Origin of the sequence: Amorphus orientalis (assembly GCF_030814015.1) — a bacterium.
GTDB lineage: Bacteria > Pseudomonadota > Alphaproteobacteria > Rhizobiales > Amorphaceae > Amorphus > Amorphus orientalis.
Map to the genome: position 1 here is coordinate 1 of NZ_JAUSUL010000003.1, position 230,686 is coordinate 230,686.

General features: G+C 67.6%; 188 protein-coding genes and 4 pseudogenes (1 of these 192 cut by a window edge). 102 read left to right on the forward strand and 90 right to left on the reverse strand.

The genetic code is table 11. The features are described from left to right. The 4 genes and pseudogenes from J2S73_RS14545 to J2S73_RS14560 all read right to left on the reverse strand — a co-directional run. Window positions 1-1,859: pseudogene (locus tag J2S73_RS14545) on the reverse strand (hypothetical protein); the annotation flags it as partial. 444 nt (window positions 1,860-2,303) lie between these two features. Further along, window positions 2,304-3,551, reverse strand: a complete 1,248-nt coding sequence (locus J2S73_RS14550) for an MFS transporter (protein ID WP_306886331.1) — start codon at window positions 3,549-3,551, stop codon at window positions 2,304-2,306. 252 nt (window positions 3,552-3,803) lie between these two features. Beyond that, complete coding sequence (locus J2S73_RS14555) at window positions 3,804-8,528, reverse strand: autotransporter domain-containing protein (protein ID WP_306886332.1); 4,725 nt, start codon at window positions 8,526-8,528, stop codon at window positions 3,804-3,806. A gap of 321 nt (window positions 8,529-8,849) precedes the next feature. Next, the gene (locus tag J2S73_RS14560) at window positions 8,850-9,467 is read right to left on the reverse strand and encodes a TetR/AcrR family transcriptional regulator (RefSeq protein ID WP_306886333.1); all 618 of its coding nucleotides are present in this window, start codon (window positions 9,465-9,467) and stop codon (window positions 8,850-8,852) included. A 191-nt stretch (window positions 9,468-9,658) separates the two neighbouring features. Here J2S73_RS14560 and J2S73_RS14565 point away from each other — a divergent pair, with 191 nt between their 5' ends. From J2S73_RS14565 to J2S73_RS14590, 6 genes are all read left to right on the forward strand, one after another. Next, complete coding sequence (locus tag J2S73_RS14565) at window positions 9,659-10,798, forward strand: ABC transporter substrate-binding protein (protein WP_306886334.1); 1,140 nt, start codon at window positions 9,659-9,661, stop codon at window positions 10,796-10,798. Window positions 10,799-10,912: 114 nt separating this feature from the next. Beyond that, window positions 10,913-12,772, forward strand: coding sequence for a feruloyl-CoA synthase (locus tag J2S73_RS14570; protein ID WP_306886336.1), 1,860 nt, complete (start codon window positions 10,913-10,915; stop codon window positions 12,770-12,772). A gap of 95 nt (window positions 12,773-12,867) precedes the next feature. Beyond that, window positions 12,868-13,905: a branched-chain amino acid ABC transporter permease gene (locus J2S73_RS14575; RefSeq protein ID WP_306886337.1), complete on the forward strand. Its 1,038-nt coding sequence runs from the start codon at window positions 12,868-12,870 to the stop codon at window positions 13,903-13,905. Window positions 13,906-13,909: 4 nt separating this feature from the next. Then, entirely contained in the window at window positions 13,910-15,670 is a 1,761-nt protein-coding gene (locus J2S73_RS14580) for a branched-chain amino acid ABC transporter ATP-binding protein/permease (RefSeq protein ID WP_306886338.1), read from the forward strand. Further along, entirely contained in the window at window positions 15,667-16,380 is a 714-nt protein-coding gene (locus J2S73_RS14585) for an ABC transporter ATP-binding protein (RefSeq protein WP_306886339.1), read from the forward strand. The genes J2S73_RS14580 and J2S73_RS14585 overlap by 4 nt, the downstream gene beginning before the upstream one ends. A gap of 40 nt (window positions 16,381-16,420) precedes the next feature. Beyond that, window positions 16,421-17,617, forward strand: a complete 1,197-nt coding sequence (locus J2S73_RS14590) for a thiolase family protein (RefSeq protein WP_306886341.1) — start codon at window positions 16,421-16,423, stop codon at window positions 17,615-17,617. Window positions 17,618-17,666: 49 nt separating this feature from the next. On the opposite strand, the gene J2S73_RS14595 is transcribed toward J2S73_RS14590, so the two are convergent. From J2S73_RS14595 to boxB, 4 genes are all read right to left on the reverse strand, one after another. Next, window positions 17,667-18,641 (reverse strand): helix-turn-helix transcriptional regulator, encoded by a 975-nt coding sequence (locus J2S73_RS14595; RefSeq protein WP_306886342.1) that lies wholly within the window; start codon window positions 18,639-18,641, stop codon window positions 17,667-17,669. A gap of 137 nt (window positions 18,642-18,778) precedes the next feature. Then, entirely contained in the window at window positions 18,779-19,255 is a 477-nt protein-coding gene (locus tag J2S73_RS14600; protein ID WP_306886343.1) for an acyl-CoA thioesterase, read from the reverse strand. 1 nt (window position 19,256) lies between these two features. Then, window positions 19,257-20,480 (reverse strand): benzoyl-CoA 2,3-epoxidase subunit BoxA, encoded by a 1,224-nt coding sequence (boxA, locus tag J2S73_RS14605; RefSeq protein WP_306886344.1) that lies wholly within the window; start codon window positions 20,478-20,480, stop codon window positions 19,257-19,259. Window positions 20,481-20,561: 81 nt separating this feature from the next. After that, a complete protein-coding gene (gene boxB / locus J2S73_RS14610; protein WP_306886345.1) occupies window positions 20,562-22,013 on the reverse strand; it encodes a benzoyl-CoA 2,3-epoxidase subunit BoxB in 1,452 nt (483 codons plus the stop codon). Here boxB and J2S73_RS14615 point away from each other — a divergent pair. Next, the gene (locus J2S73_RS14615; RefSeq protein ID WP_306886346.1) at window positions 22,012-22,197 is read left to right on the forward strand and encodes a hypothetical protein; all 186 of its coding nucleotides are present in this window, start codon (window positions 22,012-22,014) and stop codon (window positions 22,195-22,197) included. The genes boxB and J2S73_RS14615 overlap by 2 nt on opposite strands. Here J2S73_RS14615 and boxC read toward each other — a convergent pair. The 6 genes from boxC to J2S73_RS14645 form a co-directional block, all read right to left on the reverse strand. Further along, entirely contained in the window at window positions 22,194-23,855 is a 1,662-nt protein-coding gene (gene boxC / locus J2S73_RS14620) for a 2,3-epoxybenzoyl-CoA dihydrolase (RefSeq protein WP_306886347.1), read from the reverse strand. The two genes, J2S73_RS14615 and boxC, sit on opposite strands and share 4 nt — an antisense overlap. 160 nt (window positions 23,856-24,015) lie before the next feature. After that, a complete protein-coding gene (locus J2S73_RS14625; RefSeq protein WP_306886349.1) occupies window positions 24,016-24,549 on the reverse strand; it encodes a DUF309 domain-containing protein in 534 nt (177 codons plus the stop codon). Beyond that, window positions 24,546-26,114 carry a 3,4-dehydroadipyl-CoA semialdehyde dehydrogenase gene (locus J2S73_RS14630; protein WP_306886351.1) on the reverse strand — a complete coding sequence of 523 codons (1,569 nt, stop codon included), beginning with the start codon at window positions 26,112-26,114 and terminating at the stop codon, window positions 24,546-24,548. The genes J2S73_RS14625 and J2S73_RS14630 overlap by 4 nt, the downstream gene beginning before the upstream one ends. Beyond that, window positions 26,111-26,926, reverse strand: a complete 816-nt coding sequence (locus J2S73_RS14635) for an alpha/beta fold hydrolase (protein WP_306886352.1) — start codon at window positions 26,924-26,926, stop codon at window positions 26,111-26,113. The genes J2S73_RS14630 and J2S73_RS14635 overlap by 4 nt, the downstream gene beginning before the upstream one ends. Then, window positions 26,923-28,473, reverse strand: a complete 1,551-nt coding sequence (locus J2S73_RS14640) for a benzoate-CoA ligase family protein (RefSeq protein ID WP_306886353.1) — start codon at window positions 28,471-28,473, stop codon at window positions 26,923-26,925. The genes J2S73_RS14635 and J2S73_RS14640 overlap by 4 nt, the downstream gene beginning before the upstream one ends. A gap of 173 nt (window positions 28,474-28,646) precedes the next feature. After that, window positions 28,647-29,114: a 4-hydroxylaminobenzoate lyase gene (locus tag J2S73_RS14645; protein ID WP_306886354.1), complete on the reverse strand. Its 468-nt coding sequence runs from the start codon at window positions 29,112-29,114 to the stop codon at window positions 28,647-28,649. Window positions 29,115-29,501: 387 nt separating this feature from the next. On the opposite strand from J2S73_RS14645, the gene J2S73_RS14650 reads away from it, so the two are divergent. From J2S73_RS14650 to J2S73_RS14670, 5 genes are all read left to right on the forward strand, one after another. Beyond that, complete coding sequence (locus J2S73_RS14650; RefSeq protein WP_306886355.1) at window positions 29,502-30,665, forward strand: ABC transporter substrate-binding protein; 1,164 nt, start codon at window positions 29,502-29,504, stop codon at window positions 30,663-30,665. Window positions 30,666-30,747: 82 nt separating this feature from the next. Continuing rightward, a complete protein-coding gene (locus J2S73_RS14655) occupies window positions 30,748-31,620 on the forward strand; it encodes a branched-chain amino acid ABC transporter permease (protein WP_306886357.1) in 873 nt (290 codons plus the stop codon). Window positions 31,621-31,630: 10 nt separating this feature from the next. Beyond that, window positions 31,631-32,641, forward strand: coding sequence for a branched-chain amino acid ABC transporter permease (locus J2S73_RS14660; RefSeq protein ID WP_306886358.1), 1,011 nt, complete (start codon window positions 31,631-31,633; stop codon window positions 32,639-32,641). Next, a complete protein-coding gene (locus J2S73_RS14665; RefSeq protein WP_306886359.1) occupies window positions 32,634-33,380 on the forward strand; it encodes an ABC transporter ATP-binding protein in 747 nt (248 codons plus the stop codon). The genes J2S73_RS14660 and J2S73_RS14665 overlap by 8 nt, the downstream gene beginning before the upstream one ends. After that, window positions 33,373-34,071 (forward strand): ABC transporter ATP-binding protein, encoded by a 699-nt coding sequence (locus J2S73_RS14670; RefSeq protein WP_306886360.1) that lies wholly within the window; start codon window positions 33,373-33,375, stop codon window positions 34,069-34,071. Before J2S73_RS14665 ends, J2S73_RS14670 begins: the two co-directional genes overlap by 8 nt. A 35-nt stretch (window positions 34,072-34,106) precedes the next feature. Here the strand turns inward: J2S73_RS14670 and J2S73_RS14675 are convergent, their stop codons facing one another. Then, window positions 34,107-35,204: an LLM class flavin-dependent oxidoreductase gene (locus J2S73_RS14675; RefSeq protein WP_306886361.1), complete on the reverse strand. Its 1,098-nt coding sequence runs from the start codon at window positions 35,202-35,204 to the stop codon at window positions 34,107-34,109. A gap of 193 nt (window positions 35,205-35,397) precedes the next feature. Here J2S73_RS14675 and J2S73_RS14680 point away from each other — a divergent pair, with 193 nt between their 5' ends. Next, window positions 35,398-35,976: a winged helix DNA-binding protein gene (locus tag J2S73_RS14680; RefSeq protein WP_306886362.1), complete on the forward strand. Its 579-nt coding sequence runs from the start codon at window positions 35,398-35,400 to the stop codon at window positions 35,974-35,976. Window positions 35,977-35,994: 18 nt separating this feature from the next. Here the strand turns inward: J2S73_RS14680 and J2S73_RS14685 are convergent, their stop codons facing one another. Together J2S73_RS14685 and J2S73_RS14690 are read right to left on the reverse strand one after the other, a co-directional pair. Then, on the reverse strand, window positions 35,995-38,538 hold the full coding sequence (locus tag J2S73_RS14685; RefSeq protein ID WP_306886363.1) for an HWE histidine kinase domain-containing protein: 2,544 nt from the start codon (window positions 38,536-38,538) through the stop codon (window positions 35,995-35,997). Then, window positions 38,525-39,070, reverse strand: a complete 546-nt coding sequence (locus J2S73_RS14690) for a biliverdin-producing heme oxygenase (RefSeq protein ID WP_306886364.1) — start codon at window positions 39,068-39,070, stop codon at window positions 38,525-38,527. The genes J2S73_RS14685 and J2S73_RS14690 overlap by 14 nt, the downstream gene beginning before the upstream one ends. Before the next feature lie 350 nt (window positions 39,071-39,420). On the opposite strand from J2S73_RS14690, the gene J2S73_RS14695 reads away from it, so the two are divergent. The 9 genes from J2S73_RS14695 (at window position 39,421) to J2S73_RS14735 (ending at window position 58,552) form a co-directional block, all read left to right on the forward strand. Continuing rightward, window positions 39,421-41,472: an alpha-1,4-glucan--maltose-1-phosphate maltosyltransferase gene (locus tag J2S73_RS14695; protein WP_306886365.1), complete on the forward strand. Its 2,052-nt coding sequence runs from the start codon at window positions 39,421-39,423 to the stop codon at window positions 41,470-41,472. Next, window positions 41,469-44,798 carry a maltose alpha-D-glucosyltransferase gene (gene treS, locus J2S73_RS14700; RefSeq protein WP_370874440.1) on the forward strand — a complete coding sequence of 1,110 codons (3,330 nt, stop codon included), beginning with the start codon at window positions 41,469-41,471 and terminating at the stop codon, window positions 44,796-44,798. Before J2S73_RS14695 ends, treS begins: the two co-directional genes overlap by 4 nt. Before the next feature lie 5 nt (window positions 44,799-44,803). Beyond that, on the forward strand, window positions 44,804-47,014 hold the full coding sequence (gene glgB, locus J2S73_RS14705) for a 1,4-alpha-glucan branching protein GlgB (RefSeq protein WP_370874448.1): 2,211 nt from the start codon (window positions 44,804-44,806) through the stop codon (window positions 47,012-47,014). Window positions 47,015-47,033: 19 nt separating this feature from the next. After that, the gene (glgX, locus tag J2S73_RS14710) at window positions 47,034-49,118 is read left to right on the forward strand and encodes a glycogen debranching protein GlgX (RefSeq protein ID WP_306886367.1); all 2,085 of its coding nucleotides are present in this window, start codon (window positions 47,034-47,036) and stop codon (window positions 49,116-49,118) included. Continuing rightward, complete coding sequence (treZ, locus tag J2S73_RS14715) at window positions 49,115-50,971, forward strand: malto-oligosyltrehalose trehalohydrolase (protein WP_306886368.1); 1,857 nt, start codon at window positions 49,115-49,117, stop codon at window positions 50,969-50,971. Before glgX ends, treZ begins: the two co-directional genes overlap by 4 nt. Continuing rightward, window positions 50,968-52,863, forward strand: coding sequence for a 4-alpha-glucanotransferase (malQ, locus tag J2S73_RS14720; protein WP_306886370.1), 1,896 nt, complete (start codon window positions 50,968-50,970; stop codon window positions 52,861-52,863). The genes treZ and malQ overlap by 4 nt, the downstream gene beginning before the upstream one ends. Continuing rightward, on the forward strand, window positions 52,860-55,535 hold the full coding sequence (gene treY, locus J2S73_RS14725; RefSeq protein WP_306886371.1) for a malto-oligosyltrehalose synthase: 2,676 nt from the start codon (window positions 52,860-52,862) through the stop codon (window positions 55,533-55,535). The genes malQ and treY overlap by 4 nt, the downstream gene beginning before the upstream one ends. Window positions 55,536-55,838: 303 nt before the next feature. Then, on the forward strand, window positions 55,839-57,065 hold the full coding sequence (locus J2S73_RS14730) for an MFS transporter (RefSeq protein ID WP_306886372.1): 1,227 nt from the start codon (window positions 55,839-55,841) through the stop codon (window positions 57,063-57,065). Window positions 57,066-57,214: 149 nt separating this feature from the next. Continuing rightward, entirely contained in the window at window positions 57,215-58,552 is a 1,338-nt protein-coding gene (locus J2S73_RS14735; protein WP_306886373.1) for a glycine cleavage T C-terminal barrel domain-containing protein, read from the forward strand. Window positions 58,553-58,574: 22 nt separating this feature from the next. Here J2S73_RS14735 and J2S73_RS14740 read toward each other — a convergent pair whose 3' ends face one another. Continuing rightward, window positions 58,575-59,489 carry a LysR family transcriptional regulator gene (locus J2S73_RS14740; RefSeq protein ID WP_306886374.1) on the reverse strand — a complete coding sequence of 305 codons (915 nt, stop codon included), beginning with the start codon at window positions 59,487-59,489 and terminating at the stop codon, window positions 58,575-58,577. A gap of 335 nt (window positions 59,490-59,824) precedes the next feature. Between J2S73_RS14740 and J2S73_RS14745 the strand changes: the two genes are divergently transcribed. The 10 genes from J2S73_RS14745 (at window position 59,825) to rplT (ending at window position 69,028) form a co-directional block, all read left to right on the forward strand. Then, window positions 59,825-60,247: a VOC family protein gene (locus tag J2S73_RS14745; protein WP_306886375.1), complete on the forward strand. Its 423-nt coding sequence runs from the start codon at window positions 59,825-59,827 to the stop codon at window positions 60,245-60,247. A gap of 158 nt (window positions 60,248-60,405) precedes the next feature. Next, window positions 60,406-61,392, forward strand: a complete 987-nt coding sequence (locus tag J2S73_RS14750; RefSeq protein ID WP_306886376.1) for an ABC transporter substrate-binding protein — start codon at window positions 60,406-60,408, stop codon at window positions 61,390-61,392. A 70-nt stretch (window positions 61,393-61,462) separates the two neighbouring features. Continuing rightward, window positions 61,463-62,701, forward strand: a complete 1,239-nt coding sequence (locus J2S73_RS14755) for an FAD-dependent monooxygenase (protein WP_306886377.1) — start codon at window positions 61,463-61,465, stop codon at window positions 62,699-62,701. A 107-nt stretch (window positions 62,702-62,808) separates the two neighbouring features. After that, complete coding sequence (locus J2S73_RS14760; RefSeq protein ID WP_306886378.1) at window positions 62,809-63,684, forward strand: alpha/beta hydrolase; 876 nt, start codon at window positions 62,809-62,811, stop codon at window positions 63,682-63,684. Between the two features lie 238 nt (window positions 63,685-63,922). Then, window positions 63,923-65,134 (forward strand): YeeE/YedE family protein, encoded by a 1,212-nt coding sequence (locus J2S73_RS14765; protein ID WP_306886379.1) that lies wholly within the window; start codon window positions 63,923-63,925, stop codon window positions 65,132-65,134. Window positions 65,135-65,164: 30 nt separating this feature from the next. Then, window positions 65,165-65,671, forward strand: coding sequence for a DUF302 domain-containing protein (locus J2S73_RS14770; RefSeq protein ID WP_306886380.1), 507 nt, complete (start codon window positions 65,165-65,167; stop codon window positions 65,669-65,671). A gap of 141 nt (window positions 65,672-65,812) precedes the next feature. After that, window positions 65,813-66,025, forward strand: coding sequence for a hypothetical protein (locus J2S73_RS14775; RefSeq protein WP_306886381.1), 213 nt, complete (start codon window positions 65,813-65,815; stop codon window positions 66,023-66,025). After that, window positions 66,022-67,914, forward strand: a complete 1,893-nt coding sequence (locus J2S73_RS14780) for a pyrroloquinoline quinone-dependent dehydrogenase (RefSeq protein ID WP_306886382.1) — start codon at window positions 66,022-66,024, stop codon at window positions 67,912-67,914. The genes J2S73_RS14775 and J2S73_RS14780 overlap by 4 nt, the downstream gene beginning before the upstream one ends. A 417-nt stretch (window positions 67,915-68,331) precedes the next feature. Further along, window positions 68,332-68,529 carry a 50S ribosomal protein L35 gene (rpmI, locus tag J2S73_RS14785; protein WP_306886383.1) on the forward strand — a complete coding sequence of 66 codons (198 nt, stop codon included), beginning with the start codon at window positions 68,332-68,334 and terminating at the stop codon, window positions 68,527-68,529. 130 nt (window positions 68,530-68,659) lie between these two features. Next, a complete protein-coding gene (gene rplT, locus J2S73_RS14790) occupies window positions 68,660-69,028 on the forward strand; it encodes a 50S ribosomal protein L20 (protein WP_306886384.1) in 369 nt (122 codons plus the stop codon). A gap of 146 nt (window positions 69,029-69,174) precedes the next feature. On the opposite strand, the gene J2S73_RS14795 is transcribed toward rplT, so the two are convergent. The 3 genes from J2S73_RS14795 to J2S73_RS14805 form a co-directional block, all read right to left on the reverse strand. After that, the gene (locus J2S73_RS14795) at window positions 69,175-69,591 is read right to left on the reverse strand and encodes a VOC family protein (protein ID WP_306886385.1); all 417 of its coding nucleotides are present in this window, start codon (window positions 69,589-69,591) and stop codon (window positions 69,175-69,177) included. A 48-nt stretch (window positions 69,592-69,639) separates the two neighbouring features. Beyond that, on the reverse strand, window positions 69,640-70,809 hold the full coding sequence (locus J2S73_RS14800) for a serine hydrolase domain-containing protein (RefSeq protein ID WP_306886386.1): 1,170 nt from the start codon (window positions 70,807-70,809) through the stop codon (window positions 69,640-69,642). A gap of 74 nt (window positions 70,810-70,883) precedes the next feature. Beyond that, window positions 70,884-71,573, reverse strand: a complete 690-nt coding sequence (locus J2S73_RS14805) for a CPBP family intramembrane glutamic endopeptidase (RefSeq protein ID WP_306886387.1) — start codon at window positions 71,571-71,573, stop codon at window positions 70,884-70,886. Between the two features lie 229 nt (window positions 71,574-71,802). Here J2S73_RS14805 and pheS point away from each other — a divergent pair, with 229 nt between their 5' ends. The 7 genes from pheS to J2S73_RS14840 all read left to right on the forward strand — a co-directional run bounded on the left by pheS (window position 71,803) and on the right by J2S73_RS14840 (window position 78,517). Next, window positions 71,803-72,915, forward strand: coding sequence for a phenylalanine--tRNA ligase subunit alpha (gene pheS, locus J2S73_RS14810; protein WP_306886388.1), 1,113 nt, complete (start codon window positions 71,803-71,805; stop codon window positions 72,913-72,915). Between the two features lie 290 nt (window positions 72,916-73,205). Then, complete coding sequence (locus J2S73_RS14815) at window positions 73,206-73,484, forward strand: acyl carrier protein (protein ID WP_306886389.1); 279 nt, start codon at window positions 73,206-73,208, stop codon at window positions 73,482-73,484. A 9-nt stretch (window positions 73,485-73,493) separates the two neighbouring features. Continuing rightward, a complete protein-coding gene (locus tag J2S73_RS14820) occupies window positions 73,494-73,958 on the forward strand; it encodes a 3-hydroxyacyl-ACP dehydratase FabZ family protein (RefSeq protein WP_306886390.1) in 465 nt (154 codons plus the stop codon). A 1-nt stretch (window position 73,959) separates the two neighbouring features. Next, the gene (locus J2S73_RS14825) at window positions 73,960-75,183 is read left to right on the forward strand and encodes a beta-ketoacyl-ACP synthase (RefSeq protein ID WP_306886391.1); all 1,224 of its coding nucleotides are present in this window, start codon (window positions 73,960-73,962) and stop codon (window positions 75,181-75,183) included. 40 nt (window positions 75,184-75,223) lie between these two features. Continuing rightward, window positions 75,224-76,501: a beta-ketoacyl-ACP synthase gene (locus J2S73_RS14830; protein WP_306886393.1), complete on the forward strand. Its 1,278-nt coding sequence runs from the start codon at window positions 75,224-75,226 to the stop codon at window positions 76,499-76,501. 72 nt (window positions 76,502-76,573) lie between these two features. Then, window positions 76,574-77,599 carry a zinc-binding dehydrogenase gene (locus J2S73_RS14835; RefSeq protein ID WP_306886394.1) on the forward strand — a complete coding sequence of 342 codons (1,026 nt, stop codon included), beginning with the start codon at window positions 76,574-76,576 and terminating at the stop codon, window positions 77,597-77,599. A 3-nt stretch (window positions 77,600-77,602) separates the two neighbouring features. After that, window positions 77,603-78,517, forward strand: coding sequence for a lipid A biosynthesis lauroyl acyltransferase (locus tag J2S73_RS14840; protein ID WP_306886395.1), 915 nt, complete (start codon window positions 77,603-77,605; stop codon window positions 78,515-78,517). A 109-nt stretch (window positions 78,518-78,626) separates the two neighbouring features. Here the strand turns inward: J2S73_RS14840 and J2S73_RS14845 are convergent, their stop codons facing one another. From J2S73_RS14845 to J2S73_RS14860, 4 genes are all read right to left on the reverse strand, one after another. Continuing rightward, on the reverse strand, window positions 78,627-79,487 hold the full coding sequence (locus tag J2S73_RS14845; RefSeq protein WP_306886396.1) for an endonuclease/exonuclease/phosphatase family protein: 861 nt from the start codon (window positions 79,485-79,487) through the stop codon (window positions 78,627-78,629). 118 nt (window positions 79,488-79,605) lie between these two features. Continuing rightward, window positions 79,606-81,063 (reverse strand): PilZ domain-containing protein, encoded by a 1,458-nt coding sequence (locus J2S73_RS14850; RefSeq protein WP_306886397.1) that lies wholly within the window; start codon window positions 81,061-81,063, stop codon window positions 79,606-79,608. Further along, window positions 81,063-81,893 (reverse strand): polysaccharide biosynthesis/export family protein, encoded by an 831-nt coding sequence (locus J2S73_RS14855; protein WP_306886398.1) that lies wholly within the window; start codon window positions 81,891-81,893, stop codon window positions 81,063-81,065. The genes J2S73_RS14850 and J2S73_RS14855 overlap by 1 nt, the downstream gene beginning before the upstream one ends. Before the next feature lie 91 nt (window positions 81,894-81,984). After that, window positions 81,985-84,114 (reverse strand): GumC family protein, encoded by a 2,130-nt coding sequence (locus tag J2S73_RS14860; protein WP_306886399.1) that lies wholly within the window; start codon window positions 84,112-84,114, stop codon window positions 81,985-81,987. A gap of 250 nt (window positions 84,115-84,364) precedes the next feature. On the opposite strand from J2S73_RS14860, the gene J2S73_RS14865 reads away from it, so the two are divergent. Then, window positions 84,365-85,147, forward strand: a complete 783-nt coding sequence (locus J2S73_RS14865; protein WP_306886400.1) for a WecB/TagA/CpsF family glycosyltransferase — start codon at window positions 84,365-84,367, stop codon at window positions 85,145-85,147. Between the two features lie 48 nt (window positions 85,148-85,195). On the opposite strand, the gene J2S73_RS14870 is transcribed toward J2S73_RS14865, so the two are convergent. Beyond that, window positions 85,196-85,471 (reverse strand): BolA family protein, encoded by a 276-nt coding sequence (locus J2S73_RS14870; RefSeq protein ID WP_370874441.1) that lies wholly within the window; start codon window positions 85,469-85,471, stop codon window positions 85,196-85,198. 199 nt (window positions 85,472-85,670) lie between these two features. Between J2S73_RS14870 and J2S73_RS14875 the strand changes: the two genes are divergently transcribed. The 3 genes from J2S73_RS14875 to J2S73_RS14885 all read left to right on the forward strand — a co-directional run bounded on the left by J2S73_RS14875 (window position 85,671) and on the right by J2S73_RS14885 (window position 88,807). Continuing rightward, window positions 85,671-87,182, forward strand: coding sequence for a D-alanyl-D-alanine carboxypeptidase family protein (locus tag J2S73_RS14875; protein ID WP_306886401.1), 1,512 nt, complete (start codon window positions 85,671-85,673; stop codon window positions 87,180-87,182). Window positions 87,183-87,205: 23 nt separating this feature from the next. After that, window positions 87,206-88,396: a CobW family GTP-binding protein gene (locus tag J2S73_RS14880; protein WP_306886402.1), complete on the forward strand. Its 1,191-nt coding sequence runs from the start codon at window positions 87,206-87,208 to the stop codon at window positions 88,394-88,396. Between the two features lie 108 nt (window positions 88,397-88,504). Further along, window positions 88,505-88,807, forward strand: coding sequence for a sulfurtransferase TusA family protein (locus J2S73_RS14885; RefSeq protein WP_306886403.1), 303 nt, complete (start codon window positions 88,505-88,507; stop codon window positions 88,805-88,807). Between the two features lie 82 nt (window positions 88,808-88,889). Here the strand turns inward: J2S73_RS14885 and J2S73_RS14890 are convergent, their stop codons facing one another. The 4 genes from J2S73_RS14890 to J2S73_RS14905 form a co-directional block, all read right to left on the reverse strand. Beyond that, window positions 88,890-90,194: a DUF3422 family protein gene (locus J2S73_RS14890; RefSeq protein ID WP_306886404.1), complete on the reverse strand. Its 1,305-nt coding sequence runs from the start codon at window positions 90,192-90,194 to the stop codon at window positions 88,890-88,892. Between the two features lie 168 nt (window positions 90,195-90,362). After that, window positions 90,363-91,718: a TRAP transporter large permease gene (locus tag J2S73_RS14895; RefSeq protein ID WP_306886405.1), complete on the reverse strand. Its 1,356-nt coding sequence runs from the start codon at window positions 91,716-91,718 to the stop codon at window positions 90,363-90,365. Window positions 91,719-91,751: 33 nt separating this feature from the next. Next, a complete protein-coding gene (locus J2S73_RS14900) occupies window positions 91,752-92,351 on the reverse strand; it encodes a TRAP transporter small permease subunit (protein WP_306886407.1) in 600 nt (199 codons plus the stop codon). Window positions 92,352-92,524: 173 nt separating this feature from the next. Further along, the gene (locus tag J2S73_RS14905) at window positions 92,525-93,628 is read right to left on the reverse strand and encodes a TRAP transporter substrate-binding protein (protein WP_306886408.1); all 1,104 of its coding nucleotides are present in this window, start codon (window positions 93,626-93,628) and stop codon (window positions 92,525-92,527) included. A 510-nt stretch (window positions 93,629-94,138) separates the two neighbouring features. On the opposite strand from J2S73_RS14905, the gene J2S73_RS14910 reads away from it, so the two are divergent. From J2S73_RS14910 to J2S73_RS14955, 10 genes are all read left to right on the forward strand, one after another. Beyond that, entirely contained in the window at window positions 94,139-95,002 is an 864-nt protein-coding gene (locus J2S73_RS14910) for a FadR/GntR family transcriptional regulator (RefSeq protein ID WP_306886409.1), read from the forward strand. Then, window positions 94,999-95,805 carry a (Fe-S)-binding protein gene (locus J2S73_RS14915; protein WP_306886410.1) on the forward strand — a complete coding sequence of 269 codons (807 nt, stop codon included), beginning with the start codon at window positions 94,999-95,001 and terminating at the stop codon, window positions 95,803-95,805. Before J2S73_RS14910 ends, J2S73_RS14915 begins: the two co-directional genes overlap by 4 nt. Window positions 95,806-95,808: 3 nt before the next feature. Further along, the gene (locus J2S73_RS14920) at window positions 95,809-96,354 is read left to right on the forward strand and encodes a DUF6653 family protein (protein WP_306886411.1); all 546 of its coding nucleotides are present in this window, start codon (window positions 95,809-95,811) and stop codon (window positions 96,352-96,354) included. Continuing rightward, entirely contained in the window at window positions 96,354-97,772 is a 1,419-nt protein-coding gene (locus J2S73_RS14925) for a LutB/LldF family L-lactate oxidation iron-sulfur protein (protein WP_306886412.1), read from the forward strand. Before J2S73_RS14920 ends, J2S73_RS14925 begins: the two co-directional genes overlap by 1 nt. Beyond that, window positions 97,769-98,437: a LutC/YkgG family protein gene (locus J2S73_RS14930; RefSeq protein WP_306886413.1), complete on the forward strand. Its 669-nt coding sequence runs from the start codon at window positions 97,769-97,771 to the stop codon at window positions 98,435-98,437. Before J2S73_RS14925 ends, J2S73_RS14930 begins: the two co-directional genes overlap by 4 nt. A 162-nt stretch (window positions 98,438-98,599) precedes the next feature. Beyond that, complete coding sequence (locus J2S73_RS14935) at window positions 98,600-99,421, forward strand: DUF1194 domain-containing protein (RefSeq protein ID WP_306886415.1); 822 nt, start codon at window positions 98,600-98,602, stop codon at window positions 99,419-99,421. 117 nt (window positions 99,422-99,538) lie between these two features. Then, entirely contained in the window at window positions 99,539-100,192 is a 654-nt protein-coding gene (locus J2S73_RS14940; RefSeq protein ID WP_306886416.1) for a L,D-transpeptidase, read from the forward strand. Window positions 100,193-100,282: 90 nt separating this feature from the next. Continuing rightward, window positions 100,283-100,936, forward strand: coding sequence for a hypothetical protein (locus J2S73_RS14945; RefSeq protein WP_306886417.1), 654 nt, complete (start codon window positions 100,283-100,285; stop codon window positions 100,934-100,936). A gap of 143 nt (window positions 100,937-101,079) precedes the next feature. Further along, entirely contained in the window at window positions 101,080-101,745 is a 666-nt protein-coding gene (locus tag J2S73_RS14950) for a cytochrome b/b6 domain-containing protein (RefSeq protein ID WP_306886418.1), read from the forward strand. Continuing rightward, window positions 101,742-102,263, forward strand: a complete 522-nt coding sequence (locus J2S73_RS14955) for a helix-turn-helix transcriptional regulator (protein ID WP_306886419.1) — start codon at window positions 101,742-101,744, stop codon at window positions 102,261-102,263. The genes J2S73_RS14950 and J2S73_RS14955 overlap by 4 nt, the downstream gene beginning before the upstream one ends. A gap of 48 nt (window positions 102,264-102,311) precedes the next feature. On the opposite strand, the gene J2S73_RS14960 is transcribed toward J2S73_RS14955, so the two are convergent. Both J2S73_RS14960 and J2S73_RS14965 read right to left on the reverse strand, forming a co-directional pair. Then, a complete protein-coding gene (locus J2S73_RS14960; RefSeq protein WP_306886420.1) occupies window positions 102,312-103,184 on the reverse strand; it encodes a LysR substrate-binding domain-containing protein in 873 nt (290 codons plus the stop codon). A gap of 396 nt (window positions 103,185-103,580) precedes the next feature. Beyond that, window positions 103,581-104,480: a LysR substrate-binding domain-containing protein gene (locus J2S73_RS14965; protein ID WP_306886421.1), complete on the reverse strand. Its 900-nt coding sequence runs from the start codon at window positions 104,478-104,480 to the stop codon at window positions 103,581-103,583. Window positions 104,481-104,619: 139 nt separating this feature from the next. Between J2S73_RS14965 and J2S73_RS14970 the strand changes: the two genes are divergently transcribed. Beyond that, the gene (locus J2S73_RS14970; protein ID WP_306886422.1) at window positions 104,620-104,952 is read left to right on the forward strand and encodes a DUF1127 domain-containing protein; all 333 of its coding nucleotides are present in this window, start codon (window positions 104,620-104,622) and stop codon (window positions 104,950-104,952) included. A gap of 166 nt (window positions 104,953-105,118) precedes the next feature. On the opposite strand, the gene J2S73_RS14975 is transcribed toward J2S73_RS14970, so the two are convergent. Then, a complete protein-coding gene (locus J2S73_RS14975; protein WP_306886423.1) occupies window positions 105,119-105,763 on the reverse strand; it encodes a DUF937 domain-containing protein in 645 nt (214 codons plus the stop codon). A gap of 301 nt (window positions 105,764-106,064) precedes the next feature. On the opposite strand from J2S73_RS14975, the gene J2S73_RS14980 reads away from it, so the two are divergent. Then, the gene (locus tag J2S73_RS14980; protein WP_306886424.1) at window positions 106,065-106,274 is read left to right on the forward strand and encodes a cold-shock protein; all 210 of its coding nucleotides are present in this window, start codon (window positions 106,065-106,067) and stop codon (window positions 106,272-106,274) included. A 102-nt stretch (window positions 106,275-106,376) separates the two neighbouring features. On the opposite strand, the gene J2S73_RS14985 is transcribed toward J2S73_RS14980, so the two are convergent. From J2S73_RS14985 to J2S73_RS14995, 3 genes are all read right to left on the reverse strand, one after another. Continuing rightward, a complete protein-coding gene (locus tag J2S73_RS14985) occupies window positions 106,377-107,720 on the reverse strand; it encodes a GGDEF domain-containing protein (RefSeq protein ID WP_306886425.1) in 1,344 nt (447 codons plus the stop codon). A gap of 165 nt (window positions 107,721-107,885) precedes the next feature. Then, the gene (locus J2S73_RS14990) at window positions 107,886-109,256 is read right to left on the reverse strand and encodes a glutamate--cysteine ligase (protein WP_306886426.1); all 1,371 of its coding nucleotides are present in this window, start codon (window positions 109,254-109,256) and stop codon (window positions 107,886-107,888) included. Window positions 109,257-109,394: 138 nt separating this feature from the next. Beyond that, window positions 109,395-110,144, reverse strand: a complete 750-nt coding sequence (locus J2S73_RS14995; RefSeq protein WP_306886427.1) for a 16S rRNA (uracil(1498)-N(3))-methyltransferase — start codon at window positions 110,142-110,144, stop codon at window positions 109,395-109,397. Between the two features lie 147 nt (window positions 110,145-110,291). Between J2S73_RS14995 and xseA the strand changes: the two genes are divergently transcribed. Continuing rightward, window positions 110,292-111,863: an exodeoxyribonuclease VII large subunit gene (gene xseA / locus J2S73_RS15000; protein WP_306886428.1), complete on the forward strand. Its 1,572-nt coding sequence runs from the start codon at window positions 110,292-110,294 to the stop codon at window positions 111,861-111,863. 51 nt (window positions 111,864-111,914) lie between these two features. Here xseA and J2S73_RS15005 read toward each other — a convergent pair whose 3' ends face one another. Next, entirely contained in the window at window positions 111,915-112,508 is a 594-nt protein-coding gene (locus J2S73_RS15005; protein WP_306886429.1) for a glycosyltransferase, read from the reverse strand. Window positions 112,509-112,870: 362 nt separating this feature from the next. Between J2S73_RS15005 and J2S73_RS15010 the strand changes: the two genes are divergently transcribed. From J2S73_RS15010 to J2S73_RS15035, 6 genes are all read left to right on the forward strand, one after another. After that, window positions 112,871-114,094: a PA0069 family radical SAM protein gene (locus J2S73_RS15010; protein ID WP_306886430.1), complete on the forward strand. Its 1,224-nt coding sequence runs from the start codon at window positions 112,871-112,873 to the stop codon at window positions 114,092-114,094. A gap of 61 nt (window positions 114,095-114,155) precedes the next feature. After that, window positions 114,156-114,905, forward strand: a complete 750-nt coding sequence (rnhB, locus tag J2S73_RS15015; protein ID WP_306886431.1) for a ribonuclease HII — start codon at window positions 114,156-114,158, stop codon at window positions 114,903-114,905. A gap of 303 nt (window positions 114,906-115,208) precedes the next feature. Further along, window positions 115,209-117,089 carry a hypothetical protein gene (locus J2S73_RS15020; protein ID WP_306886432.1) on the forward strand — a complete coding sequence of 627 codons (1,881 nt, stop codon included), beginning with the start codon at window positions 115,209-115,211 and terminating at the stop codon, window positions 117,087-117,089. Between the two features lie 142 nt (window positions 117,090-117,231). Further along, window positions 117,232-118,173 (forward strand): sulfite exporter TauE/SafE family protein, encoded by a 942-nt coding sequence (locus J2S73_RS15025; protein WP_306886433.1) that lies wholly within the window; start codon window positions 117,232-117,234, stop codon window positions 118,171-118,173. A 4-nt stretch (window positions 118,174-118,177) separates the two neighbouring features. Then, window positions 118,178-118,987 (forward strand): TIGR02186 family protein, encoded by an 810-nt coding sequence (locus tag J2S73_RS15030; RefSeq protein ID WP_306886434.1) that lies wholly within the window; start codon window positions 118,178-118,180, stop codon window positions 118,985-118,987. A 107-nt stretch (window positions 118,988-119,094) separates the two neighbouring features. Then, window positions 119,095-119,559, forward strand: a complete 465-nt coding sequence (locus J2S73_RS15035; RefSeq protein WP_306886435.1) for a DUF3429 domain-containing protein — start codon at window positions 119,095-119,097, stop codon at window positions 119,557-119,559. A gap of 449 nt (window positions 119,560-120,008) precedes the next feature. Here the strand turns inward: J2S73_RS15035 and J2S73_RS15040 are convergent, their stop codons facing one another. Continuing rightward, window positions 120,009-121,307, reverse strand: coding sequence for an MFS transporter (locus tag J2S73_RS15040; protein WP_306886436.1), 1,299 nt, complete (start codon window positions 121,305-121,307; stop codon window positions 120,009-120,011). Window positions 121,308-121,745: 438 nt separating this feature from the next. Between J2S73_RS15040 and J2S73_RS15045 the strand changes: the two genes are divergently transcribed. Both J2S73_RS15045 and J2S73_RS15050 read left to right on the forward strand, forming a co-directional pair. Further along, a complete protein-coding gene (locus tag J2S73_RS15045; RefSeq protein WP_306886437.1) occupies window positions 121,746-123,311 on the forward strand; it encodes a 2-isopropylmalate synthase in 1,566 nt (521 codons plus the stop codon). A gap of 349 nt (window positions 123,312-123,660) precedes the next feature. Further along, the gene (locus J2S73_RS15050) at window positions 123,661-124,803 is read left to right on the forward strand and encodes a GGDEF domain-containing protein (protein ID WP_306886438.1); all 1,143 of its coding nucleotides are present in this window, start codon (window positions 123,661-123,663) and stop codon (window positions 124,801-124,803) included. Here J2S73_RS15050 and J2S73_RS15055 read toward each other — a convergent pair. The 4 genes from J2S73_RS15055 to J2S73_RS15070 form a co-directional block, all read right to left on the reverse strand. Beyond that, complete coding sequence (locus tag J2S73_RS15055; protein ID WP_306886439.1) at window positions 124,793-125,713, reverse strand: PhzF family phenazine biosynthesis protein; 921 nt, start codon at window positions 125,711-125,713, stop codon at window positions 124,793-124,795. The two genes, J2S73_RS15050 and J2S73_RS15055, sit on opposite strands and share 11 nt — an antisense overlap. Before the next feature lie 33 nt (window positions 125,714-125,746). After that, window positions 125,747-126,457, reverse strand: a complete 711-nt coding sequence (locus J2S73_RS15060; protein ID WP_306886440.1) for an NUDIX hydrolase — start codon at window positions 126,455-126,457, stop codon at window positions 125,747-125,749. 43 nt (window positions 126,458-126,500) lie between these two features. Then, the gene (ilvC, locus tag J2S73_RS15065; RefSeq protein WP_306886441.1) at window positions 126,501-127,520 is read right to left on the reverse strand and encodes a ketol-acid reductoisomerase; all 1,020 of its coding nucleotides are present in this window, start codon (window positions 127,518-127,520) and stop codon (window positions 126,501-126,503) included. 259 nt (window positions 127,521-127,779) lie between these two features. After that, a complete protein-coding gene (locus J2S73_RS15070; protein ID WP_306886442.1) occupies window positions 127,780-128,895 on the reverse strand; it encodes an ATP-dependent DNA helicase in 1,116 nt (371 codons plus the stop codon). A gap of 217 nt (window positions 128,896-129,112) precedes the next feature. Here J2S73_RS15070 and folP point away from each other — a divergent pair, with 217 nt between their 5' ends. The 3 genes from folP to folK are packed head-to-tail and all read left to right on the forward strand — an operon-like array spanning window position 129,113 to window position 130,801. After that, entirely contained in the window at window positions 129,113-129,928 is an 816-nt protein-coding gene (gene folP / locus J2S73_RS15075) for a dihydropteroate synthase (protein ID WP_306886443.1), read from the forward strand. Then, entirely contained in the window at window positions 129,921-130,301 is a 381-nt protein-coding gene (folB, locus tag J2S73_RS15080) for a dihydroneopterin aldolase (protein WP_306886444.1), read from the forward strand. Before folP ends, folB begins: the two co-directional genes overlap by 8 nt. Continuing rightward, entirely contained in the window at window positions 130,298-130,801 is a 504-nt protein-coding gene (folK, locus tag J2S73_RS15085) for a 2-amino-4-hydroxy-6-hydroxymethyldihydropteridine diphosphokinase (protein WP_306886445.1), read from the forward strand. Before folB ends, folK begins: the two co-directional genes overlap by 4 nt. Before the next feature lie 2 nt (window positions 130,802-130,803). Here the strand turns inward: folK and ilvN are convergent, their stop codons facing one another. The 3 genes from ilvN to miaA all read right to left on the reverse strand — a co-directional run bounded on the left by ilvN (window position 130,804) and on the right by miaA (window position 134,459). Further along, window positions 130,804-131,340, reverse strand: coding sequence for an acetolactate synthase small subunit (gene ilvN / locus J2S73_RS15090; protein ID WP_306886446.1), 537 nt, complete (start codon window positions 131,338-131,340; stop codon window positions 130,804-130,806). A 66-nt stretch (window positions 131,341-131,406) separates the two neighbouring features. Beyond that, window positions 131,407-133,182 (reverse strand): acetolactate synthase 3 large subunit, encoded by a 1,776-nt coding sequence (locus J2S73_RS15095; protein ID WP_306886447.1) that lies wholly within the window; start codon window positions 133,180-133,182, stop codon window positions 131,407-131,409. Between the two features lie 320 nt (window positions 133,183-133,502). Next, window positions 133,503-134,459, reverse strand: a complete 957-nt coding sequence (gene miaA, locus J2S73_RS15100) for a tRNA (adenosine(37)-N6)-dimethylallyltransferase MiaA (protein WP_306886448.1) — start codon at window positions 134,457-134,459, stop codon at window positions 133,503-133,505. Window position 134,460: 1 nt separating this feature from the next. Here miaA and serB point away from each other — a divergent pair, with 1 nt between their 5' ends. From serB to ettA, 3 genes are all read left to right on the forward strand, one after another. After that, entirely contained in the window at window positions 134,461-135,354 is an 894-nt protein-coding gene (serB, locus tag J2S73_RS15105) for a phosphoserine phosphatase SerB (RefSeq protein WP_306886449.1), read from the forward strand. Window positions 135,355-135,486: 132 nt separating this feature from the next. Further along, window positions 135,487-137,361 carry a KUP/HAK/KT family potassium transporter gene (locus J2S73_RS15110; RefSeq protein WP_306886450.1) on the forward strand — a complete coding sequence of 625 codons (1,875 nt, stop codon included), beginning with the start codon at window positions 135,487-135,489 and terminating at the stop codon, window positions 137,359-137,361. Between the two features lie 151 nt (window positions 137,362-137,512). Continuing rightward, entirely contained in the window at window positions 137,513-139,168 is a 1,656-nt protein-coding gene (ettA, locus tag J2S73_RS15115; RefSeq protein ID WP_306886451.1) for an energy-dependent translational throttle protein EttA, read from the forward strand. Between the two features lie 375 nt (window positions 139,169-139,543). On the opposite strand, the gene J2S73_RS15120 is transcribed toward ettA, so the two are convergent. From J2S73_RS15120 to J2S73_RS15135, 4 genes are all read right to left on the reverse strand, one after another. After that, window positions 139,544-140,182 carry a glutathione S-transferase family protein gene (locus J2S73_RS15120; RefSeq protein WP_306886452.1) on the reverse strand — a complete coding sequence of 213 codons (639 nt, stop codon included), beginning with the start codon at window positions 140,180-140,182 and terminating at the stop codon, window positions 139,544-139,546. Between the two features lie 175 nt (window positions 140,183-140,357). Further along, the gene (tsaA, locus tag J2S73_RS15125; RefSeq protein ID WP_306886453.1) at window positions 140,358-140,855 is read right to left on the reverse strand and encodes a tRNA (N6-threonylcarbamoyladenosine(37)-N6)-methyltransferase TrmO; all 498 of its coding nucleotides are present in this window, start codon (window positions 140,853-140,855) and stop codon (window positions 140,358-140,360) included. A gap of 139 nt (window positions 140,856-140,994) precedes the next feature. Further along, entirely contained in the window at window positions 140,995-141,327 is a 333-nt protein-coding gene (locus tag J2S73_RS15130) for a BA14K family protein (protein WP_306886454.1), read from the reverse strand. Window positions 141,328-141,578: 251 nt separating this feature from the next. Then, on the reverse strand, window positions 141,579-141,791 hold the full coding sequence (locus tag J2S73_RS15135; RefSeq protein WP_306886455.1) for a cold-shock protein: 213 nt from the start codon (window positions 141,789-141,791) through the stop codon (window positions 141,579-141,581). Between the two features lie 280 nt (window positions 141,792-142,071). Here J2S73_RS15135 and J2S73_RS15140 point away from each other — a divergent pair, with 280 nt between their 5' ends. Next, entirely contained in the window at window positions 142,072-142,713 is a 642-nt protein-coding gene (locus tag J2S73_RS15140; protein ID WP_306886456.1) for an MBL fold metallo-hydrolase, read from the forward strand. 14 nt (window positions 142,714-142,727) lie between these two features. Here J2S73_RS15140 and J2S73_RS15145 read toward each other — a convergent pair whose 3' ends face one another. From J2S73_RS15145 to J2S73_RS15180, 8 genes are all read right to left on the reverse strand, one after another. Then, window positions 142,728-143,624: an NAD(P)/FAD-dependent oxidoreductase gene (locus J2S73_RS15145; RefSeq protein WP_306886457.1), complete on the reverse strand. Its 897-nt coding sequence runs from the start codon at window positions 143,622-143,624 to the stop codon at window positions 142,728-142,730. Next, window positions 143,611-144,069: an RrF2 family transcriptional regulator gene (locus tag J2S73_RS15150; RefSeq protein WP_306886458.1), complete on the reverse strand. Its 459-nt coding sequence runs from the start codon at window positions 144,067-144,069 to the stop codon at window positions 143,611-143,613. The genes J2S73_RS15145 and J2S73_RS15150 overlap by 14 nt, the downstream gene beginning before the upstream one ends. A gap of 152 nt (window positions 144,070-144,221) precedes the next feature. Beyond that, window positions 144,222-145,376 carry an MFS transporter gene (locus J2S73_RS15155; RefSeq protein WP_306886459.1) on the reverse strand — a complete coding sequence of 385 codons (1,155 nt, stop codon included), beginning with the start codon at window positions 145,374-145,376 and terminating at the stop codon, window positions 144,222-144,224. 82 nt (window positions 145,377-145,458) lie between these two features. Further along, a complete protein-coding gene (gyrB, locus tag J2S73_RS15160) occupies window positions 145,459-147,888 on the reverse strand; it encodes a DNA topoisomerase (ATP-hydrolyzing) subunit B (RefSeq protein ID WP_306886460.1) in 2,430 nt (809 codons plus the stop codon). 211 nt (window positions 147,889-148,099) lie between these two features. After that, entirely contained in the window at window positions 148,100-149,389 is a 1,290-nt protein-coding gene (locus J2S73_RS15165; protein WP_306886461.1) for a cation:proton antiporter, read from the reverse strand. Beyond that, on the reverse strand, window positions 149,386-151,023 hold the full coding sequence (locus J2S73_RS15170) for an NTP transferase domain-containing protein (protein ID WP_306886462.1): 1,638 nt from the start codon (window positions 151,021-151,023) through the stop codon (window positions 149,386-149,388). Before J2S73_RS15170 ends, J2S73_RS15165 begins: the two co-directional genes overlap by 4 nt. Next, a complete protein-coding gene (locus J2S73_RS15175) occupies window positions 151,020-151,733 on the reverse strand; it encodes an XdhC family protein (RefSeq protein ID WP_306886463.1) in 714 nt (237 codons plus the stop codon). The genes J2S73_RS15170 and J2S73_RS15175 overlap by 4 nt, the downstream gene beginning before the upstream one ends. A 7-nt stretch (window positions 151,734-151,740) precedes the next feature. Next, window positions 151,741-152,052 carry an XdhC family protein gene (locus J2S73_RS15180; RefSeq protein WP_306886464.1) on the reverse strand — a complete coding sequence of 104 codons (312 nt, stop codon included), beginning with the start codon at window positions 152,050-152,052 and terminating at the stop codon, window positions 151,741-151,743. Between the two features lie 298 nt (window positions 152,053-152,350). Here J2S73_RS15180 and J2S73_RS15185 point away from each other — a divergent pair, with 298 nt between their 5' ends. After that, window positions 152,351-152,980: an exopolysaccharide biosynthesis protein gene (locus tag J2S73_RS15185; protein ID WP_306886465.1), complete on the forward strand. Its 630-nt coding sequence runs from the start codon at window positions 152,351-152,353 to the stop codon at window positions 152,978-152,980. Window positions 152,981-152,995: 15 nt separating this feature from the next. Here J2S73_RS15185 and J2S73_RS15190 read toward each other — a convergent pair whose 3' ends face one another. The 3 genes from J2S73_RS15190 to J2S73_RS15200 form a co-directional block, all read right to left on the reverse strand. Beyond that, complete coding sequence (locus J2S73_RS15190) at window positions 152,996-154,516, reverse strand: ArnT family glycosyltransferase (protein WP_306886466.1); 1,521 nt, start codon at window positions 154,514-154,516, stop codon at window positions 152,996-152,998. Window positions 154,517-154,551: 35 nt separating this feature from the next. Next, a complete protein-coding gene (locus J2S73_RS15195) occupies window positions 154,552-155,697 on the reverse strand; it encodes a glycosyltransferase (RefSeq protein WP_306886467.1) in 1,146 nt (381 codons plus the stop codon). 131 nt (window positions 155,698-155,828) lie between these two features. After that, window positions 155,829-156,599: a gamma-glutamyl-gamma-aminobutyrate hydrolase family protein gene (locus J2S73_RS15200; RefSeq protein WP_306886468.1), complete on the reverse strand. Its 771-nt coding sequence runs from the start codon at window positions 156,597-156,599 to the stop codon at window positions 155,829-155,831. 248 nt (window positions 156,600-156,847) lie between these two features. Here J2S73_RS15200 and J2S73_RS15205 point away from each other — a divergent pair, with 248 nt between their 5' ends. From J2S73_RS15205 to J2S73_RS15220, 4 genes are all read left to right on the forward strand, one after another. Beyond that, window positions 156,848-157,945: a TRAP transporter substrate-binding protein gene (locus J2S73_RS15205; RefSeq protein ID WP_306886469.1), complete on the forward strand. Its 1,098-nt coding sequence runs from the start codon at window positions 156,848-156,850 to the stop codon at window positions 157,943-157,945. A gap of 111 nt (window positions 157,946-158,056) precedes the next feature. Then, window positions 158,057-158,596, forward strand: coding sequence for a TRAP transporter small permease subunit (locus J2S73_RS15210; RefSeq protein WP_306886470.1), 540 nt, complete (start codon window positions 158,057-158,059; stop codon window positions 158,594-158,596). 47 nt (window positions 158,597-158,643) lie between these two features. Continuing rightward, entirely contained in the window at window positions 158,644-160,197 is a 1,554-nt protein-coding gene (locus tag J2S73_RS15215) for a TRAP transporter large permease (RefSeq protein WP_306886810.1), read from the forward strand. Window positions 160,198-160,368: 171 nt separating this feature from the next. Then, on the forward strand, window positions 160,369-163,836 hold the full coding sequence (locus tag J2S73_RS15220; protein ID WP_306886471.1) for an indolepyruvate ferredoxin oxidoreductase family protein: 3,468 nt from the start codon (window positions 160,369-160,371) through the stop codon (window positions 163,834-163,836). Window positions 163,837-163,989: 153 nt separating this feature from the next. Here the strand turns inward: J2S73_RS15220 and J2S73_RS15225 are convergent, their stop codons facing one another. The 3 genes from J2S73_RS15225 to J2S73_RS15235 form a co-directional block, all read right to left on the reverse strand. Next, window positions 163,990-165,285, reverse strand: a complete 1,296-nt coding sequence (locus tag J2S73_RS15225; RefSeq protein ID WP_306886472.1) for a L,D-transpeptidase family protein — start codon at window positions 165,283-165,285, stop codon at window positions 163,990-163,992. Between the two features lie 195 nt (window positions 165,286-165,480). Next, the gene (locus tag J2S73_RS15230) at window positions 165,481-166,443 is read right to left on the reverse strand and encodes an acetyl-CoA carboxylase carboxyltransferase subunit alpha (RefSeq protein WP_306886473.1); all 963 of its coding nucleotides are present in this window, start codon (window positions 166,441-166,443) and stop codon (window positions 165,481-165,483) included. Window positions 166,444-166,505: 62 nt separating this feature from the next. Beyond that, complete coding sequence (locus J2S73_RS15235) at window positions 166,506-167,438, reverse strand: site-specific tyrosine recombinase XerD (RefSeq protein ID WP_306886474.1); 933 nt, start codon at window positions 167,436-167,438, stop codon at window positions 166,506-166,508. A gap of 119 nt (window positions 167,439-167,557) precedes the next feature. Between J2S73_RS15235 and J2S73_RS15240 the strand changes: the two genes are divergently transcribed. The 3 genes from J2S73_RS15240 to J2S73_RS15250 are packed head-to-tail and all read left to right on the forward strand — an operon-like array spanning window position 167,558 to window position 170,567. Further along, on the forward strand, window positions 167,558-168,169 hold the full coding sequence (locus tag J2S73_RS15240; protein WP_306886475.1) for a shikimate kinase: 612 nt from the start codon (window positions 167,558-167,560) through the stop codon (window positions 168,167-168,169). Then, window positions 168,166-169,293, forward strand: a complete 1,128-nt coding sequence (gene aroB, locus J2S73_RS15245) for a 3-dehydroquinate synthase (protein ID WP_306886476.1) — start codon at window positions 168,166-168,168, stop codon at window positions 169,291-169,293. The genes J2S73_RS15240 and aroB overlap by 4 nt, the downstream gene beginning before the upstream one ends. Continuing rightward, window positions 169,290-170,567, forward strand: coding sequence for an HlyC/CorC family transporter (locus J2S73_RS15250; protein ID WP_306886477.1), 1,278 nt, complete (start codon window positions 169,290-169,292; stop codon window positions 170,565-170,567). The genes aroB and J2S73_RS15250 overlap by 4 nt, the downstream gene beginning before the upstream one ends. Window positions 170,568-170,598: 31 nt before the next feature. Here J2S73_RS15250 and J2S73_RS15255 read toward each other — a convergent pair whose 3' ends face one another. Together J2S73_RS15255 and J2S73_RS15260 are read right to left on the reverse strand one after the other, a co-directional pair. After that, entirely contained in the window at window positions 170,599-172,014 is a 1,416-nt protein-coding gene (locus tag J2S73_RS15255; protein ID WP_306886478.1) for an undecaprenyl-phosphate glucose phosphotransferase, read from the reverse strand. Between the two features lie 24 nt (window positions 172,015-172,038). Beyond that, on the reverse strand, window positions 172,039-172,881 hold the full coding sequence (locus J2S73_RS15260) for an O-methyltransferase (protein ID WP_306886479.1): 843 nt from the start codon (window positions 172,879-172,881) through the stop codon (window positions 172,039-172,041). A gap of 280 nt (window positions 172,882-173,161) precedes the next feature. On the opposite strand from J2S73_RS15260, the gene J2S73_RS15265 reads away from it, so the two are divergent. Genes J2S73_RS15265 through J2S73_RS15275 form a run of 3 tightly spaced genes read left to right on the forward strand, consistent with a single transcriptional unit; the run spans window position 173,162 to window position 176,887 of the window. Further along, window positions 173,162-174,994 (forward strand): ABC transporter ATP-binding protein, encoded by a 1,833-nt coding sequence (locus J2S73_RS15265; RefSeq protein ID WP_306886480.1) that lies wholly within the window; start codon window positions 173,162-173,164, stop codon window positions 174,992-174,994. Beyond that, window positions 174,991-175,941, forward strand: a complete 951-nt coding sequence (locus J2S73_RS15270) for a glycosyltransferase family 2 protein (protein WP_306886481.1) — start codon at window positions 174,991-174,993, stop codon at window positions 175,939-175,941. Before J2S73_RS15265 ends, J2S73_RS15270 begins: the two co-directional genes overlap by 4 nt. Window positions 175,942-175,951: 10 nt before the next feature. After that, window positions 175,952-176,887 carry a glycosyltransferase family 2 protein gene (locus J2S73_RS15275; RefSeq protein WP_306886482.1) on the forward strand — a complete coding sequence of 312 codons (936 nt, stop codon included), beginning with the start codon at window positions 175,952-175,954 and terminating at the stop codon, window positions 176,885-176,887. A gap of 26 nt (window positions 176,888-176,913) precedes the next feature. On the opposite strand, the gene J2S73_RS15280 is transcribed toward J2S73_RS15275, so the two are convergent. From J2S73_RS15280 to polA, 3 genes are all read right to left on the reverse strand, one after another. Continuing rightward, window positions 176,914-177,411, reverse strand: coding sequence for a tautomerase family protein (locus J2S73_RS15280; RefSeq protein WP_306886483.1), 498 nt, complete (start codon window positions 177,409-177,411; stop codon window positions 176,914-176,916). A gap of 261 nt (window positions 177,412-177,672) precedes the next feature. Further along, window positions 177,673-178,041 carry an MliC family protein gene (locus tag J2S73_RS15285; protein ID WP_306886484.1) on the reverse strand — a complete coding sequence of 123 codons (369 nt, stop codon included), beginning with the start codon at window positions 178,039-178,041 and terminating at the stop codon, window positions 177,673-177,675. A gap of 99 nt (window positions 178,042-178,140) precedes the next feature. Beyond that, the gene (polA, locus tag J2S73_RS15290) at window positions 178,141-181,146 is read right to left on the reverse strand and encodes a DNA polymerase I (protein WP_306886485.1); all 3,006 of its coding nucleotides are present in this window, start codon (window positions 181,144-181,146) and stop codon (window positions 178,141-178,143) included. A gap of 185 nt (window positions 181,147-181,331) precedes the next feature. Between polA and J2S73_RS15295 the strand changes: the two genes are divergently transcribed. Then, entirely contained in the window at window positions 181,332-183,575 is a 2,244-nt protein-coding gene (locus J2S73_RS15295) for a transglycosylase domain-containing protein (protein WP_306886486.1), read from the forward strand. Between the two features lie 39 nt (window positions 183,576-183,614). On the opposite strand, the gene J2S73_RS15300 is transcribed toward J2S73_RS15295, so the two are convergent. The 10 genes from J2S73_RS15300 to J2S73_RS15345 all read right to left on the reverse strand — a co-directional run bounded on the left by J2S73_RS15300 (window position 183,615) and on the right by J2S73_RS15345 (window position 195,518). Further along, window positions 183,615-184,814: a multidrug effflux MFS transporter gene (locus J2S73_RS15300; protein ID WP_306886487.1), complete on the reverse strand. Its 1,200-nt coding sequence runs from the start codon at window positions 184,812-184,814 to the stop codon at window positions 183,615-183,617. A 360-nt stretch (window positions 184,815-185,174) separates the two neighbouring features. Next, window positions 185,175-185,591, reverse strand: coding sequence for a 50S ribosomal protein L19 (gene rplS, locus J2S73_RS15305; protein ID WP_306886488.1), 417 nt, complete (start codon window positions 185,589-185,591; stop codon window positions 185,175-185,177). 240 nt (window positions 185,592-185,831) lie between these two features. Continuing rightward, the gene (locus J2S73_RS15310; RefSeq protein WP_306886489.1) at window positions 185,832-187,064 is read right to left on the reverse strand and encodes a phenylacetate--CoA ligase family protein; all 1,233 of its coding nucleotides are present in this window, start codon (window positions 187,062-187,064) and stop codon (window positions 185,832-185,834) included. A 10-nt stretch (window positions 187,065-187,074) separates the two neighbouring features. Continuing rightward, the gene (locus tag J2S73_RS15315) at window positions 187,075-187,929 is read right to left on the reverse strand and encodes an ABC transporter ATP-binding protein (protein ID WP_306886490.1); all 855 of its coding nucleotides are present in this window, start codon (window positions 187,927-187,929) and stop codon (window positions 187,075-187,077) included. Then, the gene (locus tag J2S73_RS15320; protein ID WP_306886491.1) at window positions 187,920-188,927 is read right to left on the reverse strand and encodes an alpha/beta hydrolase; all 1,008 of its coding nucleotides are present in this window, start codon (window positions 188,925-188,927) and stop codon (window positions 187,920-187,922) included. The genes J2S73_RS15315 and J2S73_RS15320 overlap by 10 nt, the downstream gene beginning before the upstream one ends. Window positions 188,928-189,096: 169 nt before the next feature. Then, on the reverse strand, window positions 189,097-190,434 hold the full coding sequence (locus J2S73_RS15325) for an ABC transporter substrate-binding protein (RefSeq protein WP_370874442.1): 1,338 nt from the start codon (window positions 190,432-190,434) through the stop codon (window positions 189,097-189,099). Between the two features lie 159 nt (window positions 190,435-190,593). Next, on the reverse strand, window positions 190,594-191,670 hold the full coding sequence (locus J2S73_RS15330; protein WP_306886492.1) for a branched-chain amino acid ABC transporter permease: 1,077 nt from the start codon (window positions 191,668-191,670) through the stop codon (window positions 190,594-190,596). A 3-nt stretch (window positions 191,671-191,673) separates the two neighbouring features. Continuing rightward, window positions 191,674-192,630, reverse strand: coding sequence for a branched-chain amino acid ABC transporter permease (locus J2S73_RS15335; RefSeq protein WP_306886493.1), 957 nt, complete (start codon window positions 192,628-192,630; stop codon window positions 191,674-191,676). A 63-nt stretch (window positions 192,631-192,693) separates the two neighbouring features. Further along, window positions 192,694-193,518, reverse strand: a complete 825-nt coding sequence (locus J2S73_RS15340) for an ABC transporter ATP-binding protein (protein ID WP_306886494.1) — start codon at window positions 193,516-193,518, stop codon at window positions 192,694-192,696. 8 nt (window positions 193,519-193,526) lie between these two features. Beyond that, window positions 193,527-195,518 carry an AMP-binding protein gene (locus J2S73_RS15345; protein WP_306886495.1) on the reverse strand — a complete coding sequence of 664 codons (1,992 nt, stop codon included), beginning with the start codon at window positions 195,516-195,518 and terminating at the stop codon, window positions 193,527-193,529. Between the two features lie 251 nt (window positions 195,519-195,769). Here J2S73_RS15345 and J2S73_RS15350 point away from each other — a divergent pair, with 251 nt between their 5' ends. The 4 genes from J2S73_RS15350 (at window position 195,770) to J2S73_RS15365 (ending at window position 199,363) form a co-directional block, all read left to right on the forward strand. Beyond that, window positions 195,770-196,489: an outer membrane protein gene (locus J2S73_RS15350; protein WP_306886496.1), complete on the forward strand. Its 720-nt coding sequence runs from the start codon at window positions 195,770-195,772 to the stop codon at window positions 196,487-196,489. A gap of 216 nt (window positions 196,490-196,705) precedes the next feature. Continuing rightward, on the forward strand, window positions 196,706-197,821 hold the full coding sequence (locus tag J2S73_RS15355; protein WP_370874449.1) for a patatin-like phospholipase family protein: 1,116 nt from the start codon (window positions 196,706-196,708) through the stop codon (window positions 197,819-197,821). Window positions 197,822-197,949: 128 nt separating this feature from the next. Continuing rightward, on the forward strand, window positions 197,950-198,687 hold the full coding sequence (locus J2S73_RS15360) for an acetoacetate decarboxylase (RefSeq protein WP_306886812.1): 738 nt from the start codon (window positions 197,950-197,952) through the stop codon (window positions 198,685-198,687). Window positions 198,688-198,970: 283 nt separating this feature from the next. Beyond that, a complete protein-coding gene (locus J2S73_RS15365) occupies window positions 198,971-199,363 on the forward strand; it encodes a DoxX family protein (protein WP_306886498.1) in 393 nt (130 codons plus the stop codon). 56 nt (window positions 199,364-199,419) lie between these two features. Here the strand turns inward: J2S73_RS15365 and J2S73_RS15370 are convergent. Next, window positions 199,420-199,796 (reverse strand): annotated as a pseudogene (locus J2S73_RS15370) (glyoxalase superfamily protein). A gap of 455 nt (window positions 199,797-200,251) precedes the next feature. Here J2S73_RS15370 and J2S73_RS15375 point away from each other — a divergent pair. Together J2S73_RS15375 and J2S73_RS15380 are read left to right on the forward strand one after the other, a co-directional pair. Further along, entirely contained in the window at window positions 200,252-200,740 is a 489-nt protein-coding gene (locus J2S73_RS15375) for a peptidase associated/transthyretin-like domain-containing protein (RefSeq protein ID WP_306886499.1), read from the forward strand. A gap of 20 nt (window positions 200,741-200,760) precedes the next feature. Further along, the gene (locus J2S73_RS15380; RefSeq protein WP_306886500.1) at window positions 200,761-201,414 is read left to right on the forward strand and encodes a ferric reductase-like transmembrane domain-containing protein; all 654 of its coding nucleotides are present in this window, start codon (window positions 200,761-200,763) and stop codon (window positions 201,412-201,414) included. 230 nt (window positions 201,415-201,644) lie between these two features. Here J2S73_RS15380 and J2S73_RS15385 read toward each other — a convergent pair whose 3' ends face one another. Further along, window positions 201,645-202,349, reverse strand: a complete 705-nt coding sequence (locus J2S73_RS15385) for a Crp/Fnr family transcriptional regulator (protein WP_306886501.1) — start codon at window positions 202,347-202,349, stop codon at window positions 201,645-201,647. 300 nt (window positions 202,350-202,649) lie between these two features. On the opposite strand from J2S73_RS15385, the gene J2S73_RS15390 reads away from it, so the two are divergent. The 3 genes from J2S73_RS15390 to J2S73_RS15400 all read left to right on the forward strand — a co-directional run bounded on the left by J2S73_RS15390 (window position 202,650) and on the right by J2S73_RS15400 (window position 204,954). Then, complete coding sequence (locus J2S73_RS15390) at window positions 202,650-203,576, forward strand: ring-cleaving dioxygenase (RefSeq protein ID WP_306886502.1); 927 nt, start codon at window positions 202,650-202,652, stop codon at window positions 203,574-203,576. Window positions 203,577-203,606: 30 nt separating this feature from the next. Then, window positions 203,607-204,257 carry an alpha/beta hydrolase gene (locus J2S73_RS15395; protein ID WP_306886504.1) on the forward strand — a complete coding sequence of 217 codons (651 nt, stop codon included), beginning with the start codon at window positions 203,607-203,609 and terminating at the stop codon, window positions 204,255-204,257. Window positions 204,258-204,351: 94 nt separating this feature from the next. After that, window positions 204,352-204,954, forward strand: coding sequence for a DUF2076 domain-containing protein (locus tag J2S73_RS15400; protein ID WP_306886506.1), 603 nt, complete (start codon window positions 204,352-204,354; stop codon window positions 204,952-204,954). Window positions 204,955-205,097: 143 nt separating this feature from the next. Here J2S73_RS15400 and J2S73_RS15405 read toward each other — a convergent pair whose 3' ends face one another. Continuing rightward, entirely contained in the window at window positions 205,098-205,769 is a 672-nt protein-coding gene (locus J2S73_RS15405; RefSeq protein ID WP_306886507.1) for a L,D-transpeptidase, read from the reverse strand. A 372-nt stretch (window positions 205,770-206,141) separates the two neighbouring features. After that, window positions 206,142-206,966 (reverse strand): DUF2927 domain-containing protein, encoded by an 825-nt coding sequence (locus J2S73_RS15410; protein ID WP_306886508.1) that lies wholly within the window; start codon window positions 206,964-206,966, stop codon window positions 206,142-206,144. Between the two features lie 228 nt (window positions 206,967-207,194). Here J2S73_RS15410 and lepA point away from each other — a divergent pair, with 228 nt between their 5' ends. Next, the gene (lepA, locus tag J2S73_RS15415; RefSeq protein WP_306886509.1) at window positions 207,195-209,042 is read left to right on the forward strand and encodes a translation elongation factor 4; all 1,848 of its coding nucleotides are present in this window, start codon (window positions 207,195-207,197) and stop codon (window positions 209,040-209,042) included. 392 nt (window positions 209,043-209,434) lie between these two features. Here lepA and J2S73_RS15420 read toward each other — a convergent pair whose 3' ends face one another. Next, window positions 209,435-210,337 (reverse strand): AraC family transcriptional regulator, encoded by a 903-nt coding sequence (locus J2S73_RS15420; protein WP_306886510.1) that lies wholly within the window; start codon window positions 210,335-210,337, stop codon window positions 209,435-209,437. A gap of 96 nt (window positions 210,338-210,433) precedes the next feature. On the opposite strand from J2S73_RS15420, the gene J2S73_RS15425 reads away from it, so the two are divergent. From J2S73_RS15425 to J2S73_RS15450, 7 genes and pseudogenes are all read left to right on the forward strand, one after another. Further along, entirely contained in the window at window positions 210,434-211,195 is a 762-nt protein-coding gene (locus tag J2S73_RS15425) for an SDR family oxidoreductase (protein ID WP_306886511.1), read from the forward strand. A 1,128-nt stretch (window positions 211,196-212,323) separates the two neighbouring features. Next, window positions 212,324-213,169 carry an ImuA family protein gene (locus J2S73_RS15430; RefSeq protein ID WP_306886512.1) on the forward strand — a complete coding sequence of 282 codons (846 nt, stop codon included), beginning with the start codon at window positions 212,324-212,326 and terminating at the stop codon, window positions 213,167-213,169. After that, window positions 213,051-214,862, forward strand: a complete 1,812-nt coding sequence (locus J2S73_RS15435) for a DUF6504 family protein (protein ID WP_306886513.1) — start codon at window positions 213,051-213,053, stop codon at window positions 214,860-214,862. The genes J2S73_RS15430 and J2S73_RS15435 overlap by 119 nt, the downstream gene beginning before the upstream one ends. Window positions 214,863-215,264: 402 nt before the next feature. Continuing rightward, window positions 215,265-216,911: pseudogene (locus J2S73_RS21660) on the forward strand (PHP domain-containing protein); the annotation flags it as partial. 309 nt (window positions 216,912-217,220) lie between these two features. Next, window positions 217,221-219,110 (forward strand): annotated as a pseudogene (locus J2S73_RS21665) (helix-hairpin-helix domain-containing protein); the annotation flags it as partial. A 180-nt stretch (window positions 219,111-219,290) separates the two neighbouring features. Then, on the forward strand, window positions 219,291-219,998 hold the full coding sequence (locus J2S73_RS15445; protein WP_306886515.1) for a DUF1194 domain-containing protein: 708 nt from the start codon (window positions 219,291-219,293) through the stop codon (window positions 219,996-219,998). Between the two features lie 499 nt (window positions 219,999-220,497). Continuing rightward, a complete protein-coding gene (locus tag J2S73_RS15450) occupies window positions 220,498-220,998 on the forward strand; it encodes an MmcB family DNA repair protein (protein WP_306886516.1) in 501 nt (166 codons plus the stop codon). A gap of 157 nt (window positions 220,999-221,155) precedes the next feature. Here J2S73_RS15450 and J2S73_RS15455 read toward each other — a convergent pair whose 3' ends face one another. The 4 genes from J2S73_RS15455 to hemF form a co-directional block, all read right to left on the reverse strand. Continuing rightward, window positions 221,156-222,130 (reverse strand): zinc metalloprotease HtpX, encoded by a 975-nt coding sequence (locus tag J2S73_RS15455; RefSeq protein WP_306886517.1) that lies wholly within the window; start codon window positions 222,128-222,130, stop codon window positions 221,156-221,158. A gap of 82 nt (window positions 222,131-222,212) precedes the next feature. Further along, the gene (locus J2S73_RS15460; RefSeq protein ID WP_306886518.1) at window positions 222,213-223,178 is read right to left on the reverse strand and encodes an FUSC family protein; all 966 of its coding nucleotides are present in this window, start codon (window positions 223,176-223,178) and stop codon (window positions 222,213-222,215) included. A 22-nt stretch (window positions 223,179-223,200) separates the two neighbouring features. Further along, window positions 223,201-223,827 (reverse strand): trimeric intracellular cation channel family protein, encoded by a 627-nt coding sequence (locus J2S73_RS15465; protein ID WP_306886519.1) that lies wholly within the window; start codon window positions 223,825-223,827, stop codon window positions 223,201-223,203. Window positions 223,828-224,092: 265 nt separating this feature from the next. Continuing rightward, window positions 224,093-225,016 carry an oxygen-dependent coproporphyrinogen oxidase gene (hemF, locus tag J2S73_RS15470; protein WP_306886520.1) on the reverse strand — a complete coding sequence of 308 codons (924 nt, stop codon included), beginning with the start codon at window positions 225,014-225,016 and terminating at the stop codon, window positions 224,093-224,095. Window positions 225,017-225,180: 164 nt separating this feature from the next. On the opposite strand from hemF, the gene J2S73_RS15475 reads away from it, so the two are divergent. Then, a complete protein-coding gene (locus J2S73_RS15475) occupies window positions 225,181-226,212 on the forward strand; it encodes an alpha/beta hydrolase family protein (RefSeq protein WP_306886521.1) in 1,032 nt (343 codons plus the stop codon). 67 nt (window positions 226,213-226,279) lie between these two features. On the opposite strand, the gene J2S73_RS15480 is transcribed toward J2S73_RS15475, so the two are convergent. Both J2S73_RS15480 and J2S73_RS15485 read right to left on the reverse strand, forming a co-directional pair. Then, on the reverse strand, window positions 226,280-227,263 hold the full coding sequence (locus tag J2S73_RS15480; protein WP_306886522.1) for an aldo/keto reductase: 984 nt from the start codon (window positions 227,261-227,263) through the stop codon (window positions 226,280-226,282). Between the two features lie 113 nt (window positions 227,264-227,376). Continuing rightward, window positions 227,377-228,084: a Crp/Fnr family transcriptional regulator gene (locus J2S73_RS15485; RefSeq protein WP_306886523.1), complete on the reverse strand. Its 708-nt coding sequence runs from the start codon at window positions 228,082-228,084 to the stop codon at window positions 227,377-227,379. Between the two features lie 506 nt (window positions 228,085-228,590). On the opposite strand from J2S73_RS15485, the gene J2S73_RS15490 reads away from it, so the two are divergent. After that, window positions 228,591-230,450 carry an ABC transporter ATP-binding protein gene (locus J2S73_RS15490; RefSeq protein WP_306886524.1) on the forward strand — a complete coding sequence of 620 codons (1,860 nt, stop codon included), beginning with the start codon at window positions 228,591-228,593 and terminating at the stop codon, window positions 230,448-230,450. Between the two features lie 40 nt (window positions 230,451-230,490). On the opposite strand, the gene J2S73_RS15495 is transcribed toward J2S73_RS15490, so the two are convergent. Then, window positions 230,491-230,686, reverse strand: the 3' portion of a protein-coding gene (locus tag J2S73_RS15495) for a chloramphenicol phosphotransferase CPT family protein (protein WP_306886525.1). The gene runs 428 nt beyond the window's last position; the window shows 196 of its 624 coding nt (coding positions 429-624); the start codon falls outside the window, past its right edge; its stop codon occupies window positions 230,491-230,493.

The following is a 230,686-nucleotide window of genomic DNA, read 5'->3' on the forward strand; positions in this document are numbered from 1 at the left end:
AAGACGCCCGCTCCGGAGAGCGCTCCGGAAAAGGTCCGGTCCGTCGACTGGTCGAGCCTGAGGTTACCGCCAATCGCGATATCGCCGCCGAGCGCGTTGGTCACGTTCAGCGTTCCGGCCGCAATGGTCGTGGTACCGGCGAAGCCCGACGAATCGCCCGAAAGCGTCGTCGTCGCGGATCCCTGCTTGCTGATCGTTCCCGTTCCGGAGAAGACGCCGGAGAAGGTCCGGGGCGCGTTCTGAATCAGCCGCAGCTCGCTGCCGACTGCGATATCACCACCGAGCCCGCCATAGACTTCGAGCACGCCGGCCGACACGTTGGTGCTGCCGCCAAACGCCGAACTGTCGGCGGTGAGACTCATCTGGCCCGGACCGGACTTGGTCAGCGTCCCGGTTCCCGACACGGCGCCCTGAACCGAGGCCGACGCCCCGGTTCCAACTTCGATAGACCCGTTGGCGGAGCCGACGCCCACCGGATTGGAAACGGTCGTCGATGCGGTCACGCCGAGCGTGCCGCCGTTCAGGGTCAGGGTTCCAGACGACGATCCCAGCGAAGCCCCGTTGGAGATCGCGAGCGTGCCGCCCGTCACCGTCCACGGCGTCGTCTCGGTCGTGGTGCCGAGCAGGCTCCAGCTGCTGGCACCGGTCTTCTCGAATGCGTCGAAGCCGCGGAACTTGTTGGCCGATCCGATGCTGGCGACCCCAAACGTCCAGTCGGACGCCCCTCCGATCGCCAGTGTATCGGTCGTTCCGTTCGCGACGACGGTGTCGAAGATCCCGTAGCCGGCCTCCAGCGTCAGCCGGTTGGTGCCGCCGGTGAACTCGATCGCGTTCGCCCGCGTGGTGTTGCTGCCGTCGACCCCGCCACTCACGCTTCCGGACACCGTGAGGTCGAGGTTCTCGCCGGTGATTCCGATACCGCCGGCGCCGTACGCGCCTGCCGATCCGCCGGAGACGGGCGTGCCGCGGTTGGCGCCGTTCCCGCCGGTCACGGTGCCCGTGACGGTCACGGTAGCGGAAGAGCCGAAAGACAGGCCGGCCCCGCCGGCGCCGCCATCGCCGGAAGTTCCGCCGGACGTGCCCCCGCCGCCGAGGCCGCCGTTGCCACCGATGACCGTGCCACCCACAGTCAGGGTAACCGCCTGGTCGGTGGAGAAGCCGGCACCGCCGGCACCACCGTTGCCGCCGTCTGCGGTGGTGGAAAGGGCGGGGCCGGGCCCTCCGTTGCCGCCATTGCCGCCGCGCAGGGTGCCGAGGATGGACAAATCCGCAGGTTGGGTGGCAACGAGGCCAATACCACCGTCACCGCCCGAACCGCCGCTGCTGTCGGTAGTGCCGGTGGAACCAGCGCCACCGCTGCCACCCACGCCCCCGGTCAGGACGGACGAACCTCCAATCGATCCGGACGTCCCGGTGTAGACGGCGCCATAGCCGCCCGCGCCGCCGCCGCCGCCGCCGCTGGCATTGCCGCCCCCGATACCGTTGCCGCCATTTCCGCCGGTTCCGCCGGTCGGCGAGCCCGTAATGCTGGTTCCGACAAGGCCGTGGGCGCCGCCACCGCCACCACCACCCGAACTGCCGTTAGCGCCGTTCAGACCGGTTCCGGCACCGCCGCCACTCCCGAACCCGTTGCCGCCCGTTCCCTGGGTTTCACCGGCGCCCCCGCCACCGCCGCCGCTGCTGCCAGCGCCGCCGGGATTGGAGCCCGGGTTGCCGCCGCCGCCGGCGCCCGTGTTGTTGGAGGTTCCGCCCAAACCGCCCGAATTGGCCCCGCCACCCGATGCGCCGCCGGCACCGCCGCCGGCAAGCGCGGGCTGAGCCGCCAGGAGAACGACCGCTGCGGTGCTGAGAAGGGTCAATCGGCGCAGCCGCCCGCTCGACCGGGATCGCGGCGCTTCGCTGCGGGTGCAACCGGACGTCTCTCCCTCCACCGACGCGCGCCGCGGACCACACCTCTCACCACCCATGAAAACCGGCATCCAGACCATTCCCTCCACGCCTGCAGCAGCGCCCGAACTGGCCTTGCCGCCCGGAGAGGCAAGACGATCTGTGGGGGGTCTTTCAAGGGATACTGAATCGATGCGCCGGCCAGAGAGCGATTTGTGTGAAGTCGTGATTTAAATGACACATGATTTTTAACGCATAGAATATTTCTAATATATCATTTTAGAGAATTCTGATGAACGGAGCCGATCAGATCCTGCAAAACCTTTCATCCCCTATCTACCGAGGGTCGCAGATTACCGACGATACCCGCCCGGTGCGTCCGGACCGGACAAGGAAGGCCACACCGCCGGCACAGCTCAAGCGGTCGCGAGCTTCCCGGTCCCCAGGCGCAGGAAAAGGAAGGTGGCGATCGACAGGTTCAGAATATTCCAGGCGATCCCGTTCATGAAGGCCGGTCCGTAGGACAGGAAGTAGTCGTAGATCTCGCCCGACATCCAGCCGCCGACGGCCATGCCGATCAGCGTTGCCGAGAGCACGAGCCCGATCCGCCCGGCCGCTTCCTTCGCCGGGAAAAACGCGCGGATGATCAATGCATAGGTCGGCACGATACCGCCCTGAGCGAGGCCAAACAGAGCGGAAACCAGGTACAACGGAGCCAGGCCGTCAAACGGCAGGAACAGAAACAGCGACAGCCCCTGGAGAATCGAGCTGACCCACAGCGTCGGCAACGGCCCGATCCGGTCGGCCACCATTCCGAAAAACAGGCGGCTTATGATGCCGGTGATCAGCATCAGCGAGAGCATCTGCACCCCCGCCTGGGCGCCGTAGCCGAGCTGGGTGCAAAGCGCCACGATGTGGACCTGCGGCATCGCCATGGCGACACAGCAGGCGACACCCGCCACGATCAGGAGGCCCTGAAGCACAGGCAGCGGAAGATCGACGTCGGTCTCCGGGTTCGCTCCCGCGCGACGTACGGGACGGCGCACGACCGCCGGTTCCTCCGGTGCCTGGCGACGCAGGAACAGCATCAACGGCAGGATGGTCACGAAGCAGATGATACCGGTCGCGAGATAGGCGGTCCGCCAGTCCCACTGCTCGACCATCGCCTGGATCGCCGACGGCCAGACCGCGCCGGCGAAGTAGCTGCCACAGGCCACGATGGAAACCGCGATGCCGCGACGCTTGTCGAACCAGCGCGACACGTCGGCGATCATCGGGCCGTAGACGGCCGACGCTCCCATGCCGCCGATGAAGACGCCATGAATGATGGCGTACTGCCACAGGCTGGTCGACAGTCCGGCGAGCGTATAGCCGACGAAAAGCGAGACCAGCCCGATCGACAGCGTCAGCCGAACGCCAAACCGGTCGGACAGCCTGCCCATGACGATGCCTCCGACGGCAAAGCCCGTCATCAACGCGAAATAGGGCAGGGAGGCGCCGCCCCGGCTCGCCCCGAAATCGGCCTCGACAGCCGGCAAAACGACCACCGACGACCAGAAGCCGACGCCGGCAATCGTGGTGATCAGCGCGGAGACGATCAGGCGCATCCAGGCATAGCGGGAATCGAGGCCTTCGCTGGCCCGGTCGGCGGCGATCGACGTCATGGAAAGCCTCTCGGACATATCCGGGCGTCGCGCACAGCGCTTCGTGGGTCCGGACACGCGACACTGACGAAAGCCGGACCCTCCCTTGCCTCGAAGAAGGGAGCCGGCTTGCAACGGAAAAGGGAATGCGGCGGATACAGGCCGACGCCTGCACACTAGCACAGCGAGCTATGCACAAAAGGTGGGCAGGCGACCCTCGAGCCCTGCGCAGGACGCAACCCTCGCCGATGCGGACTGAACCGGAGCCGGGCCTCAGAATTCCAGCAGGAACCGACCCCGGGCACTGTGATCCTGGACCCGGTCGCCCAGCTGTCCCTCATAGGACGCGGACAGAACCGCCTGGGGTGCGAGCCGGACGCCGACGCCGGCTTCCACCACAGCCACGTCCGTAGCCACGGGCACGCCTTCGACGGCAAACCAGGAGCCGCCGGCGAACGCGTGGGTGCTGGTCGGGTCGACGGATCCGAACGCATGGCGCCAGCCGAGCGCGCCGCTGACGGCGAGCGGGAACCGGCCGAGGAAGGTATCGGCCTCGGCGCGCACACCGAGCGTGGTGTAGGTCACGTCGGTCTCGTCGTCCGCCACCGAAAGGGCCGCGGCCCCTCCCCCGCTTTCCCGGAAGCCGTCGGTCTCGAGGCGGACATGGGCCAGCCCCGCGAACGGCTCGAACCCGACCGGACCGGTGCGGATGTCGTAGCCGATCTCGCCGAAGGCCTGGGCCGTGCGCGCCTGGTAGCTGGCCGTCGTGCTTTCGGAGAATCCGGGAAAGGTGATCGCGCGGTCGGCATCCAGATCGTGCCAGGCGTAGGCACCGCCGGCGCGGAGATTGACGCCGCGCCACCGGGTGCCGCCGTAGAGACCCAGATGGTAGGTGTCCGCGTCGGCCGATGACGCCCGCGCATCCACGTCGTAGCTGGAGGTCTGGTAGCCGACCAGGAAGCCGGCCCGGCTCCAGGCACCGAGCGCCGCGTCGCCGCCGGCGAAAACGCCGGCCGTGGAGCGGTCCAGCGTCGCCGCGTTGCCGTTGCCGTCGCTGTCGCCCCAGGCACCGAAGGCTTCCGCCCAGGCGGCATAGTCGAGCGGCCGCGGCGTGCAGCGCTCCGCCATCGCCTGCCGTTCCCGGTCGGTCAGGGGAACGATCGCGCCGGAGACCTCCGGACACACGGCTTTCTGCGCCGACAGCGCGCCGAATGCCTGCCGGACCCGGGCCATCGCCGTGTCGCGCACGAAGCGGGAGTCCTCGATCAGCCCCGTCTCCACCGTGGCGTAAACCTCGCCGGAGAGCGCATCGAATGCCTGCAGCGCCTCGCTCGGCGTCAGGCCGAGCAGGTCGTCGTAGAGGGGATTACCGGGGCCGAGGCTTTCGACGCCGATGGCGGTCGCCCGCTGGTTCGCGGTGATGGTCACGTCGGAAAAATCGACGTCGTTGCGCTCCAGGGTCAGCATCACGCTGGTGGGCGCGTAGGACAGCGTGGGATCGAGGAAGGCGTAATTCGACGACACGCCGGCAAACGTTCCGACCACGCCGCCGCCGGCGGTCAGGATGGTGTAGCGCTCCCGGAACGCATACTCGCCCGCCTCGCCGACATGGAGCACGTTGCCGGCGAGTGTCGCCGTTCCGGTGACGGCGATCAGGTCGGCCGAGGTGCCGCCCGGCTCCGTCTCCACCTCGTAGGCGGATCCGGCCGTGAAGGTAAGATCGCCGGCCACATTCAGCGTGCCGATGGAGTTGCCGGGCGCGATGGTGCCTCCGCTCGCCAGCGACGTCGTCCCCACCGTGCCGCTGCCGCCGAGCCGGCCGGAGCCGCCGACCGTCAATCCTCCCCCGAGCCGGCCGTTCACCAGCAGCGTGTAATCGCTCACCGTGGTGGCCCCGGCGAAGCCCGAACTGTCGCCGGTCAGGATGCCCGTTCCGCCGCCCCGGAAGGCGAGCGTCCCGGCCCCGGAGATCGTGCTGGCGTAGGTTCCCTGGCCGGTCTGGTCGAAAACGAGGCCTGCTCCGCTGGCGACACTGACGTCCCCCCCGAGGAGGCCGGTCCCGGTGATCAGCCGGCCGGCTTCCACCGTCCAGTTGAGGCCGTTCATGCCGGTCAGCGTGAGCGCGCCGGCGCCGCGCTTGGTGACCGAGCCGGCGAGGCCGTCATAGGCAGACACCGCGCCGGCGAAGGTCCCGTCGGCGGTCTGGTCGAAGATCACCGCGCCGGCATTCATCAGGTCGCCGCGGATAGAGGCGGCCGAGCCGATCAGCGTGCCACCGGCGACGGTTGTGGAGCCGGAATAGGTGTTGGCGCCTGTCAGGGTCAACGTGCCGCCGCCGGCCTTGATCAGACCGGTCGCGGTCCCGTCGGCAAGCTGCGAGGCGATGGTCGTGCTGACGCCGGAATCCACATTGATGGTCGCCGCCTGGCCGCGCGCCGGGGAGAAGGCGAGCACACCACCGCTCAGCGTGTAGCCGTCGCGGGCGAACTGAAGCGTGTCGAAGGACTGGGTACCGGCGACCGTCACCGCCCCGGCGGAGGCTCCGGCGAAGACGCCGACGCTGCCCGCCCACGGCGCGTTGATGGTTGCGCGGCCCGGCGCGCCCGTCCAGTTGGTCGTCGTCGCGTCCCAGGTCCCCGGCCCGCCCTCCACGGTGCCGTTGCCGGTGGTGGTGGTGCCGTCCCAGAACTGGAAGGTCTGGCCCGCGCCCCGGATGAACAGGTTCACCTGGCCGGCGATCTCCGTCTGGACCTCGGTGGAGGCGCCGTCGAGGCCGACCACCTGGGTGTTTGCGAAGGATCCGGACAGCGCGCCGCCATAATCGAACAGGCGATAGTAGCCCGCCGCTTCCGCGTGCGCCTGCAACGTTCCGCCCAGAGACAGGTTGCCGCCGACCACGACGAGGTCGTCGTCGCCGCCGCCGACGAGACCCGCCGCACCCAGCTCGTAGCGGACCCGGCCCGCCGGATTGAGGACCAGATTCTGGCCGATGGTCAGGGTGCCGGGGCTCGTCAGCGGCCGCGTGCCCGGCGAAAGCACGCCGTCGAGGCTCACCGATCCGCCGATCCGCCCGGTGCCCGAGAGCGTCGCGTCGGACGCCACGGAGACGGTGGAGCCGGCCGCGCCGACGGTGCCCTCCACGAGCAGCGTTCCGCTGTCGACGAGCGTGTCGCCGGTGTGGGCGGTCGTGCCGGTCACGCGCAGGGTGCCGCCGCCGGCCTTGCGCAGACCCGTCACCGTCCCGTCCGCGATCGTGGAGGCGATCGTCGCGGTCACGCCGGTGTCGACGTTGAAGGTGCCCTGGGTCCCGCGCGTCGGCGCCAGCGCCAGAGCGCCGCCGGTCAGGGTGTAGCCACTGCGCTTGAACTGCAGCGTGTCGAAGCGCTGGGTGCCCTCGACCGTGACGGTGCCGGCCTCCTGGCCCGCGAAGATGCCGACCGTGCTGCCCCAGGTGTCGTTGCTGTCGGCGCGGCCAGGAAGGTCCGTCCAGTTGGTGTTGGTCGCGTTCCACACGCCCGGACCGCCCTTCACGGTCCCGTCGCCGACCATGTCCGTGCCGTCCCAGAACTGCAGCTTCTGACTGAAGCCCCTGACGACGAGATTGACCTCGCCGGGGTTGTCGGTCTGGACCTCCGCCGTATCGAACCGGGTTCCGGTGACCGACACGGAGCCGAACGTGCCTGTCAGCCGGCTGCCGTAGGTGAAGAGATCGTAGTGGCCGACCGCATCGACCTGGGCCTGGAGGGCACCGCCCAGCGTCAGGCTGCCGCTTACGGGCACGAAGTCGTTGGAGGCGCCGCCGCCGATCTCCGCCTCGTGCAGCTCGAACTGCGACGTCGCCGAAGAGGTCAGGGTGAGCGCGTTGCCGAAGGAGAGCGTCGCCGGCCCGCCGCCGGCCGGCCCCGGCGACAGCCTGCCGGCGATGGTCGCGCTGCCGCCGACGGTGCCGCTGCCGCCGATGAGGCCGCCGCTTTCCACCGAGAGGGTCGACCCGGAAGCACCGAGGGTCCCGTTCACGATCAGCGATCCGCCGGAGACCGTGGTGGACCCGGCGAAGGCGCCGGAATTGCCACTGAGGATCGTCGTGCCGGCAAGCTGGGAGATCATGCCGGCCGTGCCCGAGCCGGAGATGGCGAGGCCGAGCGTGTAGCCCGTGTCGGTGTGGTTGAGGACGATCTCGCCCGGCCCGCCGAAGGCGATCGATCCCGCCGAGAGCGTGCCGGGGGCGGCTGCGGAACTGCCGCGCGCGGCGCCGAAGGCCAGCGTGCCCTTGGCCGATGAGCCGAGCTGCAGCGTGCCGTTGCCGCTGCGCACCGAAACCGTGCCGCCTTCGGTCAGAACCAGGGTGCCCGTCCCCCCGATTCCGACCTGAACGGAATCGGCCGACAGGATCGACCCGGAACCGCTCACCAGAACCGACCCGCTCCCGGTGCTGTCGCCACCGAGCGACAGGGTGTCGGAGATCGAAACGGTTCCGGCGTTGCGGATGTTCAGCGTGCCGAGCCCGCCCTTCCCGACCTGGCCGGCGCCTGTCACCTGGAGGGTGGAACCGCTGCCCTCGACGATCACGAGCCCGGTCGAGCCCGAGCCGGACCCGATCGCCATGCCGGTCGCCGTAGTGACGGATCCGCCGTCTTCGACGCGCAGAGTTCCGCCGCTGGTCTTGCCGACCTCAAGGCCGAACGGGCTGGCACCCGTGTTGATCAGCTTCGAACCGCTTCCCGTCACCCGGATGAAGCCATCGGCGCGCGGAGCAACGCCAAGGATGGCCGCGGTGTCGGTCTGCTGACCGCCGTTTTTGATGATCAGCGTGCCGTCGACGGTGAGCGTTCCGCCGGAGTTGCCGAACGATCCGTCCAACTCCTGTTGATTGCCGGAGCCGATGGTTTCGTCGGCCAGGGCGGGGGCGGCGAGGAGAGCCGGCAGGAGGGCGGTCGCGCCGAGAAGGCGAATGCGGAGGTTACGCGGTCGGCGACCCAGGCGGCGTCTCGTCTGCATCCAACCCCCAGCGGTTCCCAAGGAGCCTTCTGCCTTCGGACTGACCGTCCAGGCGCCAAGGAGCGGCTCCAGATCTGGTAACCTTAACATCCCCTTCCCATCCAAAACGTTACTGTTCGGACGGGACCCGCTCAGGCGACAGCCGAACGGAGCCCAACCGTTCGGCAAAGGGACCTCAGCAGGTACTTAGCCGGTCCGCTCGGCCGAGGGTCAACCACAACCGGGTAAAACTGAATCTCAGAGCGGGAATAGCCCGGCAGCTGTTGTGCCGAGGCAACAATTGCGACCGGCGCAGGATTGCGACAGACGCTGCCCGAGCCCCTATCCGCAGGGGTCCGGATCTTCCCGCGTGAGGAGGGCCGCGACCGCGCGCGCATTGGCCAGCCGGGTGTCGCGGTCGAGCCCCGTCTTCAAAAGCGCCTCGCCGAGCATGAAGGCCTGGGCGGTCGCCGCCCGCTCACGGATCACCGCATCCGGCAGGGCGGTTTCCGACAAAAGCGCGACGAAGAAATCCGCGCGCATGAGGTCGACCTTCTCGACCGTGGCCGCAGCCAGTGCGTCGTGGCGGGCCCAGCTGCGGATGGCGAGCTCGATGTCCGCGCCGCGCCGGTCGGGCCGGCTGCGGGCCGGCAGCGTCAACAGCCACTCCAGCCGTTCGCGCGGGGTCTCGCCTTCCGACAGCGCCCAGCGGGACACCTGCACCGTCGCCCAGTCGGTCCAGTGTTCCAGGATCCGCGCGAGCAGCTCCCGGCGGTTCTTGAAGTGCCAGTAGAAGCTGCCCTTGGTGACCTTGAGCTGCCGCGCGATGACCTCGACACGCACGTCCTCGACGTTTCCGCCGGCGAGGAGCTTCAGCCCCACGTCGATCCAGTCGGTCGCGCCGAGCCGCGCACCGGATCCCGCGGCGGCGTCGGAGGTCTTGGCGGCGGCTCTTGCCATCTCGGGTTCCCGTTTTTTGCGACCGACAGCCGACACCATACGGCACCGTATTGACAACTGACAACTTCTTGTAGAGGCTCAAATCAAAAGAAGAGCCAGACGCTCCGCGCCGCCTGATGCGGCCTCGGATCGCACTGCCGACGATCATCGCGGGCGGCCAGCGCAAGAGCCGTCCCATTGGGAGGACTGCCATGTATCTTCGCTTCGCAGCGGCGGGGGCGCTTGCCCTTGCCTTCACCCTACCTGCGTCCGCCGAAATCAACGTCTGCGTGACGGTGTCGGCCACCGGGCCGGCCGCGTCGCTCGGCGTTCCGGAGAACAACACCGTTCCCCTTCTGCCGACGGAATTCTCCGGTCAGAAGGTGAACTACATCGTCTTCGACGACGCCACCGATCCGACGGCCGCCGTCAAGAACGTCCGCAAGTGCATCGAGGAAGAAAACGCCGACGTCATCATCGGCTCCTCCGCCACGCCGGGATCGATGGCGGTCGCGGGCATCGCGGCGGAAACCAAGACGCCGGTCATCCCGCTGGCGCCGATCTCGCTCGAAGGCGACGCCGGCCACTGGGCCTTCCCCGCTCCGCAGCCGAACGTTCAGATGGCCAGCGCGCTCGTCGATCACATGAAGACGAACGGCGTGAAGACGCTCGGCTTCCTGGGCTATTCCGACGCCTTCGGCGAGCAGTTCCTGAACGCCACGAAGAAACAGCTCGAAGGAACCGACATCGAGCTGGGCCCGGTCGAGCGCTTCGCCCGGACCGACACCAGCGTTACCGGCCAGGCCCTGAAGCTTGTTTCCGCGAACCCCGACGCCATCCTGGTGGTCGCCTCCGGCACGCCGTCTGCCCTGCCGAACCTCACGCTCGCCGAGCGCGGCTACAAGGGCCAGATGTACCACACCCACGGCTCGGCCAGTGACGCGTTCCTGCGGGTCGCCCAGGATGCCGCCGAGGGCACGATCCTGCCGGTGGGACCGGTCGTCGTGGCCGCCCAGCTGCCGGACGATCACCCCTCCAAGGAGCTGGCGGTCCAGTACACCAAGGACTACGAGGCGGCGAACGGCGAAGGCTCGCTCTCGTCCTTCGGCGGCCACATGTTCGACGCCGGCCAGATGATCCAGGCGGCGACGGAGAAGGCGCTCGCCACGGGCGCCGAGCCCGGCACCCCGGAGTTCCGCTCCGCCCTGCGCGACGCGCTGGCGAACATGGAAGAGGTCGTCGGCGTCCACGGCGTCTTCAACACCTCCGACGACAACCATTACGGCCACGACGAGCGCAGCCGCGTCCTGGTCCAGGTCGACGGCGGCACTTGGAAATATATCGGCCAGTGACGGCCCCGGTCCGCCGGGGCGCGAAACGTCGTCCCGGCGGATCTTCCTGAACCGGTCGCACGGGCAGCCCGGCTCCCTGTGCGAGCGGCGGCGTGATCCAGGGAAGTTTCGAAGATGACTGCGCTTTCTGCCAAAATCGGGGACCGACCGGCGATGTTCGCGGAGCCCCGGGTCGACGTGGAGGAACGGGCGGACGGAAGCTTCATCCTCCGCTCGCCTGTGCCGCTCCCCGAGCCTGCCCGCTGCGTCGGCACCTGGCTTGTGGACTGGGCCCGTCGCGACCCCGAGCGGGTCTTTCTGGCGGAGCGCCCGACCCCGGACGTCCCCTGGCGGACATTGAGCTACGGGGCCGCCTACGACCAGGTGATGCGGATCGCGACCTGGCTTCTGAAGCGCGACCTGTCGCCGGAGCATCCGGTCGTCGTTCTGAGCGAAAATGGCATCGACCATGCCGTCCTGGCGCTCGCGGCGATGCATATCGGCGTGCCCGTCGCCACCATCTCCACCGCCTATTCGCTGATGTCGGAGGATCACCAGAAGCTGAAGGACATGGTCGCATTCCTCCAGCCCGGCGTGATCTACGTGTCCGACGCCGACGCCTACGGTCCTGCGCTCGCGGCGCTCTCCGACGTCACCGAAGCCCGCATCGTGGCCAGCGCCGGCGGCCGTTCGAGCCACGGCGCCGTCCTGGAATTCGACGCCCTGTTCGAGGAGCGCGACGACGACGCCGTGAACCGGGCGTTCGACGCGGTCGGCCAGGACACCATCGCCCGCTTTCTCTTCACCTCCGGCTCCACCGGAACGCCAAAAGCGGTGATCAACACCCAGCGCATGCTGACCTCCAACCAGGAGGCGAAGGCGCTGACCTGGCCGTTCCTGGCCGAAGAACCGCCGGTGATCGTCGACTGGCTGCCCTGGAGCCACACCTTCGGCGCCAACCACAACTTCAACATGGTGCTGAGGAACGGCGGATCGCTCTATATCGACCGCGGCAAGCCGATGCCCGGCGCCATCGACACGACCGTGGCCAACATCAAGGAAATCGGCCCCTCGCTCTGCTTCAACGTCCCGCGCGGCTACGACATGCTGGTCAGCGCCATGCGCGAGGACAGAGAGCTGCGCGAACGCTTCTTCGGTTCGGTACGGCTGATCTTCTACGCCGCCGCCGCCCTCCCCCAGAACATCTGGCACGCCCTGGAGGAACTCTCGGTGGAGACCTGCGGCCGGGTGACGCCGATGGTCGGTTCCTGGGGCACCACGGAGACCGCACCGCTGGCGACCGACTGCCACTTCCAGGCCGAACGCTCCGGCAATATCGGCATTCCCGTTCCCGGGACCGAACTCAAGCTGGTGCCCAACGCCGGCAAGCTGGAAATCCGCGTGCGCGGCCCGAACATCACGCCCGGCTACTGGAAAAGCCCGGAGCTGACGGCGAAGGCCTTCGACGACGAGGGCTTCTACATCACCGGCGACGCGGTGAAGCTCGCCGACGCAAACGCCGCCGAAGCGGGTCTCTTCTTCGACGGGCGGATCACCGAGGACTTCAAGCTCTCGTCGGGAACCTGGGTCTATGTCGGGGACCTGCGCGTGCACGGCATAGCCGCGCTGGATCCGGTCGCCCAGGACATCGTCGTGACGGGTCACGACCGCGACCGGGTCGGTTTCCTGATCTTTCCGAATGTGGTCGCCTGCCGCCGTCTGGCCGGGCTCCCGGAGGACGCGAGCCTGGCGGACGTCATCGCCCATCCGGCGGTCCGCCAGCGCGTCGCGGAAGGGCTGGCGGCACTCAAGCAGGACGGCGGCGGCAGCTCGCGCTATGCCGCCCGCGCCCGGCTGCTGGACCATCCGCCGCTGGTCGACGCCGGCGAGATCACCGACAAGGGCTACATCAACCAGCGCGCCGTGCTGACCCGCCGGGCCGACGACGTCGAAAAGCTCTACGGCGACGACCCCGAGGCGTTCGTGTCCGCATGAAACGGCGACCGGTGAGGGACTTCTGCCCTCGGCCTCGGGTGGCGACGCGCCCGCGCGTCCGGCGTGTGATGTAACGGTCCAGCGAGCAAGGCACAGTGGACGGCACAATCGCCCTTTTTCTGATTCAGGACGGCGTGACCAACGGCGCGATCTACGCGCTTCTGGCCGTGGCGCTGGTTCTGGTCTTCGCCGTCACCCGGGTGATCCTGATCCCCCAGGGCGACTTCGTGACCTTCGGCGGGCTGTCGCTCGCTGCCCTCGAAATGGGCCGCGTTCCCGGCTCGCTCTGGGTTCTCGTGGCGCTCGCCGCCGGGGCGATGGTCATGGACCTGATTTCCGCCGGCCGGGACCTGACCGGACGCCGGGTCGGCGCCATCCTCCTGAGAACCGCGGTGCCCGCGGCCATCATCACCGTGGCCGTTCTCGGGCTCGCGCCCCTGCAGCTCGGACCCGCCGTCAGCATCCTGCTGAGTGTCGCGCTGGTGGTGCCGATGGGGCCCTATCTCTACCGGATCGCCTTCCAGCCGCTGGCCCGCGCCTCCGTGCTGGTGCTGCTGATCGCCTCGGTCGGCGCGCACCTGGCGCTGACCGGGCTCGGCCTCGTCTTCTTCGGCGCCGAAGGCTACCGCACGGCGCCGCTGATCGACGCGAGCTTCACCATCGGCCCGCTTCTGGTGAGCGCCCAGAGCCTGCTGGTGATCGGCGCGACGCTGGCGCTTCTCGTCCTGCTGTCGGTCTTCTTCGGCCGCACGCTGATCGGCAAGGCACTCAGGGCCTCCGCCATCAACCAGCGCGGCGCCCGCATCGTCGGCATCTCGACCGAACTCTCCGGACGCATCGCCTTTGCGATGGCGGCGGCGATCGGCATCGTGTCGGCGATCCTGATCGCACCGCTCACCACGCTCTACTACGATTCCGGCTTCCTGATCGGGCTGAAGGGCTTCGTCGCCGCCATCATTGGCGGACTGACGGCCTACGTCCCGGCGGTCGGCGCGGCGCTCGCCATCGGCCTGCTTGAATCCTTCTCCTCCTTCTGGGCCAGCTCGTTCAAGGAAGTGATCGTTTTCATGTCGATCCTGCCGGTCCTCCTGTGGCGCTCCCTGAAGAGCCCGCCGCATGACGAGGAGGAGTGAGCCGATGACCCGCAAGTGGATCGGTTTCGCCGTCTTCGCCGTCGTCATGCTGGCCGTGCCGCTTCTGCCCGTGCCGGACTACTGGGTGACCCTGGTCGCCTTCGTGGGCCTCTCCAGCCTGGTGGCGCTCGGGCTCGTGCTCCTGACCGGCGTCGGCGGCATGACGTCGTTCGGCCAGGCTGCCTTCGTCGGCTTCGGCGCCTATGCCTCGGCCCTGCTGACGACCTCCTATGGCTGGTCGCCGTGGCTCGCGCTCATCGCGTCGATCGCCGTGACCGGCGTCGTCGCCCTGATGGTCGGGCTGGTCACGGTGCGGCTGTCCGGCCACTTCCTGCCGCTGGGCACCATCGCCTGGGGCATCAGCTTCTACTATCTGTTCGGCAACCTTCAGATCATCGGCGCCTATGACGGCATCCAGGGCGTGCCCCCGCTGAGCTTCTTCGGGACGGAGCTCCTGTCGGGCCGGTCGTTCTATCCGGTCATCTGGATCACCGTTCTCATTGCGGTGGCGCTGACGCTCAATCTCCTGGATTCGCGCACGGGGCGCGCCATCCGGGCGCTGCGCAGCGGCGCGTCGGCCGCGGAATCCGTCGGGGTGAACGTCTGGCGCGCCAAGCTCGCCGTCTTCGTCTACGCGGCTGTGCTCGCCGGCATCGCCGGCTGGCTCTACGCCCATTTCCAGCGCGCGGTGACGCCGGGCGCCTTCGGGCTCGGCACCGGCATCGAATATCTCCTGATGGCGGTGGTCGGCGGCGCCGGCTACGTCTACGGCGCGATCCTCGGCGCCGGCATCGTGACCATCCTCAAGGATCTCCTCCAGGACTGGCTGCCGCTCCTGTTCGGCCAGGGCGGCAACTACGAGGGGATCGTGTTCGGCATCCTGCTGGTCGCGCTTCTGCAGGGCGCGCGCACCGGCTTCTGGCCGCTGATCGCCGGCCTCTTTCCCGCCGCCCCTCCCCGGGCGATCCCGGACGCCGCCCCGCTCCCCCGCGAGACACGGCCCGAGAGCGATCCGCTTCTGGAGGTCCGCGAGGCCCGCAAGACGTTCGGCGGTCTGGTCGCCGTCAACGACGTGTCGTTCCGGGTGCGCAAGGGCGAGATCGTCGGTCTGATCGGCCCGAACGGCGCCGGCAAGAGCACCACGTTCAATCTGGTGACCGGCGTCACCCCGCTGACCTCCGGCGAGATCGTCTTCGAGGGCCGGACCATCACCGGCCTGTCGCCGGCCAGGATCGCCAAGCGGCGGATCGCCCGCACCTTCCAGCACGTGAAGCTCTCCCAGACGATGACCGTGCTCGACAACGTGGCGATCGGCGCGCACCTGCGCAGCCATGCCGGCTTCGCCTCCGGCATGCTGGCCCTCGACCGCACGGAAGAGCGGCAGATCTTCGCCGAGGCCGCCCGGCAGCTGGAGCGCGTCGGGCTGGGCGAGCGGATGCACATCGAGGCCGGCGCCCTGTCGCTGGGCGAACAGCGGCTTGCGGAAATCGCGCGGGCGCTGTGTCTGGACCCGGTGCTTCTGTTGCTCGACGAGCCGGCCGCGGGGCTGCGCCACACCGAGAAGCAGGCGCTGGCCGGCCTGATCGAGGATCTGAGAGCCGACGGCATGAGCGTGCTTCTGGTCGAACACGACATGGATTTCGTGATGCGGCTCACCAACCACATCGTGGTGCTCGATTTCGGCTCCAAGATCGCCGAAGGCGCGCCGGAAGAGGTGCGCGCGAACCCGGCCGTCATCGAAGCCTATCTGGGGGCGGACATATGAGCGCGCTCCTGAAGGTCGACGGCCTGCACGTGGCCTACGGGCGCGTCGAGGCGGTTCAGGGCGCCTCCCTGAGCGTCGCGCCGGGCACGATCGCCACCGTCATCGGGGCCAACGGCGCCGGAAAGACGACGCTGCTGGCCGCCCTGATGGGCCTTCTGCCGTCGAAGGGGGCCATTGCCTTCGAGGGCGCGGACCTGACCCGGACGACGGCCGAGGAGCGGGTCGGGCTCGGCATCAGCCTGGTGCCGGAGCAGCGCGACCTGTTCTCGGCGATGACGGTTTCGGAGAATCTCGAACTCGGCGCCTTCCGGCGCGGCCGCAGGGAAATCCCCGAGCGGCTGGACGAGGTCTATCAGCTGTTTCCCCGGCTCAAGGAACGCCGGCGCCAGGAAGCGGGCACGCTGTCGGGCGGCGAGCGCCAGATGCTGGCCATGGGCCGCGCGCTGATGGCCCGGCCGCGCCTCCTGATGCTGGACGAGCCCAGCCTCGGCCTGGCCCCGCTGATCGTCCGCGACATTCTTTCGACCGTCAGCCGCCTGCGCGAGACCGGCGTGTCGATCCTGCTCGTCGAGCAGAACGCCCGCGCCGCGCTGCGCGTCGCCGACACCGCCTATGTGATGGAGCTGGGCCAGATCACCCTGACGGGAACGGCGGACGAGATCGCCGCCAATCCGCGCGTGTCGGAAATCTATCTCGGCGGCGCGCACTGACCCTCCCCTTTCTGTCCGACCGAACGAAAAGGACCGCACGATGAAGGCCTTCATTCCCTATGGCGGCTACTGGTCGACACCGTTCGCCCGCTGGAGCGGCGAGCTGGCGCACCTGCATGCGATCGAATTCGCCGCCCATGTCACCAAGGCGGAACTCGCCAGGCGCGAACTGGACCCGACGGTGTTCGATTTCGCCGCCTACGGGCTCACCGTTCCCCAGAAGTCGAGCTTCTACGGCGTGCCGTGGTTCGGCGGCATGATCGGCGCCGATACCCTGACCGGCCCCACCATCAACCAGGCGTGCGCGACCGGTGCGCGGCTGTTCTCGACCGCCGCAGGGGAAATCGCGACGGGAGGCGCGAGCACCTGCCTGATCGTCTCGGGCGACCGCTGCTCCAACGGCCCGCACCTCTACTATCCGGCGCCCCACGGCCCCGGCGGCACGGGGGCTTCGGAGGACTGGGTGCTGGATTCCTTCTCCAACGACCCGTGGGCGCGATGCGCCATGGTGCAGACGGCGGAGAACGTCGCCGCGCGCGAGGGCATCACCACCGAGGAACAGCACGAGGTCGTGCTGCATCGCTCCGAGCAGTATGCGCAGGCGCTGGCGGACGAAGCGGCGTTCCTGAAGCGCTTCATGACGCTGCCCTTCGACGTGCCCGACGCTCGCTTCCGCAAGACCCAGGCCGTGATGGAGGCCGACACGGGCATCCATCCGTCCACCGCCGAAGGCCTGGCCAAGCTGAAGCCGGTCATGCCCGACGGGACCGTGACGTTCGGCGGCCAGACCCATCCCGCGGACGGCTCGGCGGCTGCGATCGTGGTCGAAAGTGCGGAGCGCGCCGCCGAGCTCGCCTCCAATCCGGACATCACCATCGAGCTGGTCTCGTTCGGACTGGCCCGGGTGGAAAAGGCGCACATGCCGGCCGCCCCCATCCCGGCGTCCCTGCAGGCCCTTGAGCGGGCCGGCAAGACCATTGCCGACATGGCGGCGATCAAGTCGCACAACCCGTTCGCGGTGAACGACATCGCGTTCGCCCGCGCCATGGGCATCGACTGGCGGTCGATGAACAATTTCGGCTCGTCGCTGATCTGGGGCCATCCCCAGGGGCCGACCGGCGTGCGCGCCATCATCGAACTGATCGAGGAACTGGCCCTCAAGGGCGGCGGCTACGGCCTGTTCCAGGGCTGCGCGGCCGGCGATTCGTCGATGGCGGTGGTGCTGAAGGTCGGCTGATCGGGCACGGGGCCCTACTGTCAGATCCGCAAAGAAAACGGGGCGGGTGTCAGACCCGCTCCCAGAGCGCGGCGTAGCGGGCGCCGTCGGCCGCACCGCCGTCGAGGAACGACTTCGTCTTGATGGTGTCGAGGACCTCGCCGAGCGTTTCCTCGATGGTCCGGCCGGAGGTGTCGACGACGGCCTCGGCGCGCGCATAAAGCGCCTCGCGGCTGGTGAGGATGCTCTTGAGCTCGTCCATCGCCGCCGCGTTGCCGGCCATGGGCCGCTCGTCACCCTGGGCGCGCACCCGGGTCATGTGCTCTTCCGGCTGCGCCTTCAGCCAGATCGTGTGGAAGTGGCGCAGGAGATAGTTGAACGTCTCCGGCTCCGACACGATGCCGCCGGCGACCGCCAGAACGATCGCGTCATGGGTGGCCGCCACCCGCTCGACCGACTGGCGTTCCAGCCGCCGGTAGCCTTCCTGGCCATAGAGCGCCATGACCTCGTTGACCGGCATGCCGCTGGCCTGCTCGATCTCCTCGTTCAGTTCCAGGAAGGGAACGCCCACGGCGGAAGCGGTCAGCCGGCCGATGGTGGACTTGCCCGCACCGCGCAGTCCGATCAGCGCGACCCGCGACGCGCGGCGCAGGTCCGGATGTTCCGGGTCGAGAATTTCCAGGACCCGGCGCCGCTGCTCGCGCGTCGCCACCCGGTACAACGCCGCCACGGCCGGGATCTCGGACACGAACGGATCGTCCTCGCCGACCAGCCACTCGATCCGGAAGTCGAGGGCATCGGCGATGCGGCGCAGGAGCGCGATCGAGATGTTGCCGGATCCGCTTTCGAGCTGGGCCAGGTAGCGCTGGGAGACGCCGGACGCTTCGGACAGCGCCTTGCGCGACATCCCGCGCCGGGCGCGGCCGTTGCGGACCCGTTCGCCGACCATCTCCAGAAAGCTGGAGCCCTCGGCGAGGGACGCTTCGTCCGTGCTCGACACGCGGCCGCTGAAGGTGACGATTTCGCTGACGCTGCCTGAGCTCATATCAGCCCAATTATGCATTATAATTCATAGGGCCTCAAGCGGCGCGTCGCTCTAATCCCCCATATTCGCAGGCGCGACGGACCGCTGCAAGAGCGGTGAACGATGCCGGCAGGACGAGCGGCATCGACAGTGCACTATTATGTCGTTTCGACCCGCTCGGACGCGGCATCGGGAAAGTGCGGTGCGATCAGCGCCAGAATGTCGGGCACCGGCTTCGTCTTCTCGAAGGTGGCGGTCGTCACGAAGACGCAGACGAACTCGCCCCTGAAACACGACCGGCTGTCCTGGCGACCGGTGACGGCGAACCGGATCGAGGTGTCGCCGAGCGCAAGCGGCGTGACCGCGCATTCCAGCACGTGGCGCGGCGTCACCGGCGAAAGAAAGTCGATTTCCATGCGCACGAACGGCGTGGAATAGCCCCGGTCGATCGACAGCCGGTACCAGTCGTAGCCGACGACCGCCTCCCACCAGGCGTCGATCGCCTCCAGCGCGAAGTTCGGAATGCGCCCGGTATAGGCGATCTCCGCCGGGTCGCAGTCCGCCCACCGGACCTTGACCGGATGGACGAAGCCGGCGTCGCCGGCCCCGGTCCCGCCTGAATCCGGCGGCCGCACCTCAGTAGGTTTCCACGTGGTAGCGACCTTCTTCGCGCATCTGCTTGCGCAGGGCGGGCCAGTCGAACGCGCCTTCAGAGGCGATCTCCGCAAGCGCTGCGTCGACGCCCTCTTCCATGCCCTTCAGGCCGCAGACATAGATGTGGGTTCGCTCGGACTTGAGGAGCTTGAGCACCCGCTCGCGCTCGGTGCGCATGCGGTCCTGCACGTACTCCTTCGGTCCCTCGGTCGCCCGGGAGAAGCAGAGCTCCTTCTCCAGGATCCGGTCCGGGACCTTCTTCAGCGGACCGAAATAGGGAAGCGCGTCGGCGGTGCGGGCGCCGAAGAACAGCATCATCCGCCCGTCGGCCTCCGGCATGGTCCGCTGGCGCCGCATGGTGATGGCGCGGAACGGAGCAGAGCCCGTGCCGGTGCAGATCATGATGATGTTCGCCTGGGGGTCGTTCGGCATCAGGAAGGTGGCGCCGAACGGGCCGGTGAGCTGGACCTTGTCGCCCTTCTTGAGGTCGCAGACATAGTTCGAGCACACGCCCATCGGCTCCCGCTTCACCGTCAGCGAGAGATTGTTGGTCTGCGGACGCTCGCCGTCGCGCGGACTGGAGATGGAATAGAGGCGCGGCAGATAGGGCTTGCCGTTGTCGTCGGTTCCCGGCGGGATGATGCCGATCGACTGGCCTTCCAGAACCGGGAATGACACGTCGGCCAGATCCAGGATGATGTGGCGGACGTCGCTGTCGGCGGTCTCGCTGGTGAGACGGTAGTTGCCCTGGACGGTGGCGGTCGCCGGATGGCCCATGGTGAAGAGGTTCACGCTCGGCTTGGAGGCCGAGGCCGGCGGCTTCGACTTTCCGCCCGCGCCCGCATGGGCTTCGTTCAGAAGCCGCTCCATCTCCTCGTCGAGCGCTTCGACGGCGCTGGAGCCGGCATCGTCTCCGCCGAGTTCTTCCTGCTCCGGGAGCTCCTCCCAGCTGAACTGATCGTCCAGCGAATAGGGCTCCATCACCACGCGCCAGTTGTCGATGGCGCCGGTCGGACAGGGCGCGATGCACGCCATGCAGTAGTCGCAGGTGGTGGCGTCGACGACGACGTTGTTGTCGTCGTGGGTGATGGCGTCGATCGGGCAGGATTCTTCGCAGGTGTAGCAGCGAATGCAGGTTTCCGGATCGATGACGTGCTGCTTGATGGGCTTCTGCAGCGCGGCCGCGTCCTCAAGAGGCTTGTTCATGGTTCCCGGCCTGTTCTGGAAAAAGGAAAGGCGGGCGCGTCCGGTCCAGCCGGTCCGCCGCCCGCCCCAGGGAGGTTCGCGTTACGCCATGTGAAGCTGGACGTACTCGAAGTCGCCCGGCTTGTTGTCGATGCCGACGCGGGGCGGCGAGATCCAGCTGGCGAACTTGCCCGGCTCGGTGCATGGCTTCATCAGCGACTGGATGAAGTCGCCATCGGCCTTGGTCGGAAGCCAGCTGTTGATCTTCTCGTCGTACTCGGCGCCGGAGACGAGCTTGCCTTCCGGGTCGAACAGCTTGTCGGAGAACACGCCGATCTTCCGGTTGAAGGCCTCGTGCGGCAGCGCCAGCTTGAAGTCGATGCCGGCCTTCTCGATGATCTTGTTCCAGCGGCCGACGCCACCGGCGGCGTCCTTCGTGTAGTCGTCGCGCAGGCGCATGTTGATCGCCGTCAGCGCCGGCACGTCCTTCTCCACGACCCGGCCGTCCTCGAAGTCCCACACCCGGTAGGTGGCATCCTGGAGCCGGTGATCGTCGTCGATCTTGTGCTCCTGGAAGCGGCCCTTGATGCCGGCGTTGAAGGCGTTCGCGGCGTTGGTGGAGACCTCCTGGCCGAACAGGTCGAGGCTGAGCGTGTAGTGCAGGTTCAGCTTCTTCTGGATGGTCGGCAGGTCGATCACGCCAAGCGCACGGATCCGGTCGATATCGTACGGGTCGTCTATCCCGTTCTCCTTCATCACGTCGCAGGTGCGCTGGATGGTGCGGCCCACGCCCGTCTCGCCGACGAACATGTGGTGCGCCTCTTCCGTCAGCATGAAGCGGCAGGTGCGCGACAGCGGATCGAAGCCCGACTGGGCCAGCGATTCCAGCTGCATCTTGCCGTCACGGTCGGTGAAGTAGGTGAACATGAAGAAGGAGAGCCAGTCCGGGGTCTCCTCGTTGAAGGCGCCGAGCATGCGCGGGGCCTCTTCCGAACCCGACGAGCGACGCAGCAGATCGTCGGCTTCCTCGCGGCCGTCGGCACCGAAGTACTTGTGCAGGAGATAGACCATCGCCCACAGGTGACGGCCCTCTTCCACGTTGACCTGGAACAGGTTGCGCATGTCGTAGAGGGACGGCGCGGAGAGCGCCAGGAAGCGCTGCTGCTCGACCGACGCCGGCTCGGTATCGCCCTGGATGACGATGAGCCGCTTCAGCATGTTGCGGTATTCGCCCGGCACTTCCTGCCAGGCCTTCTCGCCGGCGTGCTCGCCGCAGGGGATGGTGCGATCCTCGACTTCCGGCGCCAGCAGGATGCCCCAGCGATATTCGGGCATCTTCACGTAGTCGAACTTGGCCCAACCCTTGGGATCAACGCTGACGGCCGTGCGCAGATAGACCAGCGACTCCTGAAACTGCTTCGGAATCAGGTCGTTCCACCAGTTGATGTAGCCCGGATGCCAGCGCTCGAGCGCCTTGAGCACCCGCTTGTCGCTCGACAGGCCGACATTGTTGGGAATCTGCGTGTCGTAAGAGACGTTGATGAGATCGAGCATGTTTCACTCCCTGCGATCGATTGGGCCGGGCGACGGCGGCCGCCCGGCGGCATTCTTGTGTGCCGAGGAGAGCATTTCCCGTTCAGATTGGCTCAATCTGAACGAAAAGGAATTGCTCAACCTATTGAATCTGGAGCCATTTCTTATCGATCAGGTGTTTCAACCTGATCGGAAAAGGCTCTAGACCCGGCGCATGTCGTAGGACCCGCGCACGCCGGTGCCGTAGCGCTTGAGGGCGCCATCGTCGCCGACCGCGTTGGGACGCTGGAAGATCCAGTTCTGCCAGGCGGTCAGGCGGCCGAAGATGCGGGTTTCCATGGTTTCCGGACCCGGGAAGCGGAGGTTCGCCTCCATGCCGGTCAGTGCGTCCGGCGAGAAGCTGGCGCGCTCCTCCAGGAACACGCGGACCTCGTCTTCCCAGTCGATGTCGTCGAAGGCGAAGGTCACCAGACCGAGCTCCTTGGCGTCGAACGCCTCGAGCGCCTCGTCCTTCTGCTCCTTGGCCTTGGTCACGCTGTCCGGCTCGCCCAGGAAGCGGGTCTCCAGGCGGGTGAGGTCGTTGGCCATCGGGAACGGACCGAAATTGGCGTCGGTGAGGGTCACGGTCGCCACGTGGCGGTTGTCACCCTCGAAGTCGCCCTCGGCCATGTAGGACCGGTCCACCGCGAACAGGATCTCCGCCAGGATGCCGGCGAAGCAGGAACCCGGCTCGACGAGGGCCACCAGCGAGCGCGAGGTCATGTCGATGCGCTTCAGCACCCGCTTCCAGTAGAGAAGGATCTCGTTGGCGAGCCAGTCGGAGCGGTTTTCCATCAGGAAGCGCTCGTGGGCCACGACGGCTTCCGGATCGCCCTGGGTGCGGAACACCAGAACGCCGACTTCCAGCTCGTTCAGGCGCATGTGCAGGATCGCGTCGTCGATCTCGCGCGCCGCGCGGAGCATCCAGCTGTCCGCGCCTTCCTTATGCAGTGCCTCGACGCTGGACGGCGCCGGATCGGTCGGGCCGGTGATCGACAGGTAGGCGATGCCCTTGGCCCGGTCGATTTCGACCTCGACCGTGGAATAGGTGAGGCTGCCGTCCTCGCCGATGGTGCGCTTCAGCGGCGTCAGCTCGATGCCCTTGGCGTCCGCCGGCCGCTTCGACTTGGCCGCGAATTCCTTCGCGCGGGTGGCAACGGTCTCGTCGAACTTGGAGTTCGGCACCGCGTCGTCGACCAGGCGCCAGTCGAGCGCCTTCTTGCCGCGCACGCCTTCTTCCATGGCGCAGAACACGTCGGCGAGATCACGCCGGACCTTGCGCTTGTCGGTCACGCGGGTGAGGCCGCCGGTGCCGGGAAGCACGGCGAGAAGGGGCACTTCCGGCAGCGCCACCGAGGAGGAGGCGTCGTCGGCCAGAATGATGTGGTCGCAGGCGAGCGCCAGCTCGTAGCCGCCGCCCGCGCAGGCGCCCCTGACGGCGCAGATATAATACTGGCCGGACTCCGCGCCCGCCGCCTCGAAGGTGTTGCGGGTCTCGTTGGTGAACTTGCAGAAGTTGACCTTATGGGCATGGGCGGCGCCACCGAGCATGCGGATGTTCGCGCCGGCGCAGAACACCTTTTCCTTGCCCGACTGCATCACCACGGCCTTGACTTCCGGGTGCTCGAACCGGAGCCGCTGGACCGCGTCGGCAAGCTCGATGTCGACGCCCAGATCGTAGGAATTGAGCTTCAGCTCGTAGCCCTCGAACAGGCCGGCCGACGGATCCACGTCCATCGTCAGGTACGCGACTTCGCCGTCATAGGAGATGCGCCAATGGCGATATTTCGACGGGTCGGTCTGGAAATCGATGCGCTTGTCCACGCAAGCCTCCTTGGTTCTCAATACGCAATATAGTGCAGCAACTGAACAAGTGCAATTCCAAACTGGGCTGTCTCAGCCGCCAAACACCCAAATTTGAGCGCATTTTTGCAGTGCGGCGACGACTGAGTTTACAAATCGAACCCGAAATATGCACTATAATTCATATTTTGCTCTGATCGAGCATCGCTTCCAGGTTCGGCCGTGCGGCCAGCACCGCATCCCCGGCCGTGTGAGGAAACGCTTCCACGAACCGCTTCAGGCCGTCGCGCGCCGCCGCGAGATCGAGGCCCATCAGCCGGTTCCGGCCGCCGTTCGCCGCCTCGTCCAGACAGCCTTGCGCCACAGACATCAGCCGCAGCGCCGCTTTCGGCCGGCCCATCTTGACCTTCAGGCACCCGTTGGCGAGCTGGATGAGCCCCTGGACCATGACCCGTTCGGCGCTGTTCGGCCGGGCGCCGATCCAGACGGGCTCCCAGACCTCGTGGGTTTCCCAGAAATAACCCTGGCCGTAGAGACGGAAGCCGGCCAGCCAGGCCTCGTGCTCCCGCCACCGATCCGGCTCCGTCACGGCGGGCGCGGCCTCGGAAATCTCGAACACCACGCTCGCCGTCGGGCGTTCGGTCACGCCCGGAACATAGGGTTCGCTCGGCAGCGGCCACGCATAGACGTCGACGGTGGCCGCCGCCCGGGTCACAGCGTGGCCTCGGTCGCGTCGTCCGCCAGCGCGGCGAGCGCCGCCGGCGCCCCCTGCACCGCCGTGCGCTGCATGTGCAGCCGCAGACCGCGCAGACCGCCGAGTTCCTCGCCGCCGCCGGCCCGGCCGGGCCCGCCATGGACGCATTGGGGCATGACGATGCCGTGGCCGGTGTGGTCCTTGCCGACCTCCGGATCGACCATCATCACCCGGCCGTGGAACGGCGCCACGCCGAGCGCCACGTCGCGCTGGACGGCGCGGTCGCCGGTGAACAGGCTGAGCGCCAGGGATCCGCCGCCGTGCGCGGCGAGTGCAACGGCCTGGTCGACGCCGTGATAGGGCATCACCGTGGCGCACGGACCGAACACCTCGATCTCGTGGACGGCGCGGCCGTCCGTCGGATCGGCGCAGGACAGCAGCGTCGGCGCCAGGAACGCGCCGGCTTGCGGATCCGCCCCGACCACCTGGTCAGGGATACCGCCGCCGGCGACGACCGTCGCCTCGGCCGACAGGGCCGCGATGCCCTCCAGCGCGGTCTGGCGCTGGTCCAGGTCGACCAGCGGACCGACGCGCACGCTCTCGTCCGCCGGATTGCCGACCGTGAGCCCGGCAAGCTTCGCCGCAACCGCATCGCGGAAGGCGTCGGCATGCTCGGCCGGAACCAGCACCCGGCGGATGTTGGTGCACAACTGCCCGGCCTTGACGCTGAGCGCCGAGACCACCTCGCGCACGGCGAGCGCGAAGACGTCGCTGTCCGGCCCGGCATCGGGCCCGAGCACGGTCGCGTTGATGCTGTCGGCCTCGACCGTCACCCGCGGCGCGGCACGGAGCACCGCCGGGTCGGAGCGCAACATCTCGCCGGTCGCCGCCGATCCCGTGAAGGCGAGCGAATCCATCGGCTGGAGCGCGGCGACGAGATCCTTGCCGCCGCCGCACACGATCTGGAGCGCACCTTCCGGCACGGCGCCGGCCGCAATCACGTCGGCGACCATCTGCCGGGACAGCCACGCGGTCGCGGACGCCGGCTTGGCCACCGACGGCGAGCCCGCAAGCAGCGCCACCGCCACCTTTTCCCAAAGCCCCCAGGAGGGGAAGTTGAACGCGTTGATCTGGAGCGCCGCACCCTTGCGCGAGGTCCAGAAATGCCGGGCCGCGAAATTGCCGGACCGCGCCAGCACGTCCTCGCCCGGCTCCACCAGCACCTTCGCGTCGCCCAGCGACTGGCCGAGGCGCGCATAGACCTTCAGCGTCGCGATGCCGCCGTCGATGTCGATCGCCGCATCGCGGACCGTGTTGCCGGAGTTCTTCCGGGCGATCTCGCCATAGGCGTCGCGGTTGGCGGTGAGCGCATCGGCAATCGCGCGCAGGATGGCGCCGCGTTCGGCAAAGCTCAGCGCCGCGAGAGCCGGCCCGCCGACGGTGCGCGCATGCTCGAGCGCGGCCGCCCCGTCGACACCGGTGGCATCCACCCGGCCGAGCTCCTCGCCGGTGGTCGGATCGATGAACGGCCGGCCGTCGCCGGTTCCCTCGACCCATTTCCCTGCGACGTAGCTTTTGAGTTTCATGCGACCTCCGGTTCGGCGGCCTCGATGCGGTCGAGACGGGCCATGTATTCGACGATTTCAGCGAGCGTCTTGTCGCCCTGCTCCAGATGCGGCGCGTGCCCGCAGTCGTTCAGCACGACGCGATCGAACGGCGCATAGAGTTTTTCGAGGGCATCGAGCTGGGCGAGCGTGCCGTACTTGTCGTCCGCGCCCTGGATCGCGAGCACCGGCACGCGCACATAGTCGATGGCGTACTCGATGTTCCATTCCTTGAAGCCGGGATCGAGCCAGGCATCGTTCCAGCCGCGGAACGCGCCTTCGACGTCGGCGTGATACTTGGCGAGGCGCGGTTTCAGGTCGCCGGTCTCGTAGGCGACCTTGGCTTCCGCGATGGACGCCAGCCCGCTCGGCTCGGTGAAGAAGTGCGGCGCCATCAGGATCAGGCCGCGCACCCGGTGGTCCTGGATGTTACCGAGATAGAGCGCCGCGATCGACGCCCCGTCGGAATGGCCGAGAAGAACGCCGGCGCGAAACCCGATCTGGTCGAGCACCTTGGGCAGGACGTCGACCGCCTCGCGCGTCATGTAGTCGAGCGGGCGCGGAAGAGACACCGGATCCGACTGGCCGTAGCCCTGGCGGGAATAGACGAAGACGCCGTGGCCGGTGGCGTCTGCGACCTTCTGCGGGAAGTCCCGCATCAGGGCGACACAGCCCAGACCCTCGTGCAGCATCACGATGGTCGGGCTTTCGGACGGCGGCGGACCGTAGCAGCGTGCCTCCAGGCCGACCCCGTCGACCTCCAGCCGGATCGGCTTGTCCGTCTCCCAGATCATTGCACCTCTCCCTCGAGCTGACGCAGCTTGAAGCGCTGGATCTTGCCGGTCGCGGTCTTCGGCAGCTCCTCCACGAACTCGATCCAGCGCGGATACTTCCACTTGCCGACCCGCTCCTTCACGTGGTCGCGGAGCTCCGCGGCAAGCGCGTCATCGACCGCGCCGCCTTTGAGGACGACGAACGCGCGCGGCTTCTCCAGCCCGGATTCGTCGTGGGCCGGAACCACCGCGGCCTCCAGGACGGCGGGATGGGAGACGAGGGCCTGCTCGATCTCGAAGGGCGCGACCCAGATGCCGCTCACCTTGAACATGTCGTCGGTGCGGCCGCAGTAGACGAGGCGGCCATCGGGGCGAAGCTCGTATTTGTCGCCGGTGCGCGTCCAGCGCCCCTCGAAGGTGGAGCGGGTCTTGTCGCGCTGGTTCCAGTAGCCGTCGGCGGCCGACGGCCCGTTGACCAGAAGCTCGCCAATCTCCCCGACCTCCACGTCCTGGCCGTTCTCGTCGACCAGACGCAGCTCGTAGCCCGGCACCGCCCGGCCCGAGGTGCCGTAGCAGATGTCGCCCTCGGCGTTGGAGAGGAAGATGTGCAGCATCTCCGTGGAGCCGACGCCGTCGAGAATGTCGACGCCCGCCTTCTCGCGCCAGCGCGTTCCGACTTCTTCCGGCAGCGCCTCGCCGGCGGACACGCAGATGCGCAGCCGGTCGAGACCCTCGGGCCGCGACCCATTCATGCCGGCGAGCATCGCCGCATAGAGGGTCGGCACGCCGCAGAACACGGTGGGCCTGGTCTTTTCCAGCACGTCGAAGACGCTGTCGGGGGTCGGCCGGCCGGCTAGAAGCGCCGTGGTCGCCCCGACCGACATGGGAAAGGTCATGGCGTTGCCGAGGCCGTAGGCGAAGAACAGCTTGGCGGCGGAGAAGACCGTGTCGTCCTCGCGGATCTTCAGAACCTTGGACGCATAGGTGTCGGAGGTCGCCTGCAGGCTGGAATGGACGTGGCGGACGCCCTTGGGACGCCCGGTCGAGCCGGAGGAATAAAGCCAGAAGGCGCATTCGTCGGGCGAGGCGTCCACGCTCGGACCCGGGTCGCTGGCGGCGAGCTCGGCGCCGAAGTCGAGATGGGGTCCCGGATCGCCGCCGACCACGAACACCTTCAGGCCTTCCCGCTCCACCAGCGGCGCCGCCCACTCCAGAAGCTCGCTGGAGACGAACAGCGCGGTCGCACGGGAATCGTCCAGGATCACCTCCCAGAGATCGGCCGACAGCAGCGTGTTCACCGGGATCGGAACGACGCCCGCCTTCAGGCTCCCCCAGAAGATGACGGGGAAGTCGACCGTGTCGAGGACCAGCATCATCGCCCGGTCTTCCCGGCGGATGCCGTGGCGCCGATACAGCCCGACCATCCGGTCGGTGTCGGCCGCCAGCGCGCCGTAGGTGATCGAGCGCGCGTTGCCGCCCCTCTCGATGAAGGCGGTCTTGTCGCTCCGGCCGGCCGCAAGGTGCCGGTCGACGAAATACTCCGCGGCGTTTCCGCTGGTGCCCTGCACGGGTCATCCTCCCGATTGCGATTGTCTTTTTGGATCCGGGACGCCGGGCGCCATCCGGAACATGGTCCGATCGCGGAAGGTCGGCTCGTACCGAGCCGGACCGGGACCGCGACCGCCTTCAATCAGTAGACCGAACCGGCGCGTCCAAAGGGCCGCGCCGGCCGTCCTGCCGCCTAGCGGCCGGTGAACTCGATCTCCCCGTCGGGGAGGAAATAGAGGACATAGGCGTCGCCGTCGGAGACGGTCGGATGGTGGTCGCTGCCGGGCGGATAGACGTACCAGCCCTCCTCCATGCCATCGAACCGGGCGTCGCCTTCGATCGGCATGATCGCGCCGACTTCGCCGGTGGTGTGCACGTGGTGAGGACCTCGGACGTCCTTCATCCGGACGACGTCGACACTGAACCGGCCGGCCTCCGCGCCGGGCTTCACCGGACGGGAAAACTTGATCCCGCCGGCCTCGCGCTTCATCAGCCAGCCTTCCGCCTCACCCTCGGCGCAGAGCGCGCGGAGCTCGGCGAAGTCCTTGCCGTCCTTTGGAAAATCCTCGTTGAGAAGCGCGGCGAGATCGGCATCCAGCGGCCGGTCTCCCATCCGGTCGGCGATGCGGCCGACGAGCTCGAAAAATGCCTGTTGGCTCATGGCAACCTCCCTGGTGCGCTTGCGCGGACCAATGGGCACACCCGAAACCGGGCGGCTCTCATTTTCTGCATTATTATGCATATCCCGGCCCGGAGAGGCAAGCAAGGTCTGTCAACGAGGCGTCCGGACTTATGCTGCACTGCAGTTATTCATGAAAAAACATAAGCTTATGCGCCAGATTGGAGCCCGGTCACAAATATGCATTATATTGCTTGCGCCGTGAAATCGCGTCTTGTAGGCTCTGCCCGCTGATGTCCAAAGGCCCCGCTTCGTCAATCAAGAGGGCCCGGACCGGGGGCTGGCGCCGCATCGACGGACCGTCCCCTCTGCGAGGAAACCAATGCGATCGGCGGCGTTCTGGCCGGGCCGATCCAGGGAGGAGATGGTATGCTCAAAACGATCACCGGCGCAGTCGTGTGCGCCACGCTGGCTGTCGCTGCGTCGGCCCCGGCCGCCGCGCAGGACTACAAGGTCGGCATGCTGCTGCCGTACAGCGGCGTCTACGCCGCACTCGGCAAGGACATCGACGAGGGCTTCGTGCTGGCTCTGGAAGAGGCCGGCATGGCCGACCAGGTCGAGATCATCCGCGAAGACACCGAAGTGAAGCCGCCGGTCGGGCTTGCGAAGGCCCGCAAGCTGGTGCTCGAGGATCAGGTCGACGTGCTGGTCGGACCGGTGTCGTCCGGCGTTCTCGGCGCGGTGCGTGACTTTGTGGACCAGACCAAGACCCCGATCATCGTCGCCAACGCGGGCAACGACGAGGCGACCGGCGAGAACTGCACGCCGTACATCGTCCGGGTCTCGTTCTCCAACAGCCAGGTCAACCGGCCGATGGGCCAATGGATGTACGATCAGGGCATCCGCAAGGTCTACACGATGGCGCCGGACTACGCCGCCGGACGCCAGCAGATCGGCGCCTTCGCCGAGGCCTTCAAGGCTGCGGGCGGCGAGATCGTCGGCCAGGAGTTCACCCCGTTCCGGACCACCCAGGACTTCGGCCCCTATCTGAGCGCGGCCCAGGCGACCGAACCGGATGCGGTCTACGTCTTCTACGCCGGCAGCGAGGCGATCAACTTCGTCAAGCAGTATGACGCGTTCGGCCTGAACGACACCGCGACGCTGCACGGCTCGGGCTTCATCAACTCGCCGCTCTATGTCGACGCCCAGGGCCCGGCCGCGGTGGGTACGGTGGCCTCGCTCCACTACATCCCGACGCTCGACACCCCGGAGAACAAGACGTTCGTCGAGGCCGTCCAGAAGCGCTACGAGCGCACCCCGTCGGAGTACACCGTACAGGGCTACGACGCCGGCCGCTCGTTCGTGGAAGCCATCAAGTCGGGCGCCACGGACAAGGAAGCCATCGCCAAGGCGCTGCCGACCGTTGAGTATGTCAGCCCGCGCGGCCCGGTCTCGATCGATCCGGCGACCAACAACATCGTCCAGAACATGTACATCTACGAGACGGTGGAAGGCGACGACGGCAAGCTGACCCAGAAGCTCATCGGCACCGTCGAGAACGTCAAGGACCCGGTCAACGGCTGCGAGATGTAAGCCGCAACCAGGCAATCGACGGCCGGGCGCGCCAGGTGCCCGGCCGCTTCCTGTTCCTACCTTCCAGCGTACCGGACGGCACATGGTCACCGATTGGTCTTACTGGGCGGTTCAGACGCTGAACGGACTGCAGCTCTCCATGCTGCTGTTCCTCCTGTCCGTCGGCCTCACCGTCATCTTCGGCCTTCTTCATTTCGTGAATCTCGCCCACGGCGCGCTCTACGGGCTGGGGGCCTATATCGGCATCAGCGCGGCCGCCGCCACCGGCTCCTACTGGGCCGGGTTCGCCGCCGCACCCATCGTGGTCGCGCTCACCGGCATGCTTCTCTATCTCGGCCTGATGAAGCGCATGCGCCAGGCCGGACCTATGAACCAGGTCCTGGTGACGCTCGGGCTGATCTTCGTGTTCGTCGATGTCTTCCGGCTGATCTGGGGCGATCTCGCCATCGGTACCGCCGCGCCGGCCATCTTCAGCGGCCGCAGCGACGTGTTCGGCGTGGTCTATCCCACCTACCGGCTGTTCATCATCGCCCTCGGGGCGATCGTCATGGCAGCACTCGCCCTGGTCCTGTCGCGGACCCAGCTCGGCGCGATGATCCGCGCCGGCGTCGACAACGACCAGATGGCCGCCTGCCTCGGCGTCAACGTCGAGCGCATCTTCTTCATCGTCTTCTGCGTCGGCTGCGCGCTTGCAGGCCTTGCCGGCGCGGTCGCGGTGCCGGTCTTCTCCGCCCATCCGGACATGGGCACGGAGATCCTCATCTCCACCCTGATCGTGGTGGTCGTGGGCGGCATGGGCAGCCTCAGGGGGGCCGTCGCCGGCTCCTTCCTGGTCGGCTTCGCCCAGACCTTCGGCGCGGTGCTGGTGCCTGAAGTCGCCTCGCTGCTGATCTACGCGCTCCTGGCCGGGGTTCTGGTGTTCCGGCCGACCGGCCTGTTCCCGGCGCGGGCGTGAGGAGAGCCAGATGTTCCGACAGTCCCTCCTCAAGACCATCGTCATTCTCGCCCTTCTGGGCGGCGGCGTGGTCTACACGTTCTTCACCGGCTATTTCGGCAAGGAGCTGGTCATCGAGGCCGCGACGCTGGCGATCCTCGCCATCAGCCTCGACATGGTCGCCGGCTACGGCGGCATGATCTCGCTGTGCCACGGCGCGATCTTCGGGATCGGCGCCTACACCTTCGCCGCCCTGACCGTGCTGTTCGGCGTGCATCCGCTCCTGGCGTTTGCCGCGGCAATCGTCGCTACCGCCCTGTTCGGCGCCGTCGTCGGCGCCATCACGTCGCGCACCCACGGCATCTTCTTCATCATGGCCACGCTCGCCTTCGGACAGATGGCCTATGTCACGATCTTCGAAAGCCGGACGCTGGGCGGCGACGACGGCCTCGCCGGCGTTCCGCGGCTCGACCTGTCGGCGATCGGCATCGACCTGATGAATTCGACCAACTTCGCGCTGTTCGCGATCGCCGCGCTCGCCCTCGTCTACGTCATCGCCGCATTCGTGCTGCGCTCCGGCTTCGGCCGCACCCTGGTCGGGATCCACGTCAACGAGGCACGGATGAAGGCGGTCGGGCTGACGGTCTGGCACTACAAGGCGGCCGCGTTCGGGATTTCCGGCGCGCTCGCAGGCCTCGGCGGGGCGATCGCCGCCCAGCAGACCATGTTCGTCTCGCCGGAACTCCTGGTCTGGATGGTGTCCGGCACCGTCTTGATGGTGGTGATCTTCGGCGGCATCGGCACGCTGGTCGGTCCCGCCGTGGGCGCCGTGGTCTGGGTGTTCCTGAAGCACGAGATCTCGTCGATCACGGTGCACTGGCACATGATCGCCGGCGCCGTCCTGATCATCACGATCGTGGCCGGCGGACGCGGCCTCTACGGCCAGATCGAGTACATGATCGAGAACCGCCGCGCGAAGCAGAAGCAGCCGGACGAAACGAACGTGTCCCCTCTGGCACAGGAGCGCGAGACCCATGCTTGAGGCCCGCGATCTCAACAAGGCGTTCGGCTCGCTGGTCGTCACCAAGGACGTCTCGTTCTCGCTTGAAAAGGGCGAGCGGCGGGTGGTTCTCGGCCCGAACGGGGCCGGCAAGACGACGCTGTTCAACCTGCTGGTCGGCGAACTGAAGCCGAACTCCGGCTCCGTGCGGATGGGTGGGGAGGATCTCACCTCGCTCTCGGTCGCGGCTCGGGCCCGGCGCGGCCTCGCGCGCAGCTACCAGAAGAACAATCTGTTCGGCGCGCTGACGGTGCGGGAGAACCTGGCGCTGGCCGTCGCCACGGCGCGCGGTGCCGCCGGGTGGCTCGCCCGCGACACGCTGGCCGATCCGGAGATTGCCAAGGGCGTCGCCGACGCCGCCGCACAGGTCGGGCTGACCGACGCCCTCGACGCGAAGGTGGATGCCGTCTCCTACGGCGTGCGCCGGCAGCTGGAAGTGGGCATTGCACTGTCGACCGGCCCGCGCGTCCTGCTCATGGACGAACCGACGTCCGGCGTCGGACCGGGCATGATCCAGGCCTTCCACACCCTGCTCCACACCCTGCCGCGCGAGCTCACCATCCTGATCATCGAGCACGACATGGACCTCGCCTTCGACGTGGCCGACCGCATCACGGTCCTGAACTACGGCGAGGTGGTCTTCGAGGGGACGCCGGACGAGACCCGGGCGAGCCCAATGGTGCGCGAAATCTATCTCGGGGAGTGGGACGCCCATGCTTGAGGTCAGCGAACTGGAGACCGGCTACGGCGAGACCCGCGTCATCCACGGCCTGAGCCTGAACGCGGTTCCGGGCCGGATGCTGGCGATCCTGGGCCGCAACGGCGCCGGCAAGACAACGACGCTGAAGGCGATCATGGGGCTTCTGCCGGCGGCCGGCGGCGACATCCGCTTCCAGGGCAAATCGCTCGTCGGCACGGCGCCCTACGACATCGCCAAGCACGGCATCGCCTACGTCCCGGAGACCCGGGACATCTTCCCGTCGCTGACCGTGCGGGAGAACCTGATGCTGGCCGCGCGCATGGCGCCGCGCGACGCGACCTGGACGCTCGAGCGGGTGTTCGAGTTTTTTCCCCGGCTGGGCGAGCGTCTCAACAACGGCGGCAACCAGCTGTCGGGCGGCGAACAGCAGATGCTGGCCATCGGACGTGCGCTGCTGATGAACCCGAAGCTGCTGATCCTCGACGAGCCGACCGAAGGGCTCGCCCCGATCATCGTCCGCCAGATCCACGACAAGCTCGCCGCCCTCAAGGAGGACGGCATGACGATGATCCTGGTGGAGCAGAATTTCGGGTTCGCGACCAGCCTGGCCGACGAGGTGGTGATCGTCGGCCGCGGCCGCAGCGTCTGGGAAGGTCTTTCGGCCGACATCCGTGCCGACACGGACACCCAGCACAAATGGCTGGGTGTCTGACCGCGTCCGGCTAAGCTGCAGCCGACATACCTCCCTTACCGGATGCCCCTCTGCTCCAGGAGCGGCAGCACGTTGTCGCGGAAGTAGGGGAACTCCTCCACGTAGTCGACGAAGGAGAGGGTCGAGCCCCGGAACCCGGCATCGGCCAGCGACGCGATGCCCTCTGCCACCTGCTCCGGCGTCCCGATCAGCGGGAAGCCGCCGTGGCCGGCGGCCATGCGGTCGCGGATCAGCGCGAGCAGGTCGTGGGGGAAGGACTGGGCGTGGGCGAACTGGAGCCGCACCAGATTGTCGACCGCGTCCCAGTCGGAATTGTCCGTCGTGACGTATTTGTAGTAGTCCTGCGCCTCCTTCTCCGTCGGACGGCAGATGACGTGGGAGAAGGTGAGCACGTCGACCTCGCGCCCCACACCCTTCGCCTGGTCCTTCAGTTCGGCCACCTCCGACTTCGAGCGCTCCAGGTCGATGGTCGGCGTGAACAGGAAGTTGGCGTTGCGGGTGGCGAAGTCGCGGCCCTGGGCCGAACCGGCGGCGTTGATGATCGGGGGCTGGCCGTGGAAGGGCTTGGGCAGCCCCTTGGTGCCCTTCAGCTTGAAGTAGGCGCCATCCCAGTCGAAGTGGGTGTCGCGGGTCCACAGCGCCCGGACGATATCGAACCACTCCTGAGCATAGGCGTAGCGGGTCTCGTGGTCGTCGGGCAGCGTCAGGCCGAGCGCTTCGTACTCCGGTTTGTTCCAGCCGGCGACGATGTTGAGGCCGGCGCGTCCGGAACTGAGCTGGTCGATCGTGGCCATCTGCTTCGCGACCACGACGGGATTGTTGGCGGCGGTGTGGATGGTGGCGAACACCGCGATCTTCTGGGTGTGGGCCAGCAGGCCGGCGGCCCAGGTCATGGTCTCCAGCACTGATCCGTGGAAATCGGTCTCGCCGCCGTAGCCGATCCAGCGCGCGATCGGCAGCATGAAATCGATACCCGCCTCGTCCAGCAGCTTGGCAAGGCGGAGATTGTTGTCGAACGAATTGTCCCAGCGCTCCGGGACCTTGGTTACGGTCATTCCGCTGGAGCAGTTGGAGGAGAACGTGCCCAGCAGGAAGCGGTCCCGCGTGAACATGGGATTGGACGACGTGGTCATGTGGAAGATCCCTCTGGAATGTTTTTACATAAAAATTCTATCTAAAACTCTATGTGACGGCAAGCATCGGCGGCCCGCCGGCTGACGTGCTGGACCGGAACCGGCGGGATGAGCAGATTCCTGGATTTTCCGCTCCGGGACCGACAGACTTGCCCGGCCCAGATCGGGCACACGAAACGGTCGGAGAGACGGCATGGCACGGAAGAAGGCGGGCTCACCGGAGGAGCAACCCGCGGACGAGGTGTTCGACCGGCGTTGGCACCTGTCGGCGACGACCTCCGAAGTGGACACGACGGAGCTGGAATTCGCCGTCATGCGGACGTTCGAGTCGTTCGGGCGCTGGCAGTCGGAATGCCTGGCGAGCGTCATCGACCTGGCGGCCAGCGGTCCGGAGAACGCGTTGCTGCACGTGATCCGGATGAACGACCGGCCGAAGAGCATGAAGGAACTCGCCCGGCTGATGAACCGGGACGACGTTCCGAACATCCAGTACAGCCTGCGCAAGCTGAGCGCGGCCGGCCTCATCGAGAAGGAGGGATCACCTCGGTCCGGCGTGACCTATTCCGTGACCGCGTTGGGGCACGAGGTCACCGACGCCTATGCGGCGGTCCGGCGGGCTCTGCTGATTTCCGCGATCGACAACGTCCCGGACTTTCGCCGCCGGCTGGCAGAGGCCACCCAGACCCTCAACCTTCTGGCCGGCATCTACGAGGAGATATCCCGCGTCGCGGCAACCCACCGCCGGCCGGCCGCCAAACCGGCAAAGGAATGAGCGCGGGCCGGTCCGCCGTCACTCGGCAGGGGGCGCGAGAAGCGCCGACAACGCGGTGATCAGCGCGTCGGTCTCGTAGGGTTTGCGCACCACCGGAACCGCGGCGAAATCCGACGGGATCATCGAGCCGTCGCCATAGCCGGTCGCAAACAGGAACGGAACGCCGCGCCGGGTCAGCTCCTCCGCGACGGGAATCGAGGTTTCCTCGCCCAGATTGACGTCGAGGACCGCCACGTCCGGCAACCTTGCGCGGACCTTTTCCAGCGCCTCGGAGGCCGAGGCCGCAGTGACGATACTCTCCACGCCCTGATCCTCCAGGCCAGCCTCCACATCGAGGGCGATCAGCATGTGGTCTTCCACCAGCAGCACATGGGTGGTGCTGGAGAGCGTTATCGGAGCGCTGCTGCGCGGAGCCACGGAGCCCTCGTCCCTCCGCCCGGCTTCGGTCACGTCGACATGGCGGGCCGGTATGGAGAGGTAGGCCGACACGCCGCTCTGATCGTAAACCACCCTGCTTTCGCCGCCGAGATCGTAGGGGATCGCGCGACCGATCAGGGCGGAGCCGAATCCGTCCCGGCTCGGCTTCACCACCGGCGGGCCGCCCGTTTCCGTCCAGTCGATCCGGCACGTGCCGTCAGTCTCAAGCCGCCACTCAACCGTGACGGTGCCCTCCGCGACCGACAAGGCGCCGTACTTGGCCGCGTTCGTCGCCAGTTCGTGCAGCACGAGGGCGAGCACCGAAAATGCCCGGCCATCAAGCCACACGCCCGGCCCGTTGAGGCGGACCGCCGTCTCGTTGGCCCGATAGGGCGAGAGCTCGGCGTCGAGCAGATCGGCCAGATGGCCGCCGCCATCGCCGCGCACGACCTGATCGTGGGCGTGGGACAGAGCCTGGATGCGGCCCTTCAGCTTGCCGGCATAATCCTCGATCGCCTGACCGTCCTTCAAAGGCTGGTTCACCAGCGACTTGATCACGGCGAGGATGTTCTTGACCCGGTGATTGAGTTCCTGGTTGAGCATCCGCTGTCGCAGATCGGACTTGCGCCGCTCCTCCGCCAGCAGCTCGCTGTGGCGCAGGACGATTTCCACGGTCGCCGCACGGGCTTCCTCGGCGGTCTCCAGCTCCGCTTCGCTCCAGGGCTCCGACTGGGCGCGCACCGTTTCCTTCCAGATCGCGAAGCTCTTGCGCGGGGTCAGGCGGTCGCCGTGGACGCCGGTTTCGTAGGATTTCTCCGGATTGCCGGCCCAGTCCAGCGTCTGAACCCGCTCCCGGCGGAAGAAGAACAGATAGTCGTTGGGAAGCTGGGAGAGCGGGATCGCGAGAACGCCGGATGCCGCCTCCACGTAGCGATCCGAAGACGGAAGCTCGTGCGGAAGCATGTGGGTCGCCCACACGCGCCCTTCCGCAACTGCACCCACATGGGCGGCCAGCTCCGGGATCGCATCCTCGGGCGGTACGGTGCCCAGCGTGTGCAGCTTGCCGCCGAGCCAGAGCGCCACGCCGTCGCACGGGATCAGCCGGGCGAAATCGCCGAGATTTTCCGCAAACAGCGCTTCCAGATCGCTGTGATTGCTCGCGCGCCGAAGGAAGCGGTCGAGCGAGGCCCGCGCCGCCATCGCGATCGCGAGGCGCTGCCGCTGGCGCTGGGTGTCGAGATGAAGGGCAAAAAAATCGCCGAACATCTCGGCGGCGGCCCGCTCGGCCATCGGCAGGATCCGCGGCGCATAGTGATGGCAGGCGATCAGCCCCCAGAGTTCGCCGTCGAGAATGACGGAAATCGACATGGACGCCGACACGCCCATGTTGCGCAGATACTCGCAGTGGATCGGCGACACGCTGCGCAGATGCGCCTGGGAGAGATCGAGCGGATTGCCCGCCTCATCCAGATCCGGCCGGATCGGGACCGGCTCGAAGCGGGCATCGGAGATCACCCGGATCGTGTTCTTCAGGTAGAGCCGCCGGGCCTGCTGGGGGATGTCGCTGGCCGGGAAATACTGACCGAGGAAGCTCTCCAGATCGGCGCGCTTGACCTCGCTGACCACCTTGCCGGCGCCATCGTCCTCGAAGCGGTAGATCATCACCCGGTCGTAACCGAGGGCGCGGTGAACCAGATCGGCGGCCACGTCGACCAGCCGGTCGACTTCCTCCACCGCCCCGATCCGGCCGATCATCTCGCGGGCGAGCTGCAACGGCTGATGGGCACTGCGGCTCGGCTCGAACTCCACGACCACGTCGTCATCGACCCGATGAACGGCCAGATCGAACGGGGCTCCGTCCGCCAGCGGAACGGCGAATGCGAGCGCGGGACGGCCGGTCTCCGTCGAGGTCACGTCGCCCTCGCCGACCAGCGCGGAGGCGGCCTCGCCGATCACCTCGCCAAGGAGCCTGCCCGCGAGCGAACCGTCCGCCCCGAGCATCTCCGCGGCGTTGTCGGACGCGCGCCGGATCGTGCCGGTGGCCGCCTCGCACGCGACGAGACACCCATGCGGCTGGATGCTGCCGGGAATGTGGATGGGCTCGCGGTCGCAGTTGGTCAGGTCGACGGTCTCACGCTTCCACATAGGTCGACCCCGTAAACGCCTCCGTTGCCGTGAGGAACGTCTCCTGTGCGCCGGCTTCGGCCGCCTCCATATCGAGCCCCTCCACGGCCTCCAACCGGACGAGAAACTCCCGCCAGTTGGTCAGGCTGTCCTTGCGGCCACCCAGATGGCTTGCGCCGTGGGTCTCGTCGAAGCCGAGGTCGCGCGCGCGCCGGGCGAGAACCTGCGCTCCGAGCGACGCGCCTTCCAGCACATAGACCATTCCGACGGCGTGGCTCGGCGACCGCGGCTCCGGCGCAGCCAGCGCGCGGCCGGCAAGAAACGGCGAGACGGTCCCCTCGAGATCCTCACGGTCGGACGCGATGGCCGGGGCAAGGCGGATCGGCAACCAGCCGGCGAACTCCGCCGGCAGCGCTGAGCGGTCGAGCGCCATTTCGAGCGGCTCCCGAAACGCCTGCAGGCAGCGGAGATAGGTCAGATAGGAGTTCCTGTCGTCGAAGTCGCCGACGGCTGCGTCGAGCCGGGCGTGAGCGGTAGCGGTGCTGGAGCGCAAGCGACCGCGCCTTGAGCCGAAATCCATGCGAGATGGCCGTGTCCTGAACGAGATGATCAATTGTTAGGAGCTTCAACGCACGAACGGTCCCGATCGTTCAAGCTAATTGTGCGCGCGGGTCCCAGCTTGCGCGAAACCCGTGTGCGCGTGCGCGCTCTGTCGTAGTCCACGGACCCGAACGCGGGGAACCTTCCGCACGTCTCTCCGTTAGCCAGATGACCTTCGGGCTGGGTCTGGCGCGACGGAAGCGGTTGGGGTGCGGTTGACCTCATGCCGGCTCCGTCCAATGCTAGGTGCCCGACAACGTTCCATCTTTCTGGGAAGGACGATTGCGGGATGAGGGCGAGTTCATGAGCACCCCGTTCAGAGAATTCGGGTCCAGGTCGAAGACCAGATCCTCTGCCCCTGCCGAAGATCCGGCGGCAGAGCGCGCCCTTGACCTTGCTCAAAGCCGGATTGCGATCGAAGGCATCGAGACGGAAATCGATGGCGGGCGGTTTCCGGCCAAGGCCGTCCTCGGCAAACCATTTGACGTCGAGGCGGATGTCTTTTCCGACGGTCATGACACGATCGCGGCCGCCCTCGTCCAAGATCCCGCCGCGGACGGCACCGGCGCGGAAACGCTCATGTCACCCCTCGGAAACGACCGGTGGCGCGGCGTGCTCACCTTCACCGAACCCGGCCTTCAGCGCTATGGCGTGATCGCCTGGCGCGACCTGTTCGCCACCTGGATCAAGGACACCCAGAAGAAAATCGCCGCCGGCGTGAAGGTCTCCCTGGAGACCGAAGAGGGGCGCCGTCTGGTGGCCGCGGCCGTGGAAGACCGGTCCGCCCGGACGTCCCAGGACAGCGCCGATCTCGCCGCCCTGGCCAAACGGCTCGATGCGGCCCACGAGGCCGAAAGGCTGGAGGTTCTGCTCTCCGACGGCACCCAGGCCCTGATGCGGCGCGCCGGTCCCCGGACGAACCTGACCCGCTACCCCCAGACGCTCGAGGTGTTCGTCGACCGACCGGCCGCCGCCTTTTCCGCCTGGTATGAGATGATGCCGCGCTCCCAGTCGGGCAGCACCGATCGTCACGGCACCTTCGACGACGTGATCGCGCAGCTTCCCTATGTGCGCTATCTCGGCTTCGACGTGCTCTACTTCACGCCGATCCATCCGATCGGGAAGACCAACCGCAAGGGCCGCAACAACTCGCTCACGCCCGGCCCCGACGATCCCGGAAGCCCCTACGCGATCGGTTCGGAAGACGGCGGCCACGACGCGATCCACCCCGAACTGGGGACGATCGAGGATTTCGACCGGCTGGTGGAGGCGGCCGCCGAGCACGATCTGGAGATCGCCCTCGACTTCGCGATCCAGTGCTCCCCGGACCATCCCTGGATCAAGGAGCATCCGGAGTGGTTCGACTGGCGGCCGGACGGCACCATCAAGTTCGCCGAGAACCCGCCGAAGAAGTACGAGGACATCGTCAACGTCCACTTCTACCGGGACGCGCTGCCGGACCTGTGGCTGGCGCTGCGCGACGTGGTGCTGTTCTGGGTCGCCCACGGCGTGAAGATCTTCCGGGTCGACAACCCGCACACCAAACCGTTTCCGTTCTGGGAGTGGATGATCTCGGAGGTTCGCTCCAAGCATCCCGACGTGATCTTTCTCGCCGAAGCCTTCACCCGTCCGAAGGTGATGAAGCGGCTCGCCAAGGTCGGGTTCAGCCAGTCCTACTCCTACTTCACGTGGCGCAACGAGAAGGAGGAGCTGACGGAGTATCTGGAGGAGCTGACGACGGAGCAGTGCCGGCACTACATGCGGCCGAACTTCTTCGCCAACACGCCCGACATCAATCCGGTCTACCTGCAGGAAAGCGGACGGCCGGGCTTCCGGATCCGTCTGGTGCTGGCCGCGACGCTGGCCGGCAACTACGGCCTCTACAACGGTTTCGAGATCTGCGACGCCGCCCCGGTGCCGGGCAAGGAGGAGTATCTCAACTCCGAGAAGTACGAGATCCGCCAGTGGGACATGGATGCGCCCGGCCACATCAAGGACGACATCCGGCTGGTGAACCGGCTCAGGCGCGAACGTCCGGCGATGCAGGGCTTCGACAACCTCACCTTCTACAACGCCTTCGACGACGAGGTTCTCTATTACGGCAAGCACGACCCGGAGACCGGCGATTTCGTGCTCGTCCACGTCAACCTGAACCCGCACGAGATCAGAAATTTCGAGTTCGAGGTGCCGCTTTGGGAGTTCGGCCTGCCCGATGACGCCTCCATCGAGGTGCAGGACCTGCGCCACGGCAACCACTTCACCTGGCATGGCAAGAGCCATTGGCTGACCCTCGACCCCGATGACTGTCCCTACGCCATCTGGCGTCTGATCCCGCCGGGAGCTGGCCGCGAATGAGTGCAAAGAAGACGACGACCAACCTGACCCGGATCGACGGGATCATCGACCGCTCCGACACCCAGTGGTACAAGGACGCGGTCATCTACCAGCTTCACGTGAAGGCGTTCCAGGATGCCAGCGGCGACGGCATCGGCGATTTCGCCGGGCTGATGCAGCGGCTCGACTACGTGCAGGAGCTGGGGGCGACGGCGATCTGGCTGCTGCCGTTCTATCCCTCGCCGCTGCGCGACGACGGCTATGACATCGCCGACTACAAGTCGATCAATCCGGCCTATGGCAAAATGCGCGACTTCAAGGCGTTCGTGGCGGAAGCCCACCGCCGCGGCCTGCGCGTCATCACCGAACTGGTGATCAACCACACCTCCGACCAGCACCCTTGGTTCCAGCGCGCCCGGCGCGCCAAGCCCGGCAGCGCGGCCCGCAACTTCTATGTCTGGAGCGACACCGACGAGAAGTTCCCGGAAACCCGGATCATCTTCACCGACACGGAGAAGTCGAACTGGACCTGGGACCCGGTGGCCGGCGCCTATTTCTGGCACCGGTTCTATTCCCACCAGCCGGATCTGAACTTCGACAATCCGCAGGTGCTCAAGGAAGTGCTCAAGGTGATGCACTTCTGGCTGGAGATGGGCGTCGACGGGCTGCGCCTCGACGCGATCCCCTACCTGGTCGAGCGCGAGGGCACCAACAACGAGAACCTGCCGGAGACCCACGAGGTCCTGAAGAAGATCAGGGCAGAGCTGGACAAGCACTATTCCGACCGGATGCTCCTGGCCGAAGCCAACCAGTGGCCGGAGGACACCCGACCCTATTTCGGCGACGGCGACGAATGCCACATGGGCTTCCACTTCCCGCTGATGCCGCGGATGTACATGGCCGTCGCCCAGGAAGACCGGCATCCGGTCACCGACATCATCCGGCAGACACCGGAAATTCCGGAGGAGTGCCAGTGGGGCATCTTCCTGCGCAATCATGACGAGCTGACGCTGGAGATGGTGACCGACAAGGAGCGGGACTATCTCTGGCGCGTCTATGCCGAGGATTCCCGCGCCCGCATCAATCTCGGCATCCGCCGCCGGCTCGCGCCACTGATGCAGAACGACCGGCGCAAGATCGAGCTGATGAACTCGCTGCTCCTGTCGCTGCCGGGAACGCCGATCCTCTATTACGGCGACGAACTCGGCATGGGCGACAACTACTATCTCGGCGACCGCGACGGGGTGCGCACGCCGATGCAGTGGTCGTCGGACCGCAATGCCGGCTTCTCGCGCGCCAATCCCCAGCGGCTCTACCTGCCGGTGATCCTGGATCCCGTCTACGGCTACCAGTCGATCAACGTGGAGAGCCAGACCTTCGACGGCTCGTCGCTCCTCAACTGGATGCGGCGCATGATCGCCGTGCGCAAGCAGCATCCGGCGTTCGGACGCGGCACCATGACGGTGCTCTATCCGAACAACCGCAAGGTGCTCGCCTATCTCCGCGAGGAGGGAGACGACACGATCCTGTGCGTCGCCAACCTGTCGCGCGCCGCCCAGGCGGTCGAGCTCGACCTGTCGGCCAAGCGCGGGCTGGTACCCATCGAGATGACCGGCAATTCGCCGTTCCCGCCGATCGGCGACCTGCCCTATCTGATCACCCTGCCGGGCCACGGCTTCTACTGGTTCTTCCTGGCGGATGCCGATCAGGCGCCGGCCTGGCATACGCCGATACCGGAGGTGCTGCCGGACTTCCTGACGCTGACCACCCGGGACGGCCGCATCTCCACCGCGCTCACCGGCCGAGAGGGGCGGATGCTGGAGCGCGACGTGCTGCCGAAGTTCCTGCCGCTGCAGCGCTGGTTCGCGGCCAAGGACCGGCCCATCGAGAAGGTGGCCTTCGAGCCGCTGGCGGAGCTTGCCGACGGTCGCCACTCGCTGACCACCATCGAGGTCACCACGGACCAGGACGTGGAGCGCTACTTCCTGCCGCTGACGGCGCTGTGGGGCGAGGACAATCTGGCCTTCGGCGCCCCGACGCTCGCCTACACCCTCGCCAAGCTGCGCCAGGGCCCGAAGGTCGGCGCGCTGGTCGACGGCGCGTTCGAGGCCGACCTGCCGGTGGAAGTGCTGGCGGCGATGCGGCGCGGCGATACGGTTGTCGCCGGATCGGGCCGGCTCACCTTCAAGGGCAATGACGTCCTCGCGGGTATCGAGGACGACGGCGCCCCGCGGCCGCTCGGGGTGGAGCAGAGCAACGTCTCGATCGTCTTCGACGATGCGTTGATCCTGAAGTTCTACAGGCGCCTGCGCACCGGCGTTCAACCCGACGTCGAGGTCGCCCAGTTCCTGACGGAGACCGGCGGCTACGCCAATACGCCGGCATTCCTGGGCTGCATCGATCACGTCAACGAGGACGGCGAGCTGACCACGCTGGCCGCCGCCTTCGCCTTCGTGCGCAACCAGGGCGACGCCTGGGAGGTTCTGACCGAGGCGCTCGCCCGTGACATCGACGGGTTCGAAACGAACTATGCGGCAGCCGCGGAAGCGATCGGAGAGGATGCCGACGGCGGCGATCCGTTCCCCTATCCGCTGATGATCGGCGAGCTTCTGGGCCGCCGGACCGCGGAGTTGCACCGGGCGTTCGCCAGCCCGACCGACGACGCCGCCTTCAGGGTCGACCCGATCACGGCGGACGACGTGACCGCCTGGTCGAAAGAGGCCGCCGACGATCTGGACGGGATGCTCGACCGGCTGAAGACCAACCGGAAGACCCTTCCCGAAGCCGACCGGGCCATCGCCGAGGAAATCCTGGCGGCGCGCAAGGCCCTGAAGGCCCGGGTGAAGGCGCCACGCACCTTCACGCCCTCGGGCGGACAGTCGCGGATCCACGGCGATTACCATCTCGGCCAGATCCTGATGGTCAAGAACGACATCATGATCATCGACTTCGAGGGCGAGCCGCGCCGCTCCCTGGAGCAGCGCCGCTCGAAGTCGTCGCCGCTGCGCGACGTGGCCGGCCTGGTCCGGTCGATCGACTACGCCGCCGCCGCGGTTCTGGAGCCGCACGGCGGACCGAGCCAGTCGATCCAGGACGGCGCCGTGGCGCGGGCGCTGGAGTGGCGGGATCTGACCACCCGGCAGGTGCTGGCGACCTATGAAGAGGTCATCGCCAACTGCGCGACCCATCCGGAGGATGCGGACTTCGCCCGGGCACTGCTCGACATGTTCATCATCCAGAAGGCCTCCTACGAGGTGGCGTACGAACTCGCCAACCGGCCGTCCTGGATTTCCATTCCGCTGCGGGGGCTGAAGGATCTCATCACCAGCATGGAGGACGGTCAGTGAGCACCATCACGCCCGCCCCGACCCAGACCGCAATCTCGTCCACGGACATCGAGGCGATCATCCGCGGACGGCACGGCAACCCGTTTTCCGTCCTCGGCATGTTCGGCGGCGGCCAGGAGCCGGTCGTCGTCAACGTGTTCGCGCCCGACGCGGCGACCGTCGAGGTTCTCGACGATGCCACCGGAGAGCGCGTCGCCACCCTCGACCGGGTTCATCCCGAAGGCTTCTTCTCCGGCACCGTCGACGGTCGGAGGGACCGGTTCGCCTACCGGCTCGCCCTGTCGAGCCGCGACCACCGGTGGGAGCGCCAGGACCCCTACCGCTTCGGCCCGATGCTCGGCGAACTCGACGAGTATCTGCTCGGCGAGGGCCGGCACCTCGACCTCTATCAGCGGCTCGGCGCCCACCCCACGACGGTCGAAGGCGTCGAAGGGGTCAGCTTCGCCGTCTGGGCGCCGAACGCCCGGCGTGTGTCCGTCGTCGGCCACTTCAATGCGTGGGACGGCCGCCGGCACCCCATGCGCAAGCGCTACGGCGTGGGCCTCTGGGAGCTTTTCATTCCTGGGCTCGGCCTAGGCGAGGTTTACAAGTACGAGATCGTCGGCGTGCACGGGGAGACCCTGCCGCTGAAGGCGGACCCGCTCGCCTTTGCCCAGGAGAACCCGCCGGCCACGGCCTCGGTCGTCTGCGGCCAGCATGGCCATCGCTGGCAGGACGCGGACTGGCTGGCGCGACGCGCCGACCATCAGTCCCTGTCGGCGCCGGTCTCCATCTACGAGGTGCATCTGGGCTCCTGGCGGCGCGGCGGCTCGGGCGAGGCGCTCGACTACGACCAGCTCGCCGAGATGCTGGCCGACTACTGCACCGACATGGGCTTCACCCATGTGGAGCTTCTTCCGATCACCGAGCATCCGTTCACCGGGTCATGGGGCTACCAGCCGATCGGCATGTTCGCGCCGACGCGGCGCTTCGGCCCGCCGGAAGCCTTCGCGCGGTTCGTGGACCGGCTGCACCAGTCCAACATCGGCGTCGTCACCGACTGGGTCCCGGCGCACTTTCCCTCCGACGCCCACGGGCTTGTGCGCTTCGACGGCACGGCGCTCTACGAGCACGAGGACCCGCGCCTGGGATTCCACAAGGACTGGAACACGCTGATCTACAATTACGGCCGGCTGGAAGTGGCGAACTTCCTCCAGTCGAGCGCGCTCTACTGGCTCGAGCAGTTCCACATCGATGCGCTCCGCGTCGATGCGGTCGCGTCCATGCTCTATCTCGACTATTCCCGCGAGGACGGCGAATGGCTGCCGAACCGGTACGGCGGCAACGAGAACCTGGATGCGATCGCGTTCCTGAAAGAGATGAACACGCGGATCTATGAGCGCGTGCCCGGAGCCCAGACCATGGCGGAGGAATCGACCGCATGGCCGGGGGTCAGCCGGCCGGTCGACATGGGCGGCCTCGGCTTCGGCTACAAGTGGAACATGGGCTGGATGCACGACACGCTCGATTATATGAGCCTCGATCCGGTCTACCGGAAACACAACCACGACCGGATGACCTTCGGCATCCACTACGGTTTCACCGAGAATTTCGTGCTTCCGCTCTCCCATGACGAGGTGGTGCACGGAAAAGGCTCCATGCTCCGCAAGATGCCCGGTGACCGCTGGCAGAAGTTCGCCAACCTGCGCGCCTACTACGGCTTCATGTGGACCCACCCGGGCAAGAAGCTTTTGTTCATGGGCGGCGAGTTCGGCCAGGACCGGGAGTGGAACCACAACCAGTCCCTCGACTGGCATCTGCTCGCCGAGCACGACCATGCCGGGCTGCAGGCGCTGGTGCGCGACCTCAACCATCTCTACCGGACGGAACCGGCCCTGCACGAACTCGACTGCGATCCGGCCGGCTTCGAATGGATCGAGGCGGGTGACGCGGAAAACAGCGTGTTCGTGTATCTGAGGCGCGCGCGCAGCGATGCCCGGCCGCTGCTGGTGGTCTGCAACATGACGCCGGTGGTGCGGGAGGACTACCGCATCGGCGTGCCCCAGGCCGGAGCATGGCGGGAGATCCTGAACAGCGATGCGGAACGCTATGGCGGGTCCGGCGTTCACAACGGCGGCGCGGTCCGGACCGAGGACATGGGGTGGCACAACCGCCCCTCCACGATCCGGCTGACCCTGCCGCCGCTCGGCACCGTGGTGCTGGCGCCGGACCTCTGACCTCGGGACACCTCGCTCCATGGCTAAAACGCGGCACACGGTCCAGGCGGGATCTCCCTTTCCGCTGGGAGCGCACTGGGACGGTTCGGGCGTCAACTTCGCCCTGTTCTCCGCCAACGCAACCAAGGTGGAGCTCTGCCTGTTCGACCGGACCGGTCGCCGCGAGATCGAACGGGTGCCGCTGCCGGAATATTCCAACGAGGTCTGGCACGGCTACCTGCCCGAGGTGCGCCCCGGTCAGCTCTACGGCTACCGGGTGCACGGCCCCTACGAGCCGAAGGCCGGCCACCGCTTCAATCCGAACAAACTGCTGATCGACCCCTATGCGCTGGCGCTGCACGGCGAGATCCGGTGGCACGACGCCCTGTTCGGCTACCGGATCGGCCATCAGCGCGGGGACCTGTCCTTCGACCGGCGCGACTCCGCCTTCGTCATGCCGAAGTGCGTGGTCGTCGACCCGGCCGTGACCTGGGGGCAGGATCTGCGCCCGAACGTGCCCTGGTCCCAGACCATCGTCTACGAGGCCCACGTGAAGGGCATGACCGCCCTCAAGGGCGATCTGCCGGAGCACCTCCGCGGCACGTTCGAGGGGCTCGCCGATCCCGGGGTCGTGGACCATCTGGTCGACCTCGGCGTGACCGCCGTCGAGCTGATGCCGGTCCAGTCCTTCTTCGACGACCGCTACCTGATAGAGCGCGGGCTTTCAAACTACTGGGGCTACAACACGATCGGGTTCTTCGCCCCGGCCACGCGCTATCTCTCCCGCGGCGGGAATATCCACGAATTCAAGCTGATGGTGCGCCGGCTGCACGAGGCGGGCATCGAGGTGCTGCTCGACGTGGTCTACAACCACACCGCCGAGGGCAACGAGATGGGTCCGACGCTGTCCTTCCGCGGCATCGACAACGCCAGCTACTATCTGCTCGCCGACGACCCGCGCTACTATTTCGACACCACCGGCTGCGGCAACACCGTCGATCTCAGGCACCAGCGCGTGCTGCAGATGGTGATGGATTCCCTGCGCTACTGGGTCGAGCAGTGCCATGTCGACGGCTTCCGCTTCGACCTGGCGAGTTCCCTCGGCCGCGACCGCGACACGTTCGACCAGAACGCCGTCTTCTTCGATGCCGTGCACCAGGATCCGGTGCTGTCACGGGTGAAGCTGATCGCCGAGCCCTGGGATACCGGACCCGACGGCTACCAGGTCGGCAACTTCCCGCCCGGCTGGGCGGAATGGAACGACAAGTACCGCGACACCGTCCGGGCCTACTGGAAGGGCGACGAGGGCATGCTGCCGACGCTGGCCGACTGCCTGCTCGGATCATCGGGGTTCTTCGAGAACCGCGGCCGGCGGCCCTGGTCCAGCGTCAACTTCGTGACCGCCCACGACGGGTTCACGCTGGCCGACGTGGTCAGCTACAACGACAAGCACAACGAGGCGAACCGCGAGGACAACCAGGACGGCCATTCGCACAATCTCAGCTACAACTGGGGCGCCGAAGGCCCGACCGACGATCCGGAGATCCTGCAGTGGCGCGATCGGGCGCGCCGCAACATGGCCGCGACGGTGCTTCTCTCCCAGGGCACGCCGATGATGCTGATGGGCGACGAGATCGGCCGCACCCAGTCCGGCAACAACAACGCCTACTGCCAGGACACGGAAATGAACTGGCTCGGCTGGAATGTGGAGGATCCGCGCCAGTTGGACTTCAAGGCCTTCGTGCGCACCGTGATCGCGATCCGGCGCAGCCGTACCCTGCTCGCCCAGGACCGCTTCCTGCACGAAGACCCCGATCCGCGCACCGGCGCATGGGCGCGGTGGAGCCGGCCCGATGGCGGTGCGATGGAGCCGGAGAACTGGGAAGATCAGCACTCCCGGTCGATCGCGCTTCATCTGTCCAACGCGACGGAGAGCCTGCTCCTCATCCTGAATGCGCACCACGAACCCCTGACCTTCGCGCTTCCCGAACCGATGGGCCGGGGCTGGGGCACACTGATCGACACCGCCTCGGGCCATGCCGCAACCCGGTTCGACGAGGTGCACGCGGGCAGCGAGATCGAAGCACCTGCCCGCGGTCTGCTGCTGCTTGAGAGTTCCGAATGACAGCCGACTCACGTGACGACCGACGCCGCTTCGAGAAGACGTGGGGGGCGGAGCTGCTGGCCGAGGGCGGCGCCCGCTTTCGCCTGTGGGCACCCGGCGAGACGCAGGTGGCGGTGCGGCTGGACGACACCACCGAAGCGCCTATGACTCCCGGCGACGACGGCTGGTTCGAGCTGGTCCTGCAGGACGCCAGGCCCGGCGACCATTACGCGTTCGTGCTGGGCGACGGGTTCACCGTTCCGGACCCGGCGGCCCGGGCTCAGGCGGGCGACGTGCACGGTCCCTCGGTGATCGTCGATCCCGGCGCCCACCGCTGGGCCCATCCGGAGTGGACGGGCCGTCCCTGGCCGGAAGCAGTGATCTACGAGCTGCATCTCGGCACGTTCACGCCGGGCGGTACGTTCCTGAGCGCGATCGACCGGCTGCCGCATCTGGTCGAAACCGGCATCACCGCCGTCGAGATCATGCCGGTCGCCCAGTTCTCCGGTAACCGCGGCTGGGGCTATGACGGCGTCCTGCCCTATGCGGTTCATCCGGCCTACGGCACGCCGGACGACTTCAAGGCGTTCGTCGATGCCGCCCACGGCCATGGCCTGATGGTGCTGCTCGACGTCGTCTACAACCATTTCGGGCCGGAGGGGAATTATCTCGGCCGCTACGCGCCGGCGTTCTTCCATCCCGAACGGCACACGCCCTGGGGCGCGGCGATCGCCTACGAGCGGCCGCCCGTGCGCAGTTTCTTCGTCGAGAACGCGCTCTACTGGCTGGAGGAATACCATCTCGACGGCCTCCGCCTCGACGCGATCGACCACGTGGTCGACGAGCTGTCGGAAACGGAGCTTCTGGTGGAGATCGCCGACCGCGTGCGCGAGACCATCACCGGCCGCGAGATCCATCTGACCACCGAGGACAACCGCAACATCACCCGCCTCCACGAACGCGGCGACGACGGCTCCGTCGTGCGCTACACGGCCGAGTGGAACGACGATTTCCACAACGCCGCCCACGTCATCGCGACCGCCGAGAGCGACGGCTACTACGCGGATTTCGCCGAGGACCATTTGGGCAAATTCGCCCGCTCGCTGGCGGAAGGCTTCGCCTATCAGGGAGAACCGTCCAAGCATGGCGGCGGAGCACCGAGGGGCGTGCCGAGCGGACACCTGCCGCCGACCGCGTTCGTCGACTTCCTGCAGAACCACGACCAGACCGGAAACCGGGCCTTCGGCGAGCGCCTGCTGGATCTGTCGGAGCGCGCAACGGTGCAGGCTCTGACGGCGATCCTCGCCCTGTCGCCGCACATTCCGCTCCTGTTCATGGGCGAGGAGTACGGCGAGACCCGCCCCTTCGCCTTCTTCACCGACTTTCACGGCGAGTTGGCCGACGCCGTGCGCCAAGGCCGCCGGCGCGAGTTCGCCGCGTTCATCGGCTTTCAGGGCGACGAGCGGTCGCTGCAGGACATACCCGACCCGAACGCGGCGAGCACGTTCGAGATCTCGTCGCTGGACTGGGCGAAGCTGGAGAGCGACGAAGGCCGCGCCTGGCACGGGTTCGTGCGCGATCTTCTCAGCCTTCGCCAGCGCGAGATCGTGCCGATGCTGGCCGACGCCCCCGCCCACTGCGGTCGGGTCATCACCGCGGCAGACGGCGTCCTCGCCATCGACTGGACGCTTGCCGGCGGCGTTCTCGAACTGCGGGCCAATCTGTCGGAAGCGCGCAAGCCGGCTCCTACGTTCGCCGGCAACCCGATCCATACGCTCGGCGTCGAAGCGGGCGAGGAGCGCGGGGACACGCTGCCCGCCCATTCGGTCGTCTTCTCGATCAGCCGCGGAGGGCCGGCGGGGAAGGACCGATGAGACCCATCGACCGTCTCGCAGACCGCTACGGCATCGCGCGCTTCTATGTCGGGCCGGACGGCGCGCAGGTGCCGGTGCCGGACGACACCACCCACCGCATCCTCGCCGCCCTCGGCGTCGAGACCGACAGCGAGGCCGCGATCGAGCGGGCGCTCGAACGCTCGGCCGGGCGCGAGCAGCCGAAGCTGGACGCGCAGGGCCACCGTGCCTATCTGCCCGACTGGCTGGAGACCGGCGGCCGCTGCTGGGGCATCGTGCTCCAGCTTTACGAGCTGCGCTCGGCCCGCAATCTCGGCATCGGGGACTTCGCGGATCTGGCAACGGCCTGCCGGATCGCGGCGCGCGACGGTGCGGACTTCGTCGGCACCAATCCGCTGAACGCGCTGTTCCTCGCCGCACCTGACCGCTGCAGCCCGTTCTCGCCCTCCAACCGGCGCTTTCTCAATCCGGTCTACATCGCCGTCGACCAGGTCGAGGGGTTCGACCCATCGATGTTGAAGGCCGAGGAGGTCGAGCGCCTGAGAGCCGCCCCGCTCGTCGACTACGAAGGCGTGATCTCGCTGAAATACCGGTTGCTGAAGCGGCTCTTCGACCAGTGGCCGGGGACGATCCGGGACACCAGATCGCCGACCCAGTCCGCAAGTTCCGCCTTCCACCAGTTCGTGCACGAAGGGGGCGAAGCGCTCTACCGGCACGCCCTGTTCGAAACGCTCTCGATCCGCATGGTGGAGAGCGGCCACGGTGCGGGCTGGCATGAGTGGCCCGAAGAATATCGCGACCCGGCCGGCGCCACGGTGGCCCGGTTCGCCGAACGAAACGCACGGGAGATCGACTTCCACGCCTGGCTGCAATGGCTGGCCCACAGCCAGCTCGCCGAAGCCGAAGCCGCCGCCCACGAGGCCGGCATGCGCATCGGCCTCTATCTCGACTTCGCCGTCGGCGAGGCGCCGGACGGGTCCGCCACGTGGAGCTATCCCGAGCTGGCCCTGTCGGACATGTCGATCGGCGCCCCGCCGGACATCTTCACGGCGGGCGGTCAGAACTGGGGGCTCGCGCCGCTGTCGCCGGCCGCCCTGGAAGCGGCCGACTTCGCGCCCTGGCGCGCCACCATGGAAGCGCTGATGTCGACGGCCGGCGCGCTGCGGCTCGATCACGTCATGGCGCTCTGGCAGCTGTTCTACGTGCCGCGCGACGGCGTCCCGGTCGACGGCGCCCATGTGCGCTACCCGATTGCCGGGCTGCTGGAGGTTCTCGCCGACGTTTCCAACCGCCACCGGACCGTGGTGGTCGGCGAAGACCTGGGCTACGTGCCGGAGGGATTCGGCGCGGTGATGGAGGTGGCCCGCATCCTCTCCTACCGGATCCTTTATTTCGAGGGGTCAGATGGCCGGTTCCGGCCGGCCGAGCACTATCCCCGGCTCGCGCTCGCCTGCCTGTCGACCCACGATTTGCCAACCTTCGCCGGCTGGTGGCGGGGCGACGACGTGCCTCTGCGCCTGGAACAGGCGCTGATCGACGAGACCGCCGCCGCCGGACAGGCAGACGCCCGGACCCGGGAACGCGAGGCCCTGGTCGATGCCCTGACTGAGGCCGGCGTGCTGACGGGTCGGGACGCGGACGCCGCGCGGGCGGCGGCCCGGGCACCGACGGGCGAGATCCCCGAGACGCTCACGGTGGCAGTGCACCGGTTCGTCGCCCGCACCCCGTCGATGCTGGCGGCCGTGCGTCTCGCCGACCTGACCGGAGAGCGGGAGCCGACCAATCTGCCAGGCACCCTCGACAGCTATCCGAACTGGCGTCCCAAATCGTCGGTGCCGCTGGAAGAGCTGGCGACCCATCCCCTTTATCGGGCCGTCGTCTCGGCGGTCGCGGAGGAAAGGCCCAAGCCATGACCGCCGTCACCGCGACCTACCGGCTCCAGTTCCGCAACGGCATGACGTTCGACACGGCGATCGGGGTCGTCCCGACCCTGAAGCGTCTCGGCATCAGCCATCTCTATGCCTCGCCGATCTTCACGGCGGTCACCGGCTCGACCCACGGCTACGACGTCACCGACTTCAACGAGATCGATCCGGCGCTCGGCGGCCGGGAAGGCCTCGACAGATTGGTGGCCGCCCTGAAGGACGCCGGCCTGGGCCTTATCCTCGACATCGTTCCCAACCACATGGCGGCGTCGCTGGAAAACGGCTGGTGGCACAGCGTGATCGAATGGGGCCCGGCGAGCCCTTATGCCGGCCATTTCGACGTCAACTGGCGCGAACGGCTGACGCTTCCCTTTCTCGGCGGCACCTTCGACGACGTGCTCGCCGCCGGCGATCTGAAGGTGGTGTTCAACGAGGCGCACGGCTGCCTGACGCTCGCCTATTTCGACACTTTCTACCCGCTGACGCCGTCGAGCTACGAGATCGTGACGGCGGCCGCCGATGAGCCGTTGCTGACGGAAGTGGCCGCGATCGCCGCCCGGGCCACGCCCGACGACGCGGACCGGATGCATGGCGAGATCCGCCGGCTGCTGGCCGAGCCGGAGGCCCGCCGCAGCGTTCAGGCGGCGCTGGACCGGGTATCGGCGAACCGGGACCTGCTCTCCACCCTGCACGATGCCCAGCCCTGGCGACTGATGTTCTGGCAGGAGGCGAGCCGGCATCTCTCCTATCGCCGCTTCTTCGAGATCACCGGGCTGGTCGGCGTCCGCGTCGACGACGCCCACGTCTTCGAGGACGCCCACCGCCTGATCCTCGACCTCGTCCGTTCGGGGACGGTGGACGGCCTCAGGATCGACCACGTCGACGGCCTCGCCGACCCGACCGGCTATCTCGCGCGCCTCAGGGAGCGGGTCGGGCCAGACACTTGGCTGGTCGTGGAGAAGATCCTGGAAGGCGACGAGGCGCTGCCGGCCGAGTGGCCGATCGCGGGAACGACCGGCTACGAGTTCATCACGTCGCTCGCCGAAACGCTGACCGACGCCGACGGCGCCCAGGGTCTGGACCGGGCGTACCGCGATGCGCTGGGGACCCCGGTCTCCCTCGACGACGAGCGCCGGGCCGCCAAGACGCTGATGGCCACGCGGAATTTCGCCGGCGAAGTCACCCGGCTCACCGACCTCCTCTTCGAGGTCGCCGAGACCGAGCGCCCGGACGACATGCCGGCCGAAACCACGCTCCAGGCCGCGATCGTCGCACTCGTCACGGCCTTTCCGGTCTACCGCACCTATGGCAACGCCGCCGGCATGGCGGACGCCGACCGCACGCTGCTCGAGACCGTCGCGACGGCGGCGCGCGGGCAGGATCCCGCGCCGGACGGCGCAGCGCTCGATCTGGCCGTCGCGGCACTCCTCGGCGACCTCGGGGAGGAGGCGCGCGAAACCGCCGTCCGCTTCCGCACCCTCTTCCAGCAGCTGACCGGCCCGGTGATGGCGAAGGCGATCGAGGACACGCTGTTCTACCGCTTCAACCGGCTGATCGCGGTCAATGAGGTCGGCGGCGATCCGGACGATGCGTTCGCACCGGCGAGCGCCTTTCACGGCCGCATGGCGGAACGGGTCGCGGCCCAGCCGCGCGGGCTTCTCGGCACCGCCACCCACGACACCAAGCGCGGCGAGGATGCCCGCGCCCGCCTCTACGCGCTGAGCGAGGCGCCCGAGACCTGGCGGGACGCAGTGGCGCGCTGGCGGCGGCACAACTCCAACCATGTGGTGGAGCTCGCGGACGGACCGGCGCCGGACCCGAACACGGAGTGGTTGATCTATCAGGCACTCGCCGGCGCCTTTCCGGAAGACCTGCCGACCGACCCGGCTGCGCTGACGGCACTCGCCGATCGTTTCGCCGGCTATCTTGAGAAGGCGATGCGCGAGGCGAAGGCTCGGACCAGCTGGACCGAGGTCGATGGCGCCTACGAACAGGCGGTGCAGGCCTACGCGGCACGGCTGCTGTCGCCGGACAACACCGGCTTCCTGTCCGACTTCACCGAAACCCTGAAGCCGTTCGTGGCGGCAGGCCGCATCAACAGCCTGGCCCAGACCCTGATCAAGATGACCGCGCCGGGCATTCCCGACATCTATCAGGGCACCGAGCGCGGCGATTTCAGCCTGGTCGATCCCGACAACCGGCGGCCGGTGGACTTCGCCCGTCTCGACGAAACGCTCGACGCCTCGCTACCGGCGTGGCCCGCGGAAGGCTGCCCGCCCCTCGGCGCCATCAAGCCCCACCTGATCCGGACCGGCCTGTCCCACCGACACGCCCGGCCGGACCTGTTCACGACCGGAGCCTATTCCCCGCTCGCCGTCGACGGGGCGCGACGCGATCACCTGATCGCGTTTGCCCGGACCGACGGGCGGGACACGGCCGTCACCCTCGTCCCCCGCCTGCCGCTGGCGCTCCTTCGGGAACGGCCCGATCTCCGGGATCCGGCGCTGTGGACCGACACCTCGGTGAGGCTGCCCGACGCCGGCCGCCTCACCGACGCCTTCAGCGACGCGCGGGCATCGGGCGGCAGTGCCGTGTCCGTGGCGACCCTGTTCGCCCGTTATCCGTTCGCAATGCTGACCAGCTATGCAGCCGATGGATAGCTTATCGGCTTGATTATGCTGCGATGCAGCATAAGCTGGAAAGAAGCAGTTTCGGACGGTTTACGTCCCACTCCCAGAGCATTCCCCGCCCGGACCGGATCGGTCCGCACGGCGGCGATTGCAGAGATTTCGATCCGGAGCCCTTTCCGTCGATCAGGCGGTCCGACCTGACCGGAGGCTCTCGTCAGGGCCTGTCAGCGTTTCACGGAAGCGCCGATCGGCTCCAACCCATTGTTTAACGCATGTCCGGTTGGCCAACCGGTTTCCGCTTGGCCTGGGCGTGCTCTCGCGAACGGTCCCATCATGAGCCTTGCCGACAGCGGCGCGCGGTCGCCGACACGTCTTCCCCTCCTGGCCCTCGCACTCGCCTCGTTCGGCATCGGAACGACCGAGTTCGTGATCATGGGGCTGCTTCCGAGCGTCGCGAGCGATCTTGCCGTGACGATCCCCCAGGCCGGCCTGCTGGTGACGGGCTACGCGCTGAGCGTCACCTTCGGCTCCCCGTTCCTCGCCATCGCGACCGCCCGGCTCGACCGGCGCTGGACCCTCCTGCTGCTGATGGGGGTCTTCATCGCCGGCAACGTTCTGTGCGCGATCGCCACGGATTACTGGCTGCTGATGGGTGCCCGGGTCGCGACCGCGCTCTGCCATGGCGCGTTCTTCGGGCTCGGAGCGGTCGTCGCATCCACGCTGGTCGCACCGCACAAGCGCGCCCAGGCGATCGCCATGATGTTCGCGGGCCTGACGCTGGCCAACGTTCTCGGCGTGCCGTTCGGAACCGCCCTCGGCGAAGCGCTCGGCTGGCGCACCACCTTCTGGGCGGTCTCCGGCATCGGCGTCGCCGCCGCGCTGGCGCTCTACGCCTGGCTTCCGCGCGACATTCCCGTTCCCAAGGTCGCCTTCCTGCAGGAGGCGAAATCGATCACCAGCCGGCAGGTGGTGCTGGCCATGGCGATCAGCGTGCTCGCATCGGCGAGCCTGTTCAGCGTGTTCACCTATATCGCGCCGATCCTGCAGAACGTGACCGGCCTGTCGCCCCACGCCATCACGATCATGCTCCTGATCTTCGGCGTCGGCCTGACCGCGGGCAACTTCATCGGAGGGAGGCTCGGCGACTGGCGACTGATGCCGTCGGTCATCGGGATCTTCTGCGTGCTGATGCCGGTGCTGGCGGTGTTCGCCTTCACCAGCCATTTCACCCTGCCGGCGGCGGTCACGCTCTTTATCTGGGGCGCGCTGGCCTTCGCGCTCGTCTCGCCGCTGCAGATGCGGGTGGTGACCCAGGCCTCCGACGCGCCGAACCTGGCCTCGACCATCAACCAGGGCGCCTTCAATCTCGGCAACGCCATCGGCGCCTGGGCCGGCGGCGTCGGCATCACCTGGGGCATGGCCTACGACCAGCTTCCCTATATGGGCGTGTCGCTCGCCTTCGCCGGCCTCGTGCTCGCGCTGGTCTCCTTTCGGCTCGACGCGGTGCGGGAGACCTCCGCCCGGCCTGTCGCGGCCGAACCCGACTGCGCGCCGACCTGACCGCGCACCGGCCGGTCACAACTGCTTGTCATCCGGCCGGAAGTCGTCCCTGAGCATCTGCGTGCCGCTCTCTCGCAATCCCGGGTGGCGGTGACGGGCCTAGCCTTTCTTCTGCGGAGTGAGGAAACGCCGACAGGAGAGGGCCGAAGATGCTCGATGTCACCACAACCAGCTCGGGCGAACGCGCCCACCCCAACGTGCCGACGGTCGATCAGGCCGACCGCACCGTCCCGATCAACCTGCGCCAGTCGGGACCCACCCCGGTCCAGATGCTGATTTCCACCCGGGTGCGGAAATCGCCGTTCTGGCACCTGTCGGTCGAGGCCGGCGCCTGGCGCGCGACGGTCTACAACCGCATGTACCATCCGCGCGGCTACGTCCGTCCCGAGGACGGCGGCGCGATGGCGGAATACGACGCGCTCATCAATCGCGTCACGCTCTGGAACGTTGCGGTGGAGCGGCAGATCCGGGTGATGGGGCCGGACGCGGAGGCCTTCGTCGACTTCGTGATCACCCGCGACGCGACCAAGATCAAACCGATGCACGGCAAGTACTGCATCCTGTGCAACGAGGCCGGCGGCATCCTCAACGATCCCGTGCTTCTGCGGCTGTCCAGCGAGGAATTCTGGTTCTCCATCTCCGATTCCGACCTGATGTTCTGGCTTCAGGGCGTGAACGTGGGCCGCCGGTTCGATGTGGACATCGCCGAGATCGACGTGGCGCCGCTGCAGATCCAGGGGCCGCTGTCGGCAGACCTGATGGCCGCCGTCGTCGGCGAGGAGGTGCGCGAGATCCCCTATTACGGGCTGATGGAGGCGGAGATCGCGGGCTGCTCGGTGGTGGTCAGCCAGACCGGCTTCACCGGCGAAAAAGGCTACGAGGTCTATGTCCGCGACGCGACACTGAACGCGGAAGCGGTCTGGTACGCCATCCGGGGGGCCGGGGCGAGCTTCGGGCTGCGCGTGATCGCGCCGGCCCATCATCGCCGCATCGCCGCCGGCATCCTGTCCTGGGGGCAGGACCTCGACGCCGAAACCTCGCCCTTCCAGGTCAACCTCGCCTATCAGGTTCCGCGCAAGAAGGCCGGCGACTATATCGGCAAGACCGAGCTGGAGCGCCAGCGCAGCCTGATCGACGCGGGCGACTATCCGTTCCGCCAGAAGCTCGTCGGCATGAAGCTCGGCGGCACGCCGATCACCGACTATGCGCCGGACTTCTGGCTTATCGACGACATCGACGGAAACCGCGTCGGCTACGTCACGTCGCCCTGGTGGTCGCCGGAGCTGGAGACCAACATCGCCCTCGGCTACGTGCCGGTGGAGATGTCGACCATCGGAACCCAGCTGAAGGTGGAGCTGCCGGAAGCCTACAGCGAAACCTCGGGCCAGTCGGTCGACGCGGTGGTCTGCGAGGTGCCGTTCCGGCCATCGGTGAACCCGAGCGCCCGGGAGCGGGCGGTCGCCGCCGGCCGGGACTGGGCAGACTAGTCCACCCGACAGACGAGACCGGTCAGATCCCCGCCGGATCCTGGCCGGCCTCCTGAAGCTCCCTCAGAAGCAGGCGCGCCGCCGGCAGCATCGTTCCGGTGGCGCGCCGCGCGATGGCCAGCCGCCTCTCCCACGAGGCCGCTTCCAGCGGCACGGGCGCCATCAGCCCCTCCCGCTCCTCGATGGCGAACACCACCCGCGTCATCATGGTGAGATAGTCGTCGTTGAGCACCATCGACTTCAGCACCAGCACCGAATTGGAGGAGACGGCCGGGACCGGCGGTTCCATGTAGGCGCGGTTGAAGAGCGCGTGGAAGCCGTACCAGATGACGTTGCCCTTCTCCGGCAAAGCCCAGGGATAGGCCCGCAGGTCGTCGATGGTCAGGTCGCGCTTCGACATCAACGGATGACCGCTGCGCGCAGCCACACAGACGCCCTCCATGCCGAGCGGTGTGACGGAGACGGTGTGGTCGGAGGGATCGTGGGGCATCCCGACGACGGCGAAGTCCACCTCGCCGCGCGACACGGCCGCAATCATATGGTCGCCGGATCCTTCAACCACCCGGACCTGGATGCCCGGAGACTGGCGGCGGGCCCGCTCCAGCGCCCGCGGCAGGAGCGTCTGGGCGACGCTTGGCACGATGCCGAGCCGGACCAGACCCGTCGCCGCCCCGTTGAGAAGCTTGATCTCCTCGACGACCCGGTCGGATTCGAACTCCATCAGCTCCGCATAATCGCGCAGCACCCGGGCAAAGCGGGTCGGCTCCATGCCGGTGGAATGCCGCACGAACAGCGGAACCCCGAGCCGGTCCTCCAGGCGTTTCAGCGACCGGCTGAGCGCAGGCTGGGTCATACCCTGGGACTGGGCGGCCGAATTGATGCTGCCCAGCCGCATGATGCTCAAGAAAGCAGCAAGCTCTCGCGGGTTCAAAGTCATTACAAAACGGTATAGCAGCAGCTTCGAAATGCAATAGTGGGCGCCATAGGCCCATCCTAAGCTGGCGGGATGGTCCGCACCACGAACCTGCTCAGCTCCAGCGCTTCCGCAGCTTGCGCCGCGGTTCAACCAATCGGCCGGCGCGGAAACGCGGTCGGCCCTGGCAACCTCCGGACCCGGGCCTTTATGCCCAGAATGACAGGGCGCATCCGGGCCATTCACGGTTCGCCGGCCGGAGCCGTCGCGATCGCCGTTCCGGACCACCCTTCATCCAGCCACCCGGCCGCGCCGCTGGCGCGCGTCGCACTCAGGACAGCACGAGGAGCAAGCACACCATGGCGCCACGACTGCGGCATTTCGCGATCTGTGTGGGGGACCTCGACCGCTCCGCCGCCTTCTACGAGAAGGTCTTCGGCTTCAAGAAAGTCGGCCAGGAAACCGTCTCGATCGGCACCGCCTACTATCTCAGCGACGGCGTGATCAACCTGGCGCTGCTCAACTTCTCCGGCGACACCGGATCCGGCGTGGAGAACGCCGCAAGCTTCCTCGGAGCCAACCATTTCGGTGTCCAGGTGGACGACCTGAAGGAGACCCAGCGCCTCATCGAAGAGGCCGGCGGCGAATTCTTCTTCGACCTCGGCGACGAGCGGAAGGGCAACTTCGAGCGCAAGTTCAAGGATCCCGACGGCATCGTCTTCGACATCTCCCATCACGGGTGGCTGGGCACCGACAGCCGCGTCGATCCGCCCGGCGAATAAGCCTCCACCCGCTGGACGGACGGGAGGACATGTCCGTCCAGCGGGAACTTCCGGCGTTCAGAGCGACGCCGGTCTCTTTCGCCGCCTCTCCCCGAAAAGGCCGCAGAGCCCGGAGATGCGGCCAGACCAGCGACCACCTTCCAGAGGGGACCACTGAGATGCAGCACTTCATCAAGGGGATTGCGGCCGTGGCCGTCGCGGCCGGGCTCCTCGTCGCCACGGCGCCGCCGGGCGATGCGGCCGAGGACATCACCTTCCTGTTCCCGGCGCCGGAATTCCTGCCCGCCTTCACGCCCTATCAGCTCGCCAAGGCGAAGGGCTACTACGAGGACGAAGGGATCAACGTCACCTTCCAGGTCGGAAAGGGCGGCGCCGACGTGGCCAAGCAGGTTGCGCTCGGCAACGCCGAACTCGGCAACTCGATCGGCGACACGCCGATCATCGTGCGCGCCAACGGCCTCAAGGTGAAGGACGTCGCCATGCTCGGCGGCAAGGCGCTGACCCAGATCATCATCCGCTCCGAGACCGGTGCCGACGGCATCGACGGCCTGAAGGGCAAGAAGATCGGCGTGATGTCGTTTCAGGACACCACCTACTACAACCTTCTCGGCGCGCTCGCGGCGGTGGGGATGACCAAGGAGGACGTGGAGATCCAGGCCGTCGGCCCGGCCGGCGTGATGCAGCTGATGATCTCCGGCGACCTCGACGCGATCTCCGGGGTTCCGGAGTGGGCGGCGGCGATTCAGGGCGCCGGCGTCGATCTGACCATCCAGCCGATCAACGACCTTTTTCCCGCGACGGCACAGGCGATCGTCGCCTCCGACGACACCATCGCGGACAAGCCTGAACTCGTGGCGGGCTTCGTAAAGGGCACCCTGAAGGCGCTGGAGGAGATTATGACCGATCCCACGGGCGCCTCCACCTATCTGGCGGAGAACGTTCCGGCGTTCGAGGGCAAGCAGGGCATGCTGGAGAACGTGATGAAGCGCTACAACACGCTCGTCTACCCGGTCGCCAGCATGGACGACCTCGGCAAGGTCGACCCGCAGCGCCTCAAGGACGTCCAGGACTTCTATGTCGAGCACGGCATCGTGCGGACGGCGACGCCTCTGGGCGAGCTCTACACCAACGAATTCGTCAACTGAACAATCCGCCGCCCGGCCGCGCGAGCGGGGTCGGGCGGCGCACCGTTTTCCGCGTCACCGGAGCAGACCCATGACACCCACGATCATCGGAGCCGGGATCGGCGGGCTGACCGCCGCGCTGTTCCTGCACAAGCACGGCATCCAGTCGCGCATTTTCGAGCGCGCACCCGACATTCAGGAACTCGGTGTCGGCATCAACCTTCTTCCCCACGCGGTGGCGACCTTTGCCGAGATCGGCATCCTCGACAGGCTGGTTGAGGAAGGCATCTGCCCGGAACACCTCTATTACCGCACCCGGTTCGGCCAGACGGTCTGGGACGAGCCCCGGGGCCTGAAGGCCGACCTGAAGGTTCCCCAGGTCTCCGTCCATCGGGGCAGGCTCCAGCGGGTGCTCTACGACGCCGTGCTGGACCGCCTGCCGGCGGGCGCTGTCAGCCTCGATCGCCGGTTCGAGAGCTATGAAGAGACCGGTGCCGGCGTGACCGCCAGGTTCGAAACCGGCGCCGGCGAGATCGAAACGGTCGAGACCGACATGCTGATCGGCGCCGACGGCATCCATTCGCGTCTGCGCACCCTGCTCTACCCGGACGAGGGCCGGGCGCGCTGGAGCGGACGGATCATGTATCGCGGCACCGCCGACTGGCCGATCTATGACGGCGGACGGACATTCATCATTTCCGGCGGCAACGATGCCCGCCTGGTGCTTTTCCCGATTGCGAAAGGCAAGACCGACGAGACCCTTCTGACCAACTGGGTGCTGGCCTGCCGGGTCGCGGACGACGGGGCTCCCCTCGAGACCCGTCCGAGCTGGCACGACAAGGCCGTGCGCGAGGACGCGCTGAAGGCGCTGTCGCAGTTCACCTTGCCGGAACTGGACATCGTCGCCCTCGGCGAGGCCAGCGACGACATCTGGGAATCGCCGATGTGCGACCGGGACCCGCTGCCGCAGTGGCGGTTCGGCCGCGTGACACTGCTCGGCGACGCGGCCCATCCGATGTATCCCTTCGGCGGCAACGGCGCGGCCCAGGCCGTGCTCGACGCCAAGGCGCTGGCCCAGGCGCTCGACGGGGCGGCGTCGGTCGAAGCCGGTCTCGACGCCTATGAGGCGGCGCGGCGGGAGGCGGTCTACCAGGTCGTCCTCAACAATCGGCAGGGCGGACCGGAACGGGTCATCGACGCCGTGCAGGACAAGGTCGACGGCGTGGTCGACGACATCGACGCGGTCGTTCCATTCGCCGAGCGCGAAGCGATCGTGCGCGGCTACTCAAGGCTCGCGGGCTTCTCCAAGGAGCAGCTCACGCCGGCCTGACACGAACCGACGATGGAGGAGCCGGGAGCGGTTCCTCCGACCTTTTCGGCGGGCGGGTCCCGAGAATCCGAAAACAAATCCGTTGAGCGCTTGGGAGGCGCCGGAAGTTGAGCGAGACCGTCTATCTTCATTACACCCAGGCCGAACTCGATCGCGCCTACAACCAGCGTGTCTGGGCCCAGAACGCGGACGAGCTTCTGGAACGCTGGCGGCAGACGGCGGGCGAGGTCCAGGCCACGCACCCCGGCTATGAAGAGATCGCCTACGGCTCCGGTGCCAACGAGCGGCTCGACCTCTACCGGACGTCCGCCACCCCCGCGCCGATCCACATTCACGTCCACGGCGGCGCATGGCGTTTCCAGACAAAGGACGACGGGGCGCTGGTGGCGCGCGCCATGACCGAGGCCGGTATGCATTTCGTCGTTCCGGAATTCGACAAGCTGCCGGACGTGAGAATGCCGACGATGGTCGAGCAGCTGGTCCGGGTCGTCCAATGGGCCTACCGCAACGCGGACGCGTTCGGCGGCGACCGGGACAGGATCTTGCTGTCGGGCCATTCCTCGGGCGCGCATCTGGCGGCTGTCCTGGCGACCCTCGACTGGACGCGCCACGACCTCCCGGCGGACGTCCTGAGCAGCCTCGTCTGCATCAGCGGCGCCTACGATCTGGAGGCGGTGATGCTGAGCGCCCGGCGCACCTACATCGACCTGTCCGCGGACGAAGTCGACCTGCTGAGCGCGCCCCGGCACGTCTCCGGGATCCGCTGCCCCGTGTGGGTTCTCTACGGGGACGGCGAGACGCCCGAATTCATCCGACAGGCCCATGCCTTCGCCGAAACCCTCTCGACATGCGGCAAGCTCAAGGCCCTGACCGAGGTCGCGGGCTGCAACCACTTCGAGATCTACGAACGGATGTCGGACCCCACGGGCCCGGTCTTTCAGGCGGTCACTGAGGCGACCCGCGCCAGCGAGACGGCCGACTGACCTCAGGCCTTCGATCCGGACGGCTCAAACGGTCGCGGAAACAGGCGTGGTTGCGGCAGGCTGCGCCCCGCCCCGGAGCCTGTCCCGTTCAAACGGACTTGATTTGAACGAGACGGACTTCCTCGGGAGATTGAAGGTCGGCGACATTTCTCGGCGCCCGGGAATTTCTGTTCGAGTAAAAAGAGGCTCTAGACCGTAGCGCGTCTGCGACCCGACGCAGAAAGACGACGACCGGCTCATGGGACCGACGCCGAAACCGAACGAGCGATCCACCCCCCTCCCGGGACACGCCGGACTTTCCCTCGCCCTGGCGGGCCTGGCCCTTCCGGTCCTGGCATTGGCGGCCTGGTCCCAAGGCGGCTGGCGGCTGGCAGCAGCCCTTGCGATCGGCGCCTTCGCGGGCTTCGCCCTCTATCATGCGGCGTTCGGGTTCGCCTCGTCGTGGCGGCTTCTGGTGCGCGAGCGGCGCGGCGAAGGCGTCCGCGCCCAGGCCCTGCTTCTCGTGGCGACCTCCGCGCTGTCCTTCCCGCTGATCGCCTATGGAGCGGGGATCGGGCTGCCGGCCTACGGCTATGTCTTCCCGTTCGGAATCGCGGCCGCGCTCGGCGCCTTCCTGTTCGGCTTCGGCATGCAGCTCGGTGCCGGCTGTGGCTCGGGGACCCTGTTTGCCGTCGGCGGCGGATCGGTCCGGATGCTGGTCACGCTCGCCGCCTTCGTCGCCGGATCCTTCCTGGCCACGGCCCACCTTCCGGCCTGGCACGCGCTGCCTGCCTTTCCAGCGACCAGCCTGATCTCCCGGCTCGGCCCCCTCACCGCCTTCGCCATCACCGCCGCCGCCTGCTGCGCAATCGCCTGGTTCGCCGGCCGACTGGAGAAGGGAAGGCCTTCCGAAGCGCCCCGACGACCGATGGGGTTCGTCTTCCGCGGTCCGTGGTCGACCACGGTGGGCGCGCTCGCGCTGGCTCTGGTCGGCATCGCCACACTGTTGGTCCTGCACCGCCCGTGGGGCATCACGTCGGGCTTCACCCTGTGGGGCGGCAAGATCGCCCACGGACTGGGTGTGCCGATCCAGACCTGGCCCTACTGGTCCGGCCAGATGGAGGCCGTCGAGCGGTCGGTGTTCGCCGACGCCACCTCGGTCATGGATTTCGGCATCATCGCCGGGGCGATGGCCGCCGCCGCACTCGCCGGCCGCTTCGCACCCCACCTGCGAATCGCCCGGCGCGACCTTCTGACCGCCGTCTTCGGTGGGCTGCTCATGGGATACGGCGCCCGCCTCGCCTTCGGCTGCAACATCGGCGGTCTCGTCGGCGGCATCGTCTCGGGTAGCCTGCACGGCTGGGGCTGGCTGCTGTTCGGCTTCCTCGGTTCCGTGGCCGGAACGTTCGCCCGCGTCAGAATCGGCATCGACCCGGCCTTCCCTGCCACGGGACGCGCGGCTACCGACTGACCGTTCCCTCTCCAGGCCGGAGTTCATGCCATGCCGTCACGCACCTTCTCACTGGCGCTCGCTGCTTTCCTGCTCCTCTCTTCGGTGGCCGTCATCCCGGCAAGCGCCCAGTCGGTCGCGCCCCGCGACGGCTGGGTCGTGATCGACACGGAGATGAGCTTCCCCGACCTGGTGGACCGCACCCGGACGGCCATCGCGGAGGCGAAGATGGGTCTCGTCACCCAGGCCAGCGCTTCGGACGGCGCCAGGGGTCAGGGCATCACGATCCCGGGCAACCGGGTGATCGGGGTCTATCGAAACGACTATGCGCGCCGGATGCTCGATGCCTCTATCGCCGCCGGCATCGAAGCGCCGATCCGCTTCTATCTCACGGAAAACCCGGACCAGACCGCAACGCTGTCCTACAAGACGCCGAGCTTTGTGTTCGCGCCGTACATGGATGAGGGCGGCGAGGAGCTGAAAGCCCTGGCCACGGAACTGGACGGCGTCTTCCAGGCGATCGCCGCAGACGCGACAGGCAAGTCCGCCGGCAAATAGGCGCGTCGCCCGGGTCGCGGTTGACATCGCCCCGGCCTGACCGGAGAAAATCGAGGCGGCTGGCGACGCACCGGTCGCGATGCGGTTGAAAAGGGGAACGCCGATGACACCCACCCGAACCACCCGCGGGCGAGGCTGACGATGCTCGCCCTTTGCGCCATCGGCTTTCTGATCTGGTTCCTGTTCGGGATCTCCGTCACCGTCATGACCGTCTACGGCGTGTTCGATCAGGTGGCGATGGGACCCGCCGTGATGGCATCGGTGCTTGCCACCGGCACGGCCTTCCTCGGATTTCTCACCGCGATCGCCGCCGGCCTGGCCGCACGGCGCGCCCGCCGGGAGCGCAACCGATGAACCGCTCCACAGCCCGGATCGCGGCCGCAGCCGCCCTGCTCGGCCTTGTCGCCGGACCCGCATTCGCCCAGGACTGGCCGACCTACGGAGGCGCACCGGGCGGCGGACAGTATTCCGCGGCCGGCCAGATCACGCCGGAAAACGTCGACCGGCTCGAAGTCGCCTGGATCTACCGGACGGGCGACTTCTCCAACGGCGAGGACGGCACCCGCAAGACGACGTTCGAGGCCAATCCGATCTACGCGGACGGCAAGCTCTTCGTCTGCACGCCCTACAACCGGGTGATCGCCGTGGAGGCGGAGACGGGCGAGCCGCAATGGTCGTTCGAACCGGACCCGCCGCTGCCGCGCGACTACGACCAGCAGCACTCGCTGATCTGCCGCGGCGTCAGCTACTGGGAAAGCGGCGAGGACGGTCCGTGCGAACGGCGCATCATCGCGCCCGTGCTCGACGGCCGCCTCGTCGCCCTCGACGCGCGCACCGGCGACCTGTGCCCCGATTTCGGAACCGGCGGCACAATCGACCTCAACGCCGATTACCCGCGGCTGGGCACCGGCGTCGTGAACGTGACCTCGCCCGCCGTCATCTTCGAGGATCTGGCGATCGTCGGCACCGCCATCGGCGACAACCAGGCCGTCGACATGCCGGACGGCGTGGTGCGCGCCTTCGATGTGCGCACCGGCGCGGAGGAATGGGCCTGGAACCCGATCCCCGACCGCTTCCGGGCACGCTCCGGCGCCGCGAACGCCTGGGCGCCGATGTCGGTGGACACCGACACGGCCACCCTGTTCGTGCCGACGACCTCGCCGAGCCCGGACTACTGGGGCGGCGACCGCGCGCCCAATCTGGAGGCCACCAACGCGGTCGTCGCGCTGGATGCGCGGACCGGTTCGGAACTCTGGGTCCGGCAGCTTACCCATCACGACCTGTTCGACACCGACCTTCCGGCCCAGCCCGTCGTTGCCGACCAGATCGACAACGGCACCCGCTATCCGGCGATCGTCCAGGCGACCAAGACCGGGCAGCTGTTCGTGCTGGACAAGGATTCCGGCGCATTTCGCTTCGAGACCCGGGAACGGCCAGTCCCGCAGAGCACGGTCGAGGGCGAACAGACGTCGCCGACCCAACCGATCCCCGTGGCCCCGAAGCCCATCGCGAAACAGGGCTTCGCTCCCCGCGACGCGTGGGGCATCACGCCGATCGACCGGCTGTGGTGCAAGCGCGAGGCGGAGCGCTACCGCGCCGACGGCCTGTTCACGCCGCCGAGCGTGGGGGGCTCCATCCAGATGCCGTTTTATGGCGGCGGCTCGAACTGGGGCGGCGTCGCCTTCGACCCCGTACGGCGGCTGATCATCGGCAACGTGATGAACCTCGTCCAGTGGGTGCGGCTCATTCCGGCAGATGACGACCCGGCCGGCGACGGCGAGCTCGGCCGCCAGAAGGGCGCGCCCTACATGATGCGCCGCGGCGTGCTGCTGTCGCCGCTGGGGGTGCCGTGCAACGCGCCGCCCTGGGGCGCGCTGACTGCCGTCGATATCGACACCGGCGAGACGCGCTGGCAGGTGCCGCTGGGCGAGGTGCCGCTGGCCTTCGGCATCACCGGGCCCGACCAGTGGGGCAGCCCGAACATCGGCGGCCCAATCGCGACCAGCACCGGCCTCGTCTTCATCGCAGCGACGATGGACGCGAAGATTCGCGCCTTCAACGTGTGGACCGGCGAGGAGGTGTGGGAGCACGACCTGCCGTTCGACGGGGCGGCCACGCCGATGACGTTCATCTCCGAGCGGGACGGGCGTCAATATCTGGTCATCGCCGCCGGCGGGAGCGCGCTTCTCAGGCCGCGTCTCGGCGACGCGCTGGTCGCCTTCCGCCTGCCGAAGGGCCGATGAGCGAAAACCGGGCTTTTCGGCGCTAACCTTCCTTGCATTCCGCCGCCAGCGCGGCTATATCGTGCGCCTTCCGAACGCACGGTCCGGCCGCGATCGGGATTCTTCGCCTGAGCGCGGCGGCGGATCGTCCCCACGACCTCTCGGGTCGCACGGGCGGCGGCGGGCTGTCGAGCGCCGGTTTGCCTCATATCGGGGCATTGGCCCGGATCCCGAACCTTGCGGCTGTCGAGCCTTGGGTTGGGAAGAAAACGGTCCCGGATCGATGTCGGTTTTGCCTGCCCGCACGGGCCGGATGCCGTCAGCGGCGCGGGGTCGAACTTTGTTTTTCGGCAGGGCGCAGTCACGTCGAGCGGCCTTCCGCCGCCGGAACGGGCAAGCCCGGACCAGTTTTGAACCGTTGAATCAAGGGTCACGAAGATGCCCAAGCTGAAGACCAAGTCGGGCGCCAAGAAGCGCTTCAAGCTCACCTCCACCGGCAAGGTGAAGGTGGCTCAGGCCGGCAAGCGCCACGGCATGATCAAGCGGACGGCTAAGTTCATCCGCAAGGCGCGGGGCACGACCGTGCTGGCCGATCAGGACGCGAAGATCGTCAAGAAGTTCCTGCCCTACGGCTGAGCGACGTCCCACGAGCGGTTTGCAGCCGGCCCCGGCCGGCAGGTGAATTGAACGGCTCGGATCGCGCTCGGGACGGCCAGGCTTGACAGCGCCCCCGAGGACCGGTCCGACAAATTTTGGAGAGTGAAACATGTCACGCGTTAAGCGGGGCGTCGTCGCCCACGCCCGGCATAAGAAAGTGCTCAAGGCGGCCAAGGGCTATTATGGCCGGCGCAAGAACACGATCCGCACGGCGCGGGCTGCCGTCGAGAAGGCGGGGCAGTACGCCTATCGCGACCGGAAGGTCCGCAAGCGTCAGTTCCGCTCGCTCTGGATCCAGCGCATCAACGCGGCCTCCCGCGAACACGGCATGACCTACGGGCGCCTGATCGACGGCCTGACCAAGGCCGGCATCGAGGTCGACCGCAAGGTGCTCGCCCACCTCGCCTACAGCGAGCCGGAGGCGTTCAAGGCGATCGTGGACAAGGCCCGCGACGCCCTCCCGGCGGACGTCCGCTAAACCGCTTTTCGCGGCCAGCAGCGCTTCGAAGCGCGGCACGTCGATGAAGCGAGCCTGGCCATCCCGGTGGCCGGGCTTTTTGCGTTTGCGGGAGCACGAAAGAGCCGCGCCTCACGGCGCAGCAGGGGCGCCGTCAACACTCCGGATCAGAAGTTGGGCCAGAGGCCGGGAGTGGCCAGCTCGATGACGTTGTCGGCTGGGTCGTCGAAATAGAGGCTGCGGCCGCCCGCCGGCCAGGTGACACGGCTGGTAATCTGCACGCCGCGTGCCTGCAGGGCTTCGATCCACTGGTCGAAATCGGAAATGGCGACATGGAAGGCGATGTGGCCGGGCCCGTCGCAGCGGTGGCCAGGCACATGTCCGCCCGGCAGGTCCTTGTCCAGCTCCGCCGCCATCCGGTCGAACAGAAGGAGGTTCTGGGCCGTTCCGGCCTTCAGAACCTTCATCCCGTCAAAGGCGGCCATCAGCGGCAGACCCAACACGTCCTCGTAGAACGTACAGGCTTCCTCCAGATCGTCCACGTAGAGGACGGTCTCTACGATGCCCTGAATCTCCGGCCGCATGGGTGCCACCTCCTGGCTGTGAACGTCGACGGCACCGAAAACCGCCGATCACTCAACGCCATAGGCCCGGTAGAGTTTCTCCAGCGCCTGGGCGGCGGCCAGATCGCCTCGCTGACCCGCAACATTGGTGGTGACGACGATCCCGAGATCCTGCTCCAGATCAACCAGGATCTTGGCCAGGTTCATACCGTTCGACCCGTTGTGGGTGAGCACCGGATGGTCGGCGAAATCGAACTCGACGACCCCCCAACCGAAGCCGTAGCCGCCGTCGCCGGGGGTGCCGGGCGGCGGGTTTTCCCGATGCGGGGTGCGGACGTGTTCGCGATGGAGTTCGGCGAGGGTCTCGGGCGTGATCAGTTCGGGCCCGCGCGCGCCGCCGGCAGCGTTCCAGTCGGCCCAGCGGGCGAAATCGAGGATCGACATGTGAGCCAGGCCGGCCGGACCGAGCAGCGGCGGCATGTCGGCCGAAATGCCCCAGGCCATCGGCTGGACGGTGCCGTCTTCCTGCAGGCGGTGGCCGACCGGCGCGTCATAGCGGCCCGGGGTTGCGGTCGCACCGAGCCCCGCGGTTTCCAGCTCCAGCGGATCGAAGATCTCCGACACGATCAGCTCTTCCCACGGCCGGCCGGACACCTTCTCCAGCATGGCGCCGGCGGTCATGTAGCCGAAGTTGGCGTACTGGAACGGTGATCCCTCGGGCACCTTCGGCACGTTGCGCTTCCAGGCATCGATCGCCCGGAGGCGCCGCTGCTGCGGCGTGAAGTCGAAGGCCTCGGTGGAGAAATAGATCTCCATCATCTCCTCGGTATCGGTCGGGATACCGCTGGAGTGAGAGAGGAGCTGGGCGAGGGTGACGGCGGCGAACTCCGGGCTCATCCCCTCGATGTCCTCGCCGAGCACGTCGCCGACGGTGCTGTCCCAGGAAATCAGCCCGTCCTCGACCATCTGACCGGCAATCGTGGCCGTCATCGCCTTGGTGTCGGAACCGAGATGGAAGCGGTCGTCGAGCTCGACCGGAATGTCCATTCCGTACACGCGGGTGCCGACGACCCCGGCGGCGATGATCTCGCCGTTTTTCGTGACCGCGCCCGCCAGTGCCGGCACGTCCTGGCTCTCCCTGATCGGCTCGAGGATCGACGCGACGTCGTCCATTGCCACGGCGGCCGGCGCCGTCGCGATCAGAAAGCCCAGCGCAAGTCCGTATCCTATCCGTTTCACGATGATTGCCCCCTTGCATGGCCCACAGGCCTTCCGGTGAATCGGGCGCCCCCACCCGATCGATCGGACAGGGCTCACGCCCCGGAATAGAGGAACCTGCCGAGCCCGATCGTGAAGACGAGATTGCCATAAAGGCTGTGTTCCAGCCAGACCGGCCAGAACGACCGCGTCCGCTCGTAGCGCCAGGCGAACAGGATGCCGCCGAGCGTGGTGAGCACGATCGCCACCCAGTTGCCGAACAGGATATGGGCCGCGCCGAACAGGACGGCATTGGCCGCGATCATGAGCCCGAGGTGACCGCGGAACAGCGCCTCGTAGCGGTGGAAGAACAGGACGCGGTAGATCAGCTCCTGGCTTGCGGCCGAGGCCAGCGGATAGAAGATCATGATGGTGAGCCAGAGTTCCGGCATGTAGCGCGGCAGCATCAGGAAGCGTCCCGGCAGGACCCACCAAACCACCAGGGCCACGAGAGCCGCCACCGGCACGAACAACGCAAATACGCTTGCCAGCTCCCGGAGCGGGGGCGGCTTCAGGAACGTGGCGCGCCAGGGGAAGCGGCGGTCGCCGATCAGAAGCAGGATGAAGACCGGCAGCACCGCGGCCATCACCATGAACACCCGGACATTGAGCGCGTCTGCAGCGAGGAACACGGCGGGCGGCGCGACGACGAAGAGCAGGACGAGCTCGATCCAGAGACGCAGCCGCCGTCCCGGGGATACGGTGGAGGGCGTGGCATCCGGGCCGGTCGGCGACGTGGTCGTCATGCAGGGATCCGGTTCTGCGCGGTGGGAAAGTGACGCGTGCGCCCGCCGCGATCACGGGGCGAAACGCAATGACGCGGCGGGATCAGCCTCCGGCGATTGCGGAAACCGCTCACGCTTTCTATAGCTGCCCACCACAGCGGTCCACGAGGGTGGCCGCAGACCAGACAGATCACGATATTGTGGGGCGCCTCCGCCGTTCCGCCCCATTCGGCGCCGACAAGGACCGTCTATGACCGAGACAGCATCCGCCCCCACCACCAGCGATCTCGACGCGCTCGAGGCCGACCTCACCGGCCGGATCGCCTCTGCCGAAACGGAGGCCGAACTGGAGGAGGTCCGCATCCACGCGCTCGGCAAGAAGGGCGTCGTGTCGGAGCGGCTGAAGACACTCGGTTCGCTGACCCCGGACGAGCGCAAGGTCGTCGGCCCGGCGGTGAACGGGCTGAAAACGCGGATCAACAACGCGCTGGCCGCCCGCCGCAGCGAACTCGCCGACAAGGCGCTGGAAGCCCGCCTGGCCGCGGAGCGGGTGGACGTGACGCTTCCGGTCCGTCCGGCCCCGATCGACACCGGCCGAATTCACCCGGTGACCCAGGTGATCGACGAACTCACGGCGATCTTCGCCGACCTCGGCTTCGAGATCGCCGAGGGGCCGGACATCGAGACCGACTACTACAACTTCACGGCGCTGAATTTTCCCGAGGGCCACCCCGCCCGCGACATGCACGACACCTTCTTCTTCAATCAGAAGGAAGACGGATCGCGGCCGCTCCTGCGCACCCATACCTCGCCGGTTCAGGTCCGCACGATGGAGACGGCCAAGCCGCCGATCCGCATCATCGTGCCCGGGCGGACCTATCGCTGTGATTCCGACCAGACTCACACCCCGATGTTCCATCAGGTGGAAGGCCTCGTGATCGACGAGACCGCCACCATCGGGAACCTCAAGTGGATCCTGGAGGAATTCTGCAAGGCGTTCTTCGAGGTGGACAACGCCCAGATGCGGTTCCGCCCGTCGTTCTTCCCCTTCACGGAGCCCTCGATGGAGGTGGACATCCGCTGCCGCCGGACCGGCAGCGAGGTCCGCTTCGGCGAAGGCGACGACTGGATGGAAATTCTCGGCTGCGGAATGGTGCACCCGAACGTGCTGCGCAATTGCGGGCTCGATCCGGACCGCTACCAGGGCTTCGCCTGGGGCATGGGGATCGACCGGCTGGCCATGCTGAAATACGGCATGCCGGACCTGCGCGCCTTCTTCGAGGCCGACGTGCGCTGGCTGTCCCACTACGGCTTCCGTCCGCTCGACATGCCGACGCTCTTTGCTGGGATCAGCAACCAGTAGCGCGTCCGGCCGGGAGCCGCGTCGTCCGCCGGGGCCGAACAGATCGCCGGAGCGCGGTTCATATGGTGTTCCATCACCTGTTACTTGTGCTAAGGAACGCCTCCGATGCGGCAGCGCTCGCGCCGATTCACGGTCGATTCGATGCGAGCAGCGGCAAGACCCGTCCGGATCTTATGAGTTCATGCCCTGAAGTCCGCGGCTCGATCCGCCCGCACTGAGACGGCAGGCGGCACCGGGTAACGGTCCCACCGAGCGGCCGGCCACGAGAGAAGCAAGGAGTTGTGCGTTCGATGGATTCGACCTTCGACAAAGTCGCGGACATCATTTCCGAAACCTGTGAGATGCCGCGCGAGCAGATCACCCCGGAGAGCCACGCGATCGACGATCTCGGCATCGACAGTCTCGACTTCCTCGATATCGTGTTCGCGATCGACAAGCAGTTCGGCATCAAGATTCCGCTGGAATCGTGGACCGAAGAGGTCAACAGCGGCAACGCGGCCGCCGAAGACTATTTCGTTCTGAAAAACCTCTGCGCCAGGATCGACGAGCTGGTCGCTGCAAAGGGCTGATCTGGGCCGATGCGTCTCGAATATTTTCATATGATCGACGAGGTGGCGCTGTTCGACAGCACCGCCAACCGGGTCGAGGCGCGGTCCACCGTCCCGACGGAAAGCACGGTTTTCGAGGGACATTTCCCCGGCCATCCGCTGATGCCGGGCGTGCTGCTGATCGAAACGATGGCACAGGCGTCGGGCTATCTGATCATGGCCCACAACGGCTTCTCGCGCATGCCGTTCCTGGCCGGCGTCAAGCAGGGCAAGCTCAGAACCTTCGTGGAGCCGGGCACGAAGCTCGACATTTCCGCCGTTCTGACCCACGACGGGTCCGGCTTCTCCGTCACGGACGCCGAGATCAAGGTCGACGGCCGCCGCGTGTGCGATGCGAGCCTGACCTTCAAGACCATGGCGTTTCCGACCCCGGAATTCGAAGCCATGATGCGGCGACAGGCCGAAACGATAGGACTTGCCGGGAGCGTCGGTTGAGATGGCGGAAAAAGGTGACCGGGACGCGGTGATCACGGGCATCGGCCTCGTCTCGCCGATCGCCGACGGGATCGATGCCCACGTCGAACGTCTGACCGGAACGGCGCAGGTGCGCCCGCCGGTCGATGCGGAGACCTACGCGCCGTTTCCGGTCCATCCGCTCACCGAGATCGATCTGTCGGTCCAGATCCCGCGCCGCGGCGATCAGCGGCAGATGGAGAACTGGCAGCGCTACGGCACCTACGCCGCCGGCCTCGCCCTGACCGATGCCGGCATCGCCGGGCAAACCGAATATCTGGAACGCACCAGCCTGATCGTGGCGGCCGGCGGCGGTGAACGCGATGCGACGGTCGACGGCGACATCGTCGAAGGCTGGCGCGATGCGAAGGACCCGGGCGCGTTCCTCAACGAGCGCCTCGGATCCGACCTGCGGCCGACGCTGTTCCTGGCCCAGCTCTCCAACCTGCTCGCCGGCAACATTTCCATCGTCCACCACGTCACGGGCTCGTCGCGCACCTTCATGGGCGAGGAGCTCGGCGGCGCGACCAGCCTGGAGACGGCCTGGCGCCAGATCCGGGCCGGGCAGAACGACCTGTTTCTGGTCGGCGGCGCCTACAACGCCGTGCGCTACGACATGGTCGTCTTTCTTGCCATGTCCGGACTGCTGTGGGCCGGCGCGGACGTGCCGGAGGTCTGGCACCGGACCGGACAGGACGGCGGCATGGTCATGGGCTCCGTGGGCGCCTTTCTGGTCCTGGAAAGCCGCAGCCATGCCGAAGCTCGCGGCGCACGAATCCATGCGCGGCTCGACGACGTGGTCACCGACCGGGGCGCGCGTGACGGGTCCGACCGCTACCACGCGCGCATCGACCGGCAGATCGCCCGCCTCGACGCCGCTGTCGGCGAGACGTCTTTGGGTATCTTGTCCGGGACCTCCGGCGTGCCGGATGCCCTGGCCCGCGAGCGCGAGATGCTGGAGGCCATAGCCGCCAAGCGTCCGACCTTCCTGCGCGGCACAGGCACGGTGACCGGCCACGCCATGGAAGCGCAGATGCCGGCCGGCGTGGGTCTGGCGGCGGCCGCGCTCTCCAACCGGACCTTCTATCAACCCTTCGGCGATCCGGCGATCGAGGCGGCCGCCTCCGAAGCGCCGGAGAAGATTGCCGTCACCGGATGGGGCGCCTGGCGCGGAGAGAGCCTTGCCGTCCTCAGCGCGGACAGCTGATTTCTGCCGGCCGCCGCGCCGCAACGTTTGGATCTGAGCCATGAGCAGCGCCACACACGATGAAAAGGGCCGTCCGCTGGTCGCCGTCACCGGCCTGGGCGTGGTCACGTCTCTCGGACAGGGCAAGGACGACAACTGGGCAGCGCTCACCAGCGGCCGCTCGGGCCTGAAGACGATCACCCGCTTTCCGGTCGAGAACCTCCGGACCACCGTTGCCGGCGCCATCGATTTCCTGAAGATCGACGACATGTGCGCCCCGGCGCTCACCGAAAAGCTCGCCGTGCTCGCCGGCGAGGAGGCCCTGGCCCAGGCGGGCCTGCCGACCTCCGGCGCGTTTCCCGGACCGCTGTTCATCGCCGTTCCGCCGGTGGAGCTGGAATGGAAGCAGCGCCTGGCGCTCTTCGAGGCCGGACAGAGCGGCGAAGGCTGGCGCCGGATGCTCGATGGCGCCCGGCACGGCGACTGGAGCGGGATGCACCGGCAATTCTCGTTCGCCGGGATCGAGGAGCGCGTGGCCGATCATTTCGGCACGACCGGCGCCCCGATCTCGCTGACGACGGCCTGCGCGTCCGGCGCAACGTCGATCCAGCTCGGCGTGGAGGCGATCAGGCGCGGCGACTGCGACGCGGTGCTATGCCTCGCGGCGGACGGGTCGGTGCATCCGGAAACGGTCGTGCGCTTCTCGCTCCTGTCCGCGTTGACGGCCCAGAACGACCCGCCGGAAAAGGCGTCGAAGCCGTTCTCCAAGAACCGGGACGGGTTCGTGGTCGCGGAAGGCGGCGGCGCCTTCGTTCTGGAAAGCGTGGAGCGGGCCCGGGCGCGCGGCGCTGAAGTGCTCGCGGTGGTCAAGGGCTGCGGCGAGCAGGCCGACGACTTCCACCGCACCCGCTCGAAGCCGGACGGGTCGTCCATCATCGGCGTGTTCCGCGAAGCCCTGAAGGACGCGGACCTGACCATCCACGACATCGACTACGTGAACGCCCACGGCACCGCGACGCCGGAAAACGACAAGATGGAATATCTGGCGCTGGCAGCGGTGTTCGAGGACGCGCTGCCCTCGATCCCGGTCAGTTCCAACAAGTCGATGATCGGCCACACGATCACCGCCGCCGGCGCGGTGGAGGCGGTCTTCTCCGTCTTGTCGCTGAGGACCGGGCGCCTGCCGCCGACCATCAACTACGACGAACCGGACCCGACGATCCCGCTGGACGTGGTGCCGAACGTCGCCCGCGACGTCCCGATCCGCACCGTCATGTCGAATTCGTTCGGCTTCGGCGGGCAGAACGTGGCGCTGATCCTGGCGGCAGAGCCCTCCTGACCCTTCCGGCGGCGGCTCCCGGCGAGCCGGCCCTCCTCCGTGCCGCCCGACAAGACCAATGGACCTGACGCGATGCGTGCCCTCCAACTCGTTTCCGACCGAAAGCTCGAAATCGTCGACATGGCGCCTCCCCCGGCACCCGGCGAGGGCGAGGTGGAGGTGGCGATCGGTGCGGTCGCGCTGAACCACATCGACGTGTGGGGCTGGCGCGGTATGGCGTTCGCCAAGCGCAAGCTGCCGCTGGTGGTCGGCGCGGAAGCCGCCGGCACCATCGTCTCAGTGGGACCCGGCGTCACCGATCTCGCTCCCGGCCAGAAGGTCGCACTCTACGGCGCCCAGGTCTGCGGCGAGTGCCGGGCCTGCCGCGAAGGCCGCGAGAATCTCTGCGAGAACGTGGCCGGCATCCACGGCTTCCATCTCGACGGCTTTTCGCGCGAACGCGTGGTGACCAAGGCACGGCTGTGCGTTCCGGTCCCCGACAGCGTCGCAATCACCGATGCCGCCTGCGCGCCGATCACCTTCGGCACAGTGGAGCACATGCTGTTCGACAACGCGAAGCTTGAGGACGGCGAGACCATCCTGATCCAGGCCGGCGGATCCGGCATCGGCACGGCCGCCATCCGGCTCGCCAAGGCCGTCGGCGCCACCGTCATCACCACCGTCGGCAGCGACGAGAAGGCGGAGAAGGCCGCCGCCCTCGGCGCCGATCACGTCATCAACTACCGCACCGAACGCTTCGAGGGCGTGGTCCGCAAGATCACCAGGAAGCGCGGCGTCGACGTGGTGTTCGAGCACACCGGCGTCGACACCTGGCAGGGCAGCCTGTTTTCCCTGAAGCGGGGCGGACGGCTGGTCACCTGCGGCTCGACCACCGGCATCACCGCCCAGATCAACCTGATGCAGCTGTTTCAGCAGCAGTACCGGATCTTCGGCTCGTTCGGGTGCGCGATCCACAATCTGGCCGACGGACTGGCCAAGATGGATGCCGGCATTCTCCCCGTCATCGACACCCAGATCACCCTCGACCAGATCGAGGACGGGCTGGAGCGCCTGGAAAGCCGCAAGGTGTTCGGCAAGATCGTCATGACGCTGGGCTGATCCGTGCTGTCCCGGCGCGCCCTCAAGGCCCGCACGCTTGCGGTTGCCGACTGGCTGTTCGCGAAGATCGTCGTCGGGCTGGTCCGGGTGATCCGGCTTCTGCCGGCACGCTCTGCGATCGACTTCGGCGGATGGGCAGCACGCACGGTCGGGCCGCTGCTCCCGGTCGACAAGGTCGGCCTGGAGAACCTGGAAGCGGCCTATCCGGAGATGGCGCCGGAGGAACGGCGCCGTATCCTCAACGGCGTGTGGGACAATCTCGGCCGGACATCGGCGGAATTCCTGTTCCTCGACAAGGTCTTCGATTTCGACTTCGACAACCCGACCGCCGGCCATTTCGACGTCAACGGCATCGACCAGTTCCTCGAGATCCGGGACTCCGAGACGCCCTGCATCGTGTTCACCGCGCACATGGCGAACTGGGAACTGCTGCCGGTCTGCGCGGCGACGTTCGGGCTCGACGTCTCGGTGCTGTTCCGGCCGCTGAACAACGCCCGGCTGGCGCGGGAACTGGACGCGGTGCGCGGCGGTGCGATGGGCGGTCTGATTCCCTCCCAGCCCGGTGCCGTCGCAGCCCTCGACGGCATTCTCGCCCGCGGCGGCCACATCGGCATGCTGGTCGACCAGCGCTTCGGACGCGGCCTGACGCTTCCCTTCTTCGGTCTCCCGGCGAAGACCAACCCGCTGCTTGCCAAGCTCGCCCGGCGGCACAACTGCAACGTCTACGCGGCCCGCACGGTCCGCATGCCCGAGGGCCGCTTCTATATGGAGCTGCACGGCCCGATCGACCTGCCCCGGGATGGCGACGGCGAAGTGGACGTCGAGGGCACAATGCGCCACGTCAACGCGATCATCGAGGGGTGGGTGCGGGAATTCCCCGACCAGTGGCTCTGGCTGCACCGCCGCTGGCGGGTCTAAGCAACGCCAGGAAAAGTGGGAACCGGTTTTCCGTCCGGCGTTGTGGGGGGAGAGAAAGTTTTTTCGCTCACGCCGGGTTCGCTGCACTCACCGCTCCGCGGGGGCGGCTCTATCGGACTCCCACGTCCACTGTGAGCGGCAGATGGTTCGAGCCGATCTGCGGGCCGGTCGCAACGAAGCGCGTCGAGAGACCCGGCGTCGTCAGGACATGGTCGATGCGGATCCCGATCTGCGGCAGCCGGCTCGGCCACGTGGCGGCGAACCAGAGCCCCGGCTCGCGGGGAAGGCTCAAGCCCGTCTCGCCCAGATAGCGCCGAAAAGCCGGGGACAGCGGCGAGGCGTTGTGGTCGCCGGCGACGATCGCGAGCAGGCCCGCTTCGGCGATCAGGGCGCGATAACGGATGAAGGTGGCCGTCCGCTCCGCGCCTTCGAGCGGTCGGGTCGGCCGCGGCGCGTGGACCGCGAGGACCAGCGTCGGCCGCCCATCGATCTCAACACAGCCGGCGGCGACACGGTCCGGCACGGAACTGCGGAACGTCGGAGTTGCACAGATTGGTACGGCCGTCTTGCCATAGAGCGCGGTCGTTCCGGACGCGCTTTCGGACACGAGCCGATAGTCGTCGGCGAGCAAGTCGCCGAGCGCGCCCACCCAGAACCGATCGCGCTCCTGAACCGCGACGAGATCGGGCTTCAGGCTGCGCAGCGCGGCCGCCACCGCCGCCGTATCCCGGTTGGAAAAGAGGAGGTTGGCGGTCATCACCCGCACCCCGCCCCCCTCGCCGCCCGGCGCGGACACGAGGTCCCGCTTGGTCAGGACGAGACCGGTGGTCAGCGCCACGACCAGTGCCGCCGCGATCACGAGTGCCCACGCGCGCCGCGCCAGGATCGCGACCAGCGCGAACAGGCCGGCGAGGCCCGCAACGATCTGCGGCAGGAAGTTGAAGCCGTTGTCGATCAGCCAGCCGGCCATCGGGGGAATTTCCGCTTGAAGAGCTGTCGAACCGGTTGGCGGCTGCCTGCCCGGTCACGGAGGAGGCGTTCGGAACGGGCCGTTGCGGGCGATGGATAGCGTGTTGACCCGACCGGCGCTACAGGCCGGTCGATTGCTGGAATTCCACCCTCACCGGCTCCCCGACCGCGCTCGGCGGCAACGGCGAGGCCGGCTCGATCCAGGCGACCATCGTGTTCGGCGACGCGGCAAGCCCGACCGGCAGACCGACAAACGCCTCCGGCAGCGTTTCGCTGACCCGCATGATCCGGCCCTCCGCCCTCTGGCCGGAATAGCTGAGCCGGATGGTGACCCGCCTCCCCGGCGTCCAGGCCGACGCCTCGTCGCGCGCGAACAGGGCCTGCACGACGGGAACGGTGCCGGCCTCCACCAGCTGCGCCACCGGTTCGCCGGTCCGGATCGTCTGCCCGGTGCCCGCGAAATAGCCGACCACCACGCACCGGCACGGGCTCAGAAGCGGTTCTCTCTCGCCGCCGAGGGGCGTCAGAAAGGCGAGCGTGTCGCCGACCCCGACGGGCTCGCCGGCGGGAACGTCGATCGTGTCGAGGGTGACCGTCGCCTCCGCCGCAACCACGATCCGCTCGCCCGCGACGGCGCCGGACATGGAGTGGAACGTCGGCTCGATCGGCGAGAAGAAGACGGCAAGGCCGATGCCGACAACCACCAGGGCGAGCAGGGCGTTGAAGGAGCCGGACGCGAGCGTCACCAGCGGTTTCGATTGATCCCGGCCGTCGCCGGATCCGCCGCGCCCTCGACCCCGGGGGGCCTTGGCGGCGCCCACCGGAAACCCGGTCGGGGCGCTTCCCGACAGAAGGGCTGCCGACAGCGAGCGCAACATCCGGATCTGGGACTGGCTGAGGTCTTCGAACCGGAAGCCCAGCCGCCTGCTGTCGGTGTGCACCACCTCGGCCGTAACGGTGGTCGAGACCACGAACTGGTCGAGAAAGACGGTGAACGTGCCCCGAACCTCCTCATTCCGAGCGAAGGAGGCCTTCCGCGCCGACAGCGCGAACCCGCCGATCGACCAGTCGAGGGTATCGTAGCTCCGGCCGCCGGTATCGAAGCGGGCCGGGGTATCGAGACGAAAGGCGATGCGGCGGCTCTCGCCGTCGGAGGCGGACGTGGACGCCAGCGCACGCGGCCGTCTGTTCGATGCCGGTTCGGCATTTGGGTGCGGCTGACGGGACGCCAGGGCGGCGGACACCGTTGCGGCTGTTGCAGTCGGATCGGTGGCTCCGCCGGTCCGCTCGCGATCGTCGGTCGGCCGGTCCGGCGCCGACGCGTCGTCTTCCGTCTTCGTACCCCGCCCGCCGCGAAGGCTGCGGACCAGTGTCTGCAGAAGACCGGACCCGCCCTGGCCGGCTGTCCCGTCCGGATCCGCGTCAGAGCCGGAAGCCGGGCGCTCCTGTGAGGTGGAAGGCGCAGCAGCCTCCAGCGAAGTGCTTCCCCGGTCCGGCGTTTCTTCCCGGTTCTCCGTCTCCGCCGGATGAGAGGCCGGCCCCTCGGACGGCCGGACCGGCGTCCCGGGCGACATCATCAGAACAGGTCCTTCTGGATGGTGAAGGAGAAGTTCCGGTTGAACGGCACCGTCTTGTTGATGAACTGGTCGACCCAGAGGTTGACCTCGGCGATCCGCGAGCGCGGCACGAACACAACGTCGTAGGGCTGCAGGATCAGGTTCTGCTCGGCGGTGGCCATGCTGGTGAACTCGTCGAGATCGACGATGCGCATCATCGGATAGCCTTCCGGCCCCCGGCGAATCAGGGCGACCTTGCGGGTTCCGGCCGTCTCCTTGAGACCGCCGGCCATGATCACCGCTTCCATCACGCCCATCGGTCCGGGCATGTTCAGCGCGCCGGGCCGGTTGACTTCGCCGCCGACGAACACCTGCCGGTTTCCGTAGCTCTTCGGCACCACGCCGACGGTCGGAAACCGCAGATATTTCTCGTAGCGGCTCTCCAGATCGGCCTCCAGCTCGCCCGGGGTGCGCCCCTCGGCCGGCACGGGTCCGATCAGGCTCAGATAGATGTTCCCGTCCGGGGCCACCGTCGTGGTGGTCGTCTCTTCCTCGTAGAAGGGCAGATTGATCGCCAGCTCGTCGCCGATCACGAAGCGGAACTCGTATTCCACCGCATCGGTCCAGGGGCGGAAGCCGGGAATGGAGGCGGGCGCGTAGGCGGTCGCACCGGCAATCGGGGTCGGCGCACCGGCGAGCGCCGCCTTGTCCATCGGAGAACAGCCGGCGACGCGCGTATAAGTCTGCGTCTGCGCACAGTCCGCCGTCCGGCTGCCGCCGCCGAAATGGCCGCATCCGCCGAGTGTGAGAACGGCCAGCAATGCGAGGACGGACTGCCTCACGATACGCACCACGCAACTCATGAACCTACGCGGCGACAATCGCGCGTTAAGGCTACCGTCAGGTTAACGACGGATCGCAGAGTGCGTGGGGTTTCCTCTCTTATCGCTCGCTGACGTCGTTGAGGACGATCGCGGTCTCGGCGACGCCGCCGGGCACCTGGCATTGCTGCACGCTCTCGCGCAGCGCCTCCCGGGCCGTCCGGTTCGCCCGGGCGACGACCAGGGTGGCGTCGACCACCCCGGCCAGGAACCGCGCATCCGGAACCCGCGCCAGCGACGGAGCGTCGAGGATGATCAGATCCAGGTGCTCGCTGAGGAGGTCGATCATGTCGGCCCAGGCGACGGAGCGGTAGAAGCTCGACGCGCTCGCCCCCGCGCTGCCGCAGGACATGTAGAGAGCCGGTGTCGACCGGTCGATCTGGATGGCCCGTTCGCTGTCGGTCCGGTCGAGAAGGACGTTGGAGATGCCGATCATGTCCTGACCGCCGAACAGCTCGTGGACGGTCGGCTGCTCGAAGTCGCAGTCGATCAGCAGCACCCGGTCGCCGGACAGGGCGGCGGCCCGGGCGAGGGACGCGGCCACCGTGGTCTTGCCTTCCCCATCCTCGCCCGAAGCGACCAGCACGCCCATGGCGCGCGGAGAGGACCGCCCGATCAGAAGCGACACCCTGAGGGCCCGCAGCGCTTCCGCGAAGGCCCCGTCGGGGGAATCGACGATCTCGGCGACCGGTGCGAACTCGCCTCTGCGGCCGCCGGCATGGGGAAGCTCCGCCAGAGGCGGGACGCCGAGAAGCTCCTGAACGTCGGAGGCAGCTCCGACCGACCGCCGGAACTGGGCGAGCACAATGGCGAGCGCCACGGCGAGAAATGCGGAGAAGACCATCCCGGCCATCACCACCAGCGGCCGGTTCGGGGAACTCGGCGTCAACGGCGGCGAGGCCTCCGCCACCACGCGCGCATCGGGCCGTTCCAGCCCGACCCGGCTCTGCACCTCGCTCTGGCGGGCCAGGAAGGTCTCGTAGACGCCCCGCGCCGCTTCGGCCTCCTGCTCCAGCGCCCGCAGCCGGATCTCCGCCTCGCGCTGATCGGCCAGTTCGCTTCTGAGCTCGTCCACGTCCCGGGCCAGGCTCGCCACCCGGTCGGTCTGGATCTCTTCGCTGCGGCCCAGGCTGTCGGTGATCTTGTCGGTTTCGGTCTCGATCGCGTTGCGCACGGACTGGAGCGAGGCCTTCGCCGCGATCAGCTTGGGATGGGACGGCTGATAGAGGGCTTCCAGCCGGGCGACCTCGCGCTCCTCCTCCGCTTCCTGCTCCACCAGGTTCTGGATCAGCTGGGAATCGATCACCTTCGGATCGCTGGACCTGCGCGCGTTCGACTGTCCGCGTGTCTGGTTCGTCGCCCGCGCCTCGGCGAGAGCCGCCTGGGCCCGGCTGAGTTCGATGCTGAGCTGGGTGATCCGTTCGCGCAGGACAGTGGACGAGACCCCTTCGGATATGCCGCTTTCCCGGCGCCAGTCCTCGACCGCCTGCTCGCGCTCGTCGACGTCCTGGCGCAGGTTGGCCAGCCGCTCCCGGAGAAGGCCGAGGCTGGTCTGGGCAAAGCTGCGCGACGCGGCGACCTCGGATTCCAGATAGACGTCGACCACGCCGTTGGCGACCTGCGCCGCGAGCTCCGGCGACGTGGCCCGATAGCTCACCCGAACCGCATTGGACTGGCCGATCCGGGTGACGCTGAGATTCTCCCTGAGTTCGCGCACCATCCGGTTGCGGGCGCGCTCGGGATCGGCGGTCGCCTCGGGATCCGGTTCCGGCAGCAGGCGGGACAGAAGGCCGGTCTCCGGATTGAGGGCCGGGTTGAAGGCGGGGTTGTATTCCAGATCCAGCGTTTCGATGACGGTCCACAGATTGGCTTCCGCCCCGATCACCTGGACCTGGGTCTCGGTGATGTTGTCGACGGGCTGCCAGCCGCTTGTCTGCCGGGCGCCGTCGAGGACCTGTTCCGGATCGAGCTGGATTTCGACGAGGGCGGAGGCCCGGTAGACATCCGGGAGCGACAGCGCGAACAGAACGCTCAGCGCCGTGCCGACGATCACGATCAGGGCGATCATCAGCCGCCGCTGCCAGACGACGCGCACCAGCCACACGAGCGGGTTCGCGAGCCACCCCTGGGCCGGCGACCACTGGTCTTCGCTCGGTGCACTGTCCCGGGCGTGGCCGGTCTCTTCACTCATTGTCGATCCGAGGACCTCTTCGACGACGAGATCGCAGGGCGCTCGGCGGCGAACGATCTTTCTGCAGGGCCGCTTTCGGCGCACCCCGGTGAATCGCCGGGGTTTCTCCGAGTGCTATACCTGTCAGCTATATGTTAACCATATCTTGAAAAGCCGAGGGGCCGCCGGCCTGCAGCGGCTAAAGCATCTCCCGTTCAGACTGACTCCGTCCAAGCGGAAAGGCTCTTGTCCGGCCCGCCAGGCTTTTCCCATGACCGCGCGCAATCAAGTCCGCCTGTTCGGCATCGATCTCGACGTCCTCGATCTCCGGGGTGCGGTCGAGCGGATCATGGACTTCGCCGGAAAGCGCCCGGCGCGAATCGTCGTGACCCCCAATCTGGATCACCTCCTGAAACTGCAGAGCGACGCCGCGTTCCATGCCGCCTATCTCGAGACCGATCTGGTACTGGCCGACGGCATGCCGCTGGTCTGGCTCTCGCGTCTGGAAGCCACGCCGCTTCCCGAACGGGTCGCAGGTTCGGAACTGATCGTCCCGGTCTGCCGGGAAGCGGCGGCGCGGGGACGGTCCGTCTTTTTCCTGGGGACGACCGACGCGGTTCTCGCCGAGGCCGAAGCCCGATTGAGGCAGGAGATCCCGGAAATCAAAGTGGCCGGCCGCCACGCTCCCGGTTTCGGGTTTCGCGAGGACGATGCCGCCCAGAAGCAGGCGGCGGAGATCGTGGCTGCGAGCGGCGCCGATATTCTGTTCCTGGCCCTCGGCGCGCCGACCCAGGAGGTGTTCGCGGTCAGATATCGCGACACGATCGGGTGCGGCGTCGTGCTGTGCATCGGTGCCGGCCTCGACTTCCTGGCCGGACGGACGTCGGCAGCCCCGGTCTGGATGCGGCGCAGCGGCGGCGAGTGGATCTGGCGGGTTCTTCAGGAGCCGGCCCGGCTGGCGCCGCGCTACGGCCGGATCCTGTGGCGGCTGCCCGGCCTCCTGGGCGCCCATTTCTCCGAGCGGCGCGCCCGCAGGACGGGCGACCCGGGCTGAGGCGCGTTGCCGCCCGGCAATGCAATTGGGACGCTCCCAGCGCCGGTCCTATTGCGCCTCCTCCGGCGCGGTCGTCTTGAGGGCCAGGGCGTGAACCCGTTCCTCCAGTTCGGCCTGGAGCAGCTTGTTGACGAGACGATGCCGGTCGATGCGGCTCATTCCGGAGAAAGCCGGCGAGACGATCTTGACCCGGAAATGGGTCTCTCCGCCTTCGCGCGATCCTGAATGCCCGGCGTGGAGGTGCGACTCGTCGATGATTTCCATCGCCTGCGGATCCAGCGCCTCGGTCAGCTTGGTGCGAATCCTCTCCGCCATGTCCGGCATCAATGCCCTCCTTTCGCCATCAGGCGCGACTATGGGCACAGGAGAGGTGGACGGCAAGACGGCACCGCCCCAGGTTCGGGCGGGTGGCCGTTAACGGTTTTTTTGCGTCTGGCGCCAGGTTCGGATATGAGTCCGGATGGCCACCAGAAATTTTCGTGCCACTCCGAAAAACGCGTCCAGAGCGAGGAGTCGTGAGTTGGTGAACCGCGTTGCCGTCTTCCGCCGCATGCGTGATGCCGCCCAGAAAATCCTGCTAGCCGGTCTGGTCGTCGCCACTGTCGCCGGAACCGCGCGCGCGGAGATCGGGTCCTACATCGTCTTCGACCTGAATACCGGCGTGATCCTGGACGAGCACAATCCGACCAAGCCCTGGTATCCTGCCTCGCTGACCAAGCTGATGACGGCCTATGTGGTGTTCCGCGCCCTCGACGAGGGTCGGATCACGCTCAAGTCCCCCGTGGTCATGAGCGAAAACGCCCGGCGGGAGCCGCCCAGCAAGATGGGCTTTCCGGTCGGCAGCGTGATCACCATCGACACCGCGCTGAAGATCATTCTGGTCAAGTCCGCCAACGATGTTTCGGTCGCGCTGGGCGAGGCCGTTTCCGGGTCGGAATCGGAGTTCCTGCGGGCGATGAACCGCGAGAGCCGCCGCCTGGGGATGACCCAGTCGAACTGGACGAACCCGCACGGCCTGCCCGACAAGAACCATGTCTCGTCGGCGCGGGACATGGCGATGCTGGTCCAGCAGATCCGCAAGGAATTTCCTGAGTACGACCATCTCTTCAAGATCACCGGTTTCAAGCTCGGACCGAAGACCTACAAGAACCACAACTATCTGGTTGGCCATTTCCCCGGCACCACGGGCATGAAGACCGGGTTCATCTGCTCGTCCGGGTTCAATCTGGCGGCCACGGCCAAGCGCGGCGGCCGCGAGCTCGGCGCCATCGTGCTCGGCGGCTACACCTCGCGCGAGCGCAACGAGGAGACGGCGAAGCTTCTCGAGATCGGGTTTCGCGCCCGCACCGGCTTGTTCTCCGGCAAGCGCCGCACGATCGACGATCTCCGCCACCTCTCGGTGACGGCCGGCCGACCGGTGGACCTTCGGCCGATCGTGTGCGGCAGCTCGCGTCCCAAGACGGCCTACTCCGACCGCAGCAACGTGGTCCCGTTCGACGAGGTCGACGAGCAGCAGATGGCGAACGCCTATGCCGCGAACGGGCGCGACGCCTTCAACACCCTGTTCACCGGCGGCCGTGACGAGGTCACCCTCAGCGAGACCGGAACCCAGGTGATTTCCTATCTCCGCAAGAGCGTGCCCGTGGACCCGCCGATCGTGCTGTCGATGGGCGGTGCCGAAGGTCCGCCCGTGGGCGTCGATCCCGAGACCGGCGAACCGGCTTCGGTGGCCGCCGGCATGATTCCGGTGCCCCGACCGCGTCCGCTGCTCGCGCTGGTGACGGACACGAACCGGATCGATCCGGCCGAGGTGGTGGCGCTTGCCGACAGCGTCCGCCGCTCGGCCAAGGCCGCGGCCGATCCCGGTGCAAGCCAGTCCATCGCCGGCGAGATCGTATCGGGCGAGACGGTCTCGGGCGAAGACGGGGCGATCGCGCTTGCCGAGGACGGCGCGGCAATGACCGGTGCGAACGAGACCGATCCGGCCGCTTCGACCAGCATTCCCTGGTTCCCGAAGCCGAAACCCGGCGAGTAAATTTCCAGCAGGACACGACCCGAATGACCGAGCCGACAGCGCCGGATGCCGACAAGGCCCGGCGACGCGAACCGATTCCGCTGACCGTCATCACCGGCTTTCTCGGCGCCGGCAAGACGACGCTGCTCAACCGGCTGCTGAAAGCTCCGGAGATGGCCAACGCGGCGGTGATCGTGAACGAGTTCGGCGACATTCCGCTCGACCATCTGATGGTGGAGAATGTCGGCGACGACGTGGTCGAGCTGTCGTCGGGCTGCCTGTGCTGCACAGTGCGCGGCGAGCTGGTCTCCACGCTCGAAGGGTTCCTGCGCAACCTCGACAACAAGCGGATCGAACGGCTGAGCCGGGTCGTGATCGAGACGACCGGCCTTGCCCATCCCGGCCCGATCCTGCAGGCCGTGATGCTGCATCCCTATCTGGTCCAGCGCTTTCGCCTCGACGGCGTCATCACCCTCGTGGACGCGGTGAACGGCATGGCCACCCTGGATGGCCACGAGGAAGCCATGGCCCAGGTCGGGATCGCCGACCGGATCGTGCTGACGAAGACGGACCTTCTCCCCGACGCGGACCGGGACGCCAAAGCGCTCGTCGCGCGGCTGTCGGCCATCAACCCGATGGCGCGGATTCTGGACAACGCCCGCGGAGAGGCAACCGTCACGGCCCTCACCGGCACCGGCCTTTACGATCCCGAGACCAAGCGGGCGAACGTCGCCGCGTGGCTCGGAGAGGACTGGGAACGGGAAACGCGGCACGCGCCCGGCCACGAGCATGCGTCCGGGCATGATCACGGCCACGCCCATGCTCACGGGCACGACCACGACCATCCGGTCAATCTCCACTCCGACAGCGTGCGCGCTTTCACTCTGGAAACCGATCGGCCGATCGAGGTCGGCGCGCTCGACATGTTCCTGGACCTGCTGGCGGCCAGCCACGGCCCGAAGCTGTTGCGGGTCAAAGGCATCGTGAAGCTGGCCGACGACGAGACGAAGCCGCTGGTTCTGCATGCCGTCCAGCACGTGTTCCATCCGCCTGTCCGGCTGGAGTCCTGGCCCGAGGGCGCGCGAACCTCTCGACTGGTGTTCATCGTCGACGATCTCCCGGAAGGCTTCGTCCGGCGCCTGTTCGACGCCTTCACCGGCAAGCCGTCCGTCGATACGCCGGACGCCGCCGCTCTCACCGACAATCCGCTGGCAATATCGGGATTCCGGCCATAAGGCCGTTCTCCTTCCGAACGGAAACTCCGGGTGACTGGAATGGCGCCCGCATCCACGAGGACGCGAGCAGGCCCCTCCCCCTTAGGCCTGCCTCAGTCTGAACGGGACATGCTCTCGACGCGCGACGAGGACGACAAGATGTCTGCCGGCTCACCCAACGGCGAAGAAACCCATCTGGATCTCAAGGGCCTGAAGTGCCCGATGCCGGTGCTGCGGCTGGCCAAGGCGATCCGAAGCGCCGACGAAGGTGCGCGCTTCCGGGTGGAGGCGACCGATCCCATGGCGAAGCTCGACGTCGCCCACTTCTGCAACACCAAGGGTCACCGTCTTCTGGAAAGCGCGGAAGGCGAGGACGGCGTCCTCTCCTTTCTCGTCGAGGCGGGAGGCCCGACCGCCGAAGCGACCGACTGAACCGGGACACTCCTTCCCGGAGGAGACGTTTGCGCGCGCTGAGCGGTAACGTCTTCTGCAAGCGGGCCGGCCGGAAACGGCCTCAGTCGTCCTCGTCCCCGCCGGGGTCGCTGTGGCGCCGCGCCACCCGGCGAACCAACAGGGCGACGACGGCAACAACGACCACCACCGACACCGCCTTGGCGATCGCCGGATCGAACGGCAGCCCGGCTTCGCTGGCACCGTCCGCGAGATAGCCGATCAGCCCGAGCACGTAGTAGCTGATCGCCGCGACCGACAGCCCCTCGACCGTCTGCTGCAGGCGCAGCTGCATCTTGGCGCGCCGGTTCATGGAAGTCAGGAGCGCGCGGTTGATCTGCTCCAGTTCCAGATCCACCCGGGTCCTCAGCGACTGGGTCGCCCGGGTGAGCTTCGTGGAAACCTTCTCCTGGCGCTCCTCGACCGACGTGCAGGTCCGGAGCGCCGGCGCCAGCCGGCGGCTGAGAAAGCCGGCCCAGGTGGAGTAGGCCTCGACGGTCTCTTCGCGCAGCGAGGCCAGACGGTCGTGGACGATGTCGTGATAGGCATGGCTCGCGCCGAACCGGAATGCGCTCGCCGCCGCATCGGCCTCCAGCCGGGCAGCCAGACCCGAAAGCTGATCGAGAAGACGGCTGTTGCCGGACAGTCCGCTGGAGCTGCGCATGGCTTCCGTCACTTCCGCCAGACCGTGCTCCACCTCGCTGACGGCGGGGGTGAGCCGGCGCGCCTCCGGCAGCCCGAGAAGGGCGAGGGTGCGGTAGGTCTCGATCTCCAGCAGGCGCTGCACCAGCGCGCCCATCTGGGCGCCTTTCAACTCGTGGTCGACAATCCGGATCCGGGTGAGGCCGTCGGCATCCTGACGGAAGTCGGTGACGATGGTCGCCGCACCGCCCATGGCCCGGGACACGCACAGGCTGGTCGGATCGAAGCCATCCAGCGGCGGCGGATCGGTCCGCGATCCCAAGCGCAGGTCCACCCGGCAGGCGGAAATCAGCGGACCGGGTGCCGCGACCTCGCGGCCGAACGGAAGGCCGTTCTCCTCGGCGAAGGCCGCCGACGGCGCATCGAACGTGTAGGTGGTGAACTCGGCGTGCTGCTCCCAGCGCAGCCGGCCGCCCAGATAATCGAGGACGAAGTGCCGGGCCGCCGGCCCCGGGCCGGACACGCCCTGGGCGAGGCAGAGCCGGGACATGCGGTCCCTATCGCGCTGAGCCGCCGCCGCGGAGGTCAGGAACGCCAGGTGGACGACCGTGCGCGGGGCTTCGAACAGCAGAAACGGGCGGGCATGGATCTCGCCAATCACCTCGGCGCGCCGGGGATCCACCTCGAACCCGAACGGACCGCTCAGATCATCCGCCTCATCATTCATCGCCAGTATCCGTGGCCTGTGCCGCCGCCGCATTCCCCGCCTCAGGCGCGCCCGAGACAGGACAACCGGTCGGCCGCATGCTTGAGCCTTCACCGATCGGGTGACGATACCCGATCGAACCGTAAATGACTCCTGCTCCGAAACCGGCGCCTGGCACGCGGTGCCCGATCAGTAGGCCTGCGCCGGAAGCCACAGGACGATCTGCGGGTAGGTGAAGACCAGCGCCAGCGCGATCAGCTGCAGGATCACGAATGGAATGACCCCCTTGTAGACGTCGATCGTCGTCACCTCCGGCGGCGCCGACCCTTTCAGATAGAACAGCGAGAACCCGACCGGCGGCGTCAGGAACGAGGTCTGCAGGGCGACCGCGAACATGACGGTGAACCAGACCGGATCGAAGCCGAGCGTGACGATCACCGGCGCCATCAGCGGCAGGAAGATCAGGGTGATCTCCAGCCAGTCGAGGAAGAAGCCCATCATGAACGCCAGGAACAGGACGAAGATGACGATGCCGCTCGGGCCGAAGGGCAGCGAGGACAGGATGTGCTCGATGAAGCTGTCGCCGCCGAGCGACCGCATCACCAGGGCGAAAGCCGTTGCGCCGACGAAGATGCCGAAGATGAAGGCGGTCGTGTAGGTGGTCTCGTAGCTGACCTCCTTGAGGACGTGGAAGCTCAGCCGACCGTTGAACAGCGCCAGCAGGAGCGCGCCGAACGCGCCGATGCCGGCGGCTTCGGTGGGTGTCGCGACGCCCAGGAAGATGGTGCCGAGAACGGCGAAGATCAGGATCAGCGGCGGCATCACCGAGATCAGCGTGCGCAGGATGACCTTAAAGGTCAGCGGTTCCAGATGGGTGGGGGCCGGCGCCGACTTCGGGCTGACCAGCGCGACGATCAGGACATAGGCGATATAGAGAAAGCCCAGGATCACGCCCGGCATCACGGCGCCGAGAAAGAGGTCGCCGACCGACAGCGACAGCTGGTCGGCCATGATGACCAGCATGATCGAGGGCGGAATGAGAATGCCCAGCGTGCCGGAAGACGCCAGGACGCCGGCCGCAAGGCTCTTGTCGTAGCCCTGGGCCAGCATGATCGGCATGGCCAGCACCGTGAGCAGCACGACCGAGGCGCCGACGATGCCGGTGGAGGCGGCGAACAGAATGCCGATCAGGATCGCGGCGATGGCGAGGCCGCCCCGGAACCGGCCGAACACCTGGACGAAGTTCTTCATCAGGGATTCCGCCAGGCCGGAGCGTTCCAGCATCAGCCCCATGAAGATGAACATGGGCAGGGCCGTGAGGACCCAGTTCTCCATCAGGTTCCAGATCCGGTTCACGACGATCGCGAAGTCGGACCAGGAATCCAGGAAGTAGGTGTCAATGCCGAAATATTCCGGCCCCGCGATCCCGATCAGAGTGAAGATCAGCGACAGTCCCGCGAGGATCCACGCGATGGGATACCCCGTCATGAGCAGGACGATGAAGGAGCCCAGAAGGGCGACGACGAGGATCTCGTAGGTTTCCATGGCGCCTATCGAGCGTTGCGGGCGAGCCGGGGCTCAGCCTTCGCGCGGAGGGAGCGGACGGGGAAAGCGGAACAGGAGAGATGTGACCCGCGACAGGCGGGCAAGGGCGGCGAGCGCAATGAGCACGAAGGCGACCACGATGACGGCCTTGAGCGCCCAGCGATGGCCGAGGCCGCCGGGCGCGATGGACACCTCGCCCATGTCCCAGGCGCGCTGAACGAACGGCACCGCCTCGATCGCCACCAGGATCGAGAAGGGCAACAGGAACAGGAAGAGGCCGAACAGCTCGATCCAGGCGCGGCCGCGCGTGCTGAGATGTTCCGCGGCCACGTCGATGCGCACGTGCCGGTCGGCCACCACGGCGAACGAGAGCCCGATCATGAAGCCGATGGCATAGACGTGCCATTGCAGCTCCTCGAACAGGATCAGGCCTTCGTTGAAGACGTAGCGCAGCACGACGTTGGTGATGATGATCCCGATCAGGACCACCCAGAGCCACGAGACCGCCTGGCCGAAGAAGTTCACCACCGCATCCAGCACCCGGGACAGCCGGGTTTCGGGAAGCGGAATCGCGGTCTTGCCGTGCTCGGCGGCCTCCACGGCTTCGATGATGCGATCGTGCGCGTCGCTCACGGCTGTCCGTCCTTTGGGCTGGGACCGGCCCGTCCGGGCAAAGACGCCCGATCGGCGGCGAAGGGCTCGAGCTGGGGTCGGCTGCGGACACATCCGGCGGCCGGCCGGCAGAGGAGTGCGGCCGCGCGGGTCAGTCCGCGCAGCCGCCGTTCACGGTGAGAAGGATCGTCCGCCTACTGCGTGGAAGCTTCGACCGGCCAGTCGCGCGGCAGGTAGCCGAGTTCGTGCCAGCCCTTGTTTTCCTTCTGGAAGGCGAGCTGGGACTCGTAGACCTTCTTGAACATCTCGTCGTTGGCCGATTCCTCGGCGAAGACCTCCGCCGACGCCGCCTGGAGGGCCTGCAGGACCTCGTCCGGCAGCCGTACCGCAGTCACGCCGTGCTCTTCCTGGAAGCGGTTGAGGACGGCGCCCTGGAGCGCCTCCGCCTTGGCGATGGCATGGGCGACACCGGCATAGCAGGCGGTGTTGATGATCGCCTGCTGCTGTTCGTCCAGCGAGTTCCAGGCGTCCATGTTCACGTAAAGGAACTGGCTCGTGGACGGCTGATGCCAGCCGGGCAGATGGTAGTACTTGGCCACCTTGTAGAAGCCGAGCTGCTCGTCGACGGTCGGAAGCGAGAATTCCGTGCCGTCAAGAACGCCCTTCTCCAGCGCCTGGTAGAGTTCGCCGCCCGGCAGCACCGTCACCGAGGCGCCGACCTTCTCCATCACCTTGCCGCCCAGACCGGCGGCGCGGAACTTCAGCCCCTTCACCTGGTCAAGGTTCTCGATCTCGAAGGTGAACCAGCCGGCCGCTTCCGGCGCGATGGTGCCGCAGAAGATCGGATAGACGTTGTAGGGGGCGTAGACCTCCTTCAGGAGTTCATCGCCACCGCCGAAATACATCCAGGCGGCGTACTGGTCCGGCTCGAGGCCGAAGGGCCGGGCGCCGAACAGCGCCGAAGCCGGAACCTTGCCCTGCTCGTATCCCATCCAGGCGTAGCCGGACTCGACCTTGCCTTCCGACACGGCGTCGAAGATTTCGAGCGGCGGTACCAGCTTGCCCGGCTCGAACACCTCCAGCCGGATCGTCCCGCCACTCATCTTGTCGACCTGCTCCGCGACCCACGGCGCAGTGTCGCCCAGCGCCGTCAGCGTCGAGGAAAACGACATCGGCATCGGCCAGCGGACGCGGTCCTGTGCGTCGGCGTCCGTCGCCAGCGATACGGCGCCCGTCAGCGCCACGAGAGCACCGAGCGCGCCGGCGCTCGCCACCCGAAGACCTTGTGCGAAATGCATGCTGTTCTCTCCCTAGGAAATCGTCCTGCCCGTCTTTGCGGACTGCAGACTCTTCTCCGACGGGCGGTTCAAGCCGCCTCGTTCTGTTGAGAGCAGATCAACGACAGGCTGCGCCGGCCGGTGTATGCCCCCTGTGGGAATGGTTTGCCGCACCGACCACCGAAGTCAAGCGCTGTCTGTCGGCCCGCCCGGTGGATCCCTCGCCGCCTCATCGTGCGCACACGCACCGACATCGCCGCGATCGCCCGTGCATGTCGGGCCAGATCGCCCGGCACGCTCCGCCTCTAGCGTTTCTGCGAGGAATACGCCGGCTGGTGCACTCGGGAGCATCGCGGAGAAGGCCGCAAGACCCGCGCGACAGACTTGTCTGCCATGCACGGCACGGGTGCCGGCAGTGGGCAATATCGTTGACCTCTCCCCCCAGACCTTCATACTGGCTTGCTTGAGGAAATGCCCGAACGGCCCGCCCTTACCGAAGGCCGGCGGCGAGAAGAATCTGGCGAAACTGCCATGGTGTTCGATCGTATCATTCACAATCGCACGGCCGACGCGATCGTCGATCAGATCGAGGAGCTGATCCTGCAGGGCGTCCTCAGGACCGGCGATCGCCTGCCCTCGGAACGCGATCTCGCGAAGCAGCTGGACGTCTCGCGTCCGATCCTGCGGGAAGCCCTCAAGACGCTCGAGACGCGCGGCCTGATCGTCGCCCGCCACGGCGGCGGCACCTTCGTGGCCGACGTCATCGGAACCGTGTTCTCAGAGCCCATCGTGAAGCTGTTCGCCCGCCAGCCGGCGGCCGTGTTCGACTATCTGGAGTTCCGCCGCGAGATCGAGCAGATCACCTCCGCCTTCGCCGCGGAGCGCGCGACCGCGGCCGACCGGGAGATCCTGACGCGGCTGATCGAAGGCATGAAGGAAGCCCACGAGCGCGGCGCCTTCGACGACGAGGCCGAACTCGACGTGGAATTCCACCACGCCATCGGCGAAAGCGCCCACAATATCCTGCTGCTGCACACGTTGCGCAGCTGCTACAGGCTGCTCGCCGACGGGGTCTTCTACAGCCGCGTGCGCCTGTATCAGAGCCCGGAAGCCCGCGACCGGCTCCTGGAGCAGCACGTGGCGATCCACGAAGCCATTATGAGCGGCGATCCGGAGGCCGCAAGGCGTGCGGCCGCGAGCCACGTCGGCTATGTGGCCGACTCGCTCCGGCAGATCGAGCGCGTCGGCGCATGGGAAGAGGTCTCCGAACGCCGGTTGTCGCGGTTTTCTCCCGGCGCCGGGGGCACGCGTAAGCGCGCCGCGCCGTCCCAGCAGACCTATCCCGAAACGCAGGATCCCCTTCCGGCCGATCCCGCCGATGGACACACCCGATGAGCGACATTCGACCGGACGGCGAAGGTCCCTTGCGCGTCGCCCTGTTCGTTACCTGCCTTGTCGACCTGTTCCGGCCGGTCGTGGGTTTCGCGGCGATCAAGCTGCTGGAGGACGCGGGTGTCGCCGTCGAGGTCCCGGACACCCAGACCTGCTGCGGCCAGCCGGCCTTCAATTCCGGCGATCAGCCCGGCAGCCGCGCCATCGCCCGCCAGGTGATCGCCGCGTTCGAGGATTATGACTATGTCGTCGTGCCGTCCGGCTCCTGCGGAGCGATGATCGCACGGCACTATCCGGACCTCTTCAAGCACGAACCCGACTGGCACGGCCGCGCGGAAGCGCTTGCCGCCAGGACCCACGAACTGGTCTCCTTTCTGGTCGACGTCCTCGGCGTCACCGGAGTCGCGGCGCACTTCGACGGCACGGTGACCTATCACGACTCGTGTTCGGGCCTCAGGGAGCTGTCCATCAAGGCCCAGCCGCGTGATCTGCTGTCGTCCGTTTCGGGGCTCCGCCTCACCGAACTGGAGGACGCCGAGGTCTGCTGCGGGTTCGGCGGAACCTTCTGCGTCAAATATCCCGACATCTCCAACGCGATGGTCGGCCGCAAGGCGGAGGCGATCGAGAAGAGCGGCGCGGGAACGGTGCTTGCCGGCGATATCGGCTGCCTGATGAACATGGCCGGAAAGCTGACCCGGCTGAACAAGCCGGTTGCCGCGCGCCATGTGGCCGAGGTCCTCGCCGAGATGGCCGACGAACCGCCGATCGCCGGCGATGCCGGGTCCGGCCGACCAGGGGGCAGCTAGCGCATGACGGGGCTATCCTTCCTGGCCCGAACCATGGGGATGTCCGACTCGGTCTGGGAGCGACATGCCAACCCATGGAGCGGCTGGACGCGGCTTGCGACCTTCCCGCTCCTGTTCCTGGCAATCTGGAGTCATGTCTGGATCGGCTGGTGGGCGCTGGTGCCGGTGGGCATTCTGGCGGTCTGGCACTGGCTGAACCCGCGTGTGTTTCCGGTTCCGACGGGGAGCGGCAACTGGATGACCCGGGGCGTCTACGGCGAACGCCTCTGGCTCAACCGGTTGCACCGTCCTGTCCCGGAGCGTCACCGGGTGGTGCCGCACCTGCTGGCGGCGGCGTCCGGGGTCGGCATCGTGATCGCCGTGATCGGGTTCGTGCTCGGCGCCTTCTGGATCGCCCTTCTCGGCTGGGTGATCGCGGGCGTTGCGAAGCTCTGGTTCGTCGACCGCATGGTCTGGCTCTACAATGACATGGCAGGTCCGGTTCCTGCAGCGGCCCCCGCCCGCGCGGATCGGCCGGTCTTCAACCCGGATGCGACCGGAGCCCCCTGATGGACGTCACGTCCCCCGCCTTCAAGGACAAGGCCGCTCACGCGCTTACCGACGCGCAGCTCCAGCGCGCGCTCGGCAACATCGGGCACGGCTTCGTTCATAAGCGGCGCCAGGCGGCGGACGCGCTGCCGGAATTCGAGCGGCTGCGCGACGAAGCCCGGGAGATCAAGACCCACACGCTGGCGCATCTCGACCTCTACATCGAGGCCTTCGCCGACAAGGTCGCCGCCGCCGGCGGCCAGGTCCATTTCGCCGAGACCGCCTACGACGCGCGCCGCGCCGTGGTCGACATCTGCCGGATGCACGAGGCCCGGACGGTCACCAAAGCGAAGTCGATGGTCAGCGAGGAGATCGAGCTCAACCGCTATCTCAAGAAGAAGGGCATTGCCCCGATCGAGACGGATCTCGGCGAGTACATTCTGCAGATCCGCAACGAGGCGCCGAGCCACATCATCGCGCCGGCGATCCATCTGACCCGCGATCAGATCGAGGCGGATTTCCGCCGTGTGCACAGGCATCTGTCCGAGGCACGTGCACTGGACGAACCGGCCTCGCTGCTCGCCGAGGCGCGCGCGATCCTGCGCGAAAAGTTCCTGAGCTCGGACGTGGGCATCACCGGGGCGAACTTTCTGGTCGCGGAAACCGGCTCGGCGGTGATCGTCACCAACGAAGGCAACGCCGACCTCACCCAGTCGCTGCCGAAGGTGCACATCGTCGTCACCTCCATCGAAAAGCTGGTGCCGACGATGGAGGACGCCTCGACGCTTCTGCGCGTGCTGGCCCGCTCGGCAACCGGCCAGGACATGTCCGTCTACACCACGGTGACCACGGGTCCGCGGCGTCCCGACGACCCGGACGGGCCGGAAGAATTCCACGTGGTGCTGGTCGACAACGGCCGCTCCGGCATGCTCGGGACCGACTTTCAGGAGATGCTGCGCTGCATCCGCTGCGGCGCCTGCATGAACCACTGCCCCGTCTATCAGGCAGTCGGCGGACACAGCTACGGCTGGGTCTATCCCGGTCCGATGGGCGCCGTTCTCACCCCCTCCCTCGTCGGGGTCGAGCAGACCGGCCATTTGCCCAACGCATCCACCTTCTGCGGCCGCTGCGAGAGCGTCTGCCCGGTGCGCATTCCACTGCCAAAGCTGATGCGCCACTGGCGCGAGGACGAGTTCGCGCGGCACCTGCAGCCCCGGGCGGCAAGGTACGGTCTCGGCGTCTGGGCCTTCGTCGCGCGGCGGCCCAGGCTCTACCGGCTGGCGACAGGCCTGGCAGCGGCGACACTGTCCCGCCTGGCCGGATCGCGCGGACGCTTGGCGCGGCTGCCGCTTGCCGGCGGATGGACGCGTCACCGGGACTTGCCTGCGCCGGCGCCGCGCACCTTCATGGCCGAATGGAAGGCGAGGAAGCGGGCATGAAGGCGAAGGACGCGATCCTGGGGCGCATCCGCAGCGGCCTCGGCGTCGACCCCGCCCACGATGAGGCGCGTCGCCTGTGGGTTCAGGACCGCCTCGCCCGGCATCCCCGCAACACCGTCCCCTCCAGGGGCGGCCTGCCACTTGACGAGCAGGTGGCGCTCTTCCGCGCACAGGTCGAAGCCGTATCCGCAACCACCGACCGGGTCTCCGACCGGGCCGGCGTGGCTGCGGCGATCGCGGCTTATGTGAACGGCCGCAACGATCTCTCGCCGTTGCGCCGGGGCGACGATCCCCGCTTCGCCGAGATCGACTGGAGACAGGTCCCCGGCGAGGTGCTGACCGGCGCGGCCGAGGACGGAGACCGGATCGGATTGTCCTACGCCCTGGCGGGGATCGCTGAAACCGGGACCTCGGTGCTCGCGTCAGGCCCCGACAATCCGACCACCCTCGCCTTTCTGCCCGACATTTCCATCATCCTGGTCGATGTCGATACGCTGTGCGGCGACATGGAAAGCGCGTTCGACCGGGTCCGCACCCGCTATGACGGCGCGGTGCCGCGCACGCTGAACCTGATTACCGGCCCCTCCCGGTCGGCCGACATCGAGCAGACGCTGCTTCTCGGGGCGCACGGGCCGCGCGCCCTGCACGTCATTCTGGTCGGCTGAGCCACCCTCACGCCCCCAATAAGCGCACCAGGTGCACACATGGATGTGAACGCACGGCGTGCGCTTTTTTCTGTCCGCCTTCCCCGAATCATGCTGTCCTGACTGTCATCAGTTCGTCATATTGCGCACCTGGTGCGCACGACGTGATGCGGAGGCAGGTCGATGGGCAAGACGGGTCGGAGCGGGCGGACGGCTGCACTCCTGGCAGGGGCGATCATGCTGACCGCCGGCGCGGCCACGTCCGCAGCGGCGCTGGAAGAAGTCGACGTGGAGCTGGTGCTTGCGGTCGACATCTCGCGCTCGATGGCGATGGCCGAACAGGTCGTCCAGCGCAACGGCTATGTCGAGGCGATCGCGTCGCCCGAGGTCGTCGCAGCCATCGAATCCGGGCTCCTCGGCAAGATCGCGGTCACCTATGTCGAATGGGGCAAGGCCGGCGCCGAACGCGTCGTGATCGACTGGCAGGTGATCGACGGCGAGGCGTCCGCCCGCGCCTTTGCAGAAAAACTGGCCGCAGAACCGCTGCACGAGGTGTCGCGGACGTCCATCTCCGAAGCGCTCGTTTTCGCCGCCGACCAGATCGACACCAATGGATATGAGGGGCTCAGGCGGGTCATCGACGTCTCGGGCGACGGACCGAACGATCACGGGCGCCCGGTCGTGCAGGCCCGGGATCTGGCGGTGTCGCGCAATATCACCGTCAACGGCCTGCCCCTGATCCTGGAAGACGGGGCGCCGCGCTGGTCGGTGGTGGAGGACCTGGAAACCTACTACGGCCAGTGCGTGATCGGCGGAGTGGGGGCGTTCCAGATCCCGATCCGGCGCCACAAGGATTTCGCCGCCGCCATCCGTCGGAAGCTGGTGCTGGAGATCGTCGGCGTGCAGCCGCAGACCCGCAACCGGGTCGTGCCGGCCGCCGCGTTCGCCGCCCGGGACGGCCGCGATCTGTGCACCATCGGCGAGCGGGCCACAGCCCAGCGGTGAGGACCCGGCCGCCGCGCCGCGGGCGCGGCTCCGATTTCAGCAAACGGTGATCGCATCGAACCAATTTCGCCGCTACACATTCCCCTGCGGATGTTTCGGAGCGTAGGAGATTGACGGATGATCACGCGGCGCGCCTTTGCTTTCGGCGGTCTGGCCATGGGACTGGCCGTTTCGGGCTGCATGTCGTCCACGGGCGTCCAGCCGCTCGGCTACCAACCCGTCCAGGCGCTGACGCCGTCGAGCCCGGAGCCGTACAACGTCGCTCCGCCCGACATCAACGCCATTCCGATCGAGTATCGTCGCCAGCGCGTGCGGGCGCCTGCCGGCTATGATGTCGGCACCATCGTGGTCGACACCAACAAGCGCTTTCTCTACCTGATCCAGGACGACGGGAGCGCCATCCGCTACGGGATCGGCGTCGGCCGCGAAGGCATGTCCTGGTCCGGAACCGCCACCATCAAGCGCAAGGCGAAGTGGCCGACCTGGACGCCGCCCCAGTCGATGATCGAGCGCGAGCCGGAGCTGGTGAAATATGCCGGGGGGATGCCCGGCGGCCCGAACAACCCGCTCGGCGCCCGCGCGCTCTATCTCTACGAGGGCGGCCGCGACACGCTCTACCGCATCCACGGCACGCGCGAGGCCCGCTCCATCGGCCACGCCGTCTCCTCCGGCTGCATCCGGCTCCTCAACACCGACGTGATCGACCTCTATCAGCGGGTGCCCATCGGCACCAAGGTCGTGGTCCTGCAGCATGTCGGCGCGGCCGCCTGAGGCAGCCTCCCCCTGACCGGTCCGGTCCGGGAATCCTAACGCTTCATTAACCGCAAATGGTGCATTCTGTGCGCCATGAGACATGCCGCCATGCCCCTGCAGAACCGGGTCACCCCCTTCGGCGAGATCGTCGCCCTGTCGGCCCGGGGTCTCCTGATGGGCAATCGCGGCGGACGGCTCCACGATCCGGAAACCAGGCTGCTCACCGGGCGCCGCTGGCGGTCGAAGGCCTGGATCATCTGCAGCCTGCACCACAAGGGCCGGCACCGGGAGGTGATGGGCACGGGCTACACCGAGCTGTTCTTCCTGGATGAGGTGACGGCGCTCGCGGCCGGCCATCGGCCCTGCTTCCAGTGCCGGCGGGAGCGCGCCCGCGCCTTCACCGCCGCGTGGAGCACCGCCCATCCGCAGGACCTGGTTGCGAATGCGGCCGCCATGGACGCCACCCTGCACCGGGAGCGGACGCCGCTCGGCATGCGCCAGCACTTTCTGGAGCCCCTTCCGGACCTGCCGGACGGAGCTATGATCGCGCTGCCGAACGCGGAGAGCGACGCCGACGATCCGTCCGCGATCTGGCAGGCCTGGGCCGTGAGAGGCGACCGGCTCCTGCGCTGGGACGGAGGCGGCTACCCCGAAACCCGGCCGCGCCCCGACACCGGTCTCGCCTACGCGCTGACGCCCCCGTCCATCATCGCGGTTCTCGCCGCCGGCTACCGCCCGATGTGGCATCCGAGCGCCGAGTGAATGCCCGCATTGCCCGCCGACAGGCCATAAGCAGCCGCTTACGGCACGCCGCTTAAGCCTTTGATCAATCGATACAGGCCCCGATCCGCTTCTTAGTCGCCGGACACGCGCGGACATCCGCCCGCGCCAACCAGGAGACTTCGATGGCAGACCCCTCCCCGACAGCAACCGCGCAAGAGCAACGGATCTGGGATCCGATCGTTCGCATCACCCATTGGCTGATCGCGCTCGCGATCCTGATCAACGGCCTCATCACGGAAGGCGGGTCGCTGGTCCACATCTGGGTCGGCTATGTCGCGCTCGCGATGCTCGTCCTTCGACTGCTTTGGGGCTTCGTCGGCACCGAGGAAGCCCGATTCCGCGCCTTTCCGCCGTCGGTCTCCGGCGCCCGCCGCCACGTCGGGGATCTCCTCGCCGGCCAGCACCGGCCTCATCGATCCCACAATCCGCTCGGCACCTGGATGGTCTACGCGCTCTGGGCGACGCTGTCCGTGATCGTGGTTACGGGCCTCTTGCAGGAAGGCACCCTGTTTCCGCCGACGTCGGTCGAGGTGAGCGTGGCGCAGGAGCCCACTGCCACCCGTTCGGCCTACGAGGACGATGACGGTGAGGAGCGGGAGGACTACGATGGGGAAGAGCATGATGACGAGGAGGGCGTCGTGGCCGAGATCCACGAGATCGCCGCGAACCTGATCCTGATCCTGGCCGCGCTGCATGTCGGCGGCGTGATCATGGAATCGCGCCTGTCGGGCACGAACCTCGCGGCCCAGATGGTCACCGGCCGGCGGCGCACCGGGGAGCGGGCGTGACCTCCGAGAGGATCGACCTCGGACGCGGCGGGCGGCTCACCACGCTCGCCGCGATCGTCGTCCTTCAGGCGCTCTGCGCGGTCTTCTTCATCGCGGATGTGGCGGACGACCTCGGCACCGCGGGTCCCGACGCGCATACCGTGTTCGAGGCCGCGGTGTCGCTGGCCCTCACGATCGGGGTCGCCTTCGGCGCGCTGGAAATGCGGCGAACGCTGGAAAAGACGCGCCGGGCGGAGATGGCCGTCTCGGCTGCCTCCGGCGCATTCGCGGAGCTGCTTCGATCCTATTTCGATCAGTGGGAGCTGACGCCCGCCGAAGCCGACGTGGCGCTGCTGGCCGTGAAGGGCCTCGACGTCACGGCGATCGCGGCATTGCGGGGTGCGGCGCCGGGCACGGTCCGCGCCCAGCTCACCCGCGTCTATGCCAAGGCCGGCGTGTCGAGCCGGAGCCAGCTTCTGAGCGTGTTCATCGAAGATCTGCTGGCCGGGCCTGTCGGCGAGGCCCGGTCCCAGGACTGAGCCGGTTCCTCCCCGGAAAATGGCGGCTTGCTATCAGGTGAACCGGCTCTAGGCCGCTACGGCGGCGGCCTCCAGCTCGTCGAAGCTGGCCACCACGTGGTCGTAGAAGGCATCGACGATCGGGTTGTCCTGGTCGCTGCGCATCACGCCGATGTCGAACGACGAAAGCACCGGCAGGCCGGACCCGCAGCCAAGCTGCCGGAAGCCGTTCTGGGCCATCCGCATCGGCATGGCCGCAACCGCCAGCCCCTGTCGCACGGCCATGGCAAGCGCCATCGCGTTGGTGCCCGAATAGGCGATCCGGTAGGGAATGCCCGCCGTGTCGAGGGCCTGCATGGTCAGGGTTCGCCAGATGCAACCCGGCTGCCAGACGGCGAGCGGCAGGGGCGATTGCGTCTCCGCCTCGCAGCAGTCGCCGGCGACCCACTGCAACTGCTCCCGGTGCACCACCCGGGCCCGATTGGTCGGCCCGGTCATGGTGATGATGGCAAGATCGAGCTCTCCCGCATCCATGAGCTGGGTGAGACGTTCGCTCGACTGACACTCGAGCGACACCTCCACCGTCGGATGGGTCCGCGCGAACCGGCCGAAGATCTCCGGAAGATAGGCCTCCGCATAGTCGTCCGGCGTGCCGATGCGGATGCGCCCGGAAATCGCCGGGCGCCGGAAGCGCCCGACCGCCTCGTCGTTCAGCCGGACGATGCGCACCGCATAGTCCAGCAGTTCCTTGCCCGCGCTGGTGAGCACGTTCTTGCGGCCCTGCTTGGCGAACAGCTCCACGCCCAGGATCTCCTCCAGGCGCCGCATCTGCACGCTCACGGTGGACTGGGTCTTGTTCAGACGGTTGCCGGCGTCGGCGAAACTCGGCGCTTCGGCCACGACCATGAAGGTTCTCAGGACATCCGGATCCAGGCTGCGCATCGACCCTCTCTCTGAATGATCATGTTTCATCATGGATAACTCTAAAAATATTCGTTTGTCCGATCAATAGGAAATCTCACATCATCGCAATCAATGGAATTGCCCGAACACATGGAGAGATCCGATGCGATTGATGATCGACATGAGCGTTGAGGAGAGCGCCGAGCGCGTCGCTGCCTGGCGGTCGGGGCTCGCCGGACTGTGGACGTTCGTGGCCCGACTCGGCCCGGACCGCAGCCGCCGGGCGACGCGCGAGCTGGACCGGCTGCCGGTTTACGTGCTGGACGATCTGGGCGTGTCCTGGAGCGACCTGATGACCATGCGCGGACGCCCGCGCCGTCCCGCCGACTTCACGTCGGTGCAGGCCATAGAGGGACGGGACACGGCGGTGGCCGGCTACACCATCGCCCCGTCGCGCACCGCCAGGTTGTCCAGGGACGAGACGATGTGGTCGGCGAGAGCGTCGATCAGGGGCGCCCGGTCCGACCAGGACTTGGCGAGCGCGATCTCGCAGTTGGGCAGGCGCGGAAAGCCTTCGGCTTCCGAGAGAACCCGCATTCCGGGACGGATCGCCGATTCCGGCAGGACCGACACTGCGAGCCCGGCCAGAACGGCGGCGCCGACGGCGGTCGAGTTCCAGCTCGCGAAGAGCACCTTGTGAGCGCGCCCGACCGACTCCAGCGCCGCGATGGCCGCACCGCGCCAGTCGCAGGTCGGGCGGCCGAGCGCAAGCGGGAGCGGATCCTCCTCATGCACCCCGTGACGGGTCGAGGTGACCCAAAGCAGGGGTTCGCGCCGGACCACGTCGCCGAGGGTCGGCCGCCGCTGGGGCACGTGGGTGACGATGGCCACGTCCAGCTCCTGCAGGCGCAACGCGTCCACAAGCAGCGGCGTCGGAGCGCACACCACTGTCACTTCCGTGCGCGGATAGGCCCTAGAAAACCGGGCCAGGATCTCCGGGAGGAACCGGTCGGCATAGTCGTCCGGGGTGCCCAGGCGAACGCGGCCGACCAACTCGGCCTCGTCGAAGGCGGACAGGGTCTCGTCGTTCAGACGGATCAGACGCCGGGCGTAATGAAGCAGACGGTCGCCTTCCTCGGTGAGGCGGGACTGGCGGCCGTCCCGAACGAAAATGGGTTTGCCGACGCGCTCCTCGAGCCGGCGCATCTGCATGGACACAGCCGACTGGGTCTTGTGCACGCTTTCCGCGGCCCGCGTGAAGCTGCCGGTCTCGGCAATGGCGATGAACGTGCGGAGCTGGTCGAGGTCGAGAAGGGCGGCCAAGGTGAACACCATCAGCGATGTTGATCATTCACATAAATCATATTCGCTGGACTGATGAATTGAAAGGCCGCATTCACGACCGTGCCGAAGGTGTCGCTGCAGAATTCGATGTCAGGGCCCGCTTCGGCGCTGCCGGATCAAGAGGACGAAGATGATGTTGATCCATTCCGAGAGTTCCACCGCCCCCTCCACCCGGACCTGGTCCGGCCGCGTGGCCGGCTGGCTCGTGGCCGCCCACAAGGCTTACAAGGGGCGCCGCGCCCTGACCCGCCTGATGGAAGCGGACGACCGGATGCTGCACGATATCGGCGTGACGCGGGATGACGTTCAGCAGGCTCTGCGTACTCCGGTGACGGATGACCCGTCGGCACGGCTTCGGGTGCGGGCGGTCGCGCGCCGCGCCACCCTGCGCTCGGAACTCGCCGACAGCCGGGCCGCCACCCAAACCAGAACGGCCCAGGCGACCGAGTGCGCCGACTGCTGAGCGGTAGGATCAGCCGTCAGGGACAGGATCGCCACCCGGCGGCTCCACCCCCGACACGCCTCCGGTGGAAGATGGATATCCACTTCGACCGGAGGCATCGTGTGCCCGTCCGGCCATTTCCATGCCGGACCGACTGTCACCCGAACGGTCGCGGCTCCGGCCTCGGTCAGCCCTTGCGGTCCATCCCGGACTTGAGCGGCGGTGGCATGAACTGGTCGAAGAGTTGCTGGTAGGTTGCCATGTCGGGCGTCGTGAACGGCGCAAAAGGCGCGGTCCGGGCAGCCGGGTCGTCCGGCGTCTGGCCGCGCATGAAGCCTTCGGTAAAGGCGGACATGGCATCCAGCCACGGATTGAACGTGACCGGCCCCGGGGTCCCCGACCGGCCGCGGGCGTATCCGCGCAGGAACGCCACCATCAGGTCGCCGGCGGTCCCGAGCTGGCTCTGCCGCGACAGCGACGTTGCGAGATCGGCGGCCATGGCCGGAAACAGCGTGTGGACCACCTCCGCCCCGAGCCCGCTGGTGCGCGCCGCCTGATCGATCACGGCACGCGCCAGATCGTCCCGGCCGAAGAAGACCCTGGTCAGGCGCTCACGGTCGTCATCCATGTCGCCCGCAGGCATCGCGCTCGACAACGCCGCCTTGAACCGCTCCGGGTCGGCGGCAGCGCGCTGATAGGCAATCGAAAAGGCCGGAAGCAGCGCCACGATCGCGCGGCTGGTCTCGGCGGTCGACAGGTCGAGCTTGTCGGCCATTTCGGCGATTGCCGAGCCGGCCCTGGCGAGAGTGGAAAAGTCGAAACCAGCATCCATCGGCCGTTCCGGAACTCACTGAACTGCGGCCACCATCCCGCAGCCGGACCGATCCGTCAAATTCTGTGGCAGCAAGACCACCATTGCCCTTTCGCGTTCATCACCTTTGCGCGCATGGAATGAATTGCCATTGACCGCGACAAACAATCGGCCCATATCGTTGGCGTTCCTGGTTTCATGCTGCCTTGCTGTGTTGGCTCAATTGAATGGCCTCTCCCAAGACTAAGCTGAACTCGGACTGAGGTCTCTTGCGATGGTTGCGAGGGACTCGCGCTTAGACGCGAATGAACTGGAGGCCAACATGGCTATTGGTACCGTTAAGTTTTTCAACCACACGCGCGGTTTCGGTTTCATCACCCCGGCTGAAGGCGGCCCGGACGTGTTCGTGCACGCCACGGCCGTCGAGCGCGCCGGCATGCCGCCGCTCGAGGAAGGCCAGAAGGTCAGCTACGACGTCGAGCCGGACCGTCGGTCGGGCAAGAACGCGGCGACGAACCTCGCCAACGCCTGATCTTCCGCTCCTCGGAGCTTGAATAAGAAAAGCCCGGCTTCGGCCGGGCTTTTTGCTGTCCGGAGGCGCTCTTTCCGCCACCGGCCCGGAGCGGATCCAGACTCACGAGATTTCCGTCCGGTTCCGCCCGGCGTCCTTGGCGCGGTAGAGAGCCTGGTCTGCGACGTAGAGCAGACCCTCGAGACTGCTGGCCGCAGGATCCTCCACCGCCAGGCCAATGCTGACCGTAGCGTGGATGACGGCACCGGAGCTGGTGTGGACCGCAGTTCCGGCAACCTTGCCGCGGATCCGTTCGGCGATGGCCTCAGCCCTTCGCCGGTCGCAATCGGGAAGCAGGAGCGAGAACTCCTCTCCACCCATGCGGGCGACGCTGTCGCCGTCGCGGACTTCCTCGCGCACCATCCGGGCGAATGCCACCAACACCTCATCACCGCCGGTGTGCCCAAAGGAATCGTTGATCTCCTTGAACCGGTCGAGATCGATCATCGCGAGCGCGACCGGACGCCCGCGGCGATCAAGATCGGCGAGGCACGCCTTCGCCTCGTCCGTGAATGCCTTCCGGTTGAGGAGATCTGTCAGCGGGTCCCGGGTGGCCAGATGGCGGAGCTTGTCCAGCAATTCCTGGCGGGCGTAAATGGCGCTGGCGACGGTTATCGGGGCAAGCGCCATCATCATCACACCGAGACGGATCGAGATCAGGGCATCGGGATCGGCGGCGATAGCCGGCACGAACATGATGCCGGCGAGCACCGATATCAGGATCCACATGGTCAGGAGAAAGGTGAGGCAGGCGGTCGCGAACAGACTGTAGGTCAGGGCACACCACAGAAGCGCCGGGATCGGATAGCTCGGCGCGCCCGGCCCGCCGATCATAAGCGCGGCGACAAAGGACAGGCCCAACGCCACCGCCGGAGCGAGCCGCGCCGGATCGAATACGCTCTCGCTCAATCCGCGGAGGTTCATACGGCGCAAACTGGACAGAGCCGGAACGGTCAGCACCATCGGAAGGATGGCCACGTAGTTCACGAGCTCCGTCAGAAACCAGGACAGCCACCCCTCAATGTAGCTGTGGTCGAAGAAGATGTGGGCGGCCAGACCGCCGACAACGCCGGACACCGCCGCGGCGAACGCCGCAATCAGGGCAAGGAGCAGGATCGCCCGAGGGCGCCGGAGGAAGAGGTCGTCGGGGTCGAGGCGCAGGAGAAACATCGCTCCGACCATAACGCCCGACATGTTGCCGGCCGTGAGCAGCCCGGCCGCGTACACTCCTCCGCCCGTCAAAAGATCGGCCGCCAGATAGCCGATCAGGGCCCCCATCCACCCGGCGGGAGAAGCCGCGCCCGGAATCCGGACGATCATTCCCAAAAGCACAGCGTTGGCCGGCCAGAACGCCGACCAGTCTCCCTCGGGACGGGCGTAAATGCCCAGCAGAGAGAGACAGAGCACGCAGCCACTGCATATCGCGAAGATCAGGACAGGATGAAGATGTCCACCGGCCGCACGAGACACGTCGTCGTTCTCGGCGGCTGGCTTCATCGTGGCGACCAACCTTGCATCGAAAGGGAAAGGAGACGGACCAGCGGCCGGCGCCGATGATTCGTCACCCTACTCTCAAAACGCGTAGTCGGTGAAGATCTGATCGAGCTTGCCCTGCCAGGGACCCTCATAGAGATCCAGCATGCGCTCGGCCATGGTCCGGCCCAGGGCCACCACTTCTTCCAGCGGCGCGAGATACTGGGTCTCGTCGCTGCTGGAGCTGTTCATGCGCGCCCGCCGCTTGAGCCCCTCGCGGGACAGATCCAGGACATCGCGCGCCACATCGAGCATCGGCCGGCCCGCGATCTCGGCCTTGAGGCCGAGGCGGGGCACGCTGTCCCGCGCCGCCTGCCGCTCCTCCGCGGTCCAGTCCTTCACCATTTCCCAGGCCTGATCGAGCACGCCCTCGTCGTAGAGAAGCCCGACCCACAGCGCGGGGACTGCACAGATCCGGCGCCACGGCCCGCCGTCGGCACCGCGCATCTCCAGGAAGCGCTTCAGCCGCACCTCGGGAAAGATCGTCGAGAGGTGATTGGTCCAGTCGCCGATTGTCGGCAGCTCGCCCGGAAGGTGCGGCAGCCGGCCTTCCATGAACTCGCGGAAGGTGTGGCCGGTCACGTCGATATAGGACCCGCCCCGCTTCACGAAATACATCGGCACGTCGAGGCACCAGTCGACATAGGCCTCGTAGCCGAACCCCTCGTCGAAGGCGAACGGCATCATGCCGGTGCGATCCGGATCGGTGTCGCGCCAGATCTCCGAGCGGTAGGACAGGAACCCGTTCGGCTTGCCGTCCAGGAACGGCGAATCCGCGAACAGGGCGGTCGCCACCGGCTGCAGCGCCAAGCCGACCCTGAGCTTCTTCACCATGTCGGCTTCGCTGGCATAGTCCAGGTTCACCTGGATGGTGGCCGTCCTGTACATCATGTCGAGGCCGCGGGATCCGACCTTCGGCATGTAGTTGGTCATGATCTCGTAGCGCTGCTTGGGCATGCGCGGCATGTCGGAATAGGACCAGGTCGGCGCGACGCCGATGCCGAGAAAGCCGAGCCCGAGCGGTTCGGCGATCTGGCGCACCTGGGCCAGATGCGCGTTCGCTTCGCGGCAGGTCTGGTGGAGGTTTTCCAGCGGCGCGCCGGACAGTTCGAACTGGCCGCCGGGCTCCAGGCTGATCGCCCCGCCGCCCACCGGGTCCACCAACCCGATGATGGCTTCCCCGTCCAGGATCGGCTCCCAGCCCAAAAGGACTTCCATACCGCGCAGGAGCGGCGCGATGCCCGAGGGCCCGTCATAGGGAGCGGGCATCAGGGTATCGCGGAGAAAGCCGAACTTCTCGTGCTCGGTGCCGATCCGGAAGGCCTCCGGCGGTTTCTCGCCTTCAGCCACCCAGGCCGCCAGGGCGGCCGTGTCCTCGATCGGTGTGTCGTCGGTCGTGTCGCGCGCCATTCAGCGAATCCGGGAAATTGCAGGTTTGGCGCGGGACATTAGCCCCGCCCCAAGCTGGAAACAAACGAGTTCTCATGCACGAAATAGAGAACGTCCGCGATGGATGCGACTTCGGCCGCGCCGCAGACCGTATCGGCCTTACCGCCAGTCTCCGCAAGCCGCTTGAACCACCGCGAGCGCGGCGACCGCGGCCGTGTCGGCGCGCAGGATGCGCGGCCCGAGCGACACCGGCACGACCGCCTCATGGCCGAGCAGCATCTCGCGTTCCTCCCGGGAGAACCCGCCTTCGGGACCGATCAGGAGGCCGAGCGGCCCCGGCGTCAGGGCCAACAGGGTCTCGATCGGGCTGCCCACCGGCGCGCTTTCGTCGCAGACGATCAGCCGGCGGCCGGGTTCGTCCGCGCTCCACCCGTCGATCACCCGCTCCAGCTTGGCCGGCTCGCAGACCTCCGGCACCGCGATGACGCCGCACTGCTCGGCGGCTTCCACCACGTTGGCCCGCATCCGCTCCAGGTTGATGCGGGTCGCCTGGGTGTGCTGGGTGAAGACCGGCGCGAGGCGCCCCGCCCCCATCTCAACGGCCTTCTGGACCATGTAGTCGAGGCGCGCATGCTTCAGCGGCGCGAACAGGTAGACGAGGTCCGGCAGCTTCTCCTGCTCCCGCGTGCGCTCCACGCAGGTGAGCTCGGACGCCTTCTTCGCGACCTTCGCGATCCGGGCGCGCCATTCGCCGTCGCTTCCGTTGAAGAGCAGCACCTCGGCGCCTTCCGCCAGACGCAGCACGTTCCTGAGATAGTTCGTGCGGCCGGCATCGAGCGCGACGGAGCCGCCCTCGGCAAGCGGGGCGTCGACATGAAGACGCGGCGTGGTGAAGTCGTAGCGAGCCATGCGGAACCCGGGCTTTCGAAACTGGTCGGCACGCCCCCGTCATAGGGATGGCGACGGATTTGCGAAAGATCGGTGTGTTCGGCCGGCGGCCGAGACGCTAGTTTGCGGGTCGCCGGAAACACCGAATCCCTTCACCCGGACAGGCTGATGACCGACACAGAGCGCACCGCCTCCAACGCCGGCGAATTCACCGTTTCGGAGATTTCCGGCGCGCTCAAGCGCACGGTCGAGGATGCCTACGGCTATGTCCGGGTGCGCGGCGAGGTGTCCGGCTATCGCGGCCCGCACTCCTCCGGCCACTGCTATTTTTCGCTCAAGGACGAGAAGGCCCGGCTGGAGGCCGTGGTCTGGCGCGGCGTGTTCGGCAAGCTGAAGGTGAAGCCGGAAGAGGGCATGGAGATGATCGCCACCGGGCGGATCTCCACCTTCCCGGGCGCCTCCAAGTACCAGATCATCATCGACGCGATCGAACCGGCCGGCGCGGGGGCGCTGATGGCGCTCCTGGAAGCCCGGCGCAAGGCGCTGGCCGCCGAAGGGCTGTTCGACGCCGACCGCAAGGTGCGGCCGCCGTTTCTGCCCCGGGTGATCGGCGTGGTGACCTCGCCGACCGGCGCCGTGATCCGCGACATCCTGCATCGGCTCACCGACCGGTTCCCGGTCCACGTTCTGGTCTGGCCGGTGCGGGTCCAGGGGGAAGAGTCCGCTGCCGAGGTCGCAGCCGCCGTCGCCGGGTTCAACCGGCTTCAGGCCGGCGGCGCCATTCCCCGGCCCGACACGCTGATCGTGGCACGCGGCGGCGGCAGCCTGGAGGACCTCTGGGGTTTCAACGACGAGGCGGTGGTGCGCGCCGTCGCCGCCTCGACGATCCCGGTGATCTCCGCCGTCGGCCACGAGACCGACACCACCCTGATCGATTTCGTCGCCGACATCCGGGCTCCGACCCCGACGGCGGCGGCCGAGATCGCCGTGCCGGTGCGCTCGGAACTGGTGGCCGTCGTGGACGACCGCGCCCGCCGGCTCTACCAGGCTGAGCGCCGCCATCTGGACACCCGGCGCTCGGAGCTCAGGGCGCTCGCACGGGCAATGCCGGCGCCGCTGGATCTCGTCGCCTCCCAGCGCCAGCGCTTCGATCATGCCGGATCGCGGCTTTCCAGCGCCCTGTCGGCGGCGGCGTCGGCCCATCGGCTGGCACTGCAGCAATCGGCTGCCCGGCTGCGGCCCGGCCTGCTCAGGCAGTCGGTCCGGCTCGGCCGGCGCACCATGGACAATCTGTCGGAGCGATCCGCCCAGCAGTTCATCGGCACCGCGCGCCGCGCCCGCCGACAATTCGACCAGTGCGGCGAACGGCTGGCGCCGGGGATCCTGTCCCGGGCGCTCGCCGCCAACCGCAAGCAGTTCGACGACATCGGCCGCCGGCTCGACCCCTGTTACAGCCGCACCGTTTCCGCCCGGCGCGAGCGGCTCGACAATCTCTGGAAACTGGTCCAGGCGCTGTCGCATCAGGGGGTGCTGGACCGCGGCTTCGTGCTGGTGCGCGACAGCGAGGGCAAGGCGCTGACCCGGGCCGGGATGGTCGGCCCTGGCGAGGCCCTGCGTCTCACCTTCGCCGATGGCGACGTGGCCGCGGTTGCCGCCGGTTCCGCGCCGCCCCGTCCGTCTTCCAGAACCAAGCGCACGCCGTCGCCGAAGGATCCCCGCGATCAGGGAACCTTGCTGTAGGCTGTGTCGGCCATGGCGGACGGGTGGCGGCCCGCCACAGCGGACCAGTCGTCAGGCCGGCTGCTCGGGATGGACCAGCGCGCGCGAGCGCAGCACCGACAGGCGCCGCCAGGAAATCACGCCGTCGAGCCCGCCGGATCGGCCACGCTTCTTTCCGGCGAGGGCGGCAGTCAGCGCCTGGCGGTTGGCCAGCAGGCCCTGCTCGGGCACCGGAAGGCCCAGAAAATGGCCCCGGAGGGCGACATAGGCCTGTGACAGGCGCCGGGGACGGACGAACTCGTCGAAGGCGAACCGGAACACCGCGGTCTGCTCGCCGGCGCGGCCGGCCCGCTCCGTCCGTTCGATGAAGGCGCCGACTTCGTTCTGCCAGCCCGGCTCCAGCGAGACCGTGGGCTCCAGGACCAGCACCCAGCTTCCGCGCTCGATGGCGGCGATGCCGGCCTCGATCCGCGCTTCGCGCGGCTGATCCATGGCGATCAGCCGGCATCCGGCCGCGTCCGCGACCTTGGCGGTACCGTCCGTCGAGGCCCGATCGGCCACGATCACTTCCGAGACGACGCCGTCGATCGCGCCGGGCACGAGCGCCGCAAGGCACCGTGCGAGCGCGAATTCACTGTTGTGTGTCGGAATAATGACGCTCAGCATGGATCGTCTCATATCATGTTGCATCGCACAAAGCGAGCCCGGAGCGATCAACATTCACGCAGGCCGGCGCCGAAGACGGCATTTTACGTCGACATCCGGCGCATTCCGGCCTTTGGCGGTCAGACTTCCCCCCTCTCCGGACGATGACTTTTCAGGCAGCGGCCGGCGGCACCGGACTGGTCTCGCTGCATGGCCTCCTAGGAATATTCTCTCTTGCGGAACCTGTTTGTTCCTGTATTGTTCTCTTCACGCCGACGTTGAGTCCGGCGGCGAAGCGCCGCTGGTGGCGCCGCCCGGCCCGTCGCGCAGTCAGCCCCGTTGGTGTCCCGAACATCCGGGACCCGGGAACAGGAGAGGTGGCCATGAACGCCCCTTTGCGCCAACCGATCGAACCCGATGCCGCCGCAGGCGCCCTGATCGCCGATCAGGCGGCTCCTCTTGCGAAGAAGGCCCGACGCGCTCGCCCTGCCCGGCACGCGCCGGTCGAGACGCCGGCCGGTGACGCCCCGTTCGGGGGCCGGCTCGACAGCGACCGCCGGCGCTGCCGGGGCGCGGCCGTCAATCCGTCCGGACGCTTCGAGCCGACCGCGCTGGAGGCATTCGACGACGGCTGGGAAAGTCTTGGCGACCTGCCCGCCCTGAAGACGGACGTGCGGCTCGAAACGCCCCGGTCCGTGATCACGCGCAATGAGTCCCCCGATATCGGCTTCGATCGCTCGATCAACCCCTATCGCGGTTGCGAGCACGGCTGTGTCTACTGTTTCGCGCGGCCGAGCCACGCCTATCTGGGCCTCTCGCCCGGCCTCGATTTCGAGACCCGGCTGACGGCCAAGCCGGACGCTGCCGCCGTTCTCGAACGGGAACTCGCCAGTCCCCGCTATCAGCCGAAGACCATCGCGCTCGGCACCAACACCGATCCCTATCAGCCCATCGAGAAGGAGCACCGGATCACGCGGTCGATCCTGGAGGTGCTGGAGCGGACCAACCACCCGGTGGGCATCGTCACCAAGTCGGCGATGGTGGTGCGCGACATCGACATCCTGCAGCGCATGGCGGAGAAGGGGCTCGCCAGGGTGGCGATCTCCATCACCACCCTGGACCGCAAGCTCGCCCGCGCGATGGAGCCGCGCGCTGCCACGCCGGAGCGGCGGATCGCCGCCGTCGAGGCGCTGTCGGCCGCCGGCATCCCCACCAGCGTCATGGTCGCGCCGATCATCCCGGCCCTCAACGACGGAGAGATCGAGACCATCCTGGAGCGGGCCGCCGCCGCCGGTGCCCGGGAGGCCGGGTACGTGCTCCTCCGGTTGCCGCTGGAAGTCTCGGACGTCTTCAAGGACTGGCTGCTCCGGCACTATCCGGACCGGTACCGCCGGGTGCTGTCGATCATCCGGGAAATGCGGGGCGGCAAGGACTACGATTCGACCTTCGGCACCCGGATGAAGGGCGAAGGGCCGTATGCCTGGACCCTCGGACGCCGCTTCGAGCTGGCGGCCAAGCGCAACAAAATCAATGTCGAGCGCCAGCGGCTGCGGACCGATCTGTTCGTCAAACCCCTGGGAGACGGGCGCCAGCTGAGCCTGTTCTGAGACGGGACGTCGCGGGAAAACCCGGCCGACCGGGTTCACCCACGCGCGCGGAACAGGCACGATGGCGGTTCGATTCGCCGCCATCGTCCGGTCCGTGATGCCCGCAATCACCCTGCCCTCGCCGAGCCTTTTTCCCGATCCTGCCTTCGACCGGTCCGTGCGCCGGCGCTGCGACGGGCCGGTGTGCGGCGTCGACGAGGCCGGCCGGGGGCCTTGGGCGGGTCCGGTGGTCGCAGCCGCCGTGACCCTGCCGCGCAACACCCGGATCAAGGGCATTGCCGATTCCAAGGTGCTCAGCGCCGAGGCGCGGACGGAGCTCTACGCGAAAATCATCGCCCGCGCCGACGTCTCCATCACGATCGCTTCGTCCCGGCGCATCGATGCCATGAACATCCGGGCCGCCTGTCTCTGGGCCATGGCCCGGGCCGTCGCAGGACTGGCCGAGCGCCCGCGCCTCGCCCTGGTCGACGGCCGCGACCTGCCGCCGGGCCTGTGCTGTGACGGCGAGGCCGTCATCGACGGCGATGCCCAGTCCACCGTGATCGCCGCTGCGTCGATCGTGGCCAAGGTGACCCGGGACCGGCTCATGCAGCAGCTGGCACTCTCCTTTCCCGACTACGGCTTCGAGCGGCACAAGGGCTACGGCACCAAGGCGCACCAGGCCGCGCTTGCCGCCCATGGCCCGACCATCCACCACCGCCGCTCATTCCGCCCGGTCCGCGACCTCATCGAGGCGGCCGCAGCGCCTGCGTCTGGTGCCGCGTCCATCGAGATGACCGCAATTGAACCGGCCGTTTTCACCGGGTGTTAACCATACCGACCCGACAGTCTCGCGAGGCCACCGGTCCCGTTTCGGACCCGTTGCGTGTGCCGCCCGCATGTCCGTCGGAGTTCGTGTCAGATGCCTGCCTTGGGCCGAAAGTTTGGGAGCCCCCGTTTCAGGTCGCCGGAGCGCGCGCGGAACGGAGCGGACGATCCACAGGATATTCGCGACAAAAGCGCATCCGGTGCGCGCGAACGCGGTGACGGCTTGACCGGCGGCGGAAGGCGCGAGAAGGATTTCCGCGCTCACAACGTGCGCAAATGGCTCGCTGCGGGATCCCTTCAGGGGGAGATGGCCAACATCGCAGCGACCGTCGACCGTCTCGTTTCGGCCCTCGACACGCGTGATTCCATGACTGCTTCGAATTCGCCATCTGACGCAGGCCGCCGGACCCCGGATGCAGGCAACGAGGCGCCGGTCGAGGACAATCTGGCGTTCGGGGACGATGCCGATTTCGGCGAGATCGCCCGGCGCATCGCCGACTTCAGGCGCGCGCGCCCCGACCCTGTCGAGAGCCGCCACGAGGGTACCGCCCCCCCGCGCCGCGATCCTGGCGAGGCCGCCGCCGAGCGCACAAAGTCTGCGGGCGACCGCGCCCCGGGCTGGAACCTCAACTGGCGCAGCTATCTGGAAGACCGACAGAGCGCCGCAACGCCCGGGCGGGCGGCAGCCGACGACCGGCCGGCACCCGCGTCCGAGACGCGGCCATCCGAACCGGGTGCCCAGCCTGGCCAGTCCGCCGATACGCTTCTGCAGAACCGCCTCGCCGCCCTGAGGGCGCGCGCGTCCGGCACCGCCCGGACCGACGCACCGTCCGACGCAGCGCCCGAGGCGAACGCCCCAGCCTCCGGCACGGTCGCCGCCGCAGCCGCCCCGGCCGCCGAACCCACCGCCTCGGCGGAAGATCTGGCTCCGGCCGTCGCCTTCGCGAAGGCGCTTCTCAGCGAGACCGGACTGTCCGGCTGGCAGAGCGCGCCGGCCGCGCCGCCCGCGGGGCCCGAAACCCACGATCGGGTCCGATCCGAACCCGCCGCGCCGCAGCCGACGGAACCGGCTGCTTCCCATCCGGCCGCCGGATCTGCGACCGCCGGTCCGGCGGACGCCAAAACCCCGGCACAGGACACGGCAGGCGCGCCCGGCCACGACTATGCCGCCTGGGCCGCCCTCGCCGTCCTGCAGAAGGAGCAGGAGAGCGCGCGGGAGGAACGATCCGCAAGTGCGGAACGGGCGGAGCGCGCCGAACAGCTCGCAGCCGAGACCGCCTCCCGGATCCAGGAGCTCGCGTCCCGGCTCGGCCGGATCGGCGAGATCGACCTGGCCGCCCGGTTCGATACGCTGGAGGCCCAGCTGGTCGAGCACGCCGCGGCGCAGGAACCGCTGGACTTCGCTCCTCTCGCCGGCCACCTGGAGACCCTCGAACGCCGCTTCGACCGGATCGAGGATCGGCTCGAAGAGCAGCAGGACCTGTTGCCGCCCCCGGTGGACCTGGCGCCCATGGCCGAACGGCTTCAGGGCCTCGACGAGCGGTTCGACCGGCTGGAGGACCAGATCGACCGGCAGGAGCCGGCGCCGCCCGTGGACCTGTCACCCGTTCTCGACCAGCTTCACGCCGTCGAACACCGCATCGCCGAGGTCGAACGCGCCGCCTCCGAACGCCACGACGCCGTCTGCGAGCTTCTCTCCACGCTCTTGGACCGGATGAACGCGATGACCGATCCGACCGGCCGGCTGGACGAGCTGGCGGCGGATGTGGACGCCCTGGTCCGCCACGCCAACGCCCACGAGACCAACCTGCAGTCGCTCTCCATCCTCGCCGATGCGTTCGACCGGCTCGAAAGCCGCCTCTCCGACCGCCAGGAACCCGCCTCTTCCGCCACGTTGCCAGCAACGCCTGAACCGGCCTCGGGCCGGACCGGTGCCCGCAGGATCGCGCCGCAGGCCGACCCGGCCGATCCGGAAGAGTTCCTGCGCACCGTCAGCACCGCCCCGGCCCATCGGCAGCCCGCTCCGCGGGTGGAGTCCAGCGACGTTGGCCAGCGCTGGGTGCGCACAGGCCTGCAGTCGCTGAGCGCCGGTCAGGGCGCCACCCAGGGTCGGGCAATGTCGGACCGGGAAGCGATCCTCGCCCGGTACCGGCGGCAGGCAAAGGCTTTCGGCGACGCCGGCGAATAGCCGCGCGCGCCGGCCCAAGGTTCGCTGGCCCGGGAGGGCGCGGCATTGACAAGGTGCGCCGCACCATCGCTTAACTGCTGAGCGGCGCGCCGAACTCGGCGTGTCCGGACCTGTCCCCGGCACCCCCAGCCCTGCGAAGTCCATGGAGATCTACCTCCCCATCGCAGAACTACCGGTGAACGTGTTCACCGTGTTCGGCATGGGCGCTGCGGTCGGCTTCATTTCGGGCCTGTTCGGCGTCGGCGGCGGGTTCCTGCTGACGCCGCTGCTCATCTTCTCCGGTATTCCGCATCCCGTCGCGGTCGCCACCGTCACCCCCCAGATCGTCGCGTCCTCCGCCTCCGGCGCCCTGTCCTACTGGCGAAGACGGCTGATCGACGTGAAGCTGGCGGCCTTTCTTTTCATGGCCGGCGCGGTCGGGGCCACGATCGGCGCCTGGCTGTTCGCCTTCCTGGAACGGCTGGGTCAGCTCGATCTCGTGATCAGCCTGTCCTACACGGTGTTCCTCGGCTCCATCGGCACCTTGATGCTCACGGAGGCCGTCGGTGCCATCCTGCGCGATCGCAAGGCCCGGAAATCGGGACGCAAACCGCCGGCCGCACGCCGGTCGGGCCAGCACAACTGGATCCACCGGCTGCCGTTCAAAGTCCGGTTCCGCCAGTCGCGGCTCTACATCAGCGTCATCCCCGTATTCGTGATCGGCGGACTGATCGGGTTTCTGGGAACCCTCCTGGGCATCGGCGGCGGGTTCATCATGGTTCCGGCGCTTATCTATCTCCTCCGCGTGCCGACCAACGTGGTGATCGGCACCTCGCTCCTTCAGATCCTCGGCACGATGGCGATCGCCACGCTGCTGCATTCGGTCAACACCAAGACCGTCGACGTGGTGCTGGCGCTGATCCTCATGGTGGGCGGCGTCATCGGCGCCCAGTTCGGCGCCTCGTTCGGGCTCAAGCTCAGGGGCGAGCACCTGAGGGCCCTTCTCGGTCTGCTGGTCCTGGGCGTGGGCGTGCGCTTCCTGGTGAACCTGATGGTGGAGCCGGATCATCTGTTCACGCTCACGATCCTGGCAGGAGGAGGCTGACGCGATGTCTCCCGCCGGCCTCAGCCAGCGCGACACGGAGCTGCCCCGTCGCCTCGTTTTCCTCGTCCTCGTCGCGGCGATGGTTCTGGCCGGCGTCCGCACCGCGGCGGCCGAACGGGTGGTCGCCAGCCTGTCGGCGCCACGCGTGGAAATCACGTCGAATTTCGGCGGCGCGGAGATCAGCCTCTTCGGCGTGGTCGAACGGGACGGGCAGACCATCGCCCGGCGCGGCGGCTATCAGGTCATCGTGACCATCGCCGGCCCGGCGGAAGACATCATGATCCGGGAAACGGAACGCTTTGCCGGCATCTGGATTTCCGGCGACGCCCAGCGTTTCCCGGACGTGCCGTCCTTCTACGCCGTACAGTCGACAGGACCGATCGACGAGATCGTGCCCAGCCTGATCGCCCGCCGCCTGAAACTCGGCCTGCTCTATGTGGGCCACACCGGCCAGCCGCGCGGCAGCCTGGGCGCGCGCGAGCCGTTCCGCGAGGCGCTGGTCAACCTGAAGCGCGAGCAAGGCCTCTATCTCGAACAGGAAGGGGCGGTCCAGTTCATGACCGACAGCTTCTTCCGCAGCACCGTCGACTTTCCCGCAGGCGTACCGGACGGGCTCTATACGGTGGAGGTGCACCTGTTCGCAGACGAGGCCCATCTCGGCACCACGAAGCTCGAGCTTCTGGTCGCCAAGATCGGCTTTGAGCAGCGCATGTTCGAGTTCGCCCAGGACGATCCGTGGCTCTACGGCCTTTTCGTTGTCGCGCTGGCGATCTTCACCGGCTGGCTCGGTGGCGTCGTGTTCAGACGCGACTGAGCAATGCCGCTCGTTCGGACGGATTCTGTTTGAACGGGAGATGCTCTAGGGTGCCCTCGGCAGGACCCGCCCCGGGGCTGCAACCCACCATTCGAGGGAGAGCGCACATGGCAACCGCTTCCGGACCGTCGACGCGGGGAGTTCCACATCTGGCCCGCACGATTTCACTTGTCGGCGCGATTCCGTTCGCCGCAGGCGCCGCGCTTCTGTGGATCGGCGCGATCGGCGGCCTGACCGGCGAGTTCGTGTCCGTCGCCCTGAAGGGGTATTCCGCCGTCATACTGTCGTTTCTGGGCGGCGTTCACTGGGGGCTCGCGCTGTCCGCCGCCGATCCGGGAGCACGCAACCGGGAGCTGCTCTTCTCCATCGTGCCCGCGCTGGTGGGGTGGGTCGCGATCCTGTTCGTGCCCAAGGTAGCCCTGATGGTGCTCGCGATCGCCTTCCTGCTGCAGGGGCTTTTCGACACCTGGATCGCGCTGAAGGATCACGCGCCGGGCTGGTATGCCCGCCTGCGGGCGGAGCTGACCGCCATCGTCTGCGTGCTGCTGCTGATCGCCTGGGCGGCAATCTGACGCTTTTGCGAGCCGGCGGAGGGACGGAAGGCAAAAAAAGAGGCGGCGCTCCCGAAGGAGCAGCCGCCTATTAAGTTAGACAATCTCGGAAAGACCAGCTCTCCGGATCGTCCACCTTCCAGAGGGGAACAGCTGCCTTCATCAACGAAACGCAGGGAGGAAACGCGCTTCGTGTCATCCATCAGCTGAGTGGAATTTGGACTTTTCGCGCTGCACAAACAAGGAGCACCAGTGCATGCCTGTCATGCAATCCATGCATCGGCATTGATCATGCCGGGGGCCGATACCGCTTTCGTTCACCTCTCATCGATCGATCGTCCCGGCTGGGGGCAGCACCGGGAGCCGTATCTTGCCCGCATGGACGGAAGCCGGGCAGTCACACCACCCAGGCTTCAATCCCTTGAGCAGGTTCCTTCGTCCGGCTCCGTCGGCCGCGTCAGGAACACGCGCTAGCGTGGCAGCGGGCGGTCCTTCGATTCCCGCATGGTAAGCAGCGTGGCGAAGGCAATCACGGCCGCGGCCATGGCATAGAAGGCGGGCGCCATGTGGGTGCCGCTGAGGCTGATCAGATAGGTGACCACCATCGGCGCGGTTCCGCCGAAGAGCGCGAGCGGAATGTTGAAGGCGACCGAATAGGCCGTCACGCGCACGTGCCGCGGGAACTGCTCGGTCATGGTCGTCGGCAGCGGGCCGGTGAAGCAGCCCATGAGCACGGCGAAGCCGAGCTGGCCGAGCAGGATCAGACCGAACGACTTCGACGCCAGAAGCACGAACAGCGGATAGGAAAACAGGATCATTCCCGCAGCACCCGCCAGCATCACCGGCTTGCGGCCGAACCGGTCCGACAGGGCGCCGAAGAACGGCACCAGCACGATCAGGAACGCGATCACGATGGTGTTGATGTCGAGGGCGGTGCCCTCCTTCACATCGTCGAAATCCACGATGAACGTGGTGAGATAGACGAAGGCGATATAGAAGCCGACCCCATTGAGGACGTTCACCCCCACCACGTGAAGCATGCTGCGCCAGTGATGGCGCACGGCGTCCACGATCGGGAATTCCGGTTCGCCCTTTTCGTCGAGTTCGGCGCCCTCGTGGGGATCGGACCATTCGACCTCGGCTTCTTCCAGGTGGCTGCGGAAGTAGATGCCGGCCACGCCCAGCACCAGTCCGAACAGGAACGGCACCCGCCACCCCCAGCTCCCCACGTCCGTATCCGGGACGACCGCCGTGACGATCGCGCCGGCAGCCGAGCCCAGGAGAATGCCCGCATTCGCGCCCACCAGGCCGAACGAGCCGGAGAGGCCGCGCCGGTCCTGGGGACCGTTCTCCACGAGATAGGTCACGGAGCCGGTGTACTCGCCGCCGACCGACAGCCCCTGGACCAGGCGCAGGAACGTCAGCAGCAGCGGCGCGGCCAGGCCGATCTGCTCGTAGGTCGGCAGGAAGGCGATCAGCGTGGTCGGGATCGCCATCATCGCGACCGACAGGGTGAGCGCCAGCTTGCGCCCCAGCTTGTCGGCGATGTGACCGATCACCAGCCCGCCGAAGGGACGCATGAGGAAGCCTGCCGCGAAAACCCCGAACGTCGCGATCAGCGCCGCCGTGGGATCGCCGGAGGGAAAGAACTGCTTCGCGATGATCGTGGCGAAGTAGCCGTAGATCGCGTAGTCGTACCACTCCAGCGTGTTGCCGATGGCACCCGCGACCGTCTTCCGCGACCAGTGTGCGAACAGCGATGATGACATGCCCGCCCCCCTTTCGTTCGTGGAAGGGGTCAGGCTAAGGACCGGATGGCCATGGGGCAACCGAAGCCCCCGGGATTCCCGGGGCGCGGATTTCTCTGCGGCCCGGACCTGCGAAGCCTGTTGCACTTCCCGGCCGATTTAAGTAAGGCATTGACAGCCGACAGATAACCTGTCGCGCATTGGGTGAAGTGACTCGGGAATACCGCCGTGCCCGTCGAGCAGACGATTCAGCTCCGGAATGCACAGTCCACGGACGCCGCCGGCGCCCGCACCCTTCTTCTCGGCCGTCTCCTCCTCCTTATCTGCCCCTGAGCGCTGGCGGCCCGTCCGGGCAGGCTCTCAGGGGACGACTGACGACGAGGCGAACCCACGCGACCCTCGGCAAAGCTGCATATGCGATAGAAATGCGCGGGCCGAGCTTGAGAAGGACGAGACCAGATGACCAACGAGACCCCGACGGTCGACGCACCGGCTGAAATCAAGATCTTCGACACTACCCTGCGCGACGGCGAACAGTCGCCCGGCGCCTCGATGACGCTCGAAGAGAAACTGCAGGTGGCCGAGGTGCTGGACGCCATGGGCGTCGACATCATCGAGGCCGGCTTCCCGATCGCCTCGAACGGCGATTTCGAAGCGGTGAACACCATCGCCAAGCGCGCGGAAAACTCCGTCATCGCCGGCCTCGCCCGCGCCGTGATGGCAGACATCGACCGGGCCGGCGAAGCCGTCCGCGATGCGCGCCGCGGCCGCATCCACACCTTCGTGTCGACGTCCCCGATCCATCTCCAGCACCAGATGATGAAGAACCAGGACGAGGTTCTGGACATCATCACCGCCACGGTCGGCCGGGCCCGCAACCTGATCGACGACGTGGAATGGTCGGCGATGGACGCGACCCGGACGCCGCTCGACTATCTGTGCCGCTGCGTGGAGACGGCGATCAAGGCCGGCGCCACCACCATCAACCTGCCGGACACCGTCGGCTACGCGACACCGGACGAGTACCGCGCCATGTTCGCGACGATCATGGAGAAGGTGCCGGGCGCCGACGACATCACCTTCTCGGTGCATTGCCACAACGATCTTGGCCTGGCCGTCGCGAATTCGCTGGCCGGCGTGGCCGGTGGCGCCCGCCAGATCGAATGCACGATCAACGGTCTGGGCGAGCGCGCGGGCAACGCGTCACTGGAAGAGATCGTGATGGCGATCCGCACCCGCGGCGACGTGCTGCCCTATCACACCAACGTCGACCCCAGCTATCTGATGCGCGCCTCCAAGCTGGTATCGACGGTGGCCGGCTTCCCGGTCCAGTACAACAAGGCGATCGTCGGCAAGAACGCGTTCGCCCATGAGTCCGGCATCCATCAGGACGGCGTCCTGAAGCACGCCGAGACCTACGAGATCATGAAGCCGGAAGACGTCGGCGTGAAATCCACGTCGCTGGTCATGGGCAAGCATTCCGGCCGCCACGCCTTCCGCGAGAAGATGAAGGAGCTGGGTCTCGAGCTGGGCCAGAACGCCTTCGAGGACGCCTTCCGCCGCTTCAAGGACCTCGCCGACCGCAAGAAGCACGTCTACGACGAGGACATCGAGGCGCTGGTCGAGGACCAGATGGCGATCGCCGGGGAGGCGGTGAAGGTGATCTCGCTGACCGTCATTGCCGGCACGAGCGCGCCCCAGAAGGCCATCGTCACCATGGAGGTGGACGGCCGCCACGTGACCGAGGAGGCCCAGGGCTCCGGCCCGGTGGACGCGACCTTCAACGCGGTCAAGCAGATCATGCCCCATGAGGCGCGCCTGTCGCTCTATCAGGTCCATGCGGTCACCGAGGGCACCGACGCCCAGGCCGAGGTTTCCGTCCGTCTTGAGGACGGCGGCCGCATCGCGTCGGGCCGCGGCGCCGACGTGGACACGCTGGTGGCCTCGGCCAAGGCCTATGTCGCCGCTCTCAACAAGCTGGCGATCAAGCGCATTCACGCCCAGGGCGTGCGCGAAGCGTCCTGATCGCGACAGCGCTCCGGCCATTCGGCCGGCCCGAGCGAACGGAGGCGGCGGACAATCGCGCCCAAGCCGCCTCCGCGACTATCCCGTTGTCGGTAGCTGACACATTTCCCGGCAATTGGCCTTGCCCTGTGGCCGAACTTGTCGCTAGAGCAATTCCTCTTCCTTCAGACCAGTGCGGCCCGAACGAAGAGGACGCCCTCCACTGATTGAATCTGGCGCTATTTCTTAATGCTCAGATGTTTCCATCTGAGTGGAAGAGACTCCAGGTCGCGTGCCTGAGCGTCACGTATGCGACTCGGCGGCAGGGGGCGCCGGCGGCATGTTTCTGGAACACAGTACGATCTTGCTGATGACGGGAGTGTGCTGCGGTGCGCTCTTCATCGTCACGCTGGTCGCCTGGCTCACGGAGCGGAAACAGCCCTTTCTCCTGACCTGGTCGCTGTCGGTCAGCGTGCTCCTCGCCTCGTCGGTCGCCTTCAGCCTGTTCGCCACCCAGCCGACGGTCTTTATCGGCTGGCTGGCGTCCTGGACCTCCGCCGCCGGCGCGGTCGGCCTCTGGCTCGCAGCCGTCCAGTTCGCCCAGGGTTCGACGCCTTTGTTCGGCGCGGGGCTCAGGTTCCTGGCAGCGATCCTCGGCCTCAGCCTCTTCGCCGCAATCGGCATGCCGGGTTCGATGCTCGTGGTGATGAACGCCACCATGGCCATCGTCCTGTTCCAGACGGCCGCCGTCTACTTCCAGGTTCGTCGATCCAGCATCTATTATCTGGTCGCCCTGTCCGGCCTCTATGCGGCAACCGCCGCCACCTTCCTGGTCTGCGGCCTGTCGCTTCTGTTCCAGTTCCCGGCCGACTTCCTCGGCATTCCGCGGACCATCTACGAGACGATCAACGGCCTGGTAGCGATCGTGACTCTGACCGGAAGCGGCGCCCTGTCGGTTGCCCTGGTCCACGAGCGCACCGCCAAGCGCCATCAGGCGGATGCGATGACGGATCCTCTAACCGGTCTCCTGAACAGGCGGGCGCTCCTGAATATCGGCCAGGCCGCCGGCCTGAGCGACGGGGCGGCGGCAATCGTCTTCGATCTCGACAATTTCAAGAGCGTGAACGACGCCTACGGCCACGACGTCGGCGATCTCGTGATCCGGCGCTTCACGGTCCTGTGCCGGCAGTCGCTCAGGGCGACCGATCTCGCGGCGCGCACCGGAGGGGAGGAATTCGTGGTCATCCTTCAGGGCGCCGATGCCGAGACAGCGATGGCCGTGGCGGAGCGCATCCGGGCACGCTTCGAGGCCGCCGAAATACGCAGCCCCAAGGGCCTGATCACCGGATGCACGGTAAGCGCCGGCGTCTTGGCGGCGCCGCCGGGAAGCGGGCTGGAGATCCAGGACCTCATCGCCAGGGCGGACGAGGCCCTCTACGACGCCAAACGGGCCGGTCGCAACCGGGTCCGTCTCATCGAGAGCGAAACGCCGGCGCAAGATCTCAGACTTTGAGCACGCCTTCGGCCACCACCACGGCGTGGCCGCCGATCCGCGCCGAATGAAGCGCGCCGGTTTCCGCGATGTCCAGCTCGAGCGAAATCAGCGAAGGGCGGCCCATCTCGAAGCCCTGCTCGATGAGGTAGCTGTGGCTTCCCGCGGTGAGTTGCCCGAAGCGATGCAGCACGCCTGAGAAAGCCGCCGCGGCCGACCCGGTGGCCGGATCCTCCGGGATGCCGTCCAGCGGCGCGAACATGCGGGTGTGGAACGATGCATCGGGCCGCTCCACCTCCGCACTGAAGATGTAGACGAGCCCGTTGGTCAGACCCGGCTCCGGGAAGAGATCGTCCCAGTGTTCCAGCCGCGGCTTGGCCCGGCGGACCGCATCGATCCCGTTCACCGGGACAATCAGGAACGACATGCCGGCGTCGGAGACCGCAACCGGAAAGTGCGAGAACCCGATTTCGTGGGTGGCGAGGCCGAGCGCCTGGGCCACGGTTTCCGTGCTCGGCGCGAGATCGGCCACGGTCGGAAGCTTCGGGAGATCGAATTCGGCATAGTGTGCCCCGTCCGGCTTCAGCGCGACCCCGCAGCGCACGGGCCCGACGCCTTCTTCCAGAACCACCACTGCGTCGAGATCCTCCGCCACCCCGTCGAACCGCTCGCTGGCCACATGGATCGCGGTTCCGACCGTGGGATGGCCGGCGAAAGGGATTTCGCGCGCCGGCGTGAAGATGCGCGCCCGGGCTGAATGAGCGGGGTTGTCCGCCGGCAGCAGAAAGACCGTCTCGGAGAGATTGAACTCCTTGGCGATCGCCTGCATGCCCACCGTATCCAGGTCCTCCGCATCGCGAACCACGGCAAGCGGATTGCCGGCGAGGGCGGTGTCGGTGAAGACGTCGAGGATGGTGTAGCGTCGGTTCATCGGAGCCTCTCGGGGGTGACGGCGGCGCAGCCTTCAGGCCGGAAAGAGATGGTGGACGATGGCGCGGGTGTAGCGGGGCAAGCCTACCACACCCGGATCGGATCGCGCGCGGATCGCGACGATCCCGGCCAGTTCCGGATCGGGATCGGCCGCAAGATGCGCCTCGATCGCGGCGACGAGATCGGCTGTGGTCTGCGCAAAACGCAGCACCTGGATGACGGCTGCATAAGGCGGATCGAGGAAAAGAAGGAGTTCGTCGCACCGCTCCGCATCGACCGCGCGGAGCCCGGTTTCCTCGGCGAGTTCGCGGGCGACCGAACCGACGAGGTCGACCCGCCCGCCGTGAACGTCCGAAAGGTCCGGCGTGCCCCCGACGAGCTTGACGGTTCCGGCGTCGTCGGTTCGGGCGCCCATCCGGCCGAGCAGCAGATCGCCGTCGGACGAGACGATTGCGGCGGCGCCGAACAGGTTGGCCAGCCCCGGAACGGGGCCGCCCCAGGCCAGGAAGGCGGAAAAGGTCGCGTAATCGACCGGGCGGGCGACCACCGAGAGGCGGTCACCCTCGACGGCGAGATCGTCGAAGAGCAGGACGGTCCCGTTGAAGAGCGCCGGGTTGGCCCTGACGGCTTCCGCCCAGCGCGCCGAAATGTCGGCACGCCGGTCGGATGCAAAGGCGGGCGGCTGATCGCGGAAGCCGATCTCCAGCGTTCGCAGCGGCCGGAGGGAATGGGCGCCTTCGGTCATGGCCGCCCTCCCCGGCGACGCGTGTCCTCGATCGGACGACGCGTCAGTTCTTCTCCTTGTCGACCAACGCCTTCTCGCGGATCCACGGCATCATCTCGCGGAGCTTCGCGCCGACCTCTTCGATCTGGTGGGCGTTGTTGCGGGCGCGGGTCGCCTTGAACGAGGTCTGGTTGACCTTGTTCTCCAGCATCCAGTTGCGGGTGAAGGTGCCCGACTGGATGTCCTCAAGGACGCGCTTCATCTCCGCCTTGGTGTCCGGCGTCACGATGCGCGGGCCGGTGACGTACTCGCCGTACTCGGCCGTGTTGGAGATGGAGTAGTTCATGTTGGCGATGCCGCCCTCGTAGATGAGGTCGACGATCAGCTTCACCTCGTGCAGGCACTCGAAATAGGCCATCTCCGGGGCGTAGCCGGCTTCCACCAGCGTCTCGAAGCCGGCGCGGATCAGCTCCACGAGGCCGCCGCACAGGACCACCTGCTCGCCGAACAGGTCGGTCTCGCATTCCTCGCGGAAGGTGGTCTCGATGATGCCGGCCCGGCCGCCACCGACGCCCGAGGCGTAGGACAGGCCGATGTCGTGGGCGTTGCCCGAGGCGTCCTGGGCGATCGCCACCAGGCAGGGCACACCGCCGCCGCGCTGATATTCGGAACGCACCGTGTGGCCCGGGCCCTTCGGCGCGACCATCAGAACGTCGAGGTCCGCACGCGGCTCGATCAGGTTGAAGTGGACGTTGAGGCCGTGCGCGAACAGGAGGGCGGCGCCCTGCTTCATGTTACCGGCGAGATGCTCGTTGTAGATGTCGGCCTGGAGCTCGTCCGGCGTCAGCATCATCACCACGTCGGCCCACTTGGCCGCGTCGGCGACGGACATCACCTTGAAGCCCTCGGCTTCCGCCTTGCGGGCGGTCGCGGACCCTTCGCGCAGCGCCACCGCCACCTCGGCCACGCCGGAATCGCGCAGGTTGAGCGCGTGCGCATGGCCCTGGCTGCCATAGCCCACGATGGCGACTTTCTTGCCCTTGATCAGATTGAGGTCGGCATCCCGATCGTAATAAACGCGCATGGCCGGGTTCTTCTCCTTGGATGGTTTCGCCGAACGGATGGGCGGCAGGCGGCCCAGTCTTGGTGTCGGACGCTGGTCGCGACGGGCGCCGGGCGAGGCCGGCTCCGGTCAGGTGATCGGTTCAAAATTCGGAAGCGGACGGCGCGCGGAACACCGGTTTCCGCTTGTTGTCGTCCTGCTCCGCCTGTAACGGCGAGCGTCGCGTTTTAGCGCTCCTGCGGGCGATTGCAAATGGGCGCGGACCGTGAAATCGGCCCAATCAGGATTTCACGAGGGTCAGCCGGGACGCCGCGCGGGTGATCGCCGTGTAGAGCCAGCGTTCGCGGTGTTCCTTGAAGGCGAAGCTCTCGTCGAACAGAACCACGTTGTCCCACTGGGACCCCTGGGCCTTGTGGACGGTGAGCGCATAGCCGTAATCGAACATGTCGGTGCCGCGCCGGAGCTGCCAGGGAATGGAATCCGGCCCCTCCTGAAAGGCCTGTTTCAGGACCTTGATCTTGGCCACCGGCGCACGCGGGCCGGCATCGTCGGCCTTGACCAGCATCTGGATCGACTGGCCGGGCTTGGTGGAAACGGAGGTGACGATCCAAAGGCCGCCGTTCAGAAGCCCCTTTTCCGGGTTGTTGCGCAGACAGACGAGCTTGTCGCCGGATTCCGGCAGTGCCTGGGTGAACCCTTTGAGCTCGCGCAGGCGGCCATTGTAGGCGCGCCGGGTGCGGTTGGTCCCCACCAGCACCTGATCGGCCGCCAGCACCAGATCCTGATCGACGTCAGAGCGGTGGATCACCGAGCTGTCGCCGTAGCGGCCGAATTCGATCTGCCCGCCCTCGCGCACCCGCATGGCCAGATCGATGATCGGGTTGTCGCGCGCCTGGCGGTGGACTTCGGTCAGCATGAAATCCGGCTCGGCATCGGTGAAGAACCCGCCGCCGGCAACCGGCGGCAGCTGGCCGGGATCGCCCAGAACCAGGATCGGCGTGCCGAACGACAGGAGGTCCTTGCCCAGGTCCTCGTCGACCATCGAGCATTCGTCGATCACCACCAGTGCCGCCTTGGCCACCGAGCTTTGCCGGTTGAGCGAGAAGGTCGGGGAGACCTGCCCCTCGTCGTCTTCCTTGGTCTCGCCCCGCGGCCGATAGATCAGCGAATGGATGGTGCGGGCCGTTTCCGCGCCCTTGTCGCGCAGGACCTGCGCCGCCTTGCCGGTGAACGCCGCGAACAGGACGTCGCCGTCGACCCCTTCGGCGATCTCGCGCGCGAGCGTGGTCTTGCCCGTTCCGGCATAGCCGAACAGACGGAAGACCTGGCTGTCGCCGCGCTTCAGCCACTTGTTCACCGCGGTCAGCGCCGCTTCCTGCTGCTGCGACCATTGCATGGGCGTGTTGCTCGTATCCTGCGATTCGCGCTTCGAACGGCGGCGAGTTTGCACGATCGACGCCACCGGGCCACCCCCGGCTCAAGCATGGCGGCTCAGATGGGCGAAAAGGCCTTGGAAACCGTATACTATTGCAAGGTGGTGGCTCTTGAGGCACCGATCCAATATGGAGATGGCTGCACGCGCCGCTCACCACCTCTCCGCACGCCGGAATCTCATGACAGACACGCCCGTCGAGCATGCTTCCCCGACTGTGCCCCGCGCCCGGATCATGGGGATCCTGAACGTGACGCCGGACTCCTTCGCCGACGGCGGACAGTTCGACCGGCTCACGGCAGCAGTCGACCATGCCCTGGCGATGAGCCGCGCGGGCGCCGACATCATCGACATCGGCGGCGAATCGACCCGGCCCGGCCACGAGAAGGTCTCGGCGGAGACGGAGCTTGCCCGCGTCATTCCGGTCATCCGGGAACTGAAGCACAAGGTCGACCGTCCGATGTCGATCGACACCTCCAAGGCCCTGGTGGCGGAAAAATCGCTGGCTGCCGGCGTGTCCATCCTGAACGACGTCTGGGGCCTGCAACATGATCCGGAGATCGCCTCCGTGGCTGCGGCGTTCGACGTCGAGACGATCGTGATGCACAACCGCACCCAGATCGACCCGACGATCGACATCTTCGAGGACATGTTCCGCTTCTTCGACAAGAGCCTTGCCCGGGCGCGCGAAGCCGGGCTGTCCGACGCCCGCATCGTGCTCGATCCGGGGATCGGATTCGGCAAGACGCTCGGCCAGAACCTGCAGCTCATCAAGGACATCGGCCGCTTGAAGACCTACGGCTTTCCCGTGCTGATCGGGCTGTCGCGCAAGTCCATGATCGGCAAGGTGCTGGGCAACGAAGTGGGGGAACGGCTGATCGGCAGCGTGGTCCTCGACACGCTGGCGCTGGCCGCCGGCGCCGACATCATCCGGGTCCATGACGTGGCCCAGCATGTGGAGGCGCGCACGCTGGTGGAGGCCGTCCATCGTGCCTGAGCAAGCCGATCAGCTCTTCATCCGCGGCATCGCGATCTTCGCCCGTCACGGCGTGCATCAGGCCGAAGCCGATCTAGGCCAGCGCTTCGCGCTGGACCTGACGCTCGAACTCGACACCCGCGAGGCCGGCCGGACCGACGACTACAACCGGACGGTCTGTTACGCGTCGGTCTTCCAAACCGTGCGCGAGATTGCCGAGACCCGCCGCTTCAAGCTGATCGAGGCGCTCGGCGAGACGATCGCGGACCAGCTTCTCGCCGAACAACCCCGGCTCACCGCCGTGGAGATCGAGATCCGCAAGCCCTCGGCACCCGTCGCCGGCATCTTCGACACGATCGGCCTCAAGATCCGGCGCGAACGGCCCTCAGAATGACCCCGGTTCCCATCACGCTCGGGACCGGCGCCAATATCGGCGATGCCCAGGCGACGATCGCGCGCGCGCTCGACCGGCTCCATGCGGACGACGGGATTGCGATCGACCGGGCCTCGCCGTTCTTCGCGACCCCGCCCTGGGGGTTCGAGGACCAGGACTGGTTCGTGAACGTCTGCGCGGCCGGCACGACGACGCTGGCTCCCCACGACCTGCTCGCCGCCGGCAAGCGGATCGAGGCCGAGCTGGGGCGGACCGCCACCTTCCGGTGGGGGCCGCGGGTCATCGACATCGATATTCTGACCTATGGCGACGAGACGATCGGCGATCCGGACCTTATCATTCCGCACAAGGAGCTTCTCAACCGCGCCTTCGTGCTGATCCCGCTCGCCACCATCCGGCCGGATCTCCGGATCGCGGGAGAACGGGTGGCCGATGCCGCCGCCCGCTTCGCCGACGATCCGATCCGGGAGGTCGCGCCGGCCTGGGTGCCGGGCGGCTGAGCCTACATTCCCTCGGCGCCGCGGCTGATGGCGGCGATGCCGGTGCGGGAGATCTCCACCAGTCCGATCGAGCTCATCAGACCGATGAAGCGATCGATCTCCTGGGTCGAGCCGGTCAGCTCGAAGACGAAGGATTCCAGCGTCGCATCCGCCGTCTGCGCCCCGAAGGCCTGGGCGAGCCGCAGCGCCTCGACGCGGGCCTCGCCGCGGCCGGCGACCTTGACCAGCGCCAGCTCGCGCTCGATCGCCTCGCCCTGGACGGTCAGATCGGCGACCCGGTGGACCGGCACCAGCCGTTCCAGCTGATGGCGGATCTGCTCGATCACCATCGGCGTGCCGGTGGTGACGATTGTGATGCGCGACACCTGACGCTCGTGCTCGGTCTCGGAGACCGTGAGCGTGTCGATGTTGTAGCCGCGACCGGAGAAGAGTCCGATCACCCGGGCGAGAACGCCCGGCTCGTTGTCGACGAGGATCGACAGCGTGTGGCGCTCGACCGGGTCGGCGGGGCGGGAAGGCTGGATCGGTTTCATCAGCATGTCGATAGCCGTGGTCTTGGCGGGCCACAAGGCCCGAAACTCCGGGATTGAAGGAAGGCGGCGGCGCTAGACCAGCGCCGCACCCTCCTTGTCGATCGCGTTCTCGAGGGCTTCGGCCTCCACGTCGTCTCCATCGACGCCGAGCAGGATCTCGTTGTGCGCCCGTCCCGAGGGGATCATCGGGAAGCAGTTGGTCAGGTTGGCCACCCGGCAATCGAACAGGACGGGCCGCTTGATGGAGATCATCTCCTCGATCGCGCCATCCAGCTCGTCCGGCTTTTCCGCCTTCAGTCCGACGCAGCCATAGGCCTCGGCGAGCTTGACGAAGTCCGGCAGCGCATCGGTGTAGGAATGCGACAGCCGGTTGCCGTGCAGGAGCTGCTGCCACTGCCGGACCATGCCCATGTACTGGTTGTTCAGGATGAAGATCTTGATCGGCAGATCGTGCTGAACCGCCGTCGACATCTCCTGAATGGTCATCAGCACCGAGGCATCGCCGGCGATGTCGATGACGAGGCTGTCAGGATGGGCGACCTGGACGCCGACCGCCGCCGGCAGCCCGTAGCCCATCGTCCCGAGGCCACCGGACGTCATCCACCGGTTCGGCTCTTCGAACTTGAAGAACTGGGCCGCCCACATCTGGTGCTGACCGACCTCGGTCGTGATGTAGACGTCCTTGTCGTGGCTGGCGTTGTAGAGTGCCTCGATCGCCTGCTGCGGCATGATCACGTCGGAGCGGGTCCTGTAGGCGAGGCAGTCCTTGCCACGCCAGGCGTTGATATGATCCCACCACGCCTTCTCGGCCGCCTTGTCGGGGCTCACCGCCGCAGCCCGCCACAACCGGATCATATCCTCAAGGACGTGCGCGACGTCGCCGATGATCGGCACGTCGGCCTTGACCGTCTTGTTGATGGAGGACGGATCGATGTCGATGTGAATGATCTTGGCGTTCGGCGCGAACGCGTCGATGCGGCCGGTGATGCGGTCGTCGAAGCGGGCGCCGACGCAGACCATCACGTCGCAGCCGTGCATCGCCAGGTTGGCCTCGTAGGTCCCGTGCATGCCCAGCATGCCCAGCCAGTTCGGGTGGCTCGCCGGGAACGCGCCCAGCCCCATCAGGGTCGACGTCACCGGGAAGCCGGTCAGCTTGACCAGCTCGCGCAGGAGCTGCGCCGCCGTCGGGCCGGAATTGATGACGCCGCCGCCGGTATAGAAGATCGGACGCTTCGCGTGGGCCATCAGATCGACCGCCTCGCGGATACGGTCGAGATCGCCCTTCATGCGCGGCTGGTAGGTCTTGTGGACGATGTTCTGCGGACCGGAATAGGTCCCCGTCGCCAGCTGGACGTCCTTGGGAATGTCGACGACGACCGGACCCGGACGGCCGGTGGTGGCGACGTAGAACGCCTCATGGAGGATCCGCGGCAGGTCCTCGATGCGCTTCACCAGCCAGTTGTGCTTGGTGCACGGCCGCGTGATGCCGACCGTGTCGCACTCCTGGAAGGCGTCGTTGCCGATGAGGTGCGTTGCGACCTGGCCGGAGATGCAGACCATCGGAATGGAATCCATCAGCGCGTCGGTGAGCGGCGTCACCGCGTTGGTCGCGCCGGGCCCGGACGTGACCAGGCAGACACCCGGCTTGCCCGTCGACCGGGCATAGCCTTCGGCGGCGTGACCGGCGCCCTGCTCGTGGCGGACGAGCACGTGGGCGACCTCTGTCTGCTGAAAGATCTCGTCATAGATCGGCAGCACCGCACCCCCGGGATAGCCGAAGATCGTATCGACACCATGATCGATCATTGCCTGAACGACCATCTCGGCGCCCGTCATCTCCCGCTGCATGTCATCCTCCAACCTGTCGTCTGTCCGGCCGGGTCTCCGCCCGCCGTCTCGTGTCCACTGTAAAACCGGCAACAAAAAAGGGCCCCGAGGGCCCTTGGATACGCGCATCACCTGTCGCGGCCGGGAATTATCCCGTCCGGGCGATGCGCGTTCGAATTACGAGAAGCGAGTGTTTCATGGAAACCTCGGATGTTGCGTTGGTCGCGACGCTAGATAGCTCGCCGGAAACGGTCAAGGGGAAAGTTTCGAAAAGCGAACGGGGCGTCAGCTTCCCGAAAGCTTCACGGCGTCGCCATCGGACATAGCGCCGATCGCCCTGGTCACGACGCCGCCAGCGCCCAGGGCCAGCGACCGTCAGCGGTCTCGGGGATCGCGGCCGGGTCGAGCCGGTCCCAGTCGGCGAACCGGTTGCGGAACCAGGTTTCCTGGCGCTTGGCGTAGCGCGCACTGTCGGCGACCGCCCGATCGCGCGCGCCCTCCAGGGACAGAAGCCCCATGGAATGGGCCAGCAGCGGCGCAACCCCGATCGCCTTCATCGCCGGCAGCGCCGGGTCGAGGTCGAGCCTGTCGAGCGCCTTGACCTCCTCCCGCGCGCCTTCTTCCAGCATCTGGGAGAAGCGTGTCTCGATCCTCACCCGCAGATCCGCCCGATCCGGCGCGAGCACGACCTTGTGGCACCGGGCCGGATCCAGACGCGGCGGAGCCGCCTCGGCCTGCCAGTCCGCCAGCGACCGGCCGGTGGCTTCCATCACCTCGAGCGCGCGGACGATCCGCTGCGGATCGCTCGGCCTCAACCGCTCCGCCATCACCGGGTCGCGCTCCCTGAGGGTCTCGTGCAGCGCGGCACCGCCATCGGCCCGGCCCCGCGCCCGCCAGTAGCTTCTGATCGCCTCGGGGATCTCCGGCACCTCGCTCAACCCGGTCACGAGCGCGGTGAAGTAGAGCCCCGTCCCGCCGACGATGATCGGCGTCCTGCCGGTCTGGTCGGCCTCGGCGAGCACGCCGTCCACGTCCGCCAGCCAGCGAGCCACGGAGTAGGCCTCGGCGGCGGAAACGTGACCGTAGAGCCGGTGGGGCCGCGCGGCTTCCTCCTCAGCGCTCGGACGCGCCGTCAAGATCCGGAGCTCCCGGTAGACCTGCATGGAATCGGCGTTGACGATGACCCCGCCAAGGGCGTCGGCGAGCCGGGCGGCCAGCGCCGACTTGCCGCTCGCGGTCGGCCCGGCTATCAAGACCGCCTTCGCTTCCCCCCGTCCCGGACCGGTGCTTTTCTCCACGATGGACCTCGTCGCAACCCTGATCGCCGCGCCGGCCGAGCCGGCTGTCGATACCGCCGCGATCGCCCTGATCCAGCGCATATTGCCGGAGGCCGACCTGGCGGTGCTGGCCGACAACGTGGCGGTGGATCTCGCCTTTGTCGACCCGTCCGACCGCTCCGCCCGGGACTGGCAGGACGAGCTGCGCGCCATTCTCGGCGAGCGCCCGATCGACGTGGTTGTGCAGACGCCGGTCGCCCGCCGCAAGCGGCTCCTGATCGCCGACATGGACTCCACCCTGATCGGCCAGGAGTGCATCGACGAACTCGCCGACGCGCTCGGCATCAAGTCCGCCATCGCCGGGATTACCGAACGGGCGATGCGCGGCGAGATCGAGTTCGAGCCGGCGCTGCGCGAGCGCGTCTCGCTTCTGAAGGGGCTGCCGATCTCGGTGGTGGACGAGGTGCTGGCCGAGCGGATCACACTCACGCCGGGCGCACGCGCCCTGGTCCAGACCATGAAGGCGCACGGGGCCTACTCGTCGCTCGTGTCCGGCGGCTTCACCGTCTTTTCCGGGCCGATCCGCGAGCGGCTCGGCATCGACGAGCACCAGTCCAACATCCTCCATGTCGCCGACGACAAGGTGACCGGCACGGTGGCCGAACCCATTCTCGGGCGCGACGCCAAGCGCGCGCGGCTGGAGGAGCTGATCGTCGAGCTCGACATTCCCCGCTCCGACACCCTGGCCGTCGGCGACGGCGCCAATGACCTGGCCATGCTCGACGGCGCCGGCCTTGGCGTCGCCTTCCATGCCAAGCCCAAGGTCGCCGAAGCGGCGGACGTCCGCATCGATCACGGCGACCTGAGTGCTCTGCTCTATCTCCAGGGCTATGGCGCGGCCGACATCGTGGAGTGACCCGCCGGCGCCGGCCGCGGCCTCTTTGGCGTTGCGGCGGGTGAGGCGATCGGAGACAACGGAGCGTGACACCGACGCGGGGCGCAGGGGCGCGGCCCGTTCGGTCCATCCTCCGCCGGGGCATCCAGACGCATGACGGGAACGGGCACCGACACCGCCACATCGCGACGGCTCCTGGTGGTCGGCGCGCTCGGCATCGTCTTCGGCGACATCGGCACCAGCCCGCTCTATTCGCTGCGCGAAGCGGTGCTCGCCGCCGGCCATCTCCCGCCGGAGATCGCGGTCCCGGGAGTGCTGTCCCTGATCACCTGGGCGATCGTTCTGGCCATCGCCGTCAAATATGTCGGCCTGGTGCTCCGGGTCGACAACGAGGGCGAGGGTGGCATCCTGGCGCTGGCGACGCTGCTCGGCGTCCATTCTGTCCGGAAGCGATGGCAGATCGGCCTCCTGATGGCCGCCCTTCTCGGCGCGGCCATGCTGTTCGGCGACGGCATCATCACCCCGGCGATCTCCGTCCTGTCGGCCATCGAGGGGCTGAAGCTCGCCGCCCCCTCGCTGGATCCCTACGTCGTCCCGATCACGGTCGTCGTGCTGGCCGCCCTGTTTCTCGCCCAGCGCGCCGGCACCCACCGGATCGGCGGCCTGTTCGGTCCGATCATGCTGATCTGGTTCGTCGTCCTCGGCGCGCTCGGGGTCTACGGCATCCTCGGCAATCCGCAGGTGCTCACGGCCCTGTCGCCGCACCACTGCCTGGTTCTGATGATGCACGATCCGGTGCGCGCGCTGGTGGTGCTTTCGGCGGTGTTTCTGGCGATCACCGGCGGCGAGGCACTCTACGCCGATCTCGGCCAGTTCGGCCGCAAGGCGATCGCCCGGGCCTGGTACTTCATCGCCATGCCGGGACTCCTCCTCAACTATTACGGCCAGGGCGCCCTCATCCTCGACAGCCCGGAGACGCTTTCGAACCCGTTCTATTCGCTGGCGCCGCATGCCATCCGCATTCCGCTGCTGCTGCTTGCCACCGCGGCCACGGTCATCGCCTCCCAGGCCGTCATCACCGGCGTGATGAGCCTCGCGCGTCAGGCAATGGAGATCGGGTTCATGGTGCCGCTGCGCACCATCCACACCGCGGCCGAGCATGAGAGCCACATCTATCTGCCGGCGGTGAACCTCTTTCTGGGCGTGCTGTCCATTCTCGTGGTGGTCGGCTTCGGCTCGTCGACGGCGCTGGCCGGCGCGTACGGCCTCGCCGTGTCCACGGCCATGATCACGACGACGGTGCTTTATGCCGCCGCGCTGCTCCACCGGCGAAGCTGGCCGCGTCCGCTGGCGATCGGCGTGGCCGCCGCGCTGCTCGTGTTCGACCTCGCCTTCTTCGTCGCCAATCTCGGCAAGATCGAGGGCGGCGGCTGGCTGCCGCTGTCGCTGGCCGGCTTCGCGCTTCTGGTGATGGCATCCTGGCGCGTGGGTGTGCGCCGCACCCGCGCCTGGCTGGAGCCGAACACGGTGCCGCTCAGCCAGTTCGCAGCAAAGGAAGCCAAAGAGACCGCCAACATCGACCGGCCGGCGGTGGTCCTGACCCGCAGCGCGGAGAGCACGCCGACCACCCTCGTCCTGCTGGACAAGCTGCTCGGGACGACCTTCGCCCGCTCCGTCGTCGTGACCGTCAGCGTGCTGGGCCGCCCCCGGGTGACCGGCGCCGAGCAGGTGCGCACCACGCCGCTGGAGGGCGGGATGCTGCTCCTGGAGGTGTCGGTCGGCTACATGCAGCGGATCAACCTGCCCGCGCTCATCGGCCCGGCGCTCAAGGAAAACGGCATCAACTCCGAAGAGGTGGTCTACGTTGTCGGCTTCGAACGCCCCGTCGCGCCGGCCCATATCCGGCGGCCGGGCGACGTTCTGGCCAAGTTCTTCGCGGTGCTGGCCCGCTTCATGGAACGCACCGTGGACCGCTTCGAGCTGCCCCGCCGGCGCACCCTGGAAGTCGGCGTGCCGATCCATCTGTGACGCGGGATCCGGCCGCCGCCCACCTACCCAATTGAAGCCGGCCGGCCGCTCGCGTAGAACACCCGCAAAGATCGCGACGTTTCTCTCCTGAAACGCCGCACTGGACGACCGCCCGTGCTTGCGGGCCGAACCTCCGTTTCACAGGAAATCCATGGCACGCCAGTTCATCTACCACATGCAGGGCCTGTCGAAGGCGTATTCCGGCGGCAAGAAGGTGCTGGACGGCATCCATCTGTCCTTCTACCCGGACGCCAAGATCGGCGTTCTGGGCCCGAACGGTTCGGGTAAGTCGACGCTGCTGCGCATCATGGCCGGCATCGACACCGAGTACACCGGCGACGGCTGGGTCGCGGAAGGTGCCCGCGTGGGCTATCTCGCCCAGGAGCCGGAGCTGGACGAAAGCCGCACGGTGCGCGAGAACGTCATGGACGGTGTCGCCGCCAAGCAGGCGATCCTGGAGCGCTACAACGAACTCGCCATGAACTACTCCGAGGAGACCGCCGACGAGATGGCGAAGCTCCAGGACGAGATCGACAGCCAGAACCTCTGGGACCTGGACAGCCAGGTCGATCAGGCGATGGACGCGCTGCGCTGTCCGCCCGACGACGCCGACGTCTCCAAGCTCTCCGGCGGCGAGAAGCGCCGCGTGGCGCTGTGCCGGCTGCTGCTCGACCAGCCCGACCTGCTGCTCCTCGACGAGCCGACCAACCATCTCGACGCCGAGACCGTCGCCTGGCTGGAAAACCATCTGCGCGAATATCCGGGCGCGATCCTGATCGTGACCCACGATCGCTATTTCCTGGACAACGTGACGGGCTGGATCCTCGAGCTCGACCGCGGCCGCGGCATTCCCTACGAGGGCAACTACACCGCCTATCTGGAGAAGAAGTCCAAGCGGCTGGAACAGGAGAAGCGGGAATCGGCCGCGGAGAAGCGCGCTCTCGATCGCGAGCGCGAGTGGATCCAGTCGAGCCCCAAGGCCCGCCAGACCAAGTCCAAGGCGCGTATCCAGGCCTATGACGAGCTGGTGAAGCGCAACGATGCCCGCACCCAGTCGTCGGACGCGCAGATCATCATCCCGGCCGGTCCGCGCCTCGGCGACACGGTCATCACCTTCGAGCACCTGTCCAAGGGCTTCGGCGACCGTCTCCTGATCGACGACCTGACCTTCAAGCTGCCGCCCGGCGGCATCGTCGGTGTCATCGGCCCGAACGGCGCCGGCAAGACCACGCTGTTCCGGATGATCACCGGCCAGGAGACCCCGGACCAGGGCGAGATCGAGATCGGCGAGACCGTGAAGCTCGGCTATGTCGATCAGTCACGCGATGCGCTGGATGCCAAAAAGACCGTCTGGGAAGAGATTTCCGGCGGCAACGACGTGATCCAGCTCGGCAAGCGCGAGATGCAGTCGCGGGCCTATGTCGGCGCCTTCAACTTCAAGGGCGGCGACCAGCAGCAGAAGGTCGGCAACCTGTCGGGCGGACAGCGCAACCGCGTCCATCTGGCCAAGATGCTGAAGTCCGGCGCCAACGTTCTCCTGCTCGACGAACCGACCAACGATCTCGACACGGAGACGCTGGCGGCGCTGGAAGACGCGCTGGAGGATTTCGCCGGCTGCGCCGTGGTCATCTCGCATGACCGCTTCTTCCTCGACCGGCTGGCCACCCACATCCTCTCCTTCGAGGGCGACAGCCACGTGGAGTGGTTCGAGGGCAACTTCGCCGACTACGAGGAGGACAAGAAGCGCCGCCTCGGACCGGACGCGATCGTGCCGCGACGGGTGAAGTACAAGCGGCTGACGCGGTAGCGTTTTTTGTCCCTCACGCCGGGTGCGCTGACGCGCACCGGCTCCGGGTGGGCGGCCTGTCCGGCCGGCGTGCAGTCGCACGCTGACGAGCCCCCCGGGAAAAGAGGGAACCGGTTCAGCGGCCGGTTTCCCCAAACTCCGCTCATGCCGGCGAAAGCCGGCATCCAGGGCGACACGACGGGCCGCGTTTTCTTTCATCCCTCACGCCGAGTGCGCTGAGGCGCACCGGCTCCGGGCGGGCGGCCTGTTCTTTCATCCCGATCGCTCCGCTCCGCGCCTCTTGCCCGGCCGGCACGCGGTCGCGCGCTGACGGGCCAGCAAAGCAGCTGCATCCGGGAACCGGTCGTCCGTCCGGTTCTCCGAACGCTCAAGGCCTCACGCCTCCGCGAGAAGGCTCTCCGGATCGGTCGCTTTCACGCTGTAGCGCCGCCCCATCCGCTCCAGAAAATCCATCAGCGCCGGCCGGGCCTCGATCATCGGCCGGCCATGCGGGCTCTCGCGAACATAGGCGAGTATCGGATAGGCGTTGAGATCGGCATAGCTGAGCTCGGGACCGGCCAGCCAGCCGGTTTCCCGAAGCGCCCGGTCGACGACGCCGATGTGATGATCCATAGCCGGCAAAAGAGCCTCGATCACCTCACGGTCCGGCAGGCCGTTCTCGCCGGAGGGAAACAGCAGTTCCATGTAGTAGCGGCGCATGAGGACGGGGTCGATCGTGGTGTTGACGAACGAGATCCACTCCTCCGCCCGCGCCCTGAGGACCGGATGCCGCGGAAACAGCGGCGGCCCTTCGAACATGTCGTCGATGTAGCCGACGATCGCGCGGGATTCGCACAGCACGAGGTCGCCGTGCCGCATCACCGGGATCTTGCCGAAGGGATGCAGGGCCAGGGCCTCTCCCTCCTGGGGCGGCACCGGGCGAAGCCGGTAGGTGATCGCCTTTTCCTCAAGCGCGAGCCGAACCGCACGCACGTAAACAGACGGCGCAAACCCGATGATCTCGACCACGCTCATATGCTCCCCCCCTGCAGCAACCGTCCCGTGCCCGGGCAGTCCATTAGACGGCAAACGACTGCCCCCGATCAACCTCGGGTAAGCCTGTTTCGACCGTGACCGTTCGAGATGATCGGTCGAAGACGACTGCCCGGATCCCACAACGCGCAGGAGCGTCCGCCCCTGCGGACCGCCCTCACCCGCGCGGCGGCAACGGATTGGGGCGGGTCTCATACCACCCGACCCTTGCCTCTGGCTTGGCATCGACCGACGCGAAATAGGGCTTGATGTCGAGGAGCGGCGTTCCGTCCAGACAATCGATGCCGGTCACCGTCAGGCCGTCGGCGTGAACCGAGACGATCTGAGAGACCGAAAGCCCGATCGGGTTCGGCCGGACTGGTGCCCGGGTCGCGAACACCCCGTGCGCCCTTGTGTCTGTCGGGGGCACGATCTCGACGATGTCGCGCCGGGCCTGGTGCAGCCAGTAGAGCAAGATGACATGGCTGATGGTATCGAGTGACCCCAGTCCGGGCCGGTAAGGAGCCTCGAGCACGATCCGCGCCGTGGCCTCGCTTTCGCTTGCATTGCGGGGACACGAAGACCGGTCCCGCCAGGGCGTGTGGATCCGTCCGATGAAGACGAGACCGGCGTCGCAGGAATTGTCCTCGTCGCCAGACCGTTCGACCACATCCATTGCACCGTCTCCCCAAAACCGTTCCGACCGGCAGGACCCTATCCGACCGGGAGACGTTCGGCGCCCGGACAGGTCTGGCCCACCGCTGCCGTCGCTCCTGCGGATCGACGGCAGCGGAACGGTCCGCAAACCGCCCCGGTCAGCGGCAGAAATGATACCGGCCATCGTAGCCGACGAACATGCCGGTATCGGGATTGAACGACCGGTAGCGCGCATCGCAGTAGGCGTACCAGGCCGGAGACCAGGGCGCCGGACGGCCCCGGTAGCCGGTGTCTTCGTAGATGGTGACAGTGCGGGGCTGGGCCAGCGCACCGCCGACGATGGCGCCGGTCGCGAAGCCGATCACCCCGGCCGCCGCCGCGCCGCCACCGCCTCCGGCCTCCGCCGTCTCGACCGGGGCAGCGGTCAGAACGGCCGCCAACGCGCCCGCTGCGATCAGACCGGAACAAGTATTTCGAAATGAACGAACCATAGCTGTTCTCCTTCATCTTCTTTATTCGGGATCAAAGCGAAGTCTGTGCTTCGTCCGATGATCTGAAGATGGCATTGCCGAGAACAGAACGAAGTGATGACTGTCACAGGACGGTCGAAAGAAGCACCATCCGGATGGAATGAAACGCCCCATGCGGCAGAAGCGCTGGGAAAAGGGGTATGACGTTCAAAAAAAAAGCGCCGCCGGAAGCCCGACGGCGTTCGCGCGCTAACGATAGCAGGCCGACGGTCTCAGGCGAGCTGGATGTTCACCGCCTGCGGGCCGCGACCGCGACGGTCGTTCTCGACCTCGAACGACACTTTCGTTCCCTCATCCAGCGCCGGCAGACCCGAGCGCTCAAGCGCGGTGATGTGAACGAACACGTCCTTACCGCCGGCTTCAGGCGTGATGAAGCCAAAACCCCTGGTGGTATTGAAGAATTTCATTGTGCCGTTCTGGCGCATGGGAAGTCCCTCTCCCGATGGTCAACTGTGATCTCGGCGCATCCAACCGAGATCGGTTCGATCTCGGAAACCTCGGGAAAGCCAGGCTCACCACGCGGGTGTCACGTCTTAACCAAATCTCCGAGGGCATCTCTTCTCCCCTCGAGACGCCGACACGTTCAGATATGCCGTGAATTGACTTGCAACTCAAGCGAATTTGGTGGTCTTCGCCCGGTTGTGCCTGACCGCTGGAGAGTCTAGCAAGGTCTCAACGCGAATTGGAAAGGTTCTTCACCTCGTTATGTCGACACCGCTAAAGTTCTTGATCGTTCCGGTCACGCCGTTTCAACAGAACTGTTCGATCGCCTGCTGCACGTCCAGCAACCGATCGGCGATCATCGATCCGGGAGGGGACATCGAGCGGATCAGGCAGGCGATCTCCGAAAGCGGATCGGAGCCGGAGAAGATCATTCTCACCCATGGCCACATCGACCACGCAGGAGCGGCCGCCGAACTCGCGGAGGAGCTCGGCCTTCCGATCGAAGGCCCGCACGAGGCCGACAAGTTCCTGCTCGATGACCTGGTGAGCCACGGCGGGCAGCTCGGCATTCCCGCCCGCCCGGTCGCGCCCGACCGCTGGGTCGATGAAGGCGGAGAGGTGACGATCGGCGACTGCAGCTTCTCGGTGATGCACATTCCCGGCCACACGCCGGGCCACGTGGTCTATCTGTTCTCGTCCGGGGACATCCTGATCGGTGGCGACGTGCTGTTTGCCGGCTCGGTCGGACGGACCGACTTCCCCTACGGCGACCACGACGCGCTCATTTCCGGCATCCGGGAGAAGCTGATGCCGCTTTCCGACGACACCATCGTGCTGACCGGACACGGCCAGGCCACCACGATCGGTCGGGAACGCCAGGCAAACCCTTTCCTGAAGGGGTAAGCCGCCGCATCCGATCAGGGATGCATCGCCGCGTGCACGATGCCCATGGCGGCGAAAGCCCCGTCCGCGACGGCAAAAGCGACCGAATGGGGCATGCGCGCCATGTCGCCCACGGCGTAGACACCGGGAACGCTGGTCGCCTTGTCGGCGCCGGTCTTCACGATCGGCCCGAGCGGCGTCTCCTCGAAGGCGCAGCCGAGGTCGGCCGCGAGCCCGCTGGCCGGCCGCATCTCCGGCGCTATGTAAAGACCGGCCACCGGAACCAGACGCCCATCGGTGAGGCGGACGCCGTCGAGACCGGCCCCCTCCCCTTCGACGGCCGCAACCGGCGTTTCCTCAAGTTGGATGCCCCGCGCGATCAGATCCGCACGGTCGTCGTCGGACACCTCGATCTTCCCGTCGAGGAACAGGGTCGTCGGCCCCCAGCGCGGGATCATCCGTGCCTGGGTAAGCGACATCGGCCCCGTCGCGAGTACGCCCAGCGGCCGGCCGCCGAATTCGTAGCCGTGGCAGAACGGACAGTGGATCACGCTCTCGCCCCAGTGGGCGCCCAGGCCGGGCACGTCGGGAAGCACGTCGGTGACACCGGTCGCCAGCACCAGCGTCTGCGCGCCGAACGTGCCGTCCCCGGTCTCCACGACGAAACCGTCGTCGCCCTTTCGGGCCCACCTGGCGAGGCCCGATGCGACGCTTGTGCCCTCATAGGCCGCCAGCTGGCGCCTTGCCCGCTCCAGGATCGCGGCCGGGTTCTCACCGTCGCTGCCCAGGAACCCGTGGGAGGCGGACGCGAAGCGGTTGCGCGGGCTGCCGCCGTCGATCACGAGCACCCGGAAGCGGGCCCGCGCGAGCTGAAGGGCGGCCGAAAGGCCGGAGAAGCTGCCGCCGACAACAATGACGTCATGATGGTGCATGGTCGTGGGTCCTGCCCGGATGACGCGCCAGCCGCTCGCGGAAGTCCGCGTCAAGATCGGCCAGCGTGATGGTGGAAAAGCGCTCTAGAAGACGGGCTTCGGCGTCGCGCATGGCGTCGTCGACGCGGGCGTTGACCGCCTGTTCGACGAGACAGTCCGGAGTCTCGTTGCGGTTGCCGAAGGCGAAGAGGGGCGGTTCGCCGAGCGCCACGTAGACGTCCTTCAGGGTGATCTCGGAAAGCGGGCGGCTCAGGGTCCAGCCGCCGCCCTTGCCGCGGCCGGAGCGGACCAGCCCCGCATCGCGCAATCCGCCCATCGTCCGGCGGACCACCACCGGATTGGTCCCGAGGTGGCGGGAGAGCACCTCAGAGGGGACCGGGGCGTCCTTGGACGCCATGTGAAGGAGCACATGGAGAACGGAGGAGAGGCGGCTGTCGAGTTTCATGTAACTTCATATGTTACATATAAAGCCCGAGTGCAAGAGATCGATGACGGTCTTCGCCCCCGAAGGGCGAACCGCCCTGCAACAATGGGGGTCTGATCGATTTCGGAGAACGGCGTACCCGCTCCGCGGCCGGCTTGCCGGGGCGCAACCGATCAGGGACGGCGGAGGAGCCCGATCCCGCCGAGGATCGCCAGAAGGATGATCCCGGCGGCGAATCCGTTCGCCGTCGGCACCAGGCCGAACCGGCTGGTCGCATAGCCCGCCGCCAGTACCGGCAGGGCGTTGGCCAGGTAGCACAGCACGTAGAAGGCGGACATCAGGCCCGCCCGCTCGTCTGGGGCGGCAAGGGGCATGACGCTCCGGATCGCGCCGAGAAAGCCGACGCCGAAGCCGACGCCGGCCAGCATCGACCCCAGAAGGAGCAGGACCGGGTTGGCGATGTCGATGCTCAGCACCACCGCAGCCACGCCGAAGGCCAGCGCGCCGGTGCCTGTGGCAAGCGCCGTTCTCGCCGGCTGGTTGCGCATCGCGATCACGGAGACCGCCCCGGTCATGGTCAGCGCGAACACCGCCGCGCCGCCGATCCAGGCGGCGTCCTCGCCGGCGAACTCCGTAATCAGGGACGGCATCAATGACAGATAGTAGCCGCCCAGCGCCCAGATCGCGATCAGGATCGGGGCCACGCCGATCAGCGCCGGACGGGCGCGCGGCGGAACGACGATGCGGAAACGGATCCGGTGACGGCCCGGCGCCCGTTCGCCGAGCGTTTCGGGCGCCCGTGCCGTCCGCGCGATCTGAAGCAGGAAGATTGCCACGAGGACCACGAAACCGAGATGCAACGGCGCCGGCGCATAGCGCACCAGGAGCGCGGATGCGAGCGCGCCGATCCCCATCCCCGTCATCGGCGCGACCGAGTTGGCGAACCCGCCCGCATCCCGGTCGACGTCGATCAGGGTGGCGCCGACGGTGGCCGCGGCGATGCCGGTCGCCACGCCCTGGACGACCCGCGCCGCGATCAGCCATTCGGCCCCCGATGCGAGCAGGAAGAGGGCCATGGCCGCCAGTTCCAGTCCGATCGCGCCGAGGATCACCGGCCGACGGCCGACATGGTCGGAGATCGGCCCCAGCAGGATCAGCGACGCGAGCAGCGCGAGCGGATAGATGGCGAAGATCGAAGTCAGGACGAGGGGCGAAAACCCGAACGCGTCCTGGTAGAGCCGATAGAGGGGCGATGGCACGCTGGAGGCGGCCAGGAACGCGATCAGCGTGGCCGAGTGCAGCCAGATCAGCGCGCGGTTGGACGTCATCGACGCAGGAATTCCTTACCCGGCGGGGCCGATCGGCCGCCGAGACGCCGGACGGCGGCCCGGGGACGGTGATCCGCCGGAATCAGACGTCCAGATTTTCCACCTGAAGCGCGTGATCCTGGATGAACTCGCGGCGCGGATCGACGGCATCGCCCATCAGGCGGGTGAAGATGTCGTCCGCGTCGTCGGCCTCGGAAATCCGCACCTGCAGCAGCGATCGGGCATCGGGATCCAGCGTGGTCTCCCAGAGCTGATCGGCATTCATCTCGCCGAGGCCCTTGTAGCGCTGCATGGAGATGCCCTTGCGGCCTACGTCGTAGACCGCCTCGACCAGCGCCCGGGGACCGCGAATGGCGCTTTCCTTGTCCTTGCGGCTGAGGGTTGCCGCCTTGCCGTAGATCTCCTGGAGATGGGACGCGTAGCTGTCGAGCTTGCGCGCATCCGAGGAGCCGATCAGGGCGGCGTCGATCACGGCCACCTCGCGCACGCCGCGCACGGTGCGCTCGAACCGCAGGCTGCCGTCCTCGATGGCCTGGCCTTCCCAGCCCTTCTCCCAGTCGTCGGCCAGAATATCCAGACGCCGGGCGATATAGCCCGCGGCTTCGGCCGCTTTCGCGCTGTCGTGCAGGATCTCGTCGTTGAGCGCTCCGGCGATGGCCGCCTGCTCCACGACGTCGCGCGGATAGCGCGCATGCAGCCCGTCGAGGATGTTGCGGACCGAGCGCGCGCGCTCCACCACGGCGCGCAGATCCGGACCGGTGCGGACCTCGCCGGAGGCAAGCGTGAGCTTGGTGTCCTCCAGACCGGTGTCGGTCAGATAGTCTTCCAACGCCTTCTCGTCCTTCAGATACTGCTCGGACGAGCCGCGCCGCACCTTATAGAGCGGCGGCTGGGCGATATAGAGATTGCCGCGCTCGATCAGCTCCGGCATCTGCCGGTAGAAGAAGGTCAGAAGCAGCGTGCGGATGTGGGCGCCGTCGACGTCGGCATCCGTCATGATGATGATCTTGTGGTAGCGCAGCTTGTCCGGATTGAACTCCTCGCGCCCGATGCCGGTGCCGAGCGCGGTGATCAGGGTTCCGATCTCGTTGGACGACAGCATCTTGTCGAAGCGCGCGCGCTCCACGTTCAGGATCTTGCCGCGCAGCGGCAGAACGGCCTGGTAGTTTCTGTGCCGGCCCTGCTTGGCCGAACCGCCTGCCGAATCGCCCTCGACCAGAAACAGTTCGGACTTGGTCGGATCGCGTTCCTGACAGTCGGCGAGCTTGCCGGGCAGCGAGGCGATGTCGAGCGCGCCCTTGCGCCGGGTCAGGTCGCGCGCCTTGCGGGCGGCCTCGCGCGCGGTTGCCGCCTCGACCACCTTGGTGACGATCTGGCGGGCCTCGTTGGGATTTTCCTCCAGCCACGTCGAGAGCGCGGCGTTCAGGAGGTTCTCCACCACCGGCCGGACCTCGGACGAGACCAGCTTGTCTTTGGTCTGGGAGGAGAACTTCGGATCCGGCACCTTCACCGAGAGCACGCAGGTCAGCCCTTCGCGGCAGTCGTCGCCGGTCAGCGTCACCTTCTCGCGCTTGGTGATGCCGTGGGCGTCGGCATAGGCCGTGATCTGGCGGGTCAGCGCGGCGCGGAAGCCGGCCAGATGGGTGCCGCCGTCACGCTGCGGGATGTTGTTGGTGAAGCAGAGCACGTTCTCGTGGAAGGAATCGTTCCACCACATCGCCGTCTCGACGACGACGCCGTCGCGTTCGCCCCGGGTCGACACCGGCGCGCCAAGAAGCGGATGCTTGGTCCGGTCGAGCCAGCGCACGTACGCCTCCAGCCCGCCGTCATAGAGCATCTCCTCTTCCTTGCGCTCGACACCGCGCTCGTCGACGAGCGTGATACGGACGCCGGAATTGAGGAAGGCGAGCTCGCGCAGGCGGCGCTCCAGCGTCCCGAAGTCGAACTCGACCTGGGAAAATGTCTCGGTCGACGGCAGGAAGCGCACCTCGGTGCCGCTCTTGCCCTCCGCATTGCCCATCACGGCCAGCGGCTCTTCCGCCACGCCGTGACGGAAGCGCATGAAGTGCTCCTTGCCGTTGCGCCAGATGCGAAGGTCGAGCTCGCTGGAGAGCGCGTTCACCACGGACACGCCGACGCCGTGCAGACCGCCGGAGACCTTGTAGGAATTCTGGTCGAACTTACCGCCGGCGTGGAGCTGGGTCATGATGACCTCGGCGGCGGAGACGCCTTCCTCGGAGTGGAGGTCGGTGGGAATGCCGCGCCCGTTGTCCGAAACCGAGACCGATCCGTCGGCGTTGAGGGCCACGCGCACGGTGTCGGCGTAGCCGGCCAGCGCCTCGTCGATGGCGTTGTCGACGACCTCATACACCATGTGATGCAGGCCCGAGCCGTCATCAGTGTCGCCGATATACATGCCGGGGCGTTTGCGCACGGCATCCAGGCCGCGCAGGACCTTGATGGAGTCAGCACCGTAATCCGAGGAGGAATCGGTGGGCGTGGGTTCCGTCACCAAGGATATCTCGTCCGAATCAAGAGAAGGGTCAGGCCCTCTTATAAGGGCTCGGCAGGGCACATCAAACGACGCCGCAACCTTATGAGATATGGGGACTTTTTGCGGCTTCGCGAGGGCCGCGTCACCCGAATTTGACCCGCCGGCCCTCCCCCGGCGAATCAGCGCCGCAACCCGGCCGCCTCCGGCATCCTCGGACAGGGGATTCTGATTAACCGGATCTGCGCTTGCGGTGGCCGTGGCGGGTGCGCATTTCGGGCACCGGCCGGGTCTCCGCCGCATCCCCGTTGCGGGCGGCCCAGGCCCCGTAGCGCCGGGCGAGACCCGGGGCGCTGACGCCGTGCAAGAGCGCACTCAGCACCACGGTGACCACCGTCGCCGCCATGATCAGCGGGCCGGCGTCGACGTCCTCCCGCTCCACGATCAGGAGCGCGAACAGGATCGAGGCGATGCCCCTGGGCCCGAACCAGCCGAGAAACAGCTTCGACGGCAGACGGATGTCGGTCCAAATCAGGGAGATCAGCACCGGAACCATGCGCACCGCGGTGAGGCTCAGCACGGCGTAAAGAAGCATGGCGGGATCGAACAGGGCGACAGACGGCGGCAGCAGCGCGATCCCGACCACCATGAAGGTCAGAAGCATCAGCAGCCGGCCTTCCGTCTCCATGAATTCGTAGAGGAAGCGCGCCGGCCGGGACATGGTGTTGCCGAAGGCGAGGCCCGCGACGAACGCCGCAATGAAGCCGTTGCCGTGGATGAGATGGGCGCCGCCATAAGCCACGATGGCGGTCGCAATCGCGCCCATCCCCTCGTAGGGCTGGGCCTCTTCGCCCCTGCCGGCAAGGGCCCGCATGGCGAAGCCGGAGCCGAGACCGACCGCGGCCCCGACCGCGGCGCCGAACCCGACCTGCTGGACGACGAACATCATCCAGCTGCCGACCCCCTGGCCGTCGACACCGGAGATCTCGCCCTCCACGCCGACCCAGGCGAGAAAGAACAGCACCGCCGGAAGGGCAAGGCCGTCGTTGAGACCGCTTTCCACGTTGATGGACTGCTGAATGCGCGAGGGAACCGATTCGTTGGTCATGACCGGCTGGCTGAGCGCGGCGTCGGTGGGCGCCAGGACCGCCGCCAGAAGCGCCGCCTCGAACACGGTCATGTCCGGAAACAGCAACACCGCGGCCAGGGTGCCGGCGGCGATCGTCAGCGGCATGCCGATCGCGAGGGTGCGCAGCGGCAGGCCGTGATAGCGGGTGATCTCGCCGAGCCGGATCCGGGAGGCATCGGAGAAGAGGACCAGGATCAGTGTCACTTCCGCCACCGTGCGCACCGCGCCCGCCGTGGCGTTCACGCCGGCGATGTCGAGGGCGAGCGGCCCGATCAGCGCCCCGAACACAATGAACAGGAGCGGCGGGCTGAGCGGGGAACGCGACAGCCGGTCGCCGACAAGCGTGAACAGGAGCACGCCGAGGGCGGCGATCGTCACCGCCTCGACGTTCATCGACCCGCCCCGCTCCCTTCGGCCGGCTGACCGCCGAGATCCGCCAGGACCTCCCGTGTGTCGACGTCCATGGCCGCGGCCTCGCCGAGCTCCACCTCGACGATCGCGTCGGGGTACTCGGCGAGAAGGTCCCGCCCCCCTTTGTCGCCGGTGACCGCCATCAACTCCGTGAAGAACCGGCGCGACCAGAGGACCGGATTGCCCCGCTTGCCGCCGTGGGTCGGCACCACGATCAGCGCGCCCTTCTCCGGATCGAAGGCGTCGATCAGCCGGTCGATCATCGCCGGTTCGATCATCGGCATGTCGCCGAGCAGCACCAGCGCCGCGTCGGCCTCATCCGGCAGCGCCGCAAGCCCCGCCCGAACGGAGGTGGAGAGACCATCGGCATAAGACGGATTGTCGACGGTCTGAACCGAAAGCCCGTCGAGCGCGCCTCTTACGGCGTCGCCGCCATGGCCGGTCACGACAACGATGGGATCGGCGCGGCTCGCCGCGGCCGCCTCCACCACCCGGCGCACCAGCGGCATCCCGTCGATGGTGGCCAGCATTTTCGGGCTGCCCATGCGGGTCGAGCGGCCTGCCGCCAGGACAAGCGCTGCCACCGTCGGGCTGTCTGCCTCCCGCTCCGCCGTCGGCTCCGAGCGCGGTTGCGGCCGGGACACGATCTCCATCAGGAGCCCGCCGACGCCGAGACCCACGATGTCGTCCGGCGTGACGTCGAGGCCCGCCAGCGTGCGGTTGAGCACCCAGTCGAAGCCGTTCTCCTTCGGACTGCGCGCACAGCCCGGCGCCCCGATCACCGGCCGCCCCGCGAGCCGGCCGATCAGAAGCAGGTTGCCCGGATCCACCGGCATGCCGAAGTGATCGACCGTGCCGCCGGCCCGCTCGATCGCTTCCGGGATCACGTCGTGGCGGTCGACGACGGCCGACGCGCCGAACACGATGAGGAGGTCCGGGCCGTCGGCCAGCCGCGCCAGCGCATCCGCCAACGCCGGGGCTTCGTGGGCGACCCGTTCGTCGGCCTCGATCCGTGCCCCTGCCGGGGCGAGCCGGTCGCCCAGGATCTTGAGCGTCTTGTCGACGATGGAGGGCTTCAGGCCGGGCAGCAGCGTCGAGACGACCCCGACCCGCATCGGCCGAAAGGGTGCCACCGACAGAAGCGGCGCGCCGGAGCCGGCGACCTCCTCCGCCCGCGCCATCACCTCGGCCTCGACGGCAAACGGGATGATCTTGACGGTCGCGATCATCCGGCCCGCCTCCACGGCGGCCCGGTCCTCCAGCGTGGCCAGCGTCACCGACGGGCCGACCCGGTTGAGCCGGTCGACGGCGGCGCGGTCGACCTGGAAGACGCCGGCTTCGGTCGCGAACAGATTGGCCCGTCCGGTGAAGGCGTCGTCGATGCGGATGTGCGGGCCCGCAACGGCCGACGCCAGCCGGCCCGCGGCCGCATCCTCGTCGACATCGCCGGGCGCAAGCACGGCCGCGACGACATCGGCGATGCCGTCCTCGCGAAGGCGCCCAAGCGCCTCCGCGTCGAGCACCGTGCCCTTCTTCAGAACTCCAGACGATAGCCGGACCGTGTGGGCGAGGATCGCGCCTTCGGCCTCGTCGACCGGAACCGGTCCGAACTTCACGCCGCCGACCTCTCCTCGACCGCCTGCGGCCGCTTCCTCAAGGCCTCGATGATCTGCGCGAGCACGGCGACGGCAATCTCCGGCGGGCTCGCCGCCCCGATCGCAAGCCCGATCGGCGCCGCGATGCGGTCGATGTCCTCGCCCGCGATGCCGAGCTCCGTCAGCCGCTCCCGGCGCTTGCCGTGGGTCTTCCGGCTGCCGAGTGCACCCACATAGAAGCAGCCCGCGTCGAGTGCGGCCTGAAGCGCCGGATCGTCGACTTTCGGATCGTGGGTGAGAGCCGCCACGGCCGTGTACGGATCGAGCCCGACCTGCGGCAGCGCATCCTGCGGCCACTCGGCGACCAGGTTCACGCCCTCGAAGCGCTCCGGCGTCGCAAACGCGGTGCGCGGATCGATGATGGTGACGTCGAAACCGGCGAGCGCCGCCATCGGCGCCAGCGCCTGGGAAATGTGGACCGCGCCGATCGCCACGATCCGCGCCGGAGGCGTGTGCACGGTAAGAAACACCTCCGCTCCGTCCGGCGCCTCGACCCGGCCCGATTTGCCCGAGCGGAACCGCGCGGAAAGCACGTCGGCCAGCGGATCGCCGCCGAGATCATCGGCTTCCTTCACCAGCCGCTGGCTGCCCGACGCAAGGTCGGTCACCACGATCGCGGCGCGCCGCGCGGCGCGCTCGACGTTCAGCGCCTTGAGTATCTTCAGATCCATGACCGCCTCAGCGCACCGGTTCGACGAAGACGCGGATGGTGCCGCCGCACGACAGCCCAACCTCCCATGCGGTCTCGTCGGCCACCCCGAACTCCAGCATCTGCGGCTTGCCGGTCTCGATCACGTCGACCGCCTCGGCGACCACCGCGCCTTCCACGCAGCCGCCCGAAACGGAGCCCTCGAACCGGCCCTCCTCGTCGATGACGAGATGGCTTCCGACCGGCCGGGGCGCGGAGCCCCATGTATCGACCACCGTGGCGAGCGCGACCTTGCGGCCCTCGCTCGACCACGCTTCCGCGATTGTCAACGGATCGTCCATTGCGACCTCCTAGAATTCTGACGGATCGAACCGGGCCGGCGCACCGGTCCGATAAGCGACACCGGTGTCCGGCGCCCCGACCGTCCGTGTCGGTTTCTTGCACCCAATATGATCCCGGCGGGCGGTCGGGACAAACCCCGCGTGACGCCTCTTTCCGGACGAGCGCACCGGGCTGGGTCCGCCGGGACCGGGCCGCGACAGCGCGGGTGCATGGAACGCGATCGCTCGCGGACGCTTGACTGCAGGCATGATATCCCGCGACGACCGAGACCACCGGAAAGCCAACTGGACCCGAGCGATGAGCGACACACTGACCGGCACGGATCGCGCCCGATCCGCAGGGAGCAAGGGGCACGGCACCGGCAAGACCAGACTGACCGACCTGCTCGACGATCTGACCGAAAGCTCCGGCACGGAAACCGTCGGCTCTCTGATCAAGCGGTTCGGCGCCCGCTCCTTCGGGCCGGTGATGGTGCTGATGGCGCTGTTCGCGATCCTGCCGACGGGCGCAGTGCCCGGATTCAGCGCCGTGTTCGGCGCGGTCGTGCTCTATCTCTCGGGACAGTTGCTGTTCGGCCTGTCGCATCTCGCCCTGCCGAAGCGTCTGGCGCGCGCCGAAATTCCCGAGGACAAGCTGGCCGGCCTCCTGAAGCGCGTCCGCCCCACCGCCCGGCTTCTGGACAAGACCCTGAAGCCCCGGCTGACCGGTCTCAGCGAAAAACCCTGGGTCCGCCTCGTCGCGGCCATGTCGGCAGCCATGGCCGTGTCGATGATCGCGCTCGCCTTCGTGCCGTTCGCCGCACTGCCGCCGGGCGGCGTCATGCTCCTGATCGGGCTCGGGCTGGTCAGCCGCGACGGGATCGCAGTGCTGGCCGGGCTCGCCTGCGGAGCGGTCTGGCTTGGGGTTCTCGCCTATTTCGCCTTTTGAGCGCGTCCGGGCACATCACTCCGCACGGCCGGTCGGGTCGCCTTTCGGGTCGCTGACGAGCCACACGTCGTAGCGGGCGATCGCCACGCCGTTGGCCTCCCGCACCAGCGTGGCGATCTTCTCGAAGTTCTCGAACCGCCGGTCCAGATGCCACACGCCCAGGCGGCGGGATTCGTCCAGCACCAGGCCCGGCTTTTGCAGGAGCGCAAGATCCGGGGCCGGCAGATTGGCGTAGCGCAGCGGCTCGACGAGCCCGAACACCGGCGTCGTCTCCGGCAGATAGAAGGAGAACTCGCCGGTCGTTGTGTAGTGGATGGTTCCGACCCACGCCGCGCCGGTCTCCTCGCGCAGCGCTTCGACCTCGCCGGCAAGCTCCTCCCAGCCGCGCAGCTGCTTGGTCGGATCCCGGTCGGTGACGAAGCCGGCGGTCATACCGGCGTGCACGATCGCCAACAGCGTCAGGCCGATGCCGACCGGCGCGACAAGCGCCCTGAGCCGCTCCCATCCCCTGCGACGGCGCTCCGACACGCCGGCGAGCGTCGCGGCTTCGGCCGAAATCAACGCGATGGCCGGATAGAGCGGCGCCGGCCAGTTGCCCTGCACCCGGTCATGCAGACCGTGAACCAGCAGATAGGCCAGGAACGGCATGCCGGAGAGCAGCACCAGCCAACGGCCCGGGTTCTCCCGCCGCGGAGACCGGGCGATGGCGATCATGCCCATGATCAGGAACGGGATCATCAGCGGCCCGATCAGCCCGAGCTCGGCCAGCACGAATTCCGGAATGAACTTGAGAACCAGATGGTCGCCGGCCACCCGGCCGAACTGCTTGGCGAACGAGACCCACTCGTTCTGGGCGTTCCAGTAGACGACCGGCAGCGCCAGAACGACGGCGAGAATCCCGCCGATCCAGAGCCAGGGGCTCGCCAGCCACTTGCGCTGGCCTGGGACGGCAAGCAGCCACAGCACGATGCCCGCCCCGAGGAACAGCCCGGAATACTTTGCGAGAAGCCCGAGACCGGCGAACAGGCCGACCGCGAGCCACCAGCGTCCGTCGTCGGAGCGGACCAGTTCCAGGAGGGCCCAGATCGCGAGCCCCCAGAAGAATGCCGACGGCACGTCGGGTGTGGCGATCATGGCGCCGATGCCGACGAGAAGGGTGGCGTTGAACCACACCACCGCCCGCCCGGCCGTTCGCCGGTCTCCCGAGAGGAGCCAGCCCGCCCGCCAGATGGCGACCGAGCCGACGGCCACGGCGAGAACGGTGACGAACCGGATGCCGAGCGTGGTGTCGCCGAACAGCGCCTGGCCGGCAGCGATCCACCAGCCGACCATCGGCGGGTGGTCGTAGTAGCCGAGCGCCGGCGCGAGCGCCCAGAGCCGGTAGTAGGCCTCGTCCTCGGTGAGCCCGATGGTGGCGGCGGCGACGAGCCGGACCACGGTGAGGGCGATCACGATCGCCGCGACGGTCCAAGGCGACCCGAGATCGATCAGGGGGCGGCCGCCGGCCGGCGCGGACGGGATAGCACTCTCGCTCAAGCGCGGGTCGGCTCCGGTCGGTCGCATCGGCGGGCTCAGCGGACGCGCCAGGTGAGCGCGGCGCTGCCGGCGTAGTTCCAGACCGCCCCGACGAAGGCGCCGGCCGTACCGGCGACCCACCAGACCTGGTCGGCCCCGTGCAGCGCGCTGGCCACGCCCACGTTGGCGACGACGCCCAGCGAACAGACCAGATAGAAGGACACCAGCCCGCGCAGCATGGCGACACCGTGCAGGCGCCGGTCGCGGTAGGTCAGCCAGTTGTTCAGGAAGAAGTTCCAGGTCATCGCCACCACCGTGGCGATCGTCTGGGCCATCTCGAAGACGACGCCGGGCACGGCCATCGCGCCGCGCAGCGTCGCCAGATGGATCACCACGCCGCTGGCGCCCACGGCCATGAACAGGATGAAGCGCACCGACACGACGTTGAACAGGAGCTTGGACACGATCAGCGCCAGGAATTCGATGGTGACGAGTTCGTCCAGCTTGCTTTCGCCGGCCACGCGCTCGCGGAAGCCGTAGGGAATCTCGACGACCTTGGTGGAGCGCGGCGCGGAGGCGACGATGTCGAGCAGGATCTTGAAGCCCTGGCGCGAGAGCTTCGGCTCGAGCTTTTCCACCATCGAGCGCCGCAGCATGAAGAAGCCGCTCATCGGGTCGTTGAGCCGCACCCCGAGCAGAACACGGGCAATGCCGTTGGCCAGCCGGCTGCCGGCGGCCCTGACCGGCGAGAGGCCGGCCGTTGCCGCGCCGCCTTCCACGTAGCGGCTTCCGACGACGATTTCCGCCTCGCCGTCCTCGATCGCGGCCAGCATCTTCGGAAGGATGGTTTCGTCGTGCTGGAGGTCGGAATCCATCACCGCGACGATCGGGGCCGAGGCGGCGATCATCCCCTCGATGCACGCGCCGGAGAGGCCGCGCCGTCCGATCCGGTGGATGCAGCGGACGCGTCCGTCCCGGCTGGCCAGGTCGTTGACCAGTTCCGCCGTCCCATCCGGCGAATCGTCGTCGACGACGATGATTTCCCAGGGGCGACCGTCCAGCGTCGCGGCGACGCGCTCGATCGCGACGAGAATGTTGTCCCGCTCGTTATAGGTCGGCAGGACGACCGAGATCTCCGGCGGACGCAGCGGCCCATAGGAGGCCGTGCCGACGGAACTCGGGGCGGGATCGAACGACTTCATCTGCGGTCAACGCGATCAACAGGATTTCCGCGGGTGCACGGGCAGCGCCCGGCAATCGGCGGACCATAGCGGGGGCGCCCGCGATTGCAATGGGCAGCCGCCGGATGCGTCCGCGCACCTCCCGGCGGCCGTCAGCCGGCGACGGGCACGGCGATTTCGGTTTCCCGGAACCGCCGAGCGGCCGCCCCGAACGCCTCGAAGATGCGGCGCGAGGGCGGATCCGTCTCTGCCCAGAACTCCGGATGCCACTGGACCGCGACCGCGAACCCCCGCGCATCCGCCACCCGGACGGCCTCGATCGTTCCGTCCGGCGCGGTCGCTTCCACGACCAGCCCGTCGGCGAGGGTGAAGATCCCCTGCCGGTGCAGGGAATTCACCATGAAGGTGGTTTCCCCGACGATCTCCGCCAGCTGGCTGCCCGGCACCACGTCGACCTGATGGCTGAGCTTGAACCGGACCTTGTTGTCGGTTGAGTCCGGCGAGCGGTGGTCAAACCGGCCGGAGAGCGAATGGAGCGCCGGATGCAGGGTGCCCCCGAGGGCGACGTTCAGCTCCTGCAGTCCGCGGCAGACCGCCAGCAGCGGCAGACCGCGTGCCAGCGCGCCCCTGATCAGGGGAAGTGTCACCTGATCGCGCGCCAGATCGTAGGGTTCCGCCTCTTCCGTCGCGCTTCCGCCGTAGCGCGACGGATGCACGTTCGAGCGAGAGCCGGTGACGAACAGCCCGTCGGCGCGGTCCAGAAGCGTCTCCACATCGACCGGCCGGTCAATCGCCGGGACCTGAACGGGCACGCCCCCGGCAACGGTGCTGACGGCTTCGAGATACTGGGTCTGGGTCGCCGACCAGACGAAATTGTCAAAGGAGCGCTGGTCCGAGGTCACCAGGATCAGGGGTTTCGACATTGAGGACTATCCGACTTCAATCGGGTGGGTGGGGACGCCGCGATCACGGAGCCCTGCAGACGGCATATGCGAACGTATCCGAAAAATGGTCCAGAAATCTGCCCAATCCAGATGGGGACCCTTGTCGGCTCCGGGAACTTGCGTTTTATATCGGAACACGGAGCGCGACGAGAACCGCCGACAAGCCGCAACTGAAATGCGGTGACGGTGGCCGACAGTGCCCGCCCGACGAAACTGGGAGGACCACAATGGACCGACGTTCATTTCTGAAATCCGCCGGCGTTGCCGCCGGCGCCACCGCCGCCTCCGCGACGCTTGCCACTCCGGCGATCTCGCAGGGGAACATGGAACTGAAACTCGTCACCACCTGGCCGAAGAACTTTCCCGGCCTCGGCACGGGCGCCCAGCGCTTCGCCGACAAGGTGACCGCCGCGACCGACGGCCGCATCACCGTGAAGCTCTTCGGCGCCGGCGAACTCGTTCCTCCGTTCGAGTCCTTCGACGCGGTCCAGAGCGGCACCGCCGACATGTATCACGGCGCCGAATATTACTGGCAGGGCAAGCACCCGGCCTTCGCGTTCTTCGCTGCGGTCCCGATGGGCCTCACCGCTCCGGAACAGAACGCCTGGGTCCAATGGGGCGGCGGCCAGGAACTGTGGGACGAGCTGTCCGCCCAGTTCAACATCAAGCCGCTCCAGTGCGGCAACACCGGCGTCCAGATGGGCGGCTGGTTCCGCAACGAGATCAACACCGTTGAAGACCTCCGCGGCCTCAAGTTCCGCATGCCCGGCCTCGGCGGCGAGGCGCTGCGCCAGCTCGGCGTGAGCGTGATCAACCTGCCGGGCGGCGAGATCTTCCAGGCGCTGCAGTCCGGCGCCATCGACGGCACCGAATGGGTCGGCCCCTGGAACGACCTGGCGTTCGGCTTCTACAAGATCACCAAATACTACTACTATCCGGGCTTCCACGAGCCGGGCCCGACGCTCGGCGTGGGCATCAACAAGGGTGTCTGGGACGGTCTTTCGGCGTCCGATCAGGCGATCATCTCGTCCGCGGCCCGGGACGAGAACGACAACATGTACGCCGAGTTCATGGCCAAGAACGGCCAGGCGCTGTCCACGCTCATCAACGAGCACGGCGTCGAGCTGAAGCGCTTCTCCGACGAGATCTTCGACGCCTTCGGCGCGGCATCGGAAGAAGTCGTGGCGGCCGTGGCCGACCATGACGATCTCGGCAAGCGGATCTACGACAGCTACATCAAGGCCCGTAAGGACCTGGCTGGCTGGACCGACATTTCCGAGCAGGCCTACTCGCTCGGCCGCGACCGGATCATCGGCAAGCAATAAGCCCGGGCTCTCCCCGCATCCGGCTGAAACGGCACGGCGGCAGCGTCGCCGTGCCGCCTTTCCGGCGGACCCGCGCACCCGATCCGCAGCATCTCAAAAGGGCACATCCGCATGCGCGCCATCGCCCAGGCGATCGATGCCATCAACCTCTGGTCCGGCAAGGTTCTCGCCTGGCTGGCGCTGGCGATCGTGGTCGTCCAGTTCGTTGTCGTCGTGATGCGGTACGTGTTCGGTCTCGGCTCCATCCAGATGCAGGAGCTGATCATCTACATGCACGGCTTCCTGTTCATGCTTGCGGCGGCTTACACGCTGCGGGTGGACGGTCACGTGCGCATCGACGTCTTCTACCGGGAAGCCACCCCAAGGCGGAAAGCCTGGATCAATCTTCTCGGCTGCCTCTTCTTTCTGTTGCCCGTCTGCGCGCTGATTTTCTGGATCAGCTGGCCCTATGTCGCGAATTCCTGGGCCATCATGGAAGGCTCGCGCGAATCTTCGGGCATCCAGGGCGTCTTCCTGCTGAAGACCGCCATCCTGGCGTTCGCCGTCCAGATGGGGCTGCAGGGCGTCTCCATGATGCTGCATTCCGTGCTCGCCATCATGGGTGACGAGAGCGAACTCGACGCCCTGCGCATTCCCTCTCACACCCCCTGAGCGAGTTGGTGACCGTGGAAGGCATCGCCCACATTCTCGATCTCCTGATGTTCGTGGCGGCATGTGTGGTGCTGCTGTCGGGCTTTCCCGTCGCGTTCACCCTGTCAGGCATCGCGCTGATCTTCGGCCTGATCGGCATGGTGTTCGGCGTTTTCGACATCGCCTTCTTCGCCGCCCTGCCCCAGCGGATCTTCGGCACCATGACCAACGAGGTCCTGGTCGCCGTCCCGCTGTTCATCTTCATGGGCGTCATGCTGGAGCGGTCCAAGGTGGCCGAGGAGCTCCTCGACACCATGGGCAAGATGTTCGGCACCATGCGCGGCGGCCTTGGCCTGTCCGTGGCCGTCGTCGGGGCGCTGCTCGCCGCCTCCACGGGCATCGTCGGCGCCACCGTCGTCACCATGGGTCTCTTGTCGCTGCCGACCATGCTGAAACGCGGCTACAGCCCGCGGCTCGCCTGCGGCTCGATCGCCGCGGCCGGCACGCTCGGCCAGATCATTCCCCCTTCGATCGTGCTCGTCGTCCTCGGCGACCAGCTCATGAACGCCTACCAGAAGGCGCAACTCGACATGGGGATCTTCTCGCCGGAGACGGTGTCGGTCGGCGACCTGTTCGCCGGCGCGCTGCTGCCCGGCCTTGCCCTGGTCGGTCTCTACATCGCCTATCAGCTCCTGGTCGCCCTGATCTGGCCGGACTCCAGCCCCGCCATGCCGCCGGAAGAAGGCGAGGAGGTCACCCTCGGCAAGATCCTCCAGGCCCTGGCCCCGCCGATCGTGCTGATCGTCTCGGTGCTCGGCTCGATCCTGGCCGGCGTGGCCACGCCCACGGAGGCCGCGGCGGTCGGCGCGGTCGGTTCCCTGCTTCTGGCCGGTTGGCGGCTCGATCCGACCCGGCCGGTCCCGATCTATATCGCCGGCCTCGCTGTGATCGGCCTTCTGATCCTCGTCGGCACGATGGACATGCGCGTCAGCCGCACCGAGATCCCGACTGGCGACATGGTCGCTATCATCGCGGCCCTGTTCCTGTGCGTGCTGCTCGCCTACGGCTTCGTGGTCGCGTTCCTGCGGGTGATGCGCGCCGGCGTCATGCAGCCGGTTCTGGAGGGAACCACCCAGATCACCTGCATGGTGTTCGTGATCCTGATCGGCGCCGCCCTGTTCTCGCTGGTGTTCCGCGGGCTCGGCGGCGAGGAGATGGTGGAGGAATTCCTGGCCGGCCTGCCCGGCGGCACCATCGGCGCCATCGTCGCCGTGATGCTCCTGATGTTCTTCCTCGGCTTCTTCCTCGACTTCCTGGAGATCGTCTTCGTGGTCGTGCCGCTGGTGGCTCCGGTGCTCCTGCAGATGGAGATGCCGAACGGGGAGCCGATGAACCCGGTGTGGCTCGGCGTCATGATGGCGGTCAATCTGCAGACCTCGTTCCTGACGCCACCGTTCGGCTTCGCCCTGTTCTATCTGCGCGGCGTGGCACCGCCGGAAGTGAAGACCATGTCGATCTATATCGGCGTGATTCCGTTCGTGCTGATCCAGATCTTCGCGCTGCTCATGCTCTGGTATCTGCCGCAGATCGCGACCTGGCTGCCGACCGCCATTTACGGGTAAGCCGCGCTGGTTCCGGAGGCGGCGCGGCCCTGAGCCGTGCGCCTTCTGCCCGTCCGGCGGGCGCGGCTGCCCGGATTGTCGTCATTTACAACCTTTCCAGTTGACCGCACGCGGCATCCTTCCGACCATTGGAGCCTGACCGGGGCTGGTCGATCGAAAGGAAGTGTCCGTATGGCGTCACGTCGGGTCACCCTCGACGAGAAATACGATCTCGAAGCAGAGCGTATCTTCGTTTCCGGAACCCAGGCGATCGTTCGCCTGACCCTGATGCAGCAGGCGCGCGATGCCGCCAGCGGGATCTCCACGGCCGGATATGTCACCGGCTACCGTGGCTCGCCTCTGGGCTCGCTCGACCAGCAATTCGGTCGGGCCGGCGCCCGGCTGTCGGAGGCCGGCATCCTCTTCCAGCCGGCTCTCAACGAGGATCTGGCCGCGACCGCGCTGTGGGGCAGCCAGCAGGCCGAGATCAGGGGCACCGGCCGCTTCGACGGGGTGTTCGGCGTCTGGTACGGCAAGGGTCCCGGCGCCGACCGCTCCGGCGATGTGTTCCGCCATGCCAACCTCGCCGGCTCCTCGCCCCACGGCGGCGTCCTGGCCCTGATGGGCGACGACCACACCTGCGAATCCTCCACCACCGCGCACCAGTCCGAATTCGCCTTCGTCGACGCGATGATCCCGATCCTGAGCCCGGCCGGCGTTCAGGAACTCCTCGATTACGGCCTTTACGGCATCGCGCTGTCCCGCTTCGCCGGCACATGGTCGGCGCTCAAATGCGTCAAGGACACCATCGAATCGACCGGCTCCATCGACGGTCGCCTCGACCGGGCAAACATCGTCCTGCCGGAGGGCATCCTGCCGCCCGGCGGGCTGAACATCCGGCCCGGGTTCGAACCCCTCGCCCAGGAAGAGCGGCTTCACGTCCACAAGATCCCGGCGGCCATGGCCTTCGTGCGCGAGAATGGCCTCGACCGGATCGTGACCCAGGGCGGGCGCCACCCGAAGCTCGGCATCGTCTCGACCGGAAAGAGCTGGCTCGACGTCCTGGAGGCGCTCGACCTGCTCGGCATCGACGAGGTCGATTGCGCCCATTTCGGCATCCGGCTCTTCAAGGTCGCCTGCCCCTGGCCGCTCGACCCGGTCCGCGTCTCGGAGTTCGCCCAGGGCCTGCCCCAGATCCTCGTTGTGGAGGAAAAGCGTGGCCTGATCGAACCGCAGATGAAGGAGACGCTCTACGCCCGGACCGACGCGCCCCGGATCGAGGGCAAGCGCGATGAGAAAGGCGCCTGGCTGTTCCCGGCGAACGGAGCGCTCGACGCGCCGATGGTCGCCGAGGCGATCGGCGAGCGCATTCTGGCGCTGACCGGCGACGAGCGGATCAAGGCGCGCCTGGACAAGGTCCGCACCGCCCGGCGCCGGCTTGCCGCCAGCGAGGACATCGGCGGCCGCCGCCCCTATTTCTGCGCCGGTTGCCCGCACAATTCCTCGACCGTCGTGCCGGAGGGCAGTCACGCCTACGCCGGCATCGGCTGCCACTTCATGTCCCAGTGGATGGACCGCTCCACGTCGGGTTTCACCCAGATGGGCGGCGAAGGCGCCAACTGGATCGGCGAGGCGCCGTTCTCCACGACCGGCCACGTCTTCCAGAACATCGGCGACGGCACTTACAACCATTCCGGCCTTATGGCGATCCGCGCGGCCAAGGCCGCCGGCGTCACCATGACCTACAAGATCCTCTACAACGACGCCGTCGCGATGACCGGCGGTCAGACCAATGACGGTGGCCTGACCGTGCACCAGATCGCCGACGAGGTGGCTGCGATCGGGGTGGAGAAACTCGCCGTGGTCAGCGACGAGCCGGACAAGTACGCCATCGCCTTTCCGTCCGGGACCAGCATCCATCACCGCGACGATCTCGACGAGGTTCAGCGCGACCTGCGCGGGCTGTCCGGCCTGACCGTGCTGATCTACGACCAGACCTGCGCGGCGGAGAAGCGGCGTCGGCGCAAGCGCGGCAAGTTCCCCGATCCCGACAAGCGCATCCTGATCAACGAGGAGGTCTGCGAAGGCTGCGGCGACTGCTCGGTCCAGTCCAACTGCGTTGCGGTCCAGCCGGTGGAGACGGAGTTCGGGCGCAAGCGTCAGATCGATCAGTCGAACTGCAACAAGGACTTTTCCTGTCTGAAAGGCTTCTGCCCGTCCTTCGTCACCGTCCACGGCGGCAAGCTGAAGGAGAAGGCGCGCGGCCAGGGTCCCGCCATCGAGGCGACCGATCTGCCGGAGCCGGCGCTGCCCGGCATGCACGGCCCCTACGGAATCCTGATCACCGGCGTGGGCGGCACCGGGGTCGTCACCATCGGGGCGCTTCTCGGCATGGCCGCCCATCTGGAAGGCAAGGGCTGCGGCATCATCGACATGGCCGGGCTCGCCCAGAAGGGCGGCGCGGTCACCAGCCACGTGAAGCTCGCGCCGTCGCCGGAGGATTTGCACACGATCCGCATCGGAGCCGGCGGGGCCGATCTCATGCTGGCCTGCGACCTGCCGGTCGCCGGCATGGCCAAGCAGCTCGGCGCGCTTGCGCCCGGTCGCAGCCGTGTGGTCGCCAACACCCACGAGCAGCTTCCCGGCGAGTTCGTCCAGGATCCGGACTTCTCGCTGCCGACCCGGCGCATCGTTCGCGCCCTCGAGGAGGCCACCGGACCGGACCGGACCACGCTCCTTGCCGCTACGGAACTCGCGACGGCGGCGTTCGGCGATGCGATCGCCGCGAACATGGTCATGCTCGGCGCCGCCTATCAGCTCGGCACCGTGCCACTGTCCTCGCTCTCCATCGAGCAGGCGATCAAGCTCAACGGGGTTGCGGTGGACGCCAACCTGGCCGCCTTCCGGTTCGGCCGCCGCTTCATCCTGGATCCCGCCAGCGTGCAGCCGAAGGACAGGCCGGAGGAGAGCGGACTGGACCATCGCCGGAAGTCTGCGACATCGGACGAGGCCATCGCCCGGCGGCGCGAGCGTCTCACCGAGTATCAGAACGCCGCCTATGCCGAGCGCTACGCACGGCGGCTGGAGCAGATCCGCGCCATCGAGACCCGCCTCGCCCCCGGTCGCTCGGAGCTGACCGACACGGTGGCGGCGAACCTGTTCAAGCTGATGGCCATCAAGGACGAGTACGAGGTGGCCCGGCTCTATGCGAGCCCGTCCTTCCGCGCCCAGCTCCGGAACCAGTTCGAGAGCTGGGACCGGATCGAGCTCAACATGGCCCCGCCCTTCCTGTCCCAGGAGGATCCGCGGACGGGCCGGCCGCAGAAGCGCAGCTTCGGGCCGTGGGTGCTTCGGGTCATGCCGGTTCTGGCGTGGGCGCGGCGGTTCCGCGGCACAAGGCTCGACCTGTTCGGCCGCACCGAGGAACGGCGGATGGAGCGCCGGCTGCTGATCGAGTACGAGGCGATGCTGGACGAGATCGTCAGCGACCTGACCGCCTCCAACTACGACGCCGCGGTCACGCTTGCCGCCTATCCCGACCGCATACGCGGCTACGGTCCGGTGAAGACGGCATCAGTGGAGAAGGCCGAGGGCCATCGCGCCGCGCTCCGCGACGCGTTCCACGCGGCCCGCGTGCCGACATCGGTCGCGGCGGAGTAGAAGCCGGCGCTCCATCTGCTCGGGGCACATGCGGGGCGGCGCAGCGACAAGCCAGTCAAACTGAACGAAAAAGGCCCGCCCCACCTTCGCGTGGGACGGGCCTTTCGATTTGGTGCTGTCCCCGACGATGCGGGAGGACCGACCGTCAGACGGTCACTTCCAGGGCATCACCGAGTTCACCCGGCTGAACGCGTCGCCGACCTTTTCAGCCGTCCCGCTGGCCGCCCGGCGGCCGAGGCCGATCGCGCCGTTCGCGGCTTCCGGCACGAGAGCGAGCGCCGTCGACTTGGCGGCCTCGTCCCCGTCCTCGGCCTGCTGGCCGGGAGCGGGCACCACGCGTTCGCTGGACTCGCGCGGCGAGGGTTCCGGCACCGGAACGCCGCTGGCGATCAGCATCATCCGCGCCGCATCGTCGTCTTCGGCCGGAGCCGCCGCAGGAGCGGTCTCGCCACCGGTCGCCTTCGGCGCGGCGGGAGCAGTCGCATCAGCCGGGCTGGCGGCCGCAGCATCGTCATTGTCGCGGCCGAGGATACCGGCGATCCGCGCCTTGCGGGCCTCCCAGTCCTCTTCACGCTGCTCGCGGCGCTCCTTCTGGGCCAGGATCTGCTGAACCAGCTCGTTGTCGCGCCGCTGCTTGGAGGCGACGGCGAACCAGATGTCCTGCGGGACCTGATAGTCCGGGCAGGCGCTGGAGGCGCGGAAGCTCTGCCCGGCGGGCGCTTCGGCGTTGAACACGTAGCGGTGGCCGCAGACCGCCACCTGAGGCTCCTGGCTGGTCACCTCGAAGTGGTCGTAGCCTTCCTTCAGCATCGACCAGAACGGCATGTTCGGGTTGTCGTGATGCTTGGCCATGTTCTCCGGAGTCATGCGGAACGGGAACGCCTGGACCTGGAACGCACGCTGACCGCCGCGGAACGCTTCGCGGCCGAGCGCATAGATTTCCTCGATCTGCTCGTCCTCCATGGCGTAGCAGCCGCGCGAGGAGCAGTCGCCGTGCACCATCAGGAACGAGCCGGTCCGGCCGAGCGACTGATCGTAGGCGTTGGGAAAGCCGAGATTGAACGCCAGGTGGTAGCTCGACTTCGGATTCATCTGGGCGGGATAGATCGTGTAGAAGCCTTCGGGCGACTGCCGGTCGCCTTCCTTCTTCTTCGGACCGAGCTCGCCCGACCACGCGCAGATCTCGTAGGTCTCGAGAAGCGCGTACTTGCCCTCGCGCGTCTCCTTCCAGACCTCCAGTTCGCTCTCTTCCTTGAAGATGCGAACCAGGATCGGCGACGTCTTCGTCATGTTCATGCGGTCGATCTTGGCGACCAGCTTGGGGCTCAGCGGCTTCATGTGCTTGGGCAGGTCGGACACCTGACAGCCGGCGACGACGAGCCCGAGCACGGCGGCGGCCAGAACCCCGCGCCAGCTGGACAGAATGCCTCGGCTCAACTTCACGTCCATCACCCTTCGGTTCGCAGTGACTGGTGAGTTTCACACCATCCGGATTGTGCAGTCTACCCGATCCCGGTTGCCAAACCGTAACCACGACGGCGGCCGGGCCGGAGACGCACGTCCGGCGTTTTGCCCATGTCTCACGAGACTATCGGAACACACGCCAAATACGGCGTAGTTGTGGCCGCGAAAAAGTTCCCGCGCTCAACGCTCGAGAGTGCGTCCGATTGCGAGAAATTTGTCACGCCTGGCCTGCTTCAGGCTGTCGCGGTCCTGGCTCACGAGCTCCGTCAGCCGGCGTTCGATGGCATCGCCCACAGCCGCCATCATCGTCTCGCGCTGACGATGGGCGCCGCCGAGCGGCTCCGCGACGATCTCGTCGATCACCCCGAGCTTGAGAAGATCCTGGGCGGTGATCTTCATGTTCGACGCAGCTTCCTGGGCCTTGGCCGAATCGTGCCACAGAATGGAGGCGGCCCCTTCCGGCGAGATCACGCTGTAGATCGAATGTTCGAGCATCAGCACCCGGTTGGCAGTGGCGAGCGCGATGGCGCCGCCGGACCCGCCTTCGCCGATCACGACGGCGACGTTCGGGACGCCGAGCGCCAGGCACTGCTCGGTCGAGCGCGCGATCGCCTCCGCCTGGCCGCGCTCCTCCGCGCCGATGCCCGGATAGGCGCCGGCCGTGTCGACCAGGGCGATCACCGGCAGGGAAAACCGGTCGGCCATCTTCATCAGCCGAACGGCCTTGCGGTAGCCTTCCGGCCGCGCCATGCCGAAATTGTGCCGCAGCCGGGAAGCGGTGTCGTGACCTTTTTCCTGGCCGAGAATCGCGACCGGGGCTCCACGAAAGCGGCCGAGACCGGCCAGGATCGCCGAATCCTCGCCATAGAGGCGGTCGCCGGCGAGCGGCACGAAATCGCTGATCAGGGAGGCGACGTAGTCGGACGCGTGGGGCCGGTCGGGATGCCGTGCGACCTGGGCCTTCTGCCAGGGCGTCAGCTTCGCGTAGATGTCCTTCAGAGCCTGCTGCGCCTTGCCCTCAAGCCGCGCGATCTCGTCGTCGACGTCGACGGAGCGACCGTCCTCTGTCCCGAGAGCCTTCAGCTCTTCCAGCTTGCCGACCAGGTCGGCGACCGGCTTCTCGAACTCCAGAAAGCTGTGCATGCGCCCTTCGGTTTCCTGCGTGATTGGGATCGGCGGGACCGTGAGACCGGCGGCCCGTGAAGTCAAGCAGCGCTCTCCGCCAGCGGGTGATGCTCACCCACCAGCCGCGCGAGGCGCTCCGCGAGCACATGGGTATAGATCTCGGTGGTTCCAATGTCCGCGTGGCCGAGAAGCTGCTGCACGACCCTGAGATCGGCGCCATTCTGGAGCAAATGGCTGGCGAAGGCGTGGCGCAGCACGTGCGGCGACACCCGCGAGGGCTGGATCCCGGCGGCGACGGCGGCGTCCTTCAGGTCCCGGGCGAAGGCCTGCCGGGTGAGATGGCCGCTGTCGCTGTCGGCCGGAAAGAGATGCCGGCTGCGCGCCAGCGCCGGCAGGGCCTCCACCGCCTGGCGGAAGCGCAGCATCGCCCGGCAGGCGCTGTCGGTCAGCGGCACCAGGCGTTCGCGGCCGCCCTTGCCCTTCACCAGCAGCATCGGCTCGCGCGGGCGGCTGGCCGTCGCCGGCAGCGACACCAGCTCGGAAACCCGCATTCCGGTGGCATAGAGAAGCTCCAGGAGCGCATGGGTTCTGAGCGCCTTGATCGCCTTTCTGGGCGACAGGTCCGCCCTCTCCGCGCCGGCGCGCGCGGTCTCGATCAGCCGGTCGACCTCTTCCTCGGAGAGGATCTTCGGCAGCGGCCGTACCCGCTTCGGGCGCGCGATGCGGCCGGACGGATCGTCGGAGCGATCGCCTTCGGCATGCAGGAAGCGGTAGAAGCGCCTCAGCGCCGACAGCTTGCGGGCCTGGCTGGAGGCGGCAAAGCCCCGGCGGGCGAGATCGGCGAGATGGTCGGAGATGTCCTGGGAGGTCGCGCCGGCCAGCGAGCGCCCGTCGAGCCCCTCGGCAAAGGCGGTCAGATCCCGCCGGTAGGCGTCCAGCGTGTTGTGCGCCGCCCCGGTCTCCACCGCGATGGCCTCCAGAAAGCGCTCGATGTCCGTTTCCGATCGGTTCATCCTGCCGACGCCTTGCTCTTGTCCTGACGATCGGCGACAGCCTAGGCTTGGAGGCTTGACAGGTCGTTAGCCCGGCCTTTCAACCGGAATCCTCAGGAACCCGATCTCGCGAGTCCCCAGTGTCCGCCGCGCAGAGCCCCGTCTCAGCCCAGAAGCCGTCGCCCGACAGCGTCCTGTCGCGGCTGGGCGCGCGCTCGCTGGTGCTCGTCGGCATGCCCGGGGCCGGCAAGTCTTCCATCGGCCGGCGCCTGGCCGCCCGGCTCGACCTCCCCTTCGTCGACGCCGATCACGAGATCGAGGCGGCGGCGGGCATGGCGATCCCCGACATCTTCGAGATCCACGGCGAAGCCGCGTTCCGAGACGGCGAGCGGCGGGTGATCCGGCGCCTTCTGGCCGAGCGCCAGCTCGTTCTGGCAACCGGCGGCGGTGCGTTCATGTCCGCGGAGACCCGGCGGTCGATCGCCGAGGCCGGTCTCTCGATCTGGCTGAAGGCCGACCACGCGACGCTGATGCAGCGGGTTCGGCGACGCGCCAACCGGCCGCTCCTGGCCGGCACCGACCCGGAGGGCACCATGCGCCGCCTCCAGGAGGAGCGCGAACCCGTCTTCGGGACGTCGGATCTGGTCGTCGATTCCTGGGACGGCCCCCACGAAGCGATCGTCGCATCCATCCTGACGGCGCTGGAGCATTATTTGGACGGCCACGCCCCGGCGGTCCCGGAGACGAAATGACAGTGGACGACACCACCCCCCTTCTGACCGTTCCGGTTTCCCTCGGAGATCGCAGCTACGACATCTTCATCGGATCCGGTCTCCTGGCCGAAGCCGGCGAACGGCTGGCCGGGCTCGCCCCCGGCGGCCGGGCCATGGTGGTCACCGACGAAACGGTCGCCGAGCGCCATTTGCCTGCGCTCATGGCAGCGCTGGAATCGGCGAAGGTCCCGGCCGAGGCGTTCGTGGTGCCGGCCGGCGAGGCGACCAAGTCGTTCGCGGAACTGGAACGCCTGGTCGACGCGGTTCTGACGGCCCGCCTGGAGCGCGGCGACACGATCGTCGCGCTCGGCGGTGGTGTGGTCGGTGATCTAGCCGGGTTCGCGGCCGGCATCGTGCGCCGCGGCATGGCGTTCGTGCAGATCCCCACGACCCTCCTGGCCCAGGTGGATTCGTCGGTCGGCGGCAAGACCGGCATAAACACCGCCCACGGCAAGAACCTGGTCGGGGTGTTCCATCAGCCGCAGTTCGTCCTGATCGACACCGACCTCCTGGCCACCCTTCCCCCCCGCCATCTGAAAGCGGGCTATGCGGAGGTGGTGAAGTACGGCCTCATCGACGATCCCGTGTTCTTCGGCTGGCTGGAAGCGAACGCTCCGGCCGTGTTTGCCGGCGGGCCGGCACTTGCCGAAGCCATTGCCGCCAGTTGCCGCGCCAAGGCCCGCGTCGTGGCGGCGGACGAACGCGAGGCCGGCAACCGGGCCCTGCTCAATCTCGGCCACACCTTCGGCCACGCGCTGGAAGCGGCCGTCGGATATGGCGGCGATCTGGTTCACGGCGAGGCGGTGGCGATCGGCATGGCGATGGCGTTCCGCCTGTCCACGCTGCTCGGCTTCTGCCCGGCGGAGGACGCGGTCCGGGTCGAGCGGCACCTGCACGCCGTCGGACTGCTGGCCGACCTGACCGAAGTTCCAGCCACCGCCCGCGATCCCGCCCGTCTCCTGGCGCTGATGGCCCAGGACAAGAAGGTGCAGCGCGGCGCCCTGACCCTGATTCTGACCCGCGGCATCGGCCGCTCCTTTATCGCCCACGACGTCGCCGCCGACGTCATTGCGGATTTTCTGGAGGATGAGACAGCGCGATGAGTTCGCTGGAACTGTGGCTTACTGGTGCGTCTATTCTCGTTCTTTTGTGTCTATCCGGCTTCTTTTCTGGCACCGAGACCGCCATTACTGCGGCGTCGCGCGCCCGGATGCATCAACTGGAAAAGGCGGGTGACCGGCGCGCGCCCGTCGCCGGCAAGCTCATCGACATCCGCGAGCGGCTGATCGGGGCAATCCTGCTCGGCAACAACCTCGTAAACATCCTTGCTTCGGCACTGACGACGAGCGCCCTGATCGCGATCTTCGGCGATGCCGCCGTGGCCTACGCCACCATCATCATGACGGTGCTCGTCGTGGTGTTTTCCGAGGTGTTGCCCAAGACCTGGGCGATCTCCAATCCGGACCGGTTCGCGCTTGCCGTCGCACCCATCGCCCGCGCCGTCGTCGTGATTTTCGGGCCGGTGACCGCGGCCGTACAGGTCTTCGTGCGCTGGCTCCTGCGCCGCCTGGGCGTCGACGTCGACGAGAATTCCGGCATCTCCCCGCACGAGGAAATCCGCGGAACGGTCGATCTGCAGCACATGCAGGGCGGCCTGCACAAGGCCGAACGCGACCGTCTCGGCGGCCTGCTGGACCTGGCCGAGCTGGAAGTCTCCGACATCATGAAGCATCGCACCAAGATGCAGATGCTGAACGCCGACGAACCGGCGGCAACGGTCGTGGACCAGGCGCTGGCCAGCCCCTACACGCGCCTGCCGCTGTGGCGCGGCGAGCCGGAGAACATCGTGGGCATTCTCCACGCCAAGGATCTCCTGCGTGCGCTGCACGCCGCCGAAGGCGAGGTCGACGCGCTCGACATCATGACCATTGCCAAGCCGCCGTGGTTCGTGCCCGACGCCACCAACCTGCACGACCAGCTCAACGCCTTCCTCAAGCGGAAATCCCATTTCGCCCTGGTCGTCGACGAGTACGGCGAGGTGATGGGGCTGGTGACCCTCGAGGACATCATCGAGGAGATCGTCGGCGAGATTTCCGACGAGCACGACATCGTGGTGGAGGGCGTGCGGCCGCAGCCGGACGGCACGCTCCTCGTCGACGGCGGCGTCACCATCCGCGACCTGAACCGGGCCCTCGACTGGACCCTGCCGGACGACGAAGCCACCACCGCGGCCGGTCTGGTGATCCACGAGGCGCGCATGATTCCGGAGGAGAAGCAGGCCTTCACCTTCCACGGCGTCCGGTTCGTGGTGGAGAAGAAGGACCGCAACCGGATCACGCTCCTGCGGGTGCAGCAGGTGCCCCAGCAGGAAGCCTGAGGCGTTCCGCCGGTGCCAGGCGCGCCGGTGCTCAGTACGCTCTGGAGCGGCGGAACAGGACCGCGAACGGCGTGATCGCGAGGATGTAGAGGTCCAGCCCGAGCGACCAGTTGTCGATATATTCGACGTCGTAACGCACCCGCATCTGGAGCTTTTCGGGGCTGTCGGTCTCGCCGCGCCAGCCGTTCACCTGGGCCCACCCTGTGATGCCCGGCTTGACGCGGTAGCGATGGCTGTAGCGGGCGACGGCGCGCTCGAAGCTCTCGTCGCCGACCTTCGTGCCCGGCGCGTGGGGTCGCGGCCCGACCAGGGACATGTCGCCCTTCAGGACGTTCCAGAACTGGGGCAGCTCGTCGAGGCTCATGCGCCTCAGGAACCACCCCACCCGGGTAACGCGCCGGTCGTTGCGCGTCGCCTGCCGGGCGCCCTCCGGGTCGGCCATCGCGGCATGCATGGTTCGGAACTTGTAGATCGTGAACAGCTCGCCGTTGAAGCCGCGGCGCGGCTGGCGGAACAGGATCGGCCCCCCGGTGTCGAGGCGGACGGCGATCGCGATCAGAACCATGATCGGCGCAAGCAGTAGAAGCAGCAGGCTGGAGAGAACCTTGTCCTCGAACAGCTTGATCACCCCGGCCCAGCCGACAATCGGCGCGTCGGCGAGCCGCGGCAGCGGCACCCCGGCGACCGTGAACGTCGCCCCGCGCATCACCCGCCACATGATCAGGTCCGGCGCCAGCAGGATCGTCACCGGGTAGCTGTCGAACATAGCGCTGATCTGGGTAAGCCGGGCCTCCGCATTGAACGGCAGCGCGAGGATGATCGTATCGACCTTTCCGGCCGCGACGGCCTCCTGGAGCTCCTGCAGGCCGCCGAGGCGCTGGAGGCCTGCGACCACCAGGCGCTCTTCCTCTTCGCGTTCGTCATAGTAGCCGACGATCTGAACGCTCGGGTCCTGCTTGTCCGCGATGTGGGCCAGGAGCTGCTTGCCCTGGTCGCCCCCGCCATAGATCGCCGTCCGGCGAACCAGCGCACCGCGGCGCATCACCCGGGTCAGGATCGAGGCCACGGCCACGCGGGAGGACACCAGGCCGATCCAGGCCAGTGCGAGCCAGATGGCGGCCCAGAGCCGGGAATAGGTCTCCGATTCCTTGAAGGCGAACGCGATCGTGGCCAGCACGGCTCCGGTGAGAAGCAGAGCCACGGTGATCTGGAGCACCTTGATGCCCTGAATGAGATAGGGCTGTTCGCTGTATCCCTTGTTGAGCCGCAGCACGGAGATGCAGACCAGCGATCCCAGAGCGGCCGCCAGCAGATATTCCTGCGCCTGTTCGACCGCGAGCCCGGGATAGATGATGTAGGCGGCGAGGCCGAGCACCATCAGGAGCAGCAGATCACCGACCTGCTGGAGTTCCGAGATTTGCTGGAGGCGCAGCGGCGATCTGACCATGGGGCGAGACCTGTTCGCGTCAGCTCACGTGCGGGCGAGCACGGAATAAAGGACCGGCGTTCGGACCGGCTCGATCTTTGAGGAGGGCGCATAGAGTGCCAGCCCCATCGAGTGCAGGTCGATGACGACCGGAAACCGGCTGTCCTTCAGGATTTCCGACCAGGCCAGCTTCATGCCGTCCGACCAGCGGACGTCGTCATAGACGAAGATCGCCCCCTCGACCGATCGCTCCGCGATGGCGTCGGTATAGGCGAGCGTCGGTTCGTACTGGTGGTTGCCGTCGATGAAGGCCATGTCGATCGGCGCCGCGTCGGCGATCGCTCCGGACAGCGTGTCCTCGAACAGGCCGACCCGAGTTTCGATCCCGCCGATCGCCAGATCCCGGTGAAGCGCCCTGGCGACTTCGATACGGTAGGGTGAGACATCGAGGCTCAGGACCCGTCCGGACCCGCCTGCGTCCTTGAGCCCAGCCCCCAGGAAGGCGGAGGAAATGCCGACATTTGTACCAAGTTCCAGGATCGACGCCGGGTTCAGCCGTCTGGCGAGCGCATAGAGAAGCACCGCCTGGGACGGCGGCTTGCTGACCCCGCAGGCGTCCGCGACCGTTATCCCGTCATCGAAGGGCCCGGGCGTGCCCTGGGTCCCATCGGCCAGCGGCCGTGTATCCGCCGCCATGGCCGTCCGCGCCGCCTCGATCGCCCGGATGGCGGCCGGCGGATCGGACTTCAGGCCGTAGACCGCCTCGATCGCCTCCACCAGGGCTGCGCAATCGACGCCGTCCGTGGCCGCAACCTTCCGCAACGTCGCCTTGTCGCGCGGCGCGAAGGCGCGCCGGACGGCCTGTTTCGCGGATCCTATGATCGACATCGATCGGGTACTCCGATGACCGGAGCGACCGGTGCGCCCACACCAAGCCCCTCGTAAAAATGCGTCGCGCGTCGCACCACCGGCCCGGCGGGTGACGCCATGCGCGTTCCGCGGCGCCGGACCCTCGCCCGGCTCGCAGTCGCGGTGCATATAGCTTTATCGGTCGCTTATACATCCTTAAAATCTGGACATTAGACGTCTGCTGCGTGCACGACTGGACGCACTCCGCTCATGTCACCGGCGCTACCGATGCCGGACTCCAAAGCCGGTTTCGTCGATCATGATCTCCGTCACGCCCTCCGCCACCCCGGCCGACGACTCGCTCCTGTCGCTTCTCAGGCGGTTCTACCGGCACCTGTCCGCGGCGCGTCGGCGCGAGCTCGGTTTTCTTCTGGGCCTGATGTTCGTCGGCGCAATGGCGGAGCTGGTCACGCTCGGCGCGGTGGTGCCGTTCCTGGCGGTCCTGTTCGGGACAGATGCGGCGTCAGCCGGCAACCCGGCGGTCATCGACACCCTGATCCCGCCGGGCCTGCTGTCGGCGCCGAATGCGGTCTATATCGCCAGCGGCGTGCTGATCACGGTCGCGCTCCTCGCAGCGACCATGAGCATCGTGATGTACCGCGCGGTCTACAAGTACGTCTTCGCGATCGCCAACGACTTCGGCATCGACGCTTACCGCAAGACGCTTTATCAGCCCTATTCCTACCATCTGAACCAGAATTCCAGCGACGTCATAGCCGTCACGAATTCGACGCAGATTCTGCTCTTCTACGTGCTGCTGCCGTTCTTCGAGGCGTTTCTGGCCGGTTTCGTCGCGATCTTCATCATTCTCGCCCTCCTCGTCATCGACGCCAGCAGCGCCCTGATCGCCGGATCCGCCTTCGCCGCGATCTATCTGACCATCACCCGTCTGGTGAAGCCGCTCCTGAACCGCAACAGCGTGCGCATCGCGGCCGCGCAGACCGACCGGGTCAAATCCGTGCAGGAGGGCCTCGGCGACATCCGCGACATTCTGCTGGACGGCACCCAGGAGGCCTACGTCCAGAAATTCGCCCAGGTGGAGACCGGCCTGCGCCAGGCCCAGGCGGTGAACTTCTCGCTCGCCGTGCTGCCGCGCTTCGCCGCCGAGGGCATCGGCATCATGATCATCGTCTCACTGGCGCTGTGGCTGAGCCGGACGGAAGGCGGGATCATCGCCTCGCTTCCCGTGCTCGGCGCGCTCGCCCTCGGTGCGCAGCGGCTGCTTCCGCTCGCCCAGAAGGTCTATGCCGGCTGGAGCCGGGCCGCCGGCAGCCGGTCCGTGCTTCTGGACGTGCTCGTGTTCCTGGATCAGGAGATTCCGCCGGAGTTCCAGGCCGCCGCCCCGACCGCGCCCGTGGAATTTGAGCGCGAGATCCGCTTCGACCACCTCACGTTCCGCTACACGCCCGACGGCGAGACCGTGCTCGACGCCATCGACCTCGCCATCGCGAAGGGCGAACGGATCGGTGTCGTCGGCAAGACCGGCTCCGGCAAGAGCACGCTGATGGACCTCCTGATGGGACTGATCGCGCCCTCCGAAGGTGCGATCCGGGTCGATGGCGTGGAGATCACCCGGGACAACCGGCGCGCCTGGCAGGCCCAGATCGCCCACGTCCCCCAGGCGATCTTCCTGTCCGACGGAACGATCGCCGAGAACATCGCGCTCGGCCGCCCCCGGGAAGCCATCGACATGGCGCGGGTGCGCGAGTGCGCCGAGCGGGCCCAGCTCACCGATCTGATCGGGAAGGAGCCGGACGGCTACGACACCATCGTCGGCGAACGCGGGGTGCGGCTGTCCGGCGGCCAGCGCCAGCGCATCGGCATCGCCCGTGCCCTCTACAAGCGCGCCAGCGTTCTGATCTTCGACGAGGCGACCAGCGCCCTCGACGATCAGACCGAGCGCCATCTGCTGTCGGCCATCGCCGGCCTGAAACGCGACGACTACACCATGATCTTCGTCACCCACCAGCAGGCCTCGCTCGGCCTGTGCGACCGGGTGGTGGAGCTCGGCGAGGGCCACATCCTGTCCATTACCGAACAGGCGACCGAAGCCGCGGGCGCAGCCGGACCGGAACCACGGATGGGATCATGACCGCCGTCAGCATCATCGTCATCACCTACGCCCGCCCCGCCCTTCTGCGGAAATGTCTGGACACCTGCATCGCCCAGTCCCCGCAGCCTTCGGGCGGGTTCGAGGTGGTGGTCGTCGACAACAACCCGGCCGCCTCCGCCGAGGCGATGGTCTCGGAGATCGCCGCCACCGCGCCCGTGCCGGTGCGCTACGTCCATGAGCCGACGCCGGGCATTCCGAACGCCCGCAACGCCGGCATCCGCGCCACCTCCAGCCCGGTGATCGGCTTCGTCGACGACGACCAGACCCTCGCCCCCGACTGGCTGGACCTGATGACGCGCGCCCTGGAGGAAACCGGCGACGACTGCATGTTCTCCAACGTCGCGCCGGTCTATTCCGAGCCGGACGTGAGCCCGCCGCCGGCCATCGAGCGGCTCTACGGCCGCACCGCCAAGAGCCGGGCGACCAACGGCGTCCTGATCCGCCGGGAGACCTGCATCACCGACCCGTTCCCGTTCGACCCGCAGATGATGTTCACCGGTGGGACCGATACCGACTTCTTCACCCGGCTCGCCAGCCGGGGGCGCAGCTTCGGATGGTGCGCAGAGGCGATGGCCTGGGAGTTCGTTCCCGCCGACCGGCTCGGCGTTCGCTACAACATGAAGCGGGAGTTTGCCGGCGGGCAGCACTTCGCCCGCACCCAGATCCGCTACAGCCGGTCGAAGCCGCTGACCGCCGCCAAGATCCTGGCCAAGGCCGTGCTGCAGACCGGCGGCCTGGGCGTGGCGGCAGCGGTGAGCCCGCTTCTGGGACCCGACCGGCGCGCTTTTCTCCTGCTGCGGCTGGCCGGAGCCGTCGGCAAGCTCCTGTGGCCGGTCCACTTCGAACTGCGGCGCCGGCCTGCCAAGGCCGCCGGGGCTGTGACCGGGGCGTCCGCTGCCTCGGCGCCGACCGACCCGCCGTCCTGACCGGCGCGCCATGGCCCGAACCGTTTCCGTCATCGTCCCCACCCTGCGCCGGCCGGACGGGCTCGCCCGCGCCGTCGCGTCGCTCGCCGCCCAGACGGGGCTGGCAGGGGACGTCCTGGAAATCGTCGTGGTCGACAACGCCCCGGAAGGCGGGGCGGAGGCCGTGTGTGCGCAAATCCCCTGCCCGGACGGCGTACGCCTGTGCACCGTTCATGAACCGCGCATGGGCGTGGCGACCGCACGCAATGCCGGGATCGAGGCGGCATCCGGCGAGATCGTCGGCTTTCTCGACGACGACTGCACCGCACCGCCGGACTGGCTCGCGACCCGCCTCGCCTGTCTGGACAACGGTGAGGCTGACGCCGTGTTCGGCCCGCGCCACGCCGTTCTTGAGGGTAATCCGCCCGCAGATGCCGCCTGGTTCGCGTCCGCCTTCACCCAGGATCTGCGAGAGGAATCCTGGACGCCCGTGTCCGACCGGTGCGACTATCTTCCGCTGACCGGCGCGCTGATGAACCGCTCCTGCTTCGCGGCCGGTTTGCGGTTCGATCCACGTCTCGACCGGATCGGCGGCGAGGACATCCTGCTGTTCAAGACGCTTCGGGAGTCAGGCGCCCGCATGGTCTGGTGCGCCGGACCGGCCGTGGTCGAACACGTGCCCGCCTCGCGGCTGGACCATGCCTATATCTGGCGTCGGCGCTATGTCAGCGGCCGGATCCGTTGCCTCGTTCCGTCGATGCTGCGCCCGCCGGCGCGGCGCGAGATCGCGGTTCAGATGGCGAAGGGTGCCGCCCAGGTGGCCCTGGCCGGTCCGCTCGCGCTCATCGGCCGCCTTGCCGGCCACTGGCCGCCGCAACTCACATCGGTCGCGCTGAGCGGTCTCGGCAAGCTCTCGTGGTGGCGCGGTGCCAGTCCCCGCTTCTACGGCGAGGACCATGTGGGGTGAAGGAGGTGATGACGCTCGAACGAGCCTCAACCGTTTGAACGACCAAGGACCGACTTCACCGATCCTGCCGGACTGAACGACCAGTCGATCGGATTGTTTTCGATCAGGAACATGATCGAGTTGGCCGGCTCGAAGCCGATGCCGGCGAGACGGTTGCGCATGTCGACGAAGAGGGCTTCCTTCTGCTCATCGGACCGGCCAGCCAGAAGCGCGATCTCGATGACGATCGTCGCCGCCGGGTCCCGATCGCCCAGAAAGGTCGGGTGAAAGATCATATCGTCGGCCGGATAGCGCGACACGATACAGAAGAAATCGTCCGGGTTTACCCCGCAGGTTTCGACCAGGCATTCGTGTAGGAGATCGTTGATCGCGTGGCACATAGAGGCCGGAAGATCTTGAGGCACATGCAGCTTATTGAACGGCATTCGACGATCCTGGGAATGGGAAAGAACCTCGATCCGGTATATTCCAGTAAAACCACTTAAAACACCGGTGTCTCGCCCATGGAAGGTGCGATAGACCATCCCCACACGGAAGACCAAGACGGGGGACGGCCCACATTGCACTCTGATCCTGTCTGAATTTGGCGCGGACTCCCTATGGCCCCCCGCTTTCGCGGGGGTGAGCGGATGCCGGAGAGAACCAACTTGAGCCTGACCGCCCGGTGCGCGGTCGCGCGCTGGCAAGCAAAGCCAGCGAAAGTGGGAACCGGTTTCGCGGCCGGCTTTGCGGAGGAAAGACCAAAGCCAGGAAACGTGGGAACCGGTCCGCCGCCCGGGATCTGTCTACTTCGTCGCCGTGCAGTCGACCGGCGTCTGATCGTCGGTCATCAGATCGGTCAGGCTCGCCGCGTCCTGGCCGGTGCTCCACCAGATATATTTCCCGCCCGCGTAGCGCGCGCCGGAGCCCGACATGACGTTGGCCGCCACCACGAAGTCGTCGTCGATGGTCAGGAGCGCCAGCGAGACGGAGCCGGCGTTGCGGTAGTCCACCGCCACCGTCTTGTCGCCGCAGGTGTAGGTGACCTTCTGGGACGTCGCCTCGTCGGCGCCGGGCACGTCGATGGAGATCGTGGCGGACGGGTCCGCGGCAAGCGCCGCTCCGGCCGGAGCCAGCACGAGCGCGGCGGCAAGGCTCAGGGCAATCGTCTTCATCGTCAGCTCTCCCTTTCGTGGCGCGGGTGCGATCCTCGCGAAAACGGGACGCGTTTCCAACTTACAATCCTGAAAGCTGTCCGGCGACAGGGCCGCAGCTCAGTGGGCGTCGGCCCAGGTGTCCGCCGCGTTCGCCTCCACCTCGAGCGGGACGGACAGTGCGACGGCCGGGTCGCTGGCACTTTCCATCACCTGCTTGATCACCGGGATCGTCGCCTCGACCTCGGACTCCGCCACCTCGAAGATCAGCTCGTCGTGGACCTGCAGCAGCATGCCCGCATTGAGCTTCTTCTGCTCCAGCGCCGGCTCGATCCGGATCATTGCGCGGCGGATGATGTCGGCGGCCGAGCCCTGGATCGGCGCGTTGATGGCCGCGCGCTCGAAGAAGGCGCGCATCGACGGGTTCTTGGTGTCAATCTCCGGATAGTGCGCCTTACGGCCGAAGATCGTGGTGACGTAGCCGTGCTCGCGGGCGAACGCCTTGGTGGCGTCCATATAGTCGCGGATGCCCGGAAAGCGCTCGAAATAGCGCTTTATGTACTCGCCCGCCTCGCCCCGGGCGATGCCGAGCTGATTGGCGAGCCCGAAGGCCGAAATCCCGTAGATGATGCCGAAATTGATCGCCTTTGCCCGGCGGCGGACCATCGGGTCCATGCCCTCCACCGGAACCCCGAACATCTCGCTCGCCGTCAGCGCGTGAATGTCGAGCCCGTCGGCGAAGGCCTGCTTGAGCTGGGGGATGTCGGCCATGTGGGCCAGCACCCGAAGCTCGATCTGGCTGTAGTCGGCCGCCAGAAGCTTGGTGCCCGGCGCGGCGATGAAGGCGGAGCGGATCGCCCGGCCGGTCTCCGTACGGATCGGGATGTTCTGCAGGTTCGGCTCCGACGAGGCCAGCCGCCCGGTCGTGGTCGAGGCCATGGCGAACGAGGTGTGGACGCGCCCGGTCTCGGCGTTGATGTAGCCCGGCAGCGCGTCGGTATAGGTCGATTTCAGCTTCGACCACTGCCGCCATTCCAGGATTTTGGCCGGCAGCTCATGGCCTTCGGCCGCGAGATCCTCCAGCGCCTGGGCTCCGGTCGCCCAGGCCCCGGTCTTGGTCTTCTTGCCGCCGGGCAGGCCCATCTTGTCGAACAGGATCTCGCCGAGCTGCTTGGGCGAGCCGACATTGAACGGCTCACCGGCAAGCTCCTGGATCTCCTCCTCCACGGCGCCCATTTTCTGGGCGAAGTCGCCCGACAGCCGGGACAGCACCTGCCGGTCGATCATGACGCCGCGCCGCTCCATGCGCGCCAGCACCTCCACCAGCGGCCGCTCCAGGGTCTCGTAGACGGTGGTGACCTTCTGCGCAGCGAGCCGCGGCTTGAGCACCCGCCACAGCCGGAGCGTGACGTCGGTGTCCTCGGCGGCGTACTCGGTCGCCTTGTCCAGCGGCACCCGGTCGAAGGTGATCTGGGACTTGCCCGTGCCGCAGACCTCCTTGTAGGCGATCGGCGTGTGGCCGAGCCAGCGCTTGGAGAGCTCGTCCATGCCGTGGGCGCCGACGCCGGCATCGACGGCGTAGGAGATCAGCATCGTGTCGTCGAACGGCGCCACCTCGATGCCGCAGCGCGCCAGCACCAGCCAGTCATATTTCATGTGCTGGGCGATCTTGAGGACGGTCGGATCCTCCAGAAGCGGCTTAAGCCGCGCGATCGCCTCGCCGTAGGGGATCTGTCCCTCCAAGAGCGCGCCGTCATCGAACAGGGTCGCCTCGCCGGACTTGTGGCCGATCGGGATGTAGCAGGACCGCCCCGGCGCCGTGGCGAGCGAGATCCCGACCAGATCGCAGGCCATCGCCGACAGTGAGGTGGTTTCCGTATCGACGGCGACCACGCCCGCCGCGTAGGCCTCCACGATCCAGCGGTCGAGATCCTCCAGCGTGCGGACCGTCTCGTAGGTCGAGCGGTCGACCGGCGTCGCCACGGCTTCCGCCGCCCGCGCGGCGGCCAGCGCTTCCGGCGAGTGGGCCGCCACGTCGGTGGCGAGTTCGGCCGCCGCCGAAACCGCGGCAGCCTCCGGTGCGTCGCCGGATGCCGCGCCCCCGGTGCTCTCCTGCGGACCGGCAAAGGCCGGATCGGGCTCGATCAACGCGGCGTCGACCTCGTAGATCTCGGCCGCCCGGCGCGTGATCGTGGTGAAGTCCATCGCCTTCAGGAACGCAATCAGGGCCTTGGGGTCCGGGTCGTGGACGGCGACGTCGGCAAGCGGCACCTCGACATCCACGTCATCGACGAGTTTGACGAGCTGCTGCGAGATGCGGGCGAGCTCGGCGTTCTCGATCAGGTTCTGCCGCCGCTTCGGCTGCTTGATCTCCTCGGCGCGGGCGAGCAGGTCCTCCAGCGAACCGTATTCCTCGATCAGCTGGGCCGCGGTCTTCTTGCCGATGCCCGGCACGCCGGGAACGTTGTCGGTGGAATCGCCGGCGAGCGCCTGCACGTCCACGACCTTCTCCGGCGGCACGCCGAAATACTCCACCACTTCGTCGAACCCGATGCGGCGCTCCGCGCGGAAGGAGCCGCGGCTGCGCTCGCCCGAGGCCGGGTCGTACATGGCCACCTTGTCGCCGACGAGCTGCATCAGGTCCTTGTCGGCGGAGATGATCAGGACGTCGGCGCCCGCCTCCCGCGCCTGGCGGGCATAGGTCGCGATCAGGTCGTCGGCCTCGTAGCGGTCCTGCTCGATCGGGATCATGCCGAAGGCGCTCACCGCCGAGCGCATCAGCGGGAACTGGGGCACCAGGTCTTCCGGCGGCTCGGGCCGGTGGGCCTTGTAGTCGGGATAGATCTCGCGGCGGAACGAGGCTTCCGACTTGTCGAAGATGATGGCCAGATGGGTCGGCTTGATGTCGACGGCGCCATCCCGGATGAATTGGAACAGCTTGTTGCAGAACAGGCGCACGGCCCCGGTCGGCAGACCGTCGGAGCGGTAGTTGTACTTCCGGTCCTGGTTCATCGACTGGAAGTAGGCCCGGAAGACGAACGACGAGCCGTCCACGAGAAAGACGTGGTCGCCGGGTCCCGGCGGACGGGATGAGACGGGGGCGGACTGGTTCGAAGCGTTCGCCATATCGGGATGTTGCCTTCCGCTCGGGGTCGGGTCGAGGGCGAATCGTGTCGGCGTCGCCCCTGCCGCAGGACGGTCTTTTACCCCCCCTTAAATCGCCACATCTAGCCTCCAATCGGTCATTGTGGACCGAACGGCGTGACCGAATCGGTCGCAAGTGACCGCGTCAGAAGGGAAATCCGTCAATCATGGCACCGCGTCGGCCCTCGGATGGTCGTCCTCCGCGTCGCAAGCCGGCCTCTGCCGGCCAGACCCTCGACCTGCATCCGATTCGTGCCGAGCGGGCGAGCGGGGCAAGCCGCAAGCCGGCCTCCGGCACCCGCAAGGCTGTCTCCGGCGATGCACCCACCCCGCGCGGCCGGACCAAGGCCGCCGCGCCTGCGCGCGGCAATGGCGGGAACGGTGGCACCGGACGCGGACGCGGCGGTCAGGGTGGCGGCGGCGGACGCCGGGGCGGGCGGCGCAAGCGCAGCCTGATCCGGCGCCTCTTCGGCTGGACCATGTTCGTCGCCGTATGGGGCGTGATCGGCGTGGTCGGCCTCTTCACCTACTACGCGGCGACCCTTCCACCCACGTCGGAATGGGCCGTCCCGGAGCGTCCGCCGAACGTCAAGATCGTGTCGGAGCGCGGCGACCTGATCGCCAACCGTGGCGACACCGGCGGCCAGGCGGTCACGCTTGCCGAAATGTCCCCGCATCTGCCCGAAGCTGTGATGGCGATCGAGGACCGGCGCTTCCGCGACCATTTCGGCATCGATCCGATCGGTCTGGCGCGCGCCGCCGCGTCGAACCTGCGCGCCGGCGGCCTTGTCGAGGGCGGTTCGACGCTCACTCAGCAGCTCGCCAAGAACCTCTTCCTGACGCCGGAACGCACCATCGAGCGCAAGATGCAGGAAGTGCTGATGGCGCTCTGGCTGGAGGCGAAATACTCCAAGGACGAGATCCTGGAGATGTATCTGAACCGGGTCTATCTCGGTGCTGGCGCCTATGGCGTCGATGCCGCCGCGCAGCGCTATTTCGACACCTCCGCCCGCAATCTCGATCTGGCCCAGTCGGCGATGATCGCCGGCCTCCTCAAGGCGCCGACCCGCTACGCGCCGACCAACCATCCCGAAGCCGCCGCCGCGCGCGCCCGTGTGGTGCTGCAGGCGATGGCCGAAGAAGGCTACATCACGCCCATCGAGGCCCAGATCGCCTCGGCCAATCCGGCCCAGGTGGTCTCCCGCGCGACCTCGCCCAGCGCCGGCTACGTGGCCGACTGGGTCAACGACGTGCTGCCCGGCTTCGTCGGCGCGATCGACGAGGACATCGTCGTCGAAACCACGATCGATCTCGGCCTGCAGGAAATGGCCCAGTCGGCGCTGCAGACCACGCTGTCGGAGCAGGGCGAAAAGCTCGGCGTCGAACAGGGCGCGATCGTGGTGATGGACGGCGGCGGCGCGGTGAAGGCCCTCGTCGGCGGCCGCGACTATCGCAAGAGCCAGTACAACCGCGCGGTCACGGCCAAGCGGCAGCCGGGCTCCTCGTTCAAGCCGTTCGTCTATCTGACGGCGATGGAACTGGGCTACACGCCCGAGACGATCCTGGTCGACGAGCCGGTGAAGATCGGCAACTGGTCGCCGGAGAACTACAACCGCAAGCATTACGGTCCGGTGACCCTGACCCGGGGCCTCGCCCACTCGCTGAACACGATCGCCGCCAAGCTGGCCGACCAGGTGGGGCCGTCGAACGTGGTCCGCACCGCGCACCGGCTCGGCATCCATTCCAAGCTCGATCCGAACGCCTCCATTGCGCTTGGCACGTCGGAGGTCACGCTGCTGGAGCTGACCTCCGCCTACGTGCCGTTCTCCAACGGCGGCTTCGGCGTGGTTCCGCACGTCATCCAGCGGATCGTCACCAGCGAGGGCAAGGTCCTCTACAAGCGATCGGGCACCGGCCCCGGCCGGGTGATCTCCGACCTCCAGGTCGGCCAGATGAACGCGATGCTCTCAGAAGCGCTGACCTCCGGCACCGCACAGCGCGCCCAGATCGAAGGCTGGCCCGCCGGCGGCAAGACCGGCACCAGCCAGGATTGGCGCGACGCCTGGTTCGTCGGCTACACGGCCTACTTCACCGCCGGCGTCTGGCTCGGCAACGACGATAACTCCTCCACCAAGCGCGCCACCGGCGGCAGCGCGCCGGCCGAACTCTGGCGCTCGGTGATGCAGGAGGTCCACCAGGGCATGGCCGTGGCCGATCTGCCGGGCGCAAAGGTCAGCGGTTCGGTGCCGGTCGCCAGCGCCGACGTGCCGCTCGACGGCCCCAATCCGGACGCCTCGCCGACCGTGTCGTCCGGCCAGCCCGGCGGCAACCGCCGATCCCACGGCGCCTGGGTTCCGCCGGAGCAGAACGTCGACGGCGGCGGCTTCTTCCGGCGGCTGTTCGGCGGCTGATACGCCTTCGGTCAGTCGGGTCCGCCCGACCGGCCACGCCTACCACTGGGGTCCGCGCGCCCGCACGTTCCGGGAGGCGAGATAGGTTGCGAGCGCGCCGATGCCGCACACGGCGAGAAAGAGCGCCATCGGCAGCGCGCCCCGGTGCAGGAGCAGGCCGAGCACCGTTCCCACGCCCGCGCTGAACACCATCTGGGTGAAGCCCAGCAGCGATGAGGCCGCGCCCGCACGTTTCGTGAACGGCATCAGGGCTCCGGCCATACCCTGGGGCAGCGCCTGTCCCACGCCGACCAGGTAGATCATCTGCGGCACCACGACCGCGGCCGGATGGTCGATCCCGACGACCAGCGCGAGGACCATCGCGGTCCCGCCGGCAGCGAGGAAGCAGCAGCCGACCCCGAGCGCGCGCGCCACGCCGAGACGCTGCAGCAGCCGCTGGCCGAGCAGTGTGCCGGCGACATAGGACAGTGCACACATGCCGAAGACGAGGCCGAACACGACGCTCGACAGGCCGTAGACATTCTGCAGCACGAACGAGCCGCCGGAGATGAACACGAAGATGCCGGCGTAGGTGAAGCAGACGATTGCGACGTGCACCCGGTAGCCGGCGTCGGAGATCACCGGGCCGAAACCCCACAGGAAGCTCTTCGGCGTCAACCGTTCCGGCACCCGCTCCCGGATCGTTTCCGGCAGGCGGAAGATCACCAGCAGCAGGATGACGATCGCCAGCGCGAAGACGGCGAACAGCGGTCCACGCCAGCCGAAGAAGAGATCCAGCACGCCGCCGATCGAGGGCGCCACCGCCGGCATCAGCCCCATGATCGTGCCCATGCGGGAAAGCTCCGTGCCCGCCCGGCGGCCTTCGTAGAGATCGCGCACCATGGAGCGCGACAGCACCACCGGCCCCGCCGCGCCGAGCGCCTGGAAGAACCGCGCCACGATCAGGAGTTCGATCGACGACGCCACCGCGCAGGCGAACGAGGCCGCGCAGTAGAGTGCCAGGCCGACGATCAGCACCGGCTTGCGCCCGAACCGGTCGGAGACCGGACCGTAAACGATCTGGGCCAGGGCGAACCCGATCAGGAAAACCGACAGGGTCAGCTGGACCGTCGAGATCGACGCGTCCAGATGAACCGCGATGGAGGGCAGCGACGGCAAATAGGTGTCGGTCGCGATCGGCCCCACGGCCTGCAGCGTGGCGAGAAGCGCCGTCAGCGCGATGGTGCCGGGCTTCAGCATGACACCGGTCCCGCTTCGGCACGGACCGGCGAACGTCCGGCGCAGCCGGACTGGATGGAGAACAACACGGGGCGCATGCGGGACAGGCTCGACGCGGGAAATCGGATGGACGCGCCCGATGACGCGTCCCCGCCGGCGATCATGCACGACGCGGGCCGTCGAAGGCGGGCGGGGCCGACCCTACCGCATTTCCGGCCCGGACTTAATCAATCCGAACGGGAGCCAGAGCAGCGGCACACTTGCGTTGGACGCGCCCGCAACCTCCCAGCGGTTAGCAACCGCAGCGGCGTACCGGACAAACGAAAGGGCTGCCGCGCCCTTCCGGTCACGACAGCCCAATCGGCAATTCGGGGAAGAAGCTTACTCGGCAGCGTCGGCGGCCGGCTTCGTCGTCGAGCGCTGGCCTTCTTCGCCGCGGCGATCGCGACGCTCGGCGATGCGGGCGGACTTACCGCGACGGCTGCGCAGATAGTAGAGCTTGGCCCGGCGGACCTTGCCGCGGCGGATCACGTCGACGGACTCGATCAGCGGCGAGAACACCGGAAAAACGCGCTCGACGCCTTCGCCGTAGGAGATCTTCCGGACGGTGAAGTTCTCGTGGAGGCCGCCGCCGGAGCGGGCGATGCACACGCCTTCGAACGCCTGGACGCGGGTCCGGGTGCCTTCCGTGACGCGCACGTTCACGCGCACGGTATCACCGGCCTGGAACGGCGGCAGCTTCCGCTGCGCCTCGACCGTCGCCATCTGCTCGCGTTCGATCTCTTCGATGACGTTCATGACAATCTACCTTCTCAATTCATTCACGAGCGCGGCGCCGGCGCCGGCTTGCGGGCGCGAGTGGCAGCGATGTCTCTCGGGAAAAACAGGTCGACGGGTCTACACCGAAGTGCGCCCAATGTCGATGGTTTGGAGATAGCGATTTTCACCACCAGAGATCAAGTGCGAAGACGCGGTTTTTCGGCGTCGATCGCATCATTTTCGCCGATCGCGTCTCAAATGGCGCCCTGAAGGCCGGAATCAACCCACCGGCCGGTCGTCGGCAATGACCTTTCCGTCGTTGGGCAGCGTCCCCGGCGCGACGATGTCGACCCGGCCCGACAGCTTGGTGAGGTCCCGCAGGCTCTCCTCCAGCCGGTCGGCGATCTCCGATCCGGCCTCGGTCTCGACCGAGAGCGTCATGACGTCCTGCTCGCCGGAACGGGCGACGACCAGACGGGCGCGCCGCACCTCCGGGTGACGCTTGACCAGCGCGTCGATCTGCGCCGGGTCCACGAACATTCCCTTGATCTTGGTGCGCTGGTCCGCCCGGCCCATCCAACCCTTGATGCGCGGCGCAGTGCGGCCGCACGGGCTCTGGCCCGGCAGCGCCGCCGACAGGTCGCCGGTCGCGAAGCGGATCAGCGGATAGCTGGACGACAGCCGGGTCACCACCACCTCGCCGACCTCGCCCTCCGGCACCGGGTCGCCGGTACCCGGCCGCAGGATCTCCACGATCACGTCCTCGTTGACGATCAGCCCCTCGCGCGCCTCGCTCTCGTAGGCGATCACGCCAAGTTCCGCCGTGGCGTAGGCCTGCACAACCCGCACGCCGCGCTCGTCCAGTTCGGCGCGCAGACTGGCCGGCAGCGCGGCTCCGGAGACCAGCCCGCGCGTGATCGACGAGACGTTCAGCCCCAGTTCGGCGCCCTTGTCGAGCAGCACCTTCAGGAAGTCCGGAACGCCGCAGAAAAAGTCGGGCTTGAGGGCCGCGACCGCGGCCGCCTGCTGTTCCGTGTTGCCCACGCCGGCCGGCACCACCGTCGCGCCCAGCGCCCGCGCGCCCTCGTCCAGCATCCAGCCGCCGGGCGTCAGATGGTATGAAAAGGCGTTATGGACCGTCCCGCCGGCGCGAAGCCCTGCCGCGTAAAGGGCGCGCGAGGCATTGGCGGGGTCGGGACCGATGCCCTGGGGCTCGTAGATCGGACCGGGCGACACGAACACGCGCGGCGGCGGGCCGGCCTGCCCGGCTACGAAACCGCCAAATGGCGGATCCTCGGCCTGAAGCTGCGCCAGGTCGCTCTTGCGGAGCACCGGCAGCTTCGCCAGAGCCGCGCGGCTGTCGACCCTGTCGGTCTCCGCGTCCGCAAGATGGCGTGCCCAGCCCGGCGCGTGATTGACCGCGTAGCGCACCAGCCCGGCCAGCCGCTTTCCGAGGTCTTCCTCCCGGGCGTCCGGGTCCTGGATTTCGCGCTCGTCGAAATGGTCGGTCATCGCCTGCTCCTCAGGAAAGCCAGCGCTTGCGCCGCTTGTAATGCTTCACGTTGCGGAACGAACGGCGCCCCTCGCCGCCGACGCCGAGATAGAACTCCTTGACGTCCTCGTTCTCCCGGAGCGCGGCCGCCGCCCCGTCCATGACGATGCGGCCGGACTCCAGGATGTAGCCGTAGGTGGCGTAGCGCAGCGCCACGTTGGTGTTCTGCTCGGCCAGAAGGATCGACACGCCCTCGTTCTCGTTGAGGGACTTCACGATCTCGAAGATCTCCTCCACCAGTTGCGGCGCGAGCCCCATGGACGGCTCGTCGAGAAGGATCATCTTCGGCCGCGACATCAGCGCCCGGCCGATCGCGCACATCTGCTGCTCGCCGCCGGAGGTGTAGCCGGCCTGGGAGCTGCGCCGTTCCTTGAGGCGCGGGAAATAGGAATAGACCATGTCGAGATCGTCGCGGACCCGGCGGCCTCCGTCGCGCCGCGTGTAGGCGCCGGTCAGGAGGTTCTCCTCGATGGTCAGATGGCCGAAACAGTGCCGGCCCTCCATGACCTGGATGCAGCCGCGCGTGACCAGCGCGTTCGGCGACAGCGCCTCGACCCGCTCGCCGGCGAAGGTGATGCTGCCCTTGGTCACCTCGCCCCGTTCCGCCCGCAGAAGGTTGGAAATCGCCTTCAAGGTGGTGGTCTTGCCGGCACCGTTGGCCCCCAGAAGCGCGACGATGCCGCCTTTCGGGACCGTCAGCGTCACGCCCTTGAGCACCAGGATGACGTGGTCGTAGATCACCTCGATATTGGAGACGTCGAGGATCGCCGGCGCAGCTGCCGCCGGCGCTTCGATCTCCGGCGCGGTGTCCGAACTCAATGCCATGTGGGGATCTCCTGGATGGAAGCGGCATGGCGGCGCGCGTCCGGTCGGATCGCACCGGTCGCGTCCGCGGGCGCGACGACCCTGCAGTCCAGCCCGTCGCATCCGGCGCCCGGATCGTCGGCAAGCCTGAGCAGAAGCGAATTCAGCGTCTCCCGGGTCGCTCCGAACATGGGCGCGTGGCCGCCGGTCTCGAATGCATAGAGCCGGCAGGCGGCGAGCCGCTCACACAGGGCCTTCGTCGCCTCGAAGTCGACCTCGCCGTCGTCGCGCGCCATCACGATATCGACCGGCCGGGAGATCCCGGCCACCTTCGCCGCGATGGCGTCGGCATAGTCGAACAGCTGAAGCACGGCGTTCGGGACGATATAGAAGAAGATGGTCTGGGCGTAGACGTCTTCCACGCCGTCCGCATCGATGCCCTTCGGGCTCGGCACCTTGCAGCCGATCTCCCAGATGTCGCAGTAGGCGGACCAGAGGCGGAAGGCCTGGAGCTCCAGCGCGGTCGTGCGGGTATTGGCGATGATATCGACCGCCGGCGCGAGCAGCAGGACCGTGGCGCGCTCCGGGATCCCACCGGACGCGACCAGATCGGCGGCCATCGCGCCGCCGAAGGAATGGGCGATCACCACGACCTCGTCGTAACCGTCCATCCGTTCGCTCATGCGGGCGGCCAGATCGTCGCGGATCGCGTCGGCATCGAAGGCGGCGAAGCGCTGCAGCGTGCGCCCGTGATAGTCGAGCAACGGTGCCCAGAGATCGGCGTCGGTGCCGTCCGCAAACGCGTCGAAGATCGGCATCATGGTCATCGGCGAGGCCCCGAACCCGTGGACCAGCACGACCAGCCGGTTGCTGCCGCGCTCCAGCACGCGTTCGCGCGCCTTGTAGATGACCCCGTCGGGCCCGAAGAAATGGATGTGGCGATGGGTCCGTTCGGCGTTTCCTTCATAGATCCACCCGGTTCCCAGAAAGACGGCCACCGCGACGGCGGCAAAAATCACGAAGCGGCGGATCCGCCGCCGGCTGCGCCGTGCCAAGACTTCAACCCTTTCGGACGATCATCGAGACGTCGAAGCTATCACCCGGCACCCGGAAGCCGATAGCGTCCAGCGCATGTGCGGTGCCGTGGCGCGATCGCGGAGGGCCGCGCCACGGCATGTCGGTTTCCGCCTACTGGGCGCAGGGCTCGGAGCGCTCCGGCCAGGGCTGGTTGGAGGCGACATACTCTTCCGCCGCCTTGACCAGCATCGGACGGACCACGTCCTTCATCGGTGAGAACCAGTCGGAGACCTTTTCCCAGGTCTCGCCGTTCCACTGCTGGACGTAGACGTCGTTCTCGCCGGAGTGGTCCGCGCAGGTGAGCTTCAGCGGGGCCATGAAGCCTTCCATGCCCGCCTCCTTCAGTCGCTCCTCGGTGATGTTGAGGTTCTCCATGCCGGCGCGCATGTCCGCCGCGTCGATCACCTTCTTGCCGGTCATTTCCTGCGCGGTGCGGATCGCCTCGGCCATCAGGAAGGAGTTCATGACGCCGCGGTTGTAGAGGTTCTCGCCTACGCGGGCGGTCTCCGAGACCTGGCTTTTGCCGGGCTCCACCACGTGGGTCAGGATGTCCTGGATGACCGGAAAGTCCTGGCCGACGCCGTTGAAGTTCAGCGTCTTGAAGCCTTTGCCGCCGTCGCCGGCCGGACGGGCGTCGTCTTCGCCGCCGGACCACCACACGCCGATGAACTTGTCCATCGGATAGCGGATCTTGGCCGCTTCCTTCACCGCCGTCGGGTTCATGGCACCCCAGCCCCACATGATCATGTAGTCGGGCCGGTCACGGCGCACGTTGAGCCACTGGGAGGACTGGTTCTGCATCTGGTCGGCCGGCACCGGATACTGGGTCAGCGTGAAGCCGTAGTCCTTGGCGAACTGTTCCAGAAGCGGGATCGGCTCGCGGCCGTAGCCGGCGTCCAGGAAGATGTAGCCGATCTTCTTGCCGTCCAGATTGGAGAGATCTCCGCCTTCCTGCTCGGCTATGTATTTGATGATCGCCGAGGCGCCGTCCCAGTAGGTGTCCGGCGGATTGAAGACCCACGGGAAGAGGTTGCCGTCGGCCGCTGCCGACAGGCCGTAGGCCATGGACAGGACCGGGATATTGTCGACCGAGGCCTTGGGGATGAGCTGCAGCGTGATGCCGGTCGAGTAGGGATTGTATATCAGCGGGTCGTTGGCCTTGGTGCTCTCGTAGCACTCCACGCCCTTCTGGGTGTTGTAGCCGGTCTCGCACTCCTCGATCCGGATCTTGACCCCGCCAATGCCGCCGTCGCGCTCGTTCAGCATGGTCAGATAGTCGGCCATGCCGTTGGCGATCGGGATGCCGGACCCGGCGAACGGGCCGGTGCGGTAGGTCAGAAGCGGAATAAAGAGTTCGCCGTCCTGGGCCTGGGCGGCCGGGGTCGCGAGACCCGTGAAGGCGACGGCAGCGATCGCCATTCCGGCGAGCGCGGTCCTGGTGGATGTCATCCTGTTCCTCCCTGCTGCGGGGGGTCCCCGCAGGATTGGTTTTCGGCTGGAACTCTTGGCCGGTTCCATGACCTCGATCTTAGGTGTGGTGCCAGCCATTGCAAGCCGTCGTTGCCGGCTCCGGCCCGGCTGACGGGGCCGGATTCGGTGATGGTCTCCTCAGTACGGGAACGGCCAGACCCTCAGCTTCTGCTTGATGATCTGCCACATGCGTGCAAGCCCGTGCGGCTCCACGATGAGAATGAAAATGATCAGCGCGCCGATAATCACGAAGTTGATGTGCTCGACGGTGGCGGCTTCGATCGGCAGGCCCAGCGCTTCCGGCACCATGCGGATCAGGACCGGCAGGATCCAGATGAATGCCGCGCCCATATAGGAGCCGATCAGACTGCCCAGACCGCCCAGGATCACCATGAACAGGATCTGGAAGGACAGGTTGATGGAGAACGCGGACGGCTCGGCCGCGCCCAGCCAGAAGAACACCATCATCGCCCCGGCCACCCCGCAATAGAAGGACGAGACGGCGAAGGCGAGGAGCTTGGTCCGCAGCGGCCGGACCCCGATCAACTCGGCGGCGATGTCCATGTCGCGGATCATCATGAACGATCGGCCGACCCAGCCCCGCAGGAGGTTAGAGGCGACCCAGGTCATCAGCACCACGATTGCCAGCACCGCGAAATAGCGCTCCACCGTGCCGGCGGTCGGGCCCGTCAGCACCACGCCGAACGCGGTGCGGGTCGACACCTCGATCGCGCCCGAAGCGTTGTAGTTGTAGAGCCAGGGGATGCGGATGAACGCCCACTCGAGGAAGAACTGCGCGGCAAGCGTCGCGACCGCCAGGTAGAAGCCCTTGATCCTCAGGCTCGGCAGCCCGAACACCACGCCGATCGCGGCGGAGAAGATGCCCGACGCCAGGATCCAGACCAGGATGTTGGTCTCCGGGAAGATCGAGGTGAGCTTGTAGCAGGCGTAGGCCCCCACCCCCATGAAGGCGCCGGTGCCCAGCGAAAGCTGCCCGCAATAGCCCGTCAGGATGTTCAGCCCGATCGTCGCCAGCGTGAAGATCAGGAACGGGATCATGATGGAGGCGAGGAAGAACGGGCTCGCCACCAGCGGGATCGCCACGAACGCCACCGCCAGCATGACGGCGATGCCGATCCGGTCCTGCCGGATCGGGAACACCGCCATGTCGGCGGCGTAGCTGGTCTTGTACTGTCCGGCCTCGCGGTAGAGCATCGATCAGATCCTTTCGATGATGCGTTCACCGAACAGCCCCTGCGGCCGGACCAGCAGGAAGGCGAGCGCGATGATGTAGGCCAGCCATCCTTCGATGCCGCCGCCCACGAGAGGTCCCCAGTAGATCTCGCCGATCTTTTCGCCGATCCCGATCACAAGTCCGCCGACGATGGCGCCGGGGATCGAGGTCAGACCGCCCAGGATGATCACCGGCAGCGCCTTGAACGCCACGATCTGGAGCGCAAAGGAGACGTCGGAGCGCGCCCCCCACATGACGCCGGTGACCAGCGCGACGATGCCGGCGGCGAACCACACGATCACCCAGATCTGGTTGAGCGAGATGCCCACCGACAGCGCCGCCTGATGGTCGTCGGCAACCGCCCTGAGCGCCCGGCCGATCCGGGTCTTGGAGAAGAAGAAGCCCAGCGCCGCCACCATGATGATCGCGATAACGGCTGCCGCGATGTCGATGTGCTGCAGGATCAGGAACCCGCCGAGGATGTCGAAGGCGGTGGAGCCGGTCGGTAGCAGGAGCTGCTCGGTCACCATCGTCTTCGGCTCACCGCCGAAGATCAGCTCGCCGAGCCCGATCAGGAAATAGGTGAGCCCGATGGTCGCCATGAACAGGATGATGTCCGGCTGGTTCACCAGCGGCCTGAGCACCATCCGCTCCACCCCCACGGCGAGCACGAACATGATCCCGATGCAGATGACGAACGAGATCAGCGCAGGCACGCCCAGCGCCGTCAGGCCCACCAGCGACAGGGCGGCGAACACCACCATGATGCCCTGCGCGAAGTTGAGCACCCCCGAGGCCTTGAAGATCAGCACGAAGCCGAGCGCGATCAGCGCGTAGAGCACGCCGGACACGAACCCTTCCCACAGGACCTGCAGGAAGAAGTCCGGCGCGGTGACCATCTGCACGAACGGGTCGATGAAGACGAGATAGAGGGTTTCCATCAGTTCAGCCCGCTCCCCGCGCGTTCCGGATTGAGGCGGCGCCCCGGCCGCTCGCTCGGCTGCTCATTCGTGCGACACTCCCAGATAGGCGTCGATGACGTCCTGGTTGGCGCGCACCTCGTCCGGCGGCCCGTCGCCGATCTTCTTGCCGTAGTCGAGCACCACCACCCGGTCGGAGATATCCATCACGACGCCCATGTCGTGCTCGATCAGCGCGATCGTGGTCTCGAACTGCTGGTTCACGTCGAGGATGAAGCGGGACATGTCCTCCTTCTCCTCCAGGTTCATGCCCGCCATCGGCTCGTCGAGCAGCAGGAGCCGCGGCTCCATGGCGAGCGCCCGGCCGAGCTCCACCCGCTTCTGCAGGCCGTAGGGCAGCTTGCCGACCGGCGTCTTGCGGATGTGCTGGATCTCCAGGAAGTCGATGATCTCCTCGACCCGGTGCCGGTGGGCGATCTCCTCGTTCAGCGCCGGGCCCTGGCGCAGCACCTGCCAGAAGAAGTTTTTCCGCATCATCAGCGTGCGGCCGGACATGATGTTGTCCAATGTGGTCATGCCGCGGAACAGGGCGACGTTCTGGAAGGTGCGGGCGATGCCGGACCGCGCCGCCTCGTAGGGGCGCATGCGCCGGCGCACCTTGCCCTCGAAGGTGATGGTGCCTTCCTGGGGATGATAAAAACCGTTGATGACGTTGAGCATCGACGTCTTGCCGGCACCGTTCGGCCCGATGATCGCGCGCACTTCCCCCTTGCGGATATCGAAGGAGATGTCGGAGATCGCCTTCACGCCGCCGAAGGCCAGCGAAACGTTCTTCACCTCCAGCAGGACCTCGGCGGGCGCGGCGGCTTCCCGGTCCCGGATGTCGGTCATTTCGGCAACGGCAGCCATCACGTCTCCTACTCCGCAGCCTCGGACAGGCCGGACGGCTTGGCCGGCTCGAACATCTCCGCGTCGCGGATCTTCACGTTCGCCTCGATCACCCCGCGCCGGCCGTCCTCGAAGGTCACCTCGGTGGCGACGAACTTCTCCGTTGTCCCGTCGTAGAGGGCGTCGATCAGCGGCTGGTAGCGCTCGGCGATGAAGGAGCGGCGCACCTTCTGGGTCCGCGTCAGCTCGCCGTCATCGGCGTCGAGTTCCTTGTGCAGCACCAGGAAGCGCTTGATCTGGGAGGACGCCATCATCGGCTCTGCCGCGAGATCCCGGTTCACCTGGGCGACGTGCTCGGCGATCATCTCGTAGATGCGCGGCAGGCCGGCGAGCTCCTGATAGCTGGCATAGGAGACGTTGTTGCGCTCCGCCCAGCTGCCCACCGCGATCAGATCGATATTGATGAACACGGCGACGAAATCGCGCTCGTGGCCGAACGCCACCGCTTCCTTGATGTTCGGGAAGAACTTGAGCTTGTTCTCGATATATTTGGGCGCGAACAGGCTGCCGTCGTTCAGATGGCCGACGTCCTTGGCCCGATCGATGATCTTGAGCTGGCCTTCGGCGGTGAAGATGCCCGCATCGCCGGCGTGGACCCAGCCGTCCTCGGTCTTGGTCGTCTTCGTCGCCTCGTCGTTCTTGAAGTAGCCGACGAACACGCCGGGCGAGCGGAACATGACCTCGCCGCTCTCGGCGATCTTCACCTCCACGCCCGGCGGCGGCGTGCCGACCGTGTCCGCATCGATGGTGCCGTCCGGCTGCATGGTGATGTAGACGCTCGCCTCGGTCTGCCCGTAGAGCTGCTTCAGGTTCATGCCGAGCGAGCGGTAGAAGCGGAAGATTTCCGGGCCGATCGCCTCGCCGGCGGTGTAGGCCACGCGGATGTTGGTGAAGCCCATCCGGTTCTTCAGCGGCCCGTAGACCAGCACTTCTCCGAGACGATAGAGCAGCCGGTCGCCGAGCCCGACGCTCTCGCCGTCGAGGATCCGCTCGCCGACCTTTCGGGCATGGCGCATCAAAGCGTGGAACATCGCGCGCTTGAGGGGTCCGGCGTCCTCCATGCGCACCATGATCGCCGTCAGCAGTGTCTCGTAGACCCGGGGCGGCGCGAAGAAATAGGTCGGCGCGATCTCGCGGCGGTCGTCATTGACCGTCTCCGGGCTTTCCGGACAGCACACGCAGTAGCCGGCCACATAGCTCTGGGCATAGGAGAACATGTGGTCGCCGACCCAGGCGAGCGGCAGATAGGCGACCACCTCCTCGGTCTCGTCGAAATTGTCGAAGGCGGTGGCGTTGCGGGCCGAGATCACCAGGTTGTCCTGGGAGAGCATCACCCCTTTCGGCCGGCCGGTGGTGCCGGACGTGTAAAGGATGACGGCCAGATCCGATCCCTTGCCCGCCGCGATCTGCTCGTGCCAGGCACGCTCCCGGCCGGCATCGGCCTTCAGCGCCGCATCGCCGAGCGCCTGGACATCCTCGAAGCTCTTCAGCCGGGTGTGGTCGTAGTCCCGGAGCCCGCGCTGGTCGTCATAGACGACGAAGGAGATCGACGGCACCTGCTCTGAGATATCCAGGATCTTGTCGACCTGCTCCTGATCCTCGCAGACGGCCGCCTTGACCTCGGCATGGTCGAGCACGAAGGCCATCTCTTCGGTGATGCTGTCGGCATAGACCGGAACCGGGACGCCGCCCAGCGCCTGTACGGCGGCGAAGGTCCAGTAGAGGCGCGGCCGGTTCTGGCCGACCACGGCCACCTTGTCGCCACGCCCGATCCCCAGTTCCGAAAGCCCGAGTGAAAACCGCCGGATCTCGTTCAGGACCTCCTGCCAGCTCCAGGTCTGCCAGATCCCGAGGTCCTTCTCGCGCATGGCCGGACGGTCGCGCAGCGTCTGCGCGTTCCGCACCAAGAGCTTCGGCAACGTGTCATCGCTGCCGGATCCGGCCCCAGCCGCTCCCTGCATCTAGCGTCCCATCCTCTGACGGCCCGCGCCTCCGGTTGTCCGGATGATCTTTCAGGCCGGTGTCTTGTTGACCCGAGCTAACCGGACGTTCGCGTCCAAATCAAGCCTTGCGGAACCCTACGATTGCAGGAGCGGCGATTGCCTCGTAAGCCGAGGCCCTTTTCACCACCCGCCTGCACGGGCAGGATCAAACGCTGCCGTCCAGCCGCGCCCGACGCGGTGCTGCGCATAAACCGCTGTGGACAGGATCGATGATGCCCGCACGCCTCGCCGCAACCGTCCTCTGTCTTCTGCTCCCGGTGACGGGATGGGCCGATGAGGCAAGACGAACCGGGGATTCCCAAGTCCGGCTCGATTGGACCGGGTGTTATGTCGGCATCCAGGCGGGCGGGCTCTTCAGCCGCCAGGAGTGGCTCAACCGCACTCCGGGCGGGGCGTTCTATGGCGTTTCCCTCGGCGACCACACCGCATCCGGATGGCTCGCCGGCGGCCAGGCCGGCTGCGACTACCAGTTCCCGAACGGTGTCGTCCTCGGCGTGCAGGGCGACTACGCCTGGTCGGATGCCGACGGGTCCCACCCCAGCACCCGCGAAACCGGCGTGGTCTACGGGAGCGACGTCACCGCGCTCGCCAGCATGACCGGCCGGATCGGATACAGCTGGGACCGCGTCCTTGCCTATGTGGACGCCGGCGCGGCCTGGCAGCGCGACGACTACTGGGCGACCACCACACGGCTCGGCACCGCCTACCGCGGAAGCGAGACCCGACAGGGGTGGACGCTCGGCGCCGGCGGCGAATATGCCCTCACCGAGCTCCTCTCCGGCTTCGTCGGTGTGAGATACTACCAATTCGGGAGCCCGGAAATCGGGCTCACGCCCCAGATCGCCGGACTGCGTCGGGCCTATGTCGATCTGGACGAAAGCACCGTCGTCGTACGGGCCGGACTGAATCTCCGCCTCCGGATGAAATAGCTCTTCGATCACTGACAAGCCGCACGCCGTCCGCCAGCGGAGCGACGGGAGTGGCCCCAGGCGGCAGATGCTGCACTGCGAAAGCCCCTTTTTCCGCCCCCCGGAAACGATTATGGTCGGGGCACCGTGGGTCAGCGACGAGAAAAGGGGCTTCAAGTGCTCGATCCGAACCGCGATGACCGTGCTGCCGGAGATCAGTTCGCCGACTGCCGGCGCATGATCGACACCCACTACAACACCACATGCCTCGTGCTGCAGGGCGGCGGCGCGCTCGGCGCCTATCAGGCCGGCGTGGCCGAGGTCCTGTGCGAAGCCAACATCGACGTCGACTGGGTGGCCGGGATCTCGATCGGCGCCATCAACGCCGCCATCATAGCCGGCAACCCGCCCGAGAAGCGGGTCGAGCGGCTGAGGAGCTTCTGGAACAAGGTCACCAGCGGCATCAACTGGCCCCACATCCCCGAGGGCGACGACGTCCGCGCCGCCTACAATCAGGTCTCGTCGATGGCGGTGATGACCTTCGGCGTTCCGGGCTTCTTCCAGCCGCGCTTTCCGCCGCCCTTCTTCCAGGCGGACGGCTCGACCGCGGCGGCGAGTTTCTACGACACCACCCCGCTCAAGCACACGCTGGAATCGCTGGTCGACTTCGACTACCTGAACGACGGTCCGGTCCGGCTCTCCGTGGGCGCGGTCAACGTCCGCAGCGGCAACTTCGCCTATTTTGACACGGCCGAACGGCGCATCGGTCCGGAGCACATCATGGCGTCCGGCGCGCTGCCGCCGGGCTTCCCGCCGGTGGAGATCGAGGGCGAACTCTACTGGGACGGCGGCCTCGTCTCCAACACGCCGCTCTCGTACATCATCGATTCCGGCCAGTATTCCGGAACGCTGGTCTTCCAGGTCGACCTGTTCTCGGCCCGGGGCCCCCGCCCCCGCAACCTGCAGGACGTCAACGAGCGCGAGAAGGACATCCGCTTTTCCAGCCGGACGCGCCTGAACACCAACATGTTCCGGCGCATGCAGGAGGCGCGACAGGCGATCTCCACGCTTCTGGAGAAGCTCCCGGAAGACCTGCAGAACACGCCCGAGGCCCGGCGCCTGCGCCATTTCGGCCGCCATGCGAGCGTCAACGTCTTCCATCTGATCTACCGCCGCAAGCTCTACGATCAGGCGTTCAAGGACTACGAGTTCTCCCGCAACACCATGATCGATCACTGGAAGGCGGGCGCCTCGACCATGCGCCGGTCGCTCCGCCACACCGACTGGTTCAATCCGCCGGATCCGGAGGTCGGCTTCGTCACCCACGACGTCGACCGGGACGCCGAGGACTGACCGGCGGCCTTCGGGTTTTCCCTTCTGCGGCCGCGCCCGCCTGCGCACGGCCGCCCCTGTCATCCAGGCGAAGCGTTTGCGGCCGATAAGCGGCGGGACGCGCATTTCCAAGCGGAGCCGACCCAATGATCAGCGAAGACACCATCCGGCAGAACGCCTTCGCGATGCCCTTCACCTCCCCCGCCTTTCCCAAGGGGCCCTATCGCTTCACCAACCGGGAGTTCTTCATCGTCACTTACCGGACCGATCCGGAGGCGCTGGCGGCCGTCATTCCCGCGCCGCTGCAGGTGCTGGACCCGATCGTAAAGTACGAGTTCATCCGGATGCCGGATTCCAACGGCTTCGGCGATTACACGGAGTCCGGCCAGGTCATTCCGGTCAGCTACAAGGGCGAGCGCGGCGCCTACGTCCACGCCATGTATCTGGACGACGGGCCGCCGATCCTCGGCGGACGCGAACTCTGGGGCTTTCCCAAGAAATACGCCAAGCCGACCATGCAGGTGCACAAGGAGACCCTGGTCGGCACGCTGGACTTCGGCCCGGTCCGGGTCTGCACGGCGACCATGGGCTACAAGCACAAGGACCTGGCGGAAGCCGACGTGATGCCGTCGCTGACGGCGCCGAACTTCCTCCTGAAGATCGTGCCCCACGTGGACGGCACCGCCCGGGTCTGCGAGCTGGTGAAGTACCACATGACCGACATCGTCTTCAAAGGCGCCTGGTCCGGCCCGGCCTCCATCGAATTCGCCCACCATGCGCTCGCGCCGGTGGCCAAGCTGCCCGTGGTCGAGGTGCTCGGCGCGACCCACATCCTGTCCGACCTGACCCTCGGCCTGGGCGAGGTGGTCCACGACTATCTGGCCTGAGAGAGCCGGCGGCGTGTAGCCACTCGTCTTCCGTATTCCGCCTGCCAGCCGACGACTGTCGGCCGGCCACACTTGGCCGCCCTCGCGGAGCGATGAGCGCAGCGCATTCGCGTGAGCGGAAAGAACTCGGCCGCCCACCCGGAGCCGGTGAGCGATAGCGACTTCGGCGTGAGGGTCAGAACGACCCGGCTGCCCCCTGTGCAGCCGGGCGCTTTCGCCGACGGGGAAAAAGGTCTACCGCTCTGTTTTCAAGCCGACTTCAACAGGCTGAGCGGGAGGCATCATGGCAACGTCGAACATCTTTCCGAGCTGGCTGGCACCGAGGGTCCTGAGCGTCGTGCGCCTCGTCGCCGGCCTCCTCTTCCTGCAGCACGGCCTGCAGAAGCTGATCGGCATTCCACCGACCGATCACGCCCCGGCCATGTTCTCGCTGTTCTGGTTCGGCGGCATCATCGAGACCGTCACCGGCGCGCTGATCGCCATCGGCCTGTTCACCCGGCCGGCCGCCTTCGTCGCCTCCGGCACGATGGCCGTCGCCTACTGGATGGTGCACGCGCCTCAGGGTCCGTTCCCCGCCAACAATGGCGGCGACGCGTCGATCCTGTTCTGCTTCCTGTTCTTCTATCTGATCTTCGCCGGCGCCGGCCCGTGGAGCGCCGACCAGCGGAAGTTCTGAAAGACGCAGCGTCCGCGGAGCGCCGGATGTCGTAACGAGCCACCCGGCGCCGCAGTTCAGGACGGCTGGCCGACGTCGATGCGGTTCCCGTCCGGGTCGGCCAGCACGAAAGCCCTGAGGCCGAACTCCTTGTCCTTCAGGCCTTTCACGATCCGCACGCCGTGCTGCTGGCACAGCGTGTGGAGCGCATCCACGTCCGCCACCATCAGGTGCGCGACGTTGAACGGTCCGCCTTGTGGTCGCGGTGAAACGTCAGGTGCAGCTCCGCGTCGTCCCGGCGCAGGATCACGAACCCCGTCGGCGTCCCGTTCTGAAACACGCTGCGAAAGCCCAGCACATCCACATAGAACGCCAGGGCGCGTTCCATGTCGCTCACCGGCACCGTTGCCGCGATCCGGCCGAACCGGATGCCGTGACCGGTCTGATCGGTCATCTCACGTCTCCTGTCGAAGGTGCGCACGCACGGACCGGGACGGTGCCCGCCGGGTGTCGAACCTTCGCTTGGGTTGCGCGAGACGGTGCTCACGATCGGCCGCCTGAGCGACCCTCGATCCGTTTAGCCGATCCCGATCCGCCGGGAAGCCGGGTCCCGCTTTCGCTGGGACTATCAGTATTCGCTCATCCCTTCGAAAGCCGGGGTCCAGGGCCACATGATCCGACGTTGCCGTGAGCGAAAATTTCTTTAAGTCGCAATCGCGGACGGAACACCGAATTCCCACTTTTCCTGCGATTGCTCGCCCCTCACGCGACTGTGAGTGTGCGCCGCCGCACGAATGCCCACCTGCGTTGGTAATCGACGGGTAATGCCCTAGGTCGGTTTCAACAGCGACCGGGTTCGTCCGAGGACACCCCGGCAATTCTTTCGTGCGATCATCAGGAGGCCCCATCATGAGACCCGGCTTGATCGACCGCCGCACGCTTCTGGCCGCAGGAGGCGCGGCACTGGCAGCGAGCGCATCCGGCCTGCTCGTTCCCGCCCGCGCCGCCGGCCTTGCGCCGACCCCCTCGATGCGCGGCGGCTCCAACAACTACCGTCCCGGCGCGCCCATCGTGGAGCGGATCGGCGGCGGCGGCTTCTGGATGACCGGCACGGTCCGCCGCGCCGGCGACGGGGCACCGCTTCCCGGCCAGCGCATCCAGATCTGGGCGCACACCACCGAGGGCTACGAGCGCGACCCGGAAAGCCACGGCGCCACGCTCACCGACGAGAACGGCGTATTCCGGCTGGAAATGCCGCAGATCGTGCCGGCCTTCGGCCAGCCGCATGGCCACCTCGCCTATGACAGCGGGGACTTCGAAACGGTCTTCCTGCGGCCGGTGATGGCAAGTTCCAGCGACACCAGCCTCGAGGCCCACTTCGTCCTGCAGCCGGCCTGACCGGCTTGGCGTCACCCCGCATGCGCTCGGCGCGCGCGGTCCTGGCCTGGGCGGCGGTTGCAGCGGCCGTCGTCGTGCCGGTCGCGCTCGCCGCCGGCAGCCCGCTGCTTGCCTGGCGGTCCCCGGTCTACATCGCGGCCGGATTCGCCGGCGTCGTCGCGCTGGGCCTCCTGCTGCTTCAGCCGCTTCTGATCGGCGGCTACCTGCCGGGGCTCACACCGGCAAGGCGCAGGCGGCTGCACCGCTGGGTGGGTGTGGCCCTTGTCGCCGCACTCGTCTTGCACGTGGCCGGGCTCTGGATCACCAGCCCGCCGGACGTGATCGACGCGCTCCTGTTCCGCTCGCCGACGCCGTTCTCCGCCTGGGGCGTGATCGCCATGTGGGCGGTCTTCGCGACGGCGCTGCTGGCCGCCCTGCGCAGGCCCCTGCGCATCCGGCCGCGGTGGTGGCGGGCGGGCCACGTGTCGCTGGCGGTGGTGATCGTCGCAGGCGTGGCGGCCCATGCCCTCCTCATCGAAGGGACGATGGAAACCGTCTCGAAGATCGTGCTCTGCGGCCTGGTGGTCGCGGCGACGGTGAAGCTCCTCGTCGACCTCAGGAGGCGCGGAGCGCAGCGACCGGGACAAAAGAACCGGCCGCGCCCGCGCAGCGGTGAGCGGAGCGAACTCGCGTGAGCGCTGTTCTTCGACCGCAAATCCCGGACGGAAAACCGGTTCCCACTTTTCCTGGGATTTTCCAGCGCGCGACCGCGCGCCGGCCGGTCAAGAGGCGCGGAGCGCAGCGACCTGGACAAAAGAACCGGCCGCGCCCGCGCAGCGGTGAGCGGAGCGAACTCGCGTGAACGCTGTTCTTCGACCACAAATCCCGGACGGAAAACCGGTTCCCACTTTTCCTGGGATTTGCTCTAGAGCGTCGCCGCGGCTTCCAGGGTGGGACGATCCTCGATGCAGTAGTAGCCGGAGATCCGGCTGATGGTGCCGCCGCGCTTCCAGTCGTTAAGGACCCGGCTGACATTCTCCCGCGCCCCGCCCGACATGGAAGCGATGTCGGACTGGCTGATCTTGTAGTGGATGAGAACCCGCTCGTTTTCCAGCGGACGGCCGAAGCTGCCGGCAAGCTGAAGCAGCGTCTGCGCCACACGTCCGGGCAGCGGCAGGAAGGACCGCGCGGCGAGTGCATCGTTGGAGTGCCGCAGCCGCTGGCCGACGATGTGGAGAATATGCCGGTAGACGGCCGGATGATCGTCGGCGAACCGATCGAACGCGGATTTCTCGATGAAGGCGAGCCGGGCCGGCTTCACCGCCACGACCGTCGCCGAGCGCGGCTGACCGTCGAAGATCGACAGTTCGCCGACCAGCGAACCGGCGCCCAGCATAGCCAGAAGCTGTTCGGAGCCGGCGCAGGAGTTGACGCAGACCTTCAGCGAGCCGTCGAGCACCACATAGAAGCCGTTGCCCGGATCGCCGGCGTGAAACAGCGTCCGTCCCGGATCCACCTTCACCGTTCGCGCAAGCGCCGCCAGTCCCGCCGCGAGTTCGGGGTCGAGCCCTTCGAGCGAGAAGCTGCGATCCAGGATCGTCTGCTTGATGGTCGCATGCTCGACGGACATCTCCACACCCCTTCGAGATCTGGTGCGTATCGCGATCGGCGGGCGGACCGGCTCCTTCCCGAAATCACGCCGACGCCGGTGCAAGTCTAGCACACTTGCCGAGACCGGCATCACGGCATGACGACAGCCCGCCCCGCCCGTCCACCAATTGCGAACAGCGCGTCCCCGATGACGGAACGCAGCTTCTATTCTCCTCGAGGCGCCAGATCTTATCTAGTCGGTCACGGCACAATTTTTTTTTGATTCAGTCAGATCGGTGGCGCCGCCGTCACCGTATCTTCCTGAGACAGGAGCGCAAACATGTCACCGGTCAATGGTCTCCACCATGTCACGGCAATTTCTTCGTCAGCTCAGGGTAACGTCGATTTCTTCGGCAAACATCTTGGGCTGCGCCTCGTCAAGAAGACGGTCAATTTCGACGACCCGGGCACCTATCATCTCTACTTCGCCGATGAGGTCGGCACGCCTGGATCGGTGCTCACCTTCTTCCCGTGGGCCGGCGTGCCTTCGGGGCGTGCGGGAACCGGCGAGGCCGGCCTGACGCAGTTCGCCGTGCCCCGGGGGACGCTGGACTTCTGGAAGGCCCGCCTGGAGGCGGCTGCGGCCGCGCCGGTCATCGACGAAACGGTGTTCGAGGAGCGCCGTCTGCGCTCGCAGGATCCCGACGGCTTCGCGTTCGCGCTGGTGGAGAGCGACGACGGGCGACCGGGCTGGGCCAGCAATGGCATCGGCGCGGATGCCGCCGTGAAAGGGTTCCGGGGGGTGACGCTTACGCTCGCTGAGACCGACGCCACCAAGGCGCTCCTCACCGGCCTGATGGGCTACAGCGAGACGGAGCGCGACGGGAACCTGACGCGGCTTGTCAGCCCTGACGCGGCGGCCGGCGTGGTCGATCTGCTTCATGCTCCGGACCAACGCCCGGCCGGCCAGGGGGCCGGTCGCGTCCATCACATCGCCTTCCGGGTCGCCGACCGGCAGGAGCAGGCCGCCGTCCGCGAAACGCTGATGGCCGAAGGGTTCCAGGTCACGCCCCAGATCGACCGCAACTACTTCTTCGCCATCTATTTCCGCTCGCCGGACGGCGTGCTGTTCGAGGTTGCCACCGACGAGCCGGGCTTCGCGACGGACGAGCCGGTCGCCACGCTGGGCGAGGCCCTCAAGCTGCCGGACCAGCATGAACACCTGCGGCCGCTTCTGGAGAAGCGGCTGCCCGAGCTCGTCGTCTGAGCGACTTAACAAGGAGAGAGGACCACGTCAGTGAGCGATCTTTACGAGACTGTCGTCATCCCCGGACGGGCCGACGATCCCCGCACGTTGCTCATGCTGCACGGCACGGGCGGGGATGCGGAGAGCTTTGCAGGACTTGCCCGCGTCCTCTCTCCCGGGACCCATGCGATCGCCTTTCAGGGCGACGTTCTGGAAAACGGGATGCCGCGGTTCTTCCGTCGCCTGCGCGAGGGCGTCTACGACATGGACGACCTGGCGCGGGCGACCGGCAAGCTGGAGAATGCCGTTGCGGAGGCGCTCGCCGGGGCCGGCCGCGATCCGGCGCAGGCGATCCTGGTCGGCTTCTCGAACGGCGCCAACCTGATCGCATCCCTGCTCCTCGCGGAGCCGAAAGCGGTTCCGCGCGCGGTGCTGATGCATCCGCTCATTCCCTTCGAGATCAAGGCGGAGGTGCCGCTCGGTGCCGATGTCCTGGTGACGGCGGGCCGACGGGATCCGATCGTGCCCTGGCCGATGATCGTTCGTCTGGTGGAGGACCTGCGCCAGGCCGGCGCCTCGGTGGATCTCTACGACCGGGACGGTGGCCATGAGGTCTCCGAAGCGGAGATCGCCGCCATCCGCGACTGGCTTCGCCGCCGCCCCCTTGTGGATCGTCCGTCGGGCCAGGTGGTCAATTCCTGACGAGGCCGCAATCCCGGCATCCCCTCCTTTCGAGGATGCGGTTCCGCAGACGCGTACCCATATCTCTCCCGCACCGGGAAACGGGAGGACCGACATGAACCCGACGGAACGTGACCTTCTCGACAGGATGTTCGACCGCATCGACGGCGCTTCGAACGGGCCGCGCGACGCGGAGGCCGAGGCGCTGATCGCCGAGCGCGTCGCCCGCAATCCGGAAGCCCCCTACCGGATGGCCCAGACGATCGCGGTTCAGGACGAAGCGCTGAAGCGCGCAGAAGAGAGGATCCGCTCCCTGGAAGGCCAGGCGGCACCGACCTCCGGCTCGAGCCTTGCCGAGGAAGCGGGCGCGGTGACAGGGGGACGCCGTTCGAGCGTGCCTTCGGCCGGCCAGCGACCGGCGGGCTTCGGAGCCGGCGGCTTCCTCTCCGGCGCGGGACAGGTGGCGCTCGGCATCGTCGGCGGCACCCTGCTGATGGAGGGCATTCGCGGCCTGATGGGCGAGAACGGCGCAGCCGAAGCGGCCGAAGCGGGTGCCGGCGCAGATCAGGCCGCCCAGCAGGATGCCGGAGCCGGCGAGGCCGCGCCGGAAGACGGCCAGGACTACGCCGATGCCGGCGGCGCCGAGGACTTTGGCGGCGACGACGGCGGCGGCTTTCTGGACGGCCTGTTCGGCGGCGGTGGCGACTTCGAACTCTGAGCACGAAAAAGGCCGGCGCGAAGCCGGCCTTTCAGGCACTTCATCCGGAATAGCCGTGACATCGCCCGCTAGTCTCGCGGGAGCGCGCCCGCTGACGACCGGCAGCTCTCGCGATCGGATGGGTCATCCGATCGCAGACTGTATCAGCGGGTCACCACCACGCGGGTGCCGACATTGACCTGATCGTACAACTCGATCACGTCCTCGTTGCGCATGCGGATGCAGCCGGAGGAGACGGCCTGACCGATCGTCCAGGGGGCGTTCGACCCGTGGATGCGGTAGAGGGTCGAGCCGAGATACATGGCGCGCGCGCCGAGCGGGTTGTCCGGACCGCCTTCCATGTGCAGCGGCAGGTCCGGCTGACGCTTGCGCATCTGCGGCGGCGGGGTCCAGCCCGGCCACTCGGCCTTGCGGGTGACACGGTGGGTACCGGCCCACTCGAAGCCCGGACGACCGACGCCGACGCCGTAGCGGCGGGCCTTGTTGCCGGCCTGCACGTGATAGAGATACCGGTCCTCGGTATCGATCACGATGGTGCCGGGGGAATACGGGCCCGCGTAGTCCACCGTGGTCGGCATGAACTTCGGATCGAGCCTGAAGGAGGCTGCCGAACCGCCGGCCTGCACGGCCGCGATCTGGGTCCGGCGCTGCTCGCGCCGCTCTTCCAGCGTCAGGCCGCGTTCGGCCTCCGCCTTCTGGTTCAAATACCGCAGCCAGTCACCGCGATCGGTGCCCTGGAACGATTCGAACGCCGAGGCGGGACCTGCGAGGGCCAGCCCGAGCGCAACAGTCAGTGCAATTTTAAAATGAGTCATGGTTCCGACGCCCACACGCATCCGCTCGATTCACCAAACACGAGTGTCAAAACGCGCTCGGCACGACCGCGTTCCCCGCATCTGTTTCCTTTATGGCTGAAAAGTGGCGCAGCCAGAAGGATGAATACCGGCATCCTGCGCGAATCCGGTAAACATGCAGTGATCATGCAACACTGAGCGGCCGTATTCGGGGCTTTCACCCCCTGATTTCAGGGGCGCCTGCTTCCAATCGGCCACGCCGACAAGCGGGTTTCTTCCAGATCGGATAGGATTGGCTTGCCGGGACGAATCAACGGCCGCCGCAATCGCCCGGGTGATTCGGCCACTTCGGACCTGCATCAGCCCCGCCGCTCCCACCCGCCTTTGGCCGCATCAGCGGGCGTTCGGCGAGATCAGCTTGCGTGTGCGCAGCACGCCGCTCAGCCGCCGCCGCGAATCCGCGATCGCGTCCGGTAGCACGGGCAGCACCTCGTCGAGGGTCATGCCGTTCTTCACCCGCCGGTCGTAGAGCATCGACAGGATGAACCAGTCGAACACGCCGAAGCCCTGCACCCGCGAGCTGTCGTTGTAGATGGAGTGCGGCAGCGTCACGTCGTCGTTCACCGGACCGAGGCTCTGGGTGATCTCCTCGATCATGCAGTGCCGGAAATTGCGCCGCCCCTCGTTGGCGACGATGTAGACATAGGCGCGCTCCAGCCCCTTGCCGGCGCGGCCGCCGGTCACGGCGGAACAGTCGTTTGACCTGAGGAAGCTGGTGTCGAAGCTCTCCGGCAGCGTTTCGCGGATCGTCTTGCGGTAGTAGGCGCGGTCGACCAGAAACACGATCATGTTCGCGCGCTCTTCGCTGGAGACGGCCTGGATCGAGAGCCCGTGAACCGTCTGGTTCAGGATCCGGATGAACTCCACCACCTGTCGCGAGAAGTCGCGTTCCGCGCTGTTGATGATGTAGACGCGCACCGGGCCGGTGAATTTCTTCACGGTCGTGAACGTTTCGGGATCCTGACCGCGGCGCATGATCTCCGCACCGAACACCGTGCGGACGAAGCCCTGGATCAGTTCGGCATCGGAGAACGCGTTGACGACCCGGCCGATCGTCAGGGGTTCGTCTGAAGATGCCTGCGTCCCGTCCTGAGCGAACGCGGCCCGGATCGGCACGACGGCGAGCAGCCCGACAATCAGCAAAGTTACGGCCCGCATCGCCAACTCCCAACCCTCTGGTGCGTTGCAATTTCGATCACGTTCCCAGCCCCACATCAACCGCAATGATCTGTGATCCGGACGCCTGCATCACCGGGTCGGAGGCCGCGGCTCACAGGCAGCAACGCCGGCCCCACGTCGCGTTCACGCCAATCTCCGGGTGACGGAGCGCTTTTTCGCGCTGACCGGGCCTTTCCGGGCCGCGGGGCCGATGCTATCTGATCCCTCATGACAGATACCACGCTTCCGACCCAGGCGAGCCAGGGCTCCGTCGGCGCCGAGCCGATCACGGACGTCCGCAATTTTTCCATCGTCGCCCACATCGACCACGGCAAGTCGACGCTGGCGGACCGGCTGATTCAGGCCACCGGCAGCCTGACCGACCGGGAGATGAAGGAGCAGATCCTCGACAACATGGAGCTGGAGCGCGAGCGCGGCATCACGATCAAGGCGCAGACGGTCCGGCTCGTCTACACGGCGAAGGACGGCAAGACCTACAAGCTGAACCTGATCGACACGCCGGGCCACGTCGACTTCGCCTACGAGGTCAACCGGTCGCTGGCGGCGTGCGAAGGATCGCTGCTGGTCGTCGACGCCAGCCAGGGCGTCGAGGCCCAGACGCTCGCCAACGTCTATCAGGCGATCGACAACGATCACGAAATCGTGCCCGTCCTCAACAAGATCGACCTGCCGGCCGCCGAGCCGGAGCGCATCAAGCAGCAGATCGAGGACGTGATCGGTCTCGACGCGTCCGAGGCGCTGGAGATCTCCGCCAAGACCGGCATCGGCATCGAGGCGGTGCTGGAGGCGATCGTCACCCGGCTGCCGCCGCCGACCGGCGAGCCGAAGGCGCCGCTCAAGGCGCTGCTGGTCGATTCCTGGTACGACACCTATCTCGGCGTCGTCGTGCTGGTCCGCGTCATCGACGGCCACCTGAAGAAGGGCCAGCGCGTCAAGATGATGGGCACCGGCGCCCAGTACGACGTCGACAAGGTGGGCGTGTTCACTCCGAAGATGCTGGAGGTCGACAGCCTCGGCCCGGGCGAGATCGGCTTCGTCATGGCGGCCATCAAGGAGGTGGCCGACACCCAGGTGGGCGACACCATCACCGACGCCGCCAAGCCCGCCGACAAACCGCTCGCCGGCTTCCGCCCCTCCATTCCGGTCGTGTTCTGCGGCCTGTTCCCGGTCGATGCCGGCGACTTCGAGGACCTGCGCGCGGCCATGGGCAAGCTGCGCCTGAACGACGCCAGCTTCTCCTACGAGATGGAGACGTCCGCAGCGCTCGGCTTCGGCTTCCGCTGCGGCTTCCTCGGTCTTCTGCATCTGGAGATCATCCAGGAGCGGCTCGCCCGCGAGTTCGATCTCGACCTGATCGCGACGGCCCCTTCGGTGGTCTACAAGCTGGCGCTCACCGACGGCAGCGAGGTGGAGCTGCACAATCCCGCCGACATGCCGGATCCGGTCAAGATCGACGAGATCTCCGAGCCCTGGATCCGTGCGACGATCCTCACGCCGGACGAGTATCTCGGCAACATCCTCAAGCTCTGCCAGGAGCGGCGCGGCGTCCAGGTCGACCTCAACTATGTCGGCAGCCGCGCCATGGCGACCTACGACCTGCCGCTGAACGAGGTGGTGTTCGACTTCTACGACCGGCTGAAATCGGTGACCAAGGGCTACGCCTCGTTCGACTACCAGATCACCGGCTATCAGGCCGGGGACCTGGTGAAGATGCAGGTGCTGGTGAATGCCGAGCCGGTCGATGCGCTGTCCATGCTGGTCCACCGCTCGCAAGCCGAGCGGCGCGGGCGGGCCATGTGCGAGCGGCTGAAGGACCTGATCCCGCAGCACATGTTCCAGATCCCGATCCAGGCGGCGATCGGCGGGCGGGTGATCGCCCGCGAGACGATCCGCGCGCTGAGGAAGGACGTGACGGCCAAGTGCTACGGCGGTGACGCGACCCGCAAGCGCAAGCTTCTGGAAAAGCAGAAGGAAGGCAAGAAGCGCATGCGTCAGTTCGGCAAGGTGGAGATCCCCCAGGAGGCCTTCATCGCCGCGCTGAAGGTGGATACGTAGGGCTTTATCCCTCACGCCGAGTTCGCTCCGCTCACCGGCTCCGGGTGGGCGGCCTGACCGGCCGGCCCGCAGTCGCGGGCTGGCGAAGCAAAGCCAGCGAAAGTGGGAACCGGTTTCGCGTCCGGCGTTGCGGGAAAGAGAGCTTGTTCCGCTCACGCGAGCTCGCTCCGCTCACCGGCTCCGGGTGGGCGCGGGTTCTCCTTTGTCCCGGTCGCTTAGCTCCGCGCCAGTTGGTCCTTTTCCCGGTCGCTACGCTCCGCGCCAGTTGGTCCTTTTCCCGGTCGCTACGCTCCGCGCCTCTTGACCGGCAGGCCCCGCGATCGCGGGCTGGCAAAGCCAGCGAAAGTGGGAACCGGTTTTCCGTCCGGATGCGCGAAAACGATGGCTTCCCCTCAGCCCGTCCGGCCCTCGCGGGCGTAGGCGACGGGCGGCATCCCCACATGGCGGGCGAAGGCGACGCTGAAGGTGCTGGCGGAGGCATAGCCGACCTGTGACGCCACCTGTGCGACACCGGCCCCTCCCTTGCGCAGCAGGTCTTTGGCGAGCGCCATGCGCCAGCCGGCGAGATAGTCCATCGGGGCGGCCCCCACCTCGCGCCGGAAGCGCTCGAAGAAGGTCGAGCGCGACAGCCCGGCCGTCCGGGCCAGCTCCGCCACCGTCCAGGCGCGGGTCGGTTCGGCGTGCATCTGCCTGAGCGCCACCGCAAGCCGCGCATCGGCGAGCCCGCGTAACAGCCCCGGTGAGGCATCGGAACGCGAGGAGACCCGCAGCGCCTCGATCAGCATCACTTCCAGCAGCCGCTCAAGCACCACGTCCCGACCCGGTCGCGCGGCCCGCGTCTCGCCGTTGACGAGCTCCAGAAGCGTCGTCAGGCGGTCCTCGCCGGACACGTGAACGACCCGCGGCAGCAACGACACCAGCAGGGTCGCGTCCTCCGAGCCAAAGTGACAGTGGCCCGCCAGCATGCGCACGTCCGGCTCGATGTCCGGGTCGCCCAGCCGGTAGACGCCCGGGCCGATTTCCACGCGCGGAGACCGGGTGCCCTTCGGCGGCGGTGTGAGGCTGGTGGAGATGAAATCCTGGGCCATCGGCACCAGGACGAAGTCGCCCCGCTCGACCCGAACCGGCGTTTCGCCGGGGATCTCGAGCATGCAGGCGCCCTCCAGCATCGCGCAATAGAAGGGCTGCATCACGTCCGAACGGCGCACGATCCAGGACCCGCCGGCGATCACCTGCTTGGCGAACGAGGCGTTCGGCTTCAGGAGGGAAACGATCTGGGCAAGCGGGTCGGACACTTCCGGACGATTCCAAATGAAACTCGGACTTTGGATGATAGTACGTCCGGGCGGTGATGCCTAGCTTCCATCCATTCCCAGATGGAGGCTTTTCTCATGACCACTTCCGCCACCAAAACCGTCCTCATCACCGGCTGTTCGTCCGGCTTCGGGCTGGAGACCGCCCGTCTCTTCCACGATCGCGGCTGGTCCGTCGTCGCCACCATGCGCACCCCGCGCGAGGATCTCCTGCCCATCTCCGACCGGATGCGGATCCTGCCTCTCGACGTCACCGACGCGGACAGCATCGCGGCCGCCGTCGACGCGGCCGGGCCGGTGGACGTGCTCGTCAACAACGCCGGCGTCGGGCTTCTCAATGCGGTGGAAGGCCTGTCCGACCGGATGATCCGAGACGTCTTCGAGACCAACACGCTGGGCACCATCGCCATGACGCGGGCGTTCCTGCCCCAGATGCGCGAGCGTCGGTCTGGGGTCGTCGTCAACGTCACCTCAACCGTGACGATGATGTCCCTGCCGCTGCTGTCCGTCTATACGGCCAGCAAGGCGGCGGTGAACGCCTTCACCGAATGTCTGGCACTCGAGCTGGAAGCCTTCGACGTGCGCGCCCGCCTGGTGCTGCCCGGACGGGCACCGGACACCGCCTTCGCCGACAATGCCCGCGAGCGGATGGGTTTCGACATCCCGGAGGCTTACGGCGAGTTGGCCGAGGCGGTGTTCACGGCCTGGCAACAGGATGAGGGCGACCTCACCCTTCCCGGCGACGTGGCCGAGGCGGTCTGGCGCGCGGCCACCGATCCCGCCTCGCCGATGCGGCTTCCCGCCGGCGCCGACGCGGTCGCGCTGGCCAACGCGGCCTGATCGCACAGAAGACAGTCGCCCCCCTGCGGGCTGATGGAATCGGCACGGCTGAAATGGGGTGACCCCCGACAATCCTGACTGAAAGCGGACGGCCAAAGCCGTTCTTTCCATGCCGGTCGCAACCGGACACATGGCTTTCGATGGATCGACGGAGAATTGGGATGTTGGCGTGCAGGCGAGGCTCGCGCTGTCTGCCTGCACATGGCCCGGCCGGCGCCCGCAGCACAAGCCATCACCCACCGATCGGGCGAGACTGCTCGATCGGACCTTTTCGTTGGCCCCTGATGCCCTTTCCGATCAGGTGTCTCGCCTGATCGACTGGAAACGGCGCCAGGTTCACCGCCTGGAGCAATCCCTTATCGTTCAGGCGAGAATTCAGCCTGAACGGGAAATGCTCTCGTGCCGGCTTGGAAGGCTGTTCCGGAGCGCTTGTACGCATCGAAACGGCCCCGGCACGAGGCAGGCCAGTCTGTCTTTCGTGAGCGGCCGATCCAGAGCCTTGACCGCCCGGATGAACCAATCTGAGCGATACGAAACGGTTCCAGTCGACACCTGAGCAGATCCCCTTCGCTCAAACCGCTTCGGCTTGACCGAACCCTGCTCTGAAACCCGACCTCAGCGGGCCGGTCTTCGGCGTCGCGGCAGCCTCAAATTGCCGCCGCGGACGAGCTTTTCGGGATCACACGATCCCGACGACGATGGCGGCGATAAACACGAATGCCGCACCGAACATGACCACGTTCAAACGTCGGGCATAAGCCATGACGCACCTCCCTGAGGCACGATTGCCGAAGTCTTAACTATAGCTCTGCCGGTCCCGGGCGACTAGAAAATTCGTTGCTGCAGCGCCGTGCGGTTGTGGTGCAGCGCAAGCGAATTTCGGTGCCATCGCGAAACAGCATGCTCCCGGAAGGAGTTGGGCCCGACGCGATGGACGGTCCCGCCACCGCTTCCCGACAGGTTGAAGGGCGCCGGCTTGACTCGCGCGCCCACCTTCGGAATCTTTTTAGAACAAAACAGGAACATACTACTGAGGCAAGGGTCGCCCAGCAGGCCGGATCCTGTCTCAAGCCCTTGAAACCAATCGTGTTCGGAGCGCTCCTGCAGACAGCTCCGCCGGTTGCCGACATGTCGTGGAGCATTCTCATGGCGGCCGACCCGCTCGCCGATCTGCGCGCCCGGATTGCCGGCCTGGAAGGCCGGAGGGAGGCGCTCGTGCCGACCGATATGCGCGGCAACACCGCCGCCGCCCGGTTCTCCGTCGACGTCCTGGAGCGGCTCTACCCCCTGGGCGGACCGCCGGAGGCCACGGTCCACGACCTCGCCTGCGAGGCCCATCGCGATGCCGGCGCGCTCACCGGCTTCGCCGCGGCGCTGATCGCCCGGATGGGGTCGGAGCGCGGCGGGCTCGTCTGGATCTCCGACGGCGTCACCGCGGGCGAAACCGGTGCCCTCTATGGACCGGGGCTGGCCGCCTTCGGTCTGGATCCGGGCCGCCTCGTCAGCGTCACCGCGAAGAGCGCGGCCGATGCCCTGTGGGCGGCGGAGGAAGCGCTTGGCGTGAGCGGGCTCGCGGCGGTGGTGGCCGAGATCGGCGGGACGCCCCGCGCCCTCGACCTGACCGCCACGCGCCGGCTCGCCCTGCGCGCCGAACGCCAGGGCACCCCCCTCTTCCTGCTGCGGCCCGCGGGGCCGGACGTGCCGTCCGCTGCCCGCGTCCGCCTCCGGCTGAAGCCGCGCCCGTCGGCGGCCGATCCCCACGGCCTTCCCGTGCTGGGTTCGCCCGGCTTCGCCGTCACCCTGTCCCGCAACCGCGGCGGCCCGACCGGCGCCGTCGATGTGGAGCTTTCGCCCCATGACCATCGATTCCATGCCGTCCGCGCGCCGCATCCTGTGCCTCTGGCTGCCGAGACTGCCGACCGACCGCCGCGCCCGGGACCGGCGGAGATCCTCCCCCTTCGAACCGCATCCTGAGGAGCGCGGCGGGGCCGCACCACCGCGCGCCACCGTGGCCAGGGTCGGGCCCGCGCAGATCCTCGCCGCCGTCGATGCGGTCGCCGAGACGGCCGGCCTGGAACCGGGGCTCGGGCTGGCGGAGGCGCGCGCCCTGGTGCCCGCGCTCGTCGCGGAGCCCCACGACCCGGAGGCCGACGCCGCCCTTCTCGACGGGCTCGCAACCGCCTGCGACCGCTACACGCCGCTGGTCGCCCTGACGCCGCCGGACGGGCTCTTTCTCGACATCACCGGCTGCGCCCACCTGTTCGGCGGGGAAGCAGGACTCATGAACGATCTGAGCACCCGTCTGTCCCGCGCCGGGTTTTCCGCCCGTGCGACAATCGCGCCCACGCCGGGTGCGGCCTGGGCGATGGCGCATTACGGCGAGACCGCGATCCTGACGGACGACGACCTGAAACCCGCCCTGCAACCGCTCCCCGTGGACGCCCTGCGGATCGCACCGGCCACGGCCCGGGCCCTGAAAAGCCTCGGCCTGAAACGGATCGCCGATCTGGCCGGCCAGCCCCGCGCCCCGCTCGCCGCCCGGTTCGGACCGGAGCTCCTGCGCCGGCTTCATCAGGCCGTCGGCGACGAGGACGAACCGATCACGCCGCGCCGCCCGCTGCCGCCCTTGACGGTGGAGCGCCGGCTCGCCGAGCCGATCTTCCAGTGGGATGTGGTGAGCGCCTATCTGGCCCGCCTCGCCGCGTCTCTTGAAAGCCGGTTGGAGGCGCGGGGCGAAGGCGCGCGGCAGCTGTCGCTTGCGCTTTTTCATGCCGACGGCAGCGTCAGCACGGCCGCGGCCACAACCACCGGCGCCGTGCGAGATCCCGCCCGCATCGCCGCCGTTTTCGCCCCGAAAATCGAGGCCCTCGCGGCCCGCCGCCAGATCGACAGCGGCATCGACCTGATCCGACTGGCCGCCCACGAAACGGCCCCCTTCGACGCGCGCCAGAACGATCTCGACGGCCGGGTTCAGGCCGAAAGCGACCTGGCCCGCCTGATCGACGTGCTCGCCGCCCGCCTCGGATCGGACGCCGTCACCCGCCTCGTGGCCGGCGACAGCCACATCCCCGAATTCGCCGGCGCGGCGATGGCGGCGCATTCTTCTCGCTCACGCGAGTTCGCTTCGCTCACCGCTGCGCGGGCGCGGCCCAAGAGCAGCCTGCATCCCCAAGGATGCAGACAAGCTGCTCGATCTGAAAAAACGATCAACTCTTGGACGGTCGATCGGAACCGACCGTCCGTTGATCTTAGCGCCGGCGCGCAGTCGCGCGCTGGTGGACTCCAGCCCCAAAGCCCGGGCAAGCGAGAGACAGCAGTGGCCCTCGGTCTTGCGGAGGAAGCGGAGCCGTTCGATGCCCCCCTTCCCGACCCGCCGGACCGGCCGCTGCGCCTGTTTGCCCGCCCCGAACCCGTCGAGGCGGTGGCCTCCGTCCCCGACGGCCCGCCGGCGAGCTTCCGCTGGCGCAAGGTGCGCTATCTGGTCGCCCGGGCGGAGGGGCCGGAACGGATCGCCGCGGAATGGTGGCACGGCGGCGCGATCGGCCCGACCCGGGACTATTTCCGGGTCGAGGACGCTGACGGCCGCCGCTTCTGGCTCTACAGGGAAGGGCTCTACGGGCGCGAGACCGACCGGCCCCGCTGGTATCTGCACGGGCTGTTCGCATGAGCAATTCCAGGGAAAGTGGGAACCGGTTTTCCGTCCGGAATTGCGGGAAAGAAAGGTCTTTTCGCTCACGCCAGTTCGCTTCGCTCGCGGCTGCGCGGGGGCGGCCTGTTCTTTCGTCCCGGTCGCTGCGCTCCGCGCCTCTTGACCGGCCGGCGGACGGTCGCGCGCTGATGGGTGCAGTCCGGACAGGAGTTCGCGACCAAGCCCACCCAGGTCTCCGCTCATCCCCGCGCAGGCGGGGATCCAGGGCCGCAGGCCGCAGCCTCTCGCTTTGCCCCTCACGCCAAGTTCGCTTCGCTCACCGGCTCCGGGTGGGCGGCCTCCGGCGGGCGCGCGGTCGCGCGTTGGCTTCGCAAAGCCTGTCCTCGTTTCTGCCCCATCCCGCTCCAACCGTGATGCGCCATGTCCCCTCCCCCCTTCGTCGAACTCGCCGCCGCGACAAACTTCTCCTTCCTGCACGGTGCCTCCCATGCGGAAGAGATGGTCGGACAGGCCGCGCGGCTGCGCCTATCCGGCCTCGGCGTCTGCGACAAAAACTCGCTTGCGGGCATCGTGCGGGCCCACGCCGCCGCCAAGGAGGCGGGACTTGGCTTCGCCGTCGGCTGCCGGCTGGTCTTCTCCGACGCCACGCCCGAGCTGTTCGCCTGGCCGACGGACCGGGCCGCTTATGGCCGCCTCTGCCGGCTTCTGACGGTGGGCAACATGCGCGGCGAAAAGGGCGACTGCCGGCTGCTGCGCAACGACCTGGCCGCCCATTCCGCCGGGCTCGTGTTCGCGGTCGTGGCCGGCACCGCGCCGGACGCCGAGATCGCCGCAACGGCCGCCCTGCTCGCGACCGCCACCGACGAGCCCGTCCGGCTCGCGATCACCGCCGGCTACGGCCGCGCCGACCGCCGCCGCCAGGCCGAAACCGCCCGCCTCGCGGAGCGTCTTGGCCTGCCGCTTTTGGCCACGCTCCTGCCGCTCTACCACGTGCCGGACCGCAGGATCCTGCAGGACACGCTGACGGCGATTGCCGCCCACGTCCCCGTCGATGCCGCCGGCCGCCGGCTTCAGGCCAACGCCGAGCGCCACATCAAGCCCCCGGAGGAGGTCGCGCGCCTGTTCCGGGAGTATCCCGACGCCGTCCGCGAGACGGTGAAGGTGTTCGATCGGCTCGCTTTTTCCCTCGATGAACTGCGCTACGAATATCCGGAGGAGGTCACCGATCCCGGCTCGACGCCCCAGGAGACGCTGGTCCGGCTGACCCGCGAAGGTGCCCGGGCGCGCTATCCGGACGGCGTTCCCGAAAAGGTCCGCACCGCCATCGCCCACGAGCTGCAGCTGATCGGCGAGCTCGACTATGCCCCCTATTTCCTGACGGTCCACGACATCGTCCGCTTCGCCCGCTCCCGGGCGATCCTGGCCCAGGGGCGCGGCTCGGCGGCGAACTCCGCCGTCTGCTTCTGCCTGGGCATCACCGAGGTCGATCCGGACCGCACCGACCTCCTGTTCGAGCGCTTCATCTCGGCCGAGCGCCGCGAACCGCCGGACATCGACGTCGATTTCGAGCACGAGCGGCGCGAGGAGGTGATCCAGTATGTCTACGCGAAATACGGGCGCGACCGGGCCGGGCTCGCCGCCACCGTGATTTCCTATCGCAGCCGCTCCGCCGCCCGCGAGATCGGCAAGGCGCTGGGCCTGTCCGAAGACGCCGTCTCGGCGCTGTCGGGCACCATCTGGGGCTGGAGCGCGGCGGGCGTCAGCCCCGAGGACGCCCGCCGTGCCGGGCTTGCCCCCGACGATCCGCGGATCGCGCATCTGGTCCGCCTGTCGCGCGAGATCATGGGCTTTCCCCGCCACCTCTCCCAGCACGTCGGCGGCTTCGTCATCACCCGCGGCCGGCTCGACGAAGTGGTCCCCATAACCAAGGCAGCCATGGAGGACCGCACCATGGTGGAATGGGACAAGGACGATCTGGACGCCCTCGGCATCCTGAAGATCGATGTGCTCGCGCTGGGCATGCTGACCTGCATCCGCAAGGCGTTCGCGCTGCTCGGCCGCCACTATGCCGACGAGTTGGCGGCAAGCGACGCTGCCGCGCCGTCGGCCTATCCGCGCTTTCATCCGATGGGGGACGGCGGCCCCGACTGGGTCGACGCACCCCAATCTCCGCTCATCACCGCGCAGGCGGGGATCCAGGACCACACATCGCAGCATCAACCGGAGGCGGGCAAATCCGGATTTCCGGCTCATTGGGTCGGCGCCGGACCCGCCGCGCCGTCGATCGCCGTCGATCCGCGCAATGTGCCCCAGCCTCCGCCCGTTCCCGCGAAAGCCGGAATCCAGGGCGGCTCGGACATGACCGCCCCCTGGCCGGTGACGCTCGCCTCCATCCCCGAAGGCGATACGGCCGTCTACGACATGATCTGCCGGGCCGACACGCTCGGCGTCTTCCAGATCGAAAGCCGCGCCCAGATGACCATGCTGCCCCGGCTGAAGCCCCGAGAGTTCTACGATCTCGTCATCGAGGTCGCGATCGTCCGGCCGGGGCCGATCCAGGGCGACATGGTCCACCCCTATCTCCGCCGCCGGCAGAAAAAGGAAAAGGTCCACTATCCCGCCCCCTCCCCAGAGCACGGCCCGCCGGACGAGTTGAAACAGGTGCTCGGCAAGACGCTGGGTGTGCCGCTGTTCCAGGAGCAGGCGATGAAGATCGCGATCGTGGCCGCCGGCTTCACGCCCTCGGAGGCCGACCGGCTGCGGCGCGCCATGGCCACCTTCCGCAAGGTCGGCACGATCCACACCTTCCAGGAGAAGATGGTCGAGGGCATGGCCCGGCGCGGCTACGACCGCGCCTTCGCCGAGCGCTGCTTCCAGCAGATCGAGGGCTTCGGCGAGTACGGCTTTCCCGAAAGCCACGCGGCGAGCTTCGCGCTCCTGGTCTACGCCTCGTGCTGGCTGAAGTGCCACTATCCCGACGTCTTCTGCGTGGCCCTCCTCAACAGCCAGCCGATGGGCTTCTACGCGCCGTCCCAGATCGTGCGCGATGCCGCCCGCCACGGCGTCGAGATCCGTCCCGCCTGCGTCAACGCGTCGGCCTGGGACAGCACGCTGGAGCCCGGCCCCGCCGCGCGCGACCGGCTCCACCGCGACCACGCCTCGATGCGGGGCGCGATCCGCGCGCGCTGCGCGGTCCGGCTCGGCCTGCGCCAGGTGAAGGGGCTCGCGGAGGCCGCCGTGGAGACGCTGGTGGCGGCGCGCGGGGCGGGCTACGATTCCGTGCGCGATCTCTGGCTGCGCACCGGCCTGCCCCGTCCTGTGATCGAGCGGCTGGCCGAGGCGGACGCCTTCGCCGGCCTCGGGCTTTCCCGCCGGGACGCGCTCTGGGCCGCACGCGGGCTCGACGAGGGCGCCGCCGCCGAGACGCTGCCACTGTTTGCCGCCGCCGATACGGCCGCGCTCCGGGACGAGCCCGATGCGCATCTGCCGCCGATGCCGCCCGGCGAGGAGGTGATCCACGACTACCGCACGCTGTCGCTCTCCCTGAAGGCGCATCCGGCCGCCTTCGTGCGCGCGCGGCTTACCGCCGACGGCGTGCTGGCGGCGGAGCGGCTGGCGGCGACGGCGAACGGCGGCCGGGTCACCGTCGCCGGTCTGGTGCTGGTGCGCCAGCGGCCGGGCTCGGCCAAGGGCGTGATCTTCATGACGCTGGAGGACGAGACCAGTGTCGCCAACGTCATCGTCTGGCCGAAGGTGTTCGAGCGCTTCCGCGCCGTGGTGCTCGGCAGCCGCTTCGTCCAGGTGACCGGCCGGCTTCAGTGCCAGGACGGCGTCATCCACGTGGTCGCCGACCGGCTCGTCGACCGGACGGCCGATCTCTCCATCCTGAGCGAGGACGCAGCCGCCACACCCCGCCACCAGCGCGGCGGCCCGTTCGCCGAGATGGAGGGCATGCTCGCCAACGCCGACGAGGTCCGCCGCCCCCAGGACGACGTCCGCACCAAGATCAAACCCGGCTCGACGCTCGCCCGGCTGATGAGCGAGATGCCGGAGCTGGAGGGCGATCTGGACCCGCTTCGCCGCAGGAACGCCGAGACGCTCTCTAAGGCGGCCCCGTCCGACGATCCGCAGCCGGCGCCGCGCTCCACCTGGTTCACCCCGCGCCGCGCCGCCTCCGACACGTCCGAGATCGGCCGCCACGCGGAGGACCGCGCCAAGGCCCGCGCCACCCGCACGGCGCTGCCCAAAGGGCGCAATTTTCATTGATCGGGGAGTATCAAGATCCAGCCTCTCCCCCGGATGACCCCGCCCAAGGCCCTGGTAAACCGACGCTCTTCCGATCGGTCCTGGTTCCGTCGCCATCCCGTGTAGGAGGGTCAGGGCATCTGGCGAGCCTTTCCCTGCGGGCAAAAAGCTCTAGGCTTTCCCCAAAAGAGGGGATCCTTCATGCGACGACTGCGAACGCGCCTCGGCGCGATGTTGGGCGCCGCCGCCCTGTTCGCCGCCGGTCTTGTGCTGTCCGCGAGCGCGCAGGAGCGGCCCCGCGTCGACCTCGCCCTCGTGCTGGCGCTCGACTGTTCCTATTCCGTGGACGCGCGGGAGTTCGACCTGCAGCGCAAAGGGCTCGCCAGAGCCTTTCTCGACGAGGCCGTGGTCGCCGCCATCCAGAGCGGGCCGAGCGGCCGCATCGCGGTGACGGTCGTCCAATGGTCGGCCGACGACGTGCAGACCGTCGCCGTCCCCTGGCGGATCGTTGACGGACCGGCCACCGCCGCCGAACTCGCCAGCCTGATCGCCGGCGCGCCGCGCCAGGCCGCAGCCGGCTCCACCTCGATCTCCGCCATGATGATCTACGGCGCCAAGCTGCTCGCCCAGGCGCCGGTCACTGCCGACCGGCAGGTGATCGACATCGCCACCGACGGCATCAACAATCTCGGCCCCTGGCTCAGGGATGCCCGCGACGCGATCGTGCCGCGCGGCATCACCGTCAACGGGCTCGCGATCATGAACGAGGTGCCGTACCTGCATCACTATCTCAGGAACCGGATGATCGGCGGACCGGGCTCGTTCGTCGAGGTTGCCAAGGACTATGCCGACTTCGCCCGGGCGATCCACATCAAGCTCCTGCGCGAGATCCGCCCGATGATCGGGTGAGAGTTGTTTGCGCTCACGCGAGTTCGCTTCGCTCACCGCTGCGCGGGCGCGGCCTGACCGGCCGGCGCGCGGTCGCGCGCTGGCTACGCGTGCCAGAAAAAGGGAGAACCGGTTTTCCGTCCGGGATTTGCCAGACGTGAACTTTTCCGCTCGCGCGCATTCGCTTCGCTCACGGCTGCGCGGGTGCGGCCGGTTCTTTCGTCCCGGTCGCTTCGCTCCGCGCCTCGTGACCGGCCGGCGAACGGTCGCACGCTCGTGGCCCTCCACGGAACGGCAGCTGCCGGTTTTCTCCACAGGCTCCCCAACTCCGCTCATTCCGGCGAAAGCCGGAATCCAGGGCCATGCGGCCGGCACTTGCGACACCCAACCTGGCCTCTGTCGGACCAAGCTGTGCGTCGATACCCTCACAGACCGACCGCGAACGTCCCGCTTTCCCGCACCTTGCAAATCTGGAACGAAAAGGGAACAATGCCAACCTGACGCTCACAGGTCCGGACCCATGACGCTGACCCCTTCCCTCGTCCCCCAGCCGCAGGCCCCCGTCGACGGGCGCCAGTCGGAGCGGGCGCTGACCGTGCGCCGGGGCACCTGCCGGTTGTTGCGCCAGCACGGCTTTTCCGTCCTGCCGGAGGTGGGGCTCGCGTCCGGGCGCCGGGCGGATCTGGTCGCGCTCGGCGCCAAGGGCGAGATCTGGATCGTCGAGATCAAGTCATCGCTGGAGGACCTGCGGGCGGATGCGAAATGGCCGTTCTACCGGCTCCACTGCGACCGGCTCTTCTTCGCGACCCTGCCCGACGTCCCCACTGAGCCCTTTCCGCAAGAAGCGGGGCTGATCCTGTCGGACGGCTACCAGGCGGACATCCTGCGCGAGGCGCCGACCCACAAGATCGCCGGCGCGACCCGCAAGCAGGTGACGCTCGCCTTCGCCCGCCATGCGGCAAGCCGGCTTCACCTTCTGGAGGACCCGGAGGCCGGCAATATCGAGCTGCCGGCGTGGTGACGGGCGGGGACAGCAGTTCCAACACCAGGCCGCTCTCCACTCCCCCGCCATGGGATCGTGGTCGCGAGCGGATCTCGCGAACGCCCCTCGTTTGGCCCTGGATTCCGGCTTTCGCCGGAACGAGCGGAGTGTCTGGCGGGGAATTGCCCAGCGCCCGTCAGTACCAGTGGCCGAGCCCGCGCATCCGGTAACGCGGCGGTCCCGTCACCGGAATGATCGACCGTCCGACGGGCGGCCGCGCCGTCGCATCGGGACCGGCCCGGTCGTCGGGTCCGCCTGCGAGCGCCATGATCCGACGCACCCGCTCCTTGGTTTCCGGATGGGTGCGCAAAAGCGACGGGTTTGGAATGCGGCCGTGCGGCAAAGCCAGTGCCTCCCACATCCGGCCCTGAATCCGTTCCAGCTTCACCAGGGCGGAGGCGAGCCCGTGCGGGTCTCCGGTGAGCTGAAGAGCGGAGAGGTCCGCGTCGTATTCGCGCGCCCGGGACAGGCCGAGCTGCATCAGTCCGCCCAGCGTCGGCGCAACCAGAAGCAGCGCGATCCCGAAGAACGGCACGCTCTCCACCTGCCCCATCAGGATCGCCGGCAGGCTGAAGAACAGCATGAAGAAGCCGAGCATGGAGAGGATGCCGGTCATGCGGTTGGTGACGTCGGCGAGCGCCATCACCTTCACGTCGTCCGCCGCGACGTGACTGATCTCATGGGCCATCACGGCGGTGAACTCGCGCGCCGTCAGGCCCCGTATAAGCCCGTCGGTCACGCAGATCACGGCTTCGTCGTTCCGGCCGACCGCGAAGGCGTTCATCATCCGGCTCGGCACGTACCAGAGCGCCGGCGCGTGGGGTAGCCCGGCCCGATCCGCCAGGTCGGCGACCACCCGCTGGCCTTCGGGAAAGGCGTGGGGCGGCAGCGGCCGCGCCCGGTAGAGCCGCAGCACCATCTTCGGCGACACGCCCCAGGCCACCGACAGACTGATCGCCCCGCCGACCACCGCCCAGACGACGCCGACCGGGCCCGCGATCAGATAGGCGCAGCCGGTCAGAAGCGCGATGCTTCCGGCCGCCAGCAGCCAGGTGTGGAACACGTTGCGCCGGCGCATGGCGGTGCGCAGCTGGTCGTCGATCCGGGTCATGTCATGGATATGGGCGCCGGACCGCGCCGCGCAATCGGGTGCGGTTGCCGCACCAACGCCCGTTCTGTCTCTCCGGGCGCTCTCAGCCGTGCCACAGGCCAGGCGCCTCGGCAAGCAGCCGCGACAGCCGGTGGAGGTCACGCTCCAGCACTCCAACGAGGGACATGTCGTCGGTGCCGGCCTCGTCGGGAACGTGATCGCGCCCGGGCGGGACCGTCTCGCGGGTGCCGGCCTCCAGGGATCCGGCGATCTGGTCGAGCAACCGGCAGGCCCTGGTCACGTCGGCGTGCAGGTTCGGCGCGGCGGCGATCAGTTCGGTGCAGCTGAACACGATGCGGACGCTGCGCTGGATCTCCTCCATGTGCGACGCCGGGGTGCCGCTTTCCCGGATGACCGACGGGATCAGCGTGCGCAGGGTCTGCAGCGTCGCGCCGATTCCCGTCAGGCCGGAGACCTCGGCCGGCCGATCCGGGTCTTCGGCTGCGGCCGCCTCAAGCTCCTCGATGCAGCGCCGGAGCGCCTTGGCCAGCGCCTCGCGCCAGAACCAGCAGGCATAGAGCGGCAGCACGAACGACATGGCCAGCGCCACCGCCACGCCGAGCAGGACGTTTGCCGCGCGCCACAGGCCGATCTGAAGCGGCTCGACCCCCTCGCCGGTCACGATGATCAGCGTGAGCCCGGCCAGGAGCGCCATATAGCCCCCGCGCCCGATCGCGTGATAGGCGCACGCGCCGCAGAACAGGGCGAGCAGCAGCCAGGTCAGATGGATCTGGCCCAGCCATTGCTGCTGCAGGAGCACGAGCAGGCCACCGGCCGCGCCGATCAGCGTGCCGACGACGCGCTCCATCGCCTTCCGGCCGATGTTCCCGTGGTGCTGCAGACCCGTGATCACGACCAGGAACGACACCGTGGTCCACAGACCGTGGGGCATGCCCAGAGCCGTCGTCAGCACAATGCAGACGAGAACGCCGACCCCGATCCGGACCGCGTGAAAGCTGCGCGAATGACGATACCGGAGCGGCGGAGCGGCCCGCGGCGACGGGCTCACCGCAGCTGTCTCCGCGGCGCCATCAGTGCCAGTCCCGGGTGTAGACGAACTGAGGCATGTGCAGATTGTAGCGCAGCGCGGTCAGCCGCATCGCGAGCCCGACCGCCATCGCCACCAGCATGACCGGGTGGTGCGGCAGCCCGGCCGCAAGCCCGCCCACATAGATTGCGGCGGCCACCAGCGAGACGCTGGCATAGAGTTCGCGGCGGAAGAGAAGCGGCACGTCGTTGCACAGGACATCCCGCAGAACGCCGCCGGCGGTTCCGGTGATCATGCCGACCACCGCCACGACGGGAAGCGGCTGGCCCATGCCGAGCGCGATGTTGCAGCCGATCACGGTGAACACCACCAGCCCCACCGCGTCGAGCACCAGGAAGACGGCACGCAGCTTCTCCATGAACCGGGCGAAGACGATGGCGGTGCACGCCGCGACGACGGCGATCAGCAGCAGATAGGGGTTGGCGACCCAGGACAGCGGATAGTGTCCGAGCAGAATGTCGCGGATCGATCCGCCGCCGAGCGCGGTGATGCAGCCGAGCATCGCCACGCCGAACCAGTCCATGCTGCGACGGCCGGCGGCAAGCGCGGCCGTCATCGCCTCCGCGCTGACGGCGATCAGATAGAGAATGTGCAGCACCCCGTCGCTCATGACCGTCAGCCTCCCCGAATCGCTCGGGAAAGCTTCGCCGATCTCAGGCCGCAGCGCGAGACCGGCGGAGCACGCGAAGGGTGCTCCCGAGCAAATCCCGGACGGAAAACCGCTGCCCACTTTTCCTGGGATTTGCTTGTCAGCGCGCGACCGCGCGCCGGCCGGTCAAGAGGCGCGGAGCGAAGTGAACTCGCGTGAGCGGAAAGACTCCTTGCCCGCAAATCCCGGACGGAAAACCGGTGCCCACTTTTCCTGGGATTTGCGGCTACGGCCACTTCGCCAGCGGTGGCATCGACGACAGGATGGAGGCCACGTTGCCGCCGGTCTTGAGACCGAACAGGGTGCCGCGGTCGTAGATCAGGTTGAATTCGACATAGCGCCCGCGGCGCACGAGCTGCTCGTCCCGGTCCGCCTCGGTGTAGGCGGTGCCGAAATTGCGGCGGACGAGTTCGGGATAGATCTCGGCGAACGCCTCGCCGACGGCGCGGGTGAAGGCGAAATCGGCGTCCCAGTCGCCGGAGTTCAGGTAGTCGTAGAAGATGCCGCCGATACCGCGCATCTCGTCGCGGTGCTTGAGGTAGAAATAGTCGTCGCACCACGCCTTGTAGCGATCGTAGTCGGCCACGTCATGGGGTGCGCAGGCCGCCTCCATGGCGCCATGGAAGGCGACCGTGTCGGGATCGGACTGGGTCCGCCGGCGGTCCAGCACCGGGGTCAGGTCGGCGCCGCCGCCGAACCACTGGCGCGTGGTCACCACCATGCGCGTGTTCATGTGAACGGCCGGCACGTTCGGGTTCAGCGGATGGGCGATCAGGGAGATGCCCGAGGCCCAGAAGCGCGGATCCGCGTCGGCGCCCGGGATCTGGCTGCGGAACTCCTCGGAGAACTCGCCGAACACGGTGGAGCAGTGCACGCCGGCCTTCTCGAACACCCGTCCGCCGATCATCGACATGACGCCGCCGCCGCCGGCCGTGCCGTCGGGATTGGACCGGTCCCAGGGCGTGCGTTCGAACCGGCCCGCCGGCAGGTCATCGGTCCCCGGCGCGCCTTCGGCCGCATCTTCCAGGGCCTCGAAGGACGCGCAGATCCGGTCGCGCAGCGCTTCGAACCAGTCTTTCGCCCGAGCCTTCTTGTCCTCGAGCCCGTCGGGCAACGGCCGCTCCGCCACTTTCGACGCCCCCTCGCTCATGCGGTCTTCCCTCTCCCATTCACCTCTGCGGGTGTGGCGGAAAGCCGGGGAGAACGCAACCCGCGCGGCCCCCGCACCATGGACCCGATCATGCCCGTTTCGCACCCCAATTGTCTGTGCCAATAGACGCCGTCACAGTCATCTTCCTCGGACAGGGTTCGCACGTGGTCCCCAAGCTCCACCGCTTTCGTCTCATCTGCACGCTTCTGGCGCTGATGGCCGCCAAAAGCGCCTGTGCGTCATCCGGCGTCGGCCTCACCGAGATCGCGGTTCCCGCCCAGGAACGCGGCAGGGAAATCGCGGTGACACTCTGGTACCCGACCAGCTCAGCCGGCAAGGCAATCCCGGTCGGAAGCAACGCTGTTTTCGAGGGCGTCGCAGCCCAACCGGGTGCGGTGGTCGCGCCTGGGCGTCACCCCCTCGTGCTTCTGTCGTTCGGAGGCATGCGCGCCGCCCAGATGCACGGCAATTGGCTGGCGGCCGGTCTTGCCGCCGAGGGATACGTGGTGGCCTTCGTCCATCCGCCCGAGCTTGCCTCCGACGAGGCCAGCAGGGCCGTTGCTGAGATCTGGCGACGACCCGCAGACCTGTCGGCTGCGTTGACGGCGCTCAGCAGCGATCCCGTCTGGTCCAGACACGTGGATCGTCGGCGCGTGGCGGCCGTCGGCACCTTTCTCGGGGCGACTTCCGTGCTGCAGCTCGCCGGAGCGCGCCTCGATTTCGACCGGTTCGTCGCGACATGCACCCCGGGCGGAACCGGGCTCGACTGCGCCTGGTATGCCGAGAGCGGCGTCGATCTCCGCCAGACCGATCCGAAGCGCCTCACCGCCTCCAGGCGGGACGAGCGGATCGCCGCAGTGGTCGCGATCGCGCCCGAACTCGCCGACGCCTTTTCGCCGGACAGCCTGCGGACGTTAGCCACCCCGACATCCGTGCTGACGCTCGGAAAGCCCGCCCCGTCCGGCCTCGACGGATCGTCACTTGGCGGGCGGAGCCCAAGCATCGAGACCTCGGCCGTGATGGCGGCGGACCGGTTCAGCGTATTCGCGTTATGCACACCCAAGGGGGCCGCCATTCTGGCCGAGGAGGGGGATACCCTCCTCTGCGACCCGTCCGATCCGCCCCGTGCTGAGCTCCACGCCCGGATCCTGGCCAGGGTGGAGCGCGCGCTGCACGCCGCGCTTGGCCCTCAGTGACGACGCTCGCGATCGCGGGTGCCGGACGGGAGCGGAGGCGGGCAAGTCATGCACCCGTCCGATCGGCCTATTCCGGCGGCGCCATGAAGTCCGGGGCGAGCTGATCGGGGACGCAGCGGGCGAGGATCGCCTCGATCTCCGCCTTGGTCGGATCGTCGAGCCGCCAGCCGTCGATGTCGCCCACGGCGTCGAGCTGATCGGGACGGCGCGCGCCCCACAAGGCGATCGTCGGACCCTGATCCAGCACCCAGCGCACGGCCAGCGCCAGGACCGACCGGTCGAACCGCTCCCGGGCGAGGCGGTCCAGTTCGGAGACCGCCTCCAGATAGGCCTCGAAGCGCGGCGACTGGAACTTCGGATCGGTCTGGCGCAGATCGTCGCCTTCGAAGGTCCGATCCTTGCTCATCTTGCCGGACAGAAGCCCGCGGCAGAGCGCCCCGTAGGTCAGTAGCGTCAGCCCGCTGTCCTTGGCGTAGGGCAGGACGTCGGCCTCCATCTCGCGCTCGAAGAGATTGTAGGGCGGCTGGACGGCATCGAGCCGGCAGGCGGAGCGGAACGTGTCCATCTGGGCCGGGGAGAAATTCGACACGCCGATCGCCCGGATCTTGCCCTCTTTGCGGAAGGTTTCGAGCGTCGCCGCGGTCTCTTCCAGCGGGGTCCGGTGGTCCGGCCAGTGGATCTGATAGAGATCGATCGTGTCGGTCTGCAGCCGGCGCAGCGAATCCTCGAGCTCCGCCCGCAGACGCTCCGGCTTCGAATTGCGCTTCACGCCGTCGCCGTCGGTCCAGTCGAGCCCGACCTTGGTGGCCAGCACGATCTTGTCGCGCAGGCCACCCTCGGCGAGCGCCTTGCCGACAAGCTCTTCCGACGTGCCGAACCCGTAGACGGGCGCGGTGTCGACCAGCGTGATGCCGCGCTCCACCGCCGCGCGGATGGTTGCGATCGACTGCGCCTCGTCGGTTCCGCCCCATTGCCAGCCACCGATCGCCCAGGTGCCGAGACCCACGCGGGATGACTTGAGATCCGATTGGCCGATTTCGATCGTTTCCATGATGAGGTTCCGTTTCGCCTTCTGCCGAGGTCCTGGGGTGGGTCGGGCCTTCGCCCGCGATCCGGCCAACGCGACCGGACCGGAAGAGTTTCGTCCTGACGGTCCGGCAGCGCCTACAGATAACGGCCGTCGAACTGGCCCACCTGGCTCAGCCGCGCCCAATCCTGGATCTCGAGCGTGCCGTTCGACAGGGTGATCAGCCCCTCCGCGCGCAGCGCCTGCAGCGACCGGTTCACGTGCACCACCGACAGTCCGGTTGCATCGCCCAGCTCCGCCTGGGTGATCGGCCAGGCGACACGCGACCCGTCGGTCAGGCCGACCATGCGATGGCGCGCGAACATCTCGCACATGATGTGCGCGATCCTGTGATAGGCGCTGCGCCGGCCGAGATTGACGATCCACTGACGGAAGATCGCCGCTTCCGCCAGGGACTCCTTCCAGATCGCAAGGCTGATCCGCTGGGATGACTTGGTGATCGCCAACAGCGTGTCGTGAGGAATGATCGCGATTTCGCAGGGCGAGATGCTGGCGATCGAGTGGTCCATCGTCTCCAGCAGGAAGCTCTGGATGTCGTAGATGTCGCCGGGGACGATGAAGCTGGTGATCTGACGCTTGCCGTCCGAGGTCATCGAATAGCGGCAGGCAAGGCCGGACAGGAGCAGGCCGCAGGAGCCCGCGCTCTCCCCTTCGCGGACAATGTCGCGCCGGGCTCCGAAAGTCATGGTGCGGACCCAAAGGTCAAAGAGCGCCTGCTCCTCGTGCGCCGTCAACGGCGCCCGGGCGGACAGTTTTCTGCGCAGTGGATTGTCGTCCGGTGACATGTCCCTTCCCCCATTTCCCGAACCCGCCGACGCGAGGCGATGTAGCACACCTGGAATGCAGGAAGCCCAATTGGCCGCGGTCGTGACCGCTGACCTGCAGGCACCATAATCCCCGCAGCCCACCCGTGGCACCAATCGATGTCAATCGACACGCGCGCCACGGGTCGGGCTCTGCAGGTAAGGGACCGGCCGCCGACGTTGCCGATGGGCAACAGGCACGAGATTCCTGGCCGTCGAACGGTATTTCAAACGCCATTCATCCGTCTTCTGGAGTATGAAGACCTCCCCGCTCACCAGGTCAGCTCTTCGCGGACTTCAAGGGTGCGCGGATCTCGCTGGAGGACCCAATGCCAAATCGCGTCATGCGCCACTGCTGACGCGCCGCTTGCGCAGATTACGGATCGCACCGTCCCGGCCACCGTTCACGCGGACGCCGGGCGCGTAACCGAGAAGCTTCGCAAACAGGCGCGTTCCCAACGTTCGCCGCCGTCTGCCGGAGCTTTGCCATGTTCTCCCGTTTCGAGTCCCTCGTCGACCCCCTTGCCCCCGGGCCGGAAGGCCAGCCGCCCGCCCAGCTGGGTGCGTTCGTCTGGCATTTCGTGCGCCAGTCGTGGAAGGTCATCGCCGTCCTTCTGGTGGTCGCCGGCGTGGTCGCTCTGATCGAGGTCAGCCTGTTCGACTTCATCGGCCGTATCGTCGACATGCTGGCCGACACTCCGCCGGGTGACCTGTTTGCGGTCCACGGCACCACGCTCCTGTGGATGGGGCTGGTGGCCGTCGTGGTGCGCCCGCTCGCGGCGACGCTTCACCTGATGCTGGTCCACCAGGCGGTCGAGCCCGGACTGACCAATCTCGTCCGCTGGCAGACCCACCGCTACGTCCTGCGCCAGAGCCTGTCCTTCTTCCAGAACGACTTTGCGGGCCGGCTCGCCAACCGGATCATCCAGACCGGCCCGTCGCTCCGCGAAGCCGTCGTCAGCCTGATCGACGCGATCTGGTACGTGACGGTCTATACCGGCAGCGCGCTTTTCCTGTTCGCCCAGGCCGACGTCTGGCTGACGGTGCCGCTCCTTTTCTGGATCGCGGCCTATGTCGGCGTGCTCGGCTACTTCGTCCCCCGAGTGAAGCGGCAGGCCACTATCATGTCGGAGGCCCGCTCCATGCTGACCGGCCGGGTCGTCGACAGCTACACCAACATCATGACGGTGAAGCTCTTCGCCCATGCCGAGCGCGAGGATGCCTACGCCCGGGAAGCGGTCGTCGACCACACCGCCAAGTTCCGGCGGGCGATGCGCTACGTGACCGGCATGAACATCGCTCTGGTGATCATCAACGGGCTGCTCATCGCCGGCACGCTGGGCATCGCGCTGTGGCTCTGGCACGGCGGCGCGGTCACCATCGGTGCGATCGCACTGGCCGCCGGACTGGTCATGCGGATCAATGCCATGTCCGGCTGGATCATGTGGGTGACCACCGGGATCTTCGAGAACCTGGGCACGGTGACCGAAGGCATGGGCTCGATCGCCCGGCCCTACTCGGTCGTCGACCGGGCGGACAGCAAGCGCCTGGCGGTGCCCGAGGGCGAGATCCGCTACGAGGGCGTGTCGTTCCATTACGGCCAGGACCGCGGCGTGATCGACCGGCTGGACCTCACGGTCGCTCCCGGCGAACGGGTCGGCCTGGTCGGGCGCTCCGGCGCGGGCAAGTCCACGCTGGTGAACCTGCTGCTGCGTTTCCACGACGTCGAAGCCGGACGGATCCTCGTCGACGGCCAGGACATCGCGGCCGTTTCCCAGGAGAGCCTGCGGGCGGCGATCGGCATGGTGACCCAGGACACCTCGCTCCTGCATCGCTCGGTGCGCGACAATGTCCGCTATGGCCGTCCGGACGCCGACGACGCCGCGATCTGGGCGGCGTTGCGCCAGGCCCACGCCGACGGGTTCGTGCCGGATCTGGTCGACCTCAGCGGCCGCACCGGGCTGGACGCCCATGTCGGAGAGCGCGGCGTCAAGCTCTCCGGCGGCCAGCGCCAGCGCATCGCGATCGCGCGCGTGCTTCTGAAGAACGCGCCGATCCTGATCCTGGACGAGGCGACATCCGCGCTCGATTCGGAGATCGAGTCGGCGATCCAGGAGGATCTGGAGTCCCTGATGCAGGACAAGACGGTGATCGCGATCGCTCACCGGCTGTCCACCATCGCGCGCATGGACCGGCTTGTCGTGATGGATGCCGGGCGCATCGTGGAGACCGGCACCCACGCCGAGCTGATCGCCAGGAACGGCATCTATGCACGGCTCTGGGCGCGCCAATCCGGCGGGTTCCTGGGGGAGATCGAGCAGGACCCTGCCCAGGTCCTGGGCCCGTAACCGGGATGGTCCCGATCAGATCGACACGGTCTGATCGGGATCAGGCGGCCGCGGCCGGCAGCGCCCGCAGGATCTGCGCGACACAGGCGTCGGGCGAGAGCGCGGCCGTGTCCACCGTCACGTCGTAGGCACAGAAGCCATGGACCACGTCGTTGAGCCCGCGGGCGCGGCCGAGCACGCGGTCGCCGCGCGCCTGCTCGCGGGCTTCCAGCACCGGCAGAGGACAGGTGACGCCC

Coding starts and splice junctions, on each gene's coding strand:
- J2S73_RS15315 (WP_306886490.1), bottom strand. CDS start 187,929: ATGGCATTGAGTTCGGACACCGCGCCGGAGATCGAAGCGCCGGCGGCA.
- J2S73_RS14770 (WP_306886380.1), top strand. CDS start 65,165: ATGCCGTCACGCACCTTCTCACTGGCGCTCGCTGCTTTCCTGCTCCTC.
- J2S73_RS15330 (WP_306886492.1), bottom strand. CDS start 191,670: ATGCTCTACCGCGAGGCCGGACAGTACAAGACCAGCTACGCCGCCGAC.
- J2S73_RS14805 (WP_306886387.1), bottom strand. CDS start 71,573: ATGACGACCACGTCGCCGACCGGCCCGGATGCCACGCCCTCCACCGTA.
- J2S73_RS14890 (WP_306886404.1), bottom strand. CDS start 90,194: ATGAATGATGAGGCGGATGATCTGAGCGGTCCGTTCGGGTTCGAGGTG.
- J2S73_RS15270 (WP_306886481.1), top strand. CDS start 174,991: ATGACCGCCGTCAGCATCATCGTCATCACCTACGCCCGCCCCGCCCTT.
- J2S73_RS14570 (WP_306886336.1), top strand. CDS start 10,913: ATGACTGCGCTTTCTGCCAAAATCGGGGACCGACCGGCGATGTTCGCG.
- J2S73_RS15215 (WP_306886810.1), top strand. CDS start 158,644: ATGTTCGTGGCGGCATGTGTGGTGCTGCTGTCGGGCTTTCCCGTCGCG.
- J2S73_RS14885 (WP_306886403.1), top strand. CDS start 88,505: ATGCTCTCGACGCGCGACGAGGACGACAAGATGTCTGCCGGCTCACCC.
- J2S73_RS15165 (WP_306886461.1), bottom strand. CDS start 149,389: ATGAACGTCGAGGCGGTGACGATCGCCGCCCTCGGCGTGCTCCTGTTC.
- boxA (WP_306886344.1), bottom strand. CDS start 20,480: ATGAACAAGCCTCTTGAGGACGCGGCCGCGCTGCAGAAGCCCATCAAG.
- J2S73_RS15480 (WP_306886522.1), bottom strand. CDS start 227,263: ATGGAAACGATCGAAATCGGCCAATCGGATCTCAAGTCATCCCGCGTG.
- pheS (WP_306886388.1), top strand. CDS start 71,803: ATGACCGAGACAGCATCCGCCCCCACCACCAGCGATCTCGACGCGCTC.
- treZ (WP_306886368.1), top strand. CDS start 49,115: ATGACAGCCGACTCACGTGACGACCGACGCCGCTTCGAGAAGACGTGG.
- rplS (WP_306886488.1), bottom strand. CDS start 185,591: ATGAACGTCATCGAAGAGATCGAACGCGAGCAGATGGCGACGGTCGAG.
- J2S73_RS15055 (WP_306886439.1), bottom strand. CDS start 125,713: ATGAACCGACGCTACACCATCCTCGACGTCTTCACCGACACCGCCCTC.
- J2S73_RS14990 (WP_306886426.1), bottom strand. CDS start 109,256: ATGGCGCGCGACACGACCGACGACACACCGATCGAGGACACGGCCGCC.
- J2S73_RS14635 (WP_306886352.1), bottom strand. CDS start 26,926: ATGATCTGGGAGACGGACAAGCCGATCCGGCTGGAGGTCGACGGGGTC.
- J2S73_RS15050 (WP_306886438.1), top strand. CDS start 123,661: ATGACGGGAGTGTGCTGCGGTGCGCTCTTCATCGTCACGCTGGTCGCC.
- J2S73_RS15400 (WP_306886506.1), top strand. CDS start 204,352: ATGAACCCGACGGAACGTGACCTTCTCGACAGGATGTTCGACCGCATC.
- J2S73_RS14765 (WP_306886379.1), top strand. CDS start 63,923: ATGGGACCGACGCCGAAACCGAACGAGCGATCCACCCCCCTCCCGGGA.
- J2S73_RS14830 (WP_306886393.1), top strand. CDS start 75,224: ATGAGCAGCGCCACACACGATGAAAAGGGCCGTCCGCTGGTCGCCGTC.
- J2S73_RS14950 (WP_306886418.1), top strand. CDS start 101,080: ATGGCAGACCCCTCCCCGACAGCAACCGCGCAAGAGCAACGGATCTGG.
- J2S73_RS14795 (WP_306886385.1), bottom strand. CDS start 69,591: ATGCGGCCGGAGATTCAGGGCATCGTAGAGACCGTCCTCTACGTGGAC.
- tsaA (WP_306886453.1), bottom strand. CDS start 140,855: ATGGATGTGGTCGAACGGTCTGGCGACGAGGACAATTCCTGCGACGCC.
- J2S73_RS14670 (WP_306886360.1), top strand. CDS start 33,373: ATGCTTGAGGTCAGCGAACTGGAGACCGGCTACGGCGAGACCCGCGTC.
- J2S73_RS15020 (WP_306886432.1), top strand. CDS start 115,209: ATGGCCAACATCGCAGCGACCGTCGACCGTCTCGTTTCGGCCCTCGAC.
- J2S73_RS14865 (WP_306886400.1), top strand. CDS start 84,365: ATGACCGCGCGCAATCAAGTCCGCCTGTTCGGCATCGATCTCGACGTC.
- ettA (WP_306886451.1), top strand. CDS start 137,513: ATGGCACGCCAGTTCATCTACCACATGCAGGGCCTGTCGAAGGCGTAT.
- J2S73_RS15345 (WP_306886495.1), bottom strand. CDS start 195,518: ATGCAGGGAGCGGCTGGGGCCGGATCCGGCAGCGATGACACGTTGCCG.
- J2S73_RS15235 (WP_306886474.1), bottom strand. CDS start 167,438: ATGAACCGATCGGAAACGGACATCGAGCGCTTTCTGGAGGCCATCGCG.
- J2S73_RS15430 (WP_306886512.1), top strand. CDS start 212,324: ATGTCGTGGAGCATTCTCATGGCGGCCGACCCGCTCGCCGATCTGCGC.
- J2S73_RS15200 (WP_306886468.1), bottom strand. CDS start 156,599: ATGTCGAAACCCCTGATCCTGGTGACCTCGGACCAGCGCTCCTTTGAC.
- J2S73_RS14665 (WP_306886359.1), top strand. CDS start 32,634: ATGCTTGAGGCCCGCGATCTCAACAAGGCGTTCGGCTCGCTGGTCGTC.
- J2S73_RS14655 (WP_306886357.1), top strand. CDS start 30,748: ATGGTCACCGATTGGTCTTACTGGGCGGTTCAGACGCTGAACGGACTG.
- J2S73_RS15425 (WP_306886511.1), top strand. CDS start 210,434: ATGACCACTTCCGCCACCAAAACCGTCCTCATCACCGGCTGTTCGTCC.
- J2S73_RS14910 (WP_306886409.1), top strand. CDS start 94,139: ATGGTGTTCGATCGTATCATTCACAATCGCACGGCCGACGCGATCGTC.
- J2S73_RS15465 (WP_306886519.1), bottom strand. CDS start 223,827: ATGAGCGACGGGGTGCTGCACATTCTCTATCTGATCGCCGTCAGCGCG.
- J2S73_RS14645 (WP_306886354.1), bottom strand. CDS start 29,114: ATGAGCCAACAGGCATTTTTCGAGCTCGTCGGCCGCATCGCCGACCGG.
- J2S73_RS14975 (WP_306886423.1), bottom strand. CDS start 105,763: ATGGATGCTGGTTTCGACTTTTCCACTCTCGCCAGGGCCGGCTCGGCA.
- J2S73_RS14730 (WP_306886372.1), top strand. CDS start 55,839: ATGAGCCTTGCCGACAGCGGCGCGCGGTCGCCGACACGTCTTCCCCTC.
- J2S73_RS15350 (WP_306886496.1), top strand. CDS start 195,770: ATGATGCCCGCACGCCTCGCCGCAACCGTCCTCTGTCTTCTGCTCCCG.
- J2S73_RS15060 (WP_306886440.1), bottom strand. CDS start 126,457: ATGACCGAAGGCGCCCATTCCCTCCGGCCGCTGCGAACGCTGGAGATC.
- J2S73_RS15095 (WP_306886447.1), bottom strand. CDS start 133,182: ATGCAGCGGGAGATGACGGGCGCCGAGATGGTCGTTCAGGCAATGATC.
- J2S73_RS14550 (WP_306886331.1), bottom strand. CDS start 3,551: ATGACGTCGATCGCCGCCGACCGGGCCAGCGAAGGCCTCGATTCCCGC.
- J2S73_RS15035 (WP_306886435.1), top strand. CDS start 119,095: ATGGCAACCGCTTCCGGACCGTCGACGCGGGGAGTTCCACATCTGGCC.
- J2S73_RS15110 (WP_306886450.1), top strand. CDS start 135,487: ATGACGGGAACGGGCACCGACACCGCCACATCGCGACGGCTCCTGGTG.
- rpmI (WP_306886383.1), top strand. CDS start 68,332: ATGCCCAAGCTGAAGACCAAGTCGGGCGCCAAGAAGCGCTTCAAGCTC.
- J2S73_RS15230 (WP_306886473.1), bottom strand. CDS start 166,443: ATGCACAGCTTTCTGGAGTTCGAGAAGCCGGTCGCCGACCTGGTCGGC.
- J2S73_RS15155 (WP_306886459.1), bottom strand. CDS start 145,376: ATGACGTCCAACCGCGCGCTGATCTGGCTGCACTCGGCCACGCTGATC.
- J2S73_RS14775 (WP_306886381.1), top strand. CDS start 65,813: ATGCTCGCCCTTTGCGCCATCGGCTTTCTGATCTGGTTCCTGTTCGGG.
- J2S73_RS15070 (WP_306886442.1), bottom strand. CDS start 128,895: ATGCAATGGTCGCAGCAGCAGGAAGCGGCGCTGACCGCGGTGAACAAG.
- J2S73_RS15295 (WP_306886486.1), top strand. CDS start 181,332: ATGGCACCGCGTCGGCCCTCGGATGGTCGTCCTCCGCGTCGCAAGCCG.
- ilvN (WP_306886446.1), bottom strand. CDS start 131,340: ATGCTGATGAAACCGATCCAGCCTTCCCGCCCCGCCGACCCGGTCGAG.
- J2S73_RS14680 (WP_306886362.1), top strand. CDS start 35,398: ATGGCACGGAAGAAGGCGGGCTCACCGGAGGAGCAACCCGCGGACGAG.
- xseA (WP_306886428.1), top strand. CDS start 110,292: ATGACCGACACAGAGCGCACCGCCTCCAACGCCGGCGAATTCACCGTT.
- J2S73_RS15260 (WP_306886479.1), bottom strand. CDS start 172,881: ATGTCGATCATAGGATCCGCGAAACAGGCCGTCCGGCGCGCCTTCGCG.
- J2S73_RS14565 (WP_306886334.1), top strand. CDS start 9,659: ATGTATCTTCGCTTCGCAGCGGCGGGGGCGCTTGCCCTTGCCTTCACC.
- J2S73_RS15025 (WP_306886433.1), top strand. CDS start 117,232: ATGGAGATCTACCTCCCCATCGCAGAACTACCGGTGAACGTGTTCACC.
- J2S73_RS15490 (WP_306886524.1), top strand. CDS start 228,591: ATGTTCTCCCGTTTCGAGTCCCTCGTCGACCCCCTTGCCCCCGGGCCG.
- J2S73_RS15355 (WP_370874449.1), top strand. CDS start 196,706: ATGATCGACACCCACTACAACACCACATGCCTCGTGCTGCAGGGCGGC.
- glgX (WP_306886367.1), top strand. CDS start 47,034: ATGGCTAAAACGCGGCACACGGTCCAGGCGGGATCTCCCTTTCCGCTG.
- J2S73_RS15130 (WP_306886454.1), bottom strand. CDS start 141,327: ATGGTTCGTTCATTTCGAAATACTTGTTCCGGTCTGATCGCAGCGGGC.
- J2S73_RS14940 (WP_306886416.1), top strand. CDS start 99,539: ATGATCACGCGGCGCGCCTTTGCTTTCGGCGGTCTGGCCATGGGACTG.
- J2S73_RS14850 (WP_306886397.1), bottom strand. CDS start 81,063: ATGATGTCGCCCGGGACGCCGGTCCGGCCGTCCGAGGGGCCGGCCTCT.
- J2S73_RS15265 (WP_306886480.1), top strand. CDS start 173,162: ATGATCTCCGTCACGCCCTCCGCCACCCCGGCCGACGACTCGCTCCTG.
- J2S73_RS14845 (WP_306886396.1), bottom strand. CDS start 79,487: ATGGCCGGCTGGCTGATCGACAACGGCTTCAACTTCCTGCCGCAGATC.
- J2S73_RS15250 (WP_306886477.1), top strand. CDS start 169,290: ATGAGTTCGCTGGAACTGTGGCTTACTGGTGCGTCTATTCTCGTTCTT.
- lepA (WP_306886509.1), top strand. CDS start 207,195: ATGACAGATACCACGCTTCCGACCCAGGCGAGCCAGGGCTCCGTCGGC.
- rnhB (WP_306886431.1), top strand. CDS start 114,156: ATGGCGGTTCGATTCGCCGCCATCGTCCGGTCCGTGATGCCCGCAATC.
- J2S73_RS15185 (WP_306886465.1), top strand. CDS start 152,351: ATGAGCGACACACTGACCGGCACGGATCGCGCCCGATCCGCAGGGAGC.
- J2S73_RS15180 (WP_306886464.1), bottom strand. CDS start 152,052: ATGGACGATCCGTTGACAATCGCGGAAGCGTGGTCGAGCGAGGGCCGC.
- J2S73_RS15140 (WP_306886456.1), top strand. CDS start 142,072: ATGTCGACACCGCTAAAGTTCTTGATCGTTCCGGTCACGCCGTTTCAA.
- J2S73_RS14825 (WP_306886391.1), top strand. CDS start 73,960: ATGGCGGAAAAAGGTGACCGGGACGCGGTGATCACGGGCATCGGCCTC.
- J2S73_RS14820 (WP_306886390.1), top strand. CDS start 73,494: ATGCGTCTCGAATATTTTCATATGATCGACGAGGTGGCGCTGTTCGAC.
- J2S73_RS15120 (WP_306886452.1), bottom strand. CDS start 140,182: ATGAGCGTGGTCGAGATCATCGGGTTTGCGCCGTCTGTTTACGTGCGT.
- folP (WP_306886443.1), top strand. CDS start 129,113: ATGACAGACACGCCCGTCGAGCATGCTTCCCCGACTGTGCCCCGCGCC.
- J2S73_RS15195 (WP_306886467.1), bottom strand. CDS start 155,697: ATGAAGTCGTTCGATCCCGCCCCGAGTTCCGTCGGCACGGCCTCCTAT.
- J2S73_RS14905 (WP_306886408.1), bottom strand. CDS start 93,628: ATGCATTTCGCACAAGGTCTTCGGGTGGCGAGCGCCGGCGCGCTCGGT.
- serB (WP_306886449.1), top strand. CDS start 134,461: ATGGACCTCGTCGCAACCCTGATCGCCGCGCCGGCCGAGCCGGCTGTC.
- J2S73_RS15340 (WP_306886494.1), bottom strand. CDS start 193,518: ATGGCTGCCGTTGCCGAAATGACCGACATCCGGGACCGGGAAGCCGCC.
- J2S73_RS14995 (WP_306886427.1), bottom strand. CDS start 110,144: ATGGCTCGCTACGACTTCACCACGCCGCGTCTTCATGTCGACGCCCCG.
- boxB (WP_306886345.1), bottom strand. CDS start 22,013: ATGCTCGATCTCATCAACGTCTCTTACGACACGCAGATTCCCAACAAT.
- malQ (WP_306886370.1), top strand. CDS start 50,968: ATGAGACCCATCGACCGTCTCGCAGACCGCTACGGCATCGCGCGCTTC.
- J2S73_RS14920 (WP_306886411.1), top strand. CDS start 95,809: ATGACGGGGCTATCCTTCCTGGCCCGAACCATGGGGATGTCCGACTCG.
- J2S73_RS15375 (WP_306886499.1), top strand. CDS start 200,252: ATGAGACCCGGCTTGATCGACCGCCGCACGCTTCTGGCCGCAGGAGGC.
- J2S73_RS14815 (WP_306886389.1), top strand. CDS start 73,206: ATGGATTCGACCTTCGACAAAGTCGCGGACATCATTTCCGAAACCTGT.
- J2S73_RS15280 (WP_306886483.1), bottom strand. CDS start 177,411: ATGGTCTATCGCACCTTCCATGGGCGAGACACCGGTGTTTTAAGTGGT.
- J2S73_RS15010 (WP_306886430.1), top strand. CDS start 112,871: ATGAACGCCCCTTTGCGCCAACCGATCGAACCCGATGCCGCCGCAGGC.
- folK (WP_306886445.1), top strand. CDS start 130,298: ATGACCCCGGTTCCCATCACGCTCGGGACCGGCGCCAATATCGGCGAT.
- J2S73_RS15220 (WP_306886471.1), top strand. CDS start 160,369: ATGGCGTCACGTCGGGTCACCCTCGACGAGAAATACGATCTCGAAGCA.
- ilvC (WP_306886441.1), bottom strand. CDS start 127,520: ATGCGCGTTTATTACGATCGGGATGCCGACCTCAATCTGATCAAGGGC.
- J2S73_RS15410 (WP_306886508.1), bottom strand. CDS start 206,966: ATGCGGGCCGTAACTTTGCTGATTGTCGGGCTGCTCGCCGTCGTGCCG.
- treS (WP_370874440.1), top strand. CDS start 41,469: ATGAGTGCAAAGAAGACGACGACCAACCTGACCCGGATCGACGGGATC.
- J2S73_RS14880 (WP_306886402.1), top strand. CDS start 87,206: ATGACCGAGCCGACAGCGCCGGATGCCGACAAGGCCCGGCGACGCGAA.
- J2S73_RS15445 (WP_306886515.1), top strand. CDS start 219,291: ATGCGACGACTGCGAACGCGCCTCGGCGCGATGTTGGGCGCCGCCGCC.
- J2S73_RS14585 (WP_306886339.1), top strand. CDS start 15,667: ATGAGCGCGCTCCTGAAGGTCGACGGCCTGCACGTGGCCTACGGGCGC.
- J2S73_RS15390 (WP_306886502.1), top strand. CDS start 202,650: ATGTCACCGGTCAATGGTCTCCACCATGTCACGGCAATTTCTTCGTCA.
- J2S73_RS14560 (WP_306886333.1), bottom strand. CDS start 9,467: ATGGCAAGAGCCGCCGCCAAGACCTCCGACGCCGCCGCGGGATCCGGT.
- J2S73_RS15040 (WP_306886436.1), bottom strand. CDS start 121,307: ATGTCATCATCGCTGTTCGCACACTGGTCGCGGAAGACGGTCGCGGGT.
- J2S73_RS14945 (WP_306886417.1), top strand. CDS start 100,283: ATGCCCCTGCAGAACCGGGTCACCCCCTTCGGCGAGATCGTCGCCCTG.
- J2S73_RS15045 (WP_306886437.1), top strand. CDS start 121,746: ATGACCAACGAGACCCCGACGGTCGACGCACCGGCTGAAATCAAGATC.
- J2S73_RS14580 (WP_306886338.1), top strand. CDS start 13,910: ATGACCCGCAAGTGGATCGGTTTCGCCGTCTTCGCCGTCGTCATGCTG.
- J2S73_RS15405 (WP_306886507.1), bottom strand. CDS start 205,769: ATGACTCATTTTAAAATTGCACTGACTGTTGCGCTCGGGCTGGCCCTC.
- J2S73_RS14615 (WP_306886346.1), top strand. CDS start 22,012: ATGTTTCACTCCCTGCGATCGATTGGGCCGGGCGACGGCGGCCGCCCG.
- J2S73_RS14735 (WP_306886373.1), top strand. CDS start 57,215: ATGCTCGATGTCACCACAACCAGCTCGGGCGAACGCGCCCACCCCAAC.
- J2S73_RS15205 (WP_306886469.1), top strand. CDS start 156,848: ATGGACCGACGTTCATTTCTGAAATCCGCCGGCGTTGCCGCCGGCGCC.
- J2S73_RS14960 (WP_306886420.1), bottom strand. CDS start 103,184: ATGCGCAGCCTGGATCCGGATGTCCTGAGAACCTTCATGGTCGTGGCC.
- J2S73_RS14630 (WP_306886351.1), bottom strand. CDS start 26,114: ATGAAACTCAAAAGCTACGTCGCAGGGAAATGGGTCGAGGGAACCGGC.
- J2S73_RS14745 (WP_306886375.1), top strand. CDS start 59,825: ATGGCGCCACGACTGCGGCATTTCGCGATCTGTGTGGGGGACCTCGAC.
- J2S73_RS14925 (WP_306886412.1), top strand. CDS start 96,354: ATGGACGTCACGTCCCCCGCCTTCAAGGACAAGGCCGCTCACGCGCTT.
- J2S73_RS14755 (WP_306886377.1), top strand. CDS start 61,463: ATGACACCCACGATCATCGGAGCCGGGATCGGCGGGCTGACCGCCGCG.
- J2S73_RS14835 (WP_306886394.1), top strand. CDS start 76,574: ATGCGTGCCCTCCAACTCGTTTCCGACCGAAAGCTCGAAATCGTCGAC.
- J2S73_RS15135 (WP_306886455.1), bottom strand. CDS start 141,791: ATGCGCCAGAACGGCACAATGAAATTCTTCAATACCACCAGGGGTTTT.
- J2S73_RS15325 (WP_370874442.1), bottom strand. CDS start 190,434: ATGACATCCACCAGGACCGCGCTCGCCGGAATGGCGATCGCTGCCGTC.
- J2S73_RS15030 (WP_306886434.1), top strand. CDS start 118,178: ATGTCTCCCGCCGGCCTCAGCCAGCGCGACACGGAGCTGCCCCGTCGC.
- J2S73_RS15300 (WP_306886487.1), bottom strand. CDS start 184,814: ATGCTGAAGCCCGGCACCATCGCGCTGACGGCGCTTCTCGCCACGCTG.
- J2S73_RS14685 (WP_306886363.1), bottom strand. CDS start 38,538: ATGTGGAAGCGTGAGACCGTCGACCTGACCAACTGCGACCGCGAGCCC.
- J2S73_RS14965 (WP_306886421.1), bottom strand. CDS start 104,480: ATGGTGTTCACCTTGGCCGCCCTTCTCGACCTCGACCAGCTCCGCACG.
- J2S73_RS14970 (WP_306886422.1), top strand. CDS start 104,620: ATGATGTTGATCCATTCCGAGAGTTCCACCGCCCCCTCCACCCGGACC.
- polA (WP_306886485.1), bottom strand. CDS start 181,146: ATGGCGAACGCTTCGAACCAGTCCGCCCCCGTCTCATCCCGTCCGCCG.
- J2S73_RS14695 (WP_306886365.1), top strand. CDS start 39,421: ATGAGCACCCCGTTCAGAGAATTCGGGTCCAGGTCGAAGACCAGATCC.
- J2S73_RS15145 (WP_306886457.1), bottom strand. CDS start 143,624: ATGCACCATCATGACGTCATTGTTGTCGGCGGCAGCTTCTCCGGCCTT.
- J2S73_RS14740 (WP_306886374.1), bottom strand. CDS start 59,489: ATGACTTTGAACCCGCGAGAGCTTGCTGCTTTCTTGAGCATCATGCGG.
- hemF (WP_306886520.1), bottom strand. CDS start 225,016: ATGAGCGAGGGGGCGTCGAAAGTGGCGGAGCGGCCGTTGCCCGACGGG.
- treY (WP_306886371.1), top strand. CDS start 52,860: ATGACCGCCGTCACCGCGACCTACCGGCTCCAGTTCCGCAACGGCATG.
- J2S73_RS15210 (WP_306886470.1), top strand. CDS start 158,057: ATGCGCGCCATCGCCCAGGCGATCGATGCCATCAACCTCTGGTCCGGC.
- J2S73_RS14870 (WP_370874441.1), bottom strand. CDS start 85,471: ATGCCGGACATGGCGGAGAGGATTCGCACCAAGCTGACCGAGGCGCTG.
- J2S73_RS14860 (WP_306886399.1), bottom strand. CDS start 84,114: ATGAGTGAAGAGACCGGCCACGCCCGGGACAGTGCACCGAGCGAAGAC.
- J2S73_RS14750 (WP_306886376.1), top strand. CDS start 60,406: ATGCAGCACTTCATCAAGGGGATTGCGGCCGTGGCCGTCGCGGCCGGG.
- J2S73_RS15225 (WP_306886472.1), bottom strand. CDS start 165,285: ATGGACGTGAAGTTGAGCCGAGGCATTCTGTCCAGCTGGCGCGGGGTT.
- J2S73_RS15485 (WP_306886523.1), bottom strand. CDS start 228,084: ATGTCACCGGACGACAATCCACTGCGCAGAAAACTGTCCGCCCGGGCG.
- J2S73_RS15285 (WP_306886484.1), bottom strand. CDS start 178,041: ATGAAGACGATTGCCCTGAGCCTTGCCGCCGCGCTCGTGCTGGCTCCG.
- J2S73_RS14915 (WP_306886410.1), top strand. CDS start 94,999: ATGAGCGACATTCGACCGGACGGCGAAGGTCCCTTGCGCGTCGCCCTG.
- J2S73_RS14675 (WP_306886361.1), bottom strand. CDS start 35,204: ATGACCACGTCGTCCAATCCCATGTTCACGCGGGACCGCTTCCTGCTG.
- J2S73_RS14660 (WP_306886358.1), top strand. CDS start 31,631: ATGTTCCGACAGTCCCTCCTCAAGACCATCGTCATTCTCGCCCTTCTG.
- rplT (WP_306886384.1), top strand. CDS start 68,660: ATGTCACGCGTTAAGCGGGGCGTCGTCGCCCACGCCCGGCATAAGAAA.
- J2S73_RS15450 (WP_306886516.1), top strand. CDS start 220,498: ATGACGCTGACCCCTTCCCTCGTCCCCCAGCCGCAGGCCCCCGTCGAC.
- J2S73_RS14895 (WP_306886405.1), bottom strand. CDS start 91,718: ATGGAAACCTACGAGATCCTCGTCGTCGCCCTTCTGGGCTCCTTCATC.
- J2S73_RS14980 (WP_306886424.1), top strand. CDS start 106,065: ATGGCTATTGGTACCGTTAAGTTTTTCAACCACACGCGCGGTTTCGGT.
- J2S73_RS14935 (WP_306886415.1), top strand. CDS start 98,600: ATGGGCAAGACGGGTCGGAGCGGGCGGACGGCTGCACTCCTGGCAGGG.
- J2S73_RS15335 (WP_306886493.1), bottom strand. CDS start 192,630: ATGGAAACCCTCTATCTCGTCTTCATCGACCCGTTCGTGCAGATGGTC.
- J2S73_RS15150 (WP_306886458.1), bottom strand. CDS start 144,069: ATGAAACTCGACAGCCGCCTCTCCTCCGTTCTCCATGTGCTCCTTCAC.
- J2S73_RS15310 (WP_306886489.1), bottom strand. CDS start 187,064: ATGACCGACCATTTCGACGAGCGCGAAATCCAGGACCCGGACGCCCGG.
- J2S73_RS15365 (WP_306886498.1), top strand. CDS start 198,971: ATGGCAACGTCGAACATCTTTCCGAGCTGGCTGGCACCGAGGGTCCTG.
- J2S73_RS15380 (WP_306886500.1), top strand. CDS start 200,761: ATGCGCTCGGCGCGCGCGGTCCTGGCCTGGGCGGCGGTTGCAGCGGCC.
- J2S73_RS14555 (WP_306886332.1), bottom strand. CDS start 8,528: ATGCAGACGAGACGCCGCCTGGGTCGCCGACCGCGTAACCTCCGCATT.
- J2S73_RS15175 (WP_306886463.1), bottom strand. CDS start 151,733: ATGGATCTGAAGATACTCAAGGCGCTGAACGTCGAGCGCGCCGCGCGG.
- J2S73_RS15455 (WP_306886517.1), bottom strand. CDS start 222,130: ATGACCCGGATCGACGACCAGCTGCGCACCGCCATGCGCCGGCGCAAC.
- J2S73_RS14590 (WP_306886341.1), top strand. CDS start 16,421: ATGAAGGCCTTCATTCCCTATGGCGGCTACTGGTCGACACCGTTCGCC.
- J2S73_RS15255 (WP_306886478.1), bottom strand. CDS start 172,014: ATGGTCAGATCGCCGCTGCGCCTCCAGCAAATCTCGGAACTCCAGCAG.
- J2S73_RS14595 (WP_306886342.1), bottom strand. CDS start 18,641: ATGAGCTCAGGCAGCGTCAGCGAAATCGTCACCTTCAGCGGCCGCGTG.
- J2S73_RS14930 (WP_306886413.1), top strand. CDS start 97,769: ATGAAGGCGAAGGACGCGATCCTGGGGCGCATCCGCAGCGGCCTCGGC.
- J2S73_RS15385 (WP_306886501.1), bottom strand. CDS start 202,349: ATGTCCGTCGAGCATGCGACCATCAAGCAGACGATCCTGGATCGCAGC.
- aroB (WP_306886476.1), top strand. CDS start 168,166: ATGACAGTGGACGACACCACCCCCCTTCTGACCGTTCCGGTTTCCCTC.
- J2S73_RS14780 (WP_306886382.1), top strand. CDS start 66,022: ATGAACCGCTCCACAGCCCGGATCGCGGCCGCAGCCGCCCTGCTCGGC.
- J2S73_RS15435 (WP_306886513.1), top strand. CDS start 213,051: ATGACCATCGATTCCATGCCGTCCGCGCGCCGCATCCTGTGCCTCTGG.
- J2S73_RS15005 (WP_306886429.1), bottom strand. CDS start 112,508: ATGCTGAGCGTCATTATTCCGACACACAACAGTGAATTCGCGCTCGCA.
- J2S73_RS14650 (WP_306886355.1), top strand. CDS start 29,502: ATGCTCAAAACGATCACCGGCGCAGTCGTGTGCGCCACGCTGGCTGTC.
- J2S73_RS15275 (WP_306886482.1), top strand. CDS start 175,952: ATGGCCCGAACCGTTTCCGTCATCGTCCCCACCCTGCGCCGGCCGGAC.